Genomic DNA, 230,686 nt, shown 5'->3' on the forward strand with positions numbered 1-230,686 from the left:
TTTAAAAAATCTGTTCGTGAAGAAGATACAACTAAAGCACAACTACAAGAACCTAAAACAATTCAAGCAGATCTAAACCCCACTGAAACTTCAATTAAAAGCTAAGCGTACTTTCTCATGCTCAATATTGGAATAACTGAAATTTTAGCCTTTGGCATTATAGCCTTACTTATTTTAGGGCCTGATAAATTACCCGAAGCTATTCGTTTCATTACAAAATGGTATCATCAAATTAAACGTATGATGAATAATGTACAACAAGATATTGATCGAGAATTAAGAGTCTCTGAGTTACGCTCTCAGATTCAAGAAGAAATGCAAAGAATCCAACAACTCGAATATAAGATGCAATTGCAGTTAAATGATTTACAACAAAATTTACATTTATCTGATCATACAAGTATGACTCAAAATTTAAATTCTACTGTTCAATATCAGTTGATCTCTGAACCCAAAATTAATCTTTTCAACTATTCCCATAAAAAAGATTTACATCAAATTGCATCTTCAGCGATCTTAAAAAATCATAATGAATATCAGGTGGCAGTATGAAATCAATTGCTTCTCATCAACCCCAACCATCAATCGAACAATGCCATAGTAAAGAACAAGATTCATTAGATGAAATGCCAATTACAAAACATTTGATTATTTTACGTCGGCATTTATTTAAAGTTGTTGCTGCATTATTGCTTGTGTTTTTTTGCTTACTTCCCTTTGCTAACTCAACCTATCAAATATTGTCTGAACCCTTACGCGCACAGCTTCCAATTCATTCCACAATGATTGCAACAGATGTAACAGCAACATTCATGGCTCCCTTTAAATTAAACTTTTTTGTCGCTTTATTAGTGGTGATGCCCTATATCATTTATCAAATTTGGGCATTTGTACGACCTGCGCTTTATCAAAAAGAAAAACGTTTAGCCACGCCTTTACTAGTAAGCAGCATTAGCTTGTTCTATTTAGGAATTAGTTTTGCTTACTTTATTGCACTGCCTTCAATATTGCATTTTTTTATTCATATTTCACCAGAAACTGTCGCTCCGATGACCGACATTAATAGCTATTTAAGCTTTTGTTTAAAACTCTTTTTAGTTTTTGGCTTTACCTTTGAAATTCCTATTATTACGCTTTTATTGGTTTTAATCGGATTTGTAACAACCCAACAACTCAAAGAAAAGCGACGCTTTATTATTGTAGGTTGCTTTTTTATTGCCATGTTTGTGACACCACCCGATGCACTCTCTATGATTATGCTTGCTATACCCATGTGGTTGCTGTTTGAACTTGGATTATGTGCAGCAAAAATATTAGAAAAAAATAAATAACATTATTCTTCAAGAGTGCTCTCAGGTAGCTTTTGCTGCCTTTTTTATCTTCAGCAAATTCACTTTATATAAGATTTTTTTTTAAAGTATTTAAATCAGAAAAAACATTCATAAAATTTCATAGGACTGCAACATTAGCTTCAAAACACTGTCATAAATTTTGACTAATTTATCTACAGCTTAATCAGTGTATATATATTTTAGGAAAAAATTAATATGACCAATATGGCTTATAATGAAAATCAAGAACTTGATAACAATACTTCAAAAAACACGCATTTTCGTGACATTTTAGAACAACGAATAACACGTCGTGGTTTGATTAGAAAAACTGCTAGCGGAACTGTTGCACTTGCATTAGCATCCTCTCTTGTTGGATGCGGAAGTGATAATAATGACTCCTCTTCAAACAATACAACAAATCCATCTACTCCTCCAGACAACACGCCTGATCCAATTCAAAAACCTAAAACACTCAACTTTACACCTGTTGCTAAAAATAAAAATGATATTGTTACTGTACCTGAAGGCTATCAAGCAATAGTGCTTTATGCTTTAGGTGACTCAATTAATCCTGCATTTTCAGGCTGGGATGATAACAATATTCCAAGTGGTCCAAGCTTTCAATTCCGCTCTGGAGATTGTCATGATGGTATGAGCTTTTTTGGTTTAAATTCGACAACAAAGCGATATGACTCATCTATCTCTGACCAAGGCTTATTGGTTATGAACCATGAATATATTAACCCAACCTTTCTACATCCTAAAGGTGCGACACAACCAAATGGTCAACGCCCTGAAGATGAAGTTATTCGTGAAATGAATGCGCATGGCGTATCAATTATCCATATTCAAAAAGATCCTAAAACTCAAATGGTTTCTTTAGTTAAGGACTCTCTATTTAATCGACGTATTACAGCATCAACGATTATAGATTTTGCAGGTCCTGCTTCAGGTTCTAGTCTTCTTTCAACCTTATATTCACCATCAGGAAAGCAAACACGTGGCACACATAATAACTGTGGCAATGGCTATACACCATGGGGCACATATTTAACAACTGAAGAAAACTTTGCTGGTTATTTTGCACGTGCTCAAAATGATAATTCAAAACGAACTTCTGCCGAAATTACAGCACTAAACCGCTATGGTATAAAAGAAGGCGCTAACTCACGTTATGGTTGGGAAACTGCTGTAGGTTCAGTTGAACTACAAGATAATTATGATCGTTGGTCAGCAAATGCATCTGCTACAACAGAAAAAGAAGATTACCGCAATGTCCCAAATAACTTTGGTTGGATTGTTGAAATTGATCCATTCGATAGTCGACAAAACCCCGTAAAACGCACTGCACTTGGTCGCTTTGCACATGAAGATTGTCGTGCAAGCCGCTTACGTGAAGATGACAATCTTGCTTTTTATATGGGTGATGACTCTCGTGGTGAATATATCTATAAATTTGTCTCAGACCAAAAATGGAATAAACGTGATATCAATGGTGGCTATGCTGCGGGTGATAAATACATGAATCATGGCAAATTATATGTTGCTAAATTTAATAATGATGGTTCAGGACAATGGATAGAACTCACTTATGGCAAAAATGGTTTAAATGAAAATAACACAGTTTACCCATTCCGCTCACAAGCAGATGTCGTAACCTTTGCCCGCCTTGCCGCAGATAGTGTCGGTGCAACAAAAATGGATCGTCCAGAATGGGTTGCAGTGAATCCTGAAAATGGTGAGGTCTATGTTACGCTGACCAATAACTCTAATCGTGGCAGCAAACATAATTTAGATGCAGCCAATCCAAGAAACTATAATAATTCTGAAGGTGCTAAAGGCAATGTCAATGGACATATTATTCGTTTCCGTGAAGCAGGTGATACCACAACGGCTGAAAGCTTTAAATGGGATATCTACCTATTTGGTGCTGAAGCAGCAATGGCAAGCAACATTAATCTTTCAGGCTTAAATGATCATAATGATTTATCCTCACCTGATGGAATGTGGTTTGACCCACGTGGTGTACTCTGGATTCAAACTGATGATGGTGCCTATACCAATGTGACCAACTGTATGATGCTTGCTGCCCTTCCAGGACAAGTTGGTGATGGGGCTAAAGCAATAACATCGGCAGGACAAGAAACCGTAGTTGGAGCAAAAGTGACTGATCAAAACTTAAGACGCTTCCTCACTGGTCCTAAAGAATGTGAAATTACTGGTGTAACAATGACACCAGACTACAAAGCCATTTTTATCAATGTACAACATCCAGGGGAAGATTCGAATTCATACGATAAACCCACTAGTCATTGGCCAGCATCTCAAACAAATCCAACATCGACAGCACGACCTCGCTCTGCAACCGTTGTTATTACCCGTAAAGATGGTGGTGTTATCGCAGGATAATTCTATTTATCTTTAAACAAATGCCAGCCCTCTTAGGTTGGCATTTTAAATTTTAATGGCGCTTTAATGATTTCTACTTTATTTTTAAATTCACCATACTGCGTTTTTTCTTTCCATAACCACGTTTGATTTTTCAATCTTAAAAAATTAGAACATCGAGTTCCATAATTTGGACTTTGAATAAAAGTTGAAGAGAGTAATTCTTCCATTTCAGAGCTTATGCCTGTATTAGGCAATAATGTTGGAAAAATTTTACGCTCATCTTCCAAAATATCCCAAACAGCAAAATCTAAATCTACTTCTAACGTAGAAGAATATTGCAACATAGGTAAAAACTCTTGTGTGAATCTTTTACGTAAATGTCTCGTTTTTTCCCAATCTTCACTCATTAAACCATTAGAAACAACATATACGCCTTTCGCTAAAACTTGTGGAGCTTCACCACGATTACTCATATATACCACTTGTTGAGTATCCCCCACAAAAAGATTAAATCCAGCATAATCACATTGATTTTTTTCCAAATTTTGTGCAAACCGAATAGGTGTTAAATCAGACTCCAAAAAAGATTGAATTAAATTACCTCTTGAAGTTGTATATTTTTTTTGATCTTTTCCATCTCTAAAATTAGTTACGATTGCCCAACGCCCAGATTCAGTCACCCCCATCCACGTACCACCAGACTCTAAATCCTGTCCTGCAATAATTGGACTATTCTTCCAATATTTAAGAACTTCCGTTGGTCGATGATAAAACTCATCTCGATTAGAAATCAGACATAATGGGATGTCTTCTAGGACTTGCCAAGCAATTGCCACAATACACATAAAATACGTCCTTTATCTTTATACATCGAATGTACAACATTTTTTATTACATTCAGCTAAAATCTATGCAAAACATAATCAAAAGGAACAGGAATGCTGAGCTATCCAAATATCGATCCTGTCGCAATTGCGATAGGGCCATTACAGGTACATTGGTATGGACTAATGTATTTATTGGCATTTTTATTTGCTTGGGGTTTAGCAACATATAGAACCAAATCACGTGATGGTTGGACACCAGATATGGTTTCTGATTTGATCTTTTATGGTGCCTTAGGTGTCGTTGTCGGTGGACGTGTAGGTTACGTTTTCTTTTACGGCTTCGAACAGTTTCTTGCCAATCCACTTTGGTTATTCCAAGTTTGGACTGGTGGTATGAGTTTCCATGGTGGCTTTCTTGGTGTCATGATCGCAATGTTATTTTGGTGTAAAAAATATCAAAAAACATGGTTTCAAACCCTCGATTTTATTGCCCCTTGTGTACCAACTGGATTAATGTTTGGTCGTATTGGTAACTTTATTGGTGGTGAACTTTATGGTCGCCAAGTGACTGATCCTAACTTTGCATTAGGCATGATATTTCCGACAGATCCATTACAACTTGTTCGCCATCCTTCACAACTTTATCAGGCATTATGTGAAGGTTTAATTCTATTTATTGTCTTATGGTGGTTTAGTTCTAAGCCTCGCCCTCGTTATGCAGTATCTGCTTTATTCCTTATCGGATACGGACTTGCACGCTTTGTTGTTGAATTCTTCCGTGAACCAGACAATGGACAACTGTTCATTTCATGGATGAGTAAAGGTCAATTCCTTTCACTTCCAATGATTTTAATTGGTATTTGGATGATGTGGTATGCCTACCAAAAGAAAATTTATGATTGGGGACCTTTGAAAAATAGCTAATCCACTATTATTCCCCCCGATCTTAAATAAATTGCGAGACTTTAATTGTCTCGCTTTTTTATATCTAAATTGTGGTAAAGTTCCTTTCTATCTTTCATTTATTTATAGAAAAAATGCTTGAGTTTTGGTTTGATTCCCAAATTTCACCGTTAAAGAAATTAATGCTTTTAATCGCTATTTTAGCTGTGACAGTGTTGTTATATTTCAAACAACCACTTGAGCTAGATGCTATTTTAATGTTTTTAGCAACAGGTCTTATCTTTTTAATTTGTAGATATTGCAAATTAAATTATGCAATAAAAAAACCAACAGGACTTTTTTACCGAATTTTAACATGGATTCCAATTGCATTATTATTGGCGCTTATTTTTATGCAAATGAAAAATGGCGATATACTTCTTGCAGGTGCTCAAGGAATTGGTTTTATGGCTTTAGCAACTTGTCTATTCTCACCATTATCTTTATTCAATAAAAATAAACCTCAATAAAGTAAATTATTTATGTTAGATTTTTGGTATTCACCACGCTGTACACGACAAATTAAATTAATCTCATGTATCAGTGTTTGCTGTATTCTTTTTTTAAGTTCAAAAGAAATTAAATTAGGTACAGCACATGCATTAATTGCCCTTATTGTCGGCATGATTTATCATTTTAAATATCATATTGAAAAAAAACTTAAAGAAAACAATAGTTATAACAAAGGCTTAAAAATTATATTTTTTATCTTACCTTTAGTTGTTCTTCTTTTATTGCTCATGAGCTTACCAAATTTTGGACGCTTATATTTAAGCATCCAAACATTAGGATTTACTTTAATTGGTTTCTTTCTTGTCTCTATTTATTCACATAGAATGAAGAAAACCAATTAATTTTTAAGTGATGCTAGACGATAATATTCATATTTAACAGTGACATCTTTATATACATTATGACTTCTTTGCTTAAAGTCTGATACCCACTGTGTGCCAGAAAAACCAGCAATATGACCATAGATATGTCTATCTGTACGTTGAATGATATAAATATCGCCCTGTTTTGGATGAGAAAATTCAGGTGAAATTTTCTTATATCCTATTTTCGTTAAGGTATTTCCCCAATCAGCTGCAGCGACAGGATGATTTTCAATTTTTGCACCAGCAGACTGCAATGCAATACGGATACTTCGAGCACACATTTGAGAGCTTACATATGTATTTATACCATTTAAATACTGAGTAAACTTTTTAATATCGATGGCACTACGACTCGAAAACGGAGCAGATTTCTCTAAAGATTCTGTCGTTTTTGCCTTTTTAAGCTTGGACTTTTGACTCGGATTATTGGCATTTTTATCATTTCGAATTGTTAAATGAATTGCAGGCGCACTTACATTTTGATAATCCGTATAATTAACATCACCAACCATTTGAAACAATAACCTTTTCAATTCATCATTAAGTACATAAACATAGGTATATACTTTTCGGTCAGAGATATTACACCCTCAAATTATTTTTTTGATGAAGATCGCCTAAAAATTTTATCTATTTGCCTAAAATTCAGCTTAGCTAAATTACAAATTTATAAAAAACATTAGATTATAATTAGTTAGATAAAAACCAACTTAAAAATTAAACGTAACTATATATTAATAATTTCAAAACAATGATTTATCTAATCTTAATTAACTCTAATCACAGATAAGGATTCTATTTTGAACAGCATGCACTAAAAGTAATTTTCTACATATTTTATGGACTTTTTAAAACAAAATATAAGACTTTTTGAGTCTCAAAATAATAAAGATCCCTCAATATCAAGGATTATATTTCCTTAAGCAAGATTCGGATTAATTATTCAAATGTCATGTCTATAAAATACGATCAATTTTACCGATTAAAAATAAGCAAAAAAACTTTTTTACTTTGTTAATGATAATCATTATTATTTAAACATACAGAAGCAAATACATTTGGAGTATTCATATGGCTCATGTTCAAAACTTTGTTACCAATAACCAAAGAATGTTAAAGAAAACTTTGAGTTATTATCTTATGCATATTACTGTTGCAATGCTCGTTGCATATATTGTGACAGGTAGCTTACTTATTGCAGCAACTCTCAGTTTACTAGAACCGACAGTTCAAGCAGTTGCTTTTTTTATTCATGAACGTATTTGGGAACGTAAAACTGAAAATATAGTAGAAGATACTCAGGCATAAAAACCTTCGCTGTATGAGTACTCTAAAAGCCACCTTCTAGGTGGCTTTTCACTTTATTGCATATAAAAACAGCTAAAACTTAAACTTTATGGATAAATATATTTAAAACTTAGCAATTCTTATAATTATATTTTATAATTTAATTAAATTTTCATAACCTGAATTTTATTATGAATCTTGCAGCATTTGAGGCCTTTGTAAAGGTCATGGAAACAGGCTCTATTTCTTTAGCAGCTGAACAGCTATTTATTACCCAACCTGCTGTAACTAAACGTATTCATAGTTTAGAAGATTACTTTGGTGTCAAACTTTTTGAATCTGCTGGACGTGGTGTTCAAGCAACTCATGCCGCTCACTCTCTTCTCCCAAAGGTGAAAAGTTGGTTAAATGAACTTGGCGATATTCACCACACCTTAAGTCACGAACAAGATCAGGTACAAGGTAAACTAAAAATTGGTACAAGCCATCATATTGGGTTACATCATCTTCCTCAACATCTTAAATATTATGTGCAACATTTTCCGAATGTTAAACTTGATGTACATTTTGTTGATTCCGAACAAGCTCATGAGCAAGTATTAGCTGGCGACTTAGAACTTGCATTTTTAACACTCCCTCCTCAAGGAGATGAGCGTCTAAATTATGTGACTATTTGGAATGATCCATTGGTTTTTGTAGCAGCGCCATTTCATCCTTTAGCACAAAAGAAAAATTTAGCTTTAGAAGATCTTATTGAATATCCAAGCTTATTGCCCGCAATTCAAACCTATACTAGCCAAATTACACTCGCAGAATTTGAAAAGAAAGGATTAAAACCTAAAATTACCATGAGTAATAATCCGCTTGAATCTATTCGGATGCTTGCAGAAATTGGTTTAGGATGGTCTGTATTACCAAAAACCTTACTCAATCAAGATTTAGCTCAACTAGATATTCCTTTTGAAATGAATCGTAAATTAGGCATGGTTTGGCATCCTGGACGTACGCAATCTCGTGCAGTTCAAGAACTTATTAATATGATGAAAGTTTATTAATGAGCTTATTTCTGTAATATAAAAAAAGCCATCAATTGATGGCTTTTTATTTTACACTTATTTTTTAACTATACTATTTACTTACAGAATCTTCATGTAATGATTCGTTTAACTGATCTACTACTATTGCCCATTCACCATCAGATTTAATTTTTTCAGCTAAAAATTGTCGTTGCGCTTCTGTCCAATAATCTGCTTCAGTTATTTTTTGATCTGCTGTAAGTTGATGTGTCACAATAAATAATGCAATTGCTTCTTCTGATGAATCCAATCCTAATTGTTCAAAAAGATGTGTCATACGTGGACGTACTGTCATTACTCTTCTCCAGTATTACTTTTTATAAATTTAATAATTTTTATACCCTAACATATAAAAAATTCAAATAAAAAATCGTACGATTTACTTTATTTTATAAATAAATAGAAATTTTTATTTAATAAAAATTTGTACCAAAGCGTACATAAGGTAAAGTCACCATGAGAGTAATAATGATACAAATAATTAACCATAAAATAGGAACACTCCAATTGGTCCCACCGAGTTCAAGAAATACTTTTTCATTGTAAATAGGACTTTTTACATATTTTTTTATCTTTAGCTTAGCAAAATTTAAATAAATACTTTTTCCAAAGACACCTAAAATAATACTAGGAATCCAACTCACACCCCATATTAAATATTTAATCTCTAAATTAATTATTCCTGCAAGTATGGTAATAAAAAAAGTAAAAGCTAAAATAATAAAAAAATTAAAATACATTTTTCTATACAGTAACCATAAGCCACCAAATAGCAATCCTGGCCAATGAAATTCTATTTTCCGATTACTAGAATTTAAATAATAATTGGCACGCGGACCAATAAACCTTGCCAACAAACTCTTCATATCTTCTTGATTATTCATATTTTTAACTTTTTAGTGAGTCATCAGCATCTGTATAAGATGCTGATAGATTTTTAATTAAATAAAAAACTGCTTATGATTTAATTGACCAATCTTGTATTTCCCAACCTTGCTGTTTAGCCAAAGCTTCAAGACGATCATCAGGATTTATAGCGAATGCATGATCTGCATATTCTAATAAGAAACGATCATTAATCGAATCTGAATAAGCCCAAGATTCAATGACATTTCGACCTTCTAACCACTGATCTAAGCGTGCCAGCTTTCCTTTCTGATAACACGGGATATTTGTTACTTTTCCTGTATATTTTCCATCTTTTATTTCAGCATTCGTTGCAATAATTTCAGTAATACCAAATTCACGGAAAATCGGTGCTGTAATAAAATCGGATGTTGCTGTAATACCAACCAATTGATGCCCAGCATCCTTATGCTTTTGAATTGCTTTAAAGCCTTCAGGTCGCATCTGTGCACGAATTACTTTTTCCATAAACAACTGATGTAATTCATTTAAATATTCATTATCGTGCTGAGTTAAAAATTCAAACACAAATTCATTATATGCAATTGGATCTAATTGCCCTGCTTTATAATCTTCATAAAATTTATCATTCATAGCGCGATGATGAACTGGATCAACCAAACCCTCATTCACTAAAAACTCCCCCCAAGAATGATCTGAATCTGTGTTTAATAAGGTATGATCGAGATCAAATAGCGCCAATTTCATAAAAATACTCGTAAAAGCTACAATTTAAGAAAAAAAATGTAAATCTATCTCCGCTAGTCGATAGAAATTAGTTAAGATCATAGCAATTTTAACATTCTTAAACTTTGCTTTTTTTCGCGTAGGATAAAGAAATAAAAATCCCCGAGGGCAAAGAATTAAACGAAAGATAATTTTAGGTAGCCAAATGATCGATTCTGAAGGTTTCCGACCCAATGTCGGGATCATTTTGGCAAACGAATTTGGACAAGTTTTATGGGCAAAACGCATTGGTCACAATGCATGGCAATTTCCACAAGGAGGTATCCAACATGGAGAAACCCCTGAACAGGCACTTTATCGTGAGCTGAGAGAAGAAGTTGGCTTACTGCCCGAACATGTCGAAATTATAGCGCAAACAAAAGGTTGGCTGCGTTATCGTTTGCCTCATCGGTATATACGTACAGATTCAGACCCAGTATGTATAGGCCAAAAACAAAAGTGGTTTTTACTTAAGTTAACAGCTTCTGTTAAACATATTCAGTTAGATTTAGCAGATCCACCTGAATTTGATCAATGGCAATGGGTAAGTTATTGGTATCCATTAGGGCAAGTTGTAAACTTTAAAAGAGATGTGTATCGCAAAGCGATGGTAGAGCTGTGTCATCAACTACCAGAAAAATAATATGCAAATTTCTTATTTAAATGCAGATTTTCTATGAAACTGTTGCTATAAATAAGGTTAAGGATAAATTAAGGAGCAGACTTCATGTCAAATATGCAACTGGACACATTGAGACGTATTGTTCAAGAGATCAATGCGTCAACCAGTTTGCATGAATCTTTGGATATCATGGTCAATCAGGTCGCTGAAGCCATGCATGTTGATGTCTGTTCTATTTATCTACTTGATGAACGAAATCAACGTTATTTGCTGATGGCTTCGAAAGGTTTAAATCCTGAAGCTGTAGGACATGTTTCCATTCATACCAGTGAGGGTTTGGTTGGACTTGTGGGTCAACGTGAAGAGATTGTCAATTTAGATAATGCACCAAAACACGAACGCTTTATGTATTTCCCGGAAACTGGAGAAGAAATTTATAACTCTTTTCTAGGTGTACCAGTGATGTACCGTCGTAAAGTAATGGGCGTTTTAGTTGTTCAAAATACCGAATCTCAAGATTTTAGTGAAGCTGCTGAATCCTTCTTAGTTACTTTATGCGCACAGCTTTCTGGCGTTATTGCCCATGCTCATGCTGTCAGTAATATAGATGTATTTCGTAAAGCAAGTAATTTACCTACCTATAAAACCTTCCAAGGTCTTTCGGGTTCTGGCGGTATTGCCCTTGGACGTGCTGTTGTACTCTATCCTCCCGCAGATTTAGCTTCTGTTCCTGAACGCGAAGCCGATGACATTAGCGAAGAGCTAGAACTTCTTGACCGTGCATTAGAAGCTGTACGTGCTGAAATTAAATCGCTAGATGACAAAATGCAAGATGCCTTAATGGCAGAAGAACGTGCATTATTTAGTGTCTTTTTACGTATGCTTGATGAAAACTCCTTACCTGCTGAAATTAAGGAAGAAATTCGAGAAGGTAATTGGGCTCAAGGTGCTGTCCGTAATGTCATTGATAAACATATTGCGCTTTTTGCACAAATGGAAGATGACTATTTACGTGAACGTGTTTCAGACTTAAAAGATTTAGGTCGTCGTATTCTTGCATTCTTACAAGAGGCAGATTCTAGTCATCGTGAACTTACTGATGAAAGTATTTTAATTGGTGATGAAATTTCTACTGCTGCTTTAGTTGAACTTCCTGTCGATAAAATCGCAGCGATTGTAACAACTGAAGGCGCCATGAATTCACACATGGTTATTGTCGCTCGTGCTTTAGGAATTCCAACCGTGGTTGGTGTCACAGAGCTCCCTATTAGCACGCTTGATGACGTTGAAATGATTGTTGATGCACACCAAGGGCGGGTCTTTATTAACCCTCCTCGTCGTTTACGTGCACGATATAAAGAAATTCAAAAAGAAGAAGAGCAAATCGCTAAAGATTTGAAGCAATATGAAACTAAAGATGCCATTACTCCAGATGGTGTTGCAGTACGCTTATATGTAAATACAGGTCTCATGATTGATGTTGTTCGTGGCGTACAACGTGGTGCAAAAGGCGTTGGTCTATATCGCTCTGAAATTCCATTTATGCTACGAGACCGCTTCCCTGGTGAGGAGGAACAACGCTCTATCTATCGTCAACAGCTCAGCCATTTTGCCAATAAACCTGTAGTTATGCGAACTCTCGATATTGGTGCAGATAAAGACTTACCTTACTTTTCAATTGAAGAAGAAAACTCTGCATTAGGCTGGCGTGGTATTCGTTTTACTTTAGATCATCCTGAAATTTTTTCTTCACAAATTCGTGCTATGTTAAAAGCCAGCATTGGACTGAATAATTTACATATTTTATTGCCAATGATTACAAGCGTCAGTGAAGTTGAAGAAGCATTATATTTACTTGATCGTGATTGGCATGCTGTTCAAGAAGAAGAACAAGTTAAAATTACCAAACCTAAAATTGGCATAATGGTTGAAGTACCAAGTGTACTTCTACAAATTGCAGATTTTGCAGAATTTGTTGATTTCTTCTCTGTTGGGTCTAATGACTTAACACAATATTTACTTGCTGTTGATCGTAATAATCCACGTGTAGCAAACGTTTATTCAAACTTCCATCCTGCTGTTTTACGTGCATTAACTCGCTTGGTTCAGGAATGTCATAAGTACGATAAACCAATCAGCCTTTGTGGTGAAATGGCAGGAGATCCTCTCTCAGCTGTATTACTTATGGCGATGGGCTTTAATACACTTTCGATGAGTTCTAGCAATATTTTACGTGTAAGAAAAGCGATTTGTCATGTTCCAATGACCGATGCGAAGGAATTATTAGAACGTGCTTTAAAAATGAATAATCCATTAATTGTAAAAAGTATGATGGAATATTATTTCAAGACACATGGTCTTGGTGATATGGTCAAAGCAAGTACACGTATTGTGAGTGCTTAATAAGCAAAAATAGAAAAGCAATACAAACTAAAAGGGAGATAATCATCTGAATATCTCCCTTTTTTGTGCTTGCTATAACCACGCTTTGCATCTTTTTTTCTGTCTACAAAGACTTGGCTTTTGTTAACTTCATGCATATGTTTTGCCACGAAATTATGTACGATAATCTCAGGTAGCTTTTTCTTTTTCGCCATATCAATTTCCTATTTAAATCATCTTCCCACACTGTTGTGGGAAAATGATATTACGCCTTTTTGAATGTTTTTCAAACTATTTTAGCTACTTCAGTGTAGTTTCAATACCTTGTTGTGCACATTGATCATCCTGTACAGAACCGCCGGCACCAGCAACACCTACCGCACCAATAAGCTGATTTTTATAGAATACAGGAACACCACCACCTAATAACAAAAGCTCAGGTAAGCTCGTTAAATTTTGAGAATCTGCATTATTTTGAGCATTTCTCATAAATTTTAGAGTCGATATTTTGGTTGAATAGGCAGTAAATGCTTTACGCTCTGCTGCGATTAAATTATGAGGTCCAACTGTTTCATGTCTTTGACTTGTTAAAATATTTCCACCTTGATCTAAGACAACAACAGCAGCTGGTTTAGCACTTTGCGTACATGCATGCATCACATTATTCACAAGTTGATCTGCTAATTTTAAATCTAGGGTATATGCCATATTGGGTGCAGCATGAAGTAATGAACTACTGCAAAGCAATGATAAGCAAATGAACTTTTTCATAAATATATTCTTCTCTTTAGATCTATATTCAAAATTAAATGCTTTTTATATCACTCTATTCATCAGTGAAATTTAATCTAATACTATAATAATACTAAATAAATTTCATACATTAAAATGTGTTATAAAAAAGGTACTATTTCTAGTACCTTAACTTTTTATTGTGTATATGGCATATGCTTTTTAATAAATTCAACTAATTCAGCACGTTTCCAATCTATTGCTTCAGTATGCCCTGCACCAGGAACAGAAATCATAGTAATATCCTGATTATTAACACTAATCTGTTTCAACCCTTCTACCATCATTTGGGTAACAGCATGTGGAACGTTAGTATCAGCCTCACCTTGAATTACTAAAATGGGTTTATCAATTGGTTTTTTACCTGGCTGACTCACCTCATTCAAGAAATATTGAAGTGTTGGGTTATTTTGCAACTCATTTAAAGAAATACCAGGAAAATCCATCACTTTCCGACTAGAATCTTCTTGCATAAATTTCACAATTTCTGATCTATATGCATTAACCATATCCGATAAACATAGACCATCTTCGCCATTTGTACCTTCAGCTAATTTTGCAATTTCCTGTGAACGCCCTTCAAACATTGGAATATAGTTAAAATTCGGTTCATATGCCTTAATACCTACTGCAGCAAAAGCAGCATAAGATAATAAAGTTGCATAAGCCCCTACTGATGTTCTATTTTCTAATGGAATATTATAAGCAATTTCTTGTTGTTCAATATTCGCTAAAGCAGTAGGTGCAACCGTACCAATAATAAAATCTAAATTCGAAGCAGGAGCTCCAGCAACAGCACCTTTATAATTAAGATCATTATTCGCATATTCAGCAGTACCTAAAGAAGCTTGCCCACCTTGAGATTGTCCAACAGACATCCAATCTCCATGAACTTTCACACCATATCTTTCTTTAAATGCTTTAACCGCATAAATTGCAGAGTTTGCTTCACTTTCTATATTTAGATAAGGATGAATACCTGGTGTACCTAAACCTTCATAATCGATCCCAATAACAACATAGCCTGCTGCCAATAACTCTTCAGACATTGGTTTAACACGGTTATTAAATGGTGCCTTGCTTTGTGCACACGAATCACCTACACCTAATGTCCCATGCTCCCAAACAACAACTTTCCAGCCACCAACAGGAGCCTCACCTTTTGGATACATAATCAATGCTGTAGCTTCTGCATTTTGTCCACTGACATTTGGCATTCTATATTTCATAATTGAAATACGATCTGCATTTTCTAACATATCAATAGATTCATTTTGACTATTGATATAACCGCTTTCAGATACGTAATTTGTATATTGAATTGGTTTTTCAACATTTCCAGAACTATTGCTTGAATCGTTACTATCATTACATGCTGTCAATAGCAAAGTTGAAGAAACAAAAATTGCAAGTAATGATTTTTTATATAAATTTGCCATTTTATATCCTTATAAAGTTCTATTAATTTAATATTCACTTGATACAAATAGCTAATTTTCAAAAAGCAAATTTATACAACCATCCATTATCAAGTAAATTTTTATTAAATTATAATGCCGTATCCATTTAGGCATTTATCAAAATATGCCATTTAAAATTGTAGAAAATATAATTTTTAAATATTTTTTGAGTAATTACTCTATTTAATCTCAAAAAATCATCAATAGAAATAAAAATCGAACAAGCACAAAAATAATTACTTAGTTTTAATTGTAAAAGTAAAACAAGAATATATCGGCATTATTTTTAATTTTCCAAGAAAAATAAAAAGCTTAAAAACAAAATTAGACAATGACAAAATGTGACTAAATAAGTTTATTAATAAAAATATTTGATAAGAATCACACTTATTTTGTATCCACAAACAAAAAACATCCGATAAAATTTTCTTTGAGAACGTATCTATTACAATTGAATGATTGCCATTGAATTCATCCTAAATTTGATAATTCCTATTTGCAGAAGCAACTTCATCTTCCCACCAATTCTTTTTCTCATCATTTTGAGTTGAATATATAAGCTCTGAGTAGTTCTACATTGAAAAAAAATGTAAGAATTCTGCTTTTAATCCTAATATTCTCATTATGTAAATAAGAAAAAACCCCAATATCCTATCAGGGTTTTTTATATTGGGTAATTAAGCTTGACTCCTGTCGTGCTTCACCATCCTAGTGCTTAAACGCATAATTGTTGTTTTATGTTTTGGAACATCCTGTTCCTTTATATCGATATCATAGATACTGAAAACAAAAATCACTAGCGAATAATCCCCTCTTTACTTGTCAGCTATTGCTTACAAATTTATCTATAATTACAGCAAATCAATTCGCTACTCTAATATAAAAATGATGTATTCCTAGAAATAATAATGCTTTATCATAAAAATTCACATTTTAAAAAGATTCTTTTTCATACAATAATCTTATATTTTTCTTTTAAGCTTATGATTATCATATTAAAACAATATGACACTTCGTATACTATAAATGAAATATTTTTTAGACGCTGTTATTTTGAAAAATTTTAAGTCATATATCCTAGACAGAAAGAAGCCTTTAACTAAGATATTGAATTTTTTAATCATTATCGCTTCTCTTATTTTAGTCTTCATTATTTCTCTTGAAGCTTTTCGACATGATTCATTTTTAGCTCATTCAATTTACTTTGATATTCAATTCTGGATTTGTATTTATTTCACTTTAAATTTCTTTATTTTTCTATTCCTATCCGATCATAAATTCAAATTTCTTGCAAAATATTCAATTATCTTTTTTTTGTGTATTCCCTATCTCACAATTTTAGATTACACCTCTATTCAACTCACTCAACAACAAATTTATTTAATTGGTTTTATTCCACTGATTCGAGGTGGTGTTGCATTAATTGTACTTCTACATTTAATGATGGAGCGTAATTCAACAGCCCTATTCATTTCTTATTTGCTCATTTTATCTGCCATTATTTATTCCCTTAGCCTCATATTCTTTATTTTTGAAAGAGAAGTAAACTATCAAGTACAAACTTTTGGTGATGCACTTTGGTGGGCTGGAATGACTGTTACAACCGTTGGTTCAAATATTGTCCCGCTCACTAATGTGGGGAAAATTGTCACCACGGTATTAGCAGCTACAGGTATGACAACATTTCCTATCTTTACTGTTTACTTCACTACAATTGTGAATCGACTTAGTAAAACTGATAAAAAATAATAGATATCTACAAAAATCAAAAACCGCCTCTAAAGGCGGTTTTGTTCATTTATTTAGATTCATATTACTTTACGTCAAAGCGGTCTGCATTCATCACTTTAGTCCACGCTGCAATAAAGTCTTTAACAAATTTTTCTTTGTTATCATCTTGAGCATAAACTTCTGCATATGCACGAAGAATTGAGTTTGAACCAAAGACTAAATCTACACGTGTTGCCGTCCACTTCGTTTCACCTGTTGTACGATCAACAATGTTGTATGAATTCTTACCTGTAGGTTTCCAGTTATACTTCATATCCGTTAAGTTAACGAAGAAATCATTACTCAACACACCTACTCGATCTGTAAATACACCATGTTTGACACCACCGAAGTTCGTACCAAGTACACGCATACCACCAATTAATACAGTCATTTCAGGTGCAGTTAAACCAAGTAACTGAGCACGGTCTAATAGCATTTCTTCAGGCTGAACAACATAATCTGCTTTTACCCAGTTACGGAAACCATCATGCTTAGGTTCAAGATCTTCAAATGAGTACACATCTGTCTGTTCTTGTGTCGCATCACCGCGTCCAGCAATAAATGGAACCTTAACTTCAACTCCAGCTGCTTTCGCTGCTTTTTCAACTGCTGCTGTACCACCAAGTACAATTAAATCTGCAATGCTAACTTTCTTCGCAAGCCCCGCTTGAATTTCTTCAAGTTTTGCAAGTACTTTTGCTAAACGAGCAGGTTCGTTTCCTTCCCAATCTTTTTGAGGAGCAAGGCGAATACGTGCACCATTTGCACCACCACGGAAATCTGAACCGCGATATGTACGAGCACTATCCCATGCTGTTGAAATAAGCTCTTCTGAAGTAAGTCCACTATTTAAAAGCTTAGCTTTTAATTCATCAATTTCAGCTTCAGATAATGTGTAATCTACAGTTGGAATTGGATCTTGCCAGATTAGATCTTCCGCAGGCACATCTGGACCTAAATAACGTGATTTTGGCCCCATGTCACGGTGTGTCAATTTAAACCATGCACGAGCAAATACTTCTGAGAAATATGCTGGATCTTTGTAAAAACGTTCAGAAATTTTGCGATATTCAGGATCAATTTTCAGTGCCATATCGGCATCTGTCATCATTGGTTTACGGCGAACATTTGGATTATGTGCATCAACTGGCATATCTTCTTCTTTGATATTTACAGGTTCCCATTGCTGTGCACCTGCAGGGCTCTTTGTAAGTTCCCAATCATAAGTAAACAATAAGTAGAAGAATTCGTTATCCCATTTTGTAGGATGTGTTGTCCAAGCACCCTCTAAGCCACTAACCATGGTATTTGCACCATTCCCCGTACCTTCAGGGTTGTGCCAACCAAGACCTTGAAACTCGACATCTGCACCTTCAACATCTGCACCGAGCACTTCTGCTTTACCATTACCATGTGCTTTACCAACAGTATGACCACCAGCGGTTAATGCAACTGTTTCTTCATCATTCATACCCATGCGGTCAAATGTAACACGCATATCTTGTGCCGTACGAAGTGGATCTGGCTTACCATCTACCCCTTCAGGGTTAACATAAATTAATCCCATTTGCACTGCTGCAAGTGGATTTTCTAACGATTTACGATCTTCATCATTTGCATAACGGTTTTCTGTTGGAGCTAGCCATTGGCGTTCTTCCCCCCAATAAATATCTTTTTCAGGTGCCCAAATATCTAAACGACCACCGGCGAAGCCATAAGTTTTTAAGCCCGCTTCTTCATAAGCTACTGTACCTGCAAGGACAATCAAATCACCCCAAGATAATTTATTTCCATATTTTTTCTTAATTGGCCAAAGTAAACGACGACCTTTATCAGTATTTACGTTATCAGGCCAACTATTTAATGGTGCAAAGCGTTGGTTACCGGTGTTTGCACCACCACGACCATCTTGCTTACGATAAGAACCAGCTAAATGCCATGCAGTACGTACAAACATACCAATGTAGCTACCCCAATCAGATGGCCACCAATCTTGGCTACTATTAATTAATTCACGAATATCTTGTTTAACTTCTTCTAGATTTAAAGAGTTAAATGCTTTTGCATAATCAAAATTTGGATCCATTGGATCTGTTTTTTTATCGTGTTGAGATAAAATATCTAAATTGAGAGCATTTGGCCACCAGTCTGTATTAGAACTGGCAGCATTCGTCACAGCACCATCTTTATGAAATGGGCATTTTCCTGAAGTCGCTTGTGTATTCTGAGACATTTGACTCTCCAAAATTATCTTATTGTGATGTTTAAAACCATAAATCTATAAAAAAACTTCTCTTATTAAGAATATAGGGGCATTTTCCAAAAAACAAAGTGGAAAGTATAAATAATCACCATCTATTTTCCCTATTTAATTAAATAAAAATTTAATCTTTTCTAACATTACTTTATTTAAATTATGTAAAAACAAAACATAATTGTATGATTTAAAACAATAATTAAACCTACTGTTTTCGAATAAATTAATAAAAATTTAAACAAATATACTGTATATGTATTAAAAACAAGTAATGAAAAAATACATTAAACTTCACTTTATATTTCAAGTACTTAAAAAACAAAGTCATTCATTACAAAATGTAACTATTCCAATTAAACAACAATCTTTTTCCCTTCTCTAATACAATAAAATGGATTAATCATTTTTGGAGAGCGACGAATAATTTCATGTAATTCGATTTTTGGTTGTTCACGACTTTCATCAGTTAATTGAAAAGAGGAACCTTCTTGCCCATCCTTCTATCTTAATGACATTAAGCAAAATACTGTGCTTTCCATTCTTTCCAGAAATATAAAATAATTCCAAACATGACAACTAAAATACCTAAAAATGCATGTGAGCTAATATGTTCATGATTTAAGGTCGTACCGAGAACTAAGGCAATAATAGGCGTCATCACATTACTTAATGACACTGTAGATGCACTCAAACGCTTAATAAGCCAAAAATAACAAAGCATTGCCACAATAGAAGACATGATCATGGTAAATACAAAACCAATCATTGCTTGTGTACTTGGTAAAGCTGTCGGGAAATGTTGCCAAATAAATGGAATAATAAGTAGTGAAGCGAGTGCAGATATAATTAAAGAACCCGTTGCTTGTGACATTGGTTTTAAAGGTGCTTTAATTTGTTTCACCCAAAATATCGAACTAATATAAGACACCATACTCAGTAACATCAGTACAATCCCCCAAGGATTGACCTTGCTCTCAGCCGAATCTGCAAATACAAAAGTTAATCCTCCAACAGCAATTGCCATTCCTAACCACTGCAGTCCAATCAGCCTGTTTGTTTTTAAAATCACATGTCCAATTAAACCTGCAATTAGCGGTGAAAAGCCAAATATTAATGCCATTAAACCTGAGGTTAAATAATTTGCAGCAAGATAAATAAAAAGCTGTGCACCAATTAAATTTAAACTCCCAGCCACATAACTTTTCATTGAAACTCGATCAAAAGGTAAAGCTCCACGCATTGCTATAAGTAAAAGCAAAGCAATCAGTGAGGCACCAAAATAACGAATAATCAACACCCACATTGGATGAACTTCAGCAACACTCCAAACAATTGCAAGTGGTGTCGTTGCCCAAATTAAAACAAGTAAAGCATAAATACTGGCTGTAATAATCAATGGTGATGTATTTGAATTCATAGACAACTCTACAGAAACTCTAATGAAAGATAAGACAAAAAATGCATCAAGAACTACGCATAAAAAAGCAGCCCTCGGTGACCCTAGGACTGCTCTTTTCAATATAAAGATTACTTCACAAGTTTACGAAGATCTTGGCTTAAATCTAAATATTTATCTGCTTCAAAAGCTGCATTTTTGCTAATCAATTTTTTCAAATGACGCATTTCTTTAGCCGCATTTACCGTAATACCGCCAACAATAATGCCATCAGTCACACCAAATAGAACGAATGATGATTCTTGACGAAGTTCAGGATTAATTTCACCACGAACAATCCACTCACTTGCTGCCATATCGCCAACAAATTGGTAGTTGATATTCAACTGATCTGTCCAGAACCATGCAGGATTTACAGCTGGATGTTCAACATTCATCACATGACGAGCAAAAACTCCTGCTTGAAGATTCGCATTTTCCCATGTTTCTACACGGCGATGATTACCACATTCACGTAATTGAGTTGCGACATCACCTGCCGCATAAATATCAGGATGAGATGTTTGGCAATTTTCATTCACTTTAATCGCGAAATCAACGTCTAAACCTGCATCAATAGCAAGCTGAGCATTTGGTACGATACCAATACCATAAACAACAGCATCAGCACGAAGTTCTTCACCATCACCTAAGGTCACGACAATTTCTTCGCCATCCAATTTGCAATCTGCAATTGAAGTTGAAAGACGTACATCTACACCTGCAAGTTGTTGCTGAGCAAGTAAGAATTCACTTAATACGCGTGGCGATGAGCGACCCATCACCATTGGTCCCATTTCAATCACGGTCACATCACATTCTTTAAAACGTGCAGATGATGCAAGCTCAAGACCAATCACCCCACCACCAATTAAGATAATACGACGACCAGCTTGAAGAACAGGAACTAATGCTTGTGAGTCTTCTAAATTACGCAAGGTATAAACATGTTTACCCAAAGCATCAAAATTTGGTAAACGACGTGCTGCACCACCTGTAGCAAGCAAAAGCTTGTCATAAGCAATAGTTGAACCATCACTTAACGTTACTTGATGAGCATCTGCATCAATTTTTTTCACAGCAAAACCGCGAATTGTTTGTACACCTAATTCTGCCAATTTTTCTTCTGACAAAATTTCGATTTTGGTTTCTGAAGGCTTTAAAATCACATCTTTAGATAATGGTGGACGTTCATAAGGTAAATGAACTTCATCACCAATTAAAATAATTTTACCTTCGTACTTATTTGCACGAAGTTCTAAAATTGCACTTGCACCTGCTTGACCTGCGCCTACAATTACAACGGTTTCAATGTTACTCATGAAATTAACCTTTTAACTCAGCAGATACGATACCAAAGCCCGCAATCCATTCACTAATATCTTCATAACAGTGAGTCGTCATGTCGTACTCACCTAATTCGCTTAATGCTGCAAATGCTGCCATCCAAGAACGAACCTCTTGACCACCACGACCACCGTCACGACGAATTTCAGCTTCAGTCATTGCTTCTAAAGCAGCAAAATCTGCATTTTTGAATTTTTCAAGTAATGCAATATCCCACTCAGGGCTTAAAGGCACAGCAACAGATGTATCACCTGCAGCTAACTTTTGACCTACAGCAATAATTTTTGCTTGGCGTGCATTACGTGCTTCTTCAGTCGGGTTACGACCAGCAATTAAGAATTCTTCAACTTCTGGTGGCACAGAACCCATTTGTGGTGTTGGTGGATCATGAGATAAACCACCTGTACCTAAAACAAGTACACGCTCATTTTCAAGATTTAAAGACTTAATGAATTGACCAACGGCACGCCCTAAAGCAATTGTACGCTTTGTAGTTGGCATAGGAGCTGCTGCGCCATTAATAAAGATAGGAATTGTTGGATAACGATCAAGTTGACCACCACAAAGGAAATGCAATGGTTGAGTCACCCCATGATCTGCCTGCATACGATACGAGTATGCAACATCTACACCTTCATCAAGTACACAACGTACTAATGACAAAGCTGTCTCTTCTGGCACATCAATTTTATTATCAATTTTGCCATAATCCCAATCGCCTGCTGCTGTTGCGCGAATCCCCACACAAAAGCTTGGCATAAGATCGTAAAAGAAACCGTTAAAATGATCAGGACCAAACGTAATAATTAAGGTCGGATCATACGCTTTAACTTCAGCAGCAAGTTTGTCAAATGCTTCACGAACAGCAAGTTCTTTACGCTTTTCTTGCGGTGATGCAAATTCCATTAATGGGCTGTGCGATGCACAAATAAGTTTAACGGCCATGTGTGACTCCTAAACGGAAGGCAGCCAAAAGGCTGCCGAGTAAGTCCATTACATTTTCAGCTTAAATTTCGTCAAAGAAACCAGCACGTGGTTGACGTAAACCACGAATACCCAAACCACATTCAGCATTAATTAAAACACCTGTAAGTGGGCGGTTATTTTGACGAGAAGCCAACAATACATATGAACCTGTCATATCTTCTGGTTCTGGTAAGAAATTGAGCGGCATACCACGAGCAATTTTCTCAGGATCACGAGCATCTAATAAACCAAGATTTTCTTGACCTAAAGAGGCTGCGCCTTTGATGTTTACATTCATACCTGATGGCGCAACTGCATTCACTCGTACTTTAGGCGCAAGCTCATAAGCAAGTTCTTTCATAATCCCTACACCAGCATGTTTAGATGCTGTGTATACAGGACCTCCGCCTGCCGAATACAAGGCAGAATTAGACAAAGTAAATATGATAGAACCTTCAGAAGCTATCAATGCATCTAATGCAGCTTTAGCACCAAGAATTAAAGACTTGGTGTTAATTCCCATAATTTCATCAAAAGCTTTATCGAGCTGTTCACCAGAGGTATTAACGATATCTGCATAATGATCCCAAATACCAGCATTACCCACAAAACAATCGAGCTTACCAAAACGTTCAACAGTTGCATTAACAGCACGGACATTGTCTTCATAGTTGGCAACATCACCAGCGATTGCAAGAATTTTGTCACCAAAGTGTTCTTTCAATGCATCAACTTTGGATTGTGAACGTTGAAGAACAGCAACTTGTGCACCCTCTTCTAAAAAACGCTCAACCAATGCCCAGCCTAAGCCCGAACCACCACCGGTAATTAATGCAACTTCGCCTTGTAGCCAACCCATGATTACTCTCCTGCCATTTCTACATATAAAGCACCATCTTCAAGCACTACTGGGAATGTTTGAATTGGATCTGTTGCTGGTAAACATAATGCTTGACCAGTTTTTAAACAAAAACGAGCCGAATGAAGTGGGCATTCAACAGTACCATCATCTTCAAGATAACCTTCAGACATTGAAGCATTACCATGTGAACAACGGTCATTCATAGCAAAAAATTCACCGCCATTATTGAATACTGCAAGCGCTTCGATACCATTAACGCCACAATCTACTTTCAATGCTTCGCCTTCGTCTAATTCATCAACTTGGCAAACAAAAATCTTATTCATTAGAAGAACACACTCAGGTTATGTGAGTTATACGTCACTTGATCAAGAATAATCTTACGGTTAAAGATTTGGAAACCTAGTCCACCTTCAACTTTACGAATCTTGTCATGACGCTTACCACAGTAAATCGTTACGTCTTTCTCTTTTTGCGTACGGTATAGGAGATACGTTACGTACACATCGTATTCACCGTCAACTTCAGTCGGCTCTACAATCACGTTTGATACCATGTGAGTTGTACGTGATGGAGGCTCTTCAGCCCAAGCCATGCCTGTTTCAAGACGAGCAACACGACGTTCTAAAAGATCTTTCGTATCGTTGAATACCCAAGTTGTAGGTGGTTCAACTGAACGACGACGGTCACGCGTTTGTGCGTTTGGTGTAGTACGTAATGTGTAAGAAATATCTTCGCTTAACGTATCTAACCAATCGCGGAATTTCCAGTCATCAAGAAGCTTTGCTTCTTGATATAAGAACTGACTAATTTGGTGATGAAGTTCTAAGCTGATTTGACTCATTTCATAAGCTCCTTCTCATATTCGTCAGCTGCTTTTTCTACATCTTCCCATTTCTCATGGATTAACAAGTCTGCCCAACGACGGTACATACCACGTGCTGCAGTTTCTGAGAAAATGTAGTTGGTAATACCAGGAATACCATCTTCACGAACTTTTTCGTTACCTTTACCCATTTCCATAATGAGTTTGTTTTGACGTGCTTTATAACCACGTAAAACTTTTTGAATCTCAATCCAGTTTTCAGAGTCATCTTGCTCTAAGAAACCAGCTGGACCAAATGCACGTGTTGCAGAACGCTCGAATGCTTCTTTTACTTCTTGTGATGCTTCAGCATCAGCAATACAGAATGCCCAAACTTCAGTTTTGTTTGGACCACGTGGATGCCATACGCGAAGTGTTGCAGTACCATTCAACCAAGACATCGTTGGGAACATAGTGTTATGACCCGCAAGACGAAGTGCACGAATTTCACCAAGACGTTCTTTAACTTCTTCATAAGTTTCACGGAAATAGTTTGCAACTTCACCATCAACCCATACGTTTGCATCTGGTTTTTCAGTAAAGAAGAATCCTGAACCATGACCACGTGAACCGTATTGAATTGCGTCTTTTGCAGTTTCCCATACAGGACGAGCTGTTTGCGCAGCACCTAATTTTTTAGAAGACTCATCATCAGGTTTTGCACCTAATACTTGAATCGCAGATGCGTGAGAGAACAAAGCGTGATATTGGTCAGAAGCGAACTGTTCAGCTGCAAATTTCCAGTTACAGTCGATTTCCCATTTATGAACACCACCAATAATTTCTGTACCACCTGGACGACGGTCAACCACACCATCTAAATACCAAGCAATATCACCCATGTATTCGATAAGATCAGGCGTTGTTTCATCCCAACAACCGAAGATTAAGCCTTTGTAAGACTCAACACGGTTCACTTCAACCAGCCCCCATTGCTCTTTGCAAGCACCGTGTGGGAATGCACGTTCTTCTAATGGAATATCTTTTAAAGAACCATCAATACCGTAAGACCAGCCATGGTATGGGCAAGTGAACGCACGTGTATTACCACAGTCTGCGAAACTCACACGCATAGAACGGTGACGACATTGGTTTAAAAATGCTTTGATTGAGCCATCTTTTTGACGTGCCACAATGATTGGATCTTCACCCATGTAGGTATTGAAGAAATCACCAGCCTTAGGAATTTGACTTTCATGGCAAAGGAACAACCATGTACGACCGAACACACGTTCGAGTTCTAATTCATAGATGTCTGGATCTGTATAAATAGATGGCGTAACACGACCATTTTGTGCATCGACTAAAGCGTCAATTTCGCGCACATCAATTTTTCCACTCATGAAAAGCTCTCCTGCGACCATCAATGGCACAAAGTAATAGACTCAACTTTTCATCGATAATGGATTTTGACTAGTTTTTGGTAAAATATTTATTTTGTTTTAATTAATATTAAAAACGAATAAATTTAATTAAATTTATTCAAATGATTTGACTACTATTTACCCAACACCATTTATTATCTAAATACTAGAATAACCTTCACCTATTGATTGTTTATAGATTATACTCAAAACTCTTACTATAAGACTTTTTTTGAATAAATCTTTGGACATGTTGATATGGAATTACGGCATCTAAGATACTTCATTACAGTTGCTGAAGAACTGAACTTCAGTAAAGCTGCATTGAAGCTTTATACGGCTCAACCCTCTCTAAGCCAACAAATCAAAGACTTAGAGGAAGATGTTGGGGTTAAATTACTGCATCGTACTAAGCGAAAAGTAGAGCTTACCGAAGAAGGTGCTGTATTCCTTGAACAAGCTCGATTGACGCTCGCACAAGCAGATAAAGCCGTTGCTATGGCACGTCAGGTCTCTCAAGCAAAGCAACAAATGCTACGCATTGGTTTTGTACCTGTTGTTGAAATGAAGATCTTTCCTTACGTTTTACCCAACCTTCGTGTTCACAGTTCTGATTTAAAAATTGAATTACTCAGCATGAATAATACTGAGCAAATGAAAGCACTTAAACGGGGTGATTTAGATATCACATTTACCCGTCAAAGTCTTGCTAGCGATGAGATTGAGAGCCAATTTGTTTTACGTGAACCCCTTATTTTCATACTTCCTAAAGATCATCCTTTAGCGAAATATGAACGCATTCCTGTTAAAGCATTAGATGGAATTGACTTCATTATTCCATCAATTGAGCAATCAACTACTTTGCATAATTTGATTTTAGATTTTGCCAAGAGCAATGATATTGAATTCAATATTGTACAAAAAGCAGACAACATTCTATTTAATATAAACTCTATTGGAATGGGCTTAGGCTGCACAATTTTACCTGGTTATATTGCTCCATTATCGATGAACAATACGGTAATTCGTCCCTTAAATATCGAACTTCCACAGTTAGACTTATACGTAAGTTACCGAAAAAATAGTAATTCTATAGCTGTCAGAAAATTTATTGAACTTTTAACACAAGTTTTTTACCTAGATTTTGATCGACAAGTCTAATTTTTTCAAAAAAAATTCTTTTTTACGATAGCACCATTATTTTTTTACTAAATAATGGTGCTATTTTTTATAACTAAAAACTCTAAGTCTTTTCACATTAATAGAAAAAAACTTTGTTTCCATTTTTTTATCAAATCGTCTTTTTTTTTAAACCTTATATTTTTCGTACTACTCAATCTAATTTAGATAAAATTTATGCTGTCTTACAACTTAAGTCTAATGATTTTTTTGATGGTTCAAGCACATTTAAATTGCTTAATATCTTATTAATAAAATAATTTCACATCATTATTGATAATGATACTCATTTATATATTTTTTGTATATAGCTTTCATAAAAAAAGGCAGCATTTGCTACCTTTTTTCTCAGAAACCAAACTGAATTAAATTATTTCACACCGTGAAATGCTAAATAGCTTTTAATCACAGCATTAAATTCTTCAGATTTTTCAACTTGAGACCAGTGACCACACTGACTGAAAATATGTGCATCAGCATGTGGAACCACATTCAAAATATCCCATGTACGTGATACTGGAATTACTACATCTTGAGTACCATGAATTAATAATACTGGAACAGTAATATCTTTCATTTTTTCAAAATCAAGAGGGAATTCAAAACGGTCACGGTCACGTGCGCCAACAACATCCATCAAACGGTTAGATGCATAGTCATTTGCAGCAGAAGCGAAACGCACTTTAACAAGCTCATCAGTAATTAAATCTTTATTTACTACGAACATAGAAAGCGTTTTCTTAATACCTTCTTCTGTAAGTACAGGATTTGCATGTGCTTTTAATGCAGCAGTTTGCTTCGCACCACCAGTACCCATTGAAACAATACCAAGAACACGATCTGGATAATCAAGTGCAAGTTGGAATGCTAGCCATCCACCAAGAGAGTTACCAACTAACCATGTTTTTTCAATACCTAAAGCATCTAATGTACGAATAGCATGATCTACCCAAGCACGGATACCATATGCAGTATTTGGTGCAACAACTGTTTGGCCATAACCAATCGTATCAATTGCGATACAACGTGCTTGCTCACCAATTTGAGGTAAATTCAACCACCAGTTTGCCGCAGCAGATACACCAGTACCTGAACCATGTAAAAATAAAATAGGTGTACCTTCACCAATTTCATGATAATGAGTTAACTCACCTTCAGCAGTTTCAATCCATTTATCTTCTAAACCAAAAAATGCATCTGTTGTATATTCAGGAATCTGAACCGTACTCATACCTACTCCTCGTATCGCCTTAATTTGCGCATCCCTAATGTAAGGCTTCGCATTCAGCTGACTGAAAAAATGATGTTTTACACTGCTATATTACCTGTTGATTTACCCTCAACTGATACAAATTTCCAATGATCTACTAGGAAAAATCTATAATTTAACTCATTGAAATAGAAGGTTTATTTTTAAATAGCAAGATTATTAATTCATTTTTAAATTTTGATATAAAAAGTGGCAATTTCAAAATTGCCACTTCATTTAAAATCACAATAAATTAGAACTTATAAGTGTATGTTGTTGCAATACGATACTCTTTTAAATCAGTTTTCCAGTCATAATTTGCATCAATATACATGCCTTGGATGCCTAATCCTTTTAACTGACCTTCAGGAATGGTGTAATTGATCACCACATTCCATTCATCTGACTTCTGATCCTTTAAATTTGCAACCTCTGCATCATAACCGGTGAAGTAAGTTACTGTTGAATTAAGACCTTTAGCACCTAGCTCTGAAAAATCATAACCATAAGTAAAGCCCCAAGATTTTTCTTTTGCATTGGTAAATGTTGCAACACCCCAGTTGACTAAATATGGTTGTGGCACCCAACCACCTAAAGTTGGAAATGCACTATCTCCCATCATTTGTTGATAACCTAAGGCAACCGTATGTGCTCCATGAACTACTTTGGCACTTAAAGAAACAGCTTGGTTATCTATACGACCATATAGGTCATTTGCCGATGCTGAATTATCAAAATAACGCGCATAGCTCATTAATTTTGTATTCTCAGCTAAATTTGTATTGTAGTTAACCCCAACATAATTTTGCTTATAGATATCCTCAACATTAGCAAACCAATAACTTGCACCTAATTCTTTGGTAAATTGATAGTCAATTCCCGCAATCCACATACCATCTGCTGCAGGACCATTATCATATTCACGTGGAGGATTAAACTTAGTTAGTTTTTCAAAACTATCATCATATCGATTATTAATTCTGTTGACATAAGCAAGTGTCAATTTTGTGTTTTTTACATCTTTAGATTCCAACCATGCACCGCTATAAGTTGTTAATAGCTGACGCGATGGATCAAAAACTAAAACAGGTGAAACGGGTAATAACTCGCCCACTTTTAATTCAGTCTGTGAAACTTTTGCTTTTAATGTGGCACCCACTTTACCAAACTGATCTTTTAACTTGCCATCTTTATATGGAAGTACCCAATCTGGATTGTCATGTAATTGTTTTAATTTAAAAGCATATTGTGCCAATAAATCTGCCCCAATTTGCACACCACCTAAATCATAATATCCAGATTTAGCATCTAGCGTGATTCCTTGTGACCAACTACCCCAGTTATTTTGAGGAAGATCATCATACTGACGATCTAAATAAAAGTTTCTGAGTTTAAGTTGAACTTGGCTATCGTCGATAAAATCTGCATAAGATGCAGTTGTTCCCAAAGTTGCTGTCGCAGCAAGAAGTGCTATCCATAATGTTTGACGACGCATGGCTAAATTCCCATTAATCAAATTAAGCTATAGCGCCATCATGCTTAACAATAGTCAGTTTAAAAATCCGACCTGAGTAGTAACCTTTTTTCTACACTACGACTTTTTTGAACTAATATTTTTTATACATCTCAATGTTAAGTGTTTTTAAATATAAGATATTTCTCATAAAAATCACCTTTCAAAAATAACCATATGTTATTTAAAGTAATATTATAAAAAAAACTTATTCCAACCTAATATTTATCGCTTTTAGCGTTAACCACTTTTTTAAGAACTTTTTTATATAATTTACTCTTATAAGAAAAAACTTCCTTAAGATTCATATTTCTTATTGTTGTTTTTTTCAAATAATTTAGATGTGTTATATAAAATAATTCCAACAGTACATAGCACTCCTGTAATCATCGTACTTAATGCAATTTGTTCACCTAAAAATAAATGTGCAAAAAGAATAATCGCAACAGGTACAAAAGCCATCATAGTAGATGCCCTCATCGCGCCTAATGATCTAATTAAATAACTCATAAAAAACAGAGCTATCAAATTTACAACAATTCCTTGATACACGGCTTGGAAAGCAATATTTTTTAAACTCGCATTGGTCAAATTGCTTGGTAAAAACATCCAAAAAGGTAAAAAAATAAAAAGTTAATGATTGGAACAAAAATCATAATAAGCTTAAGGTTAATCTACCAACGGTTGATTGCAACTGAATAAAAAGACATACAAGCCGATGATATTAAAAATAATAAAAAAGCCTCATAAGTAATACTTTTATAAGAGAGCAACAATAAACTTGAACCCACAATCATAAATATGGCAAAAATTTGGATTTTATTTATTTTTTCTCTGATCCAAATATAAATAATAATTGCAGACATAACTGGTAAAAAACCATTCACAATTAAACCAACATTAGCTGCATTAGATAATTTAAGTCCAATTAGGCTTGTGATTAAATAAAAACTTCCATAAAACAATGAGCATATAATGATAGAAAGTGAAAAAATTTTCTTTTTATCACTCCTGTTTAAAAATAGAAAAAAAGGGAAAACAATGACAGATGCAATAAAAAAACGAATGATGACAATATCCCATTCAGTTAAATCATTATGAATTCCATACTTAGAGACACCCCCATCCTGACCAAATACATACAACAATAATTCCTGAAAGAATGCCCAAAAGAACGCCTATTTTGTTAGATTCCATTTAAATTTATCCTTCTTATTTATCTCCATTCTATTTCTAATTTTTGCGATATTTATTTTTATTAATATTTTCTAAATAAACAAGCATTTCAAATAAACAATGTTTGTTGTTTTATTCTTTTAAATCTTTCTATCTTATATAAAAAAAGCACCCCTTTTAGGAATGCCTTTCTTAGCAATTTTTTATAAATTATGCTTGAAGTTCACGAGCTTTAGACATTGTTAATGCTAAGTCTTCGATCATGTCTTCCTGACCACCAACTGTACCACGGCGACCAAGTTCCATCAGAATTTCACGAGCAGAAACACCATATTTCGCTTCTGCACGTTTAGCAAATAACAAGAATGAAGAGTAAACACCTGCATAACCTAAAGTTGCTGCATCACGGTCAGCACGAATAGGATTATGCATCATTGGAATCACAAGATCTTCAGCAATATCTTGTACTTTGAACAAGTCAACGCCAGTGTCCATACCCATACGGTTAGCAACAGCAATGAAAAGTTCAAGCGGTGTATTACCTGCACCCGCACCAAGACCTGCAGATGCAAGATCGACACGTACCGCACCTGCTTGTACCGCAGCAACAGTATTTGAAACACCCATACCTAAGTTATGATGTCCGTGGAAACCGAGCTCAATACTTGGGTCTAAGTGTTGACGTAAGTGACCAACGCGGTCAAGTACGTCTTGAGGAAGCATGTAACCTGCTGAGTCTGTTACATAAATACAGTTTGCACCGTAAGACACCATCTTTTTCGCTTCTTCAAGCAATTTTTCAGGTGATGCCATGTGAGCAAGCATTAAGAAGCCCACTGTATCCATTTCTAACTTACGCGCAGCCGTAATATGCTGTTCAGAACAGTCTGCTTCTGTACAGTGTGTTGCAACACGAATTGTTGAAACACCAATTTCATGTGCCATTTTCAAATGGTCAACCGTACCAATACCAGGAAGAAGTAATGCAGATACTTTTGCATTTTTCATACGTGGCACAACAGCAGATAAGTATTCTTCGTCAGTTGCAGCAGCAAAACCATAGTTTACTGAAGAGCCACCAAGACCATCACCGTGTGTTACCTCAATTAAAGGAACACCAGCATCATCAAGTGCTGTTGAAATTGCAATCATTTGCTCAACAGTAGTTTGATGGCGCTGTGGATGCATACCATCACGTAAAGTCATATCATGAACAATAATCTTAGACATGAGGTTGCTCCTTAAGCTTCAGCTTTATTAAAAACGTGTTCTGCAAACATTTCTGCAGTACGTGCAGCTGCCGCAGTCATAATGTCGAGGTTACCTGCATATTTCGGCAAGAAGTCGCCCAAACCTTCCACTTCTAAGAAGATAGAAACACGGTTACCATCAAAAATTGGACCATTTACAAGTTTGTAACCTGGTACATATTTTTGAACTTCTTTAATCATTGCATGTACTGATTCAGTAATTGCCGCTTGATCTGGTTCACCTTCTACTAGGCAATGCACAGTATCACGCATCATTAATGGTGGCTCAGCAGGGTTAATGATGATGATTGCTTTACCTTGTTTCGCACCACCAACTTTCTCAATAGCGCCCGCAGTTGTACGTGTAAATTCATCAATATTTTTACGTGTACCTGGACCTACCGACTTCGTTGATACAGTTGCAATAATTTCACCATATTCAACAGGCTGAACACGAGAAACCGCAGCAACCATTGGAATTGTTGCCTGACCACCACAAGTTACCATGTTTACATTTGGCACTTCACCAGCAGCAAGTAATGCTTCAAGGTTTACAGGTGGTACGCAGAATGGACCAATTGCAGCAGGTGTTAAGTCAATCATTAACACGCCAAGTTCATTTAACTTGCGGCTGTTTTCAGCATGTACGTATGCAGAAGTTGCATCGAATGCAATTTTGATATCATCTTCTAAAACATGAGGAAGAAGACCATCAACACCTTCAGCAGTGGTTTTTAAACCCATTTTCGCAGCACGAGCCAAACCTTCAGAAGTAGGATCAATACCCACCATCCAAACTGGCTCTAACCATTCGCTACGTTGTAATTTGTAAAGTAAATCAGTACCAATATTACCTGGACCGATCATTGCACATTTAATCTTTTTCATGAACAACTTCTCTTAAAATCCGTTTTTATTCAGCAGCAAAAGTAGCAGTTACTGAACCGAAACCTTCAATTTCCACAACAAACTCATCGCCTGCATTTGCCACAACCATTGGACCTAATGCACCCGTTAAAATGATGTCACCAGCCAATAAAGGACGACCACGACGAACCATTTCATCTGCTAACCAAACAGCAGCATTCAATGGATTTGAAAGACATGCTTTACCAATACCTTGAGAAACAACTTCACCAGCACGTGTCATTGTCATTTTGCAATTTACAAGATCTAAGTTCTCAAGTTTTACTGGCTTAGAACCTAAAACATATGCTGCTGAAGATGCATTATCAGCAACAGTATCAATCAATGAAATTTTCCAATTTTCGATACGGCTATCAACGACTTCAACTGCAGGTAGTGCATATTCTGTTGCACTAATAATGTCTGCATAAGTATGTTTTTCTTGCGTTAAATCTTTATTAATAATGAGCGCAATTTCAGCTTCTACTTTAGGTTGAATCAATAATCCTGCTGGAATTGCTTCACCATCGCCAAATGCCATATCAGCAAATAGCATACCGAAGTCTGGAGAGCCCACACCTAATTGCTTTTGAACAGCAACAGACGTTAAACCAATTTTACGACCCACAAGACGACGACCTTCAGCAATCGCACGTTTAGTATTGGCTTCTTGAACGGCATAAGCGATATCTACGTCTGCACTTTCCCCACCCAATTGTGGGCGAATAGGCGCAATCGCATTTTTTGATAATTCAGCTTCTCTTAATGCTAAAGCAACTGATTCAACAACAGCAGAATTCGACATCGATGTTTCCTTAAACTGCAAAAATAGGACTTAACACATCATCTGTAAGGAGAGAGAGTTTGGGAATCATAATGTCTTTCCATCAGACCTTATGACGACCTATTACAGATGCGGTATAGATATTTACGAGCTTAGAATCATTTTTTTCGCACAGGAAGACCAATACATATTTTATTTATAACTATAGTTACAACCTATAATAAATTTCATATTAATTATTTAAAAACAACATCTTAATTTATTTTATTCACTTCAAAAAATAACTAAAGTAATATTTAAATTCAGCATTCAGACTAAAATACTTGGCTTATACGACTAAAAGATAAGAGCATCCTTTATAAATTGATCGCTTAAACTTCCACCTCAACTCTCAAATTAGATAATATTTAATAAAAACAATAACATAAAATATAAAATCACAGCCTTTTACTTTTTTTATTTTCTAGGTTTTCTTTAAATTTATTGTTAAAAAATATTAAGTTATCTAAAAACTATATGCTTTAAATTATTAAAGTCATAAAAAAGAGAAAGATATACTTTCTCTTTAATCTAATCGGACAATTAGATGTACATATTTTTACGAAGCAATAATATGTTGTTTTAAAAATTGATGTAAGTCGCTCACATTATCTGCAATATATAAAGGAGCAAATTGATTTAAAACAGCAGTACTATGTACACCATAAGAAACACCAATACGTGGCATTGCAATATTCTGGGCCATTTCTAAATCGTAAGAGGTATCTCCCACCATAATCGCTTGATCTGCATTTAGACCAGTTTCATTTAAAATTTCTTCAAGCATTAATGGGTCAGGCTTTGACTTTGTTTCACTGGCTGCACGCGTAACATCAAATAAATCTATACTTTGCGTTTGACCTAGTACACGATCTAAACCGCGACGGCTCTTTCCTGTGGCCACAGCTAATTTTATACCTTGCTCCTTCAAATCATGAAGCATAACTGCTACACCAGCAAACCAAATATCACCCTTAGAATTTTCAACATAATGATCGCCATAGCATTGTAAAATTGCATCATGTAATTCAGGAACGTTTGGAAATAAAATTTCTGCAACTTCAGGTAAACCCAAACCAATAATACTTTTTGCTGCCTCATCAGTTAAAGGCTGTTCGAAAGTTTGAGCTGCAAACTTTAAACTCTGAACAATTTGACCAACTGAATCAAATAAAGTGCCATCCCAATCAAAAATAATGAGCTTTATAGGTGATGTCATATATGAATTTCCTTGGTCATTCCATTTAACGAAGCTCTCAATTCATGAAATGAGTAGCAATGCTATATAAAAAATTATAATCGGGCGGATTTATCTAACCTCTCTCAAAGAAAGGTTAGATAAATTCAATTTTAATCTTCTGAAGTTGTTACAGGTTTATCCGCTTTTTGTGCACGAAGCTGTGCAACTAAACTTTGCATATCTTCAGGCAATGGAGCTTCTATCGTTTCATATCCTGGAATTTCAAGACGCATTGCATGTAAACACAAACGACGCGGCTTTGGACCACGGTATGCAGTTTCATGACCATATTTATCATCCCCAATCAAAGGATGACCAATACTTAAACCATGAACACGGATTTGATGCGTACGACCAGAAAGTGGCGAAGCATAAACCAATGATGCATGCATAAACCGTTCAGCAACATTCCATTGGGTTTTAGACTCTTTCCCCTCTTTAGATACACATACACGACGCTCACCATTCGCTAACTCATAACGATGTAATGGTGCATCAATCAGTTGCTTATCTAAAGCTACTTGTCCTTTTACAATTGCTGCATAAGTTTTTTTAATTTTATGCTCACGGAGTAAATCTTGAAGCGTTTTTAAAACACTCCGCTTCTTACTCACCATCACCAAGCCTGATGTATCTCGGTCAATACGATGAATAAGTTCTAAATATTTTTTTCCCGTTGCTGCACGTAAAGCTTCGATCAAGCCGTAAGCAACACCACTACCACCATGAACTGCTATTCCTGAAGGTTTATTAATCACTAATAAGCCTTCGTCTTCATATACAACTCTACTTAAAAGACTTTGAGCAACTTTATCTGAAACAGGAGCATCAGTTTCATCTTTTTGCTCGTAACGTATTGGTGCAACACGAATTTGATCACCAATTGCAAGCTTAGTTTCTGCTTTAATTCGTTTTTTATTTATACGAACTTGACCTTCACGAATGAGACGATAAATTCGACTTTTAGGCACACCTTTGAGACGTTTAAATAAAAAATTATCAATGCGCTGACCCGCTTGATGTTCATCCACTTCGAACCAAGTGACATTTTGCCATTCTTGTGTAGAATTCATACAGTTACTATGACCTAAAAAATACTGAATTTGATTAATAAATAAGCGGTTGATCTATACTTTTCACAAGAAACATTCGTTTAGCCCATAGGCAGATGATGCAAGGTTTGGTATAGTCAGCGCACGGAAACCATCGTATAAGAGTAAAATTGTTTTAATTCAGTTGATACTGAAATGAATAAAACAGTCAAAACCCTTACAGCGCATAGGTCCCAAAAGAATTATGCCGACGCCGAAGGCTTATTATATCGGCAAAACTGCAAGCTGTTACGTTTAATTGTACTTTAGGTACAGCCAGTTTGCTCAAAAAATATGTCGCCAACATATATGTTGGCTTTTAAACGTTAACTGATACACATCAGATTAGTCGCTCCCTGATGTTAAATTCAGGCTACAGCGTTGATGTATTGGATCTGCACTAATTGTAAAATGCGATGATTAATTCCGCATTTAGTAGACGCTCTATCGAATATGAAGGGATGATCTTGAGCAATGTGACAGTGAAAGTTACTCACATCCAATGCACCGCTAGTCCGCCAGTGAATCACACAGGTGACTTTAATCGTTTAAAGATTGAAGCCGTATTGCCATCATCAATACGTGAATCAAAACCGAAGTCCAATTAGAGACCGGTAATAAAACTCAGACCACAATCGGTTTATTTGAGATCTGAGCATTGATCCGTGATGTTTGATGTTCGCTACGCGTAACGCGATGTTTGTTGTGTATCACTATAAGGTGTTACACCCATGAAACGTATGTTGATTAATGCAACACATGCCGAAGAAATTCGCGTTGCACTTGTCACTGGTCAGCGTCTTTACGATTTTGATTTAGAAAACCGTACCCGTGAACAAAAAAAATCTAATATTTATAAAGGTCACGTGACTCGCGTTGAACCTTCTTTAGAAGCTGTATTCGTCGAATACGGAGCTGGTCGCCAAGGCTTCTTATCAATGCGAGAAATCGCAAACTCTTACTACAAAGCAGATCCTCGCCAAACTTCAAACATCAGAGAGCTGATTACTGAAGGCACTGAACTTTTGGTGCAAGTAGAAAAAGAAGAACGTGGTAATAAAGGTGCTGCTCTTTCGACTTTTATCTCTTTAGCTGGTCGCTATTTAGTTCTTATGCCAAACAATCCGAAAGGTGGTGGTATTAGCCGCCAAATTTCAGGATCTGTTCGTGAAGAGCTTAAAGAAACTTTAGCTTCTTTAAATATTCCTCGCGGTATGAGCGTTATTGTACGTACTGCTGGTATTGGTCGCTCTCAAGAAGAATTACAACTAGATTTACAACACTTGCTTGATCTTTGGACACAAATTCAAAGTACTGCGAATTCTGGCCCATCTCCAATGCTTGTTCATCAAGAAGCTGGCGTTGTAACGCGTGCTATTCGTGATTACTTACGTGACGATGTTTCAGAAATTTTAATTGATTCTGAGCAAGCTTATAACGAAGCATATAACTTTGTTAAAGCTGTAATGCCACGTCAATTAGAAAAATTAAAAACATATACATTAAATGAGCCTTTATTTGCTCACTTTGGTATTGAAAGCCAAATTCAAACTGCTTACGAACGTGAAGTTAAACTTCCTTCAGGTGGTTCAATTGTTATTGACCAAACCGAAGCATTAGTTTCTATTGATATTAACTCTGCAAAATCAACTCGTGGTCATGACGTTGAAGAAACTGCATTAAATACAAACATAGAAGCTGCAGAAGAAATTGCTCGCCAACTTCGTCTACGTGATATTGGTGGTTTGGTTGTAATCGACTTCATCGATATGACTAAAGACCGTAACCAACGTATGGTTGAAGCAAAACTTCGTGAAGCAACACAAAGCGATCGTGCTCGTATTCAATTCGGTCAATTATCTCGCTTTGGTTTAATGGAAATGAGCCGTCAACGCTTACGACCATCTTTAGAAGAAGCTACTGGTTATGTTTGCCCTCGCTGTCATGGTACAGGTATGGTGCGTGACCTTCGCTCTCTTTCTCTTTCTATCATGCGTAAAGTTGAAGAAATTGCACTTCGCGAACGCCATGGTGAAGTTCAGGTTCAAGTTCCTGTAGAAATTGCGGCATTCTTATTAAATGAAAAGCGCCATAGTCTTGTCTACTTAGAACAAACATCAAATGTACGTGTAACTGTATTACCTCACCCACATTTAGAAACGCCACATTACGAAATTTCTTATAACCCAGAAGGTTTTGCACCAACAAGTTATGAGCGTACTGAAGCGACTCGCAATAGCGAAAAAGAATTAGGTTATGAATCATCTGAATGGCATTTGGATGAAGAGCAAACTCATCAGCATACTGCTCAGACAAACCATGACAAAGGTTCAAAAAGACAAAAGTCTCCACAACAAAATGCACCTGTTACAGCTCAAAAAGCACCTACTGTAGCAGCACCTTCAACTAGCCCATGTGCTTGGTTAGAAAATTTATTTGTACAAAAGCAAGCTGCGACTATTGATCAGTCACGCACAGCAAATAATGCTGCAGCTGCAATTGAACAAATGGTTAATGGTGGTGCTGTAAGTCGTGGACAGTTTGGGCAAATTAACCAAACTCAAACTATTCCAAACCACACAGCAACTCAAAATAATGATGCAAATGCTTATTTAGCACCATCTTCAGTTACTCAAAAACCTGAACGTGATGCAGCAGAAAAAGCAGAGCGTGAAGAAAAGCGTCCTGCTAAAAAGCGCAATAACAACAATAAGCATAAAGAGCAACGTGAACAAAATAATCAACATGATCAACAACAAAATATTGTTCATGAAGAAATTGTTCAAGTTTCTCGCCAAGATCAACGTCAAGAAGCACGTGAAAATAAACGTAATTCTCGTCGTCAACATCAACATGATCAACACCAAGAAACTCAGCAAAATCATGAGCAAAACTCGGTGCCACGTCGTGACCGCAACAACCAACAACGTCCAAACAGACCAAATCGCCAACGTGATCCAAGTGTGTTAAATGAACCTGTTGTTGCAACTGAAGTTACTGCTGAAGCGAAACAAGAGCAATCAGTAAAGCAGCCTCAAGTTGAATTAATCAATGCACCAAAATCAGAAATGATTCCAACTGCACTGGTTGTAAATGTTGATCAAGCGAAAAGTGAAATTGTTGCATTAAATAACAATACTCATGTCGTTCCTCAAATCGCACCAACAGAAGCAAAAGTTGAAGCGCCTGTTGTAGCAGAAAAAGTACAGCCACAAATTGAGGTTGTATCAAAGCAAGATGAACAACAAAATATTGTTCAGCAACCTGTTAAACGTGCAAGCAACGATCCTCGCCAACGTCGTCGTGAACAACGCAATGCGCAAGCACAGCCTCGTACACCTAAAATTGCACCTTCTCAAGTGCCAACATTAGGTCAATATACGGTGGGCAGTTTAATTCGCCATATTTATGGTGATGATTGTGCTGTATTAATTGAACAGTTTGGACTTATTCCAACATTCAATCGCGCATTACAAAAATTTGCAGATCAATACAGTGCTTCTGTCGCTTCAGCACAACAAATGCCTGAAGAAGACAAAAAACCTGTTACACGTGATGTGGAAGTAACCAAGGCTCAATTAGAAGCAGAACCTGCTCCTATTTTAGACTTAACACCACCAAAACCTGTATCAGAAAAACGTGTTGCAAATGATCCTCGTGAACGTCGTCGTTTAGCTAAACTTGCAGCAGAGCAAGCATTAGTTCAAGCGAAACAAGCACACATTGAAGCAGAGAAAGTTCAAACTGAAGCGCCTCAAGCTGAAGTAGAAGCAGTCGCTGTTAAAGAAACATCAGCAACAAATGATGTTATCGTGCAAGAGACTAAAACAGAAGAAGTGACTGTAGAAGTTAAAGAAGAAGTTATTGAAATTTCTGAACCTAAAACTTCAACAGTTGCAACTAAAACTGAAGCTCAAAAAGAAGAAACAAATAATGTTTCTAGCGAGCCCATCCAAGCTGACTTAGTGATCGATAATGATCAAGAGTCAACTGCTGAATCAGCTGAAAAACCAGCAAAAGAAAAAGCAGTTCGACCTCGTCGTCCTCGTGGACGTCCACCGAAAAAAGTGGACACTGCAACTGAGTAAAATTTACTTTTTTGCAGGTGACACCCCAATCCAGTCATTTCGGTGACTGGATTTTTTTTAATGTATTTTTCAAATTAGGTTGATTGCACTAGATTTTAAAGATTAAAAGAAAGCATGTGCCTTCGAAAAATTTCATATTTAGCTAACTTGTATGAAAATACAAAAATGGGAATATTATGAACCAAGTACCCAATAAGAACGTGATTAGTTTTGCTGATGTTATCGCAAAGCTACCGAAATTCATGCCTAAAGTTCCACATTTATTAAGTGGTTTAAAGCAAGCTTATTTACGTACTTCTAATACACCAGCAGGCCTAGGCATTGCATTTGAAAAAGCTGTTCAGCGTCATCCTGAAGGATATGCTTTAAAATTTGAAGATCAAAAATTTACTTATAAAGAATTGAATGAATGGGCAAATCAAATTTCCCACCACTATCTTTCTATCGGTGCAAAAAAGGGTGATGTGATTGCGGTGATGATTGAAAACCGCCCAGAACTCATTGCAACAGTCATTGGTTTAGCCAAAATTGGAGTAACATCGGCACTTGTTAATACATCACAAGTGGGGCAAGTACTTGCTCATAGTATTAACTTAGTTAAACCTATTGCGATTATTGTTGGCGATGAGTGCTTTCAAGCTGTTAATAATATTCGACAAGATTTACATATTCCTTCAAATCATTTTTATTGGTTCGCAGATCAAGAAACTCGGAAAGATGCTGGTGAAGCACCTAAAGGTTTTATTAATTTATCATCAATCATAGACCCCCTCCCTCAGTTCAATCCAGCAACAACACATACAATTCAAGGTAAAACTGGATTATTTTATATTTATACATCTGGCACAACAGGTTTACCCAAAGCGGTTATTTTTACCAATAGCCGATGGACACTTGCTTATGGTACCTATGGTCATGTTTTAGACTTAGATCATGATGATGTTATGTACTGTACACTTCCTCTATACCATGCAACAGGTATTGTCGTGTGTTGGTGTGGGGTAATTGCAGGAAGTGCAACATTAGCTTTACGTCGTAAATATTCAACATCTTCATTTTGGAAAGATGTTCAAAAATTTGATGCTTCAGCGATTGGCTATGTAGGAGAACTTTGTCGATACCTTATGGATGCACCATCATCACCTTTAGAAAAAGGTCATCGTGTAACCAAAATGATCGGTAATGGAATGCGCCCCAATATTTGGGATAAATTCAAAGAACGTTTTGGGATTGAAGAAATTTTAGAACTTTACGCATCTAGTGAAGGAAATGTCGGTTTTAGTAATGTTTTTAACTTTGACAATACCGTTGGTTTTTCCCCTACACCATATGCAGTCATTGAATTTGATAAAGAAAAAAATGAACCAGTGTTAGATGACAAAGGCTGGTGTAAAAAAGTTAAGAAAGGAGACGTTGGCTTACTTATAGGAAAAATTACCCGTCGATCACCTTTTGATGGTTATACAGATCCTGAAAAAAACAAAGCCGTTATTATGCAAAACGTTTTTAAAAAAGGAGATGCTTACTTTAATACGGGTGATTTAGTCCGAGATATTGGCTTTAGACACGCTCAATTTGTCGACCGTTTAGGTGATACATTCCGCTGGAAAGGTGAAAATGTATCAACAACACAAGTTGAAAATATTGTCAGCGAATATCCAAAAGTTGCAGATGCTGTTGTATATGGTGTAGAAATTCCACATACAAATGGTCGAGCAGGCATGGCAGCCATTACACTTTTAGATGGTGAACAACTTGCAGAAGTTGATTATTCAGCAATGTATGAGGAATTTAAAAATGCATTACCTGCTTATGCAATTCCTATTTTTATTCGCATTCAAAAGAAAGTTGAAATAACTGGTACATTTAAGCACCAAAAAAATAAATTAAAAGCACAAGCGTTTAATTTAAAAGAAACAGATGAACAAATTTTAGTTCTTCTTCCTGGTGAAAAAGCGTACTGCCCTCTTAATTTAGAAATTTATAATAATATTCAAAGTTATAAATATCGATTCTAAATGATTAAAGTTGCCTATTTTTTGTTTATATAGCATCAAATTGATTTAATTATAATCAAACATAGGCAACTTCTTTAATTTTTACTTGCGCTCAGCCTATAACTTGCTACAATACGCTCCATCAAATGAATGGGTCGTTAGCTCAGTTGGTAGAGCAGCGGACTTTTAATCCGTTGGTCCCGCGTTCGAGTCGCGGACGACCCACCACTTATTTGATCATCATTGATGGGTCGTTAGCTCAGTTGGTAGAGCAGCGGACTTTTAATCCGTTGGTCCCGCGTTCGAGTCGCGGACGACCCACCATCTATTATCCTAATGGATAACGCAAAATACCAAATCTTGCGTTGTAAAAATGATAATTATCATTTCTACTACTCAGGGTCGTTAGCTCAGTTGGTAGAGCAGCGGACTTTTAATCCGTTGGTCCCGCGTTCGAGTCGCGGACGACCCACCATTCTTTCTTAGGGCTTCTTTCTTCCTTCATGTGAAGAACACGAAACCTGCACTATTCCGACCAAGACAAATAAACCTATTCAGGTTTAGATTAGCCATTCTCGAAATTTTGCTATATCGATGTTGTGAAAACTCAATACTTTACTATCTCTTTAAAGTATTATTTTTGCACTCGGGTGAACTTGTTTCACTAATCCTTGCTCAGGGTTGTTAGCTCAGTTGGTAGAGCAGTAGACTCTTAATCTATTGGTCGTGGGTTCGAACCCCACACAACCCACCATCTATGTTTTATATTTTCTTTTCTTTAATTAACACATAATCACGTGCTGGTTCAGGATTACCACGATCAAAAAACTCTCGATTTTGGGGTGTGGAATACTTTACTTTATGAGAATCCATAATCAGCTTATTTGACTGATCAGCTTTAAAAAAGAATGTCACACCACTACTTCTTTCCAAAACAATTTCATTCTCTTCTGGATCGAAATACCATAAATCACGAGCGTATTGTAAATTAGGACTATAACTAATCTGCCCCAAATGAATAATAGAACTATGTGCTGTACCATCTGGTAATAAGTTTAGAATGACATTAGCCTGGCCACCATCACAATTAATAATTTTGTCCATACAGTCAATATTAGTCTTATAACGCCCAACAAATGGAAGCGCCTCATCTGTTACATTAACTTCCATTAATTTATCATTAGTGTTGATTGCATGACTCATTTGACTCACAGCATCTCTTAATTTAGTAGCGGGAAATACATCCCCATCCCCTTCACGAGATACAATAGCATCATTGTAAGTTGTTGATACAGGCTCTTCTAAAGGCGATTTACTATCACAGGCGATCAACCCTAAGCAACAACAAATAACAAAGTATGATTTATATAAAACATGATTTGGCACTTAATTTATCCTACATATAAATATACTTACTGCTTTCTAGATTCTAAATTTGAATACTCTATACGTAAATTAATATTTTAAGATTTCAAAAACATACTAAAAATAAAACAAACATTATTATGTAAGATATTGGTCTTAACGAATAATATTTTTACATATCGTTACTTATTCAAGTATAAAGAGTCTTTATTTTTTATATTTGGATACCATTTATAATCTATAAATGAATTTCCATTTATGCCAAAGCAAATAGGAAAAAATTATGAGCAATGCAGGTTTATACCGTTCGAATAACTCCAAACTTATTGCTGGAGTCATGGGAGGTATTGCTGAACGATTTGGTTGGAATGCTAATTTGCTACGTATAATTTTTATATTAATTTCTGTATGTAGTGCTGGATTTCCTGGAATTTTAATTTATTTAATTCTTTGGCTTATTATTCCAAAACAGAGCGTTTCTGCACTTCAAGAAATTAATTCTCCATCAACTAAAATAATTAACCCAACATCACACAAATAGAGATAAGAATCCAATGGCTAATTGTTCTAGTATTTCATCCCATACTATAGCTTTTTAGAAGCAATCATTCTCTCAACAAATTTAAAATTTAATACATCCCCCATACTTGAAATGCTTTTAATGCAAAAAACAATAATTAAGTGAAACAAATTGTAAAATATTTCAATATAAAACCATAATTTTAGTTCTTTCATAAGATGAACTATAAATTTTGGTCTCAATATTCTATATACACACTAAGCTTAGTACACTAGCTATAGCATTTAAAATAGCACTAAATTAAAACTTTTTAACATATAAATCAATTGAATAGAAATCAACATTAAAAATAATACAATAAAACTGAGCCACATCTTATTTTTATAGCGTTTCAACATTACTTACCTTTAACCATATATTTAAGATATACTAATAATATGTGAACTATTATGCAATTATATTTAAATATTTGACAATTTTATCATTTTTTAAGATCATTAATTTTCTAAATTTTCCTTAGTAACTTTGCTCAATACGTTAATAAATTTATATGCTTAAAATACATTTCTCTCTATCATTATCTAGTGATTAAGCTAATTGGTCATTAGGAATTAATTAACTTTATCGATCACTTTTACATAAAAACTATTAGCAATTATTTTTAAATATTTTCAATAATTTAATTAAAATTACTTTATTGAAGTGAAATCTCCCATGAATAGCAAGATAATCATCAACATAAAGTCATTTTTCTTCACACCTTTAAAACACTCAAATCGCAATATTATTTATGCCTTAATTTTTGCTCCCATTGGCACCCTTTTTCATTCTTGCTGCATTGTTAATTCTAAAATTTCGAATATTTCAGCTTTCTTTTATAATTTAGCATTTTTTGAGCTTATTATTTATTCTGTATATTTTATTTTACTCTTCCCTCTTCTTTTCATTTTTCAGATAATACTTAAACATCTAAAAATTTATTGTATTTTTACAAGTGCTATAAGTTATATATTAGTGACTCTATTAGCGGCTGCATTCTTTACTACAAATCATGATTTTTCACAAAAATTTTTATTAATTTTATCATTCACCATACCTACCTTCTTTTTTTATGCATTATTTTCATTTTATATTCACACCAAAAATACTCATCCACACCTACTAAGCACTGATCCTGCTTCATAAAAAAAAATTCTCAAAATTAAAACATGAAAATAGCGGAGAGGCTTTGCCACTTACATTGAAACTCCTTATAATTGTGTACAATTTTTCTCTAATTTTAAGTGGATGACCATGAGTCGCGCCATATCGCATATTGATACTTTCCAAGGCTTAATTCTTGCCTTACAAAACTACTGGGCGGAGCAAGGCTGCGTCGTTCTCCAACCTTACGATATGGAAATGGGTGCTGGTACATTCCACACAGCAACTTTCCTTCGTGCACTAGGTCCAGAGACTTGGAATGCAGCATACGTTCAACCATCACGTCGTCCTAAAGATGGTCGTTATGGTGAAAACCCTAACCGCTTACAACACTACTATCAATTCCAAGTAGTACTTAAGCCAAACCCAGATAACATCCAACAGCTTTATTTAGACTCTTTAAAAGCAATTGGTATTGACCCACTTGTACATGACATTCGTTTTGTAGAAGACAACTGGGAATCTCCAACACTTGGTGCATGGGGCTTAGGTTGGGAAGTTTGGCTAAATGGCATGGAAGTAACACAATTCACTTACTTCCAGCAAGTCGGTGGTGTTGAATGCTACCCAGTAACAGGCGAAATTACTTACGGTCTTGAACGTTTAGCAATGTATTTACAAGGTGTAGATTCTGTTTATGATCTTGTTTGGACCAAAGGTCAATTCGGTACTGTTACTTATGGTGATGTGTTCCATCAAAATGAAGTTGAACAATCAACATATAACTTCGAATATGCAAACGTTGAAAAAATGTTTGAACTTTTCGACTTCTACGAAGTAGAAGCAAATCGTTTAATCGAAGCAAAATTACCATTACCTGCTTATGAGCAAGTAATCAAAGCATCTCATTGCTTTAACTTACTTGATGCTCGTGGTGCAATTTCTGTAACTGAACGTCAACGTTATATTTTACGCGTACGTACATTAGCGCGTGCAATTGCAACAAGTTATGTACAGGCTCGTGCAGAATTAGGTTTCCCAATGGCAGAACCTCATCTACGTGATGAAGTACTTGCTCAGTTAAAGGCGCAAGTTGAAGCAGAAGCGAAAGCGGCGGAGAACAAATAATGTCTAAACATACTGTTTTATTTGAACTTGGCTGTGAAGAACTTCCACCTAAAAGCCTTAAAAAATTACGTGATGCACTACAAGCTGAAACAGTTAAAGGCTTAAAAGGTGCAAATCTTGCTTTTGATGCTATTGAAGCTTATGCAGCACCACGTCGTTTAGCACTTAAAATTGTAAATGTTGATGGTGCACAAGCAGACACTCAAAAACGTTTTGATGGTCCTGCAAAACAGGCTGCATTTGATAGCGAAGGCAATCCAACTAAAGCTTTAGAAGGCTTTATGCGTGGTCAAGGTATTACTGTAGATCAAGTATCAACATTCCAAGCGGGTAAAGTTGAAAAAGTTTGCTACTTAAAAGATGTGAAAGGTCAAAGCTTAGATGCTCTACTTCCACAAATTTTACAAAATGCTTTAGATAACTTACCTATTGCAAAACGCATGCGTTCTGCGGCAAGCCGTACTGAATTTGTACGTCCTGTTAAATGGGTTGTATTGTTAAAAGATGATCAAATTATTGATGCAACGATTCAAGATCATAAAGCAGGTAATGTGACTTATGGTCACCGTTTCCATGCACCTGAAGCAATTACACTTACAAATGCAGATGACTACTTACCAAAATTAAAAGCAGCTCATGTTGTTGCTTCATTTGAAGAACGTCAAGCGATCATCGACCAACAAGTAAAAGCATTGGCTGATGAAGTAAATGCCATTGCAATTGTACCAAGTGATTTACGTGACGAAGTAACAGCACTCGTTGAGTGGCCAGTTGCGCTTCGTGCAAGCTTTGAAGAACGCTTCCTTGCAGTTCCACAAGAAGCATTAATCACAACAATGCAAGACAACCAAAAATATTTCTGTTTGGTGAATGCAGACAATAAACTTCAACCTTACTTTATTACTGTTTCAAATATTGAATCTAAAGACCCAATTCAAATTATTGAAGGTAACGAAAAAGTTGTTCGTCCACGTTTGTCAGATGCAGAATTCTTCTTCCTGCAAGACCAAAAGCAACCGCTTGCATCTCGTAAAGAAAAACTTGCAAACATGGTTTTCCAAGCAGAATTAGGTACGCTTTGGAACAAATCTGAACGTATTGCTAAACTTGCGGTAGCATTATCAGCAATTACAGATGCTAAAGCGGAAGATGCTGAAAAAGCAGCTCTTCTTGCAAAATGTGACTTAACTTCTGAATTAGTTGGTGAATTCCCAGAACTTCAAGGTATTGCAGGTACTTACTACGCACGTCTTGAAGGTGAAAATGATGAAGTTGCTGAGTCTTTAGGTGAACAATACTTACCTAAATTCGCAGGTGACGTTTTACCTAAAACAAAAACAGGTACAACCATTGCACTTGCGGATCGTCTAGATACTCTCACAGGTATTTTCGGTATCGGTCAAGCACCTACAGGCTCTAAAGACCCATTTGCATTACGTCGTTCTGCAATTGGTATTTTACGCCTTGTGACTGAAAATGATCTTGATGTGTCAATTGAAGACCTCATCAAGTTAGCACTCGCTGCCTATGGCGATGTATTGAAAGATCACGACAAGACTTTAGCAGATGCTGTTGCATTCCTTGAAGGTCGTTACCGTGCGAAATACGAAGACCAAGGCGTTGCTGTTGATGTGATTCAAGCCGTTCAAGCGTTGTCACCAAAATCTCCACTTGATTTTGACAAACGTGTAAATGCAGTAAACTACTTCCGCGATTTACCTGAAGCTGCTGCACTTGCTGCTGCAAATAAGCGTGTTGCGAACATTCTTGCAAAAGAAGCTGCACCGACAGGTTCAGTAGTTGAAGCGAACTTGGTTGAAGATGCTGAAAAAGCATTATTTGCTGAACTAGCGAAAATCACACCTGTAGTTGAACCGTTATTTGCTGCGAAAGACTATACTGCTGCACTTTCTGCTTTAGCTGCACTTCGTGCGCCAGTGGATGCCTTCTTTGATGGTGTGATGGTAATGGCTGATGATTCTGAACTAAAAGCAAATCGTTTACGCCTACTTGCTCAATTACGTGACTTATTCACAAAAGTTGCCGATATTTCAGTGTTACAGCACTAAGATATAGTAAATAAAAAACCCGCTTTAAGGCGGGTTTTTTATTAGAGCATTTTATATGAATTTCTACTTTACCACTGAAATCCCACAGAAATAGAACCACTAAAGCTACTTTGTGAATCTGTTCCTGCACCTACTTTATAAATATATTTATGATTTGTTGTAATTCCACTTAGCCCAACAGCAATCGCATTTTCTCCCCTATGCGTACTCTCTTTTGATGCCTGTGCTAAATAACCTAAAGCTATAGCACTTGTAGCTGTTGCTGTTGCTGTTGCTGAAGTACCAAATGCAATACTATTAACACCTGATGAAATACTTGAAGTTCCAATAGCCGTAGCATAATTACCTGATGCTTGTGCACCTGTTGTATTATAACTTGTACTTGTCCCCTCACTTCCACCAAAAGCGATTGAGTTAATTCCACTTGCTATAGCAGAATGTCCAATTGCAACAGCTCTACTCGCAACTGCCGCGCTTACTGAACCAAGTGCTAAAGAAAATGCACCATTCGTTACAGAATCACGCCCTAACACAATTGACCCAGACCCTGATCCAGTAGAACGATTTCCAATAACAACAACACTATCACCCGCAATAGTTTTAGAATTCATACCAACAATAATGGCACTACCAGTTGTCGCGATTGATTTAGAACCTACAACAACGCTAGAAATTGAGGAAGAAGATGCATTTCCAATAACGACAGAATCTCCGCCACTCAATCCAGTATCTATGGGATTATTCGCATTATTCCAGTCAACGAAATTTGCATTTCCATCTACTGTTGATGAACCTGATGTAACTATTGCATTACCAGTTCCTGTAGTTGTAATGGTTCTCACGGCAAAAATAGACTGTGTGCACAATAATATGGAACTTAATGTAAAAATAATTGATATATTTTTCACAAAGCATTTATTATTTTTATTAGATTTTTTTATCTCATTTTTTTTACATTTAGTTTTAGTCTTTCCTTTAGATAATTCAGATACAACAATCCATATACCTAAAGAAGCATGCCAAATGACTTTATAAATTTTATTCATGATTTACCCCTTTTTATTTTTATACAAATAAAAAATAATTTTTCTAGTTATATTTCACCCAATGATATTATTTTAATTAAAAATTAATCTATTTTTTATTTTTAATAACTTAACAAATAAGCTATATTTGATTTAAATAATACTACAACAGTTTATTTTTTATTAAAATACATATGTTTCAAAAAATTTATAGCCACATATTAAAATAAAAATATATAAAAATTCAAATGAATCCAGTTACTTTTATATTTGCATTTTTTTAGCTTTTAAAAGTCAATTCTCAATATTTTTTGATATAGAATATAAAATATTCAACATGAATAGATATGAAATTTATTCTATATTTCATATACTCAAAGGAACAACATTGAAAAGAAGGAATTTTATGAAACTTCACACACTTATATTCACTTCATTGATTGGTTTTACACTTTCTGCTTGTACATCAACACCAACTGTCCAACACTTAGATGCCGGTGTTTTACAAGAAATTCATAATTTAGATGTTTATCCTGAAACAGCGAATAATAAAGCGCGTTTAAACAAATTAAATGATAAATGTGTTATTGAATTTACAGGGCAAATGGGGAATGGAAAGGTTGTAGAGCAATGGGCATTTAAAGGCTTAACTTTATTTTCTGCAGGTTCAGCACTCTTCTCACCAGATGGTACTAGTACCGCACAAAAATTTGATCTCTATGACAAAAACACTCAAAAAAACTTCTTAGCATTACGAAAGAATTTTGCTAAAGAAGCATTAGAACAGTGTAACTAAAAATTTTAAGGGTATTTAAATAAATTTAAATACCCTTAAAATAATATACAAAAAATTCTGAATAATAATCTAAAACATCCTATATTCTTAATAAAAATACATTCACATTAATTAAATTTACACACACATATTTATTGTTTCTTCGTGATTATATATTGTTGATATTTCTTATAAAATACTATTTATTTTAATTCTTATCTTTAAAATAAAATTAGACTTACAAAAAAATGCAAGTCTAAATTAATCTAATTAAAGTAAAAAGGAAATTTTAAAATAAAAAATATGAAGCTTATTCTTATCATATCAACATTATTTGCTACAACAACTCTCTTTGCTAATACTTCATCTAAAACAAATGAGATCAAACCCAATATGGTGGTAACAAAAAATACAAGTGAATCTAAAACAAAAGCATCACCGACAGAAAGTAATCTATCTCAATCAACATTAAATGATAAGAAAAAACCAACAAAACCTGTTGAAAAAAAATAATCTTTTCCAATACTTCAGCCCTAAATTTGGGCTGAAGTATTTATTTCTTCATAATTTTTAGATTTTTTTACATACCTATTTAAAGACTCATATATACTCAGACTAAAATATATAAATTCGAGGAGCTCAAAACACTATGAGTAAAATAAAATTAATCATATGTCTCAGTTTAATGAGCCTAAGCACGGTCTTATGGGCTGAAACAATAACTCAAGAAGATTCTAGCGGTTTAATTTCACCTTATGGGCAAAACCCAAATATTTTCCATGTTTTTGCATATAAAACTCAAGAAGGTATTAAAAATACAGCAAATCGTGTTGGTTCAGCTACAGAACGTGGATTTAATAAATTAAAACCTAAAGCAAAACAAGCTGAAGAAGGTATTGAACGTACAGCTCAAGCAGCGGGACAAAAAATAACAGATGCAAAAAATGCTGTTTTAGGTGACCCTGCCGATGGTCCTGCACCCATTGTTCAACAACCATTAGAACAAAGTTCTAAGCAAAATAATTCAACCAGTCAGACCTACCCAATTTCAGATTTATAATTCTTTAAAAGCCCTTTATTTGGGCTTTTATTTTTTAATTTACAAACCTAATTTACCTGACGAATAACCTGCCCCTGTTGATATGCCAATGTATTTTCTATCAATTGATTCACTATTCGTTGTCTTGCATCCACACTTCCCCAAGCACTATGTGGGGTGATAATCAAGTTAGGAATATTATTATTTAAAAGTACATTGCCATTTTTAGGTGGTTCAACAGTCAGTACATCCGTTGCTGCACCAGAAATTTTCTGCTTAATTAAAGCCTCTGCAAGTGCAGCTTCATTTACAACTCCACCACGTGCACAGTTAATTAAAAATGCTGTTTTTTTCATTAATGCGAATTCATTTTGCGCAATTAAATCACGAGTTTCTTCTGTCAAAGGACAATGTAAAGTTAGAAAATCAACTTGTGGTAATAACTCTGCCAAATGAATACGTGCTGAATGTAACGGTCTATTCGGTAATTGTGCAACTAAAACATTCATACCAAAAGCCTCAGCTAATTTTGCTACTGCTTTTCCTAACTCACCAAATCCAATAATCCCTAAAGTCTTTCCTGCTAATTCAATAATTGGATAATTTAACAAGCAAAATTGTGTTGCATTATTCCATTTCCCTTGTTGAACGGCGCGATCATACTCTCTAAAAGATGTCGCCAAATTCAGCATCAACATGAACGTATGTTGCGCTACAGCGGCTGTCCCATACGCCTGACAATTACATACAACAATGCCCTGTTTCTTTGCTTGAACTAAATCAATATTATTGGTGCCTGTTGCTGAAATTAAAATCAGCTTTAAATTGGAACATTGCTGCATAATTTCTGCAGATACAATAACCTTATTGGTAATAATGACATCTACATTCTGTACACGTTCTAATAATTCAGCAGAAGATGTTGCAGGATATAAAACAAGCTCATCGTAAATATTATGAAGCTGACTAAAATCTAGGTCGTTTTGATCTAATGAGGCATAATCTAAAAAAACAGCTTTCATTCAGTACTCCATACTTTTTATATTCCAATTTTAAGTAATATTAATTACATTTTTCTACTTATCTATCAATATCTTTATAAACTATATATCTAAATTATTTAATGATTTCTCATGAAAAAATTTAGATATATGACTTAAAGTTTAAGACTCAGGTTCATTAATAAATTTTGCAGTTTCAGGCATTTCTTCAACAAATGCATTCCCACCAAACTCATCACTGCTTAAATTTAAATTTTTATAGCTAATCGCAAAATAATCACTATATTTTTTAATGACTAATGGATGCATGCCCAAACCTAAATCTTCAGACTCTTTAAAGAGTTTCATTACATGACGATCATTCATTGCAACAATATAGCGTTCATCATTTAAGTAAATTTGAACTAAACCTGTATTTTTTGCATAAATTGGAATAAGAAATTTATGATTTAATGCGATTGCATTTGATGCATAACTTTCTATTTTCTGGCTAATTACGTTAAAAACTAAACCATGCCCAAAATCATCTAGAAGTAAGTTTCTTATTTCTTGAGGTACATTAATTTGTAACCCTAACTTTTTTAAATCATTTTGATCTACTTGTTTATTGCTAAACAATGAGCGAATTAAACTTTGTTTAAGTTTGCTATCAAAAAAATTACCATCTACCTGAAAATCATTATTTTTAAGAATTTTCCCCAATGAATGACTATGTGTAGGCAATAAATTTTCAATCACTTTTCGATAGTAAAATTTACTATTTTTCTTTACTTGACGTATTTTTTTATAAAAATATGTTTCATTAAATTCGTGCGTTAAAAAACTATTCAACAAATCTGAACTTGCTAAAATTGCAACAGCATCATGCCCAGTATGATGTAAATGCAATGTACGCAAATGAGGAATAATGTCTTTTATTTTTATATAGTGTGCAACATCTTCATCATAATAAGGATCATAAACAACTATATATTCGCGCTGCTTAGAAACATCCTCTAATTTTATTTTCATATCATGATTCACATCAGCATGATAAAACATGTTGTAACGCAAATCTTCAACATCTTGAGGATTAATTGAAAACTGTGGAACCAAAGCAATAACACGCTGTAAATCTAATAAATTAGAATATTTTATTGCAGCATATCCCCCCATTGAACCACCATAGCCAATACGAGTTTTAAACGGCGCTAAATAATCTTGTATCGCAGCCATCATATTTTTCATAGAACTTTCAGGGAACCATGACTTCTCTTTCGGCATAATTCCAATCACATTATATTGAAATTTTTCTAGTGATTTTTCTGCATTAATTGTGAGACCTTTAGCACGTGTAATTAAATCACCAAAAGATACAATCAACTCTTTAGAAGAACCTTTTAAAAAAATAGTACGAATGTGTTCGTCTTCAAAAATTATATGTTTATCCATTCCCTCACCAGAGCGAATTACGCTGAGTTACTATTATTAATCAGAAAATCATTCTCTAGATCAATTCACGAATATGTTAATGTATAAATGAATGGTCGTTTAAAAATCAAAAATATGACTCAATTTTTATCCCCATCTACACAAAAAGGTTTTAGTTCAAGTGCTGAACTTTATCAACAAGTGCAACCAAGTTATCCACAAAATATTGTTTATTGGCTAAAAAACAGCTTAACTTGTCCCAAAAAAGTACCACCATTGATTTAGGGGCTGGAACTGGAAAGTTTATTCCCCTTATTCAACAAATCACATCTGAAATCGTTGCTGTTGAACGTATTGGCGCTATGTTAGCACAACTTAAGAACTGCTATCCTAACATTCAAACTACGTAATCTTTTAGCCATAATCTACCATTTTCTGTAAATTTTGCAGATGCAATATGTTGTGCTCAATCCTTTCACTGGTTTTCTAATCAAGAAACATTATTGGAATTACATCGTGTTTTAAAAAATGAGGGTTGGCTGATTTTAATTTGGAATCAACGTGATACTCAAATTGAATGGGTCAAAGCAATTGCTGATACGATTCAACCTTTTGAAGGTAATACGCCTCGTTATCACAATCAAAAATGGCAAAATATATTTCAAGAACAAAATCTTTTTAAATTAAAACATCAAATCACTTTTCCATTTTTTCATCAAGGTACTGTTGAAAATGTCATTTTTAATCGACTTCTCTCTACAAGTTTTATTACAACAATGCCTAAAAGCCAACAGAATGAATTGAAACAAAAGTTTGAAAAAATTTTACGTGACTATGTACATAAAACAGCGCAAGATAAAATAAGCTTTCCATACATCACACATGTATACGCATTTCAGAAAACGGCAAATTAGTTAGGATAAGATGATGCCCAATTTCAATTCTCAGATCATCACAATAACGTTATTAAGTTCTACTTTATTTCTGAGCGCCTGCAATCAAAAATCGAATGAAAACTCCAATGAAATTTCTGCAACAGATCAAGTAATACAGGAGTTATCTTCTCAACCGATTAAACCTTTTGAGAAAACGGCAAATGATCTTCATGATATTCAATTATTAATAGATTACGATGCTCGATATACTGCAGTAAGTGAAGAGCTTGAAGATGAGTTGGCAAAAATGAAAGATGCTGGAACACTGACAGCAGAATTTGCCTATGACCGCAAACATGACAGTATTCTTTCAGCATTAGAAATGTTAAAACACCTTGATTTAAAAACTCAACAAGGTCGATATATTCAAGGTCTACTTGCAACATATTGGGAAAAACAACAAGAATTACTTGAAATACAAAAAGCATATGCAAATCAATCTGCAAACATTACGATTGATCAAGGTGATGCAATTCAAAGTGATCTTCAAGCACAAGAACAACTTGAATATTGGCGTAATCAATATCCTGAATTAACGACGAAATAATTATTTAATGCATCTTAAATTAGCATTTAAAAAGGAATCTTAAGATTCCTTTTTTATTTTGGAAAGCCTTCAAACTGAGGTAAATCATCATAAATAACATCCCATTCAGCCTTTGAAGTCACAAATAAATGCTGAGTAGGTTTATGTTCCAACGGCGTATCTAAAGTGCCAATTCTTAAACGATAAAATTCAGGTGTTGCAGCCTTTGTACTTAAAATTGGCGATCCACAATTTCCACAAAAGTAGCGTACTGTTGACTCACTTGACTGATATTGCTTTAAAAACTTCTCACCTTTTGTAAATTTAAATGCTGATTTTGCTATAGGCGCATTTGTTGCAAAGGCAGTTCCATTCGCTTTACGACATTTTTGACAATGGCATTGCACAATCATTCCAATTTCACCATCAATTTGATACTGAATTTCTCCGCACAAACAACTTCCTGTGTATTGATGCTCTGCCATTATTATTCTCAGTTCATTATAAATTTTAACCTTAGCATAAGATCAGCATAGCGTTCTTTACATTTAGTTAAATCTTAAAATGAAGATGTACTCAGAATATAATGAACGCCCTCACCCGCTGCACGTCCTGTTGCAAAACAAGCTGTCAATAAATAACCACCTGTTGGTGCATCCCAATCGAGCATTTCACCACAAGCAAAAAGAGCAGAATTAGACTTTAATTGTAAATGTTCAGTTAAATACTCACGGCGAATACCACCAGCACAACTAATTGCTTCCTCAATGGGTCTAAAGCCAATTAAATCAATATGAAGATTTTTAATTTGCTGTGCTAACTGTTCAGGTTCATGCCAAATATTTTTATCGACCAATTCACGTACTAAATTCGCTTTTGCTACATCTAAGCCCGCTTTACGCCAAACATTACTTAAAGATTGCTTTTTGCTTGGCTTTAATTTAGTCGTGAGTTGCTCAACACTTTGGTCCGGCAATAAATCTAAAGATAAACAAGGTGTTTGATGATTCTTCATTTGTTGACGTAAAGCACGCCCTTGCTTATAAACCAAGCCACTTTCTAAACCATAATGTGTAATCACAATATCACCCATGGTTTTGACAGAATCACCCACCCATGCTTCTACACGTTTTAATGGTTCACCAAAGACAGGTTGCATAAACTTGGACCAAACACGTTCTACACCTGCATTACTGGCTTGAAATGGCTCTATTTCTTCACGATTCAACCATTGTTGCCATGCACCATCACTCCCTAACTTAGACCATGAAATAGCACCGCAAGCTAAAATAATCGCATCAAAATTTAATTCTTCTGTTTCATTACTTTGTAAATTTTGAACTTTTATTTGCTGTCCTTGCACATCTAAAATTTGATGTCGGTAATGAAACTGCACCTTAGCTTCAGCTAAACGCTTTAACCAAGCTCGTAATAATGGTGCTGCTTTCATTTCTATAGGAAAAACTCGCCCAGAAGAACCAATATAAGATTCTATTCCCAAGCCTTTCATCCATGATTGAATCCACGTTGCATCCCATTGCTGAACCCAAGGTGTTAACCAATCCACTTGATCATAACGCTGTACAAAAGTATCGACAGGTTCTGCATGTGAGATATTCAAACCTGTTTTTCCAGCCATTAAAAACTTACGTGCTGCTGAAGGCTTTTGTTCATATACATGAATATCATAATCAAATTGGCTTAATACCTCTGCTGCCATTAAACCAGCAGGTCCAGCACCAATAATTGCAATACGTTTCATCATCTTATTTTCAATCCTCTTTTGAAGGATTTTGACCTTGTAAAGGCATAAATGTATCAAATCGAGTTTGATAATCAGCAGGCTTTGTGATTACCAATTGCTGACAAAGTTCACCACGTTCTAGATATTTCACTTCAAAATGTGTACGTGCTGAGGTTGCTGGAATCTTTTCTTTCACAAATGGTAATGTCCATACCTGAAGTAGCTGTTGTTCAGCTTCATCAATATATGAAGGAATGTTACTTGCTAATGTCACTGTGCCATCTGTTTTTAAACGCGATAATAAAAACTCAAAAAATGGCATATTGAGCCAGCGCTGTGCAGGATTATGTGGTTCTGGATTTGGGTATAAAATAAAGAATTGCTCAACTTGCTTTGGGAATAAGGAGTGAACAACCCACGGTAATGCATCTGCATTAATTGGTTCTAAATTTTGTTGCCCTTCAATAGCATGCTGTTTTTGCATAGCTAAAAACTTTTCACGTGTTCTTTCCACAGCAATTAGTTTTTGATTTGGATGCTCACGGCTAAACAAGAGTGCATGTTTACCTTTTCCTGCGCCAATTTCCACACACAGTGGTTCATCAGCAATAGCTTTAAAATCGCGAGGTGCATGCATACGATGCGCTTGAAATTGACGAATTGGCATAATCAGATCAAACTAATAAAAAACGGCACAAGTCTAACAAGAGAGACTGTATTTGCCTAATCCTATCATCTGTCATTGTTCAATTTAGTCTTGTGTATTATTGGAGCTATTTTATATGCCTACCACTTTAACCTGTCCTCGATGTGGAAAATTAACAACTTGGGAAAATAATGACTATCGTCCATTTTGTTCAGATCGTTGCAAACTCATTGATTTAGGTGCTTGGGCAAATGATGAATATAAATTGCCTACACAAGATGCCCCTCAAGCCGATGGCGGTCGTGAAGAAGATCAATTCTAAACAATGAAAAACAAAAAAAGTCTGCATGAGCAGACTTTTTTAATCAGTGATTAATTGCTTTAATTAACCCGCTTTTCCTGCAACAAATGGGTTATGTTGCTTTTCAAAACCAATAGTACTTAATGGTCCATGTCCTGAAATAAATTGTGTTTCATCTGGTAGGCTAAAACATTCTCGTTGAATAGAATCTAAAAGCTCTTGGTGATTTCCTCTTGGAAAATCTGTGCGACCAATAGAACCTTTAAATAAAACATCACCCGTCCAAAGCACCGCATAGTTTTTGTTATAAAACATAACATGACCTGGTGTATGACCTGGTGCAAAACGAACTTCAAATTCCTCATTGCCCAATTTCAGTACTTCACCACCTTCGAGCCACTGATCTACTTCAACTTTTTCAGGAATTGGAAAACCATAACGTGCAGAAACTTCCTGAATCTGATCTAGCCAAAAAGCATCTTCTTTATGTGGACCAATGACTGGAACATTCCACTCTTTCTTCAATGCGCCAACAGCACCTGCATGATCTAAATGTCCATGCGTTAACCATAACGCTTTTACATTTAAACCCAATGCTTCGATTTCAGCCTGAAGTTTTTCTGGCTCGCCACCTGCATCAATTAAAATTGCATCTTTGGTTTCAGAATCCCAAACAATAGAACAGTTTTGTTGAAATGCCGTCACTGGCACAATTTTAACTTGCAACATATGGCGAAAACCTCGAAAAATTTAGTGGGCTAATGTGTGCTTTAAGGCATCAAGATTAGCTTGAAGCAATGAATTGAGCAATTGCAAATGATCTTCACGTGAATTTAATGCAGGAATATATGCATATTCTTGACCACCTGCTTGCTTAAAGGTCTCTTCATTTTGAATTGCAAGTTCTTCTAAGGTTTCCAAACAATCTGCAGAAAATGCTGGGCTCATAATTTGTACAGATTTAACGCCCTGCTGCCCCCACTCTTCAAGTAACGCATCAGTATAAGGTTTTACCCACTCTTGCTTACCAAATCGAGATTGGAAACTTACCGCCCATTCATGCTCTTCTAACCCTAATGCTTGAGCAACTAATTTTGCAGTTAAACGGCAACGATCTGCATAAGGATCACCTTTGTCTGCATAAGGTTGAGGAATACCATGAAATGACATTAATAATTTTTCAGCCTTACCATGCTCTTTTTGATGATCTCTCACGCTTTGTGCTAAAGATTCAATATAAAGTGGATGCTGATAATAATCACGAATAATACTTAAGCCAGGTAAATTACGTTGTTTTGGAATCCATCTTGCAACTGCATCATATAAAGGTGCTGTTGATGTTGCTGAATACTGAGGGAACAATGGAAACAAAATTACATGATCTTGAGGGTTTTCACGACAATTTTCCAAAACTTGATAAATACTCGGATTTCCATACGTCATAGCAGGAATAATTGTTAAATCAAATTCAGGATATTGAGCTGTAAGCTGTGCTTTTACTGCATCTACTTGCTGAAACAAAATTTCACGCATAGGTGAATCTTGATTCCAAACCATTTCATATGCATGTGCAACACGTTTTGGTCTAAATGGTAAAACGAATAAATTTAAAATAATTTGCCAAATTGGCTTTGGAATTTCAATAACACGTTGATCAGACAAAAACTGTTTTAAAAACCGACGAACTGCAGGTGCAGTGGGTTCATCTGGTGTTCCTAAGTTTGCAAGAATAATGGTGACTTTAGGTTTAGCAACAGAAATCATAAAAGCCCTCTAAGTATTTTGACTGAACAGGCTTACTTTAGCAGTTTCACCTTAATTTATAAAATTGATTAATTCACAAATATAAATAGTAGATACCGATTATACTTAAAAACCATCTAATCATTAGGTCACTATTTACATTATTTTTATAACAATTAACAATCTATCTTGTCGTAAATAAGTAATTTCCTAACCTCATTAAAAGCATGCTTTATTTAATTTAAGTTGATCAGATAAATTAATCACTTGCCAAGAAATATCCTCAGGAATCATTCGCTCTAAAACAGGCGTTAAATCTTTAGCATTATTCCCGCTTAAATAACATTGAATACGCATCTTTTCAGATGCTTGTTCTTTTTCTAGCAATAGTTCATTTTTAATTAAGATCCGTGAAGTTTGCCGAGCAACAGCTTGTCCCGAATCAATTAAAGTAAATTGATCACCAAAAACAGCTTTTATTGCTGTTTTCAAAAATGGATAGTGCGTACAACCCAAAACTAAATAATCTGCATTCTGTGCAACTGCTGGTGCTAAAACTTCATGTAATTTTTGCAGACAAGCAGAACTCATTTGTTCCCCTGCTTCAACAAATGGAACTAAGTCCAAACATGTAATTGAAAGTACATTTACATTCGATGGAACAGCAAATCGTTCCATAACATCTAAAATTAAGCGTCCACGAAATGTTGCAGGTGTTGCGAGTACAGCAACTGTTTTTGTTTTGCTTTGTAAAACTGCTGGTTTTAATGCTGGTACAAGCCCAACAATTGGAAATGATTCACCATAATGTTCACGTAAATAATCTAAGCTAAATGCAGATGCTGTATTACATGCAACCACTGCAATTTTACAGCCTTGTCTATATAACCATTCAATTGCATGTGCTGTTAATTCACGAATATTTTGATTATCTCTAGGTCCATATGGCACATTGGCAGTATCTGCAAAATAGACAATTCTTTCATTTGGCAAATAACGAGCAATTTCAATCGCAATTGATAACCCACCAATACCTGAGTCAAAAATACCAATAGGTGCATCAGCTGCAGCCTTCGGCATTGGATCATTTAAGGGATAAATAGGATGAATTGCTTTCATATCTACAAACTTTTTAAAGTACTCATTTTAGACTGCTCAAGCTTAAACCTCAGCCTTTTAATTGCAAGCGGAAATCACCACTTTGTAAAAGCAATATCGTGTCATTTTGATCATTTTCAATCATTTCCCCCATCTCAATTAAATGGAAAAAAGCTGCACGTTGAATCACTGCATTTATACCAAAACGAACATGAATATAAGGTCTTAATTCATTGGCATATTCACGCATAAAAATAGGATGTTCAGAATCTACAATAATGACATCTTGCGTAGTGGTCGTAAGTTGTAGATATTTTTGTCCACTTATTTCGACTTGCTCAACTTGATTTACAAACAGCGGCTCATCTTCAACACTAATTTCAATTTGCTCAACAGGCGTTTTTAAATAAAACTGATCATTTTCCTTCCAAAGCACTGTTGAAAACAAATCAATCAAAGCTTGTCGCTTAATCAATTGACCTTCGTGCCACCACTCACCATTCGCTTTTACCTTTAAATTCATAGCCCCACAATGCTTTGGGTGCCATTGTTCTAATGGTGGAATTGACTTTTTGTGACCGACCTGTCCATCTTTTAAGTATTGTGCAATATTCATTAAATTTTTATCATCAGTGTTCGCTACGTTTTGCGTCACATTTGGTGATTTATTTTGGATTCCCATAACTTAATGCCTAAATGACGTAAAATAATGTGCTTTAGCCAATTGGCTAGAACATGGTTTAAAACTATACTAGCCCACAATATAAAAGACACATAATAAATTTGTGTCTAGGATTTATAGAACACTCATGGCAGCACCGTCTATTATTTCCTAAAACGGTTGCCACCTTCGTAAAATATGAGGAGTCCTACATGGAACACATCGAACGTGAATCGATGGAGTTTGACGTTGTAATCGTAGGCGCAGGACCTGCAGGTCTTTCTGCTGCGATTAAAATTCGTCAATTAGCGATTGAAAATAATTTAAATGATCTTTCCGTGTGTGTCGTGGAAAAAGGCTCCGAAGTAGGTGCGCATATCTTATCTGGTGCTGTACTTGAACCTCGTGCGATCAATGAACTCTTCCCGAATTGGAAAGAAGAAGGTGCACCTTTAAACGTACCTGTTATTGAAGATAAAACTTATTTCTTAATGTCTGATACTTCACATAAAGAAGCACCACATTGGATGGTTCCTAAAACCATGCACAATGATGGAAATTATGTGATTTCTTTAGGAAACGTCGTTCGCTGGTTAGGCACAAAAGCTGAAGAATTAGAAGTTTCTATTTTCCCAGGCTTCGCTGCCGCTGAAATTCTTTATCATGAAGATGGTACTGTAAAAGGTATTCAAACTGGTGATATGGGTATTGGTAAAGATGGCGAACCTACGCATAACTTTGCCCCAGGTTATGAACTTCATGCCAAATATACGATTTTTGCTGAAGGTTGCCGTGGTCACTTAGGTAAGCGTTTAATTAATCAATTTAATTTAGATAAAGATGCTGATCCTCAACATTACGGTATTGGCATTAAAGAACTTTGGGAAATTGACCCTGCTAAACATAAACCAGGCTTAGTGATGCATGGTGCAGGTTGGCCTTTAAGTGAAACAGGTTCTTCTGGTGGTTGGTGGTTATATCACGCTGAAAATAACCAAGTAACTTTGGGTATGATTGTAGATCTTTCATATCAAAATCCACATATGTATCCATTTATGGAAATGCAGCGTTGGAAGACTCACCCTCTAATTAAGCAATATTTAGAAGGCGGTAAACGCATTTCTTATGGTGCTCGTGCTGTTGTAAAAGGTGGTTTTAACTCTCTTCCTAAGTTTACTTTCCCAGGTGGTACTTTAGTTGGTGATGATGCAGGTTTCTTAAACTTTGCTAAGATCAAAGGCTCTCATACTGCAATGAAGTCAGGTATGCTTTGTGGTGAAGCGGTATTTGAAGCGATTCAAGCAGGTGTTGAAAAAGGTGGTGATTTAGCCATTGCACGTGTCACTGAAGGCGAAGATTTCTTTGCGAAAGAACTCACATCTTATACTGAAAAATTCAATAACAGCTGGTTAAAAGAAGAACTTTATAACGCTCGTAACTTTGGCCCTGCAATGCATAAGTTTGGTCAATGGGTTGGTGGTGCATTTAACTTTATTGATCAAAATGTCTTTAAAGTTCCATTTACATTACATGATTTACAGCAGGACTTCAGTGCTTTACAAACTGTAGATACGGCTAACTTTAAACCAAACTATCCAAAACCAGATGGTAAGTTAACTTTTGACCGTTTATCTTCTGTATTTGTATCGAATACGGTACATGAAGAAAATCAGCCAGCACATTTAAAGCTAACTAATCCTGATATTCCAGTGAATGTAAATTTACCAAAATGGGATGAGCCTGCACAGCGTTACTGCCCTGCGGGTGTATATGAAATTATGGAAAATGATGATGGTTCAAAGCGTTTCCAAATTAACGCTGCGAACTGTGTACATTGTAAGACATGTGACATCAAAGATCCTTCACAGAACATCACATGGGTAACACCGGAAGGTGGTGGTGGACCTAACTATCCAAATATGTAGTCATCATATAAAAAAACCCGCGGAAGCGGGTTTTTTTATATGATAATGTATCATTTTAGCACAAACTCTTGTTTTATTCGGTTTATTAAATACTATCTAATTTTCATTACAGTTTATCAATAAAATCAATAACTAACCTATTGAAAATAATACCATTATTTGTATATTTTTCATTTGAAAAAAACTTAAACTCCATAGTATTTTTTGAGTTTTCAACTATAAATTTATTTATAAATTTATAGTTTATATCATTTACAACATCAGCCTTAATAAAAAACATATTTTCACTATCTACACACTCTTTATTTAAAAATAAACTAGAACTAAAATATGACTTTGAAGTTGGAGATAAAATAATTTGATTAATATTTTGCTGATCAAAAATAAGCATTAATCTTGCAGGAAAACCCAAAGTATTTTTTTGTAATAAATATACTCCCCAATTAGCAATATTTCCATCCTTATTAATATGTCTTTGAAAAGGACCTAAAATTTTTACACTATTTAGTTTATTTGTCTCGTTAATCTTAATAATACCTTTAATTATTTCACACATATTAACTATATTCATTTGTATATTCTCTTTTACTGGAAATTCTATAGATTTTGGATGAGTACTAGATAGTGCTACACAGCAGCCAATCATGACTATAATTTTATAAATCATTTTCTAGGTATCCCCACTCTATTAATGGATCAACATCTCCTTCTAATAAAGTCCAATATTCTATTTCTGTAGCATTTTCACCAGTTCTCCAAATAATAGTATCTGGATCATAAAAGTCTGTTAAGCTTGGTCCATAAAGTCTATGAATAAACTCATTACTATCATCTTTACTAACTTGACCAAGTTTAATTTCAGCTCTTCCTAGTTTTGGATACTCTGGATACTTATATTTATCAAGAGTAGATTTTTCTAATTTTTCCCACCACGAGTAAGGATTTACTGCTGGAATTGATAAAATATCAAATTTTATATACCCTTTTCCATTAGGTATTTTTTTACCTAAGTGCTTTTTTAAAATTTTTTCAGCCTCTTTAGCACAAGTTTCATTTGTTAATACTCTATATTTCTTCTTTTCACTATTTATAGTTTCATTTAATTCAAACTCATCTGTTTCCTCATTATAAATATAACTTCTACTTTTTTTTCTAATATCTTTAACACTATTCGCAATATCTTCTGCTTCTTTTCTTGATATTCTTAATCTATATAAGTGTGCAACTTCCGTAATAGAATAGTCACATGTAGAAAATCGTCCAGTTATACTACTCCCATCTCCAGCAGGACCAAAACTAAAAAAACTATACACCTCTTGATTCTTTGTAATATAAAAAAAACCATGCCCCCATTCCCCATTATAATTATTTTCTGGAAATCCTGTTTTCAAATCATGGTGATTTCTTGTTTTTAAGAAAATTGTTCTTTTGGGTAAATATGCAAGTTCTGGTAAATTTGTTTCAGTTCCTATAACCACATGAAATTCATCTAATTGTATTTCTGTTAAAGGCTCATCTATATCCGTTGAATATTTATTATTTTGCATACTACATCTCCACATCTATAGAAAATTTTTCTTTTTCAGATGTATATATTCTTCGTGTTTTTCCATCATTATCTGTAATTCCTCTAATCTGTTTACCATTAGATGCTTCTAATACATATTTGGTATTTTTCATAATTTTTCCAAATTTATTTTTTAAAGTAAATTGATGAGAGTAAATATCTGTATTCGGCAAATAAGGTACATTAAAATTAACCTTCCCCCTCCCTTAAATAGATGCTGCCCTGCCTTACTTTCAAATTTACCCGCCGTCGTTGGAAAAATACCTGCACTACTAATTTCAATTTTAGAACCACCAGCAACTAAAACTATTTTCTTAGCAGCTGTAATTTCAATGACATCTTCCGTTGAAATCATTTGAACTTTCTTTCGTGCAATTAAATCTGCGCCATCTGCTTGTGCTTGTATTTCAACTTTTCCTTTACCTGCATAAGCACGTAAACCCTCTTGTGCAGCAAATAAACTAATTTTATCTTGAGCATGTGCAATAAAAGATTTCTGAGTGGAAATATTAATACTATCACCAGCCATCTGACTGATTTTTCCATCTGCAGATAAATAAAGATCTTCATTCGTTGAAAGCGCAATTGAATTTGGAGCAGACAAAACCATCATGGCATCTTGAAAGATTTTAAACTCAGCTTCACTTTTCGAATCATTTTTAGCATTTTCAGCTAAGGAACTCATAAATCCTTGCAGATTAGAAAAGCTACTTAATGGATTAGATAAACTACTTTGTAATATTCCACCAATATTTTGAACCTGTTGTACAGCTTGTTGAACATCACTAAATAAATCTTTAACTTGCCCCAATGCTTGATAAGGATTACTTGCAAAACCTTGAGTTAACTGAGTAAATTGATCTTTAAAATTATCTGCCTGTAACCCTACACTCGTTACAAAGTTTTCAAAACCATTAATCGTTTCTTTTACATCACTAAAAGTATTATTAAATTGTTGGATAACACCTTGCACATCTCCTTGAATCGAACCAATTTGATCTACAAAGCCACCTAAATTTTGTAAAACATTCAATGGACTTGACGTTAAGCCATCTTTAAATTGATTCACAATATTTGAAATTGCCAAAATTTTGGTCAGCTCCAAACCTTTTAACAATGTAGATAATGAGTCGATAACGGTTAAAGGATCAGTCTGTTGATTCTTCGCTACTTCACTTAAAGCTTTTGCACTACTTAAATTCGATTCAAGCTGACTTTTCGCTTCATTCGCATCTAAGTGACTACCTTCGGCATTGTCTTGTTTATGCGTTGTCAGTAATAAACCATTGCCTGCGCGTACCGCACCCCATTGGTCTGTTCTCAGCTCAAAACCTTCTCCACGTCCTTCACTTTCTGCTTGCTCTTTAGGATGACTTAAATTACCTAAGTTAAGCTGAGTTGCCCCATGACTACTTTGAAGTTGAGTTGAAATTTGCTCTGTCGTATCATCAAATCTTAATTGTCCAAAGCCTTCACCTGCAACTTCCTTGGAACGTATACCACTGAGCTTTTTGGTATCTGGCAATTGCCCTTTTATATCGAACTTAGTTGGGCTTCGCTCTGCTTCATGAATACGTCCAACTACAAATGGTCGGTCAATATTGCCATCAAAGAAGTCGATAACGACTATTTCACCAATACGAGGTAAGAAACGTGCTCCATATCCTTCACCTGCCCAAGGTGTAAGGACATCTACCCAAGCAGAGTCTGTGTCATTGTCATTTGTCCCTGCACCACTATCATGAGCATGGTCTTCACTTCGGGTAAATAGGAAACGGACTTTTATACGTCCCCATTCATCCACATGAATTTCTTCACCTTCAGGACCAACCACTTTGGCACGTTGTGGATATGTTGTCGGTCGATCTTTCAGTAAATGATATTCGGGAACAACGGGTATTGTGCGTCTTTGTAAAACTAATTCATTGGCTTGACGTTCATCACCAACCTGTTGTTCTGCTTTCAACCAGTTACTTTGTTGAAGTAATTGTTGAATTTGCTGACTTAAATCTTTGGGTAAATTATTTTGGTTATAAAAGTGTTTTGATAGAATTAGAAATTGTTTGTCTGAACCACTATGTAAATCTATTTCTGGATGTTCATTAAATTCAAACCAATAACCAACTTGAGCATCTCGTACAGTCGATTTTGCAATAAATTGTTTGGCTTGGGCATCATAATATTTACTGAGGTTTTCATTTAATTTTTCTATTTGTTGATTACTTGATGCTGTAGCTTGGTCTTCTCCATTTAAGTCCTGCATCCAAGCAGGGCTCATATGCCATGCTTGTTCTAGGCTTAAACTGACATTATCTTGATTTCCACTATGTTGATGCTTACTCAGTACTGAACCTGCACCTTCTTCTTGGCTTAAGCTATCGGCTTGCCAACGTTGTACATGAACTGCAGTGGGTTGTAAGCTACGTTGGGCAATAAAGCTCACGATACTGTCTTGCTTTTCTGTAGCATTTGAACGGTGGTAACGAATATTCCCACGGCTTAATGATTTGTATTGTGCTTGATCATCAATTAAACGTAGTTTTTGAGCTTCAATTGAAGCCATAAATGATGAAACCGTTTGCTGTGCTTCATCTATTAAGTAGCTAATACCTTCACTTTTCCATAGTCTTTGTAAAAAGCTAAGGTCAAGTTCATTACTTTGCATAATGAATGGGCGAACATCGCCATTTTGGCTTAGTCCTGTTAAATCTAAGTTTAAACTGGCAGCAAAAAGTGGACTTTTGTCTTGCCATTCTTTAAAAAGAATTTCCGTTACCTCACGGACACTTTTATTCATAAAGACACGGCTATTTCGTCGTTTTGTCCAAAGAGAAGTTGGATCTTCTAAAGTGAGTTTGTATGCAGTTAATGCACCATCACTTTGTCCTTGAGCAGCTTGGGTAATAATTCCTGTGGTACGAAACAATTGCCCACGGTCAGTCACCTGATCTACAGCAACTTGTACGCCAATAAATTGTTTTAATGGTAAATATGCATTCGTTGAGAAACAAATAAGTTCAGCCTGAAGCCCACCATTAATTTGATGTTGACCTTCAATACGTTGTAAAAAGACTTCAGTATTAAGTGCTGGATTTGAAAACTGAATATGAAGTGATCTTTTTTGTGCACCTAAGCCCAAGTTTTCTAGGGCTGAAAATATATTTTTAAATATCATTTTTATCTTTTAATGCTACTCAGTACACAAAATAATATCACAAAATGTATATTTTTCATTCTTTTTAAATGATTTATATTTTATATTAATATTTATTTTGTAAGATTATTACATACTTTCTAGGCGCAAAAAAACCGCAATTAAGCGGTTTCTTTTATGTTTTACATCCTAAAGATGTCAAGTTGGTGCGCTCAGAGAGATTCGAACTCCCGACCCCTTAGTTCGTAGCCAAGTGCTCTATCCAGCTGAGCTATGAGCGCGACGTCTTGATGTGGTGCATTATATATGAATAATATTATTTATTAAGTAGTAATTTTAAAAAAAATGATCAAGTGTCTAGCTATTAACCACTTATAGTTTTAATCTATTAAAAAAGCACCAGTTTTCATGATTTTTATAAAAATGGTCGAATATTTAAATGCAAAATAAAATAGATGGCATCGAAGAAAAGACTTTATTCAATGATATAAATATTATCATAATGTTTCTACTTTTAGGTTGTATGATCTATATCATTTACTCCCTATCATTAAAAAGTAAATCTGAAAAAATTCAATTAATTCAAAATAATAAATGGGAGGTGTTTTCAGTAGTTATTACAAAAGACTTAAATTATTTTAGCTATATAGCTAAATATATAATATAGGCTACATCGACCTAAATGCAATATCTAAAGCTTCCTGAAGAGTTTTATTGCTCTGAGCAATGATGTGTCTGACTTTACTTTTCAGTACAGACCATGCTTTCTCAATAGGATTAAAATCGGGACTATATGCAGGCAGATAAACAATTCTCGTCTGATATTTGGCTGCTAAATCATCAATTACTTTGCCTTTATGTATCGATGCATTATCGAGGATCAGTAAATAACTTTTACTCTTAGCATCCCTGTTGTATAAGCCCTGCAATAAATACTCTAACCAACAAAGAAAAACACTCCGATCACATGAGCCTTGAAACACCAAAGGTTGAATAAACTTAAATGGTGCATTTGATCTGACAGTACTAATCATACTGAGTCTTGTACCATGCCCACCTGACTTGAATGCATGACAACGCTGGCCTTTTGGAGACCAACCATATTCTGCTGTTTCGTTGGTATTGATCCCTGATTCATCTATATAAAGAATGTGATCCTCACTATATTCCTCTTTCCATTGAGGTAAACACCATTGAAAAACAGCACGACTTAATTTACAGGCTTGTCTGTAGAGAAAACTCTTTTTTATGCGTCCAGCCCATTCTATTCAGTGCGCCTAAAATCACTTGATAGCTCACCCTATATCCAAAGCGTGATTCAAATAATGGAACAAGATCTTTAGCTTGGGCAAATGGTGTTATTTTTACAAACTCTTCAAAGGCTTGCAGATCCAGAATGCATGAGGGACGTCCTGCATTTGGAGATTTAGGCTGTTTGAGCTGACCGGTCTGCTGTTCGAGTAGAATCCAATCATCTAGAGTAGTTCTTGCAATATTAAACAGTTCACATGTCTTCGATTTATGCTTCGATTCTTTATAAAACTGTATGACTTTTTCACGTAGATCGACAGAATATGTTTTTGGCATAATTTTAAAGATGAGTGTTTTTTTTATTGTAGCTCATATTCATGATTTAGCTATATCGGAAGATCTGCGTATACCATTACACTACCAATTTCAGCAAATGAACATATTTCTATTGAATGTAAATCTTCTAAAATCAAACCACTATGTCAACAATTAAAAAATGAGAAATTCCCTTCTATTACAAAAGTGGCATATTACAAAGGCATTTTAGATGAAAATAATTATATAATTTATTTAAAAGGAATTTTTTATAAAACAGAAAATGGTTCTATTGCTTATTATAACCATAGAAGTCTGCAACCTTATCATGATACAAAGTTATCTAAACAATACATTCACTTAATATTTTTGGTCTTATTTGGTCTTTTATTCTGTTTATTTTATAGTTACATTATTTTTATCTATAAACCATTCCCTAAACACTTTAAAGTGAAATTAATCATTTTAATATTTGGGATTTTTATATTTAAACTAATCTCAATATTTTTTAAAATTATCTAAACTTCAGGCACAAAAAAACCGCTGCTAAAGCGGTTTAATGTTCAAGTTGGTGCGCTCAGAGAGATTCGAACTCCCGACCCCTTAGTTCGTAGCCAAGTGCTCTATCCAGCTGAGCTATGAGCGCGTAACTTATGTCGTCTATAAAGACTACGTATTTTCAGATTTACTTATTGGTGCGCTCAGAGAGATTCGAACTCCCGACCCCTTAGTTCGTAGCCAAGTGCTCTATCCAGCTGAGCTATGAGCGCGACATAAGTAAATCGTGGCGGTGAGAGAGGGATTCGAACCCTCGATACAGTTGCCCGTATGCATCCTTAGCAGGGATGTGGTTTCAGCCACTCACCCATCTCACCGTAACGTGGTGGCAATAATACAAACTTAGTGCCCTAACTGCAAGCATAGAATCTATAAAAAACGTATTTTTTTGATCAATTAAATACTTTTTAAACAATTTTCATGTTTTTGGAGATTTAAAATGAAAAAAGTAGATTATTTTTCCCTTAAAATCGTATTTCATCTTAAAATTTCATTTTAAATCACAATATCGTCATCTAGCACGTGCAGTATTTATCTGCATGTTTTATGCTAATCCTATATCTTCTTACTTGAAGTCAAAGAAATTATGAAAAATTGGGTCGACCCAGAAGCAAAAGCTGAAGCTGAACGTTACGAAAATCCAATCCCGAGTCGTACTCTTATTACTGAGACGATCGAAAAAGCTCAACAACCACTCTCTCATGCAGATTTAGTGGAACAATTTGAAATTGTCGATCAAAAAAGTATTGATGCATTAAGCCATCGTTTGATTGCAATGGTTCGTGATGGTCAACTTATGAAAGATGGATTTAAATTCCAACTTGCAGCTGAACAGCCGACCCATGAAGCTACTGTTTATATCAATTCAAAGGGTTTAGGTTCTGCTCATATAGATGGGCAAGATGATCTTCTCCTTCCTGAACGAGAACTTCGTTTAGTCTTTAACGGCGACCGCGTAAAAGTTCGTCAAACTTCAGTTGACCGCAAAGGTAAAGCTTGGGGTTTTATTACTGAAGTCACTCAACACCGTGTAAAACAAATTATTGGTAAAGTAGCATCTTTTGAAGGTGAGTTTTTTATTCAGCCTTCCAATCCAAATGCACATCAACCTATTACGCTAGAAAAAGAATTAATTGAACATGCCCAAGTAAAATTAGGTGATTCTGTTCGTATTGCAATTGATGACTATCCAACACGCGAAGAACTAGCAACTGGTCATGTCGTACAATCAATGGCAGATAAAGCAGATACCGAAATTATTATTCCACAAACAATTTTAGAATTTGGTTTGCCTTATGAGTTTCCTGAAGAAGTAATCAAAGATGCTGAAAACTTCAAGGAACCCTCTGCACAAGATCGTGAAGGTCGTATCGATTTACGTGATTTACCATTAGTGACAATTGATGGTGAAGATGCTCGTGACTTTGATGATGCAGTATATGCAGAAAAACGCCCTGGTGGCGGTTATCGTGTTGTCGTAGCAATTGCAGACGTAAGCCACTATGTACGTACAGATAAACCTTTAGATAATGAAGCACAAGAACGTGGTACATCGGTTTATTTCCCACATTTTGTACTACCAATGTTACCTGAAGCATTATCAAATGGCTTATGCTCTTTAAATCCACACGTTGATCGTTTATGCATGGTCTGTGATTTAAAACTTTCTCGTGCAGGTAAAGTGACAGGATTTGAATTCTATCCATCGGTAATGCATTCACAAGCACGTTTAACTTATGACAACGTAGCGAAGTATTTTGAAGGCGATAGTACAGCTGTTCCAGAAAATCGTGATGTTCGTAAATCATTAAATACATTATTCCAACTTTACCAAGTTCTTAAAGGCTTACGCGCAGAGCGTCATGCCATGGAATTTGAAACAGTTGAAACCTATATGACATTTGATGAGTTAGGTGGTATTAAAGAAATTCTACCTCGTACACGTAATGATGCGCATAAACTTATTGAAGAATGTATGTTACTTGCGAACGTGGCAGCAGCTGAATATGCATTAAAAAATGATATTCCTATGCTTTATCGTGTACATGAAGCACCTGAATTTTCACGCATTCAAAAAGTAAAAGATTTTGTTAAATTATTAGGTCTTCCTTTCCCTGATCAGCCAACACAAGCAGATTATCAAGTTGTTATTGAAGCAACCAAAGATCGTATTGATGCACCAAGCATCCATGCTGTGTTATTACGCTCTATGATGCAGGCATATTACGGCGCAAATAATTTAGGTCACTATGGTTTGGCATATGAAGCATATACGCATTTCACATCGCCAATTCGACGCTATCCAGATCTTTTATTACATCGTGCAATCAAATCACACTTAAAACAAAAACCATATCCTATTTCTGGTGCTGCTTTAGATGATGCAGGTGAGCATTTCTCTGCCACAGAACGTCGTGCAGATGAAGCATCTCGCTCTGTAACAACATGGCTTAAATGCCACTATATGCAACAGCATTTAGGTGAAGAGTTTGTTGGAACAATTTCCGCAGTTGCTGAATTTGGCTTATTCATTACCTTAAAAGACTTATATGTCGATGGTATGGTACATGTCAGTCAATTAGGCGATGATTTCTTTGTCTTTGATCAAGCAAGTCAAACATTAATTGGTCAAAACCGTGGTCAAGTCTTTGGCTTAGGTGATGAAGTTAAAATTAAAGTTGCAGCAGTGAATTTAGAAGATCGAAAAATTGACTTCGAACTTATTCAGCAACTTACTCGTGCTGGTCGTGCTATTCGTAGTCGTGCACCACGTGTTGCAAAATCTGCACCTAGAACACAAACTACCGAAGAGGTTTTTTCTGACCGTACTAAAGCACCATTAAGTGCAGATGGTGAAAAGCCAGTACGTAAGAAAAAGGACAAGCCTAAACCGAGTTCTTATGCTAAAAAACCAAGCAAAAAATCGGTAGAAAAGTTAGAAAAAGCCAAGGCAAAGAAAAAAGCCAAGGCGAAAAAGAAAAAAGCCAATGCTAAAGCAAAAGAAGCATAACTAAATATCTAAGAGTTAGGAGGCTCTCTCCTAACTCTTTTTATCAATAAATAATATGAAAATACTCAGAATAATTTTTAAAAAACCAGTCAGCCAATATCATCCTTTCCTGTATTTTTGTGCAACTCGTTTAAGGCGTATTTCACGATCAATAAAATGGAAAATAGACAGGAAAAAATATGCAAAAATAAAATCAAAAATACCATTAACTTATCGTGTTAAAAAACATCAATCTGTATTAATTCAAAAATTAGGGGAAAGTGATATTCAATGGCAACTCAACAAAATTATCAATTTAAAATTAGCGAGTCCATCAATCACTGATATTTTAATTCGTCCTAATGAAACTTTTTCCTTTTGCCAATTGGTTGGAAATCCCACAACTCAAAAAGGTTATGTTGAAGGTATGGAATTAAGCTTCGGAAAAGCACGTGGGGGGATCGGTGGTGGTATTTGCCAAATTGCCAACCTCATTCATTGGTTAGTTCTACATAGCCCACTTGATGTTATACAGCGCTCCCAACATTCATTTGATCCTTTTCCAGATCAAGGTCGTGTTTTGCCTTTTGGTAGTGGTGCAGCAATTTTTTATAACTACATTGATTACCAATTTTATAATCCAACAAAACATACATTTCAAATTCGTCTGTGGTTTACTGAAAAATGCCTTGAAGGAGAATTACGTAGTTCTGTTGATTTAGGCTATGTTTATCATATTTTTGAAAAAAATCATGCATATTTAAAAATTGGGAATGACTATTATCGGAAAAATGAAATTTGGCGACATAAAAAAGAAAAATATAAAAGTGGAGAAATTATTCATACTGAATGCATGACACAAAATTTTGCCAAAGTAATGTATACACCTTCAAAAATTGATTATTTTTTTGACTCTATAGAAGACTATCAAGCATCACTATAAAAAGATTAAACAAAAGGAAAACGACTACATGAAAAACATATTTTTTATTTTAATCATTTTTTTCAATTGCTTGTCTGTAAGTCTTGCATCACCCATACACTTTAATCCCAAAACAATTTTATCTAAAGATAAGCTTCTCACTGGCAATATTCCGTATATTAAAAATAAAGAATTCAAACTACTAAATAAACAAATTCATTCTGAGTTATTTAAAGACTATGATGAAACACGTATAGAGTTTTTTTCAGAGATACTTTATCAAGATGAAGACTATTTAACTCTAAAAGTTCATAAAGAGATACAAGGTGGTAGAAGCTATTCACGAGAGCAATATTTTGTGATTGATCTAAAGCAGAAAAAAATTTTAAATTTATTCGAGATATTAGATCATTATGATATATCTGCATCAGAAATTGAAAATCAGATTTCAAAGCAACTTAAAACTATAAATGAAACAGAATTATCAAATGAATCTTTTGAAAATTTTCAGCTCACAGAATTAGCTTATTTTTATAATGAACACCCCGAAATCATTATCCTAAATGATAAAACAAGCTTCTATTTAAACAATAATATTCTTGGAATTAGCTTCGATATTGGTGTTGCTTCATATGCATTTGAGTTCAAAGTTGCTCATGAAAGTCTAAAAGCCATTTTATAAATTCAATAATTGACTTGATTTCCCAGTACTAAACCCCTACATCTATTACTAATATCATTATTTATTTGGCTATCTATTTATGTCATTAAAAAAAGCGACTTTGCCTGTTCCACAATTCGATCAAATTACACTGGAAAACTTAAAACAAAAAATTGAAGAAGCGATTCAACAAGGGCAAAACTTTTTAAATCAGCTTATTGAAGTTCCCCATACACATGAAGCACAGCTTGATGTTCTTTCGCAGTTAGACGTGCTTGAAAATAATATGAGCGAATCTTGGGGAATTTTATCTCACCTCAATGCCGTAATGAATAATGCTGAAACACGTGATGTCTATCAATCATTGCTTCCTGCACTGAGTGAGTATTATACGAATCTAGGTCAGCATACTGTTCTATATCAAACATTCCAGCAGGTACATGATCAGGACCGTTTTAGCAGTTTATCTGAAGCACAACAAAGTGCGATCAAACTAGCACTACGTGACTTTAAATTGTCGGGTGTGGCTTTAGAAGGTGAAGCTAAAAAACGTTATGCTGAAATTTCTGCACGTTTATCGCAACTGTCATCAGACTTTTCTAATCATGTACTTGATGCAACTCAAGCTTATTTCAAACCTCTTTCAGAACAAGAGTTACAGGGTCTTCCTGAAAGTAGCATTCAATTATTAAAACAATATGGTCAACAGCGTGAATTAGATCAAGCAGTTGCTACTTTAGACATTCCATCTTATTTAGCAATTATGACTTATGCTGAAACACGCGAATTACGTGAAGTACTTTATCGTGCTTACACTACACGTGCTTCTGAATTAGGCGGACATCTAGAGTTTGATAACACAGCAGTGATGGAAGAAATCTTAAGTTTGCGCCAAGAAATGGCAAATCTTTTAGGTTTTAATAATTATGCTGAATTATCTTTAGCAAGCAAAATGGCACCAAATGTTGAAGCTGTAGATCAATTCCTGATTGACCTTGCAAATCATGCTCGCCAACCTGCTGAAAAAGAAATTGCAGAAATCGAAGCTATTGCTGCTCAAGATGGTATTACAGATTTACAACCTTGGGATACTACGTTCTATTCTGAAAAACTGAAAGTTCAACAATTCAATTTATCTCAAGAAGCACTAAAGCCATACTTCCCTGCGCCAAAAGTTTTACAAGGTTTATTTAATATTGTATATCGACTTTATGGCATTCAAATTATTGAACGTGAAGCACCAGTTTGGCACTCAGATGCTCGTTATTTTGAGCTAGAAGATCAAGGACAAGTTGTTGGTGGTTTCTATTTCGATTTATATGCACGTAGTGGTAAACGTGGTGGTGCATGGATGAGTGGATTCCGTTCACGCATGCAAATGGAATCAGGTTTACAAAAACCAATTTGCTATATGGTATGTAATTTCACCCCTCCTGTTGGTGATCAACCTGCTTTATTAACGCATGATGAAGTGATTACGCTATTCCATGAATTTGGTCATGGTTTACATCATATGTTGACTGAAGTAGATCATATTTCTGTTGCAGGTACACATGGTGTTGCTTGGGATGCGGTAGAGCTTCCTAGTCAATTTATGGAGTTTTGGGCTTGGGATCACGAAAGCCTAGAGCTTTTAAGTGAACATATTGAAACTAAAGAAACTCTTGCACCTGAGCTATTAAAAGCTTTACTTGATGCTCGTTTTTTCCAATCAGGTATGCAAACGCTACGTCAAATTGAATTTGCATTGTTTGACCTAAGCATTCATAAATTAATGCCTGCTTTAAATGCAGAGCAAATCCAAGCAACATTAAATGATATTCGTCTAAAATATGCTGTCGCTCCAACCACAGCAGATAACCGCTTCCAACATGGTTTTAGTCACATCTTCGCGGGTGGCTATGCGGCAGGTTACTATTCTTATAAGTGGGCAGAAGTTCTAGCCAGTGATGCCTTTGATCGTTTTGAACAAGAAGGTATTTTCAATACCGAAACAGGTAAAGAATTTAGACAAGCTGTGCTGGCTGTGGGCGGTAAAGATCAAGCACTAAATGCATTTGTTAATTTTAGAAAACGTGAGCCTAAAATTGATGCATTATTACGTCATCAAGGTTGGACGAATAGCTAATAAAATGCGTACACTATCCATTATTTTCTAACATAGGTAAGTATGATGACCATTAAACGTCGTTTCATCGCAGGTGCAAAATGTCCAAGATGTCAGGCACAAGATCGCGTTGTTATGCTCACCTCTGGCGATAACGAATGGATTGAATGCATTGAGTGTGATTATAGTGAAAATCGCCCTACGCATGTAGAAGAGCCAGAAGTACCTGCTATTCCAGATGAAATTGGCGTCATACACTTTAAACCACGTCAAAAATAAATTTGATATATAAAAAGGAGGATTTTTCCTCCTTTTTATATGATTTAAACAAATTATTTAATGTTTATGAATCTATTATTATTCAAATTCTACGTATTCTATTGAATAAAACTTCATCACAAGCAAGTTAAAACTCATCTTCCTATTATTATGCCAACGATTAAGAATCAAAAAATACATATAGCGATATGCTGTCTTATTATTTCAGCATTATGCTTTTCTTCAATAGTATTGGTATTCACTCTACATTTCATATTATAGATGATCCAACAATTAGATTTTTAGAAACTTTCTTTGTCTATTTATACTTCTATCATTTATATTTAAAAAAGATTTTAAGTTTATAAAATCTGAAAAACTCAAGATCTATCTTTGGCATTCAGTTGTTGGATTAACTGTAATATATGATTCTTCCATGCAATTGCACACTTATAAGTTATCAAATGTGATAGTTTTTTCATATTCCTCACCTATTTTTATTCCGTTAATTGCTTGGTTATTTTTAAAAGAAAAAATCACATTTCCAATTATATTGACAATAATCCTCGATCTAATTGGTGTTGTCTTTATTACAAAATCTGATTAAGAATTATTAAATCAACTCTCCATTATTGGTACTCTCTCGAGTATTTTAGCTGTAATAGCATTTGTAACAGTAAGAGCAAGGACTTCTACTAAAGCTCCTAAAAGAATTATATTCTATTTCTGTTATACAAATGCTTCGGCTATAAATACCTTATTCATGGCAAGAATTAAACTATTCAACCTCTACGGTATCTTTAGTAATTATTAATCAAATACTTATAAGCTTGTTTCTTCTACCCAAATAGCTCCTATGAATTATATTACTATTATTGTTACAGGTTTTATTTTTATTATTTCTGCTATCAGCATTCCAAATTTAATCAGTAATAAAAAATAAAATAGACAGTAAACTTTCTTCAATTTTTAAATAAAAAAAAGTAGCATTGCGACGGTTCGGCACATGCTACTTATCAACTGATTGACCTTACGGCCTATATTTTTCTTTAATACTTAAAAAATTTTAGTATAGAATAATATTATCTTTAAAACTTACTTAAAAAGTCACTCTCTTTGTATATGACTAATTTAACTCAATCATAATAAAAATTGCTCAAAATTTGTCGAACAATTTTTATTTTTTACTAGTGAATTGTAAATTAATTTAATCTATTTAATTTTAACTTAACCTATTTTATTGTTTTTTAAATTATTATTAATAAAGGATAATAAATTATTTAATTAGAAAATTTTTGTCAAAACAACAAGCTTTTTCCATTTGAGCATCGACAACTGATCACACCAAATAATTAAAGATTCTTTTTGATCTTCACCAACATATACAATGATATAAAGATAGTGATTTATAAATTTGTCCACATAAATAGTCTTAACTTTATTTTTATCTATATAAAATAAAGTCCATTCACAATCTTCCATTTGATAGAGCGAATAATTTTTTTTCTTCTTATTAAAAAAAATAAACAATATGACTAAAACTAAAAATGAAAATATAAAAAATATAGGTGCTAATGCGTTAAATAATATAATTGAAATAAGAACCAAAAATATAAATTGAAACGCAATCCATAAAAGACTGCGTTTAAGTGTAAAACTATTATGAGCCGTGTACATAACGCTTAAGTTTACGAATAAATTCTTTTAATTCTGGTCTAGGTGGCTCAGACACCTCCATAAACCAATCCAATAAATCTGGGTCCTCTTGTGCTACAAGCTCTGCAAACATTTCCTTTTCATCTGCTTCCGCATGTAAATAATAATTTTTAACATAGGGGTCGAAATAAACATCAATTTCTTTCAAGCCTCTTCTTGCACGGTATACGACTTTACGTTCTTCTAGGCTAATTTCTTCAGTCATTTAATAGAATCCAAAACATCAATCTTTCAAATAGTTTAACCCAGCCATAAAAAAGATTCGATGTATTTTACTTTTCATTTTTATAAATAACAAAATACAATAAAAACACCTAATTTTATTAGATTTTTTTAAATTTCACATATAAATACACTGATGTGTGCTAAAAAAAAACGGAGACTTTAACTTGGTAAACTATACATACTCATCAGGAATTCACCATGAGTAAAAAACAAACGATCTATACAACAGAATTTAAAGCTGAAGCAATCAAGGCTATTGATTCAAAAAATGGCAATGTTTCAGAAACAACACGGTAGCTTGGCATTTCAATGCAAAACCTTTCAAATTGGTACAACAAAGCAAAGAATTAGCTAGCTATGTAATTATTTCCTTATTTTAATCTTCAGTTCCAACCGACAATTTTCTTATATTCTTTAAAGAATTTACTCTTTTAACGTTATGTCTAAAATAAATTTTATATACTAAACCATACTCTATACTCACTTTATTAAATAATTTTTATTTAAACTTGCAGATGCTGGCATATCCTCTTTACTCCATAGCTTAAATGAATAACTCAATATCATCATATCTAAACGTATATCAGGATATTTAAATAAGTCCCATGTCCCACTAAAGAATCCGATACTTAAATACTACAAATGAAGTCTAAAGACCATTTTTGAGTAAATGAACGACCAGCCCGCCCCCCCCCAATAATATCAGCTCCAACAATTAGAACATCAACCTAATTATTAATGATCTAAGCCCAATAAGAATCATTTTATTACTTAATTAATAGCACATTTTTGATATGACACTAAATTATGAATAACAAATTAAAATTGTAGTAATAAAAAAGGTCGGTTTATTCAACCGACCTTTTTTAAACAACTGAACTGTTCTACGAAATTATTTAACTTCGCGATCTACTAGTTCAACGTAAGCCATCGGTGCAGCATCACCTGCACGGAAGCCCGCTTTAAGAACACGTAGATAACCGCCGTTACGTTCTTTGTAACGAGGGCCAAGAACGGTAAATAATTTACCAACAGTTGCTGCTGAACGAGTACGAGCAAACGCTAGACGACGGTTTGCAACAGTATCGTTTTTAGCTAAAGTGATTAAAGGCTCTGCAACGCGGCGAAGTTCTTTCGCTTTAGGCAAAGTTGTTTTAATTAACTCATGCTCAACTAAAGCATTTGTTAAATTTTGAAACAACGCCTTGCGGTGGCTGCTTGTACGGCCTAATTTCACACCACTATTACGATGACGCATGGTGATAGTCCTACTTAATTAACGGCTACGATAGGCGAATCGATCGTCCATACGGAGACTAGCTGGTGGCCAGTTCTCTAAACGCATGCCGAGCTGTAAGCCCTTAGAAGCCAGAACATCTTTGATCTCTGTAAGCGATTTTTACCAAGGTTAGGAGTTTTAAGTAACTCAACCTCAGTACGCTGTACTAGATCACCAATGTAGTAAATATTTTCTGCTTTCAAACAGTTAGCAGAACGAACAGTAAGCTCTAGATCATCTACTGGACGAAGCAAAATTGGGTCAACTTCTTCACGAGGCTCTTGAGCTACAGGAGCTTGATCTTTCTGAAGATCAACAAAAATTGCAATTTGTTGTTGCAAAATAGTTGCCGCTTTGCGGATTGCTTCTTCTGGATCAACAGTTCCGTTAGTTTCAAGATCAATGATCAGTTTATCAAGGTCAGTACGTTGTTCTACACGAGCATTTTCAACTGTGTAAGACACACGTTTGATTGGGCTATAAGAAGCATCTAATTGCAAACGACCTACAGGGCGAGTTTCGCCTTCAGGGAAGCGTGAATCAGATGTCTCATAACCACGGCCTTGAGCAACTTTCAAGCGCATTTTTAATGAGCCAGAAGCACTTAAAGTACCGATCAAGTGTTCAGGATTAACCACTTCAACATTATGAGGCAAACGAAGGTCGGCAGCAGTTACGTCACCAGCACCTTCTTTCTCTAATGTTAAATAAGCTTCATTTTGATCGAACAGCTTAATAGACAATCCTTTCAGGTTCAGCAAGAGCTCGACGATGTCCTGCTGCAAGCCTTCCAAAGTACTGTACTCGTGCTCAACACCCTCAATTTCAACTTCAACCACAGCAGCGCCAGGCAAAGAAGAAAGAAGGATGCGACGTAAAGCATTACCAAGAGTATGACCAAAGCCACGCTCTAATGGTTCTAGAATAACTTTTGCCGAGGTCCCGCTAACCGCTTCGACCTTGATCGCTTGCGGAGTTAGAAACTCATTTGCAGTACGCGTCATATTGCTACCTCAAGGATTATTTAGAATACAATTCTACAATCAAGCTTTCGTTGATTTCAGCAGGTAAATCAGAACGATCTGGTGCAGCTTTAAACGTACCTTCAAATTTAGAATGGTCAACTTCCATCCAAGAAGGAATACCACGTTGAGCAGCTAATTCAATTGCGTTTTTAATACGTAATTGAGTTTTAGCACCTTCGTGAACTGCAATCACGTCACCAGCTTTAACTTGGATAGACGCGATGTTAACACGACGACCATTTAAAGTGATTGAACGGTGAGATACAAGCTGACGAGCTTCTGCACGTGTAGAACCAAAACCCATGCGATAAACAACGTTATCTAGGCGGCTTTCAAGCAATTTCAACAAGTTTTCACCTGTTGCGCCTTTAACACGAGCAGCTTCTTTATAGTAGTTACTAAATTGACGTTCTAAAACACCGTACATACGACGTACTTTTTGTTTTTCACGTAATTGTAGTGAATACTCTGATTGTTTACCACCACGAGCCCCGCCATGTTGGCCAGGAGCTTTAGCATGTTTTTTAGTCTTAACGTCAAATGGTTTAACGCCAGATTTTAATTGCAGGTCTGTCCCTTCGCGGCGAGAGAGTTTGCATTTTGGACCAATATAACGAGCCATGAATGTTTCTCCTTACACGCGACGTTTTTTAGGTGGACGGCAACCGTTGTGAGGAATTGGCGTCACATCGGTAATGCTGTTAATTTTATAACCCACTGCACCTAATGCACGAACCGCAGACTCACGACCTGGACCAGGACCTTTAACAAGGACGTCCAAGTTTTTCAAACCGTAATCCTGAGCTGCTTTACCAGCAACTTCAGCAGCTACCTGAGCAGCAAACGGAGTTGATTTACGTGATCCACGGAAGCCTTGTCCACCTGAAGTAGCCCAAGCCAATGCATTACCTTGACGATCAGTGATCGTTACAATGGTGTTATTAAAAGAAGCGTGAATGTGTGCAACACCTTCAGAGACGGTACGAGTGACCTTCTTGCGTGTGCGAGTATCTTTAGCCATCTTTTAGCTTCCAGAAATCTTATTTCTTAATAGGTTTGCGCGGACCTTTACGGGTACGTGCGTTAGTTTTGGTGCGTTGTCCACGAACAGGCAAGCTGCGACGATGACGAAGACCGCGGTAGCAGCCTAAATCCATTAAACGTTTAATGTTCATGGAAATTTCGCGACGTAAGTCACCTTCGGTAGGAACCTTAGCAACCTCAGCACGAATCGCATCAAGCTGAGCATCATCTAATTCACGAATTTTAGTAGTTGGTGCAATGCCAACAGCAGCTAAGATATTCTTAGATGTGTGACGACCAATACCAAAAATGTACGTGAGAGAGATAACAGCATGCTTGTTATCCGGAATGTTTACACCGGCAATACGAGCCATTCAAATTTCTCCAAAAAGGCAGTAGAGATAATCAACCGCCCCACAAAAATCTTGAGGGGCGGATAATAACCTAATTCGCCTACTGAAATCAACAGGTCTTAATTAGATTAACCTTGACGCTGCTTATGACGAGGTTCAGCGCTACAAATTACGCGAATAACCCCATTACGACGGATAACTTTACAGCTACCACAAATTTTCTTTACAGAAGCTTGTACTTTCATGATGAAACCTCTAAGTGCGCTTATCCCTTAGGATGAGCAGTCGTTTTTCTCATTAATGTTTGATTATCGTATTGGTGCGAGGTCAAATGAGCTTGAAGCTGAGCCATAAAGTCCATTACAACAACTACAACGATAAGCAATGATGTTCCACCCAAAGAGAATGGAATACCAAATGAACTTTGAAGAATCATTGGCATCAAGCAAACCACTGTAATATAAATCGCGCCAATAAATGTCAAACGATTGAGAATATGATCTAAGTAACGAGCAGTTTGCTCACCTGGACGTATCCCAGGCACATAAGCTCCGCTGCGTTTCAAGTTCTCTGATACTTCTTTAGGGCTAAATACTAGCGCAGTATAGAAATAACAGAAAAAGATAATTAACGCACCAAAGAGCACCAAATACAACGGCTGTCCAGGCGATAGAACTAATGCTAAATCTTGTAGGCTACGCTTGACAAATCCTGCATCAGGATCAGCACTTCCCACCCATTGACCTAAGCTCGCTGGGAACAATAACAATGAACTTGCAAAAATTGCTGGGATTACACCTGCCATATTAATCTTTAAAGGCAAATGTGTTTGTTGTGCTGTAAATACACGACGACCTTGTTGTTTTTGAGCATAGTTTACTGGAATTCGACGCTGCGCCTTCTCAATAAATACAATTGCTGCTAATACAGCTAAAGATAAAACAGCGAATACAGCTAATCCAATAAGACTAGACTGACCATTATCTATAGATGTAAATGATTGCAAAACTAAATTTGGCAATCCTGCAACAATACCTGCGAAAATGATCATGGAAATACCATTACCCACTCCGCGTTCAGTAATTTGCTCACCCAACCACATAAGAAACATTGTTCCTGCAACCAAAGAAGTTACAGCAGGAATATAGAACGCCAATCCACTACTCAAGGTAATTCCTTGACTAATAAGACCAGCACACATTCCAATTGATTGCACAAGTGCAAGCAACAATGTACCTTGTCGCGTATATTGATTGATCTTACGCTTACCTTGTTCGCCTTCTTTCTTTAAAGCTTCCAGCGAAGGAACCACTGTAGACATTAACTGCACAATAATTGACGCAGAAATGTAAGGCATGATTCCAAGAGCAAGTATAGACATGCGTTCTAACGCGCCACCTGAAAACATGTTAAACAAACCCAGAATTGTGCCTGAGTTAGCATTAAACAAATTTTCAAGAGCTGCATTATTAATGCCCGGTACTGGAATATGCGCTCCTAGTCGAAAGACCAACAATGCACCGATAAGAAACATCATTCTTCGAATTATTTCACGATATTTCACGTGAAATGGCTGACCTTTCATCATGTGAACATGACCTGAAGAACTAGGAGACATAGACACTGGAGATTACTCCTCGACTTTGCCGCCAGCAGCTTCTACAGCAGCTTTAGCGCCTTTAGTCAATGCAACACCTTGAACAGTGAAAGCACGAGTAATTTCACCAGAAAGTACGATACGTGCACGTAACATATCTTTACGCACTACGTTAGCAGCTTTTAATGTTTCAAGGCTAACAATATCACCTTCAACTTTAGAAAGCTCAGATAAACGTACTTCAGCAGTTTTCAAAGCGATTTGGCTAGTGAAACCGAATTTAGGTAAACGACGATACAACGCTGTTTGACCACCTTCGAATCCTGGACGTACGCCACCGCTCTTACGTGATTTTTGACCTTTGACACCACGGCCACCAGTCTTACCAACGCCAGAACCGATACCACGGCCTAAACGTAAGTTTTCACGTTTAGCACCTTCTGCAGGTGCAATTGTATTTAAACGCAGAGTCATGGCTTATTCCTCTACACTAACCATATAGTAGACTTGGTTGATCATACCACGATTAGAAGGTGTATCTAACACTTCTACAGTATGACCAATACGACGCAGACCTAAACCTTGAAGGCTAAGCTTGTGATTTTTCAAGCGATGCGATGAAGATTTAGTCTGGGTAACTTTAATCGTTTTCATGATTGATTACCCTTGAATTTGTTCTACTGTCAAACCACGTTTCGCAGCGACTTTCTCAGGAGAAGTCATATCACGCAAACCATTGAAAGTTGCGTTTACTACGTTAGCAGCATTAGTAGAACCATAACATTTAGTTAATACGTTACGTACACCCACAGCTTCTAAAACTGCACGCATAGCACCACCAGCAATTACACCAGTACCTTCAGAAGCAGGTTGCATGTAAACACGGCTTGCACCATGGCGAGCATTAATAGGGTGTTGTACAGTACCGTCAACAAGTTCAACAGTAATCATGTTACGACGAGCAGCTTCAAGTGCTTTAGAAATAGCAGCTGGAACTTCACGCGCTTTACCGCGACCAAAACCTACACGACCATTACCATCACCAACCACAGTCAACGCTGTGAAAGAGAAGATACGACCACCCTTAACAACTTTGGCTACACGATCAACGGCAACCAGCTTTTCAACAAGACCTTCGTTTTGTTCAACTTTAGCCATGATTAGAACTCCAAGCCGTTTTCACGAGCAGCATCAGCCAAGGCTTTGATACGACCATGATATTTAAAACCAGAACGGTCAAATGCAACTTTAGTAATACCAGCTGCTTTAGCGCGTTCTGCGATTAAAGCACCTACTTTTTGAGCTGCTTCAACATTACCAGTTGATCCAGCACGTAAAGTAGCATCCAAAGTAGAAGCTTGCGCTAAAACTTTGCCACCATCTGCTGAGATAACTTGAGCATAGATGTGACGCGGAGTGCGGTTTACACACAAACGAGTCGCACCCAATGCACGAATGTGCAAGCGTGTGCTTTTCGCACGACGCAAACGGGATTGTTTCTTTTCGTTCATAAGAACCTCGCGCCTTATTTCTTCTTAGCTTCTTTACGAAGAACAACTTCGTCAGAATAACGAACACCTTTACCTTTATATGGCTCTGGTGGACGGTAACCACGGATATCTGCAGCAACTTGACCTAAACGAGCTTTATCAGCTGATTTAAGAACAATTTCAGTTGCAGTTGGAGTTTCTGCAGTTACACCTTCAGGAAGGTTATAATCAATCGGGTGAGAAAAACCAAGGTTAAGATTAATTACATTACCTTTAACCGCAGCTTTATAACCAACACCGATGAGTTGTAACTTACGTTCGAAGCCTTCGCTTACGCCTTTTACAAGGTTATTAAGCACAGCGCGAGCAGTACCAGCTTGCATCCAAGCGTCTTTCGACTCTTTAACTGGAGCAATAACTAAAGTACCGTCTTCCTGTTTTAGCTCGACCAGCGCATGCAGGTTGAAAGACAATGTACCTTTAGTGCCTTTCACTTCGACCTGCCGGCCGTTCTGAGTAACTGTTACACCGTTAGGTACAGTTACTGGGGCTTTAGCCACACGAGACATGAGGAATCACCTATTAAGAAACAAAAGCAATAACTTCACCACCGATACCTGCAGCACGTGCAGCGCGATCAGTCATGATGCCTTTGCTTGTAGAAACAATTGCAATACCTAAACCTTGCTTAACGCGAGGAAGGTTATCTTTACCGCGGTATTGGCGAAGACCTGGACGGCTTACGCGCTTAACAGTTTCGATAACTGGCTTGCCTTCAAAATATTTTAACGTAATTGTTAAAGTTGCTTTGCCTTCAACTTCAGCAACTTCTACGTTAGAGATGTAACCCTCTTGTTGAAGTACGTTAGCAATCGCAACTTTCAACTTAGAGTTAGGCATAGAAACAGTTTGTTTCTTTGCCATTTGTGCGTTACGAACACGAGTTAACATGTCGGCAACGGTATCTTGCATACTCATTTATGGTGCTCCTTACCAGCTTGCCTTAACAACGCCAGGTACATCACCTTGCATTACTGTATCACGTAATTTGTTACGGCTTAAACCGAACTTACGGAAGTAACCATGAGGACGACCAGTTAAACCACAACGGTTACGTAGACGTACTGGAGATGCATTACGTGGTAATGCTTGTAACTTCAAAGTCGCTTCAAAACGCTCTTCGTCGCTAGCATTTACGTTTGCAATAATTGCTTTTAATTCAGCACGTTTCGCAGCGTATTTAGCAACAGTAGCTTCGCGTTTTAATTCGCGATTAATCATACTTTTCTTAGCCATATCGACCTCTTATTTGAACGGGAAGCCGAATGCACGCATAAGCGCACGGCCTTCGTCATCGGTGCGAGCAGTCGTAGTAATGGTAATATCCATACCACGAATACGATCGATTTTATCAAAATCGATTTCTGGGAACATGATTTGTTCTTTCAGACCCATTGAATAGTTACCACGACCATCAAATGATTTCGCAGAGAAACCACGGAAGTCACGGATACGAGGGATCGCAATAGAGATCAAACGGTCTAAGAATTCGTACATGCGTTCGCCACGTAAAGTAACTTTACAACCAATTGGCCAACCATCACGGATTTTAAAACCTGCGATTGATTTACGAGCTAAAGTTAAAACTGGTTTTTGACCAGCAATAGCTTGCATATCAGAAAGAGCACCATCAAGGAGTTTTTTGTCAGCAGAAGCCGCACCAACACCCATGTTGATAGTAATTTTTGTGATGCGTGGAATATTCATCACATTCTTAATGCTAAGTTCTTCTTGTAACTTAGCACGAAGTTCGTCGTTGTAACGCGTTTTAAGTCTGGCCATAGCCTAATTCAACCTATTACTTCGCTACCGCCACTGATTCACCATTAGATTTGTAAACGCGAGTTTTCACGCCGTCAATCACTTGGTAACCAACACGGTCAGCCTTTTGGGTTGTAGCATTAAAAATTGCCACGTTTGAGATATGAAGCGTAGCTTCTTGTGTAACGATAGCGCCTTCAGCACCTGTTGCACGATTCGGCTTTTGATGCTTCTTAACCAAGTTCAAGCCTTCAACAAGAACACGGTCATTAGAAACAGACAAAACAGTACCTTGTTTGCCTTTTTCTTTACCTGCGATCACAATTACTTGATCGTCTTTTTTAATCTTAGCCATGATTGCCTCTTATAGAACTTCAGGAGCCAATGAAATAATTTTCATGAACTGTTCAGTACGAAGTTCACGAGTCACTGGTCCGAAAATACGAGTTGCAATCGGCGCTTTGTTGTTGTTTAAAATAACAGCAGCGTTATCGTCGAAACGAATCACTGAGCCGTCTGGACGACGGATGCCGAATTTTGTACGAACAACTACTGCATTCATCACGTCACCTTTTTTAACACGTGCGCGTGGAATTGCTTCTTTTACAGTAACTTTAATAATGTCGCCAACAGAAGCATAACGACGATGCGAGCCACCAAGTACTTTAATACATTGTACGCGGCGAGCACCACTGTTGTCTGCTACGTCGAGCATAGTTTCGGTCTGAATCATTGCCCTACTCCAAAACCTAGCATCACCGGTCGCAAATTCGAAAGGCTCAAAGAGTACTCGAATTTAACCGATGATGCAACAAAAACGTTTAATTACTCAGCAGCTGCTTCAACAACTTCAACTAGAGTCCAAGACTTAGTTTTAGAAATTGGGCGGCTTTCTTTGATTGTTACAACATCGCCTAATTTAGCTGTGTTGTTTTCATCATGAGCATGTAATTTTGTTGAACGGCGGATTGATTTGCCATACAACGGGTGTTGAACACGGCGTTCGATAAGTACAACAATAGACTTGTCCATTTTGTCGCTTACTACTTTGCCTGTTAACGTGCGGACTGTATTTTCACTCATTGTCCGTTCCCCTGTTTTTCGGTAAGGAGGGTCTTAATACGAGCAATTGTCTTACGAGTAAGCGCAACTTCATGCGATTTACCCAACTGACCAGTTGCTTTTGCCATACGAAGACGGAATTGGTTAAGCTGTTGCTCATCAAGCAAAGCTGTCAACTCTTCTACCGACTTTTCACGTAGATCTTTAGTTTTCATTACATTACCGTCCGAGTCACGATAGTGGTTTTAAACGGAAGCTTAGCGGCAGCAAGCGTAAATGCTTCGCGAGCTAATTCTTCGTTTACACCTTCCATTTCGTACAAGATCTTACCAGGCTTGATTACACAAACCCAATATTCCACTGAACCTTTACCTTTACCCATACGAACTTCTAATGGTTTTTCAGTAATTGGCTTGTCTGGGAATACGCGGATAAAGATCTTACCACCACGTTTAACACGACGGCTGATTGTACGACGAGCAGCTTCGATTTGACGAGCAGTCATATGACCACGCTCAACAGATTTAAGCGCAATAGTACCAAAAGATACTGTGCTACCGCGATGTGCTAGACCAGTGTTACGGCCTTTGTGCACTTTACGGAATTTAGTACGTTTAGGTTGCAACATGGATTATTCTCCTTTTTCAGCAGAACGATCATTGCGACGACCACGGCGCTCTTGACCTTCACCACGACCACGACCACGTTTAGCTGGACGCTCTTCAGCAGGAGCAGGGTTCATGACTTGTTTCATGCCACCTAAGATCTCACCACGGAAAATCCAAACTTTAACACCAATCGTACCGTAAGTAGTTTCAGCACGCATAGTAGCGTAGTCGATGTCTGCACGAAGAGTATGCAAAGGCACACGACCTTCACGATACCACTCAGTACGAGCAATCTCTGCACCGCCTAAACGACCAGAAACTTCAACTTTGATACCTTTAGCACCAGCACGCATAGAGTTCTGTACAGCACGTTTCATTGCACGACGGAACATTACACGTTTTTCTAATTGAGAAGCAATTGCTTCAGCAACTAAACGAGCGTCTAAATCTGGACGATCAATTTCATTGATGCTTACTTGCGCTGGAACACCCATAATGTTGGTAAGTTCGCGCTGTAATTTCTCAATGTCTTCGCCTTTTTTACCGATAACGATACCAGGACGAGCAGTGCTAATTGTTACTTTAGCAGCACCTGTAGGACGTTCGATAAGAATATTACTAATCATTGCATTCTTAAGTTTTTTAGTTAAAAACTCACGAACTTGCAAATCTTTAAGCAAGTATTCAGCGTATTGTTTCGGACTCGCATACCAGTTAGCGTTATGACGTTTCACAACACCTAGGCGGATACCGATTGGATGAACCTTCTGACCCATATCAAACCCCTACCTTAACGGTGATGTGACAAGTACGCTTAGTAATACGATCTGCACGGCCTTTAGCACGTGGCATAATACGTTTAAGGCTCATGCCTTCATCAACGTAGATCGTAGAAACTTTAAGATCGTCAACATCTAAACTGTTATTATGTTCAGCGTTTGCAATTGCAGATTCCAAAGCTTTTTTAACTAAAACTGCAGCTTTTTTGTTGCTGAAATTTAAGATATTTAAAGCATGCGCAACAGATTTGCCGCGGATTAGGTCTGCAACCAAACGTGCCTTTTGTGCCGAGATAGCGGCACCGCGTAATTTAGCAGTAACTTCCATCATAGCACCTTAACGTTTAGATTTCTTGTCAACACCGTGACCGCGGTAAGTACGAGTTGGTGCAAATTCACCAAGCTTGTGACCAACCATGTGTTCAGAAACGATCACAGGTACGTGGTTACGGCCATTGTGTACAGAAATTGTTAAACCAACAAAATCCGGGAGGATCATCGAACGACGCGACCAAGTTTTGATCGGCTTACGGTTATTAGCCGCGATAGCCGCTTCAACCTTAGCGAACAAGTGCGCATCGACGAATGGGCCTTTTTTCAGAGAACGAGGCATTGTCAGATTCCTTTACTTGTTACTTAACGCGACGGTCGCGAATAATCATCTTAGTCGTACGCTTGTTGGTACGTGTCTTGTACCCTTTAGCTTTTTGACCCCATGGGCTTACAGGTTGAATACCTTTGTTACGCCCTTCACCACCACCATGTGGATGGTCAACTGGGTTCATCGCCATACCACGTACGGTAGGACGAACACCACGCCAGCGTGAAGCACCAGCTTTACCCAACGAACGTAGGTTGCTTTCTGAGTTAGAAACTTCACCCAAAACTGCGCGACATTCAACATGCACTTTACGCATTTCGCCTGAACGCAGACGAATAATTGCGTAAGAACCGTCACGACCCAACAATTGAGCAGAAGTACCAGCTGAACGTACTAATTGTGCGCCTTTACCGATTTTAAGCTCGATGTTGTGAAGAGTAGAACCGATTGGCACATTACGAAGTGGTAAGCAGTTACCTGGACGAATTGGAGCATCGTTACCAGATTGTACTTTATCACCAGCACGAAGGCCTTTAGGCGCAATAATATAACGACGCTCACCGTCAGCATACAACACAAGTGCGATATGTGAAGTACGGTTAGGATCGTATTCAATACGCTCAACTACAGCTGGAATGCCATCTTTGTTACGTTTGAAGTCAACGATACGGTAGTGTTGCTTATGACCACCACCAACGTGACGAGTAGTAATGTGACCGTTATTATTACGACCACCAGTACGTTTTTTAGCTTCTACCAACGGTGCATAAGGCGCGCCTTTGTGAAGATGGTCATGAACCACTTTCTCTACAAAGCGACGTCCTGGAGACGTTGGCTTACATTTTTGAATCGGCATAAATTTCGTCCTTATTCCGCTGCGCTTTCAGCGGTATCGCCCAAGTCAGCCATTTCAACATCTTGGCCAGCTTTCAGGGTGACGTATGCTTTTTTAACATCAGAACGACGTCCTAATGTTTTACCAAAGCGCTTAGTCTTACCTTTAGTGATAGTCGTGTTAACTTTAACAACTTCTACACCAAATAATTGTTCAACAGCTTTTTTGATTTCAAGTTTATTTGCATTTAATGCAACTTTAAAAACTTGAACACCAGCAGTTTCACCTAAAACTTGTGCTTTTTCTGAGAAAACAGGTCCTTGCAGGACTTGATATAAACGTTCGTTGTTCATCCGAGTTCTACCTCAATTTTCTTAGCAGCAGCTACAGACATAACAACTTTGTCGAACGCGATCAAGCTAACAGGATCGATTGCAGCAGCATCAACAACATCCACATGTGGAAGGTTACGAGCAGCAAGATACAAGTTTTCATCAACAGCATCAGTAACGATCAATGCACGAGTAGCATTCAAGTCGTTAAGTTTTGCAAGCAATTCTTTAGTTTTTGGAGCTGCAACAGCAAACTCTTCAACTAAAACTAAGCGATCTTGACGAACAAGTTCAGCTAAGATGCATTGCATAGCACCGCGATACATTTTACGGTTTACTTTTTGAGACCAGTCTTGTGGACGAGCAGCAAAAGTTTTACCACCGCCAACCCAGATTGGGCTACGAATAGAACCAGCACGAGCGCGGCCAGTACCTTTTTGACGGAATGGTTTTTTACCACCACCAGATACGTCTGCACGTGATTTTTGAGCTTTAGAACCTTGACGACCACCAGCTAAATAAGCTGTAACAACTTGGTGTACAAGAGCTTCATTAAATTCACGACCGAACGCAACTTCTGATAATTCAACAGCAGAGCCGGAAACAGTATTTAAATTCACGTTATTTCCCCTCAGGCCTTGATCGTAGGACGAACAGTTACGTCACCACCAGTAGCGCCTGGAACCGCACCTTTAACAACTAGAACTGAACGTTCAGTGTCGATAGCAACGATTTCAAGACCTTGCGTAGTTACGCGTTCAGCACCTAAATGGCCAGCCATTTTTTTGCCTTTGAACACGCGACCAGGAGTCTGGTTTTGACCTGTAGAACCTAAAACACGGTGAGAAACAGAGTTACCATGAGTAGCGTCTTGAGTACGGAAGTTCCAACGTTTAACACCACCTTGGAAACCCTTACCTTTAGATGTACCAGTTACGTCAACAACTTGACCCACTTGGAACAAATCTACAGTTAGCGTAGCGCCAACTTCACGACCTTCAAGATCAGCTTCTGTAACACGGAATTCTTGAACTAAACGACCAGCAGCAACACCCGCTTTAGCGAAGTGACCTTTCTGAGCGTTAGTTACGCGAGATTCGCGACGTTCACCAGTAGTGATTTGAATCGCTTGATAACCATCAGTTTCAAGCGTTTTGATTTGTGTGATGCGGTTAGGATCAACCTCAATCACTGTTACAGGCACAGAAACACCAGCATCTGTAAAGATACGTGTCATACCGCACTTGCGACCGACTAAACCAATAGCCATGTGCATAAACCTCTAAAAAAGCGGCCTAATTAACTTAGAGTGTTAATTAACCCGAAAGCCTTAACCCAATGCGATCTGAACATCAACACCAGCTGCAAGATCTAATTTCATCAACGCATCTACAGTTTTGTCTGTAGGTTGAACGATATCGATCAAACGTTTATAAGTGCGGATCTCGTATTGGTCACGCGCATCTTTGTTAACGTGTGGTGATGTTAAAACGTTAAAACGTTCGATGCGAGTTGGCATCGGGATTGGACCACAAACCTGTGCGCCAGTACGTTTTGCTGTTTCTACGATCTCTTGAGCAGATTGATCAATTAAACGGTGATCAAAAGACTTAAGACGGATACGAATTCTCTGGTTAGACATACCAGTTAACTCCAAGCCAAATATATAAAGAATCACCCTTGACGCATCTCACCCCACTTAATAAGGCAAGTGTCAAGAGCAGTGAATTATCACTAAGGTCGTGATCGATGCCACGACTGTAACGATGTTAACTACTTTCTTCGCAGTTAACCCCTTCATTAAAGGGTCTCCCATTATAACTATTGTTTAATGCATAAGCAAACCTATTTTACCCTTTTTATCTCTTTTTTCGCCTATTTCACTGTTTACAGAATAAACAGAAAAGTCATGATACCGTTTGGTTTAAAACATAATCAATTGCCTGATTTAAAATTTGGTTACCCTGCATAAAATATTGTTTTTTAGAATTTTTTAAAGACTCTGGTGATTGAACACACTCACCTGAAAATACAGCCAACTCATCATCATTTTCTAAAAACAAATTCAATACATCAGGTGTAATCTCAGGATGAAATTGAAAACCGAGCACATTCCTTCCTATTTGATACATTTGGTTACGACATACATCATTTTCAGCCAAATGAATTGCCCCTTTAGGAATTTCAAATGTTTCACTATGCCATTGCATGACATTAAATTCATATGGCAACTCAAAACAACCTTTTGGCACATGTTTAATTTTTCGTATAGTTGTCCAACCCAATTCCTGCTGAGGATTTCGACTAACTGCAGCACCTAGTGCATTTGCAATAAGCTGCCCCCCTAAACAAAGACCTATAGCAGGCCTACCTAATGCTAAATACCGTCTTAACCATCTTTTTTCAATTTTTAACCATGGAAAATTCACTTCATCATTAACACTCATTGTCCCCCCCATTATGATGAGTAAATCAACATCAGTAACATCAGGCAAAGCTTCCATATCTAATGACTGATCTACTGGCAAAGCAAAAAATTCCGTTGCTGTAATTTGCGCATTCATTTGTTTTAAATACTCATAACAACTTCCAAAACCTTCACCAGCAATATGCTGAAAATAATGCACTTTTAACTGCGACTTCATGCGCTCAAACCTATTTTTGTTGCTCTAACTTAGGTTTTGCAAAAATGAAGCCAACTTTATAAATTTATTATTTTTTTTACACACAGACATATTTTTTATACCAACTCTCTACGCTTTTCTCTTAAGCTACATTTATTTATCTATTTTATAGAGCTTAAAATGAAAAATTGCACTCAAACACAACTTATACATGCACCAAGAAAAGCACCTCAATATATTTCTACGGTTCAACCTCCTCTATTTCGTGCATCCACCATTATTTTTGAGAATACCAATGCACTATTTGATCGCCATTGGACAGATCCTTATGACTATAGTTATGGCACACATGGCACACCAACAACTTTCACATTAGGAGATAATATCGCTCAGATTGAAGGTGGTGATTTTTGCTTACTTGCACCAAGTGGATTATCAGCGATTAATCTAGTGAATTCATGCTTTTTAAAACATGGTGATGAGGTATGGGTTGCTGATAATATTTATGGTCCAAATATGGAGCACTTAAATAATTTACAAGATCGTTACGGCATTGAAGTTAAAGTTTACAATTCAATTGACATTAATACTTTTACACCAACTAAAAAAGCCTCGCTACTTTGGCTTGAAGCTGCTGGTTCAGTCACACTTGAATTTCCAAATCTAATTGCTTTAGTTAAAAAAGCGAAAGAACTTCAAATTTTAACTGTGCTTGATAATACCTGGGGAGCTGGGCTTGCATTTAATGCTTTTGACTTTAGTTCAGAGCACTTAAGTGTTGATATTACCGTTCATGCTTTAACTAAATATCCAAGTGGAGGTGGTGATATTTTAATGGGTTCTATTGTCACTAAAAACAAAGAATTTTATCACAAATTGTTCCGTATGCATGCAATTCAAGGTATTGCTGTTTCAGGAGATGACGTAGCACAAATTCAGCGTAGCTTATCATCCATGAAACTTCGCTATGAACATCAATCTAAAAGCACTTTAACACTACTCGAGTGGCTCAAAGAACAAAAAGAATTTGTTCAAGTCTTACATCCAGCAGACTCAGAAAGCGCAGGTCATAAATATTGGAAAGATATCTGCAAAGAAGGTCATAGTGCAGGACTTGTCAGCGTCATCTTTGATTCAAAATATTCTTTAAGTGATATCCGTAAGTTTTGTGATGCCTTAACACTCTTTAAACTTGGTTTTAGCTGGGGTGGTCCTGTCAGCTTAGTCATGCTATATAATTTAAAAGATATGCGTGTTTTAAATCACCCTCACTTAAAACAAGGTCTACTCGTCCGTTTCTGTATTGGGCTAGAAGAACCACAAGATTTAATAAATGATATTAAACATGCTTTAAAATTACTTGAGTAACAATAAATAGAACAAATAAGGAATATTCATTATGGGTACACCAATAATCATTGGAAAAAATTGCATCGATACGACACAAAATATTGTTTTGCACTCTCAATTTGCAAATCGGCATGGTTTAATTGCTGGAGCAACTGGTACAGGTAAAACTGTAACCTTAAAAGTTTTAGCAGAAAGCTTTTCTCGACTTGGTGTACCCGTTTTTCTTGCAGATGTCAAAGGTGATGTTTCCAGTCTCACAAAAGCAGGTGAAAATACTCCCAAATTTAATGAGCGACTAAAGTCTCTCAATATTGAGTCCATTCCTTTCAGCGCATTCCCCGTTGTATTTTGGGATTTATTTACTGAGCAAGGACATCCTATTCGAACAACCATTTCAGAAATCGGTCCGATTCTCCTCTCTCGAATTTTAAATTTGAATGATACTCAAGAAGGTGTTCTTTCCGCTGTATTTCGTATTGCAGATGACCAAGGCTTACTCTTACTTGATTTCAAAGATCTAAAAGCCATGCTAAGTTATATTAGTGAAAATACATCTCTGTTTACAAAAGATTATGGAAATTTATCACCAGCCAGCCTAGGTGCTATTCAACGTAATTTACTCGCTCTTGCCGATCAAGGTGGTGATTTATTTTTTGGAGAACCTGGATTAAATATTTTAGATTTTATCCAAACAGATTCAGATGGTCGTGGTGTAATTAATTTACTCGCTGCAGATAAACTAATGCACACTCCTAAGCTTTACGCCACTTTTTTACTTTGGATGCTTGCAGAACTTTTCGAACAACTTCCCGAAGTTGGTGACTTAGAAAAACCCAAGCTTGTCTTTTTCTTTGATGAAGCCCATTTACTTTTTAATAACACAAGCGCTGCCCTACAAGAAAAAATTGAACAAGTTGTTCGTTTAATTCGCTCAAAAGGTATTGGCATTTATTTTATCACTCAAAATCCACTCGACTTACCTGAAAATATTCTTGGTCAGTTAGGAAATCGTATTCAACATGCTTTACGTGCTTTCACTCCTAAAGATCAAAAAGCAGTTAAAGCGGCAGCAAATACTTTCAGAGTAAATCCCAACCTTAATATTGAACAAGTAATTACGGAACTTGCTGTAGGTGAAGCACTTATTAGCTGTTTAGATGAACAAGGTATACCTCAAATTGTGGAGCGTGCTTGGATTATACCTCCCCACTCTTCCTTTAACCCATTAACCATAGAAGAACGACAGTACATCATCCACAAAAGCATCATTTATGGTATTTATGAGCAAAATATTGATCGTGAAAGCGCTTTTGAAAAACTACAAATTAAAATTACAGAACAACAACAGCAATTAGAAAAAATTGAGCAAGATAAGCAACATTCAAAAGAATATGAGAGACTTGCTAAAGCACAACAAAAAGAAGCTGAGCGTATAGCAAAACATAAAGAAAAACTCACACAAGACATTGCAGGTACTTTTGCCAAAAGTGTCGCTCGCAGCTTAGGAGGAAGAACAGGACAAAAACTTGTTCGTGGCTTACTTGGCTCCTTATTTGGTAAAAAATAGTTTATCCAATTACATTTCATATTATTATGGGATTTTTAACAATCCCCTACTTTTTATAGGCTTTATGTAAATGTTGTATTGCTAATATATTTTTAAAGATGTATTTTAAATACATCTTTAAAAATATAACCAACTTAAAGGCCTATTCATGTCTCCTGATTACATCCAACTTGTTAAATCAACAGTTCCAGTATTACGTGAAAATGGTGTTGCATTAACATCTTATTTCTATAAAAGAATGCTAAATAATCACCCTGAATTAAAAAATACATTTAACCTTGATCATCAAAGTACTGGTCGCCAGCCTCGTGCTCTTGCAGCAGCTGTCTTAGCTTATGCAGAACATATTGATAACCCAAGTGTTCTTGCCAAAGCAGTAGAACGCATGACAACAAAGCATGTAAGTTTAAATATTCAGCCAGAACAATATGAAATTGTTGGAACAAATTTACTTCATTCAATTAGTGAGGTTCTTGATGTACCAATGGACTCAGATTTAATTGCTGCATGGAAAGAAGCTTATACTCAATTAGCAGACTTACTGATTAGTGTAGAAAAATCAAAATATGATTCTCTTACTAGTAAAGATGGTGGCTGGGCTGGATGGAGAAACTTCACTATTGCAGCTATTCAAGATATTGAAGCAGGCAAACGTTTTATCTTAAATTCACAAAATAATCAGGCTACAGTAGCTGCTGAAAATGATGAATATATTTCTGTACGCGTTAAAGTTCCAAATCAAGATTTAAAACAACCTCAACAATTTACTGTTGCTGAAAGTAAACCAATGCAATATGAAATTGATGTAAAAGCAGAAGAACATCCAACTGAATTTTCTGTGCAAAATATTTTAATTAATCACTATAAAGTTGGTGATATTGTTGAAGTATCTGCACCAATTAAAATCTAACACATTCCCTTCTTTGAATATTCTTATCTAAAAAATGGCATTGAAAGCACTATAGTAAGGGCTTTCAATGCTAATATATCAATATCGCATTTCATCTCAAACATATGCAACTCAATAAATTTACTGATTATGCATTACGTATTTTAATGTATGTCGCACAGCCAAAAGCCGAGCTATATACCATTGCGGAATTATCGCAACAATTACAAGTGTCTGAAAATCATGCAATGAAAATTGTACATTTCATGGCAAAACAAGATTGGTTGATTACCACACGAGGTAAAGGCGGTGGGATCCGACTTAGTAATAAAACACTCGAACTTAAATTAGGTTATATTGTTCGCGTATTACAAAAAGAACTTCAAATCGTTGAATGTAATAAACCACCTTGTATTTTAAGAACAAATTGCGGTTTAAAAGGTATTTTAAATCAAGCACTAGAACAATTTTATAAACACCTAGACCAATACACATTGGGCGGAATTTTAAAAACATCAAATCCTACACATCCTTCCTCATCTTTAATTGATCTCATTAATCTTTAAATATCTTTTACGATCAATATTCGCTTGCTTAGACGACTTCATCTATAATAGACATTTGTAGAACATGAATTGAAGTTAAGTTATGCATCCAAACAGAGGCAAATCAAAAAACAGTAAAGCAGCCAATGCGCCTAAGCAAAAGATTTCCTATGAAAAAAAGGTTGATCCTGCCATTACTGAATACTCTGTTCGCGCATTAAATTGGTTGCGTAAAGCAGAGTTCTTAATGAGCGCACCAAAGCTCAACTTATGTGTTGAAGACACAGGTTATGAGGTTGCTTTTGCCGGTCGTTCTAATGCAGGTAAATCAAGTGCAATTAATGCTTTAACAAATCAAAAGCAACTTGCGCGTGCATCTAAAAAGCCCGGTCGAACCCAAATGATCAACTTCTTTAGCCTAGGAAATCCTGACCAGCGCCTTGTCGATTTACCAGGTTATGGCTATGCTGCTGTACCTGAAGCAATGAAAATTGTTTGGCAAAAAGAACTTGAAAATTACCTAATTCATCGTGAAAGCTTACAAGGCTTAGTTCTACTGATGGACATTCGCCATCCATTACAACACTTTGATGTCATGATGTTAGAATGGGCTTATTCACGTAAATTATTTGTACATGTTTTATTAACAAAATCCGATAAGCTAAATCGTGGTCCAGCTTCAAAAGCATTGCAAGAAGTGAAAGCACAATTGAAGAAAATGAAACTTCAATTTTCTATTCAATTATTCTCTTCACTCAATAAACAAGGATTAGAAGAGCTTGCAAGTGTAATGGCAGGTCGCTTGAACTTTACGTTAGAGCAAGCTGATACCATGAATATTAGTTCTGAAAACTTACTTGAAGGTATTGATTTAGATAGCATTGAGTTAGCAAATGACGAAGATATTGAAGATGATATTTCTTCAATTGTTACAGATGAAGCAGAACTTCCTAAAGAGTAATTTTTTCATCTTAAAATTAAAAAAGCAGGGAATTCCCTGCTTTTTTATAATTTAACCTTATTATGCTGTGGCATCAAATACATCATCTTTTTCTTGTGTATGACGATCAACAACAACACTAATCATCATATCTCCTTGAACATTCACCACCGTACGTACAGTATCCAATAAACGATCAATCGGTAGTAAAATTGCAATTGCTTCAGCAGGTAAACCAACAGATTGTAATACCATAATCATGGTGACCATCCCTGCACTTGGAATACCTGGTGCACCCAATGAAGCAATCATTGCTGTTAAACACACAATCAATTGTTGACCAATGGTTAAATCTAGCCCCATTAAATTCGCAACAAATAATGCAGCAGCTGCCTCATATAAAGCTGTTCCATCCATATTTAATTGTGTTCCAAGTGGAATCACAAAACCTGCTGTTTGAGGACGTACACCTAGATTTTCTTGAGCACATTTCATAGACAGAGGCATTGTTGCTGAACTTGAACTGGTTGCAAAAGCAGTAATAAGTGCAGTTCGTGTCCCTTTAAAGAAGGTAATTGGATCCATACGTCCAAAAATCCACAACAATAAAGGCAATACCACTAGACCATGAAATATCGTTGTACCTGTTACAACCGCAGCAAATTCTGCCAAACGGCTAAGTACAGAAATATCTTCTGTCGAAACTAATTTAGCCAATAAAGCAAAAATACCCAATGGAGCTAGCTTCATCACCCAGCCAATCATCAACATCATAATGTCAAAAAACTGTTGGCTAAGTTGCTTCACTGTTTTGAATTTTTCACCACCTTTCACCAATGCCACACCAACCAAAAGCGCAAATACAACAACGGCTAACACATTCCCTTCTGCAAAAGCTTTAAAAGGATTGATTAAAGTATTTTGAATAAAATTGGTAAAAAATGAGGATGGCGTCAAGGTATCAGGAGACTGATAATTACTCATTGTTTCTTGAAACATCACAATATCTACGCCTTTTCCGACGTTAAAGATATGTGCACATGCCAATCCTAATATTAAAGCCAATGTCGTTGTTGTTACACAGCATGCCAGTGTAATTTTCCACACTCGATTTAGCTGCCCAGAAGCTTGTAAATTTGAAACACCAACAACAATAGAGCTAAAAATTAAGGGGATGAGCAGCATTTTCAGCAACCCAATAAAAATACTACTTGCAATATTCAACCCATAAAGACTGGCACTAAAAAATGCGGTTTCTGGGTAAATATTGAGAATTAAACCAAAAATCACCCCCAAGATGGCGGCAATTAAAATTTGAGTATTTAAGCTCATTTTTAAATTTCTTTTATATCCTTTTCATTCAGCCAATATGCCATGAGGCACAGCGAGAATCGAGTAATATTTTTTCATATTCTTATTTCATAATCTAAACGTTATTTATGTTTATTTTAATTCTTATAAAACATTCTAAATGTATTCATAAAATCTACACCCCCCTCTTTTAAAGACATAAAAAATCCCTCAAACTTGATAGAGGGATTTTTTATTAAAATGAAAAACTTAAGTACTTGGTATTAAGGCGTCTCTATTTCTCTTAAACGCATTAAGCCTTCTTGTACTGTGCTACAAACAAGTTCACCATTTTGCCACATACGACCAAAATTCAAGCCTCGAGCACTTGTGCTCACCGTCGCATCCATGTCATACAACATATATTCATCAACACGGAAAGGCTTATGGAAATAAATAACATGATCCAAACTCGCACATTGTAAGTTCGGAGACATATAACTTAAACCATGTGGGCGAAGTGCTGTCGCCATTAATGTAAAGTCCGAATAAAATGCTGCAATTGATTGATGCAGCAAAATTTCATCTACATCACTTTCAATTTTGTCATGTGTTTTCACATAGTGTGCATACACAGGTGCTTCAGGTTGCGGCATAAAAGGATTTACTGGCATAACAGGTTTTATTTCAACCAAACGATCATGCATAAAACTTGCACGAACATTTTCTGGTACAAAATCGACCAGTTGTTTTTTTAATTCAGCTTCACTTTTCACATCTTCAGGTGCCGGATATTCTGGCTCCGTAACCTGATAATTCAAACCATCTTCTGGCTGTGTAAAAGATACCATTGCCATAAAAATTGTACGTCCATGCTGAATAGCACGAACTTGGCGGCTGATAAAACTTTTCCCATCACGAATACGATCAACTTCATAAATAATAGGTGCATTGGCATCACCACCAAATAAAAAGTACGCATGTAATGAATGTGCAGGACGATCGGTTGTATAAGATGCAGCTCTCAATGCTTGCCCTAATACCTGCCCACCAAAAACTCTTTTTCCAACGATCTTCTTACTTTGACCACGGAAAATATTTTCTTCTAGTTTTTCTAAACTAAGTAGCTCAACGAGTTCCTGAGTTAATGTATTCATGAGAAACCTATTTCAAACCAACACAACATTAAAAAAATACATTTCTTTCATCAAAATCAGTGTAACGAATTTCTATTTCAAATTAGAAAATTCAAAGGATGAATGAAAGAAATACAACACTAAATTTATTCAACTATTTTACTATTTTGCCATAAAACCAACTTGAACACTAAAGATATAACGCTAAAAAAAATTCGACGTTTTTGTATAATTCCTGATAAATTGAAGCCATTTCATATCAAGTTCTGCCATTATTTGTTAATTTTGTCAGAAAATGACATATTCCTTTTGCTTAGTTTTCTACAAAATACTATGCTTTTTTTCTTTTCATATTTGCAAACACAACGTAGGAGTTGTTATGTCCAAGAGTGGTTTTGGTCAAATGTATCGTAAGCTTTCAGGTAAGCTACTTGACCTTGTTGTAAGCCCACAGGTTCTTGGTGAGATTCCTACCGAACTATCTTCCATACAAACAACGTCATCCGACAAGAAAAAAGTGGTTTGTTATGTTTTACAAAATCATTCTCGTAGTAATGCCTTAGTTGTTGATGGTGAAACGCGTAAACAAAAGCTTACACCTGCACTCAACCCAATGATAATTGGTGAGCATACTGAAAAAGTTTCCATTTTATTCTTACAACACAACCAAGAAAATAATGTCTTAAATAGAAGCTCTCAAACGCTACCACCACGCTTATTACGCTTAGTTGAACTATTAGAAAAAGATCCTGAACTTGATATTGAACTTGTACCTGTAACGGTACTTTGGGGACGCTCACCAGATAAAGAAGATTCCCTACTTAAATTATTACTTACAGACTCATGGTCAACACCAGGAACTGTTAAACAATTAGTGAATATTGGCTTACATGGTCGTCAAACGTATTTAGAATTCCATCCATCACAATCTTTACGTGATTTAATTCAATATGCAAAAACGACACATCCAAATCTTTCACCAGCAACTTATATCTTAACAACCCTCAATGATTATCTAGATAATCAACGTGAAATTGTTCTTGGACCAGATTTATCAGATCGCCGCAATGTCATGCATTCACTCATTAAAGCACCTGATGTTCAAGCAGCAATTCGCCATGAAAGTATTCGCAGTAAAGTTAGTATTGCTGAGGCAGAAAAACGTGCAATTAGCTGTTTAAATGAAATTGTTTCTGACTATTCTCATTCGACTGTACGCTTCGCATCACAAGCACTTACACGCTTATGGACTCAACTTTATGATGGTGTAGAAGTTCATAATTTCAGTACGGTACGTGAGCTTGCTAAAGATTATGAAATTATCTATACGCCTTGCCATCGTAGCCATATCGACTATTTATTGTTGTCTTATGTCATTTATCGTCGTGGTTTAATGGTGCCTTATATTGCTGCTGGCGATAATTTAAATATGCCTTTGGTTGGACAAATTCTTCGTGGTGGTGGCGCATTCTTTATTCGTCGTACATTTAGAGGAAATGCGTTATATACCACGGTATTTAAAGAATATTTATATAGCATTTTATCTCGTAATACACCTTTAGAATACTTTATTGAAGGTGGTCGCTCACGTACAGGTCGCCTTCTACCACCGAAAACAGGAATGCTCGCAATGACTGTACACAGTCATTTACGCGGACGAGCAAAACCAATTGTTTTCATTCCAACTTATATTGGTTATGAACGCTTAATGGAAGGTTCAACCTATGTCGGTGAGATGAATGGCAAGCCGAAAGAAGCTGAATCGGTTATGGGCATTCTTAAAACCTTACGTAAAATTGAGCGTATTTTCGGTAAAGTTCACGTCAATTTTGGTGAACCTGTATTTTTAGATGACATGCTAAAAAAACATGGTGCAGAAAATATTGAACTAAATAAAAATGATGACGCCATTCCAAATGAAGTCTCTGATGCAGTCAATAGCTCTGCAACAGCAATTTTAGAAAATATTAACCGTGCTGCGGTAATTAACCCTGTATCACTGTTATCTCTTGTACTTTTAGCAACACCAAAACATACATTAGATGAAGAGATATGCACAAAACAGCTCGATACTTATCGTAATCTATTAACCAAACTTCCTTATGACTCACGCACTCAAGTCACCCCATTATCTGGTAAGGAAATTATTGAATACGGTCTAAAACTCAAGCTTATTAAACGTGTACATCATGTTCTTGGCGATATTATTGCAATTGAAGATAGCCAAGCTGTTCTACTGACTTATTTCCGCAATAACATTTTACACGCCTTTATTCTTCCATCTTTGATTGCCGCATTGGTTAAACATAATGCTGTGATTTCACCTGAAGATATGCGTAATGTGATTACAACACTGTATCCATTCTTAAAAGCTGAGTTATTCCTAAAATGGACAGGCAAAGAATTAGATACATATATTGAGTCCTATACCCAAGCATTATTAGATGCAAACCTCATTGGTCTAGATCATGATGGTCACTTGGTATGCCCTGTTCCAAATAGTGAAGACCATAATCAGCTTTCTGTTCTAGCTGCCCCAGTTACTCAGAGTTTAGAACGCTACTACATGACTTTAGCCCTCATTACTCAGCGTGGTTCTGGAAATATTTCAACACGCCAAGTTGAAGAACTCAGTCACTTAGTGGGGCAACGTCTTTCTGTTTTATATGAATTCAATTCACCTGAATTCTTCGATAAAGCGCTATTCCAAAGCTTTATTAAAGTTCTTACACAGCAAGGCTATATCAGTACCAATGAAAACAACGCCATTGTATTTGATGAGCAATTTAGAAATGTTGCGCAATATGCAAATCTCGTTTTAGATGATGTCACTTTACAAATGTTACAGCACATCACCTCTTTTACAGATGATGAACTAAAAGAAGCGTTAGATGCACTTGCTGCACAAAAAGCAAAACATCGTTTAAAACGTAAGAAAAAATAATCTACTTTTCCATCCTTTAACTTTCGAGTTAAAGGATGGAAATATCTTTAAAAACAATTCTCAAAAGAACAAAGTATTCTATTTATATTTATTTTAATAATTTTAAATACTCATCAAAGCAATCTTGATGTTTCAACTGAAAACCACTTTTCAACATCCTTTGAGCCATAATTTTTTTACCTGATAATTGCTCCGCTTCCAAAACCAATTGCGGTAAATCCAATTTTTGCTGAAACCATTGAATAATTTTATGCAGAGGGATTGGCTTTGAATCACTACAAATATAAGTTTTTTCAAAATGTTCCACGTGAAGCACATGTACTAGGAAAGCAGCTAAATCATCTATATGAATTCGATTAGACCAATGAATATTAGGATAGGTTAATGTCATATTCGCAAGTTTTTTCATTCGTTCAACAGAAGTTCCATAAATACCCGTAGGTCTTACAACAGAACATTGCTCAGGAAAAGCGTTCAAATATACATTTTCCATGGCATATAAAATTTCACCTTGCTCATCTATTGGCTGAATAAGCGATTCATCATTAATTATTTCACCTGAATTTTCGCCATATACACGTGTGGAAGAAACAACAATTATCTTTTTTATTGGATGATTTTTTAAGGCTTGAATAATCGGTTTTGTTGAAGCGAAATAAGTCTCACGATATGCATCTACGCCACGTTCACTTGGTGCCAATAAGATATAAACATAATCAATAGGTTTAACTTGCATTAAGTCCAGTTGATGAATATCTTGAATCAGATGATTCGCATATAAATCTGTTTTCGGACTTCTGCTAATTGTGGTAACTTGATAACCAAGCTCAAATAATTGTTTTGCAACACGTTGAGATGTTTTACCATAACCAATAAATAAAATATGCATTAAACACCAATCACAGATAAGTTGAGGGGACATGGCTGCAGTCCATCAATTGCAAGGCGTTGGCAATGCCGCTGCAACACTACTTGAAAAACTTCATATCTTTACAACAGATGATTTACTGTTTCATTTACCACGAGATTATGAAGATCGTAGCACGATCATTCCTATGAACCAATTGATTGTAGGACGTAGTTATTTACTCGAAGGTTTAGTCACAAGTGTCGACTTCCCTCCTGGCAAACGAAAATCAATGGCTGTTGGGTTAGAAGATGATTTCGGCAAAGTCACTTTACGCTTTTATCATATCTATAAAGGGATTACAGACCGTACAAAGCTAAATTCTCGCTTACGTATTTTTGGCGAAGTTCGAGTTGGTGCTCGTGGCTTAGAGTTATACCACCCTGAATTACAAGTGATTAGCGAGCACACACCTTTACCTAAAACCCAACTTACAGCAATTTATCCAAGTACAGAAGGTTTAACTCAACCTAAATTACGTGACTATATTAAACAGGCTCTAAATCAGTTTAGTCATGATCTCCCTGAACTTTTGCCTAAAAAATTTACCAATGGTTTTGCGCTAAAAGAAGCCCTGCAATACATTCACCACCCTCCTGTAAATGCAAATATGCTACAGCTTGCACAAGGTTCACATCCTGCACAGCAACGTTTAATTTTTGAAGAGCTTGTTGCCCATCAAGTTAGTTTGCTCACGCGACGTGCTTATATTCAAGAAATAGCAGCTCCTATTTTTAAACCAAGCCAAAAATATGCTTCTGCATTATTAACAAGTCTGCCTTTTCAAATGACAGGTGCTCAACAACGTGTCTCTCAAGAAATTGCAGATGACTTACAACAAGACAAACCCATGTTGCGCTTAGTACAAGGTGATGTTGGTGCAGGTAAAACCCTTGTTGCAGGTGTTGCAGCTTGTCATGCATTAGAAGAAGGTTGGCAGGTTGCATTAATGGCACCAACTGAAATTTTAGCTGAACAGCATTATCTTAATTTTAAAAAATGGTTTGAGCCTATGGGTCTGACTGTTTCATGGCTTTCAGGTAAACAAAAAGGTAAAGCACGTGCCTTCTCTGAACAGCAAATTAAAGATGGTTCTGCAAATCTCGTTATTGGAACACATGCTCTATTTCAAGATAATGTTGAATTTTCAAAATTAGGCTTAGTGATTATTGATGAACAGCACCGCTTTGGTGTAGACCAACGCCTTGCGTTACGTAATAAAGGTACAAATAACACCACACCTCATCAACTAGTGATGACTGCAACCCCTATTCCCCGAACATTAGCTATGTCTGCTTATGGTGATTTAGATACCTCTATTATTGATGAATTACCACCTGGTCGAACCCCCATTCAAACAGTAACAATTCCACTCGATCGACGTGAAGAAGTTTTACAACGTATTGCAACTAATTGTGCTGAAGGTAAGCAAGCATACTGGGTGTGTACACTTGTTGAAGAATCCGAAACACTTGATGCTCAAGCTGCTGAAGCGACATTCAATGAAATTAAAGAACGTTTTCCTGAACTTCGCATTGGCTTAGTACATGGCAAAATGAAAGCTGATGAAAAACAATCGGTCATGCAGCAATTCAAAGAAAATCAATTACAACTCCTAATTGCAACGACAGTAATTGAAGTTGGTGTTGATGTTCCAAATGCATCTATCATGGTGATTGAAAATGCTGAGCGTTTAGGATTATCTCAGCTCCATCAATTAAGAGGTCGTGTTGGACGTGGTGCAAAAGCCAGTTTCTGTGCATTACTCTATAAAAATCCATTATCACAAAATGGACAAGAACGTTTACGTATCATGCGTGAAACCAACGATGGTTTTATGATTGCTGAAAAAGATTTAGAAATTCGTGGTCCTGGTGAAATATTAGGAACAAAACAAACAGGTGATATGAATTTTCGTGTTGCAAAACTAGAACGCGATGACCATCTACTTAGCCAAGCTCATTATGTTGCACAGCAATTATTAAAAGAACATCCTAAAAATGCTGAAGCACTATTAAAACGATGGCTTCCAGAAGCTCCTCGGTATGCTTATGTTTAACTTATTTTCAAAATCAAAAAATTTAATAACTCCGATACTACGATGTCAACTCTGTAGCTTAGATTCCCAATACAAAGCCACAATTTGCAAAGATTGTTGGACTCAAATCCCTTGGGAAACTGAAAAAATCATTAAGCAAGAAGTTCCTATTTTTGTTGCTTGCCGATATGAATATCCAATTAATCGAATTATTCAAAAATTTAAATATGAACAACAACTTCATTTTCAGCACTTACTTGCAAATTTAATATTGCAATTACATCTGCCTAAAGTTCAAGCTATTGTTCCCATGCCTATTTCAGAAGAACGCTTAATTGAACGAGGATACAACCAAAGCTTAGAAGTCGCGAAAATTGTAGCAAAAATACTAAACATTCCGATTTGGCAGCCAATTCAACGAATGCATCAGCACTCTCAAAAAGGGCTAACACGCCTTGAACGAATTGAAAATATTCAAAGTCAATTTCAAATAAAAAAAGACTATAAGATTCGCTATAAAAGAGTATTGATTTTAGATGATGTTGTTACAACCGGAAGTTCTATTCTTGCCTTAATGCAAAGTTTAGAACAACTCGGTTGTCAAAAAATATTTGCCTGTGCAATTGCAAACGCAAATTAAACTGCTTCTATTTTTTCAATGAATTTTTTCTTCACCCACGGCATAACAACATCCTGAGTTAATGGTGCCAATTGTGTGACAGTATCATCTAAATCGACCCATTTCATTTCTGCAATTTCAGCATTAATTTGGGGTATTTGACTTAAACCAACCCAATACACATAACTCACCAATAAATGATTTGGCTCATTGGCAGCAGGAGTTTCAAAACGTCCAATAAAAGCATTAATTTTAGCATCACAGCCAATTTCTTCTTTAATTTCTCGTAGCATCGTTTGCTCAGGACTTTCATTTTCCTCAAGCTTTCCACCTACTTGCATAAAAGAAGCTGTGTTTTGCTTCCGAACTAATAACAATTGATTTTGATCATTTAAAATAATAGCAGCGGCAACAGTAATAATATTCACAATTAATTCTCTGTTTGTACTTTTTCAACCATTCCCCATTTAGGTTCTGGCGCAATAAAATGATCCATTTGATTCATCACTTTTTCAATAGAAGAATCATGAATTAAACTTTGCATAAATCTCGGATGAGTAAAACCTTTTTCTGTCGATTTTTCTAAAAATTTAATTAAATCATCATAAAAACCATCAACATTTAAAAAAGCACATGGTTTTAGATGAATACCCAATTGTGCCCAAGTCCACTGCTCAAAAATTTCTTCAAATGTTCCCACACCACCCGGAAGGGCAATAAAACCATCTGACAATTCAGACATCTTTAATTTTCTTTCCTGCATATTATTTACAATATGCAACTCTGTTAAATTAGGATGAGCAAATTCTTTATTTACTAAAATTTCAGGAATAACACCAACAACTTTCCCTCCTTCTTTCAAGGCATTATCTGCAATAACTCCCATCAACCCAGAACGACCACCACCATAGACCAATGTTTTACCTTGCTGGGCTATTGTCTTTCCTACATTTTGAGCAGTTTCTAAAAAAATTGAATCCGCCCCAAAAGCAGAACCACAAAATACAGCAATAGAATTTGTCATTTTTTCACCATGTTCTACAGATGTCATACAATATATATCGATTTTATTGGGTTTTTTTGGAAATATAGTGATTCCAACAGTGCTTTTAATCAGTTCCTTGTCTAAAATACACACATCACAATTAACCCATACTGCGCAAGGGAGAAAAGACTAATGCTTGAAGCCTTTTACGCCACAGAGCGCGGTAGCTTAGAAGATACTACCATTAATGGTGGCTTTGATTTACATCAAGATCTCGTTTGGATTGATTTAATTGCGCCATCCCAAGAAGAACAACAATGGGTATTTGATGCCTATAATCAAAATCTTCCAACGCTTAAATCTTTAGAAGACATCTCATCATCAGCTCGCTTTTATCGAGATGATGATGGAATTTTACATATTAGTACTTACTTTTTAACGAAAAATAAAAACTACCAAGTTGATGATGGTGAGCCTGAAGACAACTCGATTTTAGCAACAGTCCAAACTGTTGCATTTATTCTGCATAAAAATCGATTATTTACGATGCGCGGTGAAAAACTCGTTGCATTTCGTGCTTTTAGAGCTCGTGCACGTCGTAATGACTATGAAATTGACTATAAAGATCCAACATGGGTGCTATTAGGATTACTTGAAGCTAAACTTGATGAGCTTGCGGATATCTTAGAAGATATCCACAGAGATTTAGAAAAATACTCTACCGAAGTACTCAATAACCGTCATCGTGAACAAATATTAGATCTTGATGACATGATTACTCGACTTGCTCAATTAGAAGATATCCTAGGGAAAGCACAACTATGTTTAATTGACTTACGTCGAGTCCTGACCTTCCTCTCTCGTCCTCGTGCCTTAGGTAGTCATATTTACGATGCAGATATTCGAGAACTCAGTGAAGATGTCCGCTCTTTAGTTGAACATGATGCCTTTTTATTCCAAAAAGTCCGTTTCTTACTAGATACAACATCAGGGTTCATTAATACCGAACAGAACGATACGATTCGGCGATTCTCTATTTTACCCAGTATGCTTGCACCTCCTATGCTGATTGCCAGTATTTATGGCATGAACACAGATGTGCTCCCTTTCGCACATGGAACAACAAGCTTTATTATTGTTTGCACGATATTAGTCGCTTTCTTTATTGGACCAATGATTTACTTCCGTTGGAAAAAATGGATTTAATCAAATTTTTAAACACAAAAATACATTTTATTCAGCTATCCATAAAAAAGCACCTTTCGGTGCTTTTTTATTTAGGCAAGTAATTGTAAATCTTGCTCAAGATGACATGCCTGCATAATTTTCAGCATTTTCTCAGGAACAGCCTTAAATATTAATCCTTTCGCTTCTGGCGTTTGGCGAAGCAAACGAATAAATACCGCCAAAGCTAAAGTACTGCCATGTTCTAATTTAGATAAGTTCAGCACAATAGGGAAAGTAAGATGGCTATTTAAAGCAATTAGACCTTGCTGATAAAACTCTTCAGCATTGCCATAATCTATTTTCCCAGATACATGTAATTCTTGATCAATCAGCTCAATCACAATAAATCCCTATTATTTTTTCTGCGTTGCAGCATCTGCATCTGGTTTAAATGTTGCAATCGCCTTATCAATATTCCCGCCATTACGCTTTACGTTAGCAGCAAACTGATTACGGAACTGCAAACCTAAGTCAATACCAGACACATTCATGTTACGAACTTTCCATTGATTGCCTTTATCAACCAATTGGAATGAAACAGGAATTTTTTCACCATTATTATTAAAATCTAAAGTCACAACAGGGTTTTTGCTACCAGTGTCTTTATATGGACGTAGTGTATAAGTTTGGTTTGTAAATTTAGCAAATGCACTACCATAGTTTTCAATCAAACTTTCACGGAAGTTCTTTTCAAACTGAGCTCGCTGAGCAGCAGTACTATATTGATTCGTTGCATATGTCCCCATCACAATACGAGTAAATGCTTGTGAATCAATATACGGATCTAAATTTTTACGAACAATTTCACGAGCTGCAGAAGGATTTGCCTTCAATTTCGCTTGATTCGCTTTTAAGCTAGCAATTAAACCATCCGCAACATGCTTAACAAATACAGGAGGTGTTTCTGATGGTGCAGCAAAAGCAGTACCAGCAATCATTGTTGATAAGATACTTGCAGTCAATGTTTGTTTAAATAAAGTTTTCACTTCTTGCCTCAATCAATTATTCAACAAATGATACTTGGTCATCTGTTGCTGTCGCAGGAGAATCACTTTCTGATGAATCTGATCCCTTACCAGAACCACCAGTAATAAATTTAGTGACTAGATCTTCAATTTCCATTGTACTTTGTGTATTTGCAATTTGATCACCACGTTTTAAGTAGTTCAAACCACCACCTGGTACAATTTTTAAATATTTTTCACCCAATAAGCCGTTGGTTGCCACCATTATATAAGCATCATCATCAATATTAGTGATGGATGTCATGTTATCGATGAGTTGCTTTTCCATTTCTTTTTGTTGCTCTGGTGTTGCAGACTCATAATCAGAGCTATATTTTAACTCTTCTAATGCATTTTTTTGAACTTCTTTTAATTGCTCTTCGTTGAATGAAGTCAAACTACCATCCAATGTCATATGCACAGTTGCTAAACGTGTTACAGGATCAAGTTTAATACTATCAACCTGCCCTACAGTCACGCCACTCAATGCTACTTTAGCACGTGGTTTAATACCATTTACATTTTCAAAAGTCGCTGTCATTTCATAGCTATCGGCAATTGTATTACCAACTAAACCACTCACACGCATTGCTAAGAAAAAGATGGCAATACCAAACAAAATAACAAAAGCACCTACGGCCAATTCACTTGTACGTGATTTCATTAAACACCTCCAAACATGACCGCAGTCAACACAAAATCAGAACCTAAAACACATAATGATGAATACACCACTGTACGAGTAGTTGAGGTTGAAATACCTTCAGATGTTGGAACACATGCATATCCTTGATATACCGCAATCCATGTACAAATTAGAGCAAATACAAAGCTTTTAATAATCGTGCCATTTAATACATCTTTGTAAAATTGCACGCTACCTTCAATGCTGCTCCAATAGGCACCTTCATCACCACCTAAGAAATCAACACCGACGAGTTTTCCACCCATAATTCCTACTGCGGCAAAAATAATAGCCAACATTGGTAAACTAAAAATACCAGCCCATAATCGTGGTGAAATTACACGTTTCAAGGGGTCAACACCAATCATTTCCATACTAGCAAGCTGCTCAGTGGCTTTCATTAAACCAATTTCAGCCGTTAAAGCTGAACCTGCACGACCTGCAAATAATAAAGCAGCTACAACTGGAGCTAATTCTCGTAATAAAGTTAAAGCAACTGCAGTACCTAACATGGATTCACTACCAAAAGTGACCAAAATGTTATACATCTGCAAGCCTAAAACCGCACCAATAAATAGCCCAGAAACAACAATAATTAAAAGTGATAACACCCCAACCCTATACATTTGGTAGACAAACAAACGAAAGCCTAACCACGTTGGGAGTGAAAAAATAATTTGTAAAAGCATTAGACTGGCAACGCCAATCCCTCGGACACGCTCGATCACGCGTCTACCAATTAAGGCAATAGCATTCATGAACGCTCCTCGTGACTTAAATACGCTTGATGACTAAACTGAAAGTCTACAGGTCCATGCTCAGATCCTGTTAAGAATTGTTGAACAAATTCATTTGGATGAACTTTTAATTCTTCAGGCGTACCCTCACCCTGAATTATCCCCTCAGCAACCACATAAATGTAATCTGCAATAGAGAGTGTTTCTGCAACATCATGCGAAACAATAATCGTTGTTAAATCTAAAGCTTCTCTTAAAGAACGAATTAAACGTGTTAAAACACCTTTAACAATAGGGTCTTGTCCTGCGAAAGGTTCATCATACATAATGAGTTCTGGATCTAAAGCAATTGCTCTCGCCAAAGCCACACGACGATTCATCCCGCCAGACAATTCTGAAGGCATTAATTGCTCTGTACCACGCAAACCAACCGCTTCTAGCTTTAATCCAACCAACTCTGTAATAAGATGCTCTGGAAGTTGGGTATGCGCTCGTATTGGAAAGGCAACATTTTCATATACAGACATATCTGTAAATAATGCACCACTTTGAAAAAGCATTCCCATACGTGCACGTGCAGCAAACAGCTCTTGGCGTGACATAGTTGAAATATTTTTTCCATCAAGCAATATTTCACCATGATCTGGTATAAGCTGACCACCTATTAAACGCAATAAAGTCGTTTTACCAGTACCAGATGGTCCCATAATCGCAGTAACTTGCCCACGACGAATTTGTAGGCTTACATTGTCATAAATGACACGTTCCCCTCGCTTGAAACTCAGGTCATTTACTTCAATGAGCGCCTGAACCTGCTGAGATATTTGACTATTCATAGCTGAGGATATTCCTGATAATTTTCAGTACGCATAATTAAAAAATTCAACAAATCTTTCATGAGTTATTTTTGGTCTAGCATACTACTTTGTTCACTAAATAACTCTTTTTAAATCGTTACTTTCAAGTAAGCTTTCACTTCACCCATCTCATCCATAGTTATTTTATTTAAAATCAAAAAGATAAACACCTTTACAATCTTTTAAATAACATATTACATATCATTAATTTTACTTATAAAAATTTCAGCGTATCAATGATTTATTTCTAAAATTTTGACAATTATACCCTTCTACTTAATTTGAGCAAATCATATGCAATAAAAAACCGGTGATATCACCGGTTTTTTATAAATTACAACGAATGATTAATCATTGAATTTACGACGTGCTGGACGATCACCGCTCTCACGACGTGGACGATCTTCGAAACCACCTTCACGACGTGGACGATCATTACCGAATTCACGACGTACTGGACGATCACCAAAATCACGTTTAGGACGATCACCAAAATCGCGTTTAGGACGATCACCAAAACTACCTTCACGACGTGGTTTATAGTCTATGCTGTTACCACGGTTATCATCATTGCCACCAAAACGAGGTTTATCATTAAAACCACCTTCGCGACGTGGACGATCACTGTTGAACTCACGGCGCGGACGATCTTCACCACCGAATGAACGTTGTGGACGATCACCATTGAATTCACGACGTGGACGATCTTCGCCACCAAATGAACGTTGTGGACGATCACCATTAAATTCACGACGTGGACGATCTTCGCCACCAAATGAACGTTGTGGACGATCACCATTGAATTCACGACGTGGACGATCTTCGCCACCAAATGAACGTTGTGGACGATCACCATTGAATTCACGACGTGGACGATCTTCACCACCAAATGCTGGACGCTCACCACGTGGTTTATCATCGAAGCTACGACGTGGACGATCATCACGACCGCCTTCACGGCGTTTAAAATTACTTTCGCCTTCAAAGCGACGACCACCACCAAAACCACCACGACCGCCATCACGACGACCACCGCCACCGTTACGGCTACGACCACCACCATCACGACTACCACGTGCAGGAGGCGGAGATGGCTCAAGACCTTCAATTTCAGAAACTTCTAAACGAGCATCTAAATAATCTTCTAAAGCACGAATTTTACCGCGTTCACGGTAAGTTGCTAAAGTAATGGCTTTACCAGTACGACCCGCACGACCAGTACGACCAATACGGTGTACATAATCTTCGTTTTTCATTGGTAAACCGAAGTTAATTACGTGAGAAATTGTTGGTACATCAAGACCACGAGCAGCAACATCAGTTGCAACTAGAATCTTTGCGCGACCTTCACGAATACTACGTAAACGACGATTACGAACTGTTTGTGGCATAGCACCATGAAGTGCTACAACTGAAAGACCCGCTTCTGCAAGTTCTTCAGCTAACATATCTGTATCTTCTTGAGTTGATGCAAATACAACAGCCTGATCTACATCTTCAGCACTTAACCAATGCGTAAGCAATTTTTTCTTATGCTCAAAGCCATCAGTCCAGTGTAATGTTTGAGTAATGTCTGTATTTGTAGAATGACCTGTTTCAATTGCAATACGCTCTGGATCATTCATCATGCGTTCTGCAAGTGTAATAATACGAGGTGCAAATGTTGCAGAGAACATTAATGTTTGTTTACGATTTGCAGCCAACTCACCAATAGCTTCTAAGTCTTCAGAGAAGCCTAGATCTAGCATACGGTCTGCTTCATCAACAATTAAAGCATCAACTTTATCTAATTTAATTTGACGACGGTTTACTAAATCCAATAAGCGACCTGGTGTTGCAACAACAACAGATGCACCTTTTAATTGTTGGATTTGCTTACCAAAAGGCATACCACCCATGATTGCAGCAACACGAACACCTTTCATTTGGCGTACAAGTGCAATTGCATCTTGGCAAACTTGCTGAGCAAGTTCACGTGTAGGAGAAATAACCAAAATTGTTGGTTGAGTTACTGCCTTCATACGATCTTTAAATGGAACAAATGTATCTTGTTCAGCAAGAGCGTTTAATGTTGGTAGTAAAAATGCAGCAGTTTTCCCAGAACCTGTTTGGCTTGATACTAAAAGGTCTTTACCTTCTAATGCAGCTGGAATAGCTAACTCTTGAACCGGAGTAGGGCTAGTAAAACCTAGACCTTGTAATGCCAATTGAAGTGATTCATGTAAAGGAAATTCAGCAAAAGTTTTGCTCATAGAGTATTTCACCCTAATTTGGGTGCTCCATTAAATATATGGTCTGATGGACATCGGCAAAAAGCGGCACAGCAATAAACGCTGAAAATTTGATCAGCGGCGATCCGAGTAACGACGATGCGTAGCGCACACATGATTACAGCTTAACCTGAAGGAATCGCTTTAGCGATTGGGGCGCGGGGTATCGTCCTCTTGGACCGAACGCGCATACACAATGATAAGAAGATAATGTTCAGGTAACGAACAGAAATTAAGTGCGTCCGCGGATTATAGCAGTTTTTTTTAAATTGTCACCCTTTTTAATCGACTTTAAAAATTTGTTCAACAAATTGAGACCAAAGTCTCAATTATTATAACTAAAAGTCAACAATTAAACCCATCACACCATTAATAATCATATCAATGGCAATAGTACCCACCAATAATGCAGCAATACGACCAACAATATCGACATAGCGATCAATATAATCTGAATGCCTTACCTTCAAGTGATCATGTGCAAATTTCATCAACATTAATAAACTACAACTCACCGTTAAAGTAACGCCAATCACTAGAATTGATCCCAATAGTGAAATTTTTGCACCCGTGATCACTGATGCACTCACCGTTCCTGGCCCAATCATAAAAGGCATTGCAATTAAACCAGCCGCATTCCCTCCCCGAATATCACCAATGGTTTCAGCACCCTCAAAAACAAAGCGATAACCAATCACTAGAAAAATAATACCGCCAAAAATTTGAAATGCTTCAAATCGTACTTGTAGATATTCAGAAAATATCGCTTCTCCCCCCCATGCAAATAGAACAAAAACAACATAAGAAATAAGAGAGCCTTGAATTAATGCCTTATTAAATGTAGAAGCAGGTAAATTTCGAATAAGACCGAGCATATAAATGCTCATCATAAAAGGATTAAGCAACGAAAAGAAAAGCGCAAAAGAATGAATATAATCTGCCAATGTTATTACCTCTTATTTCATCAACGCTTTCACAACGTGATGCTTAAATTTCAATCTAGTGTAATCAGATTTAATTATTCATCAAAGAAAATATACAAAACTCTCTAAAAGTTATTATTTTACTACTATAAAAAAAGCCCTCATGACGAGAGCTTTTTTGAAATCATATTACTCGAATCTGAGTTCTATTATTTCGCTGCTTCACCCCAAGCAGGTACAACTGCTTGCATTAAAGGTTTCAACAGCTTCATAGAACATGCAAGTACTTGTCCATTGTCCATTGACTCGCTGCCACCACGTGCATCAACCACAGTACCACCAGCTTCTTTAACAATAAGCTCACCTGCCGCGATATCCCATGGTTTTAAACCAAGTTCAAAATAACCATCAAAACGGCCAGCAGCAACATATGCTAAATCTAATGCAGCAGAACCAGTACGGCGATATTGTGCACCAGCTTCAGTAACATTTAATAATGAGTCAAAATGATTTTTTGCATAAGAAATCACTTCACCATTACGTTTAGCACGGTAAGCATGACCTACCGATAAGAATGTCTTATCTAAACTATCTTTGATATTTACGCGAATACGGCGCTGATTCAACATTGCACCACGACCGCGGCTTGCAGAGAATAACTCATCCTTCACAGGGTCATAAATAACACCGTGTTGAGTTATACCTTTATGTTGAACAGCAATTGAGATACAGAAATGTGGAACACCGTTAATGAAGTTTAAAGTTCCATCTAAAGGATCAATCACCCAGCACCAATCTGCATCGTGACCTTTACCTTCTTGGAAACCAAACTCTTCACCAAGGAAGCTGTGGTTTTTATAGCTTTTACGTAATGTTTCGATGGTTAATTGTTCCAAGTAACGGTCAACACGCGTTACAGGACCATCAATCCCTTTTTCTTCGACTTGTAGATCGAGTTTATGACGATTTTGATGCGCTTTTAAAAGCTCTTGGCCAACTGTTTGAGCCGCACGCGCAGCCATAACCACCATAGGTTCCATATTGAACACCCACTACAAATATAAAGATTTTGATAAAGAATAATGCATAAAAGCCCCTCTATTTTAGCAAATAAAGGGGCCTTTTGGGGAAATTTTATATCTAAATTTTAAAATGCTATGAAGATACTGAATTTAAAAGATTTTGCCAGACAGTTTGTAAAGATGTCTCAATGCCTTTTGCATCTAAACCTGCTTGATGTAGCATTTGTTCATGCGATGCTTGATGCATAAACTCATCTGCCAAACCTAAGTTCAAAATTGGTTTCACAATTTGAGCTTTAGCTAAATATTCATTTACAGCACTACCTGCTCCACCCATAACTGCATGTTCTTCTACAGTTACAAATAAAGCAGTATTGTCAGTAATATGAGAAATTAATTGCTCATCTAATGGTTTAACATAACGCATATTAACCACGCGAACAGCAACCTCATGTTGTTTTGCAAATGCACGAGCAGCATCTATTGCAGGCTGTACACGACTGCCAAATGCTAAAACAGAAATATATTCATCATATTGTTCATTTAGAACTTCAACAATTTCAGCCCGACCTATTTGCAACTCTGTCAGTTGTGATTGAATTTCCACACCGACACCCGTACCACGTGGGTAACGCACAGCAGCAGGTCCTTTATATAAATAAGCAGTATGTAGCATCTGACGACATTCATTTTCGTCTTTTGGTGCCATAATGACTAAATTTGGAATAGTTCGCATATAAGCATAATCATATGCTCCTGCATGTGTTGGACCATCTTCACCAACCAAACCTGCACGATCTATACCAAATGTAACATCTAGATTTTGCAAAGCAACATCGTGAATAAGTTGATCATAACCACGTTGCAAGAATGTTGAATAAATTGCAACAACAGGTTTTAAACCTTCACAAGCCATACCAGCAGCCAATGTCACTGCATGCTGTTCAGCAATTGCAACATCAAAGAAACGCTCAGGATATTGTTGTGCAAATTGCACCATTCCTGAACCTTCACACATTGCAGGTGTAATTGCGAGTAATCGATCATCTTGTGCCGCTTCATCACAAAGCCATTGACCAAATATATCTGAGTACTTAGGTAGTTTTTTTGTAGATGCTTTTGCATTTAGTTTTGCAATTGCATGATATTTAATTTGATCTGCTTCAGCAGGTGCAAAACCTTTGCCCTTAACAGTATAAATATGAACTAAACGTGGTCCTTTACGCTTTTTAAGCGCATCAAACACTTGAACCAACTGTTCTACATCATGACCATCGAATGGACCAAAATAATCAAAACCAATGGCTTTAAATAAATTATCTGCCGCATTTGTAGCAGATGAATGTGAACGTGAATTATAAATCCATTCTGGATGAGGCTGAACATATGCCTCACCATCCTCAGAAACATTAATAGATTCACCACGTTCCCAAAGCGCAGCCAAGTGTTTAGCAAAACCACCTGTACTACCTGAAATAGACATATCATTATCATTTAATACAACAATCATGTCCGCCTGATGTGCTACAGCATCGTTCATCGCTTCAAAAGCCATACCTGCTGTCATTGCCCCATCACCGATCACAGCAATGACCTCGCATGGATCTTTTTTATAATGTCTTGCCAAAGCCATTCCCAAACCTGCAGAAATCGCTGTAGATGAGTGACCTACGCCAAAGGTATCAAATTCTGATTCCTCTCGTGCTGGAAATGCAGCTAAACCATTTTTAGAACGGATTGTCGTTAACTGTTCACGGCGCCCTGTTAATGCTTTATGAGGATAAGCTTGATGACCCACATCCCAAATCAAACGGTCTCTAGGCGTATTAAAACAATAGTGTAATGCAACCGTCAGCTCAATCACACCAAGGTTTGCAGCAAAGTGCCCCCCGCTTTGCCCAGCGCAATACAAAATGAATTGACGCAACTCATCAGCCAATTTTTCTAGCTGGCTACGCTCGAGCAAACGTAATTGTTCTGGGTGGTCTATACCATCCAGTAACGGTGTTACAGGGCGAAGAGTTGGTATTTCTGTATACAACATAATATGGCAAAGCCTTCTAAAGCCTGGCAAATCATAAGCTAGGTCAAATGGATATCCGATCATACAGTCGGATTGAGTCTCCATCAATCAGCCATATTTCTACCGTCTATATTTTATCCAATGCACAAAAGTAGCGCTTTTCTTGGGTAGAACAGATTATCCTGAATTACAGGACTATTTATCAACTATTATTATGAGGTTTATACAAAAAAGAATATCTAATCCGTAAAATCTTCTCAGGTATTCTACTAATATCTAAACATTCCGCTATACTTGATCAATTTCAAAACGATGAAACGGGTTTTGTTGTGCCTATTAAATTTGCTGCTACTTCTAAATTACCGACCGCGTTTGGTGAATTTAAAATCACTGTTTTTCAAGATCCAGAAACTGGCGAAGAACATGTCGCACTTTCTCAAGGCTTAGATATACCATCTGACGAGCCTGTATTAACACGTATTCACTCTGAGTGCTTAACAGGTGATGCATTTGCATCTTTAAAATGTGATTGTGGACCTCAACTTCAAGCCACTCAAAAACTTATTAATGAAAATGGTCGTGGAGTAATTTTATATTTACGCCAAGAAGGACGTGGCATTGGGTTAACCAATAAAATTCGTGCCTATGCGTTACAAGATCAAGGACATGATACTGTTGACGCCAATTTACTTTTAAACTTGCCTGCTGATGCACGTCGCTACGATATGTGTAACATCATGCTTGATCATTTAAATGTAAAATCTGTGCGCTTAATTACAAATAATCCTTTAAAAATAAAAGCTCTGACCGATCAAGGCATTAATGTAGTTGATCGAGTTCCTCTTACTGTCGGGCTTAATCCATTTAATGAACAATATTTAAAGACCAAACATGATCGTATGTCACATATGTATCAAAAAGATGATTTTTAAATTTTAAAATAAATTTCATCTATCTATAAAAAACCTCCCTATGTTTAGGGAGGTTTTTTATTTTAAATAGTCATCGAGAAAATTCGAGTATTTGGCATTTTACGATTTAGTCGTAAATCAAATGCCATACAGATATTTCGAATAAACGGTTTACCTTGTTCTGTAATTTTGATTTGAAAATCATCCAAGATAACCAAGCCATCTTGTTCCATTTCTTGGAGTTTTTGAATCACTTCAGGAATTTCTTTAAAGTAAAGTGCTTCATTATTCCATGAGGTTTCAAAAGTACACATTAAATTCAAAATATGCTTACGAATTTTTAAATCTTCTTCATTTAAAACATGACCTTTAAATACAGGAATTTCATTATTTTCTAAGCGTGCATAATAATCTTCTAAGGTCTTTTCATTTTGTGCAAAGCTATACCAACTATCGCTAATTGAAGATAGTCCAAGCCCAAGCATCACTTGGGTTTTAGAAGCGGTATATCCCATAAAATTACGATGTAATGCACCAGATTTAAAAGATTTATACATTTCATCTTCAACTAAGGCGAAATGATCCATTCCAATTTCTGCATATCCATATTCAAGAAGTTTTAACTTTCCTTCTTCATAACATTGACGTTTCATTTCATCTTTTGGAACATCTGCATCTTTAAAGCCACGCTGCCCATTCCCTTTAATCCATGGCACATGAGCATAACTATAAAAAGCAATGCGATCTGGCATTAAACGCTGAGTTTGTTCAATCGTATATAAAACATCATCTAAATTTTGAAATGGCAAACCAAAAACCAAATCATGAGAAATTGAGGTATAGCCAATTTCTCGTGCCCATTTGGTTACTCGTTCAACATGTTCAAAAGGTTGAATACGATGAATCGCTTTTTGGACTTTCTCATTATAATCCTGCACACCGTAGCTTACGCGTCGAAACCCTAAATCATATAAAGTTTGCAAATGCTCACGCGTCGTATTATTCGGATGTCCTTCAAAGCTAAACTCATGTTCTTGCGCAATATCGGCCTGAGCTAAAATACCTTGAATCAATTGTTGTAAATGTTGTGGTGCAAAAAATGTTGGTGTGCCACCACCCAAATGAATTTCTTTAATAATGGGTCTATCTTTTAATAAATCACAGTATAGATCCCATTCTTTTAAAACTGCTTGAATATAGGGTTGCTCCATTTCATGACGTTTTGTCACACGCTTATGGCACCCACAAAATGTACATAAACTTTCACAAAATGGAAGATGAATATAAAGACTAATGCCTTCACTTAGATTCGATTCATCGAATGATTTTTTAAGTGTTTCTTTCCACAATTCAAGAGAAAATAAAGCTTCATCCCAATAAGGTACTGTAGGATAACTGGTATATCGTGGTCCAGGCACATTATATTTTTGGACTATAGAATTTTGCATATTTGCTATCTCAGTAGTAAATGACTGACCACTTTTAAATATAAAAATCACTTGTTTCTTGAATATATTGTGAGGTCACACACCGCTTATTTCAATGAAATTCACACAATCCCTGATTTATTTTATGTGTTTTATTTAAGCGATCATTGATATCGATAAAATTTCCTTAAAATTCGCCTAATTTTATGTTTTGATGTAACCAATTAATTTATCTCTGAGAGACATGATGAAGCATCCAACTTCAAATGATATTCAACGTGTTCGTGAGTTTTTACTCGATTTACAAGCCCGTATTTGCGCGAGCTTAGAACAACAAGAAAAATTAGGTGGCGGTACAGCTGAATTTATCATTGATGATTGGACACGCCCTGAAGGTGGCGGTGGTCGTTCACGTGTTTTACAAAATGGGACCGTTATTGAAAAAGGCGGGGTCATGTTCTCTCACATTAATATTTCAAAGCTTCCAGCTTCAGCGACTGCACGTCATCCAAATATTGCCGGTGCAAAAGCTCAAGCAATGGGTGTATCACTAGTGATACATCCAAAGAATCCGAATGTACCAACATCACATGCAAATGTCAGACTCTTTGTCGCAGAACCAGAAGGACAAGATCCTATTTGGTGGTTTGGTGGTGGCTTTGATCTAACACCATTTTATCCAAATGATGAAGATGTATTAAGTTGGCATCAAACTGCATCTGATTTATGTGCACCTTTTGGTGATGAGATTTATACCGAACATAAAAAGTGGTGTGATGATTACTTTTATTTAAAGCATCGAAATGAGCAACGTGGTGTAGGTGGATTATTCTTTGATGATCTTAATCAATGGGATTTTGAAACTTGTTTCAAATATATGCAAGCTGTGGGTAATGGTTACTTAGAAGCAATTTTACCGATCTTCAATCGCAACCAAAATAAATCGTATACTGAAGCCCAACGAGACTTCCAACTTTATCGTCGTGGTCGTTATGTAGAATATAATTTAGTTTATGACCGTGGTACATTATTTGGCTTACAAACTGGTGGTCGTATAGAATCTATTTTAGTCAGCATGCCCCCCCTTGCAGGCTGGTCATATAGACCAGAATGGGATGAAAACTCTGCTGAAAAGCGTTTAACAGACCATTATCTAAAACCTCAAGATTGGCTAAATATTTTAAAATAAAATTTAAATTGAGCTATTGTCGTCTTTCAATAGCTCAACTGTTTTAAGGTTATTTTACACAATGGTAATAAATCAAAACAAAAAATCAATAAATTCTAAACAAAAAATACTATCTTTTAATTAACTCAATATTTATCAAACTACTATATCTCATTTTAAATCTATCTAGCTTCATCATTTGTATATATTTCTCAATTATAATGAATTAAGGATCTTTTAAATTTTATTTGCTTACATAATAGTTTAGAAACTCCCATTATTACAGTTGGTTATTCTTATGATATTTCATAAAATGTTACTTAATCTTTTAAACTGAAGAGTATTCATGAATCCTGGTATAAGTTGGAAATTATTATTATTTTGGGCCTTATTTGTTGGCATGCTCGCATCTTTTTCTCTTACAATTATATTTGAAACTCATTTTTTAGACGAATTATCTATTGCTTCAGGCATTTTAACAGGCATTGCATTATTTTTTACAGGTATGTTTATGCTGATTGATACCATTATTTCTATTTGCAATCCATAATTATCAAGATTTATTCAAAATAATAAACTTCTTCAAAGTTTTAATTTGACGTATATTGACTACCATTTCGAGACATGGAATTTGCGTAATGAGTAAACAATTTGCTGTCATTGGTCATCCTATTGAACAATCTCGCTCACCTGAATTACATCACGCGTTCGCAAAGAAAGTTGGAATTGAACTTACCTATCAAAAACGTTTAGCACCTTTAGATGGCTTTATTCCAAGTATTAAAGATTTTTTTGCCCAAGGTGGGATTGGTTTAAACGTCACTGTGCCATTTAAAGAACAAGCATTTCAACAATGTAAGGTTTTAACTGAGCGTGCAAAAATTGCTAAAGCGGTCAATACACTTTGGGTTAAAAATGGACAATTGCATGGTGATAATACGGATGGGCAAGGTCTTGTAGATGCCATTAAAGCTCTAGACTGGTCACTAGAAAATTCTTCTATCTTAATTCTAGGAGCTGGTGGTGCCACACGTGGTGTCATTTACCCACTAGCACAAGCAGGTACTAAAAAAATTGTAATTGCAAATCGTACATTGGTACGTGCAGAACAACTAGTAAATGATTTAAAAGATTTTGTTCCTCATTCAGAACTTCAAGCCATTTCTCTAGAAAACTTAGATGGACATTTCGATTTAATTATTAATGCAACATCAGCAAGTCTTTCAGGCGATGCTCTAATTTTACCAAAAACATTAACCTTTAAATATGCATACGAAATGGCATACGGAAAACCTTCCAGTTTTCTTGAACAAGCAAAGTCACGCGGTGTTCCATATTCTGACGGATATGGCATGCTCGTTGGGCAAGCAATTGAGTCTTTCAATATTTGGAATGGTATTCGTCCAAACTTAAAAGACTTTATCTAAAATAAGTGTTCTAATAAAAAAGACCTCATACAAAAAGAGGTCTTTTTTTACATATTTAATATTACTTATAATGAGTGCGAATCTCACGATAAGTTTCTCTATAGATATCCCAATCAATTAAGTCTTCATGTGCTTCACGCAGAGATGAGATATTTTTAAGTTTTAATTTACCTGCTAAATCAGCCTTATAGCTTTGCCCTAAAATATTTGCAACTTCAAGTAATAAAGCATCTTCCTCTGGTGTAAAGTCCTCATATTTATCTTCAAATACCTTGACATAGTGTGCTGCAAAAGCATCTTGAGCAGTTTTATGTTGTACCTTAAACTCTTTCCAATATACATCTACCTCTATATTATCCAGAGCTGAATCTAAAATCATAGATACCGCATCACCAATGTATCCATAACTTGAAGGATCACTTAATTGATGCTTTTCTTGTAACTGTTTAATACGTTTTGCTGTTTGTGCATTTGGTCTTTCATTTTCATAAACATAATATGCAAAAAGTTCAGCTATTTCATTTAATTCATTTGCAGAGTAATATTTTGCAAATGCTGGTTTTGCAGCAGCAAAATATAAAACATAAACAGCTTGATAACTCTTAATATAAGAACCTGTATCTAAATACGTTTCTAATGCTATTTTTTCAAGCATGTTTTCGAAAGACACATCTTCTTCATTTTTACTACGACTAAATATAGTATTGCTCAGTTGTTCAGAAATTGATTTCGCATCTTTTAATTTTTTACGATCAATTGGTGTTGCTTGCCCATAATTCGAAATTTGAGTTGAACTTAATAAATTAATTTTCCCATATTTTTTATCTTGTTTTTCAATATTATATTCAACATCAATTACACGCCCTTTCGCATCTAATCCAATATCGGTCAACATTGTCATACTTGCCCGATTTTCATTTTCAAGTACATGTTGAATATCGACTTGATGATTATTCCAAAGTTCCTTAAATGCATTAGCATCTGTAAAATCTGTGGATGCATACGGTTCAAAAATTGAGACTACTTTAATTGCATTTGAAAATAACTTTAAAAATTCACTTCGATCAAATATAGATTCAGCATCATTATGATTCGCACCTGATTCAATTAAGCGAATTGTATAATTGTTATAGCAAATATTCACCAATCCTAATGGAATTTTACTTGTGCTTCCTTTTAAATTTAAACATTGTTCTTCTGTAAGTGAGCCAGCTAAATTAGCTTCAGATATACTCACTTCTGTCACAGAAGTACTATCAACTTCGTCAAAGTCATCATTAACCCTACAATCATCGCTATAATCTGGATGACAATTTTCGTCTACTGAAACAACATTGATTTGTTCACCATATAAATGTTGATTAATCAAACTTTCAATACGTTGTGAAGAATCCCAAGATTCACTATAAATACTAAATTCAGTATCCCCTGCATCTTCTATCGCTTCTTCATTTTCAAAGCTCTGTGCAATAATATCAGCTGCAATATTTTCAGGACTTAGTCCCGATGAATTAGTTTCATCATCTTGTTTTAAAATATTTTTATATAGATATGGACCATTAATATAATTAAAAACTAAAGATTGAGTCACTGCACTTTCTAAATTCGATTTTAAACGAATTTTTTCAACAATACCCCTTTCTTTTTCCTCTACTGATACAGCTATTCTTTGTAAAGCATTTGGTTCAGCAAGCACATAAGGTAAGGCATTACTTTGTTTTATGAAAGCCACTAAACTTTTAACATCAACATCTTTCCATGCACCCTCATATTTAGAAAAATCAAAATATGATAAAGAGTTTTGTTGCTGTTTATTTGCCAAGAATGGCGTTAAAGCAAACATATTGACATAAAATTTATGTTCTTTTAAATCAATTATCATCGGTATTTTTGCTTTAATTTCTAAAGTTGGTGTTGCATATTCTAGTTTTAAATTAAGTGAACCTTGCTGTGCTCGATAATGAACGGAACCATCGTATCCCACTTGAGTATCATTCAAAATATCGAATAAATAAAACATTCCTTGCTCAAAAATACTTCCATTTGAGTAAGCACTATCATTAATTTGCTCAGCCATCGCTATATTTAACTGTGTCTTTTCTTTAGAGCTCAAACTTATTTTTTGCAAATTAAGGACTTGTTCAATTTTTTTATTCAACTCAGTATCCAATTTAAGATCTGATTTATTCTGTAGTTTTGATCGATCTTCATTGACTGGCAATTCTGACTTAATTTTTAAATTCCCTTTATAATCAAAACTGCTTGTTTCAAAAATGGCATTTAATCCATTTACAGCCCGTTCCTCTAATAAAGGGCTTGTCTTAGATGACTCTTGAATCGTATGCTGTGTGCAACCCAAAAAACTTAAACTAAGCAAACATAATGATAAATATTTTAAGCGCATAATATATTTTAATACCTATAGTCTTTTATAATTTAAAACACAAAACGATCAAAAGATCAGCACAAAGTTTAACAGAATTATGTATAAAAAACGTGATTAATAAATATATAGAATTCGCTTTTCTGACATTCTTTTAAGTCTTATTCATCAATGTAATTTATATATATTTATGAATAATCAAAATATTGATTTTAATAATGCAAAAAAATTTAGATTAGGATTCTCATATGCCAGCATATAAAACACCACTTCGCGATATTCGCTTTTTAATGAATGAAGTTTTTGATTTTAACTCACACTATCAAACGCTATCTAATGGCGAATATGCAGATAAAGAAACAGTTGACATGATTTTAGAAGGTGCCGCTGACTTCTGTGAAAATGTCCTGTCTCCACTTAATCAATCAGGTGATGAAGAAGGTTGCTACTTTGAAAATGGTGAAGTTAAAACACCAAAAGGTTTCAAAGAAGCTTATGACCAATTTGTACAAGGTGGATGGCAAGGTCTATCCTATCCTGAAGAGTTTGGTGGACAAAATCTACCAATGTCGTTAAATCTAATTAAATCTGAAATGATGGGAACTGCAAATTGGTCATTTCAAATGTATCCTGGCTTAAGTGTTGGCTGTATTAACACCTTCTTACAATTTGGCTCAGACGAACAAAAAAAAACTTACCTTCCTCATTTAGTTGCGGGTACTTGGTCTGGAACAATGTGTTTAACTGAACCACAATGTGGTACAGATTTAGGACAAGTCAAAACAAAAGCTGAATTAAATAAAGATGGCTCATATGCAATTTCTGGTACTAAAATTTTCATCTCTGCTGGTGAACACGATTTAACAGAAAATATTATTCATATTGTCCTTGCTCGTTTACCGGATGCACCTGCTGGTACAAAAGGAATTTCTTTATTTATTGTACCTAAATTTTTACCTACTGAAGATGGTGGAATTGGGGAACGTAATCCTGTTACATGTGGTTCAATTGAGCACAAAATGGGAATTCAAGCATCTGCTACAGCAGTACTCAATTTTGACAATGCAACAGGTTATCTAATTGGTGAACCTAATAAAGGTTTGCACGCGATGTTCACCTTTATGAATACGGCTCGTATTGGTACAGCAATTCAAGGTTTAGCACATGCTGAACTTTCATTCCAAGGAGCTTTACCTTACGCAAAAGAACGCATGTCTATGCGTGCTCTTTCTGGCAAAAAAGATCCCGAACAAGTTGCTGATAAAATTATCCATCATGCTGATGTACGTCGTATGTTACTGACACAAAAGGCAATTGCTGAAGGTGGTCGTTCTATGATTTATTATGCCGCACAATTGGCAGATAAAATGAACGATGCATTACTTCGTGGTGATACAGCTGCTTTTGAAGAACATGATGCACACTTAGGTTTTTATACACCTATTTTAAAAGGCTTTTTAACTGAACTTGGTTTTGAAGCCGCAAACCATGGTATGCAAGTTTATGGCGGGCATGGCTATATCAAAGAATGGGGTATGGAACAAATTGTACGAGATGCTCGTATTGCTACATTATATGAAGGTACTACAGGCGTTCAAGCACTTGATTTAATTGGACGTAAAGTTTTGCTTTCATCCAAAGGTAAAGTTATTCGTGATTATACTGCAGAAATTTTAAAATTCTGCGGTCAACATGCACCTAATAAATATATGCGTCGTTTTGCTTGGGACTTAACAAAACTTTGTGCTCAATGGAACACCTTGACTGTACGTTTAATGCTTGCAGCACGTAAAGACCGCGATATCGTTTCAGCTGCTTCTGTTGATTTCCTAATGTTCTCAGGTTATGTCATGATGGCTTACTTTTGGGCTCAACAGGCCGCTATTGCTTCTTCCAAATTAGCATCAGGAACTGGTGCTGAAGTACCAGAATTCTATAAAGCTAAAATTAAAGTTGCTGATTTTTACTTCGAGAAAATTCTTCCACGTACACAAGGTCATGCTGAGTCTATGGTAAATCCTTCTAAAACAATGACATCTCTTGCAGCAGAACATTTCAGTTTTGATTACTAATTGCAAAATTTAGTGATAAAAGAGCATTTCGATGCTCTTTTTATATCTTGACTTTTTTCCTTCAAGATTTCTTCATTAAGTAAAAGTAATGTTAAAGCATGAACAAATTAAGAAGCACTTTGAATATAAAACAAATTAAAAAGTATACAAAAAAAATTAATAATAATTAAAAATCAATAATATAAAAATAAAAAACACTACTTTAATCAATTTACAAATAGTATATCTATAGCTTCATCGATTCTCCATTTCTCACCAATAAGATGATCATATTGAATAACAAAGAGTATCTTCAAATGAAAAAACTTATTTCTAGTCTTATGATCGGTTTAATTGCATCAACTTGTGCTATAACGACAATGGCAGCACCTCACGATCATAAAAAACAGCCTGCCCCACATCAGATAAACAAAAAACCATTACCACATAAACATGTGACACAACAAAATATGAAACCTGCTCATCAAAGCAATCATTTCAATAAAACGCATTATAAAAATAATCAGCACTTTGCTCATCAAGTTAAACCTATACCACCAAAATACAACCAACATCGTTAAAATACAAAAAGAGCGCCTAAGCGCTCTTTTTTATCTTCTAATAAAAGTAAAATTAGAATTTATAGCGTACACCAAGATAGAATTCATTCTTCTCTAGGTGAGCTTTCATTTGCTCATCTTGTAAACCACGAGCATTATTGAAAACGTTCATACCACTTTCCACTTTACCTAAGTCTACATAACGGTAGCCAAGATCAACATTTACTTGTTGAATTGGGTTATAGCTTACACCTGCACCAATGCTATAAGCCAAGTTAGTATCTGTATTTGAAGCATATTGACGAGTTTCATTACCTTGCCAACCGCTAGATTTAACTTTCGCTACACCTAAACCAACTGAACCAAATAATGATACATTTTCATAAACCTCAACATCACGGTAAGCATTTAAGAACATACTTTGTGTTTTAACTTTATGATGATTAAAGCTTGTTGGGAAAGTCGTAGATCCACTCGTATATTCAAAATCTTTTTCGAATGAATATTCTACTTCTGTTCTCCAATTGTTTTGATAATCATAACCAAGTGCAATTGTTGGAGTTGTTACATGTTGCTTGTCATCACCAGCAACAAATTGACCAATACCTGGACGTAAACTAGTATCCATGCTTTTTGCTTTTTGATCTGTATAAGCTACTTTTACAGAAGCATAGTAGTTATCAGTGAAAGCAAATGTTGATGTTGAAACTAATAATACATTCGCTAAAAGGAAAATTTTTTTCATATTTAATCCGTAAACTCTAAAACAAAATGATGCTTTTTATAACAATTAAAGAAAGCCTTGTTTTAATGAGTGCTTAGTCTTAACCCTATAATCGCTATAAAATTACTTTTAAGCATTAATTGTATAAAAGATGTTTGAGCATCCCATTTTTACTATGCTCTACAAAATTCTACTTAACGAAGCAAACAGGCTTGTTAATTGCAAGTAAAATTCGCGACATAATTCACATTAATAATATATCGCTTAATTAATGATCCTTTTTATTGTTTTTGTTGCGCATTTGTTTTGTTTTATTCACTTAATGTTTATTAAAATATATATTATTCACATGAATATAATAAATTAATACCAATCATTTACATTTACTTCATTTTTTTATCCTATTTTTACAAAGCATTTATATAATAAAGAGTTAAAACATTTTTTTATCATCATAAAATTATATTTTTCTGTATTTATCCTCATAAGATAATCACAATGATTATTATAAAAGCTAAAAGACATAATAAAATATAAATTAGCTATTTAATTTAAATATTAAAACATGAATTATCACGTAAATATTTAAAATAAACAATAGCAAAATATCTTTTATGTCACCATAAACACTTAAAATAAAATATATTTTTATAATCTACATCAATATTTAAATACTATTAACTTATATTTTTTCGATATTGAATAAAACCAACATTTTCAGCAATATTATTATAAAGTTTTCTCGCTATATGATTATCCTTATGAGTCAACCAGTAAACACGTGTACATTTTTGTGACTCTGCTTCTACATATACTGCTTCAATTAATTGTTTACCTAAACCTTGTGCACGTTGGTTTTTCATCACGAATAAATCTTGCAAATAACAATATTGCCCTTCTGTCCATGTAGAAAGGTGATAAATATAATGAACAAAACCAATTAATTGCCCTTTATTCTCAACAATAAAACATCCCATTTCATTTGAACGTTGAATCAGACGATTGAAAGTAAGCTGTGAAAGCTCATCATGTGAACTGACCTGATAAAAATGTTGATACGCTTTCCAAAGCACAAGCCATTGTGAATAATCTTGTTCTTTCAATTTTCGTAAGATTGTTGTCATTTAAATTATTTCATCCATATTTATTTTAAATTTTCATCTAAATTTCTAGTTCCATCTAAAAACTAAACTCTGATTTCCTAAAAATATTACAATTTCTTAATATTTTAAAACCAATTAATTGCTGAATTATAAATGAATTTTGTAAAAGTATTGAGCGCTAATTTTATATTGAATGATCTAGAAAGCAGTAGATTTAAATTTTCATAACTACCTTCTAGAATCAGTTTTCTCTTACAAGAATTCTTCTAATACAGAGTTTAAAAAAATATGTCCCTGCTCTGTACAAGATAATCTTTCAACATCATTTTCCATTAATTGACGTTGCCGCAAAGATTCTAATAATTCATATAAAGTTGCTAATTCTAATCCTGTCCGTTCTCTATAAAGTTTTGCTGCAACGCCATGATTTAAACGCAATGCATTCATCATAAATTCAAATGGCATATCTACATCTTCAATCCGCTTAAACTGCAAGTGTTCAGCTGGCACCTTTGCTAAGTAATCCTTTGGTAAACGTGTTTTCTGAAAGCGATAAACACCATCAAACTGTGTTACTTTTCCATGAGCTCCAGCACCAATTGCCAAATAATCACCAAATTGCCAATAGTTTAAATTATGTGTAGATGGTAATTCTTTACGCCATGCTGATACTTCATAATTAATAAAACCATTGGCTCTTAAATAAGCTTCACCTTGTTCTTGAATAGCTTCTAATACATCATCTACTGGTAGAATTGGCTTTGTACGGAAAAAAACAGTGTTGGGTTCAATCGTAAGTTGATACCAAGAAATATGCGTTGCACCATTTTCAACTGCGAGCTTTAAATCATTTAAAGCTTGATCTAATGTTTGCTCTGGTAAACCGTGCATTAAGTCAACATTAATTCGCTGAAATCCAGCATCTTTTGCATGATGAATCGCAGAAATTGCATCTTCATTAGAATGAATTCGCCCTAATGCTTTTAGATGATCTGTGTTAAAGCTCTGTACACCTAGTGATAATCGATTAATACCAGCCGCTAAATATCCAGCAAATGGATCATGCTCAACAGTCCCAGGATTTGCTTCTAAAGTAATCTCACATTGATCTTCAAATGACAAAATTGCTTTTAACTGAGTAAACAACCATTGATAGCCCACCGCAGAAATTAGAGATGGGGTTCCTCCACCAATAAATACACTATGAATTTTTCGCCCCTGAGCAAATTCAACCTGTGTTTTAAAATCTTCAACCAAGGCATGTAAATATTCTTGTTCTAAATCTAAGGATAATTTTCCATCAGGTACCGCATGCGAATTAAAATCACAATATGGGCACTTACGCACACACCAAGGCATATGAATATATAAAGATAAAGGAATAAGTGTAGGATTTAACTCAGCCAAGTAGAAAACTCAAAATAGTAAAATATAATTAATTTTATCATGCTCAGTTCAGCATCTCATGCAATATCTGCGAAATTAAATTAGACTGAAGATTAGAATAAAAAACAAACTGTGAGCAATGATGAAAATGTATGGATTACTCTTTTTACTTATTCCATTAGCAATAGGAATTGGCGTTGCTTTGACATTGCAAACAGCGATTAATAGTCAACTTAAAGAATATCTATCCTCACATCTACAAACTGCACTTTTCTCATTTTTGATTGGTACAATAGCACTTTGTTGTTTAGTATTTATCGAAAATTCTGAGAAGCCTAATCTACATCAAATTCTAACAATACCTTGGTATTTATGGCTTGGTGGTTACTTAGGAGCCTATGCAATTACAGTAAGTATCTTTTCTGCTCCCAAACTTGGTTTTCTTAGCTTTTCAGGATTAGTGATTTTTGGTCAAATTATGACTTCTATGATTTTAGATCATTATGGATTTTTAGGTGTTGATAAAACACCCATTCATTGGCAACGTTTTCTAGGTGGTGTAGTGATTTTTATTGGTGTGCTTCTCACTTTACAACGCTAAGACCTTCACATTAAGCACAAAATTATGAGTATATTCAGTGTCTAAAGTTACCAGTACACGCTATGAGTTAAAGCAACTGTTCCAATTAATGATTCCTATTTTAGTCACTCAATTTGCCCAAGCAGGTTTTGGTCTTATTGATACAATTATGGCAGGTCACTTATCTGCTCATGATTTAGCAGCTATTGCTGTTGGTGTTGGTTTATGGATTCCAATCATGCTACTTTTTAGCGGTATTATGATTGCAACAACACCACTTGTTGCAGAAGCATATGGTGCAAAGACACCTGAAAAAATTGCAACAATTGCTCGTCAATCTTTATGGGTTGCTTTAATTCTTGGGATTATTGCAGGACTCATTTTACAAGCTATGCCACTTCTCTTGCCTTTTTTAGGAATACCTGAAAACCTGTTACCAAAGGCAAGTCTGTTTTTACATGCCATAGGTTTTGGGATGCCTGCTGTCACTATGTATGCTGCACTTAGAGGTTATTCTGAAGCTTTGGGGCATCCTAGACCTGTAACTGTCATTAGCCTTATTGCTCTTGTCGCATTAATTCCTCTTAATTTTATTTTTATGCATGGTCTCGGACCTATTCCTGCTTTAGGTTCAGCTGGATGTGGTTTTGCAACAGCAATTTTACAATGGCTCATGTTAATTGCTCTTGCAATTTATATTTTAAAAGCATCATCTTATAAAAAAACACAGCCATTAAAAACATTCGAAAAAATAGATACTTTTTGGGTAAAACGAATTTTAAAACTTGGCTTACCAATTGGTTTAGCTATATTTTTTGAAGTCAGCTTATTTAGTACAGCAGCTATTGTATTAAGCCCATTAGGAGAAATTACAATCGCAGCTCATCAAATTGCAATGTCATTGACATCTATTTTATTTATGATTCCAATGTCGTTAGCAATTGCTTTAACCATTCGTATTGGCATTCATTATGGTGAAAAAAATATCGTTGCGATGCGTAAAGTTCAAGTTATTGGTCTTTTAACTGCAACAATTCTCGCCTTGATTTCAATGACATTCTTATGGTGTTTAAGACCTGAAATTATTGCATTATATACACAAGACTATGCTGTTGCAGAAATTGCAATGCATCTTATTTTATTTGCAATTGCTTACCAACTTATGGATTCATGGCAAGTCAGTGCAGCCGGCTGTTTAAGAGGCATGCAGGATACTAAAGCACCTATGTGGATTACAATGATTGCATATTGGATTGTTGCTTTTCCAATTGGTGTCTATTTAGTTCGATATACAGACACTGGAGCTGGTGGTGTATGGATTGGCCTTATTATTGGTTTAACTGTCGCTTGTACACTTTTACTTACTCGTTTATACGCCAACAATAAAAAACTCAATCAACAATTTAATATTTCATAATGTCAAAATTCCGCTTTCAATAAGAAAATGAAAGCGGAATTGCTTCTTTATAATTTTTCTAATTCATCTTTTAAACCTTGAGGAACATCTGCTTCCTCAACTTGTTCTTTCATCACCGCCTGTCCAACAATGACATCTGTTCCATTAAAAGTCATCGTAGGTAAGCCATATAGCTCATAACCTTCATTTAATGCTTTTGTTACACGTGCACAAAATTTTGCATCATCTTTACCTGTAATAAAACGATAAACTTTCATATTTTTCTACATTCATTTCATTGTAAATAGATAGATTTATTTTAATATTCTTTAGTATAAATAAAAGATCTAAATCGTTTATTTATAGATATTCTCATTTCTAATTTTCTACCGATTATATTTTAAAGGTTGATACTATTGCATTTTGAGTACCATATTGAATAAAAAGTGTGTTATTTAAGCTAAGCTCCCATTGCAGCTTTAGCAATCATGAAGAGCTTAAGAAGGTCTAGAAACACAATATCTACAATTAACAGTAGGCAATAATTGTATTGTCACCTATTATCAAATACATATGATAAATGATGATCCTAAGGAATCTGGCATGGCAAAATCGGCAAGTACACCCGGTCGTCGCTTTATGAAACTTGCAAGTATGACAGCAAGTATCACCACTAAAACGGTATCAAACTCACTAAAAAATTTGACTGCAAATGAAGAACAAAAAAATGCAGCACGTAGTCAACTTTTTCAAGAAATAGGCTTACAAATTGCCAACACATTAGGTGAGATGAAAGGCGCTGTTATGAAAGTGGGACAGATTGCCTCACAATATAAAGATATATTTCCACCTGAAGTTGCAAAAGCAATTGCTAAATTACAGCGCCAAGCTCCCCCCATGCCTTTTTCTGAAATAAAAACTCAAATTGAAAAAGAGCTTGGAAAACCTTTAAATGAAATTTTTAAAAGCTTTGATGAAACGCCTTTTGCCGCAGCCTCTATTGGTCAAGTGCATAAAGCAATCCTACCAAGTGGCGAACAAGTCGTTGTAAAAGTGCAATATCCTGGTGTTGATGAAGCTTGTGAAAGTGATTTAAAACAAGTTCGTTTAGCATTACGCTTAATGGGTGTAATTAAAATAGATCGAAAGCTACAAGATAAACTGTTTACAGAAATTCAAGAAAGCCTAGATAATGAGCTAAACTATCAAATTGAAGCACAAAATTTAGAAGTAGCTCGTACATTTCATGCCGCTTTAGATAGCAAAATACTTATTCCTCGTGTATTCAAAGAATATTCTACTCGCCATATTTTAACACTTAGTTTTGAACCTGGTGAAAGCATTGAAACTGCAAGTACATGGTCTCTCACATTACGTAATGAACTTGGAAAACGACTTTTCAAAGCCATGGGACAAGAGATTTTCTTCTTAAAACGTTTCCATTGTGATCCCCATCCTGGAAATTTTGCTTTTAGAGAAGATGGGACTGTCATTGTTTATGATTATGGTGGTGTAAAAGTTTTATCAAATGAAATTGTTCAAAATTTTAAATCACTTATTCAAGCCTCTAGAAAACATGATATTCCAACCATAGAACAAAAATTAGATGCTCTACAATCCATTACGGAACAGGGGAAATTTCCAACCGAGCTTTATGAAGCATGGTTGGATGTTTTACTGCGACCTTTAACTGGAACATATGATTTTGAAGAAAATTCAGCTCATCATGATGGTGTTGAATTGGTAAAATCATCTTTAAAATATTGGGATGTCTTTAAACCCTCACCTGATACATTAATGGTTAATCGAACCGTATCTGGTCATTACTGGAATTTAATTCATTTAAAAGTTCATGATGATCTCACTGATATTTTTGAAGAACTTGTTCCACCACAATCTTAGCAACACAGAGCCCAATAGATAATTTTGGGCTTTTCTTTACTTCTTTATTGTTATGTTATAACATTTCACTATGTAAATTATTTGAGAGAACTTATCATGCGTCCAAATATTCATCCAGAATATCGTGAAGTTTTATTCCATGATACGAATGCCGATGCTTATTTCTTAATTGGAAGCACTTTAAAAACGGCTCAAACAAAAGAATATGAAGGGAACATTTACCCTTATGTGAGTTTAGATATTTCAAGTGCATCTCACCCATTTTATACGGGTGAACAGCGTCAGGTTAATAATGAAGGGCGAATTGCAAACTTTAATAAACGCTTCCAACGTTTCAAACGCTCACATTAATATAATATTAATTTCTTCAGCTTTATTTATACTGGTCATCTTATGGAACCAAAATTACTCCAGATTTGGTTCCTTTTTTATGCGCAAAATTTAATATTAGCGTGTATGTAATACGCTATTAAAAATATAAAAACCAAATGCTAATAATAAAATACCAATAATAAGACTACTCATAACATAAACCAAAGCAATACTTATATTCCCTTGTTTTAATAGCGTAAAAGTTTCCAAACCAAAACTAGAAAATGTAGTGAAACCACCTAAGATGCCCACCATTAAAAATAGTCGAGCTTCAGTTTGTAAGAATATGTACTTTTGTGAAAATGCAAAAAAAACACCTGCTAAAAAGCATCCGAATAAATTGACTGACCATGTTGACCATGGAAATACACCACTTGGCTTAGCTAGCCATAAACTGACGCCATAGCGAAAACTAGCGCCAATTGCTCCCCCACATGCAACTAAAAGCCAATTCATCATGTCATTTTCTCTGCTTCATTAGGCACTCATTTTATCCCTTTTTTTTATAAAAGATGAAGAATGAGTTGTCTTTATATCCCCAAAGTTATTAAAATTTTCTTATGAACAAAATCTCTTTTATCTACCATATAATTTTATATCGAGAAGACTAAATATCCTAAGTAAAGCTTGATATAGTTAAACCGCTTATTGCTTAAACTTTATGGAATTTAAAATGGCTCACGAACTATTAGCAAAACTCAAGGCTGGAGAAGCAAAGTTTTCCGACGTTATTGCACATATTGATGCTCATTTTCATCATACACCAACAGCATTTCGTAATGGTCTACAACAAAATGCTGCGACAGAAAATCAAGGCAGTGCCAAAGTATTTACATTTGCTAAACTAAATGAATTAGATCAAGAACAAACTTTAACTTTATTTGCTGAACATTATGCAGCTGTAATTGCAACACCTGATGCAACAGATCATCAAAATATTCGTCAATTTATGGTTAATGGTTGGGATGGTATTGCGTTTGAAGGTACTGCGCTCAGTATCAAATAAATTCATATAAGAAGGGATCGCTTGATCCCTTTTTTATTTTTCAAAAATTTAAGAAATACGGATACGACACACCCATTCATCTATAGATGTCTCATTTTCCCAAGCACGAGCATGCCTAATTTTAATAACTTCCTCACCAGGCTGTATTGCCCTAAACTTAAAAATTTTATTACCACCTTGACCAAGCATCGCTGAATCATTGGTTTTTTTTGCGTCTGAAATGTATGTTTCTTCAACTTTAAATAGCTTCAATGGGTCTTCTAAAGACCAACCATAACCTGTCGATGGATTTTCTTTTAATGTCAACTCTACAGTTTGATTAACATCCATTTCTAATAATATTGGACATTTTTGCTGTTGTGTAAAAATATACGTTTTACCATCTACGGTAGAACTCATTCCTGAACATCCCACAAATAAACATCCAAGAGATAACAATACAATTAATTTAATTTTTTTCATTTCTTAAACTTTTTCTATCCACTGGATTGATTCAACTTTAAAAACTTCACAAGCACCATCACCTGTATCTGTTGGGGTTAAAGATGAAGTCCAGACTAAATCTTTATCTTTCACTTCAACTAAATTTCCAACTAAACGAACTAAATCACCACGTTTTACCTGAGTAATTTCTTTTGCAATTTTTGGATTAGCAGGAATAATGTGCATATTTGAAACCATTTGAATGGCTTGTTCTGCTGGCACTGGTAATTGATTAATTTTCCAATTTAAATAACGATCATATTGTTTAACTTGTATAGAGTTTGCAATTGAAGGCTCTGCGAATAACCCCCAACTTACAGCATAATCAATAGGTGAAAATTTTGCTTGTTCATCATCTTTATATACTTTTGAACCTAAAATACGAAAATCACCTTTAAAGGGTTGAAGTACACGTATTGATTGATCTTTGGCGATCGGTTTTAATCCTTTGGCAATATTATAATCTGTAGATGCATGTAATGTTGTTGAGATGATGACACCCAAGATTGTACTAAACAGAGTTTTTTTTAACATTTCAACTTCATCCCAGTCTCTAAAACATTTCAAGCCGACCAATATGACGACTCATTTTTATCATAAACTACGATTTTGAAGACTTTATATAAACTTCGTAACAATATGAAATTTTAGTCAAAGGGAGTCCGATTTTCCTTTGAATTTTTAACGTTCATTCATCTTTAAAATCAATTCGAATCGTTTCAAACCGAATTCGACCTTGTTTAATTGCTTCAGCAATTGCCTGTTGCCCTTTCGTTAATCGTGCCCCACCACTTTTAATATCTACTAAAATAACTTCTAAATCATCTACTTGACCAGCACCATCCCGAAGATCCGTATATCCATTAAAAATCACATAATCAATAGGATCTCCTAGAAACTTTGCATCACTCGGTAAATATGGAAATTCAGGCAAAATCGGTGCGAGCTGCTCTGCCATTTTCCCTTTCAAAACTGCCCGACTTGTATTCACACTCCTTTTTTGTGCCTGAGTTAAATCTTGTTGGTGTTTCAATTCTAGTTCAGTAATATATTGCTCATATTCTGCCTTAATACGTCCATTCCTTGAATTAGATAAAATAAGTGTCGTAATTAAAATACCAATTCCGGCACCAATAAGCATTGCAATCCAAATGGACATATAAATTTCCTGTTTATAAAAAACAAAATGTTACTCTTTAATACTTTTGTCACAGCACAGTTTTACTTAATAAAACAATGATATGCTAAGGTCAATCAATCACTTTTCGATATAAATCATGAAGACAATTTTAATTGCAAATCAAAAAGGTGGATGTGGAAAAACAATTACAGCGATTAGCCTCGCATCTGCGCTATCGCAAAAGGGTTATCAAGTAGCATTAGCCGATGCTGATAATCAAAAATCTGCTCGTCAATGGTTACAACAACGCCCAGATTCTGCCACTAAAATTGCAAGTTTAGATTGGAGACAAAATAAGTCAATTGGTGAAGTTCCTAAAGATATTGAATATTTAATTATTGATGCACCTGGTGCACTTTCAAGTGAGAAAGCGACTAGCTTAATTGGTGAAGCGCATACAATTATTACACCATTACAACCATCTTTTTTTGATATTGATAGTACGCGACGCTTTTTAAAACATTTGCAAGATGTTAAAAGAATTAAAAAAGGTAAAGTTGAAATTTTATTATTAGCTAACCGTGTTAAACCAAATATACAAGCTTCCACAGATATCCAAAACTTTTTTGAAAAAGTTGAACAAGAACCTGTCGCATGGATTTCTGAACGTACTGCTTATGGGCAATTAGCAATGCAAGGTTTAAGTATTTTTGATAAAACTCAAAAGATGTATTTAGCGATACAAAAACAGTGGCAACCTGTATTAAATAAGATCATTGATGATCCTAAAAATTGGTTTTAACATTTCTTTAAGAAAATGAAATTGAAACAGAATTTATTCAAGTTAACATCTAATTTAATGGATATATGATATTCATCTATCCTTTGGAATTTTTTCCAGTAATATAACAATCAAGCGAAGACATTTATCAGTGAATTCAGTGCAATCATATACGCCAACTTTGCAAAAAGCCCTGTTATTCGGACTTTTTGCTATTCTCATGTTTTTGAGCTTTCATGTCCTTAAATATTTTATTGTCCCTGTAGTTTGGGCGGCAATTATGGCTTATATGACATGGCCGTTATATCAAAGAACACTTAAGCTATGTGGTAATCGACCAACTGTCAGTGCAACTGTCATGATTATTTCTGTCATTATTATTGTCGGCCTACCTATTACCCTTGCAATATTCATGCTTCAACATGAAGGTCGCAACCTTTTCTATAAATTACAAGAACAGGTTTTTTCTGGTCATCTTACTGTACCTGAACTACTTCGTGACTTACCAATTATTGGTAAGGAAATTGCACGAACTGTCGCTGAAATTAATAAAGATCCTCATAGCATTACACAAAGTATTTCCACTTGGGTTCAAGGTCACTTAAATTACGGCAAAATCGTGATGAATGAAGTCAGTAAAAATATATTTAAGCTCTGCTTTGCAGTCATGTCTTTATTCTTCTTCTACCGTGATGGTCAAACTATTCTTAATCAAGTTCGTAAGGCTTTTGAGTTAATTATTGGTGAACGTATTCATCATTATTTCCGCACTATTTCAGATACCACACGTGCAGTTGTTTATGGAATTGGCTTAACAGCAGTTGCCCAAGCACTACTTGCGGGTATTAGTTATTTTGTTGCTGATGTACCTAATCCAATGGTACTTACAATTATTACCTTTATTTTAGCACTCATTCCCTTTGGTCCTCCATTTGCTTACACATCTGTGTCACTTTGGTTACTATCACAAGGTCATACAATTGAAGCAATTGGAGTAATGGCTTGGGGTGTCTGTGTTGTAAGCACTGCAGATAATGTCATTCGCCCATTAGTTATTTCTGGCGCAACTCAAATTCCATTCTTATTGATTATGTTTGGTGTTTTAGGTGGAATTGCGAGCTTTGGTTTAATTGGTGTCTTTATTGGTCCTGTAATTCTTGCCATTCTTCTTGCTATTTGGCGTGAATGGTTAAATGAACATACGACTGAAAGTGTTATGGTTCCCAAAGGTACTCTCATTTATGACCTAGATGACTCCTCCCAAATAAATAATAATGAGACGCATTTAAAATAAAGAAACATATTAACTCAACACGAAAGTTGACTGATTTGGTATCCTTTTTAAAACCTTATGATAAATAAACTTTTATAAAGGATACCAAACAAATGACATCATGCTTCAAACTAAGCACTTTAGGAATACTCTCCGCCATTGTTATGTCTGGTTGCTCTACGTCCCCAACATCACCACAAGTTCAAAAAGAAGTTATTACTATTAATTCAGTAAGTCCAAATGGCATTGGCGAGCGTATTGGTACAATTTCCCTTCAAGATAGTCAAAATGGTTTAGTCATCTCAACAGATCTATCATCTCTTCCTCCTGGTCCACATGGCTTTCATATTCATGAGAAAGGTTCATGTGAAGCTGCTGAAAAAGATGGAAAAATGGTGGCAGCCCTAGCTGCGGGAGGACACTACAATCCACATAAAGTAAATCATCACGGAAATCCAACTACAGGACATTTAGGTGATTTACCACTTCTTAATGTTGAAAATAATGGTGTAGCTAAAGTTACGTTAATTGCACCTCGCCTCACATTAAATGAAGTAAAAGGTTTAGCTATTATGATTCATGCAGGCGGAGATAATTACTCTGATGACCCAAAACCATTAGGTGGTGGTGGTGATCGTATCGCCTGTGGTGTGATTAATTAATATTATTTTTACTCAAAAGTATCTAAGAATATAATATAGGTACTTTTGAGTTTATTTACAAAAATAGTGTAAAAATTCACACTGTATTTATATTTACCAAAACATATCACAAAAAATAAAGCTTATAATTCAATTTTACTTTCTACTGTATTTTAGTTGCTAACTTCATAAATATTCCAAAAGTAATATAAAAATTGAGCTTGCATATGAAAACATCAACTTTTTTATCTATTTGTTTAGTCTTTATCTCCTCCTTTTCTTTAACTTCTTCAATTTTTGCCATAACCACATTAGAACTACAAAATTTAGTTCAATGTAATAATCTTAATATTGAGGATTACCGCCATTTCAGTGATCATTATGACGAGAAACTGCGCCAGCTCGGATGGAAACAAGATTTTAATTTAAGCCAGTATCCAATTTATATCTATACTCATTCCAAACCATTTGTTTTTTTTGAACGTCCAACACAAGAAATTGCAATTTCTAGAAATACATTTACAGCTATATATAGAGATGTTGATATTCAAGACCTATCGAATACCCTTGATATACCGCCATCACCTTTTTTAAATAATTCATCTAGATTTCAAGGTGAAAAACTCGTTCATATTGTACCAGCAACCAACCATCACTTAACTTACTATATAAAGCAGGTCCTTTTAGAAGTTGAGAACTCATCATCTACTGCTCTACTAGGATGTCGCTTTGAAATTGATAAAGCAGAAATGGAAAAACTTCTTAGAAAACTTGGAACTTCTTCATGATTTTTTGATGAATATTATACTTTTCTGTACCTGATATGCGAAATTAAACATAAGGGTTAATTCTTTTTAGATACACTTAATCTTTTGCATATTGATTCGACCATGATGAATATACAAACACTACGCATCTTAAGTTGTATTGAAGGAATATCATTTCTTCTACTTCTCTTTATTGCTATGCCTGCAAAATATATGTGGGGAAATCCTATTCTAGTAAAATATATTGGTATGGGACATGGTCTACTCTTCATGGCACTGATTGCTCTTTTACTTATTGTATGCCAAAAATATAAATGGCCTAATCATATTTTTATGCTTGGCTTTGTTGCAGCAGTTTTACCATTCGGACCATTTTTATTTGATAAAAAATTAAAAGAAATGATGTAACTTCATTTCTTATTTTCACGTATTAAATTTATTTAATAAAATCTTCAGAGCAGAAGAGCTACATTCAAGTAACTCTTCTACTTATATCACTTAGAACAATCCTTCTTTAACTCGATCATTCATCACATTTTTTAAACTCAATCGAGGGAGAGTAAACCAAATGATAATAAAAATAAAACATATTAAGCTATAAGCCCAAATATGGAATAACTCATAAAGCATTCTGCCTAGTTCTAGAAAAATAAAGAAACTGAGCATAAGTAATACTGAAACAACCGCTGCAACTGTACCTTTAGCAACATCGGAAGACATTAATGCAAACCGATAGAGGACAGAAAAACTCATACCCTCACCGAAACTCACCAATGTCATTCCTAAAATTAAACATATAATAAAATGCTCTTGCCAAATGGCGCCACACACTAAAATTAGTGTGCCAATCAACATTAGCGGTAATCCAATCAATATTGTTTTTCCAAGTGCTAGTCGATCAACTATTTTAAGCAAAACAATATTTCCTAAAATTAAACCACCTAATACAGGAAATTGAGCTAAGCCATATTGCATACTACTTAAACCCAAATACTCAACTAACATAACTGGAGATAATGCAATCCATAACATAAGTGGCATACTGACTAACGGTAATGCAAGTGTTAAAGCTAGAAACTTCTTATTCATTAACACTTTCTTAAAATCATCTACCATATAACGAATAGGCTGTTTAGGAATGCTTATTTTAGGATCAGGCATTTTGGCTTTTAAACCAAACCAGCTAAAAATTGTGAGTATTGCAATACCTATAAACCCCCAATGCCACGATACATGGTCAATCATAAATGCACCTAAAACAGGTCCTAATAAAGGTGCAAGTAAAGAAACATTTGCCATGAGCGCCATCACTTTAATTGCATCACGTTCATCAAATGTTTCCTGAATAGCGGCATAACCTACCGCAGTAATGACAGATAAACCAAAACCTTGTAAAAATCGTAATACAAGAAAACTTTCAATTCGGTTTGTTAATAAAATTAAAAAACAGGTTATCGCAAAAAAAAGTACACCGCTTAAAAGTACTTTTTTACGACCAAATCGATCAGATAATGGACCTAGCAACCAAGCAACACATGCTCCACCTAATAAATAAAATGACATAGAAGATGGGGCCCATGAGCTACTAACGCCAAAATCTTGGGTGATAGCAAGCATTGCTGGCTGAACTAAATCATTTCCGATATAAACTGAAAACTCAAATAGTACTAAAGCCAATGGGAACATCATTGTAGCTCGATTAAGTTTAACAGTTGGTGTACTTTGCATGGTCTACTACATTATTTGAATCATTGAAAAATACCTTATAAATATTTATAAAGCCTGATATAAAGTTAATCATCACATGATGGATTAAATTATCATTTCTAAGTTCTGTTCTCTACACTGCAATTATACAAGAAGAATTTGCTATAAATTGGTATAAAGAATTATCTTTAAAATAGTGTTCATTTTTATTATTTAGCCAAATACACCTATATACCTAGACAAGTGGATATTTTTTTTCATTTTTTAATCGCAAAGTAAATTTAAAGGGATTAATTTAATAATAATTTTCGTCTAAAAATATCGTTTTATTATGAAAACTTCTGCATAAACCACTACTTTTTTGTTATAAAGTAACTCTACTCTGTAAACTTTACAGAGTAAATTTCTGCTTTTGTTTACTTAATTGAGCATTTTTTATGGCACTTTCTAGTTTTGGCAAAATCCTTACTGTTTTAGACCTTTTCTCAGTGTCTCGCTCTGTGATTAATGTCGACATCATTAGTGAAGAGCTTGGATTATCAAAACCAACCAGTTATCGTTATCTTAAAGAATTAGTCTCTGCTGAACTTTTACAGCGTCTAAGTGGAACTTCTGGTGATTATACACTAGGCTCAAAAATTGCCATTTTAGATTATATTTCCCGTACTACAGATCCACTTGTACAAATCAGTATTCCATTCATGAAGGATATTGTTGAACGTACAGAGTTCTCCTGTTTGCTTACCCATTTAAACTATGATTCATGTATTGATTTACATGATGAAATTTTCAAAAATACTGTTTTACTTTCATATGGCCGTGGTTGCCCTCGTCCTGTTTTTGTAGGTTCATCTGCAAAAATCATGATGTCACACTTGCCTAAACAGCAAATCTTAAATTATTACCATCGCTATTCGGCAGAGCTTGCTGAACTTAGCTTTGCTACTGATGAAAATGAATTTTTAATCAAAATGAAAAAAATTAAAAAACAGGGTTATTATTTTTCAAATGGTGAATTAGATCCAAATATTGCAGGTGTTTCCGTTCCCGTAAAATTCTCAAGTAAAGAACCACCTTTAGCATTAACATTATTGGCATCTAAAAATCGTTTCGAATTTGTGAACTTACAAAAGCTTATTGCGATTTTAAAAGAAAATGCTCATCTAATTGAACAAAAGTTCCTAGCATCATCGATATCAAAAGATAAAAATTAATAATTTATTAAAATTATTAATTAAAAAATCATTGTTATAACCACAGTATTCTCATAATATGAATATTGTTCTTCACAACCATATCACTTCTTGTGATCTATAATTATCCTCCTCAGAAGTTAAAAGCACATATTAAAACATGTGCTTTTTGCTTTAATACAACTGATATTTTAGGATTAAATAAAAAATTTGAAATCTCATAGCATGATTTTAGAAATCAATTTATCTTCACATAATAAAGTTTCATTTTTATTCTCATCAAGCTGAATTAAATGTTTTCCATTTGAATAAATGACAATATTATTACCAATACAAAAACTCATTACCCCCTGTTTAATGACTTCTTTTTCTCCAGTTGGCTTAATCTTAATTAATTGCCATGAGCGTGGAATAAAACCAGGATACTTTTCACCATTTTTTTGATTATTTTCTAAAGATTGTTTTGCCTTAATTAAATTACCTTCAATAAATAATTCTTCTTCAGATTTTTGCTTCGTTTTAGCTGGATTAGCACCCGATGTTGTTTTTAAAGACTCCCCAGTATATTTTTGAGTAAAAAAATCAAGCCATCCAATTACTGCTTTTATAATTTTCACAGGCGCAAGAACTACATTTTTTAGTACTAAAAATGGACTTTCTTTGTGATAACCACTGCTATAAGGTCTTTGAATACAATATAAATTACCCTGTTGATCTACTTGAGGTTTCATAAAATCATACTGCTCATCACTGAGAATTGTATCTAAATCACCAGTTGATAAATCCAATCTGCAAATTTCTTTTGGACTAAAATCCAATCCATTGTCATATGCAATTCCACACGTATCATAAAAAATTTGCTGTGAATTTAGTGGATTAAAATAAGGATTCGCATCAAAACACTGACCTTCCGTAATAAACTGCATACTATTACCATCAAGTGCTAAAACACATAAATGTTGCTCATAATCCAAACTTTCACTTGCAGATAAAACTAAACGTCTTGTCTCAGCATCGTAATCTAAATCACGAATAATGAAGTCACTTTTTCTTAAAATTAATCCTTCAGCTTCTTGTAAATCATGAATATTTTTTAAACAAATTGAGCTTCCATCTTCTAAACTTGCTGTATAAATTAAATGATTTTCATCAATTACAATCATTCCTGTTGGATAAATTGCCATAAAATCTACGTCTTGATGTTCTTCATTTAACCCCATGAAGTGAGCACCTGTGCCTGTTGTTTTCCATTGCTTTTTTTGCTGAATTTGTAATAAATTCTTTTTATGCTTTTCTACCGATTCACATGGAATTATTTGTGTTCTTTGCTCATTGAAGAGATTTAATTGTCCACTTGCTAAATAAAAAATACGTGCCATTCATTTTTCCTATTTTTATTTTAAATAATCTTTAAAATATTAAACAAAATCAAAAATGTGATTATTATTTGCAAATATACCATTTTTTCCAAAAATCGATAATTGTTTCTCTCTTTATTTATTATTAGCATAAAAAAATTGCTCCCACTTTTGTGAGAACAACTTTAAATATCTTTGAATTAGACTATCTTTTTAAGGCTGTTTTAAATATGGCCAAGCTGCTTTCAAATAAATAAACATTGACCATAATGTTAAAATTACAGCCGTATAGAGTAATGCATAAGCTAACAATTCTAATGGTTGCCAATTCAGTAAAAATACAGATATTGCAATCATTTGAAATGCTGTTTTATATTTACCAACCGTTGAAACAGCAACATTCGTGCGTGCACCAAGTTCAGCCATCCATTCACGTAAAGCTGATACTGTAATTTCACGTGAAATAATAACAATAGCAGCAAATGCCATAGAAATAGAAGGTTGCCATTGAACCAAAACTATTAGTGCCGCAGCGACCATTAACTTATCTGCAACAGGATCTAAAAAGCGTCCAAAAGCAGATGTTTGGTTTAATGTTCTTGCTAAATAACCATCGAACCAATCTGTAACAGCAGCAACAATAAAAATGGCCGTTAAAATAATATGACGTGTCATACTATCTGGTACTTCAGTAATTCCTAATGCTGGTGGCCAATATGCCACAATCAAAAAGACAGGAATTAAAGCAATACGAGCTAATGTTAAAATATTTGGAATATTCAGGATTCGACCTGTTGTCATAGACACCGCCAGTTGTTCCCCTTAAATTTACGATGAAAAAACATCTAAATTTGAGAATTTATTCACCGTTAATGCGCCCACTTTATACGAAATGGAAGTATGTGTCACTAGGCAAAAATAGTAATTGTCTGTCGCGAAATCGCAATTAAACGGTCATTACAATCCCATAAATGAGCATATTCAGTAGAATAGCCATCTCGTGCATAATCTGTATAAACCTTGTATTTCATCCAATCATGTAAAGATGTTTGTAAAGATTGAATATATGTGACATGCCATGTAAGTGAACTTGCTAGTGCCATTTTATCTAGCATAGGTAATATGCCAGGAGGCCACATATCAAATGCAATCATCATATCAGCAATATTCATTTTTCTATTTTTGTGAAACTTTTCGTTAAATCTAAACCATCCAGAAAAATCTGATTGATCACTTCCTGTAAATGGATACGTCCCTTCCGCCCACACTAAATCCATCTGCTGAAAACACTGTGGTGCAAATGGTGGAAATTTCATTATTTCTAAAGTATCTGATTTTGGCAAAATTGGAGCTTCTCGTTCTTGCTGAACAATAATCTCTGATTGACGAGGAAGACCAAAACTCGCGATTAAAATACTCTGTACAACATCATCTTGCCAAAGTCTCACTTCAATGGTAGTTACCGATTTTCCTTCGCGAAGTATTTCTGCAGTTAATTTAGCTTTATCCATTTGCACAGGACCCACAAAGGTAATACTTGTACTGAGCAACTTCTTAGCTGAATCATTTACCGTCATTAATGCCTTATACATTAAAATACCAGCAACTAAGCCACCATAAATGGTACGTCCCTGCAACCATCCCTCAGGAATATTAATCCATTCTTGTGATTCTATTTCCTTATACAGTGACATAAGAGCCATTTAACTTTCCTTATTTATTATTTATCTTCATTAATCCTATTTCATTCAAAAATTTAAGTCATGACTTTTGAGTTAATCATTCTGCCATTGACGAATCACTCAAAAATAGCCATTACATTTTAGCCATGTAAGACTTTATAAATTGTCTTTGCCATTACTTCACCTAAACCAGGTACTAAAGTAAGATCTTTTTCAGAGGCCTTAAGCACACCCTGAATGCCACCAAAATGCGTTAATAAATCACGGCGACGCTTAGGACCTAAGCCAGGAATAACTTCTAAAATAGAAGAGCCACGCTTTTTATCACGTTTTGCTCGATGTTTAGTAATTGCAAACCGATGAGCTTCATCTCGTACCTGTTGAATTAAATGTAGCGCTTTGTGATCTTCAGGAAGTTGAATCTTTTCACCATCGGTAAAATGTAAAGTTTCTAAACCCGGCTTTCGACCTTCCCCTTTTGAAACACCAACCATGAAAGCATCTAAACCTAACTCTTGCATGACTTCCATTGCCATATGTAATTGCCCTTTACCACCATCTATCAATAGTAAATCAGGCAGCAGATGTTTTTTATAACGTCGTGTCAGGGCTTGACGCATTGCGGCATAATCATCACCTTCCGTAATATCTGTAATTGAAAATTGGCGATAATCTCGTTTACGGGCACCACCACTATCAAAAACAACACAAGATGCGATGGTCGCCTCTCCCATCGTATGAGAAATATCAAAACATTCAATGCTATCTATAGGTCGCCCAACAACCTCTTCAAGCTGATGAAAACGCTCATTTAATTCAAAATGATTGGCTAATTTTCCTTTAATCGCATGCTGCACATTCATTTGTGCAAGTTCAAGCCATTCTGCTCGTGTTTCACGGACGTTATGCTTAATTTGAATTTTCTTTTCAAACTGCTGAGCTAATGCTTTTTCTAAATCTTTTTGATCAGGTAAAGTTGTATTAATAATTAATTCTTCTGGGACTTCATCTGCGACTTGAAAGTAAAAATTGGCAATAAAATCAGATAACATTTGCCCTAAGTCATCCCCCAACATATCTGGAAAATAACTTTTACCTCCTAACATTTTTCCATTACGAACATGCATAATTTGTACGCATGTAACACCTGCTTCATAGGCGATTGCTAAAATATCGGCTTCGCCTTTTAACTTATAAATTGCTTGTTGTGACTGAACATCACGTAATAGTGCCATTCGATCACGATAAAACACCGCTTTTTCAAATTCTAAAGCTTCCGCAGCAGCTTCCATTTTTGTAATTAATTCTTGATTCAGCTCTTTGGTATCACCTTGTAAAAAACGAATCGAATTTTTAACATCTTCTTGATAAGCTTCAGGTGTAATTAAACCTACACATGGTGCTGAACAACGCTTAATTTGATATTGTAAACAAGGTCGTTTTCTTTGTGAAAAATAGCTATTTTCACACTGACGAACATTAAACAATTTTTGTAAAACGACTAAGGTATCTCGTGCATTATATGCACTAGGATAAGGTCCAAAAAACTTACCCACTTGATGCTTTCCTTTTCCGCGTCCACTAGCAATACGTGGATAAGGCTTATCGGCAGAAATAAAAATATAAACATAAGATTTATCGTCCCGTAACATAATGTTATACGGTGGGCGATGTAATTTAATTAAGTTCTGTTCTAGTAATAATGCTTCAGTTTCAGAACGAACAACTAACGTTTCAATATCATAAATACGAGCCACTAAAGCTTGTGTTTTAGGATGCTCAATCGTTTTCACAAAATAACTCGATACACGATTTTTTAAATTTTTAGCTTTGCCCACATACAATAATTCCCCCTCTTTACCTAACATGCGGTAAACACCGGGTAATGTGGTCATATTCGCTAAAATTTTCTCAATATGTTCTCGTGCGTTCTCGTTCACAATCAGCCTTATTTTTCACACTTCATCTCTTTGCACATGATGTGATGATTTCCACTCCATTTTCAAGCCCATTTCTTTATATTGAAGCAACGAAAGGTTTAAACAATCAAACTATCGCTAAAAACTATCAGTTTTAATATCTGAATTTGCTATGCTCAACATAATGAAAATAAACTAGAAATTAAGCTAAGGATTTCATTTTATGACGAATACCCATCATGCCTTTCATGTTATTCAGCCTACTACATCTATACATTCATCAGCTGAAAAGAATCGCTTGATTGGTCAACCGCGGTTTCATTTTGAACCTCAAGTCGTCATGCAATTATTGCGTACACGTATTATTGGACAAGATGCCGCATTAAATGAAATTGAAAAAATGCTGCATGTCGTTAAAGCAGATTTTTCTAGTCCTGATAGACCATTATCTGTCACGCTCATGCTCGGACCTACAGGTGTAGGAAAAACTGAAACTGTTCGTTTAATTGCCGAAGCAATTTATGGTCGCCCAGATGCTTTTTGTCGTATTGATATGAATACCTTAGCTCTAGAACATTATGCTGCCGCACTCACAGGTGCTCCTCCCGGTTATGTCGGTTCAAAAGAAGGTCATAGTCTATTTGATGAAACTGCAATTAATGGTAGTCATACACGACCAGGCATTATGCTATTTGATGAATTAGAAAAAGCATCTCCTGAAGTCATTCGTGGATTAATGAATGTTTTAGATACAGGAAGACTGACATTAACTGCGGGAACAAAAACGATCGATTTTCGTAACTGTATGATTTTTATGACCTCAAATGTTGGCGCTCAAGCGGCTCAACAATATTTAGATAAACTTAGCTTTTTGCCGCAAAAATTACAAAATTTATGCCTGCAACGTGTACCAACAAAAACTATTATCACCAAAGTTATGCAACGAAAATTTGATCCTGAATTTTTAAATCGAATTGATCGAACATTACATTATCAGGCTGTTTTAGAAGATGCTCTTCCGCGCCTCATTCATATTGAATTAGAAAAACTCAATAAACGCTTACAACATCAGAAAAGAACTGTTGAATTAACAACGGCAGCCCAAACTTATTTTTATCAAGGACATGATATCCGTTATGGTGCACGACATTTAGCTCGAAAAATTAGAACTGAACTAGAACCAATTTTAGCTGTTTATTTTCTTAATTTTCCAGAGAAAAATCATGTTGTAATTGATGCTAAAGATGGCAATTTAACTATCAAACCTGAATAAAAATATAATCTTTCCTTTTATATTTTCTCATGAATACGATTGAATATAAAAGGAAGTTTATTTTTATAGAATTAACTCAAATTTAAATCTAATGCTTTACAAAATGCCTGCTTATTTCTTGGAGCAACAATAATAAATTTATCTTTTCCATTTTGAGTATATTCAAGTTTTAAGCGATCTAGAGATAATGCTGGTGAAGCAACAGAATTTGTTGTCGTTTCAATTTTATGGATTTGTTCCAACGGAATCTGCCATTTCAAAAACATACATTTAATGATTAGTTTGCCATTATCAATTACATAGCGTGTATTTATAGCAGGCCACCAAATAATAAAAATTGTTAAAATATACGTTGCCGTATGCAATGGATAAGCTGAAATATTGCCCTTAGCTTGCATTGATAACAGCAATTGTATAAGAAGCCCTGTCATACAAACTAAAAAAGCCAAAACCCACCAGTCTATTTTTGAATGAAATTTTTGCATTATTACCCCCTCTTAATAACATAATATTTATCATAATATTTATCATCCATATATATGATATCCGTAACCATATTTTCATCATTTCCATAAATATATCTATTACAAACACCTCACTATATTTTTTCAATATAAATAAAAAAGCGCCCTTACGGACGCTTTATAAAATAATTTTAAAATACATAAGGACGTATAAAAATAAGGAAGAAAATACCTAACATTAAGAACCATTTTAAGAAGTAATAAAGTTTACGGTTCGTTTGCTTTAATGCTTTTGCTTTAATACGAATTTGGTAAATATATCCAAATGCTTTATTCAGACCACCTGTTTGATCTCCTGCTTCATTCGGAGAACTTGCAGCAGTCATTACTTTACGACCAAACCAATGGTTAAAACGTTCCATCAGCTTAGATTTTAAAGGACGCTCAACATCGGCAAAGAAAATAATACGGTTTTGATCTGTGGTATTTTCAGCATAGTGAATATAAGTTTCATCAAACACGACGCTTTCACCATCTCGCCATGAATAACGTTGCCCATCAACATCAATAAAACAGCGATCATCATTTGGTGTCATTAAACCAAGGTGATAACGCAATGAGCCTGCATATGGATCACGATGACGAACCAAACGACTATCTGGTGCAAGTTCAGTAAACATTGCAGCTTTAATAGAGGGTAAAGTCTTTAATAATGCTGTAGTTTTTGGACAAAGCTCTGCAGCTGATGGATGTGCTGAGTCATACCATTTTAGATAAAAACGTTTCCATCCTGTTTTAAAGAATGAGTTAAAGCCAAGATCATCATATTTACTTGAAGCTTTAATACCACCTTGCTCGTATAAAGCTTTTGCTTCATCACGAATCATTTCCCAGTTTTCATCAAGTACTTTTAAATCTTTAAAATATTGAGTATCAATATAAGGCTGATTTGGTACTTTGGAAAAAATGTACATCAAATAATTGATTGGTGCGAGAATCGTCGAGTGATCAAAGAACTGACGATAAAATGAGTGACGTACCTTACCTCTTTGTTGAATATACAACGCAGATAGAATAAAGATGGCCAGAATAATCCACTTAATCATAAATTTACCAAAATAGGTTTCTTTAAATTAGGGTGCCTACCTTTTTAATTAAGCACGGAATTTTATGTGAATTATAACAAATGTTTAAATTTATAAATGGTTTAATTTAGAATATTATTAATACAATTTTGTAATGATTATATATCTTATAAAGATATTTTTATATAAATAAAACTTGAATTATCTTTATATTACCCGATATAAAAATAGTGACACTGATGAAAAACATAAGTTGAAACATATGTTTCAAAATAGCGATATACATCCTTGTCTATTCAACAAAAGATAGCTTAAAAAGAATGCCATCAAGAATAGATGACCCTTGCGTCACGGCTTACGACTAATTTGTTACGTTCTTTTTAGATATAGTTATCGTAAAATTAGCGAAGTAAAAATGTGATTAAATTTCGCACAAACTTCAAAACATCAATTTAGAAGTCCTCCATAATAAGGGAGATCAGGCATGATCCACGCAGGCAATGCCATTACCGTCCAAATGCTTTCGGACGGAATTGCAGAATTCCGCTTTGACCTACAGGGTGAGTCGGTTAACAAATTTAACCGTGCAACACTAGAAGACTTTAAAGCAGCAATTGATGCTGTAAAGACCAATAGTGATATTAAGGGCTTAATCGTAACAAGTGGTAAATCCACATTTATTGTTGGGGCAGATATTACTGAATTTGGTGAAAATTTTGCCAAAGGGGAAGCAGCAATTGTTGAATGGGCTGGGCCAATCCATGATCTTTTCAACTCATTTGAAGACTTAGAAATTCCTAAAGTTGCAGCAATCAATGGCATCGCTCTTGGCGGTGGTTTTGAAATGTGCTTAGTATGTGACTATCGTGTGATGTCTGAAGCTGCAACTGTTGGCTTACCAGAAGTTAAACTTGGCATTATTCCAGGCTTTGGTGGTACCGTACGTTTAAGCCGTGTTATTGGTATTGATAACGCAATTGAATGGATTGCAACATCTGCAAATAAAAAACCTGCTGCTGCACTAAAAGATGGTGCTGTTGATGCAGTTGTTGCGGCAGCTCAATTACAAAATGCGGCAATTGATCTTGTTAAACAAGCAATTGAAGGCCGTCTAGACTGGAAAGCAAAACGCCAAGAAAAATTAGACCCAGTGAAGTTAGATGTACTTGAACAAATGATGGCGTTCAACTCATCTAGAGGTGTTGTCTTAGCAAAAGCAAATCCTGCTCAATACCCTGCTCCAAAACTTCTTCTTGATTCTCTTCAAGCAGGTGCAAGTGTTCCACGTAACGAAGCACTTCGTGCAGAAGCTGAAGGTTTTGCTAAAGCTGCGGTTACACCTCAAGCAGAAGCGCTTATTGGTTTATTTATTAATGACCAAGTTGTTAAAAAAGCCTCTAAAAAACATGAAAAAGGTGCACATCCTGTCAACCAAGCTGCTGTATTAGGCGCGGGTATTATGGGTGGTGGTATTGCTTATCAAGCGGCAAGCAAAGGCACTCCAATTATCATGAAAGATATTGGTAATCCACAACTTGCATTAGGTATGGCTGAAGCGAACAAATTGCTAACAAAGCAAGTTGAACGCAAAAAAATGACACCTGCAAAAATGGGTGAAACACTCGCTCGTATCCGCCCAACTTTAAGTTATGACGAATTTAAAGAAGTGGATATTGTGATTGAAGCAGTGACTGAAAATCCTAAAATTAAAGAAGCTGTACTTAAAGATACTGAAGCAAAAGTAGGTCCAAATACTATTCTTGCTTCAAATACTTCTACAATTTCAATTACACGTTTAGCAAAAGCTTTAGCACGTCCTGAAAACTTTGTAGGTATGCACTTCTTTAACCCAGTACACATGATGCCTTTGGTTGAAGTTATTCGTGGCGAACAAACGTCTGAAGAAGCTGTTGCAACGACTGTCGTTCTTGCTCAAAAAATGGGTAAAACTCCGATTGTTGTCAATGACTGCCCAGGCTTCTTAGTTAACCGCGTTTTATTCCCTTACTTTGGTGCATTTGACCTTCTTCTTAAAGATGGTGCAGATTTCCAACAAATTGATAAAGTAATGGAAAAATTCGGCTGGCCTATGGGTCCTGCTTACCTTATGGACGTTGTAGGTATTGATACAGGTGTTCATGGCGCTGAAGTTATGGCTGAAGGCTATCCTGATCGTATGAAACCAGACTTCAAAGGTTCAATTGAAGTCATGTATGAAAACAAACGTCTAGGTCAAAAAAATGACGTTGGTTTCTATAAATATGAACTTGATCGTAAAGGTAAAAAAGCCAAAGTGGTTGATCCAACTGCTTACGAACTTGTTGCGACTGTTGCAACAACAGAAAAACGTGAATATGACGCTCAAGAAATTATTGACCGTATGATGCTTGCTTTCTGTAACGAAACAGTTCGTTGCTTGGAAGATAAAATTGTTGCTACACCGCATGAAGCAGATATGGCAATGATTATGGGTGTTGGTTTCCCTCCATTCCGTGGTGGTCCATGCCGTTATATCGATCAAACAGGTGTAACTGAATACGTTGCACTTTGCGATAAATATGCGCACCTTGGTAAAGCTTATGAAGCGCCACAAATGTTGCGTGACATGGCTGCTCACAATAAAAAATTCTACGGTTAAGGAGCGACACGAATGGCTACTTTAAATCCACGTGACATCGTTATTGTTGATGGCGTTCGTACAGCCATGGGCAAAAGCAAAAATGGTATGTTCCGCAATGTTCGTGCCGATAGCATGTCTGCGGATTTGGTTCGTGCGCTTGTTGCTCGTAACCAATTCGATGTAAATGAAGTTGAAGATGTAATCTGGGGCTGTGTAAACCAAACTCTAGAACAAGGGATGAACATTGCACGTAACGTTGCTTTACTTGCCGATCTTCCTAAAACAGTTGCAGGTCAAACTGTAAACCGTTTATGTGGTTCTTCAATGCAAGCAATTCATACTGCAGCGGCTCAAATTGCAACTAACCAAGGTGATATTTTCATTATTGGTGGTGTTGAACATATGGGTCACGTCAATATGATGCATGGTATTGATCTTAACCCTGAAGCATCTAAACATTATGCAAAAGCATCTAACATGATGGGCTTAACTGCTGAAATGTTAGGTCGCATGAACGGTATTACACGTGAAGAGCAAGATGCTTTTGGTGTCGAATCTCACCGTCGTGCTTGGGCTGCAACACAAGAAGGTCGTTTTAAAAACGAAATCGTAGGCGTTGAAGGTCATAATGCTGATGGCTTTAAAATCCTTTGCGATATTGATGAAGTTATCCGTCCAGATTCAAATATTGAAGCATTTAGTGCTTTGCGTCCTGTATTTGATCCTAAAGGTGGAACTGTAACAGCTGCAACATCTTCAGCATTGTCTGATGGTGCTTCTGCAATGTTATTGATGTCTGCTGAACGTGCTCAAGCATTAGGTTTAAAACCACGTGCTGTGATTCGCTCTATGGCGGTTGCAGGTTGTGATGCAGCAATTATGGGTTATGGTCCAGTACCTGCAACTCAAAAAGCATTAAAACGTGCGGGTTTAAGCATTGCAGATATTCAAACTGTTGAATTAAACGAAGCTTTTGCTGCTCAAGGTTTGTCTGTACTTAAAGGCTTAGGTCTTTATGAGAAACAAAATATTGTAAACTTGAACGGTGGTGCAATTGCGCTTGGTCACCCATTGGGTTGTTCTGGTGCGCGTATTACGACTACGCTTCTTAATGTAATGGAACAACAAGATACACAAATTGGTTTAGCAACAATGTGTATCGGTCTAGGTCAAGGTATTGCAACAATTATTGAACGTGTTTAATTCTAAGCGCTCATAAATACAAAAGTTGTATAAAAAATCCTCGCTTTTGCGAGGATTTTTTATTACTTTAATATCTATATTTTTAAAATTTATAAATGAACTATAACGAATGAATAAAAACTTTCTTCTATTCGCTTCACTAAGCCCTTTACTTATTTCAGGGTGCGTTTCTAATAATGAAATTGGAAGCAACACTCGTGATTTATTAAAGACACAATATGAATACAACTATAAATGGATAACTATAGTCGAAGATGAGGTTATTGCTTTTGGTCAACCTAAAAACCCATTACCCAATATTCCTGAAGATAGTATTGTCGTAGCTGGTCAAAAATATAGTTATGTAATTACTCAAGGTGGTGCAGCCTTTTTAGCACTTATGAATCAACTTGATACCCAATATATTCAAATAAATCGTAATCTAAACTTTCAAACACCATCTTCAGACAGTAATCAATTTTCTGGAGCTATACAATTTACTTATACTCCTACAAATAGAACTATCAATCCACAAGAACTAGCTCTTTTAAAAAAATATGGTATATCTAATTGTAGTTGCAATAATATTGAAGAATTAGATGACTTAAAAAAATTAACATTTGATATTCAACTTTCAGGAACTATTTATCCTGTTGCAAATAATATTCATTCATTTAAACAATTAAGTAAGCCCTACCAAATTAAAATTCAAAATAGCCAATATATTCCAGAAGAAAAAAAAACTCCTCTAATAGAAAAAATTGTTTTCACACCTTTCGCAATTACGTTTGACATTATTGCTCTACCAGTAAAAGCATTAGGTATTATTTATCAACCTTGAAATTTCTGACTTTTTATAAAATTTGCTATGCCTCTTACAGATTAAATAGAAACTTAATAAATTTAATCTGTATGTTTTACTCCCCTGTACATGTAATTAGATAATCTTATTTAAATTCTTCCAAAATAAGCCCTGCTCTTAAACCTTTTTTCACATGAATATTAGGGAATAAAATACATGTATAATCTTGTTGTGCTATATAATTTCCACTGCGCTGAGCAGCAATTATCTGACCTTGTTCAAAGCTTGAAAAATTAGGTGCATCTTCAGCTAAGTTCAATTTAAAGTCATCATCCTGTTTCAATATTGAAGCAACAACTTTAAATTTTCTAACTGTATTTTTTGTTCGAGTAGGCAAAATATTGTCACTTAAAAGTGCCCTTAAAACACTATTAATTGCATTAAATTGACTTAAATCATTTTGTCCAGAAGGTTTCGCAGCACCTAACTCTAAAGTCACACTTGCAACCTGACTTGCTCTTTGAGTAAAGGACGTGAAGGTATGACCAGTTTCACCATGAAATACCAAAGCATCCATATCTGCGGCATTTAGGCTTCTTAAAACATCTTCGTCATAAGCTTCTTGCTGATATGGAAAAATGGCAAATACAGGCAATAAAGATGATCGAATTGCAGTATGCAAATCATAGTGATAACGCTGAACTTGTGGTTTCGATTCTTCAAAAAATTGCTGAACCAAATGTTCTAATTGTTCTGCTCTTTGTGTTTCTTTTGATTTTTCTAATTGAGCATACTTCCCTAAAAACATTCGGTTCATATCATTTTCAATATATCTTGAACCATTTCGAATTGCATCGGGATTTCCCAATACTAAAAGTAATCTCGTTTTTAAATGTAAATTTCCATTAAAAAGATCATGAAAAATTTGCTCTAAAAGTTCAATTGGTGCAGTTTCATTGCCATGTATTCCTGCTGAAATAACCATTGATTTTTCATAAGATTGCTTGGGTGTAAAACACCATATGCCCTCGCCTAACCATTGCCAAATAAAATTATGGCTTTCACCTTGCTTCTGCAACGGTATAATTTGTTGCAGAATATCCTTTAGAAAATTCATTCTTTTTATACTCAATCCATTCAGCTACTATTTTTGAAAATGGTAAATTGAACCTAAGCCTAAAATTTTTGTAAGTTCATCAAGTGCAGTTCGACTTTCTATAAGCAATAAAGGATCGGCCAAATCTTCCTGAACTAGTCGATCTCGGTAAAACCGATCTACCCAATGATTTAACCTTGTAAATAAGTCATCATTCATTAATATATGTGGATTAATTGCCTGATATTCTTGTTCATTTACAGCAACTCTTAAGCGCAAACATGCAGGTCCACCACCATTTTTCATGCTTTCACGCAAATCAAAAACTTGTATTCGATCTATTGGTGTTCCCATTTGAATCATGTCATTCAAATATGTCCAAACCGCCTGATTTTGTCGTGATTCTTCAGGAACAACGATAGTCATTCCACCATCTTGGCGAGTTAAAATTTGACTATTAAATAAATATGTTGCGACAGCATCTGCAACAGATACTCGCTGTTCAGGCACTTCAATGGCAATTAATTCATGACCAAGCGCGTGCATTTTTTTGCGAATTTCATTTAAAGCATCTGCTTGATTTAAAAATGCGTGTTGATGATGAAATAAAACATTTTGATTACTCACCGCAATCACATCATTATGAAATACGCCTTGATCAATCACGTCTGGATTTTGTTGGATAAAGACTGTTTTTTCTAAATCTAATTGATGCAATCGAGCAATTGCCTGACTTGCTTCTAAAGATTGGCGTGCAGGATAACGCTGTGGTGCAATATTTCCATTTAAAAACTGTTGCCCATAGACAAATACTTGCACACTCGCCTGATCGTATGCACCACCTAAACGGTTATGATTCGCTGCCCCTTCATCGCCAAACAAAGAAACTTCAGGTAATGCAGCATGATGCGTAAAATAACGTTCATCATTAAACATTGCTTTTAGAATTTCTGTTGTTGTTGAATGTTCAATTGAACGATGAAATTTATTATTTAAATTGGCAGCAGTAAAATGAATTCTGCCATCTAAGCTATCTGAAGATGGTGAAATGGTCGCTGCATTTGCTGTCCACATACATGATGCAGAACTTAACGATGATAACAAATCAGGGGCAATTTTTATGGCTTGTTCAATGACTTGTAGATCATCTCCATGAAAACCAAGCTGTCTTAAAATTGGCACATGCGGTCTTTCTTGAGGTGCAAATACACCTTGTTTAAATCCTAAATCTGCTAAGGTTTTCATTTTTAATAAACCTTGCTTAGCTGCCAACTTGGGATTTGACGCATCACGCTTATTTTTAGTAGATGCTTCATTGCCATAGGAAAGCCCTGCATAATGATGCGTAGGACCAACTAAACCATCAAAATTAATTTCATATCCCGCCATCTTCGCCTTCCTCATTCGATTTAAACGTGATTCCAGGCAGTAATTTTTCAGGCAAAACGACCTGTTCACTTTCTAAAGATGCAATTGGCCATGCACAATAATCAGCAGCATATAATGCACTCGCTCTATGATTTCCCGATGCACCAACTCCACCAAATGGTGCTGCACTTGATGCACCCGTAAGCGGTTTATTCCAGTTCACAACACCAGCACGTGCTTCAATCAGTAGACGCTCAAATAAATCTCGTTGCGTGGAGACTAACCCCATCGACAAACCAAATCGTGTTTTATTGGCAAGTGTTAAAGCTTCATCAAAAGTGTCATACCGATAAATACAGGTTAAAGGTCCAAAATATTCAGTATCAGGAAGAAGATTTTTAATCGCTGTAACTTCTAAAATACCCGGTGTTAAAAATGTACTATTGGCATTCGGTTGCGTCATTTTTAACAACGGCTTTGCACCTAAGTGAATAAGATTTTGCTGTGCATCTAACATTCTTTGGGCAGCATTTAAAGAAATTACCCCTCCCATAAATGGCTGTGGCTGTGCATTCCATTTTCCAATTTGAAGCTGACAAGAAACTTCTACAAATTTTTGAATTAGTTCATCCCCCTCCGCACCTGATTTAATCAATATACGACGAGCACATGTACATCGTTGTCCTGCTGAAATAAATGCAGATTGAATCATTAAATTGACTGTAGCATCGGTATCCTGCACATCTTCAATAATCAATGCATTATTTCCACCCATCTCTAAAGCCAATATTTTTTCTGGAGTACCTGCCCATTGTCTATGTAATAAATGACCTGTATCTGCACTTCCTGTAAATAACAAACCATCAATTTCAGGTGAATTTGCTAAAGCTTCTCCTGTTGTTCGTCCACCTTGAACCAAATTTATAACACCATCAGGCAAACCTGCTTTTTGCCATAATTTAATGGTTTCCTCACCTGTCCAAGGTGTTAATTCACTTGGTTTAAATACGATGGTATTTCCTGCAATTAATGCAGGAACAATGTGCCCATTCGGTAAATGTCCTGGAAAATTATAAGGTCCAAAAACAGCCAAAACTCCATGTGGTCTGTGGCGTAAAGAAGCAATCCCATCGGCTAATAGTGTTTGACTCTCACCTGTTCTTTGATGATATGCCTGAATTGAAATTGCCACTTTTCCGATCATGGCTTGAACTTCGGTTAATGCTTCCCAAAATGGTTTACTTGTTTCTTGGCTAATGACACTAGCTAAATGATCTTTACTTTCTTCTAACAATACTTTGAATCTTTCGATAATTTCTAATCGTTCTTGTAAAGATCGTTTTGCCCATATTGGAAAACTTTGACGTGCAGCAAGACAAGCACGCTCAACATTTTCTTCAGTTGCTTCATGCCCTGACCAAATTTCTAATTGTGTAATCGGATCTAATTTTTGCCATTGTAGTCCTGAACCAGAAATCCATTGTCCTCGAATAAATAATTGTCCTTGTAACATTAGCTTCTCTCCCTTGTATGTAGGGCTAAAATACGAACATAATCATCATCTTTTACATTCAATAAATCGGCTTGTTCTTGTGTGATTTCTAAAATATTAATGTCTTTTTCTATTTTGTTATTCAGCAAAATAACTCGATAATTCTGGTAATCATCGTTCGCCATCATATAAGTTGATTCGTCTAGTTGAACTTTAGAAACAATTTGTACCTGAACAACACGGCATAGTTTTACAGCATTTAAATCTTTTATTTCTGCTTCTACCGTTGGACCGCCATCAAAAATATCAATATAACCTCGACACTTTAATCCCTCTTCAAGTAATAACTGATATGCTGGAACGGTCTGTTCATGAACTTGTCCAATTACTTTACGAGCTTCTTCTGGTAATAAATCGACATAAACAGGAAATCTTGGCATAAGCTCTGCAATAAATGCTTTTTTACCAATTCCACTCAAATAGTCTGCTGCTGCAAAATCCATCTTAAAAAAATGCTGTCCTAAGGCATTCCAAAATGGCGATTTTCCTTCGACATCCACATAACCTCGCATTTCAGCAATTAATTTCTTTTTAAAATGTTGCTGGAAAGCTGAAATAAATAAGAACCTCACTTTAGATAAAAACTTCCCATTACAATTCATTCTAAAATCAGGATCTAAAATCAGTGAACACAACTCACTTGAACCTGTTAAATCATTCGATAAAAATAAAGTATCTAAAGTTTTATAAACCTCTAACTCATCCGAAGCATGGACTTGTGTGCCCACATGATAACTATAAAAAGGACTGTCCAAACCAACAGCAACCTCAATCGCACTCAAGCCAACAACACGGTTTGAATCTAAATCTTCAAGAACAAACAAATAACCTTTATCCCCTTCTAATACTTCATTTTTTAATGTTTTACGTGTACGTGTAATTCGCTTAGATAGAATTTCTATATTGACCGGCAATGAGGTAAATCCAACACCTGATTTTTCTGCCAAACAGAAAATATCTTTCAAATCCTTTGCTTCTGCATGCCTAATCATCATCATTGAAAAACTCCTATTTTTGATTTACGAAACAAGCAAGCGCACAACCAAAACGAGTGAGTCCCTCGTAAATATCTTCTTCAGGAATAATCAATGATGGTGTAAAGCGCACAATATTAGGACCTGCAATTAAACTAAATACACCTTCGTCAACACCTAAGTTAACAATTTCTTTTGCTCGATTTGCATATTCTTCTTTTAATACACAGCCTAAAAGTAAACCTTTTCCACGAATTTCTTTGAACACAGAATATTGTTCATTCAGCTTTTGAATACCATCAATAAATAACTGTGAACGTATTGTTACTCCGTCTAAGATTTCTGGACTGTTAATAAGATCAAATACCGCACCAGCAACAGCACATGCAAGTGGATTTCCACCATATGTCGTACCATGATCTCCAACAACAAACTGTTGACCTAATTCTGTTGTGGTGAGCATCGCACCGATAGGAAAACCACCACCTAAAGCTTTTGCTGTTGTAAGCACATCAGGAACAATGCTCGTATGTTGGTAAGCATACAACGCTCCTGTACGCCCCATCCCTGTTTGAATTTCGTCAAAAATTAATACTGCTTTATGCTGATGACATAACTCACGAACACCTTTCAAAAAGTCGTGATCGGCAACAATAATTCCACCTTCACCTTGAATCGGTTCAAGAATAACAGCACATACCTCATCCGTTATCGCAGCCTTAAATGCATCTAAATCATTAAATGGTAAATGCGTAATACCTTCTGGTAAGGGTGCGAAATCTTGAGAATACTTCGGTTGACCACCTGCACTCACTGTAAATAAAGTTCTGCCATGAAATGCATTTTTAAATGCAATAATCTTATTTTTATTTGCATGTCCTGATTGCAGACCAACCTTACGAGCCAATTTAAGGGCAGCTTCATTTGCTTCAGCACCTGAGTTACAAAAAAACACTTTTTCAGCAAATGTATGATCTATGAGTTTTTTTGCCAATTTTAAAGCGGGTTCATTGGTAAAGCCATTCGCTAAATGCCAAAGTTTTTGCCCTTGTTCAAGTAATGCATTTACAGCTATAGGATGTAAATGACCTAATGCATTTACAGCAATACCACCAACAAAATCAATATATTCACGATCATTTTGATCCCATAATCGAGAGCCTTGGCCACGCACAGGAATAGGTTGTGCTGGAGCATAAATTGGCACCATAAATTGATCAAAATCTTGACGACATGGAGAATAATTATTCATAGCTTCCTCTCTATTAATTCATACATTTACTCTGTTTTTATGCAGAAAGATAAAGCTTTGCTGGTTAGAACCATCAATTAAAAAATCAACAAATATCTTATTTTGCTTTCTTTTTTTTAAAAAATACTGATCTATAAAAAATAAATAGTGAGCCCTCGTAAGACCAGTATTTTTTGCATATCTATCCTGATGAGATCATTAGTATGGAAAATTAATTTGATCTGAAGAAGTTGTCATTTTGATTTAAATCCCATAAATTTTAAGCAAAATGATAAGTATGAATGACAATATGAATGATACGGATGATCAAATTTTAGGGTTGCTTCGAAAGAATGCCCGAATTTCAATAACGGATTTAGCGGCAAAAATTAAGGTTTCACGTGCCACAATTCAAAAGCGTATAGAATATATGGAAAGACATGGCATTATTCATGGCTATACTATTCGGGTAAAACCTAATGTAGATAAAAATATCATTCGTGCATGGATGTATATTCAAGTTGAAGGGAATAAAACGAATACTGTGACACAACAACTCTGTCTTGAACCCGCTATTCTTAAATTACACACAACAAATGGGAAATGGGACTTATTGGTCGAATTAGAATCTGATAGTTTGGAGAATTTTGATCGAATCTTAGATCGTGTTCGGACAATTACAGGCATTTCTAATACTGAAACAAGTATTTTACTTTCTACGTATAAAGCTTGAATTTTGTTACAGCTTTGTAATTTTAGCTTATTTCCCAATCATTTAAAAAAAATCACAACTCAACCTGCCATACATTTAATTCAATTCAGTTTAAGATCATTTCTACTGTCTTGTTATTCATCATTCTGGGGTCACAATTATGAAAATCTTAAAAACTGTTTTATCTATTGTATTTGTTACAAGTGCAACAACAGCAATAGCAACTGAACAAGTACAACCAACTCCTACTCAAGCCATTAAAACCGCAATCGATGTAACAGCAGAAGCAACTCATAATGCCGTAAAACAAGATGTATATGCTGTGAAAAATGCGACTACGCAAGAAGTCATTGCAGATAAAAATGTGACAAAAATGGAAGAAAAAATGGCTCAAAAAGAGTTTAAAGAAAAAACACGAGCTGAAAAAGCAGAACTAAAACAAGAAACAAAAGCAACAGTCACCGCTCAAAAAGGTGTTGCAAAAGCAGATGATGTAACAGTTAAAACAGATGTTAAAAGTGAAGTAAAAGCGATTGAGGCTAAAACCAAAATCGAAGAAAAAGCAATCGATGTTGAAGCAACAAAAGAAGAAGAAAAATCTGAAGATAAAAAAGGCTTCTTCTCATTTTTCAAAAAGAAAGCTGATTAATATTTCTATATCCACAATGATACAAATAAACAAAGGATGCTTAAGCATCCTTTTTATTTTAAGTAAAATTTAATGTTCATGATTAACCATAGGTCGGGCAACCGTAGATTTTGCATCGACAAGTTTTTTACCAAAATGAATATGATTAAATAAAATATTTAAGAAAATTGCCATTACACAAGTTGAGCTGATGCCTGAATGGAAAAGTGTTTTAAACCAAACTGGAAATTGTGCATAAAATGAATGGTCAATAATAGGGATCATACCTGCAGCCAATGATGTCGCAACAATAATTAAATTTTTCTGTTCGCTGTAATCTAATTTAGCTAGTGTACGAATACCACTTGCAGCCACAGTTCCAAATAAAACTAAACCTGCTCCACCTAAAACTGGAGTTGGAATGGCAGCAATAAGACGCCCCATAACTGGAAGCAATCCAAGCAATACTAAAATAATACCACCAGCTGCAACTACAAAACGACTTTTCACACCTGTAATCGCGACAAGTCCGACATTTTGTGCAAATGCACTTTGCATAAATGTGCCAAAGAAAGGCGCTATTGCAGATGACAGCATATCTGCTCTTAAACCATCAGCAATACGCTTATCATCCACATCTGTGCCTACAATTTCCCCTACCGCAATAATATCTGCTGTTGTTTCCGTCAATGTCACAATCATGACAATCACCATAGCAAGAATCGCTGAAAGATGGAAAGTCGGTGCGCCAAAGCCTAGAAAATCAGGAAATGCAAACCAAGCGCCATCGCCTACTTTTGAAAAATCTCCAAAACCAAGTACATAAGCTAAAATAGAGCCAATAACAATCGCAAGTAAAATACCCACACGGCGAATCGTTTCTGAACCAAACCGGCTTAATAACAATAAAATACCCAATGTCATTGCTGCTAAACCAATATTTTGAATTGATCCCCAATCTGCTGCATTACTATTCCCCCCCATAACCCAACGAACAGCAACAGGCAATAAAGATAAGCCAATAATCGTAATAACACAGCCCGTAACGACTGGCGGGAAAAAACGAATTACTTTTGCAAAAAATGGAGCAAGCAATAAACCAATAATAGAAGATGCGATGACTGCGCCCAAAATAGCATTAAAGCCTCCTCCAGTCGTTGCAATACCAATCATTGTTGCAACACCAGCAAAAGATACGCCTTGTACCAAAGGCAAGCGTGCTCCAAAATATTTCACACCTAATGTTTGTAATAAGGTTGCAAGACCACCAATGAAAAGAGATGCTGTAATTAAAATACCAATTTGAGCTGCATTTAATCCTGCTGCTGTACCCACAATTAAAGGTGGTGCAACTATTCCACCGTACATCGTTAATACATGCTGCAAACCAAAAGTTAAACTTTTACCTACACCCAAAAATTCATCTTCAGGAGAAATTTCATGTATTTTTTCTGTCATAATATTGCTCCTTTCATCACTACGTGATGTCTAAATACATATTCCGTAAAACTTTTAAAATATTTTTAGAAATTACATTGTTTAAAAGTTAAGTTTTATATTTAGAAAGCTAGAGCAATTAATGTGCCACTCTTTTTACGCTTAGAATGACACGCTAAGTTTTATGTTTATGCCGCTAATAATGCTTTAGCCGCAACTCGATGTTTGAATTTTAACTCTTCAAGATCAATCCCTTGCAATATGCCAGATTTTACTTTCCATGCACCAGCAACCATCACATGCTCAGCTTTATCTGCACCACATAAAAGCAAAGCTGAAATAGGATCATGACTTCCGGAAAAACGAAGCTCATCTAATTTATAAAAGGCTAAATCTGCTTGAAAATGTGGCGCAATTTGCCCTAAATGATCCGCTCTTCCCAATAACTGTGCAGAACCTTGTGTTGCCCATTGCAATGCAAGTTGCGGTGTAATTTTTTCTGCACCATATTTCAAACGCTGTAAATATAAAGCCTGTTTTGCCTCTAAAATCAGATTAGAAGCATCTCCTGAGGCTGAACCATCCACACCTAAACCAATAATTGCTCCTGTATCCATTAAGTCTATAGTTGGGCAAATCCCCGAAGCTAAGCGCATATTAGAATGTGGACAATGACAAATTCCAACTTTGGCTTGCCCTAGCCTTTGAATTTCATCTGCATTGAAATGAATACCATGAGCAAGCCAAGTTCTAGAATTTAACCATCCAACACTTTCTAAATAATCAACGGTACGCATGCCAAACTTATTTAAACAAAAATTTTCTTCATCAATAGTTTCTGCCAAATGTGTATGAAGACGTACATCTAATTGTTCTGCAAGTTGTGCACTTTCACGCATAATTTCAGGGGTTACAGAAAATGGAGAACACGGTGCTAATGCTATATTAACCAGCCCTTCTTCTTCACGTTGATGGTACTTTTGAACCAATCGCTCACTGTCTTTTAAAATTATTTCCATTTCCTGAACAGTGTGTTGTGGAGGTAATCCTCCTTGATCTTGCCCCAAACTCATAGAGCCACGCGTTAACATCACTCGCATACCAAGTTCTTTAGCTGCATGAACTTGAATATCAATCGCATCTGTTAATTGCTGAGGAAATAGGTAATGGTGATCTGCTGCAAAAGTACAACCTGAAAGTAATAATTCAGATAAAGCTACCTGTGTCGCTAAATGTAATTGATCTGGATTTAATTTTGCCCAAACAGGGTAAAGATTAACTAGCCATGGAAACAAAGGAACATTAACTACAGGTGCCCATGCACGTGTTAAAGTTTGATAAAAATGGTGATGACTATTAATTAAACCTGGTAAAACAACCAAATCTTTTGCATCAAAAATTTGATCATAAGATGCTATAGGTTTCGCATTCAGTCCTACAAGCTCTATGATTTTTGTCCCTTCAACAACAATTCCACCCCGTGCATCTAAATCATTACCTGTAAAAATTGCTAATGGCTGTTTAATCCAAATTTTTGGAATTGTGTTGCTGTGTGTCATACCAGATATCTAAATGATTGAATGAACAATAAGCCAAGCAAAACCTATACCATTCAATAAAATTTAAAATCTGCTACACCATATATACTAAAGCACTTGTTCCAATTTCTTTTGAGTTGACTTACTCAATGCCTTCATTTGTTTATCTAAATCAAGCATTTTTGCATATAACTGATTAAAATTATCTACTGTTTTTTCACTTTCAAATAAAAAGGTATTATTTTTATTTTGCCACTCTTCTTCTTTTAATATTTTAAAAATTTGTTGAGCTTTACTATAACTTTTCTTTTCTAATTCAAATAAGGCATGATCAGGATCTGCCTTATCATTTTTAATTAATGCTTCGATAAGATAACGACGAAATCTTGCTTTAATAGGTAAATCCTTAATTTGTTGTTTTAATTCTATTTTATGCTGATCTAAATTATTCTGATAAAGTTCAACCATCGTTCCAACTTGTTTTAACATCGTTTCTGTTTCTATGAAATCATATTTTTTATCTTGCTCCAACCGTGAAATATCTAAAAATTTATCCCATTTTTCAGCTTTTAATTCTCTTAAATAGGCATTTCTTAATTCAGCATTACGAACCATCATTTTCAACATAAAATCAGCCATGATTTGAAAATCTGTATCTAAACGATCATCTTCGGTTTGAATAGAAATAGGTTTAGACCAATCTGTGGCTTGTTCGTAAATTTCAGCCGATTTTTCATTTAAAACATTTTGATAGACATCAAACTGAGCAACTTCATACTTTTGCTCATGATATTGATATAGTAATAATCCAAAGACACCCAAGGTTATCACAGCGATAATTATTATAATTTTGCGCATAGAAACTCCTTAGCCACTAAACTTAATTATTAATATGATTATTTTATACACAATAATTATCTATGATTTTTGTTTAAATAAAAACCTCTTTCCAATTTTTTATAAATGTTCTCAATATTTTTCATTTGATATTCAATAAATAAAATCATAATTTTAATTTGCTCCTTTTATTCTGTTTTTTGATCCCCATTTCTACATTATCTTAAGTATTGAGAAAAAATATGCGTGTAGATATTTGGTCAGATATCGTTTGCCCATTTTGCTATATTGGTAAAAAGCGTTTAGAAGCTGCTGCCGCTGAATCTGGCATTGAACTCGAAGTCCACTGGCATAGCTTCCAGCTTGATCCTGATGCTCCTTCACGCCAAGAAGTTTCAAATTCAGAGCGCCTAGCACAGAAATATGGACGTAGCATTGCAGAAGTTGAAGACATGCAACGTAATATTGCTGAAATGGCGAAAGCAGAAGGCATTGAATTCAACTGGGAAAATGCAAACTCAGGAAATACATTTAATGCGCATCGCTTAATTCATCTTGCACAAAGTAAAGGGCTTGGCTCTGAAGCTAAAGAAGCATTTTTTTATAGTTATATGACTCAAGGTTTACCCATTGGTGAACGTGAAACATTAGAAGATGTCTCATCACGTATTGGGCTTAATCCTGTTGAAGTTGATGACTTATTAGATTCAGATGAATATGCTGACTTCGTTAAATTTGATGAAGAAGTTGCACGTGAACAACTTAAAGTGACAGGTGTTCCATTCTTTGTATTTGATCAACGTATTGCTCTTGCTGGTGCTCAACCTCGAGAAGTCTTTCTACAGGTTTTAGAAAAAGCTTTAGAAGCACCAACAACGACTGCTGAAACATGCTCAGATGATCAATGTGAAGTACCAAAAAATGAATAACTGATAAAATTTTTAGTTATGATAAAAAGTCCTCCATTTACGGGGGATTTTTTATATTTACATATACTTATATCAAATTTTTATTATTTTAAGCCTATCAATTCCTTTGATAGGCTTGAATAAAACTATCAGACTTTGATGTCATCATTTAAGATGGATCAATAGCTTGATTAAATACAACACGGTCATTACGAATAATACGCTTTTTTTCTACAGATTTAATCTCTTGTTTTTCAGTTGCATAACTGACTCTATCAGTTCGAATTACTCGCTCTTTTTTACTATTTTCGCTCATTTTTTCACCTTTCGTGACAGGATAACTCACACGATCTGTTCGCATAATGCGTTTACTATGCATGAATGGGTTAATTTCCATATGAATTGAAGAGTCAGAAGCAGGTACACTGGTAATCACAGCTTCTTTAGCTATTGCAATTTGCATTGGGACACAAAAAAAACCAATAAGAGTTCCTGTAAATAAAAATGATTTCATCATAAATTCTCTAAGTTCGAATAATCGCTATTATAAATAAAAAATCATATTTTTATTTAAATAATAGATTTATATATCGATGTATTTTTTTATAATAAAAATCGAATTTTCAAATAATAAAAGTATTATTCTTTCTCATTTTTAGAACTTTTTAAAAAACATTATTCTTTCGGGCAAATAAAAAGCCTCCATCAGGAGGCTTTTTATTTGCAGAAAAACATTTAAAAATGTCATTTTCTACTACATAAGCTTCAGCTTTATTTCAATAATAAACTATTAATACGTTTAATATATTCGGTTGGGTCAGCAGGTAAACCACCCTCAGCAATTACAGCCTGATCAAAAATTACATTTGCTAAATCATCAAACTGAGAAGAATTTTCAAGCTTTTTAACCAATGGGTGTTCAGGGTTAATTTCTAAAATTGGTTTACTTTCTGGTACAGGTTGACCCGCTTGTTTTAACATACGAATCAATTGAGGAGAAAGTTCTCCTTCACTAGTAACCAAACATGCAGGTGAATCTACCAATCTTGTTGTTACACGCACTTCTTTCGTTTTATCTTTTAAAGATGTCGAAAGCTTTTCAACAACGGGTTTAAACTGTTCAGCTGCTGCTTCTAATGCTTTTTTCTCTTCAGCATCTTGAAGATCACCTAAATCCACAGCACCTTTGGCCACATTCTGCATTGGCGTACCATCAAACTCATGAACAAATTCCATTGCCCATTCATCAACACGTTCTGTCATTAATAAGACTTCAATGCCTTTTTTCTTGAACAATTCAAGTTGTGGAGAATTTTTCGCTGCGTTTAGATTATCTGCTGTTACATAATAAATCGCTTTTTGCCCTTCTTTCATACGAGCTTTATAATCAACTAACGATGTTGAAACATCATCATTTGTTGATGTTGCGAAACGTAAAAGTTTTAAAATACGATCACGATTCGTGAAATCTTCGCCTAAACCTTCTTTTAATACAGAGCCAAATTCCGCATAGAATGTTTTAAATTTCTCTTGATCTTTTTCATCTTCAGATTTAGATAAACCATCCAATACTGTAAGCACACGGCGTGTATTACCATCACGAATTGTTTTTACATCACGGCTTTCTTGTAGTAATTCACGGCTAACGTTAAGCGGTAAATCAGCGCTATCAACCACACCTTGAACAAAACGTAAGTAATTTGGAATCAGATTGTCTGCATTATCCATAATAAATACACGTTTCACATAAAGTTTAATACCTGCTTTAGCTTCACGCGTAAAAATATTACTTGGTGCTTTACTTGGAATATAAAGTAATTGTGTATATTCCGTACTACCCTCAACACGGTTATGAGCCCATGCTAATGGTGCTTCAAAATCATGCGTTAAGTTTTTATAAAACTCAGTATATTGCTCTTCAGTAATTTCAGATTTACTACGTGTCCATAATGCACTTGCAGAATTGATAGCTTCCCATTCATCAGTTTTCACATATTGACCGCCTTTAGGCTCTTCACCTTCAGCAGCCTCTTCTTCTTGCCAAACTTCTTTTTGCATTTCAATTGGCAAGCTAATGTGATCTGAATATTTATTTACAATTTGTTTAACTTTATAACTTTGTAAATAGTCTAAAGCATCTTCACGTAAATGAAGAATAATATCTGTGCCTCGACTTTCTTTTGTAATTTGTTCAACTTCAAAATCGCCTGTGCCTGCACTTGTCCAGCGTACACCTTCTGAAGCATCTAAACCTGCACGACGAGACTCAACGGTAATTTTATCTGCAACAATAAAACCAGAATAAAAACCAACACCAAATTGACCAATTAATTGTGCATCAGATTTCTGATCACCAGTCAATTTAGACATAAAATCTTTGGTGCCAGATTTAGCAATCGTACCTAAATTATCAATTGCTTCTTGCTCTGTTAAACCAATACCATTATCTGAAATTGTGATCGTTTTATTTTCAGAATCCAAAGTTAAACGAACGTGTAAATCTGGATCATTTTCATAATATTCAGGATGATTTATCCCTTCAAAGCGCAACTTATCACAAGCATCTGAAGCATTGGAAATAAGCTCACGTAAAAAAATCTCTGGGTTAGAATAAAGAGAATGGGTTACCAAATGTAATAATTGAGCCACTTCAGCTTGGAAGCTATGTTTTTGTGTGCTTTGTTCGCTCATCTGTTACTCCTTTTCTAAAATCACTAGCTTTACATATTGTTATATGAATGGAGCAACTTTTAATTTTTTCAATACTGATCTAAAAAATTTTCTCTGTTCAGCATCAAATTTATTGAAACACAAATAAAAAAGCCCATCTAAACGACGGACTTTTCTTAGCTTAATTCTAAATTAAATCTTAGAATTTATAGCTATAACCTAAAGTGTAAACCATTGGATCGATTTTCAACTTAAATTCGTCAGTACTACCAACAAGTCTAACTTTTGGATCTAAGTCAGCATAACGAGCATCGAAGAATACACCCCAATTTTTCGCATCAGCTGGCTGGAAGTTCACACCAATTTGTGCTGCATAACCAACATCATTTTTAACTTTATCTACTACACCTTTTTCACCCCAAACTAAAAAGGCAGTTGCACCCACGCCAACATATGGTGTGAATTGGCTAGAGTTAGCAAAGTTATATTTGAAAGTTAATGTTGGTGGTAATTGCTTAATACTCGTACCAGGAATATCTTCACCATCAAGTTTAATATCATGCTTAATAGGAGCTGCTAATAATAATTCTGTAGAGAAGTTATCATTGAAAAAATATTCTACAGATGGTGTAAACGCATATTGATAATCTGCTTCTACTTTACCAAGACCGTCAACATTAGTGCTACCTGTTGGATCGACAACAGAACCACCAACCTTAACCTGCCACTGACCAGCCATTGCAGAAGCTGACATACCCATTAATGTTATTAGAGCTAATTTTTTTAACATTTTAAAAAACCCTTTGAAGTAATCTATTAATAATAAACATGAGAATAATTAATATGCAAGAGTATTAATTACATAAAAATTCATTATTTTACAAACTATTGTTTTTATGTGATTTTTATTTTAATTTGACCAATAAGGTTGGTTTTCAAAAAATAACCTTATTGGTGTTGAAATTTATTTATTCCAACTTTTTAAATCAGAATATATTAACTTTTTAATATAGGTTTAAAGTGTCATTGCCGCAATCCACCCAAAAATCATTAATGGGATGTTGTAATGAATAAAGGTTGGAACAACACTATCCCACATATGATCATGTTGACCATCCATATTTAAACCAGATGTTGGACCAAGTGTAGAATCTGATGCTGGAGAACCTGCATCACCTAATGCTGCGGCTGTACCAATAATTGCAATTGTTGCTGCGGGGCTAAAACCAAATTGCAAACATAATGGAACATAAATAATGGCCAAAATTGGTACTGTTGAAAATGATGAACCGATGCCTAACGTAATTAATAAACCAATTAATAACATCAGAAAAGCAGCAAGACCTTTACTCTCACCAATCCACTGAACAGATGCTTCAACCAATGCTGGTACTTGATTTGTCGCCTCAATAACTGCAGCAAAACCTTGAGCAGAAATCATAATAAAACCAACTAATGCCATCATTCTCATACCAGAGACAATCACATCATCAGCTTCATTCCACTTAAAAATACCTGCACAACTTAGTATAGCAACACCTACTAATCCAGCTAGAATCATGGAATCTGAATACAGTTGAACAACTAAAGTTAATACGATTGCTACCCCAGCCATAAATAACGTAAAGCTTGCAACCTCTGGTTTTTCACCCGCTTTTGTCATTTTTCCTGAAATTGTTTCACTCGGTGCATCAATATGAATATCTTTATATTCTCGTGGTTTACGATAAGTAAAAAATATTGCAATCAATAAACCAATAAACATACCAAATACAGGCAAAGCCATTGCAGCAGGAATTTGATCATATGTGATAGCAAACCCGTACGCTTGACCAAAAGTATTGATGTTCTGCCCTAAAATATCATTTAGAAAAATTGCACCAAAACCCACAGGAACTAACATATATGTTCCCACAAGACCAAACGTTAAAATACATGCAATTAAACGTCGGTCAAGCTTCAAGTGATTGAATACAATTAATAAAGGTGGAATCAATACTGGAATAAAAGCAATATGTACTGGAATTACATTTTGAGAGAAGATCGCAGCAATAGCGACTGTTGAAAAGATAAGATACTTTACACGGTTTTGGGCTTTTTGATTCGAAGTTCCTTTTAGCTTCGTAATCAATTTATAAGCTAATAAATCAGGTAATCCAGAACGAGCCAAGGCTAAAGCAAATGCACCTAATACACCATAAGCAAGTGCAATTTGGGCCCCTTTACCTAAGCCTCCATTAAATGCATCTAGCGTTCCTTGTAGTCCTAAACCTGCTAATAATCCGCCAGTAATTGCACCTAAGATTAATGCAAATACAACTGGCACTCGCGCTAAAGACAAGCCAAACATGACCGCAATAGCAGTAAGAATTGCAAACATAGATTAAGTATGAATTTCGAAAAAATTTATTTTAGCAGAGTTTATCTCTTTTGTTCTTCCACTTATCTAGTTGTTAATATTTTAGTATTAATGAATAAAATTTAATTTATATCGCCTTATTATGTATTTTTAGATATATCTTCTAAAAAATAATGGAAAATAATACTTGTATAATCACATATTTCATCAAGATCTTTTCCTTAGTATTATAAAAATTTACCAAAAGAATAAAAAGCACCGAATCAATTCAAGTGCTTTTTATCAAAAATAATTAATTATTTTTTATCTTCAATTGCTGCACCAGCACCGGCACCAATTGCACCACCAATTGCAGCACCAGTACTACCACCAATTAATTCTTTACCAAGAATTGAACCAATAGCACCACCAACACCACTGTATGCTGCATTCGTATTTGAACCATCTTCAACTTTACTACCTACAGCACCACCAGCACCAGCACCCACAGCAGCACCAAGACCACCACCAACACGATTACCTGCAGCGCCACCTACAGCACCACCTAATGCTGCAGCACCAATTTGCTGTTCACTTGCTGTCATGTTTGCACAACCAGCTAAAAGCACAGTTGACAACCCCATAGTACATACAACGCCCATTAACTTTTTCATGACTTTTCCTTTCTACTAAAAATTTCATCTCAAATAAGGCATTTAAAGAGCACTTATTTAAACTTCAAACAATCTTAATTGAATGATGAATATCATTTTATATGAGTTTTTTACCCATAAAACATTATATTTCACTTAAGTGATAGTTATATAACCACACCATTTTATATTTTGTATTCTATTTGTCAGTGGTCTCTAACATACCAGTCAATAAAGCTAAATAATTCTTTCTAAAGAAATATTCGCTTTAATAAACATTCTTACAAAAATTATATTTAACGCTTAGATTAGCATTTGAAGTGCAACACCATGTTGTTACCATAAAACCTGACTCGGACTGTTAAAATCGAATCTTTTTCTTGGATAATGATTTAATCATTGGGTAATTTCTGCAATATATGCATCCATATAGTCATTCAAGTCACTCCTCTTTAATATATTGTCTGATTAATCCATCTCTACTTTTATCCTGCTGTATAAACCTGTATATGGAATGCAGAGTGACTGAAAATATAAGAAGTAATCTGTTCCAGACTCCATTGGAGATAAAGATAAGCAATGATTTGTACCCAAATATCATCAGGGATTTTTTGCGATTAGAGCAAGGTCATCTATGCGCTAATTTATTGACATATTTAGCGAAATAACCATTTATGGCTCGATTGCGTGCTATTTCTCTAGAAATTATTGAAGGTGAGTGATTTAGCATTCAGATGATATAACGATTAAAAAACATTCACTTAACAACGTATAAAACTGATATCTTGCTTCCTTCCAAGAAGTCAATCTTTGTTGCACTTCATTTGAGAATCTAAGAAATTAAAAAAGGCACCCGAAGGTGCCTTTTTTTCTTACGATTTAAAATTATAAACCGTTATTAAATTCTTCATTAAATGCCTGACTTAAAGCTTGATCTACATCAGAAAAATCATTTTGAAGCTCAATTTCAGCAGCTTCTGCTTCTTGACGACGACGCTCTAAATGATAAGCCAAACCTGTACCAGCAGGAATCAAGCGACCTACAACAACGTTTTCTTTCAGACCACGTAAGTCATCTTCTTTACCTGTTACAGCAGCTTCAGTTAACACACGAGTTGTTTCCTGGAATGATGCAGCAGAGATAAATGAGTCAGTAGAAAGCGATGCTTTAGTAATACCCATCAATTGACGCTCAAACTTCGCTGGGAACTTGTTTTGTGCAAGAACAGCTTGGTTTTCACTAACAACACGGATGTAATCAACTTGCTCACCCTTAATAAAGCTTGTATCACCACCATCTGTGATATCAACTTTACGAAGCATTTGACGAACAATAACTTCAATGTGTTTATCGTTGATTTTTACACCTTGTAGACGGTAAACGTCTTGAACTTCGTTCACGATGTAGTTAGTCAACGCCACTTCACCTTTCAGACGTAAAATGTCATGTGGGTTTTGTGGGCCGTCAGAGATAGTTTCACCACGGTTTACATGCTCACCTTCGAACACGTTAATCGTACGCCACTTCGGAATTAACTCTTCGTAAATCTCAGAGCCATCATCTGGAGTGATTACAAGACGGTTCTTACCTTTAGTCTCTTTACCAAAGCTTACAACACCTGACACTTCTGCAAGGATTGCATGCTCTTTTGGTTTACGAGCTTCGAACAAGTCAGCTACACGTGGAAGACCACCGGTAATATCACGAGTACGTGAAGTTTCTTGTGGCACACGACCAATAACGTCACCAACACCAATCGTCTCACCATCGCGAACCTGAAGGATCGTATTTTGTGGTAAGAAGTAGAATTGTTCACCACCATCAACTGTGTCTAATACAACTGCTGGACGTAAATCTTTACCAGATGCAGGACGTGAAGTCACTGGTAAGATTTCAATTGTCGACATACCTGTTGCATCATCAGTCTTAGTCGTAACAGTCACACCATCAGCGATTTGGCTGAAACGTACTTTACCTGCAACTTCTGTTACCAATGGATGTGTATGCGGATCCCAAGTTGCAACAACCCCTCCAGCTTCTACGATATCACCATCCTTAAGAAGAATTGATGCACCATAAGGAAGCTTATAACGTTCGCGCTCACGACCAATATCATCAGCAATACCAATTTCACCTGAACGTGAAACAGATACTAAGTGACCTTTCGCATGTTGAACAGTTTTCACATTGTGGAAACGTACTGTACCTTTGTTACGTACTTGTACACTGTTCGCAGCAGAAGTTCGGCTTGCAGCACCACCCACGTGGAATGTACGCATTGTTAACTGTGTACCTGGCTCACCAATTGATTGAGCAGCCATTACACCCACAGATTCACCTGGGTTTACCAAATGACCGCGAGCAAGGTCACGACCGTAACATTTCGCACATACACCGAATGTAGATTCACAAGAAACAACTGAACGTACTTTCACTTCGTCGACACCATTGTCTTCGAGGAATACAGCTAATTTTTCATCAATCAATGTATTACGTGGAAGAAGAACTTCTTCAGTTCCAGGTTTTTTCACATCTTCAGCAATAACACGACCCAGTACTCGAGTACCTAAGTTCTCGATTACATCACCACCTTGAATGAATGGAGTCATTACAAGACCAGATAACGTACCACAATCAGGCTCAGTAATTACTAAGTCTTGTGCAACGTCAACTAAACGACGAGTTAAGTAACCAGAGTTAGCTGTTTTAAGTGCTGTATCGGCCAAACCTTTACGTGCACCGTGTGTTGAAATGAAGTACTGAAGTACTGTCAAACCTTCACGGAAGTTTGCTTTAATTGGAGTTTCAATGATCGAACCATCCGGTTTCGCCATCAAACCACGCATACCAGCAAGCTGACGAATCTGAGCTGCCGAACCACGGGCACCAGAATCAGACATCATGTAGATTGAGTTGAATGATTTTTGCTTCTCATCTTCACCCTGTTTGTTTTTCACAGTGGTGTAAGACAAGTTGTCCATCATCGCTTTCGCTACTTGGTCGTTTGTACGTGCCCAAATATCGACAACTTTGTTATAACGTTCACCAGCAGTTACGAAACCTTGCTCGAATTGATGTTCAATTTCACGAACTTCAGTTTCAGCTTTTTCAATAATTGCCTGCTTTGTAGGTGGAATAAGCATGTCTTCCATACCTACTGATACACCTGAACGAGTTGCTTGACGGAAGCCTAAGTACATCAATTGGTCAGCAAAGATTACTGTATCTTTTAGACCTAACTTACGGTAGCAAGAGTTGATGATCTTAGAAATGTTTTTCTTCGTCATTTCAACGTTAATTTGTTGGAAATCCATACCTTTTGGTACAACTTCCCAAAGTAAACAACGTCCTGGCGTAGTATCCACAACAATCGTTTGTTGTTCACGGTTACCATCTTCGTCAATTACAGTTTGGTGTACACGTGCTTTAACACGAGCATGTAAATCAACTTGACCAGTAGCAAGTGCACGGTTTACTTCATCAGTATCCGCAAACACCATGCCTTCACCTTTGGCATTGATCGCATCACGCGTGATGTAATACAAACCTAAGACAACGTCCTGAGAAGGTACGATGATCGGCTCACCATTCGCTGGAGACAAGATGTTGTTTGTAGACATCATTAACGCACGAGCTTCTAATTGAGCTTCAAGTGTTAATGGAACGTGTACCGCCATTTGGTCACCATCGAAGTCGGCGTTAAACGCAGCACATACGAGTGGGTGAAGACGGATTGCCTTACCTTCAATAAGTGTAGGTTCAAATGCTTGAAGACCTAAACGGTGAAGTGTTGGCGCACGGTTCAACATTACTGGATGTTGACGAATTACAGATGCAAGAACGTCCCAAACTTCTGGAGTTTCACGCTCAACCATTTTCTTCGCAGCTTTAATGGTTGTCGCTTGACCTGAAGCTTGTAGCTTAGCAAAGATAAATGGCTTGAATAATTCAAGTGCCATTTTCTTCGGAAGACCACATTGGTGTAAACGAAGGTTTGGACCTACTGTAATTACAGAACGACCAGAGTAGTCAACACGCTTACCAAGTAAGTTTTGACGGAAACGACCTTGTTTACCTTTGATCATATCTGCCAAAGATTTAAGAGGACGTTTATTAGAACCTGTAATTGCACGACCACGACGACCGTTATCTAACAATGCATCTACAGATTCTTGTAACATACGTTTTTCGTTACGTACGATAATATCTGGCGCTGCAAGGTCAAGAAGGCGTTTTAAACGGTTATTACGGTTAATTACACGACGATAAAGATCATTCAAGTCAGAAGTCGCGAAACGACCACCTTCAAGAGGTACTAATGGACGAAGATCTGGTGGAAGAACTGGTAATACAGTTAGCACCATCCATTCTGGTTTGTTATTAGACTCTTTGAACGCTTCCATTAACTTCAAACGTTTAGATGCTTTTTTAAGCTTAGTTTCTGAAGTTGTATTTGGAATTTCTTCACGAAGACGTGAAATTTCGTTTTCAAGATCGATGTCTTTTAACAAGTCTTGAACTGCTTCTGCACCCATTTTCGCAACGAATTCATCACCGTGCTCTTCTAACGCATTGAAGTATTCTTCATCGTTAAGAAGTTGGTATTTCTCAAATGGAGTCATACCTGGATCAGTTACTACATAAGATTCGAAATACAATACGCGTTCGATATCACGTAGCGTCATGTCTAAAAGAAGACCAATACGGCTAGGAAGTGATTTCAAGAACCAAATGTGTGCAACTGGTGAAGCAAGCTCAATGTGACCCATACGTTCACGACGAACTTTCGCAGTTGTTACTTCAACGCCACATTTTTCACAAATGACGCCTTTATATTTCATACGCTTGTATTTACCACACAAGCATTCATAATCTTTTACTGGTCCAAAAATTTTGGCGCAGAATAAACCATCACGTTCTGGTTTGAACGTACGATAGTTAATTGTCTCTGGCTTTTTAACTTCACCATGAGACCATGACTTAATCATTTCTGGTGACGCAAGACCAATACGGATGCGGTCGAACTCAACTGGAGCATGACCATCAGAATCCGTCTTTTTGCGCATGATATCGAGCAAGTCTTTCAATTTTTTTCTCCGTGTGTCGAGAAGATTTTCATTTCCCGACTGGGTCACAAATATTGTTTTTTGACTGAATTAGGAATCCCAAGAATCCCCCCTAAATCTCCCTTTTACGAAGGGAGACTTCCTCCCCTCTTTCTTAAAGAGGGGTTGGGAGAGATTTCTTAGTCACCATTTTTCAGTTCAATGTTGATACCTAAAGAACGGATCTCTTTAGTCAATACGTTGAACGATTCAGGCATACCTGGGTCCATATAATGGTTACCATCTACAATGTTCTTATAGATACGAGTACGACCTTCAACGTCATCCGACTTAACTGTAAGCATTTCTTGAAGTGTATAAGCTGCGCCATATGCTTCAAGTGCCCAAACCTCCATCTCACCGAAACGCTGACCACCGAATTGTGCTTTACCACCAAGCGGCTGTTGCGTTACAAGAGAATAAGAACCTGTAGAACGAGCATGCATTTTGTCATCAACCAAGTGGTTAAGCTTCAACATGTACATGTAACCTACAGTTACTGGACGGTCGAATTGTTCACCTGTACGACCATCATAAAGAATAGTTTGACCAGTACGTGAAATGCCACCAAGTTCTAGTAAATCTTTGATTTGTGATTCTTCAGCACCATCGAATACCGGAGTTGCTAAAGGAACACCAGCTCGTAAGTTACCAGAAAGCGTTAAAATTTCTTGATCAGTTAAGCTATCAAGATCTTCTTGCTCGCCACCAACTTTGTTGTAAATCTTGTCTAAGAATTCACGAAGCTCAAGTACGGTACGCTGTTCTTTCATCATCTTGTCAATCTTATCGCCAAGACCTTTTGCAGCCATACCTAAGTGAGTTTCTAGAATCTGACCCACGTTCATACGTGATGGTACACCCAGTGGGTTAAGTACAACATCAACAGGTACACCGTTTGCATCATGTGGCATGTCTTCGACTGGTAAGATGTTAGATACAACACCCTTGTTACCGTGACGACCCGCCATCTTATCACCAGGTTGGATACGACGTTTTACAGCTAAGTAAACTTTAACAACTTTCAACACGCCAGTTGTTAATTCATCACCTGTAGAAAGTTTGCGTTTTTTCTCTGCAAATTTCTCATCAATCTCTTGGCTCTTCTCTTTCAAGAATACTTGAATTTGAGTTAAGCGTTCAGCGATTGCTTCATCACTTGGTTGAATGTCAAGTAAATCAACAAGTTCTAAACCAGATAACAAATCTTCAGTAAGTTTGTCACCACGTTTAGTAGAACCACCACCGTTAGATTCTTGACCTTTCAACAAGCGAACAATACGTTCACGTGCAGCCTCTTCAAAGATTTTGAATTCTTCTTTCAAATCTTTACGGTAAGCATCTAATTGAGCTTTTTCAATTGCTTGAGCACGATCATCTTTTTCTAGACCATCACGTGTAAACACTTGAACGTCAATTACAGTACCTTTAACACCTGAAGATACGCGTAAAGATGAATCTTTAACGTCAGCAGCTTTTTCACCAAAAATTGCACGTAACAATTTTTCTTCTGGTGTTAACTGCGTTTCACCTTTAGGCGTTACTTTACCTACAAGGATGTCACCAGCAGTAACTTCAGCACCAATGTAAACGATACCTGACTCATCAAGTTTAGAAAGCGCAGCTTCACCTACGTTAGGAATATCGGCAGTAATTTCTTCTGCACCTAACTTAGTATCACGTGCTACACATGACAATTCTTGAATATGAATCGAAGTCAAACGATCTTCTTGAAGAACACGTTCAGATAATAAAATCGAGTCTTCGTAGTTATAACCGTTCCAAGTCATGAATGCTACGCGCATGTTTTGACCAAGTGCTAATTCACCACCATCAGTAGATGGACCATCAGCAAGAACGTCACCACGACCAACTTTATCACCCAAGTTCACAAGAACTTTTTGGTTAATACAAGTATTTTGGTTTGAACGTGTATATTTGATTAAGTTGTAGATATCTACACCCGCTTCACCCGCGATCATTTCATCTTCGTTTACACGAATAACAACACGAGAAGCGTCTACAAACTCAATACGTCCACCACGTTTCGCGATCACACATACACCAGAGTCATGTGCTACGTTCGCTTCCATACCTGTACCAACAAGTGGTTTATCAGCGATTAACGTAGGAACAGCCTGACGTTGCATGTTTGAACCCATTAATGCACGGTTCGCATCATCGTGTTCAAGGAATGGAATAAGTGATGCCGCTACAGATACAACCTGCTGAGCAGATACATCCATATGTGTCACTTTTTCTGGTGGCATACGTACGAATTCGCCTTGATGACGAACAGATACAACTTCTTCGATTAAATTGCCATCTTTATCCATTGCAGAATCGGCCTGTGCAATTACAGTACCTACTTCTTCAATTGCAGATAAATATTCAACATCATCAGTTACACGACCATTAACAACTCTGCGGTATGGTGTTTCTAAGAAACCAAAATTATTACATTTTGCATACACAGAAAGAGAGTTGATCAAACCAATGTTTGGTCCCTCAGGAGTCTCAATTGGACATACACGACCATAGTGAGTTTGATGTACGTCACGTACTTCAAAGCCCGCACGCTCACGTGTCAAGCCACCAGGCCCAAGTGCTGAAACACGACGTTTGTGTGTAATTTCAGATAATGGGTTATTTTGGTCCATAAACTGAGATAACTGGCTTGAACCAAAGAATTCTTTAATTGCAGCAGCAACTGGCTTCGCATTGATTAAATCTTGCGGAGACAAGTTATCAGTTTCAGCTTGGCTTAAACGCTCTTTAACAGCACGTTCAACACGTACAAGACCAACACGGAATTGGTTTTCTGTCATTTCACCAACAGAACGTACACGACGGTTACCCAAGTGATCGATATCATCGACTTCACCTTTACCGTTACGAATTTCAACTAATGTTTTTAATACATCAGTAATATCTTCGTTTGAAAGAATACCTTCAACTTCACGTGACTTCTGATCTGTACCAACTTCGTAAGGACGACCTAAACGACGGTTGAACTTCATACGACCTACCGGTGATAAGTCATAACGTTCTGAAGAGAAGAATAAGTTGTTAAATAAGTTCTCAGCTGCTTCTTTTGTTGGTGGCTCACCTGGGCGCATTACTTTGTAGATTTCTACAAGTGCTTCTTCACGACCAGTTGTCGTATCTGCACGTAATGAATCAGCAATGAATGAACCACGATCAATATCATTCGTAAATAGAATATTAAATTCTTTAATGCCACCTTCAGCAATTTTCACCATTACGTCATGGCTTAATACTGTATTTGCAGCAATTACTTCACCATCGCGTAAAGTAAGATTTTCCGCTGTAATACGTTCATATAAGTATTCATCAGGAACTGAAAGCTTTTCTAAGCCAGCAGCTTCCATTTGACGTACATGACGTGCATTAATACGTTTACCTTGCTCAACAATCACTTTACCTTCATTGTCTGTGATGTCGAATTGAGCCATTTCGCCACGCAGGCGTTCAGGCACAAGGTCAATTTGATAACTACCCATATCTAGGTATACAGGTACTTTTTCGTAGAACAAATCTAAAATTTGCTCATCGTTATAACCTAAAGCACGTAAAATAACTGTCGCTAATAACTTACGACGACGGTCAATACGTACGTATACGAGATCTTTCGCATCAAATTCAAAGTCTAACCATGAACCACGGTAAGGAATGATACGAGCAGAATAAAGTACTTTACCACTTGAGTGCGTTTTACCTTTATCGTGGTCGAAGAACACACCTGGTGAACGATGTAATTGAGATACAATTACACGCTCAGTACCGTTAATTACAAATGTACCGTTATCAGTCATCAGAGGCATTTCGCCCATGTAAACTTCTTGCTCACGTACATCTTTAATTGATTTCGTTTCACGATCTTTTAGGATCAAACGAATTTTTACACGCATTGGTGCAGCATAAGTTGAGCCACGAAGAATACATTCGCGTACATCAAACTCAGGCTTACCAAGACTATACTCAACAAATTCTAAAGCAGCATTGCCAGAATAACTTTCAATAGGAAAAACTGAACGAAATGCGGCTTGGAGACCGATATCTTCGCGGTTTTTTGGTGATTTGCCATCTTGTAAGAATGTTCTGTACGAGTCGACTTGAATCGCGAGCAGGTACGGAGCATCCATAACGCTAGGCAATTTACCAAAATTCTTACGGATCCGTTTCTTTTCGGTATATGAGTATGCCATCTGGAGTCCTCGGAAAGTGTAACCAAGCCCGCCTGCAGAACGGACTTAGAAGGAATTACGCAGGCCGATATGGCCACCACTTTTACAAATGCTGCAATTTTTAGTGGTATTAAAACGCTTAGCAATATTTTCGAATATGGAAAAATATTGGTAAGCGTTTGATTATTATCTTTATTTTAATTTGTTGGTTTTTAGATCACAACAAACAAAAATCGAGCCGATTATTGTAACGCAAAAAGGCTGATGACCCAAGAGCCATCAGCCATTTTTTGGAGTCGATTATAAAAAATCGACTCCCCTTAAGATTACTTAAGTGTAACTGTAGCACCAGCTTCTTCAAGTTTTTTCTTAAGTTCTTCGCCTTCTTCTTTAGAAACAGCTTCTTTAAGAACTGAAGGAGCGCTTTCAACAAGATCTTTAGCTTCTTTAAGACCAAGACCAGTAGCTTCACGAACTGCTTTAATTACAGCAACTTTGTTAGCACCGAAAGAAGTCAACTCAACGTTGAATTCTGATTGTTCTTCAGCAGCAGCAGCAGCGCCAGGAGCAGCGGCAACAGCTACAGCAGCAGCAGATACGTTGAATTTTTCTTCGAATGCAGAAATAAGTTCAACAAGTTCAAGAACAGTTTTTTCAGCAACTGCGTTTAAGATTTCTTCGTTAGTTAAAGCCATGAGAATAACTCCAAATGGGGATTGAATGATGTGTGTGTAAGTTTAAGCTTAAGCAGCTTCTGACTCGTTTTTCTCGTTGAGTGCTGTAAGTAAGCGACCCAATTTCGAAATAGGAGCTTGAAGAACGCTTGCAAGCATAGTAAGTGCTTTTTCTTGGTTTGGAAGGTTCGCGATAACGCTAACTTCAGCACCTTGATACACTTTACCGTCAAATGCAGCAGCTTTAAGTTCAAATGCTTTGTTAGTTTTAGCAAATTCTTCAAACAAACGAGCAGCAGCGCCCATGTCATCTTCAGAAGTTGAGAAAGCTAAGATTGTTGGGCCAACAAGGTTGTCATTCAAAATACTGAATTGAGTATCTTGAAGAGCACGTTTAGCCAAAGTGTTACGAACTACGCGAGTAGCAACACCTAGTTTACGAGCTTCAACACGTAGAGTAGTTAATTGCTCTACAGTTAAACCTTGATAGTCAGCAACAACAGCAGCATACGCAGTAGAAGCAACTTCAGTTACCTCAGCTACGATCTGTTTTTTGTCTTCGATAAGAAGAGCCATTGTAAAACCTCCTAACGGTGATTTATGTGCTTACGCGAAGCACACTCCCAATTCGTAAATCAACTTCTTGATTTACACGCGGAGGAGGAACAAAATCACACCACCGCGTCTACTCGGACTGGAATTTTAAGAGAACATATAAAACCGCCCTCGCCCGAGGTCTTTGACGCTGATAAATTTTCATTTATCAATTCAAAGTTTGCCTAAGTTTGCAAAATACGACATAGCGTCTCTTGCATAACTTTTAAAGCAGTGCTTTAAAAGTTACTCAGGGCTTTAAAATTCTGTCTAAGTTAAACTTAGTTAGAAACGTTTTGAACATCAACGATCAAACCAGGACCCATAGTAGAGCTTAGAGTGATCTTTTTAATGTAAACACCTTTAGAAGTAGCAGGTTTTGCTTTCTTAAGGTCAGCTACAAGAGCTTCAACGTTTTGACGAATAGCTTCAGCAGTAAAACCTACTTGACCAATCGCAGCGTGGATAATACCAGCTTTGTCTACACGGTAACGTGCTTGACCAGCTTTTGCATTTTTAACTGCAGTAGCAACGTCAGGAGTTACAGTACCCACTTTAGGGTTTGGCATTAAACCACGTGGACCAAGAATAGTACCTAATTTACCAACAACGCGCATTGCATCTGGAGCAGCAATTACTACGTCAAAGTCAAGGTTACCAGCTTGAATGCTTTCAGCAAGATCTTCGAAACCAACTACGTCAGCGCCTTCAGCTTTAGCAGCTTCAGCAGCAGCACCTTGAGCAAACACAGCTACACGTACAGTTTTACCAGTACCTGCAGGAAGTGTAGTTGCACCACGAACTACTTGGTCAGATTTACGAGGATCAACACCTAAGTTTACAGCTACATCCAAAGATTCTTTGAATTTAGCAGCAGGAAGGCTGTTAAGAACTTGTACTGCTTCTTCTAAAGTATAAACTTTTTGCGCTTCAACAGCAGCAGCAATGGCTTTTTGACGTTTAGTTAACTTTGCCATGTCTTATAGCTCCACTTCCAAGCCCATAGAACGTGCAGAACCAGCGATGGTACGAACACGTGCGTCTAAATCAGCACCAGTTAAATCTGGTTCTTTAGTAGTCGCGATCTCTTCTAATTGAGCACGAGTCAACTTACCAACTTTAGTTTTGTTAGGTACAGCTGAACCCTTAGAAATACCAGCAGCTTTCTTAAGAAGAACAGCAGCAGGTGGAGTTTTCATGATGAATGTGAACGACTTGTCGTTGTACACAGTGATCACTACTGGAATTGGAAGACCAGCTTCAACTTTTTGTGTAGCAGCATTGAATTCTTTACAGAATGCCATGATGTTAACACCACGTTGACCTAGTGCAGGACCAATTGGTGGAGATGGATTTGCTTTACCAGCTGGAACTTGCAGCTTGATATAGCCGTCAATCTTCTTAGCCATTTTAATTACCTCTGGGTACAAACGCCGATTAAGGCTCCCCAATATTTACAAGTAACGATACCGTTACAACAACAATGCCCGACTTAATAAAAAGTCAGGCTTTATCAACCAATCCCAATTAAATTGATTTTTCGACTTGACGAAATTCCAATTCAACCTGAGTTGGTCGGTTAAATACATTAATAGTCAACGTTAAACGAGACTTTTCGTACTGAACTTCTTCCACCACACCTTTAAAGTCTGTGAATGGACCGTCAATAACCAATAATTCTTCACCAGGTTCAAACATCGTCTTAGGACGAGGTGCTTCACCTTTATTGTGTACACGCGCAAGAATAGCATCTGCTTCTTTTTGCGTAATTGGTGCAGGTTTTTCAGCCGTGCCACCAATAAAACCTAAAACTTTTGGACATTCTTTAACGATATGCCAAGTTTCATCGTTCATTTCCATCTCGACTAACACATAGCCAGGAAAGAATTTACGCTCTGATTTACGCTTTTTTCCATCCTTCATTTCAACTACTTCTTCAGTAGGAACAAGGACTTCACCAAAACTATCAGCAACAGCGCTACGCTGGATTCGATCATTAAGTGAGCGCAACACTTGTTTTTCATAACCTGAATAGGCATGAATAATGTACCAACGTTTCATAGCTCTCTTATCCGATAATCAACTTAATTGCCCAGCCTAAAACAGAGTCAAAACACCATAAAACCAATGATGCAATCACTACAACAACAAGCACTTGCCATGATGTAGATACTGTTTCTTGCTTCGTTGGCCAAGTAACTCGACGTAGTTCAATACGTGAATCTTTTAGCAAACGTACAAAGCTTTTACCTTGATGGGTGGCGTATAATAAACCTAAAGCCACTACGATACAAGCCAAAATTACCCCTACCCGAACCCACAAATCATTTGCAGGTGCCCAATAAGCTGGTAAATACTGATTTGTAAACATTGCTCCCACTAATAAAGCGATCGCAATAATCCAATAGATGTAATCTAACGGAGAACCAGAGTTCACTACTTCAGCTGAATTATTTCTTTGAGGGATTGGCGCGTCGCTTTTTGCGTCACGCGATTTATCATTCGACATTTTTGTACTCGTCGTAGAACTCGCGACTTATTATATGATCAATTTAGCAAGCATCAAGCTTTTTTTTAAATTTGGCAGGCCAGGAGGGACTCGAACCCCCAACATTCGGTTTTGGAGACCGACGCTCTACCAATTGAACTACTAGCCTATAAAATAAATCGGAAACCTAAATTTCCGATTTAATATTTTTTACAGCGATATTATGCAATTACTTTAGCAACTACACCAGCACCAACTGTACGACCACCTTCACGGATCGCGAAGCGTAAACCAGCGTCCATTGCGATTGGGTGGATTAATTCTACTGACATTTCTACGTTGTCACCAGGCATAACCATTTCTACGCCATCTTTAAGAGAGATAGCACCAGTTACGTCAGTTGTACGGAAGTAGAACTGTGGACGGTAACCGTTAAGGAATGGAGTATGACGACCACCTTCTTCTTTAGAAAGTACATATACTTCTGCGTCGAATTTAGTATGCGGTTTGATTGCACCTGGTTTAGCAAGTACTTGACCACGTTGAACGTCTTCACGTTTAGTACCACGTAGAAGAACACCACAGTTCTCGCCCGCACGACCTTCGTCAAGAAGTTTACGGAACATTTCTACGCCAGTTACAGTTGTTTTAACTGTATCTTTAATACCAACGATTTCAACTTCTTCGCCTACTTTAACGATACCAGTCTCAACACGGCCAGTTACAACTGTACCACGACCTGAGATAGAGAATACGTCTTCGATTGGCATTAAGAATGCTTGGTCGATAGCACGCTCTGGCTCTGGAATGTAAGAATCAAGCGCTTCAACAAGAGCAACAACTGCGTCTTCGCCAAACTGACCAGCTTCACCGTTAAGTGCAGCAAGAGCAGAACCACGGATAACTGGAGTGTCATCACCTGGGAAGTCATAAGTAGAAAGAAGTTCACGAACTTCCATTTCTACTAATTCAAGTAATTCTTCGTCATCAACAAGGTCGCATTTGTTTAAGAATACAACGATGTATGGTACACCTACTTGGCGAGAAAGAAGGATGTGTTCACGAGTTTGTGGCATTGGACCATCAGTCGCAGCACATACAAGGATCGCACCGTCCATTTGAGCAGCACCAGTGATCATGTTTTTAACATAATCGGCGTGTCCTGGGCAGTCTACGTGAGCGTAGTGACGAGTTGGAGAATCGTATTCTACGTGTGAAGTATTAATTGTAATACCACGTGCTTTTTCTTCTGGTGCAGAGTCGATTGCAGCGTAGTCTTTAGCTTCACCACCGAATTTCTTCGCACAAACAGTTGCGATTGCAGCTGTTAAAGTAGTTTTACCATGGTCAACGTGACCAATTGTGCCCACGTTAACGTGTGGCTTATTACGTTCAAACTTAGCCTTAGCCATGTTTCATCTTCCTCGTTTACGTCGAACACAATCCTGAGTAAAACTCAGCCTCGACATATCGCCTAAAAAACTAGACACCCAATACTTAAAAAGCAGACTAATTAGCCTGCTTTCTGAAATCTATTGCAACAAAGTTGCTATACTGTAATCTGGAGCTCTTATCGAGATTTGAACTCGAGACCTCTCCCTTACCAAGGGAGTGCTCTACCACTGAGCTATAAGAGCAAATATCAACGCTTCAATGGAGCGGGAGACGAGGGTCGAACTCGCGACATGCAGCTTGGAAGGCTGCCGCTCTACCAACTGAGCTACTCCCGCACAACGCTGGTATTAACACTTATGAGTGTAGAAATTGGTGGTGAGAGAAGGATTCGAACCTTCGAAACTTTCGTGGCAGAGTTACAGTCTGCTCCCTTTGACCGCTCGGGAATCTCACCATTTCACACTTAACTTTCAGTGTTGTTCTTCACTTTACTACTCAAACTCTCTAAGATGGTGCCGGCACACGGATTCGAACTGTGGACCTACTGATTACAAGTCAGTTGCTCTACCAACTGAGCTATGCCGGCTCTTTCTTAGTGTTTCGTACGTTTCGTATCGGAACGGTGTGCAGTTTAGCAAAAAGAAAAATCTGTGCAAGTGTTTTTTTCAAAAAAAACGCGAAAAACTCATAAATTTAATCCATTTGATGATAATTCAACCGCTTTGATCACTGCGCGAGCTTTTATTTGCGTTTCTTGCCACTCAGATTCAGGATTTGAGTCAGCAACCAGTCCCGCTCCAGCCTGAACAAATACTTTATTTTGACGAATTACACAGGTTCGAATCGCAATACACATGTCCATTTCGCCATGCCAGCCTAAATAACCAACAGCTCCACCAAAAATTCCTCGTTTTACAGGTTCAACTTCGTCAATAATTTCCATTGCTCGTATTTTTGGTGCACCTGAAAGTGTTCCTGCTGGGAAAGTTGCTTTAAAAACATCCAAAGCATCAATATCATCTCTTACTTCCCCTTGCACATTCGAAACAATATGCATCACGTGAGAATATCGCTCGACTACCATTTGATCAGTCACTTGTACTTTTCCGATTTTTGCAACACGACCAACATCATTTCGCCCTAAATCTATAAGCATGAGATGTTCTGCAATTTCTTTCTCATCAGAAAGTAAATCTTTTTCTAAAGCCAAATCTTCTTCTTTGGTTTTACCACGTGGTCTTGTACCTGCAAGAGGACGGACAGTAGCTATACCATTTTCTAAACGCGATAAAATTTCTGGTGAAGAACCGACAATATGAAATGGCTCATCATTCTCTAAAGTCTGCCCTTGTACTAAGAACAAATATGGCGATGGATTTAAATGTCGCAATGCTCGATAAACTTGCAATGGCTCACCATCAAAATCTGACACCATACGATGACCAGGAACAACCTGCATAACATCGCCTGCACGAATATACTCTTTTACTGTTTCTATAGACTCTAAAAACTTGTCTTTACCTGTTAATGATTCAAAATGAGGTGCACTATGTTTTTTCGCCTTTAAACTCATTGGCGTTGCCAGTAGTTCTTCAAGCTCATCCAACTGTTGCTGCGCTTTCTCATATGCAAGCGTATCTTTTACATCTGCATGCACTATTAAGAACAAAGTGTCTTTTAAGTTATCAAAAACAATAACTGTTTTAGATAGCATCATCCAAATATCAGGTAAGCCCACAGGATCTGCTTCTGGAACATTTTTTAGTTTTGGTTCTATATAACGTACAGCATCGTAACCAAAGTAACCTACCAAGCCTCCTGTAAAGCTTGGTAAGGCTGGTAAGTCTTGTTGAGTTGGAACTTTATATTGTGATTGAAAGTTTCGAATAAACTGAAAAGGATCGCTACACTGTTGCTTTTCTATTGTGTTATCTGCGTGCTGAATTGTTAAGGTACCCTCATTACAAGAAAAAACTGTTGATTCACCTAAACCAATAATGGAATAACGTGCCCAGTTTTCCCCTCCCTCTACAGACTCAAATAAATATGCCTGTTTATGCTCCTTAATTCGAGCAAATACAGAAAGTGGTGTTTCAGTATCTGCTAAACGTGTACGGTAAACAGGGATTAAGTTATAGCCTGCATCTTTTAAACAGGTAAATTGAGTTTGTGTTGTCATGGTCATCTTCTCTAAATTTTTTCAATATCAATGCTCTATATTTCAATACTTATTTAACTGAGCATCGCCATCGAAAAACCACACACATTCTCATCACAATATTCCTTTATTAAGCACTTTTATTTCAACAATTCTACCAAATTATCAACCACTTGCTGAGGCTGGCAATTTAAAATATTTTCACCATGATTATAACCATAGCTTACAACAACACAATCAATATCCGCTCGTCGTGCTGCCTCAACATCATTAACCGAATCGCCAATCATTAATATTTGTTCTTTTTTTACTTGATAATGGTCAACACAATAAAGTAATTGACTCGGATGAGGCTTACGCTCTGTAAAGCGATCACCACCAATGACATCATCAAAATATTGTGTCATATCCAAAACATCAAGAATCTCTCTTGCAGGCTGTTCTGGCTTATTTGTCACACATACCAAAGTTTTGCCCTGTGCTTTACCCCATTGTAAAAACTCTATAATTCCTGCAAATGGTTTTGTATCTACACATGGCTCAGCATTATAAATATTTAAAAAAGTATCTAACAATCTCTGATGTTCAGCAGGATCTACATTACCCGCTGTTAAATATTCTAAAACACTGTGGCAAAAAATAGAGGTTCCCTTTCCCACCCAATTACGCACTTGTTCTTCTGTAACAAAAGGGAAATTAAGCACATTCAGACTCATATTCATTGCACGATACAAATCTGATGCTGAATCCACCAATGTACCATCTAAATCAAACAGAACAACCTGACGCGTATCTAACTGAGCAATTGACATGTATATTCCACCGCATAAACAAAAAGGCATGCTATTGCATGCCTCATTGCAAGTTAAAGATATTTTACTTGAATAAAAGCCAAGCAATAATTGCCACAATAATCAGAACAATAACAGTAATCAAGCCAACTGAGGCATTTTTTTGTGCTTCTTTTTCTTGATCTACCCTAGAAATTGGTTGCTCAACTGGAATTGAAACTGGCTCAGGTTTTACTGCTGTAATATCCACACCTTCAGGAATTGGAGCTGGCTTAGGTATTGAAATACCTTGCGGCATTCCCTCTTTTGTTAACTTCACAGTTGCATCTCGTTCAGTTAGCTCAGGCATACCCTGATCATTCATTTTCTCAGCAATTGTTTTTGGCTCTTCTTGTTCTTTAGATTCTACAACTTCTTCCTGAACCTTCAATTCAACCACTGGTGCCCCAGGCTCCTCTGTTGCAACAGTACCTGGTTGTAACTCTATACTCGATCCAAATGCAGAAACTGGCGTTATAGGCACAATATTTTGAGTAACTAAAAATTTTAGACTTGCAAACCCAATTGAATCACCACTCTTTAAGGGAGTTTCAACATTAATCTGAACATCATTAACAAAAGTTCCATTAGATGACCCTAAATCTTGTATCCATAAAGCATCTTCTTTTAACAAAAATGCTGCATGTTTACGTGATATTTCAGCCGACTGCAAAACTAAGTCTGCTGATTGATGTCGACCAATCAACATATCACGTTCAATTAAGATTTCTTGTCCAGCCAATTCATCTGCAATGGCTTGTAATTTCCAAGTCATAAGAAGCTCTCTAATGTGATTTATAAACATCATACCATGACATGGAAATTTTCATGTCTACGCATTTTCAATCAATTTTTTATCGTACTTTATAAAAATGTCTTTTACTCTATTCGCTTCTCAATCACTCATTTTGTCAGCATTAGTATTTTGAATTGGTGTTACCCCTCCAGATGGAAGTGTCTGAAATGATTTAACAGGCACTGGTTTTGAGGATGAAACAGGTAATCTTTGTTGATATATATCATCAACTTTTTCAGGTAATTTAGCAAAGCTACCATCTTTATCCATGGCCAATTGCAAACTATATAATTGGTTATATCTTTGCTGAGAAAGTTCCTGAGTACTTTGATCATGCCCCACAATAGTAGGATGAATAAATACTAATAAATTTCTCTTTTCACTTTTTTTCGCATCAGAACGAAATAGTCTACCCAATACAGGAATAGACCCTAAACCCGGTACTGATTGATTTCCATAACTTGCATTATCAGTAATTAAGCCACCTAATACGATGGTTTGCCCATGCTCAGCTAAAATCGATGTTTTAATAGCACGTTTACTTGTAACCAGATCTTGAGCTTGCCCACGATTTTCTTCAACAGCAGAAACCTCTTGTTCCACTTCTAAGCGAACACTACCACCTTCTCCAATATGAGGAGTAACCTTTAAAGTTACACCAACATCTTTACGTTGAATAGAAGTATATGGATTTGCTGTTCCGCCTTGCGTAGAAACCGACCCTGTGACAAATGGTACGTTTTGCCCAACTACAATATAAGCTTCTTCATTATCCATAGTAACAATAGATGGGGTTGATAATAGATTGGATCTTGTATTGTTCTTAATTGCTTGTATTAACGCACCATATGCTTCTCTTACATTGCCATCAGCATCCGTTCTAACTTTACCTAATCCAAAACTTCCACCACCACTTGCAATACCTGAAGCAAGTCCCGCCGCACCATTCGTTAAATAACCAGCTGTCAGCGATGCTAAACTCGAACCGATATTATTAAAATTAACAACACCAATACCATTATTAATATTACCCAATGCCCATTGCACACCAAGCTGGTCAGTGTCATTGCCGGAAATTTCAATAATCGCTGCTTCTATAAGGACCTGTTGTCTACGAATATCCAATTGCTGAATAGCAGATTCAATCTCTCGCATTAACTGAGGTTCTGCTTTTACGACCAACGAGTTTTGCGAACTATCTGCAATAATACTGACACCATTCGCATTAAAACTACTAATATTTTTTTGATCTTGATTATTTGAATTCGAATTCAAATTAATTGTTGGCGTTGTAATACCTGATGAATTTTGATTATCACCAGAGATAATTGAGCTTATAGGATTTTGGTTATGATTATTTTGATGTGAATCAGTAGAATTAACAGCCTTCCCTGTCACTAAACCTTGTAAAATTTCCGATAAATTTTTAGCACTAGCATACTTTAAACGAAACACTTTTAAACCATTTAAACGATCTGCTGGTGGCACATCCAACATTTCAATAGTTTGACGAATTCGTTTGCGTGTTGAAACATCACCTTTTAATAAAATTCTATTCGTACGACTATCTGCAAGTATACGAATACGAGAACCTGCTAAATCCTTTGATGCCCCTGTTGAGCTCATGGTCTCAAGTAGTTTAATAATTTCTTCAGCTTGGCTAGAATGGAGAGAGATAGCTTCAATATCATTTTTTCCCGTACCATCTAAGTTCCGAATAATACTCTCTAATTGAGCAATATTATTTGCTCGATCTGACACAATAACTGCATTGGTTCCAGCAACCGCAGATAAATGTGCATATTGTGGCATTAATGGTCTTAACGCAGGAATAAGGTCATTTGCATTTGTATTATCAAGCCAAATTACACGTGTTACAATTTGGTCACCACGTGCATGTTGCTTAGAATCGTAAGGAATACCTGAACTTTTAACATTACTATCAGGCATAATTTTAATGGTATTCCCAGAAGGAACCGCAACCACGCCATTCACATTCAACACACCTAGAAATAAGTCATAAACTTCGGCTTTATTTAAAGGCTTATTTGAAATAACAGTTACATTCCCTCGCACACGTGGATCAACTGCAAAATTCTTCCCTGTAATATCGGCAACTTCATTAATAAATGCAGTTAAATCTGCATCTCTTAAATTAATTTTCCAAGTCTGTGCATATGTCGCTGAACTAACAATTGAAACTAGAGGAGCTAATGCAAATGCAGCCAAATGCATTCTATTAATTATAAAAGCCATACGTTTTTATTATTCCTACTCTTAAAGTGACTTCAATCACTTAAGATCTTGTTGTATGGTAATGATTTGATCACCACGCTTCACTTCTAATTTAACTTGTCCTGAACTTTTAGCAAGTTCAAGCAACTCCATTTCTGTTTTACTACCATCTAAAGACTGTCCATTCAAAGAAAGCACAATATCACCTGTTTGTAATCTTAATTTACTTTTTAAAGCACTCGAAACATTCTGTGTAATTTCATAACCATTTTCATTTGAGGTACCTGCCCCCATTTCTTTCAAATATCCATCTTTAGTCTCTTGTAAATTTTTCCCTGCTTGATGAATTCTTTGCTCTGCTTGATTTTCGTGACTTTGTGATGAGCCATCAGGAATCAGAGGTTGATACAACCCATTTTCAATTCCCATAAATTTTAGTTCTCTTCGACCACCAGCATTATTTATTAGAATGACTCGATCCCAATAAACTTCTGCCAATTGGTAAGATGTACCATCAATAACATCTCCAACTCGGTAATTTTCAGAAATTTCATTTAACTTAATCACTGCAGAAGAAAGTTGATTATTACTACCAACCACTACACCTTGCAAAGTCATATTCAAGTTCTGATCTGCGCTATTATTCACCTCTGAAAATAAAGCAAAAGAAGTAATATTTGGTACAGGAACTTGCTTAGATCCCAAAACAACAGGTGTAAGTTGTATTGCTTGTGGTGGTGCAAGAATCAACCAAAACAAACTTGCCAGCTTCCAGCAAAGGTAAACAATACATAAAACTAAAATAAACGGTGTAATTCTATTAAATTTATCAAATTGAATTTGTTCGATTTTGTTACGTAAAGCGCTCATCAAAAACCTCCTGTAATAAGAGGTTGTCGAATACTAATCACATACGTATCCATGGATGCCTTTCCATCATAACTCTGAACATTCATGAGAAGTCGTTGCGTCAACTGGGTATCTAGCATAAAAGCAGCATCTAATGCTAAATAAGCCAACTTTTGGTCACGCTGATCTCGAACATCAAGAATTAATTTTCCATTATCACTAACAAAACTCCCCTTTAATGAAGGTACATTCATTTTTTCTTGTCGTTCTAAATAATGGTAAATAAGCTCCCCACCACCCCACTGAAAATCACCATTGGCGCTTTCAAAACCAGAAGATTTATTATATTTCAGATTTAGATGATTAACTTGAATTCGAGTATTCGGCCACTGCCATGCCTGTAAAGTACTTAAAGTTTCAGGAGCAATACTGCCTTTCACGGATTGAGCTGTTATATTTCCAAATTGGTATCCAACAATACCATTTAACTGTGTAGTGCCCGTTCTAATTTCAGTATTCGCTGCTACTTTCAACAGCAATAGATCTAAAGGACGATAATCCCAAGTAATTGTTCCTCTTAATTGCCCATTTTGCCAATCTGCTTGACCACTCCAAAAATTTCCGAAAACATTATGTAAGCTATTATTATTTTTATAAAATTTAGCGACCAGCCATGAAGCAGGAATTTGTAAAACTACAAAAATTAAAAAAGTAATTACAACAAAAATCAACCATGACATATATTTTGCTTTTTTTATCATCTTTACCCACAACTCGTCCTATTTAATTTTTATTACATCATTATTAAGCCTTACCTCAATTATTATGCATTTTTTTTATCTCCTATAAAGCCCAAGTAACAAAAAACCAAGTTAAATAACTTGGTTTTTTAATTAAAGACAATTTAAGTTTCAATATAATGAAATTTAAATTAAGAAGTCTTCCAATTTAGCACCTTTTTCTAACTCAGCAACCAACCAACGAGGTTGTTTACCACGTCCAGTCCAAGTGTCGGCTTCATTTGCTTTACTGCGGTATCTTGGCTCTACAGCTTTACGAGAACCTTTTTTACGCTTAGAAAGACCAAATTCCATAATTTGATCAACACTTAAACCAACATTTTCAGCAATTTGTGTAATTTGGTTATATGCATCTTCAATTGCTTGATCTTTTTTAGAGGCAATTAAAGCCTCTGCTTCAAGCTGTAAACGTTTTAACTCTTCAACAGATAAATTACTAATATCTGGCATCACTTCAACTCCAAAATAAAATTTATATAATTTATGTAATATAATATACCAGCTAACTTTCTAATTATATTCTATTTTAATAAAAAATATATTTCAAAATACGTTCTGGTTATTACAGAATAAGTTTATAAAATACTATCATATTATCTTTTTAGCAAAAATAATTTTTCTTTTAATTCATTTGGTATTGGGGTTTTTGCCATATTATCTTGGCTAACACATACAATAACTGCCTCAGATTCAGCAACAACTTTTTGCTGAGATTCGCTCCAAATGGTATAACCCATACTAAATCCACTACTTCTAATTTCATTTATACTCACTTTAATCTGCAAAGTATCAGGATAAACAACTGGGCTTAAATATTTACATTGACTAGATGCAACAACAATATGAATTGGATAATTCAAAATACCAATTTGATTTAAATAATCAATACGCGCACTTTCAACATAGCGATAATAAATAACATTATTTACATGTCCAAATGCATCCATATCCCCCCAAGCAACATCCTGCTTATATAAATATAAATTCTGTATATTATTCATAATAAAAAACCTAAATTTTTATTTCTAAGTAGTTTGAATTACTTTCAAATATTGTATTTAACAACTGAACTAAATCTTCTTGATGCTTAAGTTTAGATTTAACTCGTAAATAATTCATTAATACATCATCTGGATATAAACTTAATAACTCTTCAGCTTCATTTTCACGATCTGTTGCCATATATAAGTACCATTTAACAAAGCTAAATATTGGCATAAATGGATAACGATCTTCCCACTGATTTATTTTCTGTTCTACATACACATAATCTGGATTTTGTCTAAGCATTTGAAGCTGAAACCATAAATAAAATACATCAGAACTGAATTTTTCATTAAGCAATTGTAATGCTAAGTTCTCATATTCTTCACTCATGTCAGAGAGTCGAGCAAGAACTTTTAACCAAAGTACTCTCACTTCATACGAGCGACTTTGTAAATCTTCTTTTAACCGAGCATAACGTTGCCTAAGTGCATCCAAATCATTGAATGTCGCTTGATCAAATTGTGACAATATTTGTTTCAACCATTGTTGCTTTTTATCTTCACACAAATCACCAAAAGACTTTGTATGTAAGTATAGCCATGGAGACTGTGTAGCAAACTCTCCCCATAAATACGTTAATCTGTTTTTATAAGTTAATTCAATTTCTTTTAACCATGGAGATAACTCATGCTGACTCAAAAAGTCTAAATGCGTTAAAGCTTTTTCATATTCATTTTGAGCTAAATATATTTGAATACGTTGTATTTCAGCCAACTCAAAAGCCATAATATTTGAGTCATTTAATGCAGTCAAGGCTTCAGAATATCCACCTTGCATAATATAAATCTGTGAATTTACCACACTATTTAACAAGCTTGATTGTGCAAAAACTTGCTGAATAAACTCCTTACGATCCTCTGCTGCATCTAATAACCAAATTACAGCTAACTGTTCATAAGGATGTAAATTATTAAACTCTATAATCGTTTCAGATTTACGCTTTTCTCTGTTTAAATATCGTTTAAATACAATACCAATCAGTTGTAAACATAAACTCAGAACTGCTAAAAAAATAAATAACACCCAAATATTGGTTTGTATCTGAATTTCACGCCAATATATGTAAACATAACCCACGCCATATCCGTAACTTAATATACTTATAAAAGCAATAAGTATTAATATTACAAAAACATAAGCACCTAGAATCATTTTCATAATTTAGCCTACTAATGTTCGAGTGGTTAATTTAGGTATTGAAATTTTATTTACCTTTTTTAGATTTTCTAATTGTTTTATTATTTTCTGTGTTTTTTGATCAGGTAATTGTTGCAATAAAATAATAATTTCATTTAATTCAATTTGGTATTGATTATATTGATCATTTAATAATATTTGCCTTGCCATAATTAAACGCAACTGCGCTTCTTTCATTATTAATGGTCTTTGTGTCAATTGCTTCGCTGGCTTATTTACTGATTCAATACTTAACCATTTTCTCCAAAAATGATCTTCCTGTGTTTGTGCAGGAGTTAAAGTACGATTTGTTGATTCTAACGTTAACTCTAAATCAACTTGTTGCAATACCTTTTGAATCATTTGATTTTGTTCATCTTGGGTTGCCACATATTGTTTTAAGATATTAATATCTTTATCAATTGCTTTTTCTAAACTATCTTTTAATTCAATTGATATTGGATAGGCATTTAACTGCTGACCTAGAGTAATGATTTTATCCAATGCATAATAAGGTTTGTTTTGCTTTAAAGCGAATTCAATTAAAGTAAGTTGTTGCTTAATTAAATCACGCGTTAAAGCATCATTATTGGCTTTTTCTTCTTGAATTTGGATTGTTTTGACTTCTTTTACATCATAATCTGGTCGCTGTAATGCAACCATCTGATCATTTAAATTCGAATTTGAATTTTCTAATTGATGTAAATCTTGCATCACATTCTGCTGCTGAGTTGACATTTTAGATACGTCAAAGCTTAGTTTTATCATCCAAGCTAAACTTAATACAAGTAATAAAATATAAACCTTTTTCATAGTCTTCCTTGTATCTCGTCAATATGCAGAAGTATTGATTCTATTTTCAAATTCATTAATTTCACGATCGAATAATCTAAATTTTGCTGTTTTTTATAAAAGTTTAAAATATTGAATAATCGATCCCCTAACACCCAATACTGACCTTGATCAATCAAATCAGAATGAGTTTTAAGTACGTCAAGCCAGTTCAACCAACTTGCTTCACTTGTAATCAATGCAATATAACTCTTTTTATCTTGTATCATTGCAATAAGTTGTTGCGATTGCACTTGAGACTCTTCAGGAAGTTGGCGCTCATATAAAATGAAATTTAAAACATCCATCCCATTTTGACGAAGAGACTCCATCATAAATTGACGCCCCCCTTCTCCTCTCCAAAATGCAACTTTAGCACCTTTATTCAAAGTATCTAAAATAGGCAGTTGTAGCATTCCCTCTGAAGTTTCAACGGATGGGATAAAACTTTCTATCTGATATTTCTTTAGCTCTTCAGCTGTTTTTTCGCCAACTGCAATCCACTGTATTTGAGATAAATCGCTTAATTCAATTTTGCACTTATGCAAAAATTTCATTCCAACCTCTACGGCGGTTGGGCTCACAACGACAATAACAGAAGCATCAAGCAATTGATGGTATAGATACTGAAGTTCAGATGAAAAGGGATGCTCCTTTAGCTCTAAAAGAGGAAAATTAATCACATCAATATTAAAATTCAAAAGAGCTGAAGACAATGCTTCAGCTCGTTCTAATGGTCGTGTATTAATAAATAGCATATTAATGCAATGCTTTTAATAGCTCTCCCGCACCTTGTGCAAGCAACTCTTGAGCTAATTGTTCACCAAGTTTTACAGCATCTTCGGGGTGTGCCTCCAGCTCTGCTTTTAAAAGCACTTTACCATCAACACTCCCTACACGCCCTTCCATCAAAATTTTTCCATGATTTAATGTTGCATAACCTGCAATCGGAACCTGACAACCACCTTCTAAATACGCATTAAATGCTCGCTCTGCCCGTACACATACATCTGTTTCCTGATGCAATAATGGCAAAATCAAATTTAGTATATCTTGATCACCTTCCCGACATTCTAAGCCTAATGCACCTTGTCCAACTGCTGGTAAACTTACATCTGGTTGAATTGTATGACGAATTCGCTCATGAAGACCTAAACGTTTCAATCCAGCACTTGCTAAAATAATCGCATCATATTGTCCATTATCTAACTTAGATAATCGTGTACCTACATTTCCACGTAAATCAACAATTTCTAAATCTGGACGTGCTGTTAAAATCTGGCATTTACGGCGTAAACTTGAAGTACCAACTTTTGCACCTAATGGTAAATCATTAAAACTTGCATACGTATTAGAAACAAAAGCATCTAAAGGATCTTCACGTTCACAAATAACTGCCAAAGTTAAACCTTCTGGCAATTGCATAGGTACATCTTTCATTGAATGCACGGCTAAATCTGCACGCCCATCCAATAATGCAGCCTCAAGCTCTTTTACAAACAACCCTTTTCCACCAATTTTAGCCAATGGTGTATCTAAAATTTTATCGCCCTGAGTCACAAATGTAACCAACTCAACGTTCAAATCTTGGTGCATTTCTTCCAAACGTGCACGGATATGTTCTGCCTGCCATAAAGCAAGAGGGCTTTGTCGAGTTGCAATTTTCAGGGTTTTCATCATGCTATTAAAATTCTAAATTGAATCATTAAATGTAAACTTAACTTGAATTGTAAAAAATGCAAGCGAATTAACATAAAATAGCCTTTCACTCATATTATTTTTTACAATATTTATAAGTTTTGAATACGCTCTCTTAACGCAGGCAAATGCCTTCTACTTACGATTAAACGATCTGCTAATTCTCTACATCGGACCTGATACTGTCCTGAGCTAACCAACTCTAATCCATCCAAATAAGCAGCTGCAACTAAAGCATTTCGATGAACTCGAATAAATTGATCACCAAATTCTTGTTCAAGATCTTTTAATGTTTCATCAATTAAAACACTTCCTTCACGATGTCTTACTAAAACATATTTTTGATCAGCCAAGAAATAATAGATATTTTCTAGTGCAACAAGCTCTACACCACGATGAGTTTTAGCAACAATTTTATTCCGCCTAATATTTAATTCGCTCATATCTTCTTGTTGTTTTATATTGCTCATTTGAGCACTTGTTAACTTTGATAAATGACTTAAAACCTGTTGTAATTCTTGTTGAATAATAGGTTTCAATAAATATCCATCAGCCTGAGTTTTAAAAGCCTCCAAAGCATGTTCATCATACGCTGTACAAAAAACAATAGCTGGCATTGGACTCAATTTTCTTAAAAGTTGAGCACACATTAGACCACTCATATCAGGCATTTCAATATCAAGTAAAACAACATCTGGTAAATGTAGTTCTGCCATTTCTAACGCTTGCTCACCATGAGATGCTGTTGCAACTACACAATGCCCAAGTTGAGTGACCAATCTAGATAAACGTTCAATTGCTAATGGCTCATCATCACATATTAAAATATTCATTTTATTCCTTATATCCGTACTTTCATTCTTCCTTGAAAGCAATAAGTTCTTTATTTGTATTGGTATTGAATAAAGGTGGTATGTATTTTCTCTGTTTGATGTACTCGAAAAATAACTGATTGTCCATAATATGCTTCCAATCGTTGCTTTACATTTTTTATTGCTATTCCATTATGTTGCCTTATGTTGATTTTTACTGGCGCACATGGATTTGTTATGACTATATTGACTTTATTCTGCAAGACTTCAATCAATATGCTAATCGTACTTGGTGATAATTTTTTTTCTACCCCATGAAAAATACTATTTTCTAATAACGGTTGTAAAGTCAGAAGTGGGATTTGAATTTTATGAAATACCTCGGTTTATTCAAACTTCCATTCAATATTCAATCTTTCCCCTAGCCTATTTTTCTCTATTTCTAAATATTTTTGGCAAAGGTCAAGTTCATCCTTCAAGCTTACCAATTTGAATTCTTGTAAACTTGCACGAAATAATCTAGATAAATTCAGTAGTAAATTTTCAGCTTTATCAGGATCAGTCGAAATTAAACTAACAACATTATTTAAACTATTAAATAAAAAATGAGGATGAATACGTGCTTGTAATGCATCAATTTTTGCCTGCAACTCACTTTTTTGTTGTCTAATCCATTGCTCCCTAACATATAAATAACGAAAGCAAAATGCTCCCAATAAAATACCGTAACTTAAATTTAAAGTAACGTTCTTAAATAAGACCTCTCGAGTCAAAGGTTCAAAACCAAAATTACTTCCTAAATAATATGAAAAATTCAGCACAATTGTGGTTACAAAAACAATAATTTGTAAAAGAAGAAAATTTAAAATTAATGATCTAGCTAGGTTCACTTTAGAAAAAAATGAACTAAATGACGTTTGTAATACAATTAATACAAATAAAATCCAATCTATAAATAAAAGAGATTGGATAAACTGCATAAAATTAAAATTGTCCCAGCCTTGGGTTTCTGCTAGAACCAATATAAAAGCAAGAACAGCACTCCCGACAAATAATTCAATCAAATATTGCCAATTCCCTTCTTTATTAAAAAAATAATGATATTTTTTACTTAAAATAGGGTTCACCAAAGTTTGATCAACTTGTTCTTCGGCAACTTGTGTTGAATTTGTTATACTCTTGTTCAAATTACTGCTTTTTATTTTATTGAGCCGATATGACCACATCTTCTAATTCCTCAAATCCGTCACAAGCCCAAACTTCTGGCATGTGGGGCGGTCGTTTCTCTGAAGCTACTGATGCATTTGTTGCTGAATTTACAGCATCTGTTCAATTTGACCAACGCTTTTATAAACAAGATATTGCAGGTTCTATTGCTCATGCAACTATGCTTGCGAAAGTTGGTGTCTTAACAGAGCAAGAACGTGATGACATCATTAATGGTTTAACAGCCATTAAAGCAGATATTGAGGCTGGTAATTTTGAATGGCGCATCGATTTAGAAGATGTGCATATGAATATTGAGTCACGCTTGACCCAGCGTATCGGTATCACAGGTAAAAAGCTACATACAGGTCGTAGCCGTAATGACCAAGTCGCAACAGATATTCGCCTATATGTACGTGATGAAATTGATGCGATTTTACAATTACTTGAAAAATTGCAAAAAGGTATTTTGAGCTTAGCAGCTAAAAACACCAACACAATTATGCCTGGTTTTACTCATCTTCAGACAGCTCAGCCTGTGACTTTTGGTCACCATTTAATGGCTTGGTTTGAAATGTTAGTACGTGATTCTGAACGTTTAATCGACTGCCGTAAACGTGTAAACCGTTTACCGCTTGGCTCTGCTGCACTTGCAGGTACAACTTATCCTATCGATCGTGCTTTTACTGCTGAACTTTTAGGTTTCGAAGCTGTTTGTGAAAACTCATTAGATGCAGTATCTGATCGTGATTTCGGTATTGAATTCAATGCAGCCGCATCTTTAATTATGATGCATTTATCACGCATGTCAGAAGAAATGATTCTTTGGACTTCAGCTCAGTTTAAATTTGTGAACATTCCTGATCGTTTCTGTACTGGCTCATCAATCATGCCACAAAAGAAAAATCCAGATGTTCCTGAATTGATTCGTGGCAAAACAGGTCGTGTTTATGGTGACTTGATGAGCTTATTAACGCTTATGAAAGGTCAACCATTAGCGTATAACAAAGATAACCAAGAAGACAAAGAGCCATTATTTGATGCGATCGATACTGTTCGTGGCTCACTCATGGCTTTTGCTGACATGATTCCTGCATTGATACCAAATATTGAAATCATGCGTGAAGCTGCACTTCGTGGCTTCTCTACAGCAACTGACCTTGCTGATTATTTAGTAAAAAATGGCGTTGCTTTCCGTGATGCTCATGAAATTGTAGGTAAAGCTGTTGCTTTAGGTGTTCAAGAAGGTAAAGACTTATCTGAACTTACACTTGAGCAACTTCAACAATTCTCTGATCTTATCCAAGCTGATGTGTTTGAAAAAGCATTAACTCTTGAAGCTTCAGTGAATGCGCGTAATCACATTGGTGGCACAGCACCTGCTCAAGTTGAAGCAGCGATTGCCCGTGCTTATTCTCGCTTAGAACAGCTTTACGCTTAAGTCTTAAAATTTAAATTTGGAGTCTTGATATGTCTCGACAAGTATTTTGCCGTAAATATCAACAAGAAATGGAAGGCTTAGCCTTTGCACCATTTCCTGGTGCAAAAGGTCAAGAATTATTTGATAGCGTATCAAAGCAAGCTTGGCAAGAATGGTTAAAACACCAAACAACACTAATCAATGAAAAGCGTTTAAATGTTTTTGAACCAGATGCCAAAAAGTTTCTTGAAGAACAACGTGAAAAGTTTTTCAATAATGATGAAACTTTAGAAAAGGCTGAAGGACTGAAACCAGAATAACGTTACAATGGAATATACTTTCCATTCTACATTATTTAAATAGTTGAATATTCTATAAAAGGAGTCTCATATGAGGCTCTTTTTTATAAGAAATAATAACAAATCAAAATTAAAGCATTCCCTACCAAAACCCACCAACAAGCTGAAATTAAATAAAATAATAAATTAAAATCTGTTTTCACTTCCCTTTAGAAAAGAAAATTTTGATTGTTTTTATAAAATTTGTTTAATGTAACTTAAATATACACTTTTAAATAAAACTATACATTTGGCAACAATAAGCCACATGTTTTTCTCACTTTATACGCTTATTATAAAGATCTAGGAGATGTTAAGCACAATTAATATCACCATTTATAATCTCAGATTTCCCCCAAAATCTGAGATTTTTTTTACTCTAAATTTTAATAAATAAAAAAAGCTCCTTTAAAAGGAGCCTTTAGTTAAAATCTTATTTATGTACTTTTTCTTCAATTTCTTTAACGCTAGTATGGCGAACATCTAACCCCTTAACCATATAAATAACTTGTTCTGAAATATTACGAGCATGATCACCTACACGTTCTAGTGCTCGTAAAACCCACATCACATTAATCACACGTGCAATATGGCGTGGATCTTCCATCATATATGTCATTAATGTTCGAGTCGCTGATTGATATTCACGATCAATATCTGCATCTGCAAGTAGCACACGCAATGCCTGATCAACATCCAAACGAGCAAAAGCATCTAAGGCATCATGAATCATTACACGTACTTGATTCCCGATATGGCGCGTTTCCATATAACCACGTGGAGAGCCACCCTCTTCACATAAATTTTGAGCAATTCGAGCAATTTTTGCTGCTTCATCACCAATACGTTCTAAATCTGTATTAGCTTTGGACATTGCAATTACCATACGCAAATCGATAGCAGCAGGATGTCGTCGCGCTAAAATCAAAGTCAATGCTTCATCAATTTCTGTTTCAAATCTATTTACTACCGCATCTTGAAGTTGCACATCCATTGCAAGTTCAGCATTTGTATCTAATAAAGCATGTATTGCATTTGCTACTTGCTGTTCTACGAAGCCACCCATTGTCATAAATTTCGTATTTACATCTTGTAGTTCTTCGTTAAATTGCGATGAAATATGATGGTTTAGAATGGGGTTATTTAAGCTCAAGAGATATCTCCACAGCATCAGATATTAAATTATAGTCATATCATTAAACACCAAAATCATGAATTTTTTATGACAATTACATAACCACTATTAACCTTCAAAAACCCTTCTTCTATTTAGCTATCTAATTTCATATACTCCCAATATTCTTAAAATCAATATTAAAAAAGAGTTTCTCCGTGAATTATAAAATTAAAAACCAAATTTCCATATCATGTATTTTATTAAGCGTTTTCCTTCTTGGATGCCAAAAACAAAATACATCAAATACACCAGAAAAAGTCCAAGAACAAATTGTCCAATCTCAAATTTCTGCATCTGAAGTTGCAATTCCAACGACTGTCTCAAATTGCGACCAAGTCGATGCAAAAATTGCCGTTCTTAAAAAAACCTATGATGCTAAAATGTTGGTTGAATTAAACGAACTGTTTAAAACATGTTTGGCTTCTGTACCTTTGGAAAAGCGTTATGAATGGTTTGAAGCAACAAAAACTATATACGAATTTCAAATAGAAAATCTTCCCAAAAAATTGCAATATTACATTCGACAAATGGATGAAAAAAATTCCCTTTCAGATATACAACTTGAAAAGCTTTACAACAGCATGTCACCTTCTGAAAAATATGTTATTGATCATATAGATCAGATTTATTTTTACCAATATTATCAAGGCGAAGGTTCTTATGATATTGCTCTAAATCCTGAATATGTAATTAAAATATTTTCACCATCATTACAAAAATCAGATCAAATTTATCTAAAAGAATACCGAAATCAAGAAAATACAATCGGTGGAAGTATTGATAACGATGCTGGATTAACTGTTTCATTTACACAACTAGGTGACTGGATTATTTTTTGGGAAAACTATATAAAACAATATCCTCAAAGCCATTTTAAAAATATGGCACAAAAACACATTCAGTTTTATCAAAAATACCTGTTTTTAGGTTTAGAAAATACGCCTGTATTTGAGTTTGAATATTTAGATTTTGAAATTAATCCTGACGCATTAAAAGCCATTACCAAAATCTCTAAAACTCAATCTCAATCCGCAGAAAAAGCAAAAAAATTTTTAGACTATGTGACATCTTCAAAAAAAATGGATGCTTCGTTTAATGAAGAAACTGATTCTCAAGCAGAATATAATGCTTACCTATATCAACAAGAAGAATTTATAAATACCTTTCAAAAAAACTATCAACAACAGTTAATCACTTTACTGAATTTAGAATAAATTGATCATTTTTCAGAATAATAAATATGCTAAAATTTAAACATCGCTTGACGGAGCGCGAGTAATCACTCGCTGAGATTATCCAAAAGTAATGAATACTTTTGAGGATGAGTACCGTTGAACCTGATCAGGTTAAAACCTGCGTAGGAATCAAGCCATCTAAAAACGAAAGCCCTTCTTTTCTTACTTAAATTGTAAGATCACTCTGCCACGTTTTTGGTCGTGCTTGATTCGTTGATGTCATTCATAAGGATCATTGCAATGAACCAATTAACGAATCTCACCGCTTCAGACATTTCTGCTCAACATGAGCAAGATGCCCTAGATCTCACCCGAATTCTTCCCGCTTCAAGAAAAGTTTATATTCAAGGTTCACGCCCAGATATCCAAGTACCTATGCGTGAAATTAGTCTTACAAATACGCCTGAAGGCTTAGGTGGAACAGAAAATTTACCTATTATGGTTTATGACACATCTGGAGTATATACCGATCCAAATATCCAAATAGATCTCAATCAAGGCTTACCTCATGTTCGAGAAAAATGGATTAAAGAACGTGAAGATACAGAATATCTATCTCAACTCAGCTCCGAGTTTGGACAAGCTCGCTTAAAAGATATTCGTACTGCCAATATTCGTTTTGCGCATATTCAAAACCCACGAAAAGCAAAAATTGGAAAAAATATCACACAAATGCACTATGCCAAACAAGGCATTATTACGCCTGAAATGGAATATATTGCGATTCGTGAAAATCAACGTCAATTAGAAGGTATTGATATTCGCCAACATCAAGGGCAGAACTTTGGTGCAAAAAATTTAACAGAAATCACTCCAGAGTTCGTGCGTCAGGAAGTTGCTGAAGGACGTGCCATTATTCCAGCCAATATTAATCACCCTGAATGCGAACCCATGATTATTGGTCGGAATTTTTTAGTTAAAATTAATGCCAATATTGGTAACTCTGCACTAGGTTCATCTATTGATGAAGAAGTCGCTAAAATGACTTGGGCAACCCGCTGGGGTGCAGACACAATTATGGATTTATCGACAGGGAAAAATATTCATGAAACCCGTGAATGGATTATTCGTAACTCCCCTGTTCCAATTGGTACAGTTCCTATTTATCAAGCTCTAGAAAAAGTAGATGGAATTGCAGAAAACCTAACATGGGAAATCTTTAAAGACACATTGATTGAACAAGCAGAACAAGGTGTCGATTACTTCACGATTCATGCAGGTGTACTTTTAGAATATGTTCCACTCACTGCAAATCGTTTAACTGGCATTGTTTCACGTGGCGGTTCCATCATGGCACAGTGGTGTTTATCACATCAAAAAGAAAACTTTTTATATACACATTTCGATGATATTTGCGAAATCATGAAAGCCTATGATGTGTCTTTTAGTTTAGGAGATGGTCTACGTCCAGGCTGTATTCAAGATGCAAACGATACTGCTCAATTTTCTGAATTAAAAACTCTTGGTGAACTCACTCATCGTGCTTGGGAACATGATGTACAAGTCATGATTGAAGGTCCTGGTCATGTGCCTATGCATATGATTAAAGAAAATATGGATTTACAACTCGAAGTTTGTAAAGAAGCTCCTTTTTATACATTAGGTCCATTAACAACCGATATCGCTCCTGGCTATGACCACATTACCTCTGCAATTGGCGCTGCTATGATTGGTTGGTATGGAACGGCTATGTTGTGTTATGTAACACCAAAAGAACATCTCGGTTTACCTAATAAAAAAGATGTGAAAGATGGCATTATCACTTACAAGATTGCCGCACATGCCGCTGATTTAGCTAAAGGTCATCCTGGTGCTCAAGTTCGAGATAATGCTTTATCTAAAGCACGTTTTGAATTCCGTTGGGAGGATCAATTTAATTTAAGCTTAGATCCAGATACAGCGCGCAGTATGCATGATGAAACAATGCCAAAAGAAGCTCATAAATCTGCTCACTTTTGTTCAATGTGTGGTCCAAAATTTTGCTCTATGAAAATTACACAAAATGTACGTGAATATTCAAAAAGTATTTAAGTCTTAATAAGCACATAAAAATTTAAAAAAGGGCTGTAATTCAATAAAATTGTAGCCTATATTTTAAGATCATGATGCATCTGCCATCATGATCTTTCTTTAAAAAAAGAAATTAATGCTAAAAAACATTTCAAGTTCATTAAAAACTCAGTTAGGATTAAAAATAGGTGTTTTTATCATCTTCTAAGAAATTTTATGACGATTCTCAAACAAGCAACATATAGTAAAAAAGATTTTAATCTTCATGAACGTCACCGTTTATATTCTGGCTTTATTGGTGTTGAAAAAGTAAGTCTAGACCATCGCTTATTTCATCAAGAAAATCATACTCCTATTCTACAAAGAGAACTCATTCATCGCCCTGAAGCAGCTGGCGTACTGATTTATGATGAACAAAAACAAAAAATTGCACTCATTGAACAATTTCGTATTGGTGCAATTGATGATGAAACATCACCTTGGCAATTAGAAATCATTGCAGGTGTTCTCGATGCTGATGAAACCCCTGAAAGTTGTGTTCGAAGAGAAGCTTTTGAAGAATCCGGTTGTCATATTCATGAATTAGAACATATCTTTAGTTTCTACCCTTCTGCTGGTGCTTGCGATGAGTTATTTCATCTATATACAGCACAAGCTGATTTACCATTAGAAGGTGGTATTTTTGGTGTAGAAAATGAAGGGGAAAACATTCAATTACATATTATTGATTATAAAGATATTCCTATTTTGCTTCGTAATGGTAGACTGAGAAATGCGCCTGTAATTATGGCGTTACAATGGCTACTGCAAACCATAACTATAAAGAATGTCTAAGGGGATGGACATGGCTTTGTCTAATGAGAATCAAAAAGAATGGTTAATGATTCAAATTTCTGACACACATCTAATGAATCAAGATGAGTTGGAATTTGTACACATGAATCCTGCTGAAACATTCTATGCTGTCATGGAGGATATTCAACAACGTTATCCAGATGTAGACACCATTGTTCATACAGGTGACTTAGCACAAGTTGCAGCACCAGAAACATATGAACACTATCTTCATTTTATGGAAAAGTTAAATATTCCACATTATCAAATTCCTGGAAATCATGATGATGCTGCAATTTTTCCATTTCACGAAGGAAAAAATGTAGCAAATGCAGTACATTTCGGTAAATGGACAATAATTCTATTAAACAGTGCTGTTAAAAATAAAGTATATGGTTTTATTGAGGATGAACAACTAGAACAACTTGATCAATTACTTACACAATATAAAGATCAACATATTATTGTGACTTGTCATCATCATCCTTTTGAAATGCATTCACAATGGATTGACCATCATATTCTTAAAAATACAAATCATTTAACTAAAGTTTTAGAAAAGCATCAAAACATTAAATTAGTCTTATTTGGTCATGTTCATCAAGACTCTTGGAATCAATGGAATGGAATACATTTTTATTCTACACCTTCTACATGTGTACAGTTCAAACCAAAAAGTGAGAATTTTGCATTAGATGAAGAGGCTCCTGGTTACCGGGTTTTACATTTAAAAGAAAATGGGGAGTTTAAAACTCAAATTCATCGTATAAATCACAAAAATGTGAAAATAAATTCAGATATTTCAGGTTACTAGCTTTTATTTTAATTCTTTTTGAATTACTTTAATGCGTTCTAAATAAAATGCGATACGTCTATTGTAAACATCTTAGACTATCAAAATAGATAAAAAGTCTATATCATGACGTCCCCCGAGAGAGCAATCTCTTGGATGGAAGTAAATGAAAGACACTTGCATATCACCATATTTTTTGCGTATACAATAATACGTATATGATGAGGATTGCCCTACTATGGCAAATGACAACCAAAATCAAGTCTTGGATGAACAAACAGATCTTGCAGAATTATCATCTGCAAAACGTGTGCGTAAGCCAAAGCCAAAGGCAGACGGTGGGACAACTGCTAGCTTATTTGGTATTGAGCCTTATCAACCTAAGAAAAATGAAGAATACATGTCCGAAGGACAATTGGAACATTTCAAAAAAATTCTATTAGCTTGGAAAACCGAGTTAATGTCTGAAGTTGATCGTACACTCAATACTATGCAGGATGAAAATACTGCTCTTCCAGACGTAAATGACCGTGCAACACAAGAAGAAGAATTCGCTATCGAATTACGTACTCGTGATCGTGAGCGTAAACTGATTCGTAAAATTGAACAGTCTATTGAAGCAATTAAAAATGATGACTATGGTTTCTGTGAAACTTGTGGTATCGAAATTGGTTTACGTCGCTTAGAAGCTCGTCCAACTGCAACACTTTGTATTGACTGTAAAACTTTGGCTGAGATCAAAGAGAAACAAAATAACGGTTAATCACTGTGTTCAATGATCACTCCCAATCCCTCTCTTGCTCAAAGGGAGGGAAAAACGTAGATTTTTACGTTGGGAGATTCGCTCCCTCGCCAACTGGACCACTCCATTTCGGCTCACTGATTACCGCTGTTGCAAGTTACTGTGATGCACGTGCACATAGTGGGCTTTGGCATGTGCGTATTGAAGATACTGATATCCCTCGCATCTACCCAGGAAGTGAAGAACATATTCTTCAGTCTATTGATGCCTTTCAATTTGAGCCTGACTCAGAAATTATTTTTCAAAAAGATCGTTTAAATATTTACGAAGATGTCATTCAGCAATTACATCAAAATGATCTTGTCTATGCCTGTCAATGCACTCGAAAAATTTTAGGTTCAAATCATATTTATGTCGGAACTTGCCGAGATCTTGCACTTCCTTTTAAAGATCAAGCCATTCGACTTAAAGTTGCCGATCAAAATATTTGCTTTGAAGATCGCCTTCAAGGACAGCACCGTTCTAATTTACATAATGAGTTAGGTGATTTTGTCTTAAAGCGTCGTGACGGCATTATTAATTATCAACTTGCTGTAGTTGTCGATGATTATTTACAAGACGTGACACACGTTGTTCGTGGTGCAGACTTGTTAGATAATACTGAGCGACAAATTTGGCTTGCTCGCCTACTTCATTATCCTGAATTAAAGTACATGCATCTTCCCTTAGCAATGAATGATCAGGGACAAAAACTTTCTAAACAAAATATGGCTCAAGCACTCGACTTAAGTCATCCTTCTGAATTACTACAACAAGCATTAAGTGCTTTAAACCAACCTATTGTAGAACTAGACACACCATCCAATATGCTGAAACAAGCAATTGCACAATGGGATATTCAGCACATTCCTAAAACTACAGAACTCTCTGGTATTTATTTATAAAAAAACCGAATACGACATTCATCATATTCGGCTTCTTCATTCCTAAGATTTAGATTTTAGAAACTCGATTCTTCTCTGCTTGGGTTTTTATCATGAGTCATAGATTCAATTTTTAGAATTAAACTCACCATAACCGCACACATAATTAAAGATGAACCACCGTAACTAATAAATGGTAACGTTAAACCTTTTGTTGGCAACATTCCCATATTCATTCCAGCATTCACTAAAATTTGTAATAAGAAAATAATGCTGATGCCATACGCCAAGTAACCTGCACGTAAATATTGATTCTGTAAGGCACGATGCCCAATACGGATGCAACAAACAAGCATTGCAAATGAAAGAATTAAAACGGTAGCAATACCAAAGAATCCAAACTCTTCACCCAATACAGCCAACATAAAGTCAGTGTGCGCCTCAGGTAAGTAAGACATTTTCTGAATACTATGACCTAAGCCAACACCAAACCATTCGCCACGACCAAAAGCCATCAATGCATTAGATAACTGATAACCAGCACCTAAAGGATCACTCCAAGGGTTAGAAAACGACATCAAGCGTTCAAAACGATATGGCTCAAAAACAACAAGGAAGACAAATGCAGCAAGAATTGCACCAAAGGCAATTGCAAACTGAATCAATGGTGCTCCTGCTAAAAAGAATACACCCAACATTGTTAATGCAATTACAACTGTTGCCCCTAAATCTGGCTCAGCCATAACCAAACCAACCGTTGCCGCCATAATAATTGCTAGTCGAATAAGACCTTTAATATTATTTCGAACTTCTTCTGCACGTCGTACAACATAATCTGCTGTAAAAATTGCCATCATAACTTTAGCAACTTCAGAAGCTTGTAGCGTAAATCCTGCAATACGAATCCATCGCTTAGAACCATTCACTTCAGTACCAATGACTAATACTGCCGCCAACAAGGCAATCGTAATAATCCACAAGAAGAAAGTATTATTAAACCAAACATTTAATGGTACGCGATAAGCAACGAAAGCTGCTGCCGCAGCAACTAAAATTGAGATACTATGCCGTGTCACATAATGAAATGCATTTTCATGCATACGGTCTGCATATGGCATTGAGGCAGAAGCCACCATAATAGTACCAATGCACAACAGTGCTAAGACACAAAAAATAAGCACATTACGTACATTGAACTCAATAGGCAATTTAGGTGCTAATCGTTCAAATGTCGCATTTATTTTTTGTATAGTATTCTGAGCAAACCCAGCCATACTGAAATCCTTAATTCTTATTAATTTAATTCATTTACAATCGCAACAAATTGATGTCCACGTTGTACATAACCACTAAACATATCAAAACTTGCACATGCAGGCGATAATAAAACAACATCATCTGCTTGCGTATGTTTTTGGCACAATTCAACTGCTTCTTTCAATGTTTCTACATGAAGTAATTCTGTAGTACCCTGAATTGCTGTTTCAATAATTGAACGATCTTCGCCAATTAAAACTGCAACTTTTGCATACTTCGCTAATGAATCACGTAAAGCTGTAAAGTCTTGCCCTTTACCCTGACCACCTAGAATAATGGCAACTTTCCCACCCTTCGCTTCAATCGCAGCACCTAAGCCATCAATCGCTGCTAAGGTCGCGCCAATATTTGTTCCTTTAGAGTCGTTGTAATAGCGTACTTGATTAAACTCACGAACAAATTCACAGCGATGTTCTAAACCTTTAAATGTTTTCAACGTTTCTAACATTTTTTCTAAAGCCAGACCCATCGCCTCACCTAAAGCCAAACATGCTAAAGCATTGGCAACATTATGCGTACCTTGAATATACATATCTGAACTTTTTAATAGACGTTCACGACCACGTGCCAACCAAATTGTACCATCTGTATCTTTTAAAATACCGTATTGATTCATATCAGGTGCATTTAAACCAAAGCTCTGCATTGGAGTTGTATCTGGTACTAACGGACGGGTTAAAGAATCATCACGATTATAAACAACCTTCTTTACACCTTGAAAAATACGATGTTTTGCAGTGTGATAACCCAACATATCACCATGACGATCAAGATGGTCTTCACTCATATTTAAAACAACAGCAACTTCTGCATTAAGATTTGAGGTTGTTTCTAATTGAAAGCTTGAAAGTTCTAAAATATAAACTTCAGGATCATCTTTTGTTAAATCAAGTGCAGGACGTCCTAAATTACCACCAACAGCTGCATGAACACCTGCATCTTTTGCCATCAAGCCCATTAATGTCGTTACTGTACTTTTCGCATTTGAGCCTGTAATTGCAACAATAGGCTTATCTGTTGCACGACGTAAAATTTGAATTTCACTTACAACAGGAATCCCTTTTTTAATCGCAGCCTGAATTTCTGGTAGTTTCGGATCTAGTCCTGGGCTAATAATAATTTCTTCAGCTTGTAATAATAATTCTTCATCAAGTTTACCAAAGCTTTGTTGAACTTCTGAAGGAATTTTATCGTGCCCTGGCGGATTTTCACGTGAATCAGTTACAGCAACTCGATATCCTTTATCATGTAAAAAATTAACAGCTGCCACTCCAGAAATACCGAGTCCTGCAACGACTTTCAATCCACCGCGCTGAATTAACATTTTTGCCTCATGATGAAATCATTTTAAATTTTAGAAATGTTAGCACTTTGCTATTTTATTTGCTTTTTCTGTTTTCATTTTCTTTGATTTTTTTGTGTCAGTGCGTAAAAAAGCCGTCTATTTAGACGGCTTTTTGGTGAGGTTCAAGCAAAGCCAGAATTACTTCCATTTTACTGCTTGCACTTCTGCCTTTTTTGTTGATTTTTCATCTGTGGCAGAACAACCACAATTTCCACCACAACCTATCGCCATTGCTGGTTTTAACCATTTTGCTAAAGTTATCCAACCCTTTTGCTCACATACATTCGACAGTGACGTAAAAACTGAGTTTGATGTTCTAGGAAAAACTTTCTTAAACACCACAATGACACTCCAAATGACTAAAACAGCCACTATCAGAAACTCAATCATTTCAATCTCCTATCACTTTAAGCTATGTTAACCCAAGTAATGTGATGCAATTTGATATGTCAGGAATGACATCAAATATGCTAAACCAAACAAATAAACCGTCATGAAACTGACTGTTTTCCATGAGCCTGTTTCACGGCGTACTGTTGCAAGTGTTGCCAAACAATGTGGTGCATAGATAAACCAAACGAGCAATGACAATCCAGTTGCAAGTGACCAACCAAGATCACTACCACCACTAATAATTGAAATTAAACCTTCAGACATCGTATCTTCATCTACTGCAGATAAAGCGTATACCGTACCTAAAGCCGCAACAACAACTTCACGTGCTGCCATTGCTGGAATTAAAGCAATACAAATTTGCCAGTTAAAGCCAAGTGGAGCAAAAATTGGTTGTAAAACATGCCCTAACATCCCTGCAAATGAATAATCAATAGCAGGTAAAGTTCCACTTTCTGGTGGTTGTGGGAATGTACATAAGAACCATAACAAAATTGATAAAGCGAAAATAATTCCACCAACACGCTTTAAGAAAATTTTGCCTCGATCAAGAATACCAATCCATACATTTTTTAAATCTGGGAAACGATAGCTAGGCAATTCCATTAACAACATATGTTGAGATTTGTCTTTTTGGAAAAACTTCAATACAAATGAAACACACAGTGCACTTACTATTCCAGCCATGTATAAACCAAACATGACTAGACCTTGTAAATTAAAAATTCCCCACACGGTTTCTGCTGGAATAAATGCTGCAATTAACAATGCATACACAGGTAAACGTGCTGAACATGTCATTAATGGCGCAACAAAAATTGTAGTTAAACGATCACGTGGATCAGAAATACTACGTGTTGCCATAATGCCTGGAATTGCACATGCAAAACTAGATAATAAAGGAATAAATGCTCGACCACTTAGACCAGCTTTATACATCAACTTATCAAGTAAGAATGCTGCTCGTGGTAAATAACCTGACTCTTCCAAAACTAAAATAAAGAAGAATAGAATTAAAATTTGTGGCAAAAACACCACAACTCCACCAGCTCCAGCAATAACACCATCTACAATTAAGCTATTTAATAATGGGTGAGAAATATACTCACCAACAAACTCACCTAACCATGTAAAGAATGTTTCAATGCCATCCATAAATGGTGCAGCCCAAGCAAAAACTGCTTGGAAAATAATAAACATCATCACTGCTAAGCTAAGTAAACCTAGAACTGGATGAAGAAAAATCTTATCAAAAAAATCGGTTCGCTTATCTTCTTGATCTACATAAATCACAACATCATTTAAAATGGTTGCAATTTTATGATGATGATCACCTGTAAGCCCTGTCATTTCAGTACGTGGTACCGTGTACTTTTGCTCATCAAGTGCCTGTAATAATCCCTCAATGCCAGAATTACGTACAGCAACTGTTTCAACAACAGGAATACCTAATCGCTCAGATAGCTTTTGTGTATTTATTTGCATGCCACGACGACGTGCTTCATCCATCATATTTAATACAAGTAAAACTGGGCGTCCCAGTTCAATCATTTCAAGCACTAAACCTAAATGTAGATTTAAATTAGTCGCATCAACGACACATAAAAATGCATCTTGATCACCTTCTTCTTGAATTTTTCCTTGCACAACATCACGGGTAATCGCTTCGTCAGGGCTAGTTGCTTCAAGACTATAAGTCCCTGGTAAATCTAAAACTCTTACAGCCTTACCAGATGGAAGGGTAAATTGACCTACTTTACGTTCAACCGTTACACCTGCATAGTTCGCAACTTTTTGGCGTGTACCTGTTAAATGGTTAAATAAAGAGGTTTTACCACAGTTAGGATTACCTACAAGGGCAATACGTAACGCATCACTCATGCAGATGCTCCTTCAATTTCAACTTTTTCGGCTTCGATTTTGCGTAACGCGAAACGGGTAAATCCAACTTGAATTAAAATTGGATCACCACCGAAAATACCTTTCGTGATGACCTGTACCTTAGTTCCAGGTACAAATCCTAAAGTCTCTAAACGACTTGCTATAAGATCCGTTTCAGAGTTACTGCCTCCAGTAGTACGATGTACTTTCTGAATTACAGCAGTCTGTTTAACTTTTAAATCAGATAAACGCACGCATCTAACCCTAAAAAATTTTGAACATTATACAAACAAATGAGAATAATTAACAAATCGTTTCGATTTCTATTCTTATTTTCTTATACCACATCGACACTACAAAAGAATTACATTAGAGTAACTAAGTTAAAGTCTATTTTTAGTTTATTTAAGTAAAGCTGAATGAATGTATGTTAAATAAAAAACCACGTATTCCCGCACCAACAACAATTCCCAAAGAACTCAGCTTTTTACATGGATATCGTGATTATCTTATTGCTCATACAGTCAGCCCACATACAAGAAATGCCTATCTCTCAGATTTAATACAATGTGCTGAGTTACAAAAAACATCATTACCTTCTTGGTCTAGTGAAAATATCGCAGACGTTTTACTTGAGCTAACAAAACAGGAAAAAAGCCCTCGCTCTATTGCTAGAACGCTTTCTGCTTTACGTTCATTCTTTAAATTTTTAAGAGAACAAAAACTTAGATCGGACAACCCAGTGGCTGTTCATAAAACACCAAAAATTGGTCGAGCTCTTCCAAAAGATTTATCAGAACAAGAGGTCGAGGCGCTTATTCAAGCTCCAGATATATCAACAGCGCTTGGTCTGAGAGATCGTGCGATGTTTGAAGTCCTTTATGCTTGTGGCTTACGTGTCACTGAACTTCTTAATTTACGCTTGGAACTTATTAACCTGAAACAGGGTTATTTACGAATTGTTGGGAAAGGGAATAAAGAACGTCTCGTTCCTTTAGGACAAATCGCGTGTGAATGGGTTGAAAAATATCTGAATGAGGCACGCCCTCTTTTATATAAGACGTCAACAGATTATTTATTTCTTACACAACACGGCGGCATTATGAGCCGACAAAATTTTTGGTATGCCATCAAACGTTATGCCCTACAAGCAGGTATTCAAGCAGAGCTTTCACCTCATACATTGAGACATGCATTTGCAACGCATTTACTCAATCATGGTGCAGATTTACGTGTAGTTCAGATGCTTCTTGGACACAGTGATTTATCTACAACTCAAATTTATACCCATGTTGCACAAATCAGAATGCAACAATTACACGCAATGCATCACCCAAGGGCATAAAACTAAAAAATGTAAAGTTCTAACTAAGAAGTTTTTATTGAATCCTATTTTTTTGCTATGCTACAGATCAATTTCTAAGATTAGCAATAAAGGGTTAATGATGTCTTTTACCCACTCAAAAATCTTCATTGCATGTGCAATTGCTTCAACTCTTTTTATTTCAGCATGTTCCAAATCTGAAAATGAAAATAAAACAGGAACATTAACAGCAAGTGCACCTGCAACTGGTGAAGCATCTACCCTCACAGAACGTAATGCACAACATCGTTTAATTCAAACTCTCACTGAGCATTTTAAAACTGCAGGTCTTCAAGCCCAAATTGAAAATGTAAAACCGACAGAAGTTCCAAATTTATTTTGGGTTGAACTTAAAGGTTTACCTGCTCTTTATGCAACAGCAGATGGTAAATATATTTTTCAAGGTGATGTCATTCGCTTAGGCGATAAAAAACTTTTTGATGTTAGCGAGCCTCTTCAAGCAGAAACCAATAAAGCATTACTTGGAGAACTCAATCCAAAAGACCTTATTGTTTATAAGGCTAAAGGGAAAACTAAACACATTGTTTATATTTTTACAGATGTAAGCTGTCCATATTGCCATAAACTACATGAACAAATAGATGAAATGAATGCCAAAGGCATTGAAGTACGCTATATCGCATGGCCACGTGGTGAAGAATTTATTCCAACAATGGAAAGTGTATGGTGTAGTAAAGATCGTCAAACTGCCTTTAATCAAGCGATTTCAGGAGAAGAACTTCCACCTGCATCATGTAAAAATCCTGTTCTATCTCAATACGAACTTGGAATAAAGATGGGTGTAAATGGTACACCTGCAATTTATACTCAAGATGGTGTCTACTTAGGTGGCTATCTTTCAGCGAATGAATTAAGTAATCGGTTAAATAACTAAATTTTATAATTTAAATTATTGTTTTTTATAGTTAAATATATTATTAAATATACGCTAGAGTCCTAGCGTTTTTTTAGCTATGATCTATGCTTAACTATAAATTGATATATATGGAGTGTGACGTGAAACCAGTTCGTCTGGCAATCCTCGGTCTAGGTACTGTGGGTGGTGGTGCCCTTAAACTATTAAAAGAAAATGCTGCTGAGATTAAACGTCGCACCGGTCGTGAAATTCAAATTACTTATGTGGGCACTCGTCGTCCACGTCCTGATTTAGATCTTCCTGAAACAGTTAAACAAAGCGCAGATTTACTTGATATTGTTCGTCAACCCGATGTTGATGTTGTTGTTGAAGTTATGGGCGGAATTCATCCTGCTTATGAAGTCATTAAAGAAGCCATTATTCATGGTAAACAAGTCGTTACTGCAAACAAAGCACTTTTAGCTGAACACGGTAATGAACTCTTTAAACTTGCAGATGACCACCATGTACAGATTGCTTATGAAGCAGCGGTTGCAGGTGGTATTCCAATTATTAAAGTAATGCGTGAAGGTTTAGCTGCCAACAAAATTGATTGGTTAGCAGGTATTATTAATGGTACTGGTAACTTCATCTTGACTGAAATGCGTGATAAAGGTCGTGCATTTGAAGATGTTCTTAAAGAAGCTCAAGAACTCGGCTATGCTGAAGCAGACCCAACATTTGACGTTGAAGGTATTGATGCAGCACATAAATTAACACTTCTAGCATCAATTGCTTTTGGTATTCCACTTCAATTCGATAAAGTCTTCACAGAAGGCATTAGTAAAATTACCGCACAAGATGTGAAATATGCCGAAGACTTAGGTTTTCGTATTAAACATTTAGGTATTGCACGTCGTGCTGAAAAAGGCATTGAACTTCGTGTACATCCAACACTTATTCCTGAAGATCAACTCATTGCAAATGTAAATGGTGTTAAAAATGCCGTTCTCGTTCAAGCCAATGCAGTAGGTCCTACTCTATATTACGGTGCAGGTGCAGGTGCAGGTCCAACAGCTTCTGCTGTTGTTGCTGACGTTGTCGATATTGTTCGTGATATTTCTTATACTGAAGATGGTGCTGGAACTATTCCACAGCTTGCATTTGAAGCCCTCACAGATTTAAATATTTTATCTCGTGAAGAAATGACCACTGGATACTATCTTCGTATTAATGCTGAAGACCAAACAGGTGTACTTGCAGAAGTTACTGCAATCTTAAGCCGAAATGGAATTAGTATCGATGCCATTATGCAACAACCGCGCTTAAAAGATCTTATTCCTATCGTTATTCTGACAGATCCTGTTAAAGAATCTAAAATGGATGAAGCGTTAAAACAAATTCAAGCACTTCCTGTCATTCATGGCGAAGTCGTAAAAATTCGTTTAGAATCGCTTGATAATTAATCGGGTTGAGGAGAATATTTCTTATAATCTCTCCTCACCAAGCTCTACACACAATTGGAACATCATCATGTCTAATGCCAATCGTTATACTGGTTTAGTTGATCGCTATCGTGACCGTTTACCAGTTTCTAAAACAACTCGTGCAATCTCTTTAGGTGAAGGTAATACGCCTCTGATTAAGCTTGAGAATATTCCACGCATTATTGGCAAAAATGTTGAAATTTATGTGAAGTATGAAGGCTTAAACCCGACTGGTTCATTTAAAGATCGTGGTATGACTATGGCAGTAACAAAAGCTGTAGAAGAAGGTTCTAAAGCCATTATTTGTGCATCTACAGGTAACACTTCTGCTGCTGCTGCTGCATATGCTGCACGTGCTGGTATCAAAGCATTCGTTTTAATCCCAGAAGGCAAAATTGCTATGGGTAAAATGGCTCAAGCAATGATGTACGGTGCAATCACAATGCAAATTCGCGGTAACTTTGACGATGGTATGCGCCTTGTTAAAGAAGTTGCAGATCAAGCACCTGTAACAATTGTAAACTCAATCAATCCGTACCGTTTGCAAGGTCAAAAAACCATTGCTTATGAAATCGTTGATGAATTAGGTCGCGCACCTGATTATCACTGCCTACCTGTAGGTAATGCAGGTAACATCACTGCTCACTGGATGGGTTATACAGAAGCTGTTGCAAATCAAGCTGCTGATGAATTCGAGCAAGTCGTTTATGATGCTGAAACTGATCAATTTACTGGTCCAAAACCTGCTGGTTTACCAATTATGGCAGGTTATCAAGCATCTGGCGCTGCACCATTCTTACGTGGTGCTCCAGTTGAAAACCCTGAAACTGTTGCAACAGCAATTCGTATTGGTAATCCACAAAGCTGGAACCATGCTAAAGCAGTTGTACGTGATTCAAATGGTTGGTTCGACGAATTAACTGATACTGAAATTTTAGAAGCTCAACGCTTACTTTCAATGTACGAAGGTGTATTCGTAGAACCTGCTTCTGCAGCTTCTGTAGGTGGTGCAATTCGTGACATTAAAGCAGGTAAAATTGCTGAAGGTTCAGTGATTGTTTGTACAGTAACAGGTAATGGTCTTAAAGATCCTGATACAGCAATCAAACAATGCCAAGATGCTGTAATGCTTTCTATTGATGCAACAATGAGCCAAGTAAAAGAATCAATTCTTTCAAATATGTAAGTTGATATTTGTAGAATGTAAAGAAGCCCTGCAATTGCAGGGCTTCTTTACATTTTTAACACTTGAATGTTGAGTAAATTCAAGTACTAAATATTAAAGTCTTTTTGGTAAATGACTTGTCCATGTCATTAAATTTACAGCAGCATCATTACGCGCTTGCGTTGTTGGAGCACCTAAAATAACTACAATTGCAGGACGGTTATTTAAAGTCGTATGCATGACAACACAACGCCCAGCTTCATTAATAAAGCCTGTTTTAGAAATATTAATATTCCAACCACCATTGCGTACTAAGGCATTGGTATTATTTGATTTAAGAACACGATAACCTAAATTAAAATCATACGTTGGTGTTGTTGAGAATTGGCGAATTAAACCATACTGTGATGCGGCCGTGACCAGAATACCCAAATCACGTGCCGAAGCAACATTTCCAGGATGTAATCCTGTAGACTCCATATAATGTGTACTTGTCATTCCCAATTGTTTTGCTTTCGCATTCATTGCAGCAATAAATGCAGAACGACCACCTGGATACGTACGAGCAAGTGCCGCAGCAGCAGGATTTTCTGATTTCATTAAAGCAAATAATAATGCTTCAGCACGATTCATTGTATCGCCAGCACGTAAAGTTGAGCTAGAACTTTTACAGCCAGCACAAGAAAAATCTCCTTGTTGCAAAGTAATCGTTTCCGACATATTCAACCGTGCATCTGCAATAACAACTGCCGTCATCAACTTTGTAATTGATGCTATTGGAAGTGATGCATTTGAGTTTTTGCTATAAAGTACTTCACCTGTTTCAGCATCCATCACCAATGCAGCACGGGCACTTACATCTGGTGAGTTATTAAAAACAGCAGTTGTATCTACAATTTGTCCAGGTTTTGATAGTACAGGTGTAGATGGTATTGTTGAAATATTGCGTGTCGTTTTAACCGTCACGCTCCCCTGTGGACTAAGTTCCACATTGGCAACATCTTTATTCAATAACATTTCAACATCTTCAGATGACCAACTTGTGTTAGGCTGACCTGATTGTTTTGATAAGTTATTTACAACGATCTCAGCTTGTGAGAAGGTTGTTGCACTAAAAAGGAATGTTATTCCCAATACGCGCATAAGCGCTTTTTTAGAATTGTTCACTTGTCTTTACTCAACTTCAATAAAGTAATACATTGATGTATTACTCCGAATATGTCTTACATTTACAACAAAAAGTGATATTTTAGTTTCTCACATCATGTATGTAACAGTTTTCGATTAGAAAATCCTATATAGGATTGCTAATTTTGTCGTTTCATTGCAAGCTTATTTTGCTTTATGTAACAAAAATATGAAAAGTAACTAGAGGGAAAGCATGGTGATCACTGTTTTAGTTGTAGACGATCATGAATTAGTACGGACTGGAATATGCCGTATGCTAGAAGATCATACTGAAATTCAAGTCATTGGACAAGCTGAATCTGGTGAAGATGCCATTAATATGGTTCGTCAAAATCCACCAAATGTCGTCTTACTCGATGTCAATATGCCAGGAATTGGTGGGGTTGAAACTACGCGTCGATTATTACAAACAGCACCAATGACCAAAGTGCTTGCTGTAAGTGGTTTAGCTGAAGAACCTTACCCTTCTTTAATTCTTAAAGCTGGAGCAAAAGGTTATATCACTAAAGGTGCACCTGTTTCAGAAATGGTTCGTGCCATTAACAAAGTCATGCAAGGTGGTAAATACTTTAGTGCTGATATTGCAGAGCAAATAGCAAGTTCTTATTTATCTGACACTCAACAGTCCCCTTTTGATAATTTGTCAGAACGTGAAATGCAAGTTGCCATGATGGTTGTGAATTGTATTTCTACTCAAGAAATTGCCGATAAATTATTTGTAAGTGTTAAAACTGTAAATACATATCGTTATCGAATTTTTGAAAAACTGAATATTGATAGTGATGTAAAGTTAACGCATCTTGCCATGCGTTATGGTCTTGTTAAACCATAAAACAGTAGAGTGTTTAAATGCTCTATCATCATACACGTTTGAGCCAGTACCATCTTGGATTATGGTATGGTTCATACCGTTGTATTATTGCCGTCTGTCTCTTAATTGTTTTCTTTTCAAATACTCAAAGCGCTGATACGAACTATATTTTTCCGCAACTGTATCTTCTTACTCTTATTTGTTACGTTATTTTAAGTTCACTCCAACTCATAAGCTACATATTTTTCAATCTAAAAATAAATCAAAATATAACACTATTTTTTGCTATAGATGTCATCGTTTATAGCCTATTAACCTTTGCTTCTCACGGTTCAAATTTTTCTGTCAATTTGCTCTTTACAATCACTATTTTTGCTGCCTCTATTCTTCTTGAATCTAAAAAAGCACTTTTAATTACTCTCATTGCCGTCATTAGCGTTGTTTATCAGTATATCGTAGGAAGCTTATTTTCCATTATTAATCTAGGTCAGGTTGGAAATAGTGCACTTTTAGCCATCATTTTTTTATTCGTTTATGTGGGTGGACAAATCACGATAAAACGTTTCCGCTCATTAGAAAAATCAAATTATCGTCAATCTTTAGAGCTTCATCAATTACAAAATATTAATCGTCATATTCTTGAACAAATTGAAACGGGATATTTAGTTTTAACTCAAACAGGAGACATGATTTTAAGCAATCCAGCTTCTAGAAAACTCTTAGGAATACCCCCCTCACAAGAAACAGAAAATGTATCCTTACAATATCTACAGCCAGATTTATTTCAACGTTTAGACCTAGCAACCTTACAAGATGGAGACAAATTTCAATTTACCTCTCGTTTAGCTGAATATCACACAGTGATCCACATACAAGAGCTCAAAGTTCCACAACAAACATTAGTTTTATTAACTATTCAAGATGCAAAATTTCTAAATCAGCAAGTTCAACAACTTAAATTAGCTGCTTTAGGACAACTCTCAGCCAGTATTGCACATGAAATTCGCAATCCTTTAGCTGCAATCATGCAAGCGAACCAACTTTATTTACAAAGTAGCTCAATAGAACAAAAACAATTAACAGAAATGATTGATCGGCAAGCATTAAGAATGAATAAAATTATTGAAGACACTTTAGGTATGGCAAAAAATAAAGAAACCACACCAACTCGTATTGAACTTGATTATTTTTTAAAGTATTTTTTACAAGAAGATTTATCCGATATTTATCAAAAAATAAGAGTAGAATCTGAACCTAATTTAAGTATATTATTTGATGAATTACAATTAAGGCAAATTCTAATCAATTTGATTCGAAATGCTATAAAACATAATAATCCAGATTACAGCTATATTTTGCTTAAAACATACAAAAAACAAAACGTAGTGAGAATAGAAATTCAAGATTTTGGTTCAGGAGTTGCCCAACAAGATCTTAATGATTTATTTAAACCTTTCTTTAGCACTGACATTAATGGTACAGGCTTAGGATTATATTTATCGATGAGTTTTTGCGAAGCAAATCAAGCCAAACTAAGCTATGTAGAAAAAGAGTTTGGGGCATGCTTTAGAATTGAGTGTTCAAATTTAGCTGTAATTTAAAATTTTTTGGGGAAAATTTTGAATTCGAATGCAATCGTTCTTCTGGTCGATGATGAGGAGGATTTATGCCATTTAATGGCAATGAGTCTATCTCGAATGGGAGTTCAATCTCAAATTGCTCATAATATTAAAGAAGCAAAAACATTACTTTTACAACAACATTTCGATGCTTGTCTAACCGATCTAAATTTACCAGATGGTAATGGTATTCAATTGGTTGAATATATAGCGGGACAATATCCTCAGCTTCCTGTTGCTGTTTTAACCGCATATGGCAACATGAATATTGCGATTTCTGCTCTGAAAGCGGGAGCTTTTGATTTTGTCAGTAAACCAATCAATCAAAAGCACTTAGAACAATTATTAGAAAAAGCTTTAAATCATCCTTTAAAATTTTCTGACTTTAACCAAGAAGAACTTTTACTTGAACATAAGATGCTCATTGGTGAATCTAAACCAATTCAACAACTGAGGATCACAATAAAAAAAATTGCCCGATCACAAGCCCCTGTTTTCATTACAGGTGAATCAGGTACAGGAAAAGAAGTAGTTGCAAATTTAATTCATCGACTAAGTCATAGAAATGATGGACCCTTTATTGCAATCAATTGCGGTGCTATACCAACTGATCTTATGGAAAGTGAGTTATTTGGACATAAAAAAGGCAGTTTTACAGGTGCAACACAAGACAAACAAGGGCTTATTTTATCTGCACATGGTGGAAGTTTATTTCTCGATGAAATTGCAGAGTTACCTTTAAATATGCAGGTTAAATTATTAAGAGCCGTTCAAGAGAAAAAAATTCGTCCTGTAGGTTCAGATCAGGAAATTGATGTTGACTTTAGAATTATTAGTGCCAGCCACCAAGACTTAGAGCATCTCGTTCAACAAGGAAAGTTTCGGCAAGATTTATTCTTTCGCCTACATGTGATGGATATTCACCTTCCCCCATTACGCGAAAGAGAAAGTGATATTTTACTCCTTGCAAACTACTTCAGCCAAAAAATTTCCCATGATTGGGGGATTGCTCCAAAAACATTGAGTACAG

General features: G+C 35.8%; 218 protein-coding genes, 13 tRNA genes, 7 pseudogenes and 1 riboswitch (2 of these 239 running past the window's edge). Of the genes and pseudogenes, 83 read left to right on the forward strand and 155 right to left on the reverse strand.

Annotated elements, in window-relative coordinates; genetic code table 11:
* The 4 genes from AOY20_RS01815 to AOY20_RS01830 all read left to right on the forward strand — a co-directional run.
* Window positions 1-105, forward strand: the 3' end of a protein-coding gene (locus AOY20_RS01815) for a Sec-independent protein translocase subunit TatA (protein WP_054580293.1). 114 nt of this gene lie to the left of the window's left edge; only the last 105 of its 219 coding nucleotides appear in the window; its start codon lies off the left edge, out of view; the stop codon is at window positions 103-105.
* 12 nt (window positions 106-117) lie between these two features.
* A complete protein-coding gene (tatB, locus tag AOY20_RS14410; RefSeq protein WP_081403337.1) occupies window positions 118-552 on the forward strand; it encodes a Sec-independent protein translocase protein TatB in 435 nt (144 codons plus the stop codon).
* Entirely contained in the window at window positions 549-1,331 is a 783-nt protein-coding gene (gene tatC, locus AOY20_RS01825) for a twin-arginine translocase subunit TatC (protein ID WP_054580294.1), read from the forward strand. The genes tatB and tatC overlap by 4 nt, the downstream gene beginning before the upstream one ends.
* A gap of 216 nt (window positions 1,332-1,547) precedes the next feature.
* Window positions 1,548-3,743, forward strand: a complete 2,196-nt coding sequence (locus tag AOY20_RS01830) for a PhoX family protein (RefSeq protein ID WP_054580295.1) — start codon at window positions 1,548-1,550, stop codon at window positions 3,741-3,743.
* 32 nt (window positions 3,744-3,775) lie between these two features.
* On the opposite strand, the gene AOY20_RS01835 is transcribed toward AOY20_RS01830, so the two are convergent.
* Window positions 3,776-4,570, reverse strand: a complete 795-nt coding sequence (locus AOY20_RS01835; protein WP_054580296.1) for an NRDE family protein — start codon at window positions 4,568-4,570, stop codon at window positions 3,776-3,778.
* A 93-nt stretch (window positions 4,571-4,663) separates the two neighbouring features.
* Between AOY20_RS01835 and lgt the strand changes: the two genes are divergently transcribed.
* From lgt to AOY20_RS01850, 3 genes are all read left to right on the forward strand, one after another.
* Window positions 4,664-5,476: a prolipoprotein diacylglyceryl transferase gene (lgt, locus tag AOY20_RS01840; protein ID WP_054580297.1), complete on the forward strand. Its 813-nt coding sequence runs from the start codon at window positions 4,664-4,666 to the stop codon at window positions 5,474-5,476.
* A 113-nt stretch (window positions 5,477-5,589) separates the two neighbouring features.
* Window positions 5,590-5,964, forward strand: a complete 375-nt coding sequence (locus AOY20_RS01845; RefSeq protein WP_054580298.1) for a hypothetical protein — start codon at window positions 5,590-5,592, stop codon at window positions 5,962-5,964.
* Between the two features lie 12 nt (window positions 5,965-5,976).
* Complete coding sequence (locus AOY20_RS01850) at window positions 5,977-6,348, forward strand: hypothetical protein (protein ID WP_054580299.1); 372 nt, start codon at window positions 5,977-5,979, stop codon at window positions 6,346-6,348.
* On the opposite strand, the gene AOY20_RS01855 is transcribed toward AOY20_RS01850, so the two are convergent.
* Entirely contained in the window at window positions 6,345-6,884 is a 540-nt protein-coding gene (locus AOY20_RS01855; RefSeq protein ID WP_054580300.1) for a hypothetical protein, read from the reverse strand. The two genes, AOY20_RS01850 and AOY20_RS01855, sit on opposite strands and share 4 nt — an antisense overlap.
* 559 nt (window positions 6,885-7,443) lie before the next feature.
* On the opposite strand from AOY20_RS01855, the gene AOY20_RS01860 reads away from it, so the two are divergent.
* A complete protein-coding gene (locus tag AOY20_RS01860) occupies window positions 7,444-7,680 on the forward strand; it encodes a DUF2061 domain-containing protein (RefSeq protein ID WP_054580301.1) in 237 nt (78 codons plus the stop codon).
* A gap of 170 nt (window positions 7,681-7,850) precedes the next feature.
* A complete protein-coding gene (locus AOY20_RS01865) occupies window positions 7,851-8,714 on the forward strand; it encodes a LysR family transcriptional regulator (protein ID WP_054580302.1) in 864 nt (287 codons plus the stop codon).
* Window positions 8,715-8,787: 73 nt separating this feature from the next.
* Here the strand turns inward: AOY20_RS01865 and AOY20_RS01870 are convergent, their stop codons facing one another.
* From AOY20_RS01870 to AOY20_RS01880, 3 genes are all read right to left on the reverse strand, one after another.
* Window positions 8,788-9,030: a DUF2789 domain-containing protein gene (locus tag AOY20_RS01870; protein ID WP_054580303.1), complete on the reverse strand. Its 243-nt coding sequence runs from the start codon at window positions 9,028-9,030 to the stop codon at window positions 8,788-8,790.
* A 118-nt stretch (window positions 9,031-9,148) separates the two neighbouring features.
* Window positions 9,149-9,619 carry a DUF2628 domain-containing protein gene (locus AOY20_RS01875; protein ID WP_054580304.1) on the reverse strand — a complete coding sequence of 157 codons (471 nt, stop codon included), beginning with the start codon at window positions 9,617-9,619 and terminating at the stop codon, window positions 9,149-9,151.
* Between the two features lie 73 nt (window positions 9,620-9,692).
* A complete protein-coding gene (locus AOY20_RS01880) occupies window positions 9,693-10,349 on the reverse strand; it encodes an HAD family hydrolase (RefSeq protein ID WP_054580305.1) in 657 nt (218 codons plus the stop codon).
* A 184-nt stretch (window positions 10,350-10,533) separates the two neighbouring features.
* Between AOY20_RS01880 and AOY20_RS01885 the strand changes: the two genes are divergently transcribed.
* Window positions 10,534-11,010 (forward strand): RNA pyrophosphohydrolase, encoded by a 477-nt coding sequence (locus AOY20_RS01885; protein WP_054580306.1) that lies wholly within the window; start codon window positions 10,534-10,536, stop codon window positions 11,008-11,010.
* Window positions 11,011-11,094: 84 nt separating this feature from the next.
* The gene (ptsP, locus tag AOY20_RS01890; protein ID WP_054580307.1) at window positions 11,095-13,392 is read left to right on the forward strand and encodes a phosphoenolpyruvate--protein phosphotransferase; all 2,298 of its coding nucleotides are present in this window, start codon (window positions 11,095-11,097) and stop codon (window positions 13,390-13,392) included.
* Here the strand turns inward: ptsP and AOY20_RS01895 are convergent.
* The 3 genes from AOY20_RS01895 to AOY20_RS01905 all read right to left on the reverse strand — a co-directional run bounded on the left by AOY20_RS01895 (window position 13,389) and on the right by AOY20_RS01905 (window position 15,602).
* Window positions 13,389-13,586 carry a DUF7230 family protein gene (locus AOY20_RS01895; protein WP_054580308.1) on the reverse strand — a complete coding sequence of 66 codons (198 nt, stop codon included), beginning with the start codon at window positions 13,584-13,586 and terminating at the stop codon, window positions 13,389-13,391. The genes ptsP and AOY20_RS01895 overlap by 4 nt on opposite strands.
* Before the next feature lie 85 nt (window positions 13,587-13,671).
* Complete coding sequence (locus AOY20_RS01900) at window positions 13,672-14,142, reverse strand: GlcG/HbpS family heme-binding protein (RefSeq protein ID WP_054580309.1); 471 nt, start codon at window positions 14,140-14,142, stop codon at window positions 13,672-13,674.
* Between the two features lie 158 nt (window positions 14,143-14,300).
* A complete protein-coding gene (locus AOY20_RS01905) occupies window positions 14,301-15,602 on the reverse strand; it encodes a lipase family protein (RefSeq protein WP_054580310.1) in 1,302 nt (433 codons plus the stop codon).
* Between the two features lie 1,335 nt (window positions 15,603-16,937).
* On the opposite strand from AOY20_RS01905, the gene AOY20_RS14715 reads away from it, so the two are divergent.
* A complete protein-coding gene (locus AOY20_RS14715; RefSeq protein ID WP_158319986.1) occupies window positions 16,938-17,372 on the forward strand; it encodes a potassium channel family protein in 435 nt (144 codons plus the stop codon).
* Between the two features lie 64 nt (window positions 17,373-17,436).
* Here AOY20_RS14715 and katG read toward each other — a convergent pair whose 3' ends face one another.
* From katG to hcaE, 9 genes and pseudogenes are all read right to left on the reverse strand, one after another.
* Window positions 17,437-19,629, reverse strand: coding sequence for a catalase/peroxidase HPI (gene katG / locus AOY20_RS01915; RefSeq protein WP_054580311.1), 2,193 nt, complete (start codon window positions 19,627-19,629; stop codon window positions 17,437-17,439).
* Window positions 19,630-20,006: 377 nt separating this feature from the next.
* A pseudogene (locus AOY20_RS15110) lies at window positions 20,007-20,132 on the reverse strand (MBL fold metallo-hydrolase); the annotation flags it as partial.
* Window positions 20,133-20,167: 35 nt separating this feature from the next.
* Window positions 20,168-21,070: a DMT family transporter gene (locus AOY20_RS01920; RefSeq protein WP_054580312.1), complete on the reverse strand. Its 903-nt coding sequence runs from the start codon at window positions 21,068-21,070 to the stop codon at window positions 20,168-20,170.
* Window positions 21,071-21,180: 110 nt separating this feature from the next.
* On the reverse strand, window positions 21,181-22,410 hold the full coding sequence (gene hcaD, locus AOY20_RS01925) for a 3-phenylpropionate/cinnamic acid dioxygenase ferredoxin--NAD(+) reductase subunit (RefSeq protein ID WP_054580313.1): 1,230 nt from the start codon (window positions 22,408-22,410) through the stop codon (window positions 21,181-21,183).
* Window positions 22,411-22,414: 4 nt separating this feature from the next.
* Window positions 22,415-23,380 (reverse strand): 3-carboxyethylcatechol 2,3-dioxygenase, encoded by a 966-nt coding sequence (locus tag AOY20_RS01930; protein ID WP_054580314.1) that lies wholly within the window; start codon window positions 23,378-23,380, stop codon window positions 22,415-22,417.
* A 61-nt stretch (window positions 23,381-23,441) separates the two neighbouring features.
* A complete protein-coding gene (gene hcaB / locus AOY20_RS01935) occupies window positions 23,442-24,260 on the reverse strand; it encodes a 3-phenylpropionate-dihydrodiol/cinnamic acid-dihydrodiol dehydrogenase (RefSeq protein WP_054580315.1) in 819 nt (272 codons plus the stop codon).
* 2 nt (window positions 24,261-24,262) lie between these two features.
* A complete protein-coding gene (gene hcaC, locus AOY20_RS01940; protein WP_054580316.1) occupies window positions 24,263-24,589 on the reverse strand; it encodes a 3-phenylpropionate/cinnamic acid dioxygenase ferredoxin subunit in 327 nt (108 codons plus the stop codon).
* Entirely contained in the window at window positions 24,589-25,107 is a 519-nt protein-coding gene (gene hcaF / locus AOY20_RS01945; protein ID WP_054580317.1) for a 3-phenylpropionate/cinnamic acid dioxygenase subunit beta, read from the reverse strand. Before hcaF ends, hcaC begins: the two co-directional genes overlap by 1 nt.
* Window positions 25,104-26,471: a 3-phenylpropionate/cinnamic acid dioxygenase subunit alpha gene (gene hcaE, locus AOY20_RS01950; protein ID WP_054580318.1), complete on the reverse strand. Its 1,368-nt coding sequence runs from the start codon at window positions 26,469-26,471 to the stop codon at window positions 25,104-25,106. The genes hcaF and hcaE overlap by 4 nt, the downstream gene beginning before the upstream one ends.
* 279 nt (window positions 26,472-26,750) lie before the next feature.
* Between hcaE and hcaR the strand changes: the two genes are divergently transcribed.
* Window positions 26,751-27,653 (forward strand): DNA-binding transcriptional regulator HcaR, encoded by a 903-nt coding sequence (gene hcaR / locus AOY20_RS01955; protein ID WP_054580319.1) that lies wholly within the window; start codon window positions 26,751-26,753, stop codon window positions 27,651-27,653.
* Window positions 27,654-28,041: 388 nt separating this feature from the next.
* Here the strand turns inward: hcaR and AOY20_RS01960 are convergent, their stop codons facing one another.
* The 9 genes from AOY20_RS01960 to AOY20_RS01995 form a co-directional block, all read right to left on the reverse strand.
* A complete protein-coding gene (locus AOY20_RS01960; protein WP_054580320.1) occupies window positions 28,042-28,902 on the reverse strand; it encodes an alpha/beta fold hydrolase in 861 nt (286 codons plus the stop codon).
* Between the two features lie 271 nt (window positions 28,903-29,173).
* Entirely contained in the window at window positions 29,174-30,415 is a 1,242-nt protein-coding gene (locus AOY20_RS01965; protein WP_054580321.1) for an OprD family outer membrane porin, read from the reverse strand.
* A 315-nt stretch (window positions 30,416-30,730) separates the two neighbouring features.
* Window positions 30,731-31,060: an EamA family transporter gene (locus tag AOY20_RS14415; protein ID WP_227510372.1), complete on the reverse strand. Its 330-nt coding sequence runs from the start codon at window positions 31,058-31,060 to the stop codon at window positions 30,731-30,733.
* Window positions 31,061-31,107: 47 nt separating this feature from the next.
* On the reverse strand, window positions 31,108-31,578 hold the full coding sequence (locus AOY20_RS01970) for an EamA family transporter (RefSeq protein WP_054580322.1): 471 nt from the start codon (window positions 31,576-31,578) through the stop codon (window positions 31,108-31,110).
* 241 nt (window positions 31,579-31,819) lie between these two features.
* Window positions 31,820-32,839 carry a 4-hydroxy-2-oxovalerate aldolase gene (gene dmpG, locus AOY20_RS01975; RefSeq protein WP_054580323.1) on the reverse strand — a complete coding sequence of 340 codons (1,020 nt, stop codon included), beginning with the start codon at window positions 32,837-32,839 and terminating at the stop codon, window positions 31,820-31,822.
* An 11-nt stretch (window positions 32,840-32,850) separates the two neighbouring features.
* Window positions 32,851-33,747, reverse strand: coding sequence for an acetaldehyde dehydrogenase (acetylating) (locus tag AOY20_RS01980; protein ID WP_054580324.1), 897 nt, complete (start codon window positions 33,745-33,747; stop codon window positions 32,851-32,853).
* Between the two features lie 25 nt (window positions 33,748-33,772).
* Complete coding sequence (locus AOY20_RS01985) at window positions 33,773-34,570, reverse strand: fumarylacetoacetate hydrolase family protein (protein WP_054580325.1); 798 nt, start codon at window positions 34,568-34,570, stop codon at window positions 33,773-33,775.
* A 577-nt stretch (window positions 34,571-35,147) separates the two neighbouring features.
* Window positions 35,148-35,807 (reverse strand): HAD family hydrolase, encoded by a 660-nt coding sequence (locus tag AOY20_RS01990; RefSeq protein ID WP_054580326.1) that lies wholly within the window; start codon window positions 35,805-35,807, stop codon window positions 35,148-35,150.
* 131 nt (window positions 35,808-35,938) lie between these two features.
* A complete protein-coding gene (locus AOY20_RS01995) occupies window positions 35,939-36,901 on the reverse strand; it encodes an RluA family pseudouridine synthase (protein ID WP_054580327.1) in 963 nt (320 codons plus the stop codon).
* A 749-nt stretch (window positions 36,902-37,650) separates the two neighbouring features.
* Here AOY20_RS01995 and AOY20_RS02000 point away from each other — a divergent pair.
* The 6 genes from AOY20_RS02000 to AOY20_RS02025 all read left to right on the forward strand — a co-directional run bounded on the left by AOY20_RS02000 (window position 37,651) and on the right by AOY20_RS02025 (window position 43,758).
* Window positions 37,651-41,007, forward strand: coding sequence for an Rne/Rng family ribonuclease (locus AOY20_RS02000; RefSeq protein ID WP_054580328.1), 3,357 nt, complete (start codon window positions 37,651-37,653; stop codon window positions 41,005-41,007).
* A gap of 176 nt (window positions 41,008-41,183) precedes the next feature.
* Window positions 41,184-43,025 carry a long-chain-acyl-CoA synthetase gene (locus AOY20_RS02005; RefSeq protein WP_054580329.1) on the forward strand — a complete coding sequence of 614 codons (1,842 nt, stop codon included), beginning with the start codon at window positions 41,184-41,186 and terminating at the stop codon, window positions 43,023-43,025.
* Window positions 43,026-43,156: 131 nt separating this feature from the next.
* Window positions 43,157-43,232, forward strand: a tRNA-Lys gene (locus AOY20_RS02010).
* A gap of 20 nt (window positions 43,233-43,252) precedes the next feature.
* Window positions 43,253-43,328: transfer RNA gene (locus AOY20_RS02015), tRNA-Lys, on the forward strand.
* Window positions 43,329-43,403: 75 nt separating this feature from the next.
* Window positions 43,404-43,479: transfer RNA gene (locus tag AOY20_RS02020), tRNA-Lys, on the forward strand.
* 203 nt (window positions 43,480-43,682) lie between these two features.
* Window positions 43,683-43,758 (forward strand) — tRNA-Lys (locus AOY20_RS02025).
* 8 nt (window positions 43,759-43,766) lie between these two features.
* Here AOY20_RS02025 and AOY20_RS02030 read toward each other — a convergent pair.
* Window positions 43,767-44,390: a hypothetical protein gene (locus AOY20_RS02030; RefSeq protein WP_054580330.1), complete on the reverse strand. Its 624-nt coding sequence runs from the start codon at window positions 44,388-44,390 to the stop codon at window positions 43,767-43,769.
* A gap of 262 nt (window positions 44,391-44,652) precedes the next feature.
* Here AOY20_RS02030 and AOY20_RS02035 point away from each other — a divergent pair, with 262 nt between their 5' ends.
* The 3 genes from AOY20_RS02035 to glyS all read left to right on the forward strand — a co-directional run bounded on the left by AOY20_RS02035 (window position 44,653) and on the right by glyS (window position 49,229).
* Window positions 44,653-44,910, forward strand: coding sequence for a PspC domain-containing protein (locus tag AOY20_RS02035; protein ID WP_054580331.1), 258 nt, complete (start codon window positions 44,653-44,655; stop codon window positions 44,908-44,910).
* A gap of 1,272 nt (window positions 44,911-46,182) precedes the next feature.
* Window positions 46,183-47,160 carry a glycine--tRNA ligase subunit alpha gene (gene glyQ, locus AOY20_RS02040; RefSeq protein ID WP_054580332.1) on the forward strand — a complete coding sequence of 326 codons (978 nt, stop codon included), beginning with the start codon at window positions 46,183-46,185 and terminating at the stop codon, window positions 47,158-47,160.
* Entirely contained in the window at window positions 47,160-49,229 is a 2,070-nt protein-coding gene (glyS, locus tag AOY20_RS02045) for a glycine--tRNA ligase subunit beta (protein WP_054580333.1), read from the forward strand. The genes glyQ and glyS overlap by 1 nt, the downstream gene beginning before the upstream one ends.
* Window positions 49,230-49,297: 68 nt before the next feature.
* Here glyS and AOY20_RS02050 read toward each other — a convergent pair whose 3' ends face one another.
* A complete protein-coding gene (locus AOY20_RS02050; RefSeq protein WP_054580334.1) occupies window positions 49,298-50,275 on the reverse strand; it encodes an ESPR-type extended signal peptide-containing protein in 978 nt (325 codons plus the stop codon).
* A gap of 385 nt (window positions 50,276-50,660) precedes the next feature.
* Between AOY20_RS02050 and AOY20_RS02055 the strand changes: the two genes are divergently transcribed.
* The 3 genes from AOY20_RS02055 to AOY20_RS02065 all read left to right on the forward strand — a co-directional run bounded on the left by AOY20_RS02055 (window position 50,661) and on the right by AOY20_RS02065 (window position 52,089).
* Entirely contained in the window at window positions 50,661-51,050 is a 390-nt protein-coding gene (locus AOY20_RS02055) for a hypothetical protein (RefSeq protein ID WP_054580335.1), read from the forward strand.
* Between the two features lie 282 nt (window positions 51,051-51,332).
* Window positions 51,333-51,542 (forward strand): hypothetical protein, encoded by a 210-nt coding sequence (locus AOY20_RS02060; protein ID WP_054580336.1) that lies wholly within the window; start codon window positions 51,333-51,335, stop codon window positions 51,540-51,542.
* Between the two features lie 136 nt (window positions 51,543-51,678).
* A complete protein-coding gene (locus tag AOY20_RS02065) occupies window positions 51,679-52,089 on the forward strand; it encodes a hypothetical protein (protein ID WP_144424750.1) in 411 nt (136 codons plus the stop codon).
* 47 nt (window positions 52,090-52,136) lie between these two features.
* On the opposite strand, the gene AOY20_RS02070 is transcribed toward AOY20_RS02065, so the two are convergent.
* Both AOY20_RS02070 and AOY20_RS02075 read right to left on the reverse strand, forming a co-directional pair.
* Window positions 52,137-53,090: a 2-hydroxyacid dehydrogenase gene (locus tag AOY20_RS02070; protein WP_054580338.1), complete on the reverse strand. Its 954-nt coding sequence runs from the start codon at window positions 53,088-53,090 to the stop codon at window positions 52,137-52,139.
* A 141-nt stretch (window positions 53,091-53,231) separates the two neighbouring features.
* Window positions 53,232-54,500, reverse strand: coding sequence for a hypothetical protein (locus AOY20_RS02075; RefSeq protein ID WP_054580339.1), 1,269 nt, complete (start codon window positions 54,498-54,500; stop codon window positions 53,232-53,234).
* A 114-nt stretch (window positions 54,501-54,614) separates the two neighbouring features.
* Here AOY20_RS02075 and AOY20_RS02080 point away from each other — a divergent pair.
* Together AOY20_RS02080 and AOY20_RS02085 are read left to right on the forward strand one after the other, a co-directional pair.
* Window positions 54,615-55,393 (forward strand): annotated as a pseudogene (locus AOY20_RS02080) (class I SAM-dependent methyltransferase).
* A 13-nt stretch (window positions 55,394-55,406) separates the two neighbouring features.
* Complete coding sequence (locus AOY20_RS02085; protein WP_054580340.1) at window positions 55,407-55,961, forward strand: hypothetical protein; 555 nt, start codon at window positions 55,407-55,409, stop codon at window positions 55,959-55,961.
* 53 nt (window positions 55,962-56,014) lie between these two features.
* Here the strand turns inward: AOY20_RS02085 and AOY20_RS02090 are convergent, their stop codons facing one another.
* From AOY20_RS02090 to AOY20_RS02100, 3 genes are all read right to left on the reverse strand, one after another.
* Entirely contained in the window at window positions 56,015-56,425 is a 411-nt protein-coding gene (locus AOY20_RS02090; RefSeq protein ID WP_054580341.1) for a GFA family protein, read from the reverse strand.
* A 74-nt stretch (window positions 56,426-56,499) separates the two neighbouring features.
* On the reverse strand, window positions 56,500-57,705 hold the full coding sequence (locus AOY20_RS02095) for a TIGR03862 family flavoprotein (protein WP_054580342.1): 1,206 nt from the start codon (window positions 57,703-57,705) through the stop codon (window positions 56,500-56,502).
* 7 nt (window positions 57,706-57,712) lie between these two features.
* Window positions 57,713-58,357, reverse strand: coding sequence for a class I SAM-dependent methyltransferase (locus AOY20_RS02100; RefSeq protein WP_171250430.1), 645 nt, complete (start codon window positions 58,355-58,357; stop codon window positions 57,713-57,715).
* Between the two features lie 109 nt (window positions 58,358-58,466).
* Here AOY20_RS02100 and AOY20_RS02105 point away from each other — a divergent pair, with 109 nt between their 5' ends.
* Complete coding sequence (locus AOY20_RS02105; protein ID WP_054580344.1) at window positions 58,467-58,652, forward strand: DNA gyrase inhibitor YacG; 186 nt, start codon at window positions 58,467-58,469, stop codon at window positions 58,650-58,652.
* Window positions 58,653-58,715: 63 nt separating this feature from the next.
* Here the strand turns inward: AOY20_RS02105 and AOY20_RS02110 are convergent, their stop codons facing one another.
* The 4 genes from AOY20_RS02110 to AOY20_RS02125 form a co-directional block, all read right to left on the reverse strand.
* Entirely contained in the window at window positions 58,716-59,360 is a 645-nt protein-coding gene (locus AOY20_RS02110; protein WP_054580345.1) for an MBL fold metallo-hydrolase, read from the reverse strand.
* A 21-nt stretch (window positions 59,361-59,381) separates the two neighbouring features.
* Window positions 59,382-60,395: a ferrochelatase gene (gene hemH, locus AOY20_RS02115; protein ID WP_054580346.1), complete on the reverse strand. Its 1,014-nt coding sequence runs from the start codon at window positions 60,393-60,395 to the stop codon at window positions 59,382-59,384.
* Window positions 60,396-60,593: 198 nt separating this feature from the next.
* Window positions 60,594-61,493 carry a glutamate racemase gene (murI, locus tag AOY20_RS02120; protein WP_054580347.1) on the reverse strand — a complete coding sequence of 300 codons (900 nt, stop codon included), beginning with the start codon at window positions 61,491-61,493 and terminating at the stop codon, window positions 60,594-60,596.
* 49 nt (window positions 61,494-61,542) lie between these two features.
* Window positions 61,543-62,154, reverse strand: coding sequence for a DUF1285 domain-containing protein (locus AOY20_RS02125; protein ID WP_054580348.1), 612 nt, complete (start codon window positions 62,152-62,154; stop codon window positions 61,543-61,545).
* A 191-nt stretch (window positions 62,155-62,345) separates the two neighbouring features.
* Between AOY20_RS02125 and AOY20_RS02130 the strand changes: the two genes are divergently transcribed.
* On the forward strand, window positions 62,346-64,058 hold the full coding sequence (locus tag AOY20_RS02130; protein WP_054580349.1) for an electron transfer flavoprotein-ubiquinone oxidoreductase: 1,713 nt from the start codon (window positions 62,346-62,348) through the stop codon (window positions 64,056-64,058).
* Window positions 64,059-64,164: 106 nt separating this feature from the next.
* Here AOY20_RS02130 and AOY20_RS02135 read toward each other — a convergent pair whose 3' ends face one another.
* The 9 genes and pseudogenes from AOY20_RS02135 to AOY20_RS02180 all read right to left on the reverse strand — a co-directional run bounded on the left by AOY20_RS02135 (window position 64,165) and on the right by AOY20_RS02180 (window position 71,220).
* Window positions 64,165-64,725: a hypothetical protein gene (locus AOY20_RS02135; RefSeq protein WP_054580350.1), complete on the reverse strand. Its 561-nt coding sequence runs from the start codon at window positions 64,723-64,725 to the stop codon at window positions 64,165-64,167.
* Complete coding sequence (locus AOY20_RS02140; protein WP_054580351.1) at window positions 64,715-65,605, reverse strand: hypothetical protein; 891 nt, start codon at window positions 65,603-65,605, stop codon at window positions 64,715-64,717. The genes AOY20_RS02135 and AOY20_RS02140 overlap by 11 nt, the downstream gene beginning before the upstream one ends.
* Window position 65,606: 1 nt before the next feature.
* Window positions 65,607-68,800 (reverse strand): annotated as a pseudogene (locus AOY20_RS02145) (type VI secretion system Vgr family protein).
* Window positions 68,801-68,983: 183 nt separating this feature from the next.
* Window positions 68,984-69,060, reverse strand: a tRNA-Arg gene (locus AOY20_RS02150).
* Between the two features lie 387 nt (window positions 69,061-69,447).
* Window positions 69,448-70,047, reverse strand: coding sequence for an IS630 family transposase (locus AOY20_RS02160; RefSeq protein ID WP_144424751.1), 600 nt, complete (start codon window positions 70,045-70,047; stop codon window positions 69,448-69,450).
* Window positions 69,995-70,366 (reverse strand): IS630 transposase-related protein, encoded by a 372-nt coding sequence (locus AOY20_RS02165; protein WP_144424752.1) that lies wholly within the window; start codon window positions 70,364-70,366, stop codon window positions 69,995-69,997. Before AOY20_RS02165 ends, AOY20_RS02160 begins: the two co-directional genes overlap by 53 nt.
* A gap of 548 nt (window positions 70,367-70,914) precedes the next feature.
* Window positions 70,915-70,991: transfer RNA gene (locus tag AOY20_RS02170), tRNA-Arg, on the reverse strand.
* Window positions 70,992-71,038: 47 nt separating this feature from the next.
* Window positions 71,039-71,115, reverse strand: a tRNA-Arg gene (locus AOY20_RS02175).
* A gap of 15 nt (window positions 71,116-71,130) precedes the next feature.
* Window positions 71,131-71,220, reverse strand: a tRNA-Ser gene (locus AOY20_RS02180).
* 266 nt (window positions 71,221-71,486) lie between these two features.
* On the opposite strand from AOY20_RS02180, the gene rnr reads away from it, so the two are divergent.
* From rnr to AOY20_RS15125, 6 genes are all read left to right on the forward strand, one after another.
* The gene (gene rnr / locus AOY20_RS02185) at window positions 71,487-73,913 is read left to right on the forward strand and encodes a ribonuclease R (protein ID WP_179944819.1); all 2,427 of its coding nucleotides are present in this window, start codon (window positions 71,487-71,489) and stop codon (window positions 73,911-73,913) included.
* A 55-nt stretch (window positions 73,914-73,968) separates the two neighbouring features.
* Window positions 73,969-74,835: a VanW family protein gene (locus AOY20_RS02190; RefSeq protein WP_054580355.1), complete on the forward strand. Its 867-nt coding sequence runs from the start codon at window positions 73,969-73,971 to the stop codon at window positions 74,833-74,835.
* A gap of 28 nt (window positions 74,836-74,863) precedes the next feature.
* Window positions 74,864-75,496, forward strand: a complete 633-nt coding sequence (locus AOY20_RS02195; RefSeq protein WP_054580356.1) for a hypothetical protein — start codon at window positions 74,864-74,866, stop codon at window positions 75,494-75,496.
* 79 nt (window positions 75,497-75,575) lie between these two features.
* Complete coding sequence (locus AOY20_RS02200; RefSeq protein ID WP_054580357.1) at window positions 75,576-77,603, forward strand: M3 family metallopeptidase; 2,028 nt, start codon at window positions 75,576-75,578, stop codon at window positions 77,601-77,603.
* A 51-nt stretch (window positions 77,604-77,654) separates the two neighbouring features.
* A complete protein-coding gene (locus AOY20_RS02205) occupies window positions 77,655-77,861 on the forward strand; it encodes a YheV family putative zinc ribbon protein (protein WP_417855874.1) in 207 nt (68 codons plus the stop codon).
* 277 nt (window positions 77,862-78,138) lie between these two features.
* Window positions 78,139-78,447 carry an EamA family transporter gene (locus AOY20_RS15125; RefSeq protein WP_081403344.1) on the forward strand — a complete coding sequence of 103 codons (309 nt, stop codon included), beginning with the start codon at window positions 78,139-78,141 and terminating at the stop codon, window positions 78,445-78,447.
* Window positions 78,448-79,500: 1,053 nt separating this feature from the next.
* Here the strand turns inward: AOY20_RS15125 and AOY20_RS02215 are convergent.
* The 30 genes and pseudogenes from AOY20_RS02215 to AOY20_RS02365 all read right to left on the reverse strand — a co-directional run bounded on the left by AOY20_RS02215 (window position 79,501) and on the right by AOY20_RS02365 (window position 95,231).
* A complete protein-coding gene (locus tag AOY20_RS02215) occupies window positions 79,501-79,761 on the reverse strand; it encodes an FAD assembly factor SdhE (RefSeq protein ID WP_054580360.1) in 261 nt (86 codons plus the stop codon).
* A gap of 912 nt (window positions 79,762-80,673) precedes the next feature.
* Entirely contained in the window at window positions 80,674-81,039 is a 366-nt protein-coding gene (rplQ, locus tag AOY20_RS02225) for a 50S ribosomal protein L17 (protein WP_004641032.1), read from the reverse strand.
* Between the two features lie 18 nt (window positions 81,040-81,057).
* Window positions 81,058-82,064: pseudogene (locus AOY20_RS02230) on the reverse strand (DNA-directed RNA polymerase subunit alpha).
* Window positions 82,065-82,080: 16 nt separating this feature from the next.
* Window positions 82,081-82,707 carry a 30S ribosomal protein S4 gene (gene rpsD, locus AOY20_RS02235; protein ID WP_054580361.1) on the reverse strand — a complete coding sequence of 209 codons (627 nt, stop codon included), beginning with the start codon at window positions 82,705-82,707 and terminating at the stop codon, window positions 82,081-82,083.
* Window positions 82,708-82,719: 12 nt separating this feature from the next.
* Entirely contained in the window at window positions 82,720-83,106 is a 387-nt protein-coding gene (gene rpsK, locus AOY20_RS02240) for a 30S ribosomal protein S11 (protein WP_054580362.1), read from the reverse strand.
* 19 nt (window positions 83,107-83,125) lie between these two features.
* A complete protein-coding gene (gene rpsM / locus AOY20_RS02245; RefSeq protein ID WP_004985363.1) occupies window positions 83,126-83,482 on the reverse strand; it encodes a 30S ribosomal protein S13 in 357 nt (118 codons plus the stop codon).
* 107 nt (window positions 83,483-83,589) lie between these two features.
* Window positions 83,590-83,706, reverse strand: a complete 117-nt coding sequence (gene rpmJ / locus AOY20_RS02250; protein ID WP_000867907.1) for a 50S ribosomal protein L36 — start codon at window positions 83,704-83,706, stop codon at window positions 83,590-83,592.
* Between the two features lie 20 nt (window positions 83,707-83,726).
* Complete coding sequence (gene secY, locus AOY20_RS02255; protein WP_171250432.1) at window positions 83,727-85,046, reverse strand: preprotein translocase subunit SecY; 1,320 nt, start codon at window positions 85,044-85,046, stop codon at window positions 83,727-83,729.
* Window positions 85,047-85,091: 45 nt separating this feature from the next.
* A complete protein-coding gene (gene rplO, locus AOY20_RS02260) occupies window positions 85,092-85,532 on the reverse strand; it encodes a 50S ribosomal protein L15 (RefSeq protein WP_054580364.1) in 441 nt (146 codons plus the stop codon).
* Between the two features lie 3 nt (window positions 85,533-85,535).
* The gene (rpmD, locus tag AOY20_RS02265; protein WP_054580365.1) at window positions 85,536-85,712 is read right to left on the reverse strand and encodes a 50S ribosomal protein L30; all 177 of its coding nucleotides are present in this window, start codon (window positions 85,710-85,712) and stop codon (window positions 85,536-85,538) included.
* Window positions 85,713-85,718: 6 nt separating this feature from the next.
* Window positions 85,719-86,216, reverse strand: a complete 498-nt coding sequence (gene rpsE / locus AOY20_RS02270) for a 30S ribosomal protein S5 (protein WP_054580366.1) — start codon at window positions 86,214-86,216, stop codon at window positions 85,719-85,721.
* 2 nt (window positions 86,217-86,218) lie between these two features.
* Window positions 86,219-86,569, reverse strand: a complete 351-nt coding sequence (rplR, locus tag AOY20_RS02275) for a 50S ribosomal protein L18 (protein WP_054580367.1) — start codon at window positions 86,567-86,569, stop codon at window positions 86,219-86,221.
* A 14-nt stretch (window positions 86,570-86,583) separates the two neighbouring features.
* Window positions 86,584-87,117, reverse strand: coding sequence for a 50S ribosomal protein L6 (gene rplF / locus AOY20_RS02280; RefSeq protein WP_054580368.1), 534 nt, complete (start codon window positions 87,115-87,117; stop codon window positions 86,584-86,586).
* Between the two features lie 13 nt (window positions 87,118-87,130).
* A complete protein-coding gene (rpsH, locus tag AOY20_RS02285) occupies window positions 87,131-87,526 on the reverse strand; it encodes a 30S ribosomal protein S8 (RefSeq protein ID WP_054580369.1) in 396 nt (131 codons plus the stop codon).
* A gap of 12 nt (window positions 87,527-87,538) precedes the next feature.
* Window positions 87,539-87,844, reverse strand: coding sequence for a 30S ribosomal protein S14 (gene rpsN / locus AOY20_RS02290; protein ID WP_054580370.1), 306 nt, complete (start codon window positions 87,842-87,844; stop codon window positions 87,539-87,541).
* Between the two features lie 9 nt (window positions 87,845-87,853).
* Window positions 87,854-88,390: a 50S ribosomal protein L5 gene (gene rplE / locus AOY20_RS02295; protein WP_054580371.1), complete on the reverse strand. Its 537-nt coding sequence runs from the start codon at window positions 88,388-88,390 to the stop codon at window positions 87,854-87,856.
* 16 nt (window positions 88,391-88,406) lie between these two features.
* Window positions 88,407-88,724, reverse strand: coding sequence for a 50S ribosomal protein L24 (gene rplX, locus AOY20_RS02300; RefSeq protein WP_054580372.1), 318 nt, complete (start codon window positions 88,722-88,724; stop codon window positions 88,407-88,409).
* 9 nt (window positions 88,725-88,733) lie between these two features.
* Complete coding sequence (gene rplN / locus AOY20_RS02305; protein ID WP_001982634.1) at window positions 88,734-89,102, reverse strand: 50S ribosomal protein L14; 369 nt, start codon at window positions 89,100-89,102, stop codon at window positions 88,734-88,736.
* 92 nt (window positions 89,103-89,194) lie between these two features.
* A complete protein-coding gene (gene rpsQ, locus AOY20_RS02310; RefSeq protein WP_054580373.1) occupies window positions 89,195-89,452 on the reverse strand; it encodes a 30S ribosomal protein S17 in 258 nt (85 codons plus the stop codon).
* Entirely contained in the window at window positions 89,449-89,646 is a 198-nt protein-coding gene (rpmC, locus tag AOY20_RS02315) for a 50S ribosomal protein L29 (protein WP_004650482.1), read from the reverse strand. Before rpmC ends, rpsQ begins: the two co-directional genes overlap by 4 nt.
* Window positions 89,646-90,059 carry a 50S ribosomal protein L16 gene (gene rplP / locus AOY20_RS02320; protein ID WP_054580374.1) on the reverse strand — a complete coding sequence of 138 codons (414 nt, stop codon included), beginning with the start codon at window positions 90,057-90,059 and terminating at the stop codon, window positions 89,646-89,648. Before rplP ends, rpmC begins: the two co-directional genes overlap by 1 nt.
* Window positions 89,999-90,815, reverse strand: a pseudogene (rpsC, locus tag AOY20_RS02325) (30S ribosomal protein S3). The gene rplP and the pseudogene rpsC overlap by 61 nt, the downstream one beginning before the upstream one ends.
* A gap of 1 nt (window position 90,816) precedes the next feature.
* Window positions 90,817-91,146, reverse strand: coding sequence for a 50S ribosomal protein L22 (rplV, locus tag AOY20_RS02330; RefSeq protein WP_001982638.1), 330 nt, complete (start codon window positions 91,144-91,146; stop codon window positions 90,817-90,819).
* 9 nt (window positions 91,147-91,155) lie between these two features.
* A complete protein-coding gene (gene rpsS / locus AOY20_RS02335) occupies window positions 91,156-91,431 on the reverse strand; it encodes a 30S ribosomal protein S19 (RefSeq protein WP_004281508.1) in 276 nt (91 codons plus the stop codon).
* Between the two features lie 19 nt (window positions 91,432-91,450).
* The gene (gene rplB / locus AOY20_RS02340; protein ID WP_054580376.1) at window positions 91,451-92,275 is read right to left on the reverse strand and encodes a 50S ribosomal protein L2; all 825 of its coding nucleotides are present in this window, start codon (window positions 92,273-92,275) and stop codon (window positions 91,451-91,453) included.
* 11 nt (window positions 92,276-92,286) lie between these two features.
* Window positions 92,287-92,607, reverse strand: coding sequence for a 50S ribosomal protein L23 (rplW, locus tag AOY20_RS02345; protein ID WP_054580377.1), 321 nt, complete (start codon window positions 92,605-92,607; stop codon window positions 92,287-92,289).
* Entirely contained in the window at window positions 92,604-93,206 is a 603-nt protein-coding gene (gene rplD / locus AOY20_RS02350; protein ID WP_035265093.1) for a 50S ribosomal protein L4, read from the reverse strand. Before rplD ends, rplW begins: the two co-directional genes overlap by 4 nt.
* Window positions 93,207-93,217: 11 nt before the next feature.
* Complete coding sequence (gene rplC / locus AOY20_RS02355; protein ID WP_054580378.1) at window positions 93,218-93,856, reverse strand: 50S ribosomal protein L3; 639 nt, start codon at window positions 93,854-93,856, stop codon at window positions 93,218-93,220.
* Window positions 93,857-93,916: 60 nt separating this feature from the next.
* Window positions 93,917-94,228 (reverse strand): 30S ribosomal protein S10, encoded by a 312-nt coding sequence (rpsJ, locus tag AOY20_RS02360; protein WP_000070912.1) that lies wholly within the window; start codon window positions 94,226-94,228, stop codon window positions 93,917-93,919.
* 265 nt (window positions 94,229-94,493) lie between these two features.
* A complete protein-coding gene (locus AOY20_RS02365; RefSeq protein ID WP_054580379.1) occupies window positions 94,494-95,231 on the reverse strand; it encodes a type 1 glutamine amidotransferase in 738 nt (245 codons plus the stop codon).
* 159 nt (window positions 95,232-95,390) lie between these two features.
* On the opposite strand from AOY20_RS02365, the gene AOY20_RS02370 reads away from it, so the two are divergent.
* The 5 genes from AOY20_RS02370 to yihA all read left to right on the forward strand — a co-directional run bounded on the left by AOY20_RS02370 (window position 95,391) and on the right by yihA (window position 100,522).
* Window positions 95,391-96,578, forward strand: coding sequence for a PLP-dependent transferase (locus AOY20_RS02370; RefSeq protein ID WP_054580380.1), 1,188 nt, complete (start codon window positions 95,391-95,393; stop codon window positions 96,576-96,578).
* Between the two features lie 31 nt (window positions 96,579-96,609).
* On the forward strand, window positions 96,610-98,127 hold the full coding sequence (locus AOY20_RS02375) for a helicase HerA-like domain-containing protein (RefSeq protein WP_054580381.1): 1,518 nt from the start codon (window positions 96,610-96,612) through the stop codon (window positions 98,125-98,127).
* A gap of 148 nt (window positions 98,128-98,275) precedes the next feature.
* Window positions 98,276-99,037, forward strand: a complete 762-nt coding sequence (locus AOY20_RS02380) for a globin domain-containing protein (protein WP_054580382.1) — start codon at window positions 98,276-98,278, stop codon at window positions 99,035-99,037.
* Window positions 99,038-99,141: 104 nt separating this feature from the next.
* Window positions 99,142-99,582: an RrF2 family transcriptional regulator gene (locus tag AOY20_RS02385; RefSeq protein WP_054580383.1), complete on the forward strand. Its 441-nt coding sequence runs from the start codon at window positions 99,142-99,144 to the stop codon at window positions 99,580-99,582.
* Between the two features lie 82 nt (window positions 99,583-99,664).
* On the forward strand, window positions 99,665-100,522 hold the full coding sequence (gene yihA, locus AOY20_RS02390) for a ribosome biogenesis GTP-binding protein YihA/YsxC (protein WP_054580384.1): 858 nt from the start codon (window positions 99,665-99,667) through the stop codon (window positions 100,520-100,522).
* Between the two features lie 60 nt (window positions 100,523-100,582).
* Here the strand turns inward: yihA and AOY20_RS02395 are convergent, their stop codons facing one another.
* Entirely contained in the window at window positions 100,583-101,833 is a 1,251-nt protein-coding gene (locus AOY20_RS02395; RefSeq protein WP_054580385.1) for a dicarboxylate/amino acid:cation symporter, read from the reverse strand.
* A 242-nt stretch (window positions 101,834-102,075) separates the two neighbouring features.
* Entirely contained in the window at window positions 102,076-102,948 is an 873-nt protein-coding gene (locus AOY20_RS02400; protein WP_054580386.1) for an acyl-CoA thioesterase, read from the reverse strand.
* Window positions 102,949-103,306: 358 nt separating this feature from the next.
* Here AOY20_RS02400 and plsB point away from each other — a divergent pair, with 358 nt between their 5' ends.
* On the forward strand, window positions 103,307-105,871 hold the full coding sequence (plsB, locus tag AOY20_RS02405) for a glycerol-3-phosphate 1-O-acyltransferase PlsB (RefSeq protein WP_054580387.1): 2,565 nt from the start codon (window positions 103,307-103,309) through the stop codon (window positions 105,869-105,871).
* 88 nt (window positions 105,872-105,959) lie between these two features.
* Here plsB and AOY20_RS02410 read toward each other — a convergent pair whose 3' ends face one another.
* Window positions 105,960-106,760, reverse strand: a complete 801-nt coding sequence (locus AOY20_RS02410) for an NAD-dependent epimerase/dehydratase family protein (RefSeq protein ID WP_054582517.1) — start codon at window positions 106,758-106,760, stop codon at window positions 105,960-105,962.
* Between the two features lie 31 nt (window positions 106,761-106,791).
* Between AOY20_RS02410 and recG the strand changes: the two genes are divergently transcribed.
* Together recG and AOY20_RS02420 are read left to right on the forward strand one after the other, a co-directional pair.
* Window positions 106,792-108,837, forward strand: coding sequence for an ATP-dependent DNA helicase RecG (gene recG / locus AOY20_RS02415; RefSeq protein ID WP_054580388.1), 2,046 nt, complete (start codon window positions 106,792-106,794; stop codon window positions 108,835-108,837).
* Complete coding sequence (locus tag AOY20_RS02420; protein ID WP_054580389.1) at window positions 108,824-109,456, forward strand: ComF family protein; 633 nt, start codon at window positions 108,824-108,826, stop codon at window positions 109,454-109,456. Before recG ends, AOY20_RS02420 begins: the two co-directional genes overlap by 14 nt.
* Here AOY20_RS02420 and AOY20_RS02425 read toward each other — a convergent pair.
* Window positions 109,453-109,863 (reverse strand): NUDIX hydrolase, encoded by a 411-nt coding sequence (locus AOY20_RS02425; protein ID WP_054580390.1) that lies wholly within the window; start codon window positions 109,861-109,863, stop codon window positions 109,453-109,455. The genes AOY20_RS02420 and AOY20_RS02425 overlap by 4 nt on opposite strands.
* A 2-nt stretch (window positions 109,864-109,865) precedes the next feature.
* Window positions 109,866-110,459: an LOG family protein gene (locus tag AOY20_RS02430; RefSeq protein WP_054580391.1), complete on the reverse strand. Its 594-nt coding sequence runs from the start codon at window positions 110,457-110,459 to the stop codon at window positions 109,866-109,868.
* 153 nt (window positions 110,460-110,612) lie between these two features.
* Between AOY20_RS02430 and AOY20_RS02435 the strand changes: the two genes are divergently transcribed.
* Window positions 110,613-111,626 (forward strand): magnesium and cobalt transport protein CorA, encoded by a 1,014-nt coding sequence (locus AOY20_RS02435; RefSeq protein WP_054580392.1) that lies wholly within the window; start codon window positions 110,613-110,615, stop codon window positions 111,624-111,626.
* 71 nt (window positions 111,627-111,697) lie between these two features.
* On the opposite strand, the gene AOY20_RS02440 is transcribed toward AOY20_RS02435, so the two are convergent.
* The 9 genes from AOY20_RS02440 to dxs all read right to left on the reverse strand — a co-directional run bounded on the left by AOY20_RS02440 (window position 111,698) and on the right by dxs (window position 121,189).
* Window positions 111,698-111,988 (reverse strand): STAS domain-containing protein, encoded by a 291-nt coding sequence (locus tag AOY20_RS02440; protein WP_054580393.1) that lies wholly within the window; start codon window positions 111,986-111,988, stop codon window positions 111,698-111,700.
* A 12-nt stretch (window positions 111,989-112,000) separates the two neighbouring features.
* Window positions 112,001-112,633: an MlaC/ttg2D family ABC transporter substrate-binding protein gene (locus AOY20_RS02445; RefSeq protein ID WP_054580394.1), complete on the reverse strand. Its 633-nt coding sequence runs from the start codon at window positions 112,631-112,633 to the stop codon at window positions 112,001-112,003.
* Window positions 112,634-112,649: 16 nt separating this feature from the next.
* Window positions 112,650-113,315 carry an outer membrane lipid asymmetry maintenance protein MlaD gene (gene mlaD / locus AOY20_RS02450; RefSeq protein WP_054580395.1) on the reverse strand — a complete coding sequence of 222 codons (666 nt, stop codon included), beginning with the start codon at window positions 113,313-113,315 and terminating at the stop codon, window positions 112,650-112,652.
* Window positions 113,315-114,094: a lipid asymmetry maintenance ABC transporter permease subunit MlaE gene (mlaE, locus tag AOY20_RS02455; RefSeq protein WP_054580396.1), complete on the reverse strand. Its 780-nt coding sequence runs from the start codon at window positions 114,092-114,094 to the stop codon at window positions 113,315-113,317. The genes mlaD and mlaE overlap by 1 nt, the downstream gene beginning before the upstream one ends.
* Window positions 114,091-114,909: an ABC transporter ATP-binding protein gene (locus tag AOY20_RS02460; RefSeq protein WP_054580397.1), complete on the reverse strand. Its 819-nt coding sequence runs from the start codon at window positions 114,907-114,909 to the stop codon at window positions 114,091-114,093. Before AOY20_RS02460 ends, mlaE begins: the two co-directional genes overlap by 4 nt.
* Window positions 114,910-115,277: 368 nt before the next feature.
* Complete coding sequence (locus tag AOY20_RS02465; RefSeq protein WP_054580398.1) at window positions 115,278-117,182, reverse strand: DEAD/DEAH box helicase; 1,905 nt, start codon at window positions 117,180-117,182, stop codon at window positions 115,278-115,280.
* A gap of 356 nt (window positions 117,183-117,538) precedes the next feature.
* Window positions 117,539-118,144: a MarC family protein gene (locus AOY20_RS02470; protein WP_081403345.1), complete on the reverse strand. Its 606-nt coding sequence runs from the start codon at window positions 118,142-118,144 to the stop codon at window positions 117,539-117,541.
* Window positions 118,145-118,332: 188 nt separating this feature from the next.
* Window positions 118,333-119,163, reverse strand: coding sequence for an inositol monophosphatase family protein (locus tag AOY20_RS02475; protein WP_054580399.1), 831 nt, complete (start codon window positions 119,161-119,163; stop codon window positions 118,333-118,335).
* Window positions 119,164-119,278: 115 nt separating this feature from the next.
* Window positions 119,279-121,189 (reverse strand): 1-deoxy-D-xylulose-5-phosphate synthase, encoded by a 1,911-nt coding sequence (gene dxs, locus AOY20_RS02480; protein ID WP_054580400.1) that lies wholly within the window; start codon window positions 121,187-121,189, stop codon window positions 119,279-119,281.
* A gap of 308 nt (window positions 121,190-121,497) precedes the next feature.
* Between dxs and ribA the strand changes: the two genes are divergently transcribed.
* Window positions 121,498-122,100, forward strand: coding sequence for a GTP cyclohydrolase II (gene ribA, locus AOY20_RS02485; RefSeq protein WP_054580401.1), 603 nt, complete (start codon window positions 121,498-121,500; stop codon window positions 122,098-122,100).
* Window positions 122,101-122,162: 62 nt separating this feature from the next.
* Here ribA and hemN read toward each other — a convergent pair whose 3' ends face one another.
* Window positions 122,163-123,527, reverse strand: a complete 1,365-nt coding sequence (gene hemN / locus AOY20_RS02490) for an oxygen-independent coproporphyrinogen III oxidase (protein WP_054580402.1) — start codon at window positions 123,525-123,527, stop codon at window positions 122,163-122,165.
* Between the two features lie 226 nt (window positions 123,528-123,753).
* Between hemN and hemF the strand changes: the two genes are divergently transcribed.
* From hemF to aroE, 3 genes are all read left to right on the forward strand, one after another.
* Window positions 123,754-124,695 carry an oxygen-dependent coproporphyrinogen oxidase gene (hemF, locus tag AOY20_RS02495; protein WP_054580403.1) on the forward strand — a complete coding sequence of 314 codons (942 nt, stop codon included), beginning with the start codon at window positions 123,754-123,756 and terminating at the stop codon, window positions 124,693-124,695.
* 325 nt (window positions 124,696-125,020) lie between these two features.
* Complete coding sequence (locus AOY20_RS02500) at window positions 125,021-125,224, forward strand: hypothetical protein (protein ID WP_054580404.1); 204 nt, start codon at window positions 125,021-125,023, stop codon at window positions 125,222-125,224.
* A gap of 88 nt (window positions 125,225-125,312) precedes the next feature.
* Window positions 125,313-126,101: a shikimate dehydrogenase gene (gene aroE / locus AOY20_RS02505; RefSeq protein ID WP_054580405.1), complete on the forward strand. Its 789-nt coding sequence runs from the start codon at window positions 125,313-125,315 to the stop codon at window positions 126,099-126,101.
* A gap of 61 nt (window positions 126,102-126,162) precedes the next feature.
* Here aroE and AOY20_RS02510 read toward each other — a convergent pair whose 3' ends face one another.
* Window positions 126,163-128,505, reverse strand: a complete 2,343-nt coding sequence (locus AOY20_RS02510; RefSeq protein ID WP_054580406.1) for a hypothetical protein — start codon at window positions 128,503-128,505, stop codon at window positions 126,163-126,165.
* A gap of 227 nt (window positions 128,506-128,732) precedes the next feature.
* On the opposite strand from AOY20_RS02510, the gene AOY20_RS02515 reads away from it, so the two are divergent.
* Together AOY20_RS02515 and AOY20_RS02520 are read left to right on the forward strand one after the other, a co-directional pair.
* On the forward strand, window positions 128,733-130,556 hold the full coding sequence (locus AOY20_RS02515) for an acyl-CoA dehydrogenase C-terminal domain-containing protein (protein WP_054580407.1): 1,824 nt from the start codon (window positions 128,733-128,735) through the stop codon (window positions 130,554-130,556).
* A 296-nt stretch (window positions 130,557-130,852) separates the two neighbouring features.
* On the forward strand, window positions 130,853-131,116 hold the full coding sequence (locus tag AOY20_RS02520) for a hypothetical protein (protein WP_054580408.1): 264 nt from the start codon (window positions 130,853-130,855) through the stop codon (window positions 131,114-131,116).
* 52 nt (window positions 131,117-131,168) lie between these two features.
* On the opposite strand, the gene AOY20_RS02525 is transcribed toward AOY20_RS02520, so the two are convergent.
* The 3 genes from AOY20_RS02525 to hemW form a co-directional block, all read right to left on the reverse strand.
* On the reverse strand, window positions 131,169-131,840 hold the full coding sequence (locus AOY20_RS02525) for an outer membrane protein (RefSeq protein ID WP_054580409.1): 672 nt from the start codon (window positions 131,838-131,840) through the stop codon (window positions 131,169-131,171).
* A gap of 656 nt (window positions 131,841-132,496) precedes the next feature.
* The gene (locus AOY20_RS02530) at window positions 132,497-132,943 is read right to left on the reverse strand and encodes a GNAT family N-acetyltransferase (RefSeq protein WP_054580410.1); all 447 of its coding nucleotides are present in this window, start codon (window positions 132,941-132,943) and stop codon (window positions 132,497-132,499) included.
* Between the two features lie 231 nt (window positions 132,944-133,174).
* Window positions 133,175-134,329, reverse strand: a complete 1,155-nt coding sequence (gene hemW, locus AOY20_RS02535; RefSeq protein WP_054580411.1) for a radical SAM family heme chaperone HemW — start codon at window positions 134,327-134,329, stop codon at window positions 133,175-133,177.
* A gap of 118 nt (window positions 134,330-134,447) precedes the next feature.
* Between hemW and AOY20_RS02540 the strand changes: the two genes are divergently transcribed.
* Complete coding sequence (locus AOY20_RS02540) at window positions 134,448-134,909, forward strand: DMT family transporter (RefSeq protein ID WP_171250400.1); 462 nt, start codon at window positions 134,448-134,450, stop codon at window positions 134,907-134,909.
* An 88-nt stretch (window positions 134,910-134,997) separates the two neighbouring features.
* Window positions 134,998-136,305 (forward strand): MATE family efflux transporter, encoded by a 1,308-nt coding sequence (locus AOY20_RS02545; protein ID WP_054582519.1) that lies wholly within the window; start codon window positions 134,998-135,000, stop codon window positions 136,303-136,305.
* Window positions 136,306-136,352: 47 nt separating this feature from the next.
* Here AOY20_RS02545 and AOY20_RS02550 read toward each other — a convergent pair whose 3' ends face one another.
* Window positions 136,353-136,562: a DUF1737 domain-containing protein gene (locus tag AOY20_RS02550; RefSeq protein ID WP_054580413.1), complete on the reverse strand. Its 210-nt coding sequence runs from the start codon at window positions 136,560-136,562 to the stop codon at window positions 136,353-136,355.
* A gap of 325 nt (window positions 136,563-136,887) precedes the next feature.
* Between AOY20_RS02550 and AOY20_RS02555 the strand changes: the two genes are divergently transcribed.
* Window positions 136,888-138,186 carry an ABC1 kinase family protein gene (locus AOY20_RS02555; RefSeq protein ID WP_054580414.1) on the forward strand — a complete coding sequence of 433 codons (1,299 nt, stop codon included), beginning with the start codon at window positions 136,888-136,890 and terminating at the stop codon, window positions 138,184-138,186.
* 96 nt (window positions 138,187-138,282) lie between these two features.
* A complete protein-coding gene (locus tag AOY20_RS02560) occupies window positions 138,283-138,537 on the forward strand; it encodes a type B 50S ribosomal protein L31 (protein WP_054580415.1) in 255 nt (84 codons plus the stop codon).
* Between the two features lie 96 nt (window positions 138,538-138,633).
* Here the strand turns inward: AOY20_RS02560 and crcB are convergent, their stop codons facing one another.
* On the reverse strand, window positions 138,634-139,014 hold the full coding sequence (gene crcB, locus AOY20_RS02565) for a fluoride efflux transporter CrcB (RefSeq protein ID WP_054582520.1): 381 nt from the start codon (window positions 139,012-139,014) through the stop codon (window positions 138,634-138,636).
* Window positions 139,015-139,231: 217 nt separating this feature from the next.
* Between crcB and AOY20_RS02570 the strand changes: the two genes are divergently transcribed.
* Window positions 139,232-139,564, forward strand: coding sequence for a HopJ type III effector protein (locus AOY20_RS02570; RefSeq protein WP_054580416.1), 333 nt, complete (start codon window positions 139,232-139,234; stop codon window positions 139,562-139,564).
* Window positions 139,565-139,612: 48 nt separating this feature from the next.
* On the opposite strand, the gene AOY20_RS02575 is transcribed toward AOY20_RS02570, so the two are convergent.
* The 3 genes from AOY20_RS02575 to AOY20_RS02585 form a co-directional block, all read right to left on the reverse strand.
* Entirely contained in the window at window positions 139,613-140,026 is a 414-nt protein-coding gene (locus AOY20_RS02575) for a protease inhibitor I42 family protein (RefSeq protein WP_054580417.1), read from the reverse strand.
* A 3-nt stretch (window positions 140,027-140,029) separates the two neighbouring features.
* On the reverse strand, window positions 140,030-140,581 hold the full coding sequence (locus AOY20_RS02580) for a hypothetical protein (RefSeq protein ID WP_054580418.1): 552 nt from the start codon (window positions 140,579-140,581) through the stop codon (window positions 140,030-140,032).
* 154 nt (window positions 140,582-140,735) lie between these two features.
* Window positions 140,736-141,206 (reverse strand): Holliday junction resolvase-like protein, encoded by a 471-nt coding sequence (locus AOY20_RS02585; RefSeq protein ID WP_054580419.1) that lies wholly within the window; start codon window positions 141,204-141,206, stop codon window positions 140,736-140,738.
* A gap of 118 nt (window positions 141,207-141,324) precedes the next feature.
* Here AOY20_RS02585 and AOY20_RS02590 point away from each other — a divergent pair, with 118 nt between their 5' ends.
* The 5 genes from AOY20_RS02590 (at window position 141,325) to AOY20_RS02610 (ending at window position 145,037) form a co-directional block, all read left to right on the forward strand.
* Window positions 141,325-141,969, forward strand: a complete 645-nt coding sequence (locus AOY20_RS02590; RefSeq protein ID WP_054580420.1) for a ParA family protein — start codon at window positions 141,325-141,327, stop codon at window positions 141,967-141,969.
* Window positions 141,970-142,099: 130 nt separating this feature from the next.
* Complete coding sequence (locus AOY20_RS02595) at window positions 142,100-143,242, forward strand: AI-2E family transporter (RefSeq protein ID WP_054580421.1); 1,143 nt, start codon at window positions 142,100-142,102, stop codon at window positions 143,240-143,242.
* Between the two features lie 92 nt (window positions 143,243-143,334).
* The gene (gene sodC, locus AOY20_RS02600) at window positions 143,335-143,883 is read left to right on the forward strand and encodes a superoxide dismutase family protein (protein WP_054580422.1); all 549 of its coding nucleotides are present in this window, start codon (window positions 143,335-143,337) and stop codon (window positions 143,881-143,883) included.
* 206 nt (window positions 143,884-144,089) lie between these two features.
* Window positions 144,090-144,650 carry a hypothetical protein gene (locus tag AOY20_RS02605; protein ID WP_054580423.1) on the forward strand — a complete coding sequence of 187 codons (561 nt, stop codon included), beginning with the start codon at window positions 144,090-144,092 and terminating at the stop codon, window positions 144,648-144,650.
* A 105-nt stretch (window positions 144,651-144,755) separates the two neighbouring features.
* Window positions 144,756-145,037, forward strand: a complete 282-nt coding sequence (locus AOY20_RS02610; protein WP_054582521.1) for a DUF3817 domain-containing protein — start codon at window positions 144,756-144,758, stop codon at window positions 145,035-145,037.
* A 90-nt stretch (window positions 145,038-145,127) separates the two neighbouring features.
* Here AOY20_RS02610 and craA read toward each other — a convergent pair whose 3' ends face one another.
* Window positions 145,128-146,357 carry a chloramphenicol efflux MFS transporter CraA gene (gene craA, locus AOY20_RS02615; protein WP_054580424.1) on the reverse strand — a complete coding sequence of 410 codons (1,230 nt, stop codon included), beginning with the start codon at window positions 146,355-146,357 and terminating at the stop codon, window positions 145,128-145,130.
* A 416-nt stretch (window positions 146,358-146,773) separates the two neighbouring features.
* Between craA and AOY20_RS02620 the strand changes: the two genes are divergently transcribed.
* Window positions 146,774-147,550 carry an IclR family transcriptional regulator gene (locus AOY20_RS02620; RefSeq protein ID WP_054580425.1) on the forward strand — a complete coding sequence of 259 codons (777 nt, stop codon included), beginning with the start codon at window positions 146,774-146,776 and terminating at the stop codon, window positions 147,548-147,550.
* Window positions 147,551-147,747: 197 nt separating this feature from the next.
* On the opposite strand, the gene AOY20_RS02625 is transcribed toward AOY20_RS02620, so the two are convergent.
* From AOY20_RS02625 to uvrC, 4 genes are all read right to left on the reverse strand, one after another.
* Window positions 147,748-148,908 (reverse strand): hypothetical protein, encoded by a 1,161-nt coding sequence (locus AOY20_RS02625; protein ID WP_054580426.1) that lies wholly within the window; start codon window positions 148,906-148,908, stop codon window positions 147,748-147,750.
* 192 nt (window positions 148,909-149,100) lie between these two features.
* Window positions 149,101-149,688 (reverse strand): CDP-diacylglycerol--glycerol-3-phosphate 3-phosphatidyltransferase, encoded by a 588-nt coding sequence (gene pgsA / locus AOY20_RS02630; protein WP_054580427.1) that lies wholly within the window; start codon window positions 149,686-149,688, stop codon window positions 149,101-149,103.
* A 107-nt stretch (window positions 149,689-149,795) separates the two neighbouring features.
* Entirely contained in the window at window positions 149,796-150,590 is a 795-nt protein-coding gene (locus tag AOY20_RS02635; protein WP_054580428.1) for a thioesterase family protein, read from the reverse strand.
* Between the two features lie 119 nt (window positions 150,591-150,709).
* Window positions 150,710-152,509, reverse strand: a complete 1,800-nt coding sequence (gene uvrC / locus AOY20_RS02640) for an excinuclease ABC subunit UvrC (RefSeq protein ID WP_054580429.1) — start codon at window positions 152,507-152,509, stop codon at window positions 150,710-150,712.
* 202 nt (window positions 152,510-152,711) lie between these two features.
* On the opposite strand from uvrC, the gene AOY20_RS02645 reads away from it, so the two are divergent.
* Window positions 152,712-153,761, forward strand: a complete 1,050-nt coding sequence (locus AOY20_RS02645; RefSeq protein WP_054580430.1) for an AAA family ATPase — start codon at window positions 152,712-152,714, stop codon at window positions 153,759-153,761.
* A gap of 71 nt (window positions 153,762-153,832) precedes the next feature.
* On the opposite strand, the gene AOY20_RS02650 is transcribed toward AOY20_RS02645, so the two are convergent.
* Together AOY20_RS02650 and lpxO are read right to left on the reverse strand one after the other, a co-directional pair.
* Window positions 153,833-154,246 (reverse strand): PH domain-containing protein, encoded by a 414-nt coding sequence (locus AOY20_RS02650; RefSeq protein WP_054580431.1) that lies wholly within the window; start codon window positions 154,244-154,246, stop codon window positions 153,833-153,835.
* Between the two features lie 170 nt (window positions 154,247-154,416).
* Window positions 154,417-155,331 carry a lipid A hydroxylase LpxO gene (gene lpxO, locus AOY20_RS02655; protein ID WP_054580432.1) on the reverse strand — a complete coding sequence of 305 codons (915 nt, stop codon included), beginning with the start codon at window positions 155,329-155,331 and terminating at the stop codon, window positions 154,417-154,419.
* 463 nt (window positions 155,332-155,794) lie between these two features.
* Between lpxO and fadB the strand changes: the two genes are divergently transcribed.
* From fadB to AOY20_RS02670, 3 genes are all read left to right on the forward strand, one after another.
* Window positions 155,795-157,948, forward strand: a complete 2,154-nt coding sequence (gene fadB / locus AOY20_RS02660; RefSeq protein WP_054580433.1) for a fatty acid oxidation complex subunit alpha FadB — start codon at window positions 155,795-155,797, stop codon at window positions 157,946-157,948.
* Window positions 157,949-157,960: 12 nt separating this feature from the next.
* On the forward strand, window positions 157,961-159,133 hold the full coding sequence (gene fadA / locus AOY20_RS02665) for an acetyl-CoA C-acyltransferase FadA (RefSeq protein ID WP_054580434.1): 1,173 nt from the start codon (window positions 157,961-157,963) through the stop codon (window positions 159,131-159,133).
* 109 nt (window positions 159,134-159,242) lie between these two features.
* Window positions 159,243-159,953, forward strand: a complete 711-nt coding sequence (locus AOY20_RS02670) for a YidX family protein (protein ID WP_054580435.1) — start codon at window positions 159,243-159,245, stop codon at window positions 159,951-159,953.
* 106 nt (window positions 159,954-160,059) lie between these two features.
* Here the strand turns inward: AOY20_RS02670 and astE are convergent, their stop codons facing one another.
* The 5 genes from astE to AOY20_RS02695 are packed head-to-tail and all read right to left on the reverse strand — an operon-like array spanning window position 160,060 to window position 166,156.
* Window positions 160,060-161,031, reverse strand: coding sequence for a succinylglutamate desuccinylase (gene astE / locus AOY20_RS02675; protein WP_054580436.1), 972 nt, complete (start codon window positions 161,029-161,031; stop codon window positions 160,060-160,062).
* A 27-nt stretch (window positions 161,032-161,058) separates the two neighbouring features.
* The gene (astB, locus tag AOY20_RS02680) at window positions 161,059-162,399 is read right to left on the reverse strand and encodes an N-succinylarginine dihydrolase (RefSeq protein ID WP_054580437.1); all 1,341 of its coding nucleotides are present in this window, start codon (window positions 162,397-162,399) and stop codon (window positions 161,059-161,061) included.
* Window positions 162,386-163,891, reverse strand: coding sequence for a succinylglutamate-semialdehyde dehydrogenase (astD, locus tag AOY20_RS02685; RefSeq protein ID WP_054580438.1), 1,506 nt, complete (start codon window positions 163,889-163,891; stop codon window positions 162,386-162,388). The genes astB and astD overlap by 14 nt, the downstream gene beginning before the upstream one ends.
* A complete protein-coding gene (gene astA / locus AOY20_RS02690; RefSeq protein ID WP_054580439.1) occupies window positions 163,891-164,928 on the reverse strand; it encodes an arginine N-succinyltransferase in 1,038 nt (345 codons plus the stop codon). Before astA ends, astD begins: the two co-directional genes overlap by 1 nt.
* Before the next feature lie 10 nt (window positions 164,929-164,938).
* Window positions 164,939-166,156 (reverse strand): aspartate aminotransferase family protein, encoded by a 1,218-nt coding sequence (locus tag AOY20_RS02695; protein ID WP_054580440.1) that lies wholly within the window; start codon window positions 166,154-166,156, stop codon window positions 164,939-164,941.
* Between the two features lie 289 nt (window positions 166,157-166,445).
* Between AOY20_RS02695 and AOY20_RS02700 the strand changes: the two genes are divergently transcribed.
* Window positions 166,446-166,868 (forward strand): Lrp/AsnC family transcriptional regulator, encoded by a 423-nt coding sequence (locus AOY20_RS02700; protein ID WP_054580441.1) that lies wholly within the window; start codon window positions 166,446-166,448, stop codon window positions 166,866-166,868.
* Between the two features lie 139 nt (window positions 166,869-167,007).
* Complete coding sequence (locus AOY20_RS02705; RefSeq protein WP_054580442.1) at window positions 167,008-167,496, forward strand: hypothetical protein; 489 nt, start codon at window positions 167,008-167,010, stop codon at window positions 167,494-167,496.
* Between the two features lie 69 nt (window positions 167,497-167,565).
* On the opposite strand, the gene AOY20_RS02710 is transcribed toward AOY20_RS02705, so the two are convergent.
* The 3 genes from AOY20_RS02710 to AOY20_RS02720 form a co-directional block, all read right to left on the reverse strand.
* Entirely contained in the window at window positions 167,566-168,936 is a 1,371-nt protein-coding gene (locus tag AOY20_RS02710; RefSeq protein WP_227510376.1) for a nucleobase:cation symporter-2 family protein, read from the reverse strand.
* Between the two features lie 164 nt (window positions 168,937-169,100).
* Window positions 169,101-170,471, reverse strand: a complete 1,371-nt coding sequence (locus AOY20_RS02715; protein WP_171250402.1) for an 8-oxoguanine deaminase — start codon at window positions 170,469-170,471, stop codon at window positions 169,101-169,103.
* An 87-nt stretch (window positions 170,472-170,558) separates the two neighbouring features.
* Window positions 170,559-171,308 carry a hypothetical protein gene (locus AOY20_RS02720; protein WP_054580444.1) on the reverse strand — a complete coding sequence of 250 codons (750 nt, stop codon included), beginning with the start codon at window positions 171,306-171,308 and terminating at the stop codon, window positions 170,559-170,561.
* A 221-nt stretch (window positions 171,309-171,529) separates the two neighbouring features.
* Here AOY20_RS02720 and AOY20_RS02725 point away from each other — a divergent pair, with 221 nt between their 5' ends.
* Window positions 171,530-172,216 (forward strand): DsbA family oxidoreductase, encoded by a 687-nt coding sequence (locus AOY20_RS02725; protein WP_054580445.1) that lies wholly within the window; start codon window positions 171,530-171,532, stop codon window positions 172,214-172,216.
* A 148-nt stretch (window positions 172,217-172,364) separates the two neighbouring features.
* Here AOY20_RS02725 and AOY20_RS02730 read toward each other — a convergent pair whose 3' ends face one another.
* The 33 genes and pseudogenes from AOY20_RS02730 to AOY20_RS02890 all read right to left on the reverse strand — a co-directional run bounded on the left by AOY20_RS02730 (window position 172,365) and on the right by AOY20_RS02890 (window position 206,779).
* Window positions 172,365-172,712, reverse strand: a complete 348-nt coding sequence (locus AOY20_RS02730) for a hypothetical protein (protein WP_054580446.1) — start codon at window positions 172,710-172,712, stop codon at window positions 172,365-172,367.
* A 254-nt stretch (window positions 172,713-172,966) separates the two neighbouring features.
* A complete protein-coding gene (gene htpG, locus AOY20_RS02735; protein ID WP_054580447.1) occupies window positions 172,967-174,886 on the reverse strand; it encodes a molecular chaperone HtpG in 1,920 nt (639 codons plus the stop codon).
* Between the two features lie 178 nt (window positions 174,887-175,064).
* Window positions 175,065-175,655, reverse strand: a complete 591-nt coding sequence (locus AOY20_RS02740; protein WP_054580448.1) for an OmpW/AlkL family protein — start codon at window positions 175,653-175,655, stop codon at window positions 175,065-175,067.
* Between the two features lie 225 nt (window positions 175,656-175,880).
* Window positions 175,881-177,245, reverse strand: coding sequence for a Na+/H+ antiporter family protein (locus tag AOY20_RS02745; RefSeq protein ID WP_054580449.1), 1,365 nt, complete (start codon window positions 177,243-177,245; stop codon window positions 175,881-175,883).
* Between the two features lie 275 nt (window positions 177,246-177,520).
* Window positions 177,521-177,877, reverse strand: a complete 357-nt coding sequence (locus tag AOY20_RS02750; protein ID WP_054580450.1) for a hypothetical protein — start codon at window positions 177,875-177,877, stop codon at window positions 177,521-177,523.
* A gap of 864 nt (window positions 177,878-178,741) precedes the next feature.
* The gene (gene rpoC, locus AOY20_RS02755) at window positions 178,742-182,944 is read right to left on the reverse strand and encodes a DNA-directed RNA polymerase subunit beta' (RefSeq protein WP_054580451.1); all 4,203 of its coding nucleotides are present in this window, start codon (window positions 182,942-182,944) and stop codon (window positions 178,742-178,744) included.
* 158 nt (window positions 182,945-183,102) lie between these two features.
* A complete protein-coding gene (rpoB, locus tag AOY20_RS02760; RefSeq protein ID WP_054580452.1) occupies window positions 183,103-187,191 on the reverse strand; it encodes a DNA-directed RNA polymerase subunit beta in 4,089 nt (1,362 codons plus the stop codon).
* Between the two features lie 305 nt (window positions 187,192-187,496).
* A complete protein-coding gene (gene rplL / locus AOY20_RS02765) occupies window positions 187,497-187,865 on the reverse strand; it encodes a 50S ribosomal protein L7/L12 (RefSeq protein WP_054580453.1) in 369 nt (122 codons plus the stop codon).
* Window positions 187,866-187,913: 48 nt separating this feature from the next.
* Complete coding sequence (rplJ, locus tag AOY20_RS02770; protein ID WP_054580454.1) at window positions 187,914-188,420, reverse strand: 50S ribosomal protein L10; 507 nt, start codon at window positions 188,418-188,420, stop codon at window positions 187,914-187,916.
* Between the two features lie 299 nt (window positions 188,421-188,719).
* Window positions 188,720-189,415 carry a 50S ribosomal protein L1 gene (rplA, locus tag AOY20_RS02775; protein WP_054580455.1) on the reverse strand — a complete coding sequence of 232 codons (696 nt, stop codon included), beginning with the start codon at window positions 189,413-189,415 and terminating at the stop codon, window positions 188,720-188,722.
* Window positions 189,416-189,418: 3 nt separating this feature from the next.
* The gene (gene rplK, locus AOY20_RS02780) at window positions 189,419-189,847 is read right to left on the reverse strand and encodes a 50S ribosomal protein L11 (protein ID WP_004650656.1); all 429 of its coding nucleotides are present in this window, start codon (window positions 189,845-189,847) and stop codon (window positions 189,419-189,421) included.
* Between the two features lie 118 nt (window positions 189,848-189,965).
* A complete protein-coding gene (gene nusG / locus AOY20_RS02785) occupies window positions 189,966-190,499 on the reverse strand; it encodes a transcription termination/antitermination protein NusG (RefSeq protein ID WP_054580456.1) in 534 nt (177 codons plus the stop codon).
* Window positions 190,500-190,506: 7 nt separating this feature from the next.
* A complete protein-coding gene (gene secE / locus AOY20_RS02790) occupies window positions 190,507-190,947 on the reverse strand; it encodes a preprotein translocase subunit SecE (protein ID WP_054580457.1) in 441 nt (146 codons plus the stop codon).
* A 72-nt stretch (window positions 190,948-191,019) separates the two neighbouring features.
* Window positions 191,020-191,095: transfer RNA gene (locus AOY20_RS02795), tRNA-Trp, on the reverse strand.
* A gap of 52 nt (window positions 191,096-191,147) precedes the next feature.
* Complete coding sequence (gene tuf, locus AOY20_RS02800; RefSeq protein WP_054580458.1) at window positions 191,148-192,338, reverse strand: elongation factor Tu; 1,191 nt, start codon at window positions 192,336-192,338, stop codon at window positions 191,148-191,150.
* A gap of 150 nt (window positions 192,339-192,488) precedes the next feature.
* Window positions 192,489-192,563: transfer RNA gene (locus AOY20_RS02805), tRNA-Thr, on the reverse strand.
* 17 nt (window positions 192,564-192,580) lie between these two features.
* Window positions 192,581-192,656: transfer RNA gene (locus AOY20_RS02810), tRNA-Gly, on the reverse strand.
* Window positions 192,657-192,691: 35 nt separating this feature from the next.
* Window positions 192,692-192,775, reverse strand: a tRNA-Tyr gene (locus AOY20_RS02815).
* A gap of 56 nt (window positions 192,776-192,831) precedes the next feature.
* A tRNA-Thr gene (locus AOY20_RS02820) sits at window positions 192,832-192,907 on the reverse strand.
* A gap of 99 nt (window positions 192,908-193,006) precedes the next feature.
* On the reverse strand, window positions 193,007-194,500 hold the full coding sequence (gene trpE / locus AOY20_RS02825; RefSeq protein WP_054580459.1) for an anthranilate synthase component I: 1,494 nt from the start codon (window positions 194,498-194,500) through the stop codon (window positions 193,007-193,009).
* Window positions 194,501-194,619: 119 nt separating this feature from the next.
* Window positions 194,620-195,291 (reverse strand): phosphoglycolate phosphatase, encoded by a 672-nt coding sequence (locus tag AOY20_RS02830; protein WP_054580460.1) that lies wholly within the window; start codon window positions 195,289-195,291, stop codon window positions 194,620-194,622.
* A gap of 64 nt (window positions 195,292-195,355) precedes the next feature.
* Window positions 195,356-196,084 carry an FHA domain-containing protein gene (locus AOY20_RS02835; protein WP_054580461.1) on the reverse strand — a complete coding sequence of 243 codons (729 nt, stop codon included), beginning with the start codon at window positions 196,082-196,084 and terminating at the stop codon, window positions 195,356-195,358.
* A gap of 120 nt (window positions 196,085-196,204) precedes the next feature.
* A complete protein-coding gene (gene gspD, locus AOY20_RS02840; RefSeq protein WP_081403346.1) occupies window positions 196,205-198,361 on the reverse strand; it encodes a type II secretion system secretin GspD in 2,157 nt (718 codons plus the stop codon).
* Window positions 198,362-198,397: 36 nt separating this feature from the next.
* Window positions 198,398-199,210 (reverse strand): type II secretion system protein N, encoded by an 813-nt coding sequence (locus AOY20_RS02845; protein WP_054580462.1) that lies wholly within the window; start codon window positions 199,208-199,210, stop codon window positions 198,398-198,400.
* Window positions 199,210-199,950 carry a type II secretion system protein N gene (gspN, locus tag AOY20_RS02850; protein ID WP_054580463.1) on the reverse strand — a complete coding sequence of 247 codons (741 nt, stop codon included), beginning with the start codon at window positions 199,948-199,950 and terminating at the stop codon, window positions 199,210-199,212. Before gspN ends, AOY20_RS02845 begins: the two co-directional genes overlap by 1 nt.
* Before the next feature lie 165 nt (window positions 199,951-200,115).
* Window positions 200,116-200,442, reverse strand: coding sequence for an H-NS histone family protein (locus AOY20_RS02855; RefSeq protein ID WP_054580464.1), 327 nt, complete (start codon window positions 200,440-200,442; stop codon window positions 200,116-200,118).
* A 140-nt stretch (window positions 200,443-200,582) separates the two neighbouring features.
* Window positions 200,583-200,990, reverse strand: a complete 408-nt coding sequence (locus tag AOY20_RS02860; RefSeq protein WP_054580465.1) for an acyl-CoA thioesterase — start codon at window positions 200,988-200,990, stop codon at window positions 200,583-200,585.
* A gap of 10 nt (window positions 200,991-201,000) precedes the next feature.
* A complete protein-coding gene (locus AOY20_RS02865; RefSeq protein ID WP_054580466.1) occupies window positions 201,001-202,194 on the reverse strand; it encodes a hypothetical protein in 1,194 nt (397 codons plus the stop codon).
* Window positions 202,195-202,197: 3 nt separating this feature from the next.
* Window positions 202,198-203,025 (reverse strand): hypothetical protein, encoded by an 828-nt coding sequence (locus AOY20_RS02870; RefSeq protein WP_054580467.1) that lies wholly within the window; start codon window positions 203,023-203,025, stop codon window positions 202,198-202,200.
* Window positions 203,022-203,801 (reverse strand): uroporphyrinogen-III synthase, encoded by a 780-nt coding sequence (locus tag AOY20_RS02875; RefSeq protein WP_054580468.1) that lies wholly within the window; start codon window positions 203,799-203,801, stop codon window positions 203,022-203,024. The genes AOY20_RS02870 and AOY20_RS02875 overlap by 4 nt, the downstream gene beginning before the upstream one ends.
* Before the next feature lies 1 nt (window position 203,802).
* Window positions 203,803-204,720 carry a hydroxymethylbilane synthase gene (gene hemC / locus AOY20_RS02880; RefSeq protein WP_054582523.1) on the reverse strand — a complete coding sequence of 306 codons (918 nt, stop codon included), beginning with the start codon at window positions 204,718-204,720 and terminating at the stop codon, window positions 203,803-203,805.
* 113 nt (window positions 204,721-204,833) lie between these two features.
* A complete protein-coding gene (locus AOY20_RS02885; RefSeq protein ID WP_054580469.1) occupies window positions 204,834-205,574 on the reverse strand; it encodes a LytR/AlgR family response regulator transcription factor in 741 nt (246 codons plus the stop codon).
* A gap of 50 nt (window positions 205,575-205,624) precedes the next feature.
* Window positions 205,625-206,779, reverse strand: a pseudogene (locus AOY20_RS02890) (sensor histidine kinase).
* Here AOY20_RS02890 and argH point away from each other — a divergent pair.
* Both argH and AOY20_RS02900 read left to right on the forward strand, forming a co-directional pair.
* Window positions 206,770-208,200: an argininosuccinate lyase gene (gene argH, locus AOY20_RS02895; RefSeq protein WP_054580470.1), complete on the forward strand. Its 1,431-nt coding sequence runs from the start codon at window positions 206,770-206,772 to the stop codon at window positions 208,198-208,200. The pseudogene AOY20_RS02890 and the gene argH overlap by 10 nt on opposite strands.
* Before the next feature lie 29 nt (window positions 208,201-208,229).
* Window positions 208,230-208,499, forward strand: a complete 270-nt coding sequence (locus AOY20_RS02900; protein WP_054580471.1) for an oxidative damage protection protein — start codon at window positions 208,230-208,232, stop codon at window positions 208,497-208,499.
* A gap of 451 nt (window positions 208,500-208,950) precedes the next feature.
* On the opposite strand, the gene phoU is transcribed toward AOY20_RS02900, so the two are convergent.
* Window positions 208,951-209,670, reverse strand: coding sequence for a phosphate signaling complex protein PhoU (phoU, locus tag AOY20_RS02905; protein ID WP_054580472.1), 720 nt, complete (start codon window positions 209,668-209,670; stop codon window positions 208,951-208,953).
* Window positions 209,671-209,849: 179 nt separating this feature from the next.
* On the opposite strand from phoU, the gene AOY20_RS02910 reads away from it, so the two are divergent.
* The 6 genes and pseudogenes from AOY20_RS02910 (at window position 209,850) to gluQRS (ending at window position 216,252) form a co-directional block, all read left to right on the forward strand.
* Window positions 209,850-210,908: a hypothetical protein gene (locus tag AOY20_RS02910; RefSeq protein WP_054580473.1), complete on the forward strand. Its 1,059-nt coding sequence runs from the start codon at window positions 209,850-209,852 to the stop codon at window positions 210,906-210,908.
* A gap of 41 nt (window positions 210,909-210,949) precedes the next feature.
* A riboswitch (TPP riboswitch) is annotated at window positions 210,950-211,075 on the forward strand.
* 94 nt (window positions 211,076-211,169) lie between these two features.
* Window positions 211,170-212,957 (forward strand): annotated as a pseudogene (thiC, locus tag AOY20_RS02915) (phosphomethylpyrimidine synthase ThiC); the annotation flags it as partial.
* Window positions 212,958-213,155: 198 nt separating this feature from the next.
* The gene (locus tag AOY20_RS02920; protein ID WP_054580474.1) at window positions 213,156-213,773 is read left to right on the forward strand and encodes an NUDIX domain-containing protein; all 618 of its coding nucleotides are present in this window, start codon (window positions 213,156-213,158) and stop codon (window positions 213,771-213,773) included.
* Window positions 213,774-213,777: 4 nt separating this feature from the next.
* Window positions 213,778-214,587, forward strand: coding sequence for a 3',5'-cyclic-AMP phosphodiesterase (gene cpdA / locus AOY20_RS02925; protein ID WP_417855675.1), 810 nt, complete (start codon window positions 213,778-213,780; stop codon window positions 214,585-214,587).
* Window positions 214,588-214,804: 217 nt separating this feature from the next.
* Window positions 214,805-215,329 (forward strand): RNA polymerase-binding protein DksA, encoded by a 525-nt coding sequence (dksA, locus tag AOY20_RS02930; protein WP_054580476.1) that lies wholly within the window; start codon window positions 214,805-214,807, stop codon window positions 215,327-215,329.
* A 5-nt stretch (window positions 215,330-215,334) separates the two neighbouring features.
* The gene (gluQRS, locus tag AOY20_RS02935) at window positions 215,335-216,252 is read left to right on the forward strand and encodes a tRNA glutamyl-Q(34) synthetase GluQRS (RefSeq protein WP_054580477.1); all 918 of its coding nucleotides are present in this window, start codon (window positions 215,335-215,337) and stop codon (window positions 216,250-216,252) included.
* 56 nt (window positions 216,253-216,308) lie between these two features.
* Here gluQRS and ftsW read toward each other — a convergent pair whose 3' ends face one another.
* The 5 genes from ftsW to AOY20_RS02960 all read right to left on the reverse strand — a co-directional run bounded on the left by ftsW (window position 216,309) and on the right by AOY20_RS02960 (window position 221,421).
* A complete protein-coding gene (gene ftsW / locus AOY20_RS02940; protein WP_054580478.1) occupies window positions 216,309-217,505 on the reverse strand; it encodes a putative lipid II flippase FtsW in 1,197 nt (398 codons plus the stop codon).
* A 20-nt stretch (window positions 217,506-217,525) separates the two neighbouring features.
* Window positions 217,526-218,872 carry a UDP-N-acetylmuramoyl-L-alanine--D-glutamate ligase gene (gene murD / locus AOY20_RS02945; protein ID WP_054580479.1) on the reverse strand — a complete coding sequence of 449 codons (1,347 nt, stop codon included), beginning with the start codon at window positions 218,870-218,872 and terminating at the stop codon, window positions 217,526-217,528.
* Window positions 218,873-219,031: 159 nt separating this feature from the next.
* Window positions 219,032-219,283, reverse strand: a complete 252-nt coding sequence (locus AOY20_RS02950; RefSeq protein WP_054580480.1) for a DUF6587 family protein — start codon at window positions 219,281-219,283, stop codon at window positions 219,032-219,034.
* A 27-nt stretch (window positions 219,284-219,310) separates the two neighbouring features.
* Window positions 219,311-221,167 carry a ferrous iron transporter B gene (feoB, locus tag AOY20_RS02955; protein WP_054580481.1) on the reverse strand — a complete coding sequence of 619 codons (1,857 nt, stop codon included), beginning with the start codon at window positions 221,165-221,167 and terminating at the stop codon, window positions 219,311-219,313.
* The gene (locus AOY20_RS02960; RefSeq protein WP_054580482.1) at window positions 221,164-221,421 is read right to left on the reverse strand and encodes a FeoA family protein; all 258 of its coding nucleotides are present in this window, start codon (window positions 221,419-221,421) and stop codon (window positions 221,164-221,166) included. Before AOY20_RS02960 ends, feoB begins: the two co-directional genes overlap by 4 nt.
* A 173-nt stretch (window positions 221,422-221,594) precedes the next feature.
* Between AOY20_RS02960 and xerD the strand changes: the two genes are divergently transcribed.
* From xerD to thrC, 4 genes are all read left to right on the forward strand, one after another.
* Window positions 221,595-222,512: a site-specific tyrosine recombinase XerD gene (gene xerD / locus AOY20_RS02965; RefSeq protein ID WP_054580483.1), complete on the forward strand. Its 918-nt coding sequence runs from the start codon at window positions 221,595-221,597 to the stop codon at window positions 222,510-222,512.
* A 100-nt stretch (window positions 222,513-222,612) separates the two neighbouring features.
* Window positions 222,613-223,425 (forward strand): DsbC family protein, encoded by an 813-nt coding sequence (locus AOY20_RS02970; RefSeq protein WP_054580484.1) that lies wholly within the window; start codon window positions 222,613-222,615, stop codon window positions 223,423-223,425.
* 122 nt (window positions 223,426-223,547) lie between these two features.
* The gene (locus AOY20_RS02975) at window positions 223,548-224,852 is read left to right on the forward strand and encodes a homoserine dehydrogenase (RefSeq protein ID WP_054580485.1); all 1,305 of its coding nucleotides are present in this window, start codon (window positions 223,548-223,550) and stop codon (window positions 224,850-224,852) included.
* A gap of 67 nt (window positions 224,853-224,919) precedes the next feature.
* The gene (gene thrC, locus AOY20_RS02980; RefSeq protein ID WP_054580486.1) at window positions 224,920-226,059 is read left to right on the forward strand and encodes a threonine synthase; all 1,140 of its coding nucleotides are present in this window, start codon (window positions 224,920-224,922) and stop codon (window positions 226,057-226,059) included.
* Window positions 226,060-226,152: 93 nt separating this feature from the next.
* Here the strand turns inward: thrC and AOY20_RS02985 are convergent, their stop codons facing one another.
* Window positions 226,153-227,205 (reverse strand): D-alanyl-D-alanine carboxypeptidase family protein, encoded by a 1,053-nt coding sequence (locus AOY20_RS02985; RefSeq protein ID WP_144424753.1) that lies wholly within the window; start codon window positions 227,203-227,205, stop codon window positions 226,153-226,155.
* Between the two features lie 217 nt (window positions 227,206-227,422).
* Between AOY20_RS02985 and gacA the strand changes: the two genes are divergently transcribed.
* From gacA to AOY20_RS03000, 3 genes are all read left to right on the forward strand, one after another.
* Window positions 227,423-228,058 (forward strand): response regulator transcription factor GacA, encoded by a 636-nt coding sequence (gene gacA, locus AOY20_RS02990; RefSeq protein WP_054582524.1) that lies wholly within the window; start codon window positions 227,423-227,425, stop codon window positions 228,056-228,058.
* A gap of 17 nt (window positions 228,059-228,075) precedes the next feature.
* Window positions 228,076-229,638, forward strand: coding sequence for a two-component system sensor histidine kinase NtrB (locus AOY20_RS02995; protein WP_054580488.1), 1,563 nt, complete (start codon window positions 228,076-228,078; stop codon window positions 229,636-229,638).
* Between the two features lie 75 nt (window positions 229,639-229,713).
* On the forward strand, window positions 229,714-230,686 hold the 5' portion of the coding sequence (locus AOY20_RS03000) for a sigma-54-dependent transcriptional regulator (protein WP_054580489.1). The gene runs 374 nt beyond the window's last position; 973 of the gene's 1,347 nt are visible here — the first part of the coding sequence; the start codon lies at window positions 229,714-229,716; the stop codon falls past the right edge of the window.

It is taken from the genome of Acinetobacter equi (genome assembly GCF_001307195.1).
Taxonomy (GTDB): domain Bacteria; phylum Pseudomonadota; class Gammaproteobacteria; order Pseudomonadales; family Moraxellaceae; genus Acinetobacter; species Acinetobacter equi.

Excerpts from the sequence above, each read along its gene's own strand:
- AOY20_RS01885 (WP_054580306.1), top strand. The coding sequence starts at position 10,534 with ATGATCGATTCTGAAGGTTTCCGACCCAATGTCGGGATCATTTTGGCA.
- xerD (WP_054580483.1), top strand. The coding sequence starts at position 221,595 with ATGTTAAATAAAAAACCACGTATTCCCGCACCAACAACAATTCCCAAA.
- hemH (WP_054580346.1), bottom strand. The coding sequence starts at position 60,395 with ATGATTTCTGTTGCTAAACCTAAAGTCACCATTATTCTTGCAAACTTA.
- AOY20_RS02650 (WP_054580431.1), bottom strand. The coding sequence starts at position 154,246 with ATGCAAAAATTTCATTCAAAAATAGACTGGTGGGTTTTGGCTTTTTTA.
- AOY20_RS02165 (WP_144424752.1), bottom strand. The coding sequence starts at position 70,366 with ATGCCAAAAACATATTCTGTCGATCTACGTGAAAAAGTCATACAGTTT.
- rpsJ (WP_000070912.1), bottom strand. The coding sequence starts at position 94,228 with ATGTCTAACCAGAGAATTCGTATCCGTCTTAAGTCTTTTGATCACCGT.
- trpE (WP_054580459.1), bottom strand. The coding sequence starts at position 194,500 with ATGACAACACAAACTCAATTTACCTGTTTAAAAGATGCAGGCTATAAC.
- AOY20_RS01850 (WP_054580299.1), top strand. The coding sequence starts at position 5,977 with ATGTTAGATTTTTGGTATTCACCACGCTGTACACGACAAATTAAATTA.
- astB (WP_054580437.1), bottom strand. The coding sequence starts at position 162,399 with ATGGCGGGATATGAAATTAATTTTGATGGTTTAGTTGGTCCTACGCAT.
- katG (WP_054580311.1), bottom strand. The coding sequence starts at position 19,629 with ATGTCTCAGAATACACAAGCGACTTCAGGAAAATGCCCATTTCATAAA.
- cpdA (WP_417855675.1), top strand. The coding sequence starts at position 213,778 with ATGGACATGGCTTTGTCTAATGAGAATCAAAAAGAATGGTTAATGATT.
- AOY20_RS02830 (WP_054580460.1), bottom strand. The coding sequence starts at position 195,291 with ATGTCAATTGCTCAGTTAGATACGCGTCAGGTTGTTCTGTTTGATTTA.
- AOY20_RS02920 (WP_054580474.1), top strand. The coding sequence starts at position 213,156 with ATGACGATTCTCAAACAAGCAACATATAGTAAAAAAGATTTTAATCTT.
- AOY20_RS02065 (WP_144424750.1), top strand. The coding sequence starts at position 51,679 with ATGAGTAAAATAAAATTAATCATATGTCTCAGTTTAATGAGCCTAAGC.
- AOY20_RS02370 (WP_054580380.1), top strand. The coding sequence starts at position 95,391 with ATGAAAAATTGCACTCAAACACAACTTATACATGCACCAAGAAAAGCA.
- AOY20_RS02200 (WP_054580357.1), top strand. The coding sequence starts at position 75,576 with ATGTCATTAAAAAAAGCGACTTTGCCTGTTCCACAATTCGATCAAATT.
- AOY20_RS02035 (WP_054580331.1), top strand. The coding sequence starts at position 44,653 with ATGAGCAATGCAGGTTTATACCGTTCGAATAACTCCAAACTTATTGCT.
- htpG (WP_054580447.1), bottom strand. The coding sequence starts at position 174,886 with ATGAGCGAACAAAGCACACAAAAACATAGCTTCCAAGCTGAAGTGGCT.
- AOY20_RS02365 (WP_054580379.1), bottom strand. The coding sequence starts at position 95,231 with ATGAAGTCGCAGTTAAAAGTGCATTATTTTCAGCATATTGCTGGTGAA.
- fadA (WP_054580434.1), top strand. The coding sequence starts at position 157,961 with ATGGCTACTTTAAATCCACGTGACATCGTTATTGTTGATGGCGTTCGT.
- AOY20_RS01985 (WP_054580325.1), bottom strand. The coding sequence starts at position 34,570 with ATGTCGAATTCTGCTGTTGTTGAATCAGTTGCTTTAGCATTAAGAGAA.
- hcaR (WP_054580319.1), top strand. The coding sequence starts at position 26,751 with ATGGAATTACGGCATCTAAGATACTTCATTACAGTTGCTGAAGAACTG.
- AOY20_RS02050 (WP_054580334.1), bottom strand. The coding sequence starts at position 50,275 with ATGAATAAAATTTATAAAGTCATTTGGCATGCTTCTTTAGGTATATGG.
- mlaD (WP_054580395.1), bottom strand. The coding sequence starts at position 113,315 with ATGAAATCACGTACAAGTGAATTGGCCGTAGGTGCTTTTGTTATTTTG.
- AOY20_RS02140 (WP_054580351.1), bottom strand. The coding sequence starts at position 65,605 with ATGCAAAATAATAAATATTCAACGGATATAGATGAGCCTTTAACAGAA.
- AOY20_RS02525 (WP_054580409.1), bottom strand. The coding sequence starts at position 131,840 with ATGAAAAAAATTTTCCTTTTAGCGAATGTATTATTAGTTTCAACATCA.
- AOY20_RS02475 (WP_054580399.1), bottom strand. The coding sequence starts at position 119,163 with ATGGAACCTATGGTGGTTATGGCTGCGCGTGCGGCTCAAACAGTTGGC.
- AOY20_RS02580 (WP_054580418.1), bottom strand. The coding sequence starts at position 140,581 with ATGTTAAAAAAAACTCTGTTTAGTACAATCTTGGGTGTCATCATCTCA.
- AOY20_RS02740 (WP_054580448.1), bottom strand. The coding sequence starts at position 175,655 with ATGTTAAAAAAATTAGCTCTAATAACATTAATGGGTATGTCAGCTTCT.
- hemC (WP_054582523.1), bottom strand. The coding sequence starts at position 204,720 with ATGAAAACCCTGAAAATTGCAACTCGACAAAGCCCTCTTGCTTTATGG.
- AOY20_RS02380 (WP_054580382.1), top strand. The coding sequence starts at position 98,276 with ATGTCTCCTGATTACATCCAACTTGTTAAATCAACAGTTCCAGTATTA.
- rpsM (WP_004985363.1), bottom strand. The coding sequence starts at position 83,482 with ATGGCTCGTATTGCCGGTGTAAACATTCCGGATAACAAGCATGCTGTT.
- rplB (WP_054580376.1), bottom strand. The coding sequence starts at position 92,275 with ATGCCGATTCAAAAATGTAAGCCAACGTCTCCAGGACGTCGCTTTGTA.
- AOY20_RS02560 (WP_054580415.1), top strand. The coding sequence starts at position 138,283 with ATGCGTCCAAATATTCATCCAGAATATCGTGAAGTTTTATTCCATGAT.
- AOY20_RS01990 (WP_054580326.1), bottom strand. The coding sequence starts at position 35,807 with ATGACATCACCTATAAAGCTCATTATTTTTGATTGGGATGGCACTTTA.
- hcaF (WP_054580317.1), bottom strand. The coding sequence starts at position 25,107 with ATGAGTCAAATCAGCTTAGAACTTCATCACCAAATTAGTCAGTTCTTA.
- rpsS (WP_004281508.1), bottom strand. The coding sequence starts at position 91,431 with ATGCCTCGTTCTCTGAAAAAAGGCCCATTCGTCGATGCGCACTTGTTC.
- rplQ (WP_004641032.1), bottom strand. The coding sequence starts at position 81,039 with ATGCGTCATCGTAATAGTGGTGTGAAATTAGGCCGTACAAGCAGCCAC.
- rplO (WP_054580364.1), bottom strand. The coding sequence starts at position 85,532 with ATGACTCTGCGTTTAAATACAATTGCACCTGCAGAAGGTGCTAAACGT.
- AOY20_RS02970 (WP_054580484.1), top strand. The coding sequence starts at position 222,613 with ATGTCTTTTACCCACTCAAAAATCTTCATTGCATGTGCAATTGCTTCA.
- AOY20_RS01830 (WP_054580295.1), top strand. The coding sequence starts at position 1,548 with ATGACCAATATGGCTTATAATGAAAATCAAGAACTTGATAACAATACT.
- AOY20_RS02110 (WP_054580345.1), bottom strand. The coding sequence starts at position 59,360 with ATGTTGCAAGTTAAAATTGTGCCAGTGACGGCATTTCAACAAAACTGT.
- rplP (WP_054580374.1), bottom strand. The coding sequence starts at position 90,059 with ATGTTGCAACCTAAACGTACTAAATTCCGTAAAGTGCACAAAGGCCGT.
- mlaE (WP_054580396.1), bottom strand. The coding sequence starts at position 114,094 with ATGAATGCTATTGCCTTAATTGGTAGACGCGTGATCGAGCGTGTCCGA.
- AOY20_RS02510 (WP_054580406.1), bottom strand. The coding sequence starts at position 128,505 with ATGCGCTTAAAATATTTATCATTATGTTTGCTTAGTTTAAGTTTTTTG.
- rpsH (WP_054580369.1), bottom strand. The coding sequence starts at position 87,526 with ATGAGTATGCAAGATACCGTTGCCGACATGTTAACTCGTGTTCGTAAC.
- rplE (WP_054580371.1), bottom strand. The coding sequence starts at position 88,390 with ATGGCCAGACTTAAAACGCGTTACAACGACGAACTTCGTGCTAAGTTA.
- rplR (WP_054580367.1), bottom strand. The coding sequence starts at position 86,569 with ATGAACGAAAAGAAACAATCCCGTTTGCGTCGTGCGAAAAGCACACGC.
- AOY20_RS02540 (WP_171250400.1), top strand. The coding sequence starts at position 134,448 with ATGATGAAAATGTATGGATTACTCTTTTTACTTATTCCATTAGCAATA.
- AOY20_RS02860 (WP_054580465.1), bottom strand. The coding sequence starts at position 200,990 with ATGAATAATATACAGAATTTATATTTATATAAGCAGGATGTTGCTTGG.
- feoB (WP_054580481.1), bottom strand. The coding sequence starts at position 221,167 with ATGAGTGATGCGTTACGTATTGCCCTTGTAGGTAATCCTAACTGTGGT.
- AOY20_RS02070 (WP_054580338.1), bottom strand. The coding sequence starts at position 53,090 with ATGAAAGCTGTTTTTTTAGATTATGCCTCATTAGATCAAAACGACCTA.
- ftsW (WP_054580478.1), bottom strand. The coding sequence starts at position 217,505 with ATGGCTGGGTTTGCTCAGAATACTATACAAAAAATAAATGCGACATTT.
- thrC (WP_054580486.1), top strand. The coding sequence starts at position 224,920 with ATGTCTAATGCCAATCGTTATACTGGTTTAGTTGATCGCTATCGTGAC.
- AOY20_RS02745 (WP_054580449.1), bottom strand. The coding sequence starts at position 177,245 with ATGTTTGCAATTCTTACTGCTATTGCGGTCATGTTTGGCTTGTCTTTA.
- plsB (WP_054580387.1), top strand. The coding sequence starts at position 103,307 with ATGTCCAAGAGTGGTTTTGGTCAAATGTATCGTAAGCTTTCAGGTAAG.
- AOY20_RS02395 (WP_054580385.1), bottom strand. The coding sequence starts at position 101,833 with ATGAGCTTAAATACTCAAATTTTAATTGCCGCCATCTTGGGGGTGATT.
- rpsE (WP_054580366.1), bottom strand. The coding sequence starts at position 86,216 with ATGGCTAAAGTTGAACAAAACGAAGGTCTTGTTGAAAAGCTGGTTGCC.
- AOY20_RS02520 (WP_054580408.1), top strand. The coding sequence starts at position 130,853 with ATGAAAAAACTTATTTCTAGTCTTATGATCGGTTTAATTGCATCAACT.
- AOY20_RS02550 (WP_054580413.1), bottom strand. The coding sequence starts at position 136,562 with ATGAAAGTTTATCGTTTTATTACAGGTAAAGATGATGCAAAATTTTGT.
- rplX (WP_054580372.1), bottom strand. The coding sequence starts at position 88,724 with ATGGCTAAGATTAAAAAAGACGATCAAGTAATTGTGATCGCAGGTAAA.
- rplV (WP_001982638.1), bottom strand. The coding sequence starts at position 91,146 with ATGGAAGTTACTGCTAAATTACGCGGTGCCGCTATCTCGGCACAAAAG.
- AOY20_RS02215 (WP_054580360.1), bottom strand. The coding sequence starts at position 79,761 with ATGACTGAAGAAATTAGCCTAGAAGAACGTAAAGTCGTATACCGTGCA.
- gspD (WP_081403346.1), bottom strand. The coding sequence starts at position 198,361 with ATGGCTTTTATAATTAATAGAATGCATTTGGCTGCATTTGCATTAGCT.
- AOY20_RS01875 (WP_054580304.1), bottom strand. The coding sequence starts at position 9,619 with ATGAATAATCAAGAAGATATGAAGAGTTTGTTGGCAAGGTTTATTGGT.
- AOY20_RS02190 (WP_054580355.1), top strand. The coding sequence starts at position 73,969 with ATGAAAATACTCAGAATAATTTTTAAAAAACCAGTCAGCCAATATCAT.
- AOY20_RS01905 (WP_054580310.1), bottom strand. The coding sequence starts at position 15,602 with ATGGCAAATTTATATAAAAAATCATTACTTGCAATTTTTGTTTCTTCA.
- argH (WP_054580470.1), top strand. The coding sequence starts at position 206,770 with ATGACCACATCTTCTAATTCCTCAAATCCGTCACAAGCCCAAACTTCT.
- hcaE (WP_054580318.1), bottom strand. The coding sequence starts at position 26,471 with ATGAGTGGAAAAATTGATGTGCGCGAAATTGACGCTTTAGTCGATGCA.
- AOY20_RS01930 (WP_054580314.1), bottom strand. The coding sequence starts at position 23,380 with ATGGCCGTTAAACTTATTTGTGCATCGCACAGCCCATTAATGGAATTT.
- AOY20_RS02515 (WP_054580407.1), top strand. The coding sequence starts at position 128,733 with ATGCCAGCATATAAAACACCACTTCGCGATATTCGCTTTTTAATGAAT.
- AOY20_RS02075 (WP_054580339.1), bottom strand. The coding sequence starts at position 54,500 with ATGGATAAACATATAATTTTTGAAGACGAACACATTCGTACTATTTTT.
- AOY20_RS02085 (WP_054580340.1), top strand. The coding sequence starts at position 55,407 with ATGCCCAATTTCAATTCTCAGATCATCACAATAACGTTATTAAGTTCT.
- AOY20_RS02585 (WP_054580419.1), bottom strand. The coding sequence starts at position 141,206 with ATGTCCATTTGGATTGCAATGCTTATTGGTGCCGGAATTGGTATTTTA.
- tatB (WP_081403337.1), top strand. The coding sequence starts at position 118 with ATGCTCAATATTGGAATAACTGAAATTTTAGCCTTTGGCATTATAGCC.
- AOY20_RS02125 (WP_054580348.1), bottom strand. The coding sequence starts at position 62,154 with ATGGGAATCCAAAATAAATCACCAAATGTGACGCAAAACGTAGCGAAC.
- AOY20_RS01920 (WP_054580312.1), bottom strand. The coding sequence starts at position 21,070 with ATGAATTCAAATACATCACCATTGATTATTACAGCCAGTATTTATGCT.
- AOY20_RS02695 (WP_054580440.1), bottom strand. The coding sequence starts at position 166,156 with ATGAATAATTATTCTCCATGTCGTCAAGATTTTGATCAATTTATGGTG.
- AOY20_RS01865 (WP_054580302.1), top strand. The coding sequence starts at position 7,851 with ATGAATCTTGCAGCATTTGAGGCCTTTGTAAAGGTCATGGAAACAGGC.
- rplK (WP_004650656.1), bottom strand. The coding sequence starts at position 189,847 with ATGGCTAAGAAGATTGACGGCTATATCAAGCTGCAAGTTCCAGCTGGT.
- ptsP (WP_054580307.1), top strand. The coding sequence starts at position 11,095 with ATGTCAAATATGCAACTGGACACATTGAGACGTATTGTTCAAGAGATC.
- lgt (WP_054580297.1), top strand. The coding sequence starts at position 4,664 with ATGCTGAGCTATCCAAATATCGATCCTGTCGCAATTGCGATAGGGCCA.
- AOY20_RS01835 (WP_054580296.1), bottom strand. The coding sequence starts at position 4,570 with ATGTGTATTGTGGCAATTGCTTGGCAAGTCCTAGAAGACATCCCATTA.
- AOY20_RS02725 (WP_054580445.1), top strand. The coding sequence starts at position 171,530 with ATGCGTGTAGATATTTGGTCAGATATCGTTTGCCCATTTTGCTATATT.
- AOY20_RS02005 (WP_054580329.1), top strand. The coding sequence starts at position 41,184 with ATGAACCAAGTACCCAATAAGAACGTGATTAGTTTTGCTGATGTTATC.
- AOY20_RS02720 (WP_054580444.1), bottom strand. The coding sequence starts at position 171,308 with ATGCGCAAAATTATAATAATTATCGCTGTGATAACCTTGGGTGTCTTT.
- AOY20_RS02635 (WP_054580428.1), bottom strand. The coding sequence starts at position 150,590 with ATGGCTCTTATGTCACTGTATAAGGAAATAGAATCACAAGAATGGATT.
- rplA (WP_054580455.1), bottom strand. The coding sequence starts at position 189,415 with ATGGCAAAGTTAACTAAACGTCAAAAAGCCATTGCTGCTGCTGTTGAA.
- AOY20_RS02400 (WP_054580386.1), bottom strand. The coding sequence starts at position 102,948 with ATGAATACATTAACTCAGGAACTCGTTGAGCTACTTAGTTTAGAAAAA.
- AOY20_RS02845 (WP_054580462.1), bottom strand. The coding sequence starts at position 199,210 with ATGAGCGCTTTACGTAACAAAATCGAACAAATTCAATTTGATAAATTT.
- AOY20_RS02835 (WP_054580461.1), bottom strand. The coding sequence starts at position 196,084 with ATGACTTGGAAATTACAAGCCATTGCAGATGAATTGGCTGGACAAGAA.
- AOY20_RS02135 (WP_054580350.1), bottom strand. The coding sequence starts at position 64,725 with ATGATTTATAAAATTATAGTCATGATTGGCTGCTGTGTAGCACTATCT.
- dksA (WP_054580476.1), top strand. The coding sequence starts at position 214,805 with ATGGCAAATGACAACCAAAATCAAGTCTTGGATGAACAAACAGATCTT.
- AOY20_RS02000 (WP_054580328.1), top strand. The coding sequence starts at position 37,651 with ATGAAACGTATGTTGATTAATGCAACACATGCCGAAGAAATTCGCGTT.
- rplW (WP_054580377.1), bottom strand. The coding sequence starts at position 92,607 with ATGAACAACGAACGTTTATATCAAGTCCTGCAAGGACCTGTTTTCTCA.
- AOY20_RS02385 (WP_054580383.1), top strand. The coding sequence starts at position 99,142 with ATGCAACTCAATAAATTTACTGATTATGCATTACGTATTTTAATGTAT.
- AOY20_RS02460 (WP_054580397.1), bottom strand. The coding sequence starts at position 114,909 with ATGAATAGTCAAATATCTCAGCAGGTTCAGGCGCTCATTGAAGTAAAT.
- AOY20_RS02375 (WP_054580381.1), top strand. The coding sequence starts at position 96,610 with ATGGGTACACCAATAATCATTGGAAAAAATTGCATCGATACGACACAA.
- gspN (WP_054580463.1), bottom strand. The coding sequence starts at position 199,950 with ATGATAAAAAAAGCAAAATATATGTCATGGTTGATTTTTGTTGTAATT.
- AOY20_RS02885 (WP_054580469.1), bottom strand. The coding sequence starts at position 205,574 with ATGAATATTTTAATATGTGATGATGAGCCATTAGCAATTGAACGTTTA.
- AOY20_RS02705 (WP_054580442.1), top strand. The coding sequence starts at position 167,008 with ATGAAAATCTTAAAAACTGTTTTATCTATTGTATTTGTTACAAGTGCA.
- AOY20_RS02530 (WP_054580410.1), bottom strand. The coding sequence starts at position 132,943 with ATGACAACAATCTTACGAAAATTGAAAGAACAAGATTATTCACAATGG.
- astD (WP_054580438.1), bottom strand. The coding sequence starts at position 163,891 with ATGTTACAAGGACAATTATTTATTCGAGGACAATGGATTTCTGGTTCA.
- hcaC (WP_054580316.1), bottom strand. The coding sequence starts at position 24,589 with ATGAATAAGATTTTTGTTTGCCAAGTTGATGAATTAGACGAAGGCGAA.
- hemF (WP_054580403.1), top strand. The coding sequence starts at position 123,754 with ATGAAGCATCCAACTTCAAATGATATTCAACGTGTTCGTGAGTTTTTA.
- AOY20_RS02055 (WP_054580335.1), top strand. The coding sequence starts at position 50,661 with ATGAAACTTCACACACTTATATTCACTTCATTGATTGGTTTTACACTT.
- AOY20_RS02430 (WP_054580391.1), bottom strand. The coding sequence starts at position 110,459 with ATGACAAATTCTATTGCTGTATTTTGTGGTTCTGCTTTTGGGGCGGAT.
- AOY20_RS02625 (WP_054580426.1), bottom strand. The coding sequence starts at position 148,908 with ATGGCACGTATTTTTTATTTAGCAAGTGGACAATTAAATCTCTTCAAT.
- rpsN (WP_054580370.1), bottom strand. The coding sequence starts at position 87,844 with ATGGCTAAGAAAAGTATGATTAATCGCGAATTAAAACGCGAAGCTACT.
- rpmD (WP_054580365.1), bottom strand. The coding sequence starts at position 85,712 with ATGAAAACGATTAAAGTTACCCAGACTAAATCTTCATCGCATCGCTTG.
- astA (WP_054580439.1), bottom strand. The coding sequence starts at position 164,928 with ATGATGATGATTAGGCATGCAGAAGCAAAGGATTTGAAAGATATTTTC.
- rplN (WP_001982634.1), bottom strand. The coding sequence starts at position 89,102 with ATGATTCAGACCGAAACTATGCTCGACGTAGCAGACAACAGTGGTGCT.
- AOY20_RS02090 (WP_054580341.1), bottom strand. The coding sequence starts at position 56,425 with ATGGCAGAGCATCAATACACAGGAAGTTGTTTGTGCGGAGAAATTCAG.
- AOY20_RS01860 (WP_054580301.1), top strand. The coding sequence starts at position 7,444 with ATGGCTCATGTTCAAAACTTTGTTACCAATAACCAAAGAATGTTAAAG.
- AOY20_RS02995 (WP_054580488.1), top strand. The coding sequence starts at position 228,076 with ATGCTCTATCATCATACACGTTTGAGCCAGTACCATCTTGGATTATGG.
- rpoB (WP_054580452.1), bottom strand. The coding sequence starts at position 187,191 with ATGGCATACTCATATACCGAAAAGAAACGGATCCGTAAGAATTTTGGT.
- rplF (WP_054580368.1), bottom strand. The coding sequence starts at position 87,117 with ATGTCTCGTGTGGCTAAAGCCCCAGTAACTGTACCTAACGGTGTAACA.
- rpsK (WP_054580362.1), bottom strand. The coding sequence starts at position 83,106 with ATGGCTAAAGATACTCGCACACGCAAGAAGGTCACTCGTACCGTCTCT.
- AOY20_RS02500 (WP_054580404.1), top strand. The coding sequence starts at position 125,021 with ATGAATCCTGGTATAAGTTGGAAATTATTATTATTTTGGGCCTTATTT.
- AOY20_RS01895 (WP_054580308.1), bottom strand. The coding sequence starts at position 13,586 with ATGGCGAAAAAGAAAAAGCTACCTGAGATTATCGTACATAATTTCGTG.
- rpmJ (WP_000867907.1), bottom strand. The coding sequence starts at position 83,706 with ATGAAAGTACAAGCTTCTGTAAAGAAAATTTGTGGTAGCTGTAAAGTT.
- AOY20_RS01845 (WP_054580298.1), top strand. The coding sequence starts at position 5,590 with ATGCTTGAGTTTTGGTTTGATTCCCAAATTTCACCGTTAAAGAAATTA.
- AOY20_RS01995 (WP_054580327.1), bottom strand. The coding sequence starts at position 36,901 with ATGAATTCTACACAAGAATGGCAAAATGTCACTTGGTTCGAAGTGGAT.
- AOY20_RS02875 (WP_054580468.1), bottom strand. The coding sequence starts at position 203,801 with ATGCTATTTATTAATACACGACCATTAGAACGAGCTGAAGCATTGTCT.
- AOY20_RS02750 (WP_054580450.1), bottom strand. The coding sequence starts at position 177,877 with ATGAAAAAGTTAATGGGCGTTGTATGTACTATGGGGTTGTCAACTGTG.
- AOY20_RS02870 (WP_054580467.1), bottom strand. The coding sequence starts at position 203,025 with ATGAAAAAGGTTTATATTTTATTACTTGTATTAAGTTTAGCTTGGATG.
- secY (WP_171250432.1), bottom strand. The coding sequence starts at position 85,046 with ATGAAAGGTCAGCCATTTCACGTGAAATATCGTGAAATAATTCGAAGA.
- AOY20_RS02570 (WP_054580416.1), top strand. The coding sequence starts at position 139,232 with ATGGCTCACGAACTATTAGCAAAACTCAAGGCTGGAGAAGCAAAGTTT.
- AOY20_RS02715 (WP_171250402.1), bottom strand. The coding sequence starts at position 170,471 with ATGACACACAGCAACACAATTCCAAAAATTTGGATTAAACAGCCATTA.
- murI (WP_054580347.1), bottom strand. The coding sequence starts at position 61,493 with ATGAAAGCAATTCATCCTATTTATCCCTTAAATGATCCAATGCCGAAG.
- AOY20_RS02605 (WP_054580423.1), top strand. The coding sequence starts at position 144,090 with ATGAAAACATCAACTTTTTTATCTATTTGTTTAGTCTTTATCTCCTCC.
- crcB (WP_054582520.1), bottom strand. The coding sequence starts at position 139,014 with ATGAATTGGCTTTTAGTTGCATGTGGGGGAGCAATTGGCGCTAGTTTT.
- AOY20_RS02900 (WP_054580471.1), top strand. The coding sequence starts at position 208,230 with ATGTCTCGACAAGTATTTTGCCGTAAATATCAACAAGAAATGGAAGGC.
- lpxO (WP_054580432.1), bottom strand. The coding sequence starts at position 155,331 with ATGATTAAGTGGATTATTCTGGCCATCTTTATTCTATCTGCGTTGTAT.
- AOY20_RS02670 (WP_054580435.1), top strand. The coding sequence starts at position 159,243 with ATGAATAAAAACTTTCTTCTATTCGCTTCACTAAGCCCTTTACTTATT.
- AOY20_RS02105 (WP_054580344.1), top strand. The coding sequence starts at position 58,467 with ATGCCTACCACTTTAACCTGTCCTCGATGTGGAAAATTAACAACTTGG.
- AOY20_RS01855 (WP_054580300.1), bottom strand. The coding sequence starts at position 6,884 with ATGGTTGGTGATGTTAATTATACGGATTATCAAAATGTAAGTGCGCCT.
- AOY20_RS02610 (WP_054582521.1), top strand. The coding sequence starts at position 144,756 with ATGAATATACAAACACTACGCATCTTAAGTTGTATTGAAGGAATATCA.
- pgsA (WP_054580427.1), bottom strand. The coding sequence starts at position 149,688 with ATGACAACAGGTCGAATCCTGAATATTCCAAATATTTTAACATTAGCT.
- rplJ (WP_054580454.1), bottom strand. The coding sequence starts at position 188,420 with ATGGCTCTTCTTATCGAAGACAAAAAACAGATCGTAGCTGAGGTAACT.
- rplC (WP_054580378.1), bottom strand. The coding sequence starts at position 93,856 with ATGGCTATTGGTTTAGTCGGTCGCAAGTGCGGTATGACACGTATCTTT.
- yihA (WP_054580384.1), top strand. The coding sequence starts at position 99,665 with ATGCATCCAAACAGAGGCAAATCAAAAAACAGTAAAGCAGCCAATGCG.
- AOY20_RS02130 (WP_054580349.1), top strand. The coding sequence starts at position 62,346 with ATGGAACACATCGAACGTGAATCGATGGAGTTTGACGTTGTAATCGTA.
- hcaB (WP_054580315.1), bottom strand. The coding sequence starts at position 24,260 with ATGGGTTGGCTACAAGGCGAAGTTGCATTAATTACCGGTGGTGGTTCG.
- dxs (WP_054580400.1), bottom strand. The coding sequence starts at position 121,189 with ATGTTGTATACAGAAATACCAACTCTTCGCCCTGTAACACCGTTACTG.
- recG (WP_054580388.1), top strand. The coding sequence starts at position 106,792 with ATGGCTGCAGTCCATCAATTGCAAGGCGTTGGCAATGCCGCTGCAACA.
- rpmC (WP_004650482.1), bottom strand. The coding sequence starts at position 89,646 with ATGAAAACTAAAGATCTACGTGAAAAGTCGGTAGAAGAGTTGACAGCT.
- AOY20_RS02545 (WP_054582519.1), top strand. The coding sequence starts at position 134,998 with ATGATTCCTATTTTAGTCACTCAATTTGCCCAAGCAGGTTTTGGTCTT.
- rpsD (WP_054580361.1), bottom strand. The coding sequence starts at position 82,707 with ATGGCTCGTTATATTGGTCCAAAATGCAAACTCTCTCGCCGCGAAGGG.
- AOY20_RS01965 (WP_054580321.1), bottom strand. The coding sequence starts at position 30,415 with ATGCGTCGTCAAACATTATGGATAGCACTTCTTGCTGCGACAGCAACT.
- AOY20_RS02590 (WP_054580420.1), top strand. The coding sequence starts at position 141,325 with ATGAAGACAATTTTAATTGCAAATCAAAAAGGTGGATGTGGAAAAACA.
- aroE (WP_054580405.1), top strand. The coding sequence starts at position 125,313 with ATGAGTAAACAATTTGCTGTCATTGGTCATCCTATTGAACAATCTCGC.
- nusG (WP_054580456.1), bottom strand. The coding sequence starts at position 190,499 with ATGAAACGTTGGTACATTATTCATGCCTATTCAGGTTATGAAAAACAA.
- AOY20_RS02435 (WP_054580392.1), top strand. The coding sequence starts at position 110,613 with ATGCTTGAAGCCTTTTACGCCACAGAGCGCGGTAGCTTAGAAGATACT.
- AOY20_RS01870 (WP_054580303.1), bottom strand. The coding sequence starts at position 9,030 with ATGACAGTACGTCCACGTATGACACATCTTTTTGAACAATTAGGATTG.
- tuf (WP_054580458.1), bottom strand. The coding sequence starts at position 192,338 with ATGGCTAAGGCTAAGTTTGAACGTAATAAGCCACACGTTAACGTGGGC.
- astE (WP_054580436.1), bottom strand. The coding sequence starts at position 161,031 with ATGAATTTTCTAAAGGATATTCTGCAACAAATTATACCGTTGCAGAAG.
- AOY20_RS02730 (WP_054580446.1), bottom strand. The coding sequence starts at position 172,712 with ATGATGAAATCATTTTTATTTACAGGAACTCTTATTGGTTTTTTTTGT.
- AOY20_RS02700 (WP_054580441.1), top strand. The coding sequence starts at position 166,446 with ATGAATGATACGGATGATCAAATTTTAGGGTTGCTTCGAAAGAATGCC.
- dmpG (WP_054580323.1), bottom strand. The coding sequence starts at position 32,839 with ATGTCTAAGATTATTGTTCATGATATGACTTTACGTGATGGTATGCAT.
- secE (WP_054580457.1), bottom strand. The coding sequence starts at position 190,947 with ATGTCGAATGATAAATCGCGTGACGCAAAAAGCGACGCGCCAATCCCT.
- rplL (WP_054580453.1), bottom strand. The coding sequence starts at position 187,865 with ATGGCTTTAACTAACGAAGAAATCTTAAACGCAGTTGCTGAAAAAACT.
- hemN (WP_054580402.1), bottom strand. The coding sequence starts at position 123,527 with ATGCAAAATTCTATAGTCCAAAAATATAATGTGCCTGGACCACGATAT.
- fadB (WP_054580433.1), top strand. The coding sequence starts at position 155,795 with ATGATCCACGCAGGCAATGCCATTACCGTCCAAATGCTTTCGGACGGA.
- AOY20_RS02420 (WP_054580389.1), top strand. The coding sequence starts at position 108,824 with ATGCTTATGTTTAACTTATTTTCAAAATCAAAAAATTTAATAACTCCG.
- sodC (WP_054580422.1), top strand. The coding sequence starts at position 143,335 with ATGACATCATGCTTCAAACTAAGCACTTTAGGAATACTCTCCGCCATT.
- tatC (WP_054580294.1), top strand. The coding sequence starts at position 549 with ATGAAATCAATTGCTTCTCATCAACCCCAACCATCAATCGAACAATGC.
- AOY20_RS02620 (WP_054580425.1), top strand. The coding sequence starts at position 146,774 with ATGGCACTTTCTAGTTTTGGCAAAATCCTTACTGTTTTAGACCTTTTC.
- glyQ (WP_054580332.1), top strand. The coding sequence starts at position 46,183 with ATGAGTCGCGCCATATCGCATATTGATACTTTCCAAGGCTTAATTCTT.
- glyS (WP_054580333.1), top strand. The coding sequence starts at position 47,160 with ATGTCTAAACATACTGTTTTATTTGAACTTGGCTGTGAAGAACTTCCA.
- murD (WP_054580479.1), bottom strand. The coding sequence starts at position 218,872 with ATGTTAATTCAGCGCGGTGGATTGAAAGTCGTTGCAGGACTCGGTATT.
- AOY20_RS02575 (WP_054580417.1), bottom strand. The coding sequence starts at position 140,026 with ATGAAAAAAATTAAATTAATTGTATTGTTATCTCTTGGATGTTTATTT.
- AOY20_RS02410 (WP_054582517.1), bottom strand. The coding sequence starts at position 106,760 with ATGCATATTTTATTTATTGGTTATGGTAAAACATCTCAACGTGTTGCA.
- AOY20_RS01880 (WP_054580305.1), bottom strand. The coding sequence starts at position 10,349 with ATGAAATTGGCGCTATTTGATCTCGATCATACCTTATTAAACACAGAT.
- AOY20_RS02195 (WP_054580356.1), top strand. The coding sequence starts at position 74,864 with ATGAAAAACATATTTTTTATTTTAATCATTTTTTTCAATTGCTTGTCT.
- AOY20_RS02645 (WP_054580430.1), top strand. The coding sequence starts at position 152,712 with ATGACGAATACCCATCATGCCTTTCATGTTATTCAGCCTACTACATCT.
- AOY20_RS01980 (WP_054580324.1), bottom strand. The coding sequence starts at position 33,747 with ATGAAAAAGATTAAATGTGCAATGATCGGTCCAGGTAATATTGGTACT.
- craA (WP_054580424.1), bottom strand. The coding sequence starts at position 146,357 with ATGCAAAGTACACCAACTGTTAAACTTAATCGAGCTACAATGATGTTC.
- AOY20_RS02060 (WP_054580336.1), top strand. The coding sequence starts at position 51,333 with ATGAAGCTTATTCTTATCATATCAACATTATTTGCTACAACAACTCTC.
- AOY20_RS02095 (WP_054580342.1), bottom strand. The coding sequence starts at position 57,705 with ATGATGAAACGTATTGCAATTATTGGTGCTGGACCTGCTGGTTTAATG.
- AOY20_RS02865 (WP_054580466.1), bottom strand. The coding sequence starts at position 202,194 with ATGAAAATGATTCTAGGTGCTTATGTTTTTGTAATATTAATACTTATT.
- AOY20_RS02555 (WP_054580414.1), top strand. The coding sequence starts at position 136,888 with ATGGCAAAATCGGCAAGTACACCCGGTCGTCGCTTTATGAAACTTGCA.
- AOY20_RS02465 (WP_054580398.1), bottom strand. The coding sequence starts at position 117,182 with ATGAGCAAAACTTTTGCTGAATTTCCTTTACATGAATCACTTCAATTG.
- AOY20_RS01960 (WP_054580320.1), bottom strand. The coding sequence starts at position 28,902 with ATGAGTACGGTTCAGATTCCTGAATATACAACAGATGCATTTTTTGGT.
- AOY20_RS01900 (WP_054580309.1), bottom strand. The coding sequence starts at position 14,142 with ATGAAAAAGTTCATTTGCTTATCATTGCTTTGCAGTAGTTCATTACTT.
- rpsQ (WP_054580373.1), bottom strand. The coding sequence starts at position 89,452 with ATGAGTGAAAATACAGTCCGCACGTTAACAGGCAAAGTAGTAAGCGAC.
- AOY20_RS02950 (WP_054580480.1), bottom strand. The coding sequence starts at position 219,283 with ATGATTGAGTTTCTGATAGTGGCTGTTTTAGTCATTTGGAGTGTCATT.
- hcaD (WP_054580313.1), bottom strand. The coding sequence starts at position 22,410 with ATGAGTAACATTGAAACCGTTGTAATTGTAGGCGCAGGTCAAGCAGGT.